Consider the following 193,712-nt stretch of genomic DNA (forward strand, 5'->3'; position numbering starts at 1 on the left):
CCAGAAGGGTGTCAGGCGGAACATAGTTGAGCAGCAGAATGGTGGAAGGCACGTTGCTGATAAACTGCGACAGGCCAATGGCCGTCAGCCACAGACCCGGCTGAGACAGTGTGCTGACGCTGTGCAACACGTTTTGCAGCACCGGAAGCTGGATAAGAAGATGCACATCAATAAACATCGCCATAAAGACCAGCAGCAGCGTCCAGTCCACGCTCACCAGCACCCGGCGTGCCAGCACGACAAAGCCTGCGGCGACCAGCAGCACACCCGCCAGCTCAACCTTCAGTTCCAGCGCGATGAGAAAGACGATGTACAACCCGAGGCAGCTCCAGACCAGACGCGGCTGCCACTGCGGGCCCGCGGTTCCGCTATGGTACTGCAGTTTTTTATCCGGAAAAGCAAACCAGCATACCGCCAGTAGCGACAGCATCATCACCAGTGCCAGCGGGGCCATCTGCCAGGTAAAGGCGGCAAACGACAGGCCGGACCGCCCCCAGAGCAGGATATTTTGCGGGTTGCCGATAGGGGTCAACAGAGAACCGGCGTTCACGGCCAGCGCTTCAAAGATGATCAGCCGGCTGACCGGGATCTCGCAAAGCCTGCGTAGCGTCAGCGTGAGGGGCACGATGATAAACAGTGCCACATCGTTGGTCAGAAACGTCGACAGCACCGCAGCGGAGAAGACCATAAACAGCGCCAGCCTGCGCTCGGTGGCAAAACGGCGCACCATTTTACGGCCCAGCACGTCAAAATAGCCGCTCAGCTCAACCCCTTTGGTCAGCATCATTAACCCACTCAGGGTAATGATGGTGCGCCAGTCAATGGCGGCAACCCAGGCGCGGGGCGCAAACGGCACAAAGAGGCTTAACCCTGCGCCAATGATTAATAAGAGATGGAAGAAACGATCGCGTGCCAGGGCATGCAGTCCGGGGATTTTCATTCAGCGGAGGGACCGTATTTAAGGGTAAATTCACGAAACTTCACCAGCGTCTCTTCACTCACGTGGTGCTCCATTCCTTCCGCATCCCGGCGGGCAATCTCCGGGCTAACGCCCAGCACCAGTAAAAAGTTCTCGACCAACTGGTGACGCTCGCGGCTCTCCTGCGCAAGCTTCTCCCCTTCCGGCGTCAGAAATACACCGCGCCAGGGGATCATTTCAATTAAGCCCACCGAAGCCAGACGTTTTAACATTTTAGCCACTGTCGGCTGTGATACCCCCAGTCTGGCGGCCATATCAACCTGCCGCGCTTCCCCGACTTCACGGATCAGATCGGAAATCAGCTCAACATAGTCATCAATCAGTTCACGACGGTGCGCTTCACGGACCTGGCGAAACCCTTCGACATGTTCTTCAACATTCACCAGCTGCGTCGTTTTTCTGATTGTTGGCTTACCTGCGCGACGGTTCATTGTACTTCCTCAGTGGGGTGACGCTTCCAGCGCCCGGTATCGAGAGCGCACATTGTAAACCATCCCTCTGCAAGCACAAAAAATTAACGAAATAGCCATAGCTATACAATATAGCCTGTGCTATATCTGTATGTAATGCAGTCACCCTTCACGGATCGAAGGGATCAAAAATCAGGAGGTCTTATGAACGAATTCAAGAGGTGTATGACCGTGTTTACCCACTCTCCCTTTAAAGTGCGCTTGATGCTGTTGAACATGCTGTGCGATATGTTTAACAACAAACCGCATCAGGACGACAAACCTTCCCACTAAGCGGCGTTGCGGTACGCCGCTTCATCTCTGCGTCACATTCCCGCTGTAAACTGGCTCCCGGCCGCCCTATTCCCGATCTTTTTTACGGATTTGCAATCCTCTTCGCAAAACATCTGTTGAGCAACTGTTGCTATTATTTTGCGCTCGCACTATCTTCTTGCAGCCCTGCACTATTTGCGGCTCGCTGAAGCGGACCCTCATTCCCTTTCTACGCACTGTCAGGCAGGTTATGACCCTTGACGCCAGGGTGAGCACATGGCGTTTTTATCCATGATAGTGACCTATGAATTTAACCCTGATAGATTCTGTCGTTACCCGTAGCCGGGCCTTAAGCCCGTGGACGGCGTTTTACTTTTTGCAGTCATTGCTGATTAACTTTGCACTTGGCTATCCCTTCAGCCTGCTGTATGCGGTGGCGTTCACCTGCATTCTGCATGTGCTGTGGCGGGCCGCTCCGCGCGTGCAAAAAACGCTGATTGGGATCTGTTCGCTGGTCGCTGCCCTCTATTTCCCGTTTGGCCAGGCTTATGGCTCGCCAAACTTTAATACCCTGCTCGCGCTTCACTCGACCAATATGGAAGAGTCGACGGAGATCCTGACCATCTTCCCGTGGTACAGCTACGTGGTAGGGCTCTTTATCTTCGCGCTGGGGGTTATTGCCCTCCGCCGTCAGTCAGTTGAGAAAAAGTCCTGGGGCAAGATCGAAATTCTTTGTCTGGTATTCAGTATTGCCGTGGCGTTCGTCGCCCCCATCCAGAATATTCCCTGGGACGGTAAGTTAAGGCTCATTAACGTAGGCTATCCGGTTTTCCGCTTCGTGAAAGACGTTGTCGTGAATAACAGAGAAGTGCTCGACGAGCAGGCGCGCATGGCTGAACTTTCCAATAAGAAAGACACCTGGAACGTGCTGGCGGTGAAGCCGAAATACCATACCTACGTGGTGGTGATCGGCGAGAGTGCCCGTCGCGACGCAATGGGCGCATTCGGCGGACACTGGAATAACACGCCGTTTGCCAGCTCGGTCAATGGCACCCTGTTTACTGATTATGTCGCGGCCAGTGGCTCGACGCAGAAATCGCTGGGTCTGACGCTAAACCGTGTGGTAGAGGGCAAACCCCAGTACCAGGATAACTTTGTTACCCTGGCAAACCGCGCAGGTTTCCAGACATGGTGGTTCTCTAATCAGGGGCAAATTGGCGAATACGATACGGCCATCGCCAGTATCGCGAAGCGTGCTGACGAAGTGCAGTTCCTGAAGAGCGGTGACTTTGAGGCCGACAAAAATACGAAAGACGAAGCGTTGCTGAAAATGACGGCGCAGGTGTTTGCCACCCCACGCACCCAGCCTCAGCTGATTGTCCTTCACCTGATGGGCTCACACCCCCAGGCCTGCGATCGCACTGACGGGAAATACGCGGATTTCGTGCAGTCCAAAGAGACCTCTTGTTATCTCTACACCATGACGCAAACCGACGACCTGCTCAGCAAGCTGTACGATCAGCTGCGCAATACGGGCGACAGTTTCTCTGTGGTCTATTTCTCGGATCACGGGCTGGCGTTTAAAGAGCGTGGCAAAGAAGTGCAATACCTGGCCCATGACGACAAGTTCCAGCAGAACTTCCAGGTACCGTTTATGGTGCTGTCGAGTGATGATAAAACGCATCGCGTGATTAAAGCGCGCCGTTCGGCGAATGATTTCCTGCAGTTCTTCTCTCAGTGGACGGGGATTAAAGCCGAAGAGATAAAAAATACGTATCCGTTCATCTCCAACAAGAAAGCGCCCCCAGTGTACGTTACCAACTTCAAGTTACAGAAAGTTGACTATAACCATCTGGGTACGGATATTTTTGATATTAAGAGTAAGTGATTTCTGCCGTCTCGTGCAGACTGATGCCCTGACCCTCTCCCACGTGGAGAGGGAACAAACAAAAAAAAATCCGCCACATTGGGCGGATTTTTTATTCGATCACCGGAGTGATTAGAAGCGGTAACCTACGCCCGCGATCCAGGTGCCAACGTCAACGTTGCGGATACGGCTCTGCTCATAGGAGAAGTCCAGAGCAACGTCCTGGATTGGGTTGAACTGCAGGCCTGCGCCATAGGAGAAGCCGTAGTCGCTGGTGCTTGCAGTGCGGTTCAGACCCTGGTTTTCGGTCTGCTGGAATTTACCGTAGCCAACACCTACAACACCGTAGATGCTTGCCCAGTCATTCAGACGGTAAGCTGGACCAGCAGTGATACCGTAGTACTGGCCTTTGTTGTACGCGCCGTTTTCAGTACGATCTTTCTCGGTGTAGGTGAAAGAACCGATCACGCCCAGCGGGTTGTTATCCTGCTCGTAACGATACTTCAGGTTGAAACCGTTAGTTTTGTTCATTACGCCCTGCATATCGCTCTGAGCGTAACCACCGGTTACAGTAGAAGTAGCCGCTACAGCGGTACCTGCGGAAACAGCCAGTACAGCGGCCAGTGCTGAAAGACATGCAATTTTTTTCATAACCACCTCAAATGTGCTTCAAGTAAGTCCGTAAGTTTTAAATATATCAAAAAATTTTGCGAAACTCTTTGTGATTCGTGATGTCTAACGAGGTCTTTCCTGTAACAGAACGTTTCCAACCTCAGCTAACTCTTTCAAATCACATGCGATTTTTCCTACAAAACGCCCATATTGCGCGTCTGTGCTGTTACATTCATCCAGATTATTCCTAATCTTTAAGACGATTAATCCAGCAGTAGTTAACCATTTTACGGATTTCATGGGGCTTTTTTTTCAACAGAGTCTCAACCGTCGCTGTATATTTCCTTTACACTGCAACCTTTACTTCATTTGACAGAAGCTGACAGGAGAAAGGATGCCTGGGTTATCCCGCACGTCGTCGGTCTGGTTGCCGGTAGCAGTCATACTCATTGCCATGTTGTCCATTCAAAGCGGTGCCTCGCTGGCAAAATCGCTCTTTCCACTGGTAGGGGCACCCGGGGTGACGGCCCTGCGTATCGTGCTGGGCACGGCGATACTGGTTGCCATTTTCAAACCCTGGCGTCTGCGCTTCAAAAAAGAGCAACGTCTCCCCCTGCTGTTTTATGGTCTGTCCCTTGGGGCGATGAACTATATGTTCTACCTCTCCATCCAGACCATCCCCCTCGGGATCGCCGTCGCGCTGGAGTTTACCGGTCCGCTGGCGGTGGCACTTTTCTCTTCCCGTCGTCCGGTGGATTTTATCTGGGTCGTATTAGCGGTGCTGGGCTTATGGTTCCTGTTGCCGCTCGGCCAGAATGTCACTGAGATTGATCTTACGGGTGCCGCGCTGGCTCTCGGAGCCGGTGCCTGCTGGGCCGTTTATATCCTCACCGGGCAGCGCGCAGGCGAAGAACATGGCCCGGCAACGGTCGCCCTGGGTTCCGTGATTGCGGCTATCGTTTTTGTGCCGATCGGTATGGCGCAGGCCACGGCGTCTATCTGGCAATGGTCAGTTATGCCCATTGGGCTGGCGGTCGCAGTGCTCTCAACGGCGCTCCCCTATTCTCTGGAGATGATCGCCCTGACGCGTCTGCCGACACGCATTTTTGGCACCCTGATGAGCATGGAGCCTGCCCTGGCGGCAATCTCCGGAATGGTATTCCTTGGCGAAACGCTGACGTTTACCCAGACGCTGGCACTCTGCTCTATTATTGCAGCCTCAATGGGGTCAACGCTCACCATGCGCCCGGAACCCAAAGTTGAGAAAATCGACATCAACTGATGCCATATATTCTGTATGGCTTTCTGGCCATGCAGAATAAAGGCCAGATCGTCAGGCGTTATAATTTCTTACATACTTTGTCATATTATCGAAATATCCTGCCGGGCCTGTTTTCTCTGTCCTCAATTAAGATTGATCTGTATCAACTCTAAAATAATCTATTTATATCAGTAAATTATATTATCAACCTCCTTCTTGCTATTAAACCGATAGGCACAGCCAGACCGCAGAGAAAAAATCCGGTGCTATACTTAGTTCCGTAATTACCTGGGACATTAACATCAAGAGGATATGAGATTATGAGTACCGCTAAACTGGTGAAAACGAAAGCGTCTAATCTGCTTTATACCCGTAACGATGTATCGGATAGCGACAAAAAAGCGACCATTGAGTTGCTGAATCGCCAGGTGATCCAGTTCATCGATCTTTCGCTGATCACCAAACAGGCCCACTGGAATATGCGCGGTGCAAACTTTATTGCCGTTCATGAAATGCTGGATGGCTTCCGCACAGCACTGGTGACACACCTCGATACGATGGCTGAACGTGCCGTACAGTTGGGTGGTGTTGCGCTGGGTACCACGCAGGTGATTAACAGTAAAACGCCACTGAAAAGCTACCCGCTGGATATCCATACCGTTCAGGATCACCTGAAAGAACTGGCAGACCGTTACGCGATTGTGGCCAATGACGTGCGCAAAGCGATTAGCGAAGCCAAAGATGAGGATACGGCAGATATCTTCACCGCCGCCTCCCGCGATCTGGATCAGTTCCTGTGGTTTATCGAATCTAACATCGAGTAATCCATACGATTTTTCTATCGAACCCTCGCCTTCCGGTGAGGGTTTTGCACATCTATGGTGCACACTTTTGGCCTGATACGGTGCAAAAGTGAAGAAATTGTAATAATCACCTCACACAACCGTTAATGGAAGATTGTTTTTTCGTCAGAATTTACGCTAAATATCTCCCCGTTAGTTGAGCCAAACGACGCGCACCAAAATGGTGCTCCATCATGGTGCAACACAACATCATTGCCCCGTTTTTTGTGCAATGCATGACTCCATCCCCTTTGCAAAACAACAGCTTGTAAAGTTGGCACGATTTTTTCATTGTGCCTGTCGTTCTCTCAGGGGATCGCCCCGTGGATATAAAAGGAAATGCTATGAAGTCTGTATTAAAAGTTTCACTGGCTGCACTTACCCTGGCTTTTGCGGTGTCCTCTCAGGCTGCCGACAAACTGGTTGTGGCGACCGACACGGCGTTCGTTCCGTTTGAATTCAAACAGGGTGATAAATACGTTGGCTTCGATGTTGATTTGTGGGCCGCTATCGCAAAAGAACTCAAACTGGATTACACCCTGAAGCCAATGGACTTCAGCGGCATCATCCCGGCACTGCAAACCAAAAACGTTGATCTGGCCCTGGCGGGTATCACCATCACCGAAGAGCGTAAAAAAGCGATCGACTTCTCTGACGGTTACTACAAAAGTGGTCTGCTGGTCATGGTCAAAGCCGATAACAATGACGTCAAAAGCGTGAAAGACCTCGACGGTAAAGTTGTCGCAGTGAAGGGCGGTACCGGTTCCGTGGATTACGCAAAAGCGAACATTAAAACCAAAGACCTGCGTCAGTTCCCGAACATCGACAACGCGTACATGGAACTCGGCACCAACCGTGCTGACGCTGTTCTGCACGACACACCGAACATCCTGTACTTCATCAAAACCGCAGGTAACGGCAAGTTCAAAGCGGTAGGCGACTCTCTGGAAGCACAGCAGTACGGTATCGCATTCCCGAAAGGCAGCGACGATCTGCGCACGAAAGTGAACGGCGCGCTGAAAACGCTGAAAGAGAACGGCACGTATAACGAAATCTACAAAAAATGGTTCGGTACTGAGCCTAAATAATTTCACCTGAAATCAGGTTTGTAACGCCCGGTGGCGCTGACGTTTACCGGGCCTACATTTTTCGTTTTTCACCACGGTATACAGGAATACATCATGCAGTTTGACTGGAGCGCCATCTGGCCTGCCATTCCACTCTTGCTTGAAGGCGCTAAAATGACCCTGTGGATTTCGGTCCTGGGTCTGGTGGGCGGGTTGATTATCGGTCTTGTCGCCGGTTTCGCCCGCACCTACGGCGGCTGGATTGCAAACCACATCGCACTGGTTTTCATCGAAGTGATCCGCGGCACCCCGATTGTCGTGCAGGTCATGTTCATCTACTTCGCCCTGCCAATGGCCTTCACCGACCTGCGTATCGATCCGTTCAGCGCAGCCGTCGTGACCATTATGATCAACTCGGGCGCCTACATTGCGGAAATCACCCGCGGTGCGGTGCTGTCGATTCATAAAGGTTTCAGTGAAGCGGGTCTGGCGCTGGGCCTTTCGCGTCGCGAAACGATCCGCCACGTCATTCTTCCGCTGGCGCTGCGTCGCATGCTGCCACCGCTGGGTAACCAGTGGATCATCAGTATTAAAGATACGTCGCTGTTCATCGTTATCGGCGTGGCTGAGCTGACCCGTCAGGGGCAGGAGATCATTGCTGGCAACTTCCGCGCGCTGGAAATCTGGAGTGCGGTAGCCGTTGTCTACCTGATCATTACTCTGGTTCTGAGCTTCGTTCTGCGTCGTCTTGAAAGAAGGATGAAAATCCTGTGATTGAATTTAAAAACGTTTCCAAGCACTTTGGCCCAACCCAGGTGCTGCACAATATTGATCTGAATATTACGCAGGGTGAAGTGGTGGTCATTATCGGACCGTCCGGTTCCGGTAAATCCACTCTGCTGCGCTGCATTAACAAACTGGAAGAGATCACCAGCGGCGATCTGTTTGTCGACGGTCTGAAGGTCAATGACCCGAAAGTGGACGAGCGCCTGATTCGCCAGGAAGCGGGCATGGTGTTCCAGCAGTTCTACCTGTTCCCGCACCTGACGGCGCTGGAAAACGTGATGTTCGGCCCGCTGCGCGTGCGCGGTGCCAGCAAAGCGGCGGCGGAAGCGCTGGCAAAAGATCTGCTGGCAAAAGTGGGTCTGGCAGAACGTGCGCACCACTACCCTTCCGAGCTCTCCGGTGGTCAACAGCAGCGCGTCGCGATTGCCCGCGCGCTGGCAGTGAAGCCGAAGATGATGCTATTTGATGAGCCAACGTCCGCACTCGACCCGGAGCTGCGCCACGAAGTGCTGAAAGTCATGCAGGACCTGGCAGAGGAAGGGATGACGATGGTTATCGTGACCCACGAAATCGGCTTTGCGGAGAAAGTCGCGTCCCGCCTGATCTTTATCGATAAAGGTCGTATCGCGGAAGACGGTAACCCGCAGGAACTGATTGCTAATCCGCCGAGCCAGCGTTTGCAGGAGTTCCTGCAGCACGTCTCATGATCTTACGCTTCACGCTGAGCCGGGCTTGCCCGGCTTTTTTACGCCAGATTGTTCCCAAAAACTCCCCTCCTCCCCGCGCCCTCTATACTTATCATTTTGCACGATATTTTGTCGGAGGACGCCGTGCCGTGGTTCCTGCTGCTGTTGATAAGCCTGTTTAGTGCGCCATCCCTCGCCGTGGCGATCCCCGGCGTGACCACCGGAACGACCGCGTCCCAGCAAAGTACGCCGCCCCCGGAACCGGATGTTGAACAAAAAAAAGCGGCTTACGGCGCACTTGCCGACGTACTTGAAAACGATGCCTCCCGAAAAGAGTTAATCGATCAGCTGCGTAAAGCCGCCGCCACGCCGCCAAAGGAGACCGTTCCTACCCTCACCCCGCCGCAGGTAGAGGAACAAAAAACCGTGCTGGAAAACGTCACCGACGTGAGCCGACGCTTTGGTGAAGCGCTCTCCACACGCTTTGCCCAGCTCTTTCGCAACCTGATGGGATCACCGCATAAGGCATTTAACCCGCAAACCTTTAGCGCCGCCGCCACCCAGTTTTTGATGCTGGCGGGCGCGGTATTTCTTTTTTACTGGCTGATACGCCTCTGTGCCTGGCCGCTTTACCGCAAGATGGGCTACTGGGGCCGAAAAAAGAACCAGCATAAAAACAGCTGGCTGCACCTCCCCGCCATGATCGCCGGAGCCTTTATTATTGATTTACTGCTGCTGGCGTTGACGCTGTTTGTGGGTCAGGTGCTGGCGGACCGTCTCAATACGGGCAACAAAACCATTGCCTTCCAGCAGGCGCTCTTTCTGAACGCGTTTGCGCTCATCGAATTTTTTAAAGCGGTACTGCGCGTCATCTTTTGCCCGCGCGTGCCTGAACTCCGCCCGTTTAATATCAGTGATGACAGCGCGAAATACTGGGCCGTGCGGCTCAGCGTGCTCAGCGGCCTGATTGGCTACGGCCTGCTGGTCGCGGTGCCGATCATCTCCAACCAGGTCAACGTGCAGTTTGGCGCGCTGGCGAACGTGTTGATCATGCTCTGTATTACCGTCTGGTCGCTGTACCTCATCTTCCACAATAAAAAGGCGATCACGGAGAGTCTGCTGCATCTGGCCGATCGTTCTTTGTCGTTCTTCAGCCTCTTCATTCGCGCCTTCGCGCTGGTGTGGTACTGGCTGGCAAGCGCTTATTTCATCGTGCTGTGCTTCTTCTCGCTGTTCGACCCGGGTAATAGCCTGAAATTTATGATGGGGGCGACTTTCAAAAGCCTGGCGATTATCGGCATCGCGGCATTTGTGTCGGGGCTGTTGTCGCGCTGGATTTCGAAAACCATCACCCTGTCCCCGCACGTACAGCGTAATTATCCGGAACTGCAAAAACGCGTGAACGGCTGGATGTCAGTCTCCCTCAAGGTGGCGCGCATTCTGACCGTCTGCGTGGCGATTATGCTGCTGCTGAATGCGTGGAACCTGTTTGATTTCTGGAACTGGCTGCATAACGGCACAGGCGAGAAGACCGTTGATATTTTAATTCGTATCGCACTGATTCTGTTTTTCTCCGCCGTTGGGTGGACGCTGCTGGCGAGCCTTATCGAGAACCGTCTGGTGTCCGATATTCACGGCAGACCGCTCCCCAGCGCCCGTGCACGCACGCTGTTGACCCTGTTCCGCAATGCGCTGGCGGTGATCATCAGTACCATCACCATCATGATTGTGCTGTCGGAAATCGGCGTAAACATCGCTCCGCTGCTGGCAGGTGCCGGTGCGCTGGGACTGGCGATCTCCTTCGGGTCACAAACGCTGGTGAAGGATATTATTACCGGCATTTTTATCCAGTTTGAGAACGGAATGAACACCGGCGATCTGGTAACCATCGGGCCGCTGACCGGCACGGTCGAGCGGATGTCGATTCGTTCGGTGGGCGTGCGTCAGGATACCGGGGCATACCACATTATTCCGTGGTCATCGATCACCACCTTCGCCAACTTTGTGCGCGGCATTGGCTCCGTTGTGGCGAACTACGATGTGGATCGTCATGAGGATGCGGACAAAGCGAAGCAGGCGCTGCGGGATGCCGTTGAAGAGTTAATGCAGATGGAGGATATTCGCGGCCTGGTAATTGGCGAGCCGTCATTTGCCGGGATCGTCGGGCTGACGAATACGGCATTTACGCTTCGCGTGTCGTTCACCACCCAGCCGCTGAAGCAGTGGACGGTGCGCTTTGCGCTCGACAGCATGGTGAAAAAACACTTTGATCTGGCAAACGTGCGGATGCCGGTGCAGACGTATCAGGTGTTGCCTTCACCGGCATCGATGCCACCTCCGCAGGAGCCGACATTGTAGCCGTGTTGCCGGGTGGCGGCTTCGCCTGACCCGGCCTGCGGGACACCTTATTTGCGGCGTTTGTTGTCATCCATAAACGACCAGGCAATAAAGCGGCTCTGCTTCTGGCCCTGCGCCATCTCTTTTTTCACCACTTTCACCGCGCCTGCTTCGGTGAGGGCCCGGTAGAGTGGCGGCAGGTTATCTCCGCGGGAAACCAGCGTGGTGAACCATTTCACCTGGCGACCAAACTGTTTGCTTTCGGCAATCATCCGCAGGATGAAGGCGACTTCACCGCCCTCGCACCACAGCTCCTGCTGCTGTCCACCAAAGTTCAGCACGGCATCTTCGGCCTGCCCCAGGTTGCGGCGTTTGCGCTCGCTGCCTGCACGGGCCGCTGCCGCCGAATCATGGAATGGCGGATTACACATCGTGGCGTCATAGCTTTCGTTTTTGTGAATGATGCCGTTGAAGATTGACGTCGCCTCCTTCTGGCGACGCAAACGAATGGAACGACTCAGGCCAGCGTTAGCGCTGATTATCGCCTGCGCGCTGGCAAACGCCTCGGCACCGATTTCGCTCCCGGTAAAGCGCCAGTGGTACTCATGCACGCCAATCAGGGGGTAAATCAGGTTTGCCCCGGTACCAATATCCAGGACGGAAGCCTGCTGGGGGATCGCGCCGTCACGATCGTCGGCGAGAAGATCGGCAAGGTGATGAACGTAATCAGCACGGCCCGGAACAGGAGGACAGAGAAAGCCTTCCGGGATATCCCAGTGCGCCACACCGTAAAAATGCGCCAGCAGCGCCTTGTTCAGGGTTTTCACCGCCAGCGGATCGGCAAAGTTAACCGACGGTTCACCCGCGGGGGTCTCGACAATATAGTCCTGCAGCGCCGGACAACTCTGGCACAGTGCGTTCATGTCGTAGCGGCTGCGATGGCGATTTCGTGGGTGCAATCCCGGCTTTTGGGAAGTCATGGCATTCTCCTTTAAACAGCGGCGTAAGATACCTTGTGCTGGCTCTACGGTAAATCTTTCTCTGCAACCCTTAAAAAACCGCCATAAATCAAACACCTTTATGTCTATGATCTGTCAGCGGATTGTCAGCTTTTATCGTTCAAAAAATAAGCAGATCATCATCAAATATTTGCGCTAAATCACACTCGTCAGGCTTCTAAACTTAAAGGGAATCACCTGTTGTTTCCTCATGAGGATGTGATTATGAAAAAGTATCTGACCCTTGCTCTTCTCGCCGGTACCCTGGCGAGCGCCTCTTTCTCCGCTATGGCCGTTCAGTCCCTGACCCAAAGCACGGACACCAGCCAGCTGCGCCCGGCCGGTACCGTCTCGGTAAGCCGCGCAAGCAACCTTGACGATCTTCAGGATAAACTGGCTGAAAAAGCTCGCCAGGAAGGCGCTAAAGGCTTCGTGGTGAACTCCGCAGGTGGAGATAACCATATGTACGGCACAGCGACTATCTATAAATAACGTGTTTCCTTTCACCCGACTGCATCTGCCTGCCAGATGCAGTTTGTCTCCCCTCTCACCTTGATTGTGCATTTTTTAACCCCATATTAACGCTATGGCTTAAACCGATATCAGGAGGGCAAGATGGCTTCCGGTTGGGCAAATGATGATGCCGTGAACGAACAGATCAACAGTACGATTGAAGATGCGGTTGCGCGCGCTCGCGGCGAAATTCCGCGCGGCGAAAGTTTAACGGAATGCGAAGAGTGCGGAGAGCCCATTCCTGAGGCGCGGCAAAAAGCCATTCCCGGGGTAAGGTTATGTATAACCTGTCAGCAGGATAAAGATTCAAAAAACGCTTCACATTCGGGACATAATCGCAGAGGATCGAAAGACAGCCAGTTACGCTGACTTTCCTTTACCTAAGTTAACCGCCCGAATGCTTACCTTTACGCTCACGCTTTTTAGCGAACCGCGTAGCAAAATGTGCCATTCATCTTTCTTCTGTAAAGCGTATCAACAAGAAGTGTAAAGCCGTAATTTGAATTTATTAATAATCAATAAGTTATTTGTCATTCAATTTTTTTGATTAACCACGTCAATTCTCTTCGATTTTATCTCTGCAGAAAAAACGTGATACTTATCACATCGACGGAACATCGTCCCCTTAACAGAATAACCTGCGAGAGATTAATTATGAAAACCATCAAATATGCTGTTGCTGCTGTTGCCCTGTCCGCTCTGTCTTTTGGCGCATTCGCTGTAGAGCCTGTTTCATCTACTCAGGCGCAGAGCATGAATAAAATCGGTGTGGTGAGTGCAGAAGGCGCGACCACGCTGGACGGTCTGGAAGCCAAACTGGCTGAGAAAGCGGCTGCTGCCGGTGCAAGCGGATACACCATCACCTCCGCTAACACCAACAACAAGCTGAGCGGTACTGCGGTTATCTACAAATAATCGCCTGAATGAATGCTGTACCCTCACCAAACCCTCTGGTGAGCTGCTCCAACCCTCATTGACCCTGTTGTTTGTTACCCTTGCTTGCCCGTCCGCCACTGGACGGGCTTTTTTTTGCCTAAAATGCCGCCTCAACCCGTTTCATGCCAGCCTCGACCGTGTCAACTTCCCCGGTCGCCAGCAGGCAGCAGGCCATCTGTAACCTGATGGACTGCGGCACCGGCACATTTCCGGCAAGGCACTGTTCAATCCACTTCGCGGTGATGTAGGGATCTTTCGCCTCCGGCAGAATAACGCCGCTGTTCTCTTCCCCACGTTCAAGCGCGATACGCGTCCCAGCCGCGTCGATCAGCATTATTTGCGGGCAGCGCTGCGGATTAGCGTACACCTCGCCTTCCGTCCCATGCATCAGCAACGCGTTGCCGCCAATCTCTTCAAAGAATTTCCCCACGCGCCCCACGTATTCCGGGTGCGAAACGCTGGAAAGGCGCAGCGCGGCATTTTCGGCAAACGGCGTGGCCAGCTTCGCCAGCGTATGCGCGCTGTTACGCACGCCCATTCGCCAGCGCATTGCGAGCTGCTTTTCCAGCGGCGGGCAGAGCGCCTTAACGGGAATATAGACCGGCTGATGGCTATCGAGCTTCGCCTGCGCCTGCCCGGCGTGGAGAGTGGGTTCGATCCCCAGCAGTTCAAAAATCGTTTCTGTCAGCACGCGGGTCGGATCTTCACTCACCCCATGCACCACCACCGGAAAACCCAGCTTATGTAACAGAATAGCCAGCAGCGGCGTCAGGTTGGCCTGCTTGCGCGCGCCGTTATAGCTGGGAATGACGATCGGCATCGGTTTTGCCACCGGTGGCGTCAGACGCAGCGTTTGCGCCTGCATCGCCTCATAAAAGCCGCGCATCTCCGCTTCACCTTCTCCCTTAATGCGCAGGGCGATAAGAATGCCGCCGAGTTCGAGATCGGGAACCTCACCGTTGAGCATACGGGTGTAAAGCGCACGCGCTGTCTCATGATCCAGGTCGCGGGCATGGTTTTTTCCACGCCCTACCTCTTTGATAATTTTACGATAATCCACGGTATCTCTCCTGAAAACGTCACCTTGTTAACACTATATCCCCGATGAAACCTGCCCGGTAGCTTTTTATCCCCACCGCCAGAGCCATCTGTTTTACCGAAGAAAAAAATTATGCAAGCACTGATTCAATTATTTGTGATGCCTATAGAAGATTCTTATCCATCCATTCTTTGATTAAATAACGAACGGAAATCATTGAGGACAACGGGCAAAAACCTTAGGCACGTTTTTACCCACACACCAGGAACTATTATGAACAAGATTGCGTTAGGTCTTTTTATCGCGTCGGTGATTGGCTGCTCGGCATCCGCTTTTGCAGCAACAGACGGTGAAGGACAGATCAACTTTACGGGCGAAATCATCGATTCCGCCTGTCAGGTTGTGAATGGTTTAAGTAACCCGTTGAACGTGACATTAGGCAAAGTCTCCAAGACGGTCTTTACCGGTGCCGGCTCCACCAGCACCGCCACGAAGTTTGATATTGAGTTAAAAAACTGCCCGGAAACCGTTACGGCGGCGGCAATCAACTTCGGTGGAACCCCGGATGCCAATAACAACAGCACCCTGGCGTTAACCCCCGATGCAGATGCCGCAACCGGCGTAGCCATTCAGCTGATCGACTCTTCTGAGCAGCCCGTCAGTTTATATACTCCGTCAAAAGAGTATCCGCTGGCCTCCGGCACCGCAGTAAACGATCTGCAGTTTGCCGCGCGTTATATTCAAACCGGTGCGGCTATTACCGCTGGCCCGGCAAACTCTGTTTCAACATTCACGGTTATTTATAACTGATATTGCTCACCAGGGACTATTTCCTTTTGCAAAAAAGAGATAGTCCCGCCTTATTTTGAGAAAAAACTATGCGTCACGGTTATTTACTCAGCACCCTTTTACTGGTAGCTGCAACGGCAAATGCAGGCGTTATTATTAACGGCACGCGCCTGGTCTACCAGGGAGGCAAAAAGGAATCCTCTATCGGTATTTCAAACCCAGATGCAACGGATTATCTGGTGCAATCCTGGGCGGATTCTGGCGGTAAAGACCTGGCCAAAGCTCCCTTTCTGATTACGCCGCCACTGTTTCGTCTTGATGCGAAGCAGGAAAACGTTCTGCGCGTCGTACGTACCGGCGGAAATTTGCCTGAAGATCGCGAGTCGATGTTCTGGCTGAATATAAAAGCCATCCCCTCCTCAAAAAAGGTGGCGGGTGTCAATACCCTGCAAATTGCGGTTAACACGCGCATTAAGCTGATGTACCGCCCGGCCTCCGTCAAGGGTAAACCGGAAGCGGTAGCGGATCAGCTTGAGTGGCACCGCGAGGGCAATGATTTAGTGGTTAACAACCCGACGCCGTTTTATATGAATTTCCAGTCGGTCACCCTTAACGGTCATAAGGTCGATAAAGCGACCTGGGCCGTACCAAAAACCGAAACCCATTTTGCGTTGCCTGCACATACCGGCGGTTCAACCGTGTCCTGGTCAATTATTACTGATTACGGCAGCATCAGCAAAACGCTCTCTGCATCCGTGCATTAATACCGTACCCAATAACGCACCTTATGATTACCTATTCTTCAACCCCAAGAAGGCAATTGCCTTCCGTTTATCGGATGCTTACGCTGCTGACCCTGCTATGCGGGTTAGCGGCCGTGGGTTTTTCGCAGCAAACGCGGGCGGATGATTATTTTAATCCAGCGTTGTTGGATGTGGATAATCCACAGCAGGGAAAAACCGATCTCTCCATTTATGAAAAAGGCCCGGGACAGGCGCCAGGGAAATATCAGGTCACGATCTTTATCAATAATAATAAAATTGATACCCGCGACGTGACCTTTATATTGCAAAAGCAGGATAATGGAGAAAATTCCCTTCAGCCCTGCTTTACTCTGTCCGATTTAAAAAGCCTGGGTATTAAAACTGACGACTATCCTCAGCTTGCCGTGAAAGGCTCATGCGCGGATTTGCACGCCATACCGGCGGCGACGGCGACATTTCGCGTCAGCAACCAGCAGCTTCTGTTGAGCATTCCGCAGTCCGCGCTCGGTCAGGTTCCCCGTGGCTATATTGACCCAACAGAATTTGATGAGGGGATCACGGCGGGCATCCTCAACTACAGCGCCAGCGCCAGCCAGAGCCACGCCCGTCAGCAGGGCATGCAGGACAACAGCAGCCAGTACGTTAACCTGCGTCCGGGCCTGAACGTCGGCGCGTGGCGCCTGCGCAACTACTCCACCTGGAGTCGCAGCACCAGCGGTCACGAAGAAGAGCAATCCTTTAACTCGGTCTACACCTATGCCCAGCGCGATATCGTGGCGTTAAAAAGCGATCTGACCGTAGGCCAAAGCAGCTCCCCGGCAGACGTATTTGACAGCGTTCCGTATACCGGCGCGCAGCTAAACTCCGACAACGATATGCTGCCGGACAGCGAAAAAGGCTATGCCCCGATCATCCGCGGTACGGCCCACAGTAATGCGCTGGTGGTGGTACGTCAGAACGGCTACGTGATTTATCAAAATACCGTTGCGCCGGGTGCATTTGAAATCAATGACCTGTATCCCACCGGCAGCAGCGGCGATCTCCAGGTCACCGTGAAAGAGACGGACGGCAGCGAACGTCACTTTGTGGTGCCCTACGCCTCCGTTCCGGTCCTCCAGCGCGAAAAGCATCTGAAATACAGCGTCACTGCCGGGCGCTACCGCTCTTATGACAAAGACGTGGAAAAAACGCCCTTCGCTCAGGGAAGTGCCATTTATGGCCTGCCGTACGGATTCACCGCCTACGGTGGCGTACAGCAAAGCAGCCATTATCAGTCACAGGCGCTGGGCACCGGTAAAAACTTTGGCGATCTTGGCGCGTTTTCTGTCGACGTGACGCGCGCCAAAGCGCTGCTCAAAAAACAGCAGGCCAGCAAGGGGCAGTCCTGGCGTCTGCGCTACAGCAAAGATTTCGCGGGTACGGGCACAAACTTCGCTCTGGCTGGCTATCGCTACAACAGTAAAGGGTTTTACACCCTCGAAGACACCATGGAGTCCTACACCCGCGCCGATGACTGGTCAGCACCGCAGCAGCGCCGTGCGCGCACCGAGGCCACCATCGATCAAACCCTCGGCGAAGGTTGGGGATCGTTTACGCTGAGCCTGGTCAAAGAGACCTACTGGAACCAGGGTCAGGACATGACCTCGATGAGCGTCAGCTATAACAACAGCTGGAAGGGAATCACCTACAGCATGAGCTATAGCCTCAACAAAAACACCAACAGCCGTGATGACGAAGGCGATTCGGTCAGTAACGATAACCTGTTCGCGCTGAGCGTGTCGGTACCGCTGGATCGCTGGATGAGCAACACCTGGGCCTCCTACAACATGAATAACAATAAAGATGGCACCACGCACACGCTGGGCCTGAACGGGACGGCGCTGGAGGAGAACAACCTTAACTGGAACGTGCAGGAAGGCTATGACTCATCAGAGAACGGTACCTCTACCAGTCTTAACGCCGATTATAAAGCCACCTACGGGGAAGTGAGCGGCGGTTTCAGCCAGGACAAATACCAGCGGACCACCAACGTCGGTCTGCAGGGGGGCATGATAGCCCACGCTAACGGCCTGACGCTGAGCCAGCCGCTGGGCGAGACCATCGCGCTGGTGAAAGCGCCCGGAGCCAGCGGCACGCACATCGCCAACCAGACGGGCGTGGAAACTGACTTCCGCGGCTATACCGTGGTGCCCTTTGTCACCGCCTATCGCCACAACACGATTTCGCTGGATACCGAAACGCTGCCTGACGAGGCTGACGTGACGCACGCTTCGCAGATCGTCACGCCAACCCGCGGTGCGGTGGTGCGGGCAAGTTTCAATACCCGCGTGGGTCATCGCGTCCTGATGACGCTGACGCACAACGGGAAGCCGCTGCCCTTCGGCGCAACGGTCACCACCGAGGATAAGGACAGCGAATTTATCGTCGGCACTGATGGCCAAACCTATCTTTCCGGAATGCCCGATCGCGGCAAGCTTTCCGTCTCATGGGGACAGGAAGCCAGCGACCACTGCATTGCGGAATACACGCTCACGGATGAAAAAGAGAAAACAGACATTATTAACGCTGCCGCGCAGTGTCAGTAATCAACCGAGCAGGTTCACCTATGCAGCTTGTAAAACAATGCTTTTTCTTACTCATACTGGCAACCGCATCGCTGTTTATGCCGCATGCAAAAGCCACCTGTACGTCGCCGGATATGCCAAAGACCATTAACCTGTCCACGGTTTCCGTCTCCACCACGCTTCCCGTCGGCGCGACCATCCCCGGCACCGAACAGACGGTACACGTCGCGGGCCACTGTGATAATGCTGCAGATAAGGGTCTGGAGATCGTCTCCTGCTACTACGGCTACGGCACGGAAATTCCCGGCCTTTCCGGGGTCTATGAATCCGGCGTGAAGGGGGTTGGCATTGCGCTGATGAACGACAAAGGTCAGCGCATCAGCGGTGCGGGCGGGGTCACCTGCGACTCCCGCGGCACGCCTATTGGCTATGTCTCAACTGACGGCAACCAGACGTTCGATTTTAACGTCACGCTGGAGCTGGTAAAAACGGATACCGCCGTAGAATCCGGTACGCTAAATCAAAGCCAGACCGTTTTTGGCATTGGCGTTTTTGGTCACGAAGGCATCGGTTCACCCAACAATGTTAGCTATGCCGGTAACGTAAACCTTGAAAACGTCACCTGCTCCGTACTGCCAAAAAGCCTGACCGTCAACATGGGCGATTTCCCGGTCAGCGATTTCAACATGGTCGGCACGCTGGCGATGCCCGCGAAGGAGTTCAACATCACGGTGAACTGTAACTCCACCGTTCAGCCTGAATTTAAGGTCACCAGCAGCGACGGCTACGTACCCGGCTATCAGGGGGTGCTTAAGCTCACGCCGGAGGATGGCATGGCAACGGGTGTCGGGATTGAAATGGCGATCGACAACGAGCTGGCAACGTTCGATACCTACACCCCAACTGAAACCCTGGCCTATGCCAACCAGACGATGGATATCCCGGTCAAGCTGAACTATTTGCAGGTGGCAGATGAAGTCACCCCTGGCCCGGCGAACGCCGTCGCCACCATTACTCTGGCCTATAAGTGATGAAAATGAAGAAACGTCTCTTTGTGCTGGCCGCGCTGGCCAGCACGCTCACCTTTCTGGCCCGGGCTGACGATATTCAGCTGCAAATGGTCGGTAACATTTATGCCAACACCTGCCTCGTGGACAGCGCCAGCAAGGATTTAACCGTTGATTTAGGCCAGGCGGCTTCCAGTGAATTCCACGACGTGGGGGATACCGGCGCGTGGAAAACCTTCAGCCTGAAGGTGACACATTGTCCTAAATCCCTCGCCCTGGCGACCGCCTTCTTTTACGGTCAGGCGGATGCTACCCACCCAACCAAGTTTGCCAACACGGGCAGCGCGAAGGGGCTGGCGCTGGAGCTGGCGGACAGCCAGGACCATATCCTCATCGCACCGCAGGCCAGCTTTAACGCGCTGATTGACCAGAACGACCATACCGCCACCTTCCCGCTGGCCGCACGCTATTACGCCACCGCTATGCCTGTTACCGCAGGCACGTTCAGCAGCGTCGTTCAGGTGACCTTCACTTACCAGTAGGACCGCGCCCCTTAGCACGGATGCTTTTTCGACGCCCGGCAGCCTGTTTTGCCGGGCGTTTTTTTATCTCCGGTACCGACGGCTGTTCAATCGGGAAGACCGGTAGCGCGTTGAGCAGCCGCTGGCCATAGTTTTTGGTCAGCAGACGTTTATCGTAAATCACCACTTCGCCCCAGCAGCCGTGGCTTCGAATCAAACGCCCCACCTGCTGAATCAGGTTAAACGATGCCGCAGGCAGGCTCTGCACCTCAAACGGATAGCGGTTAAGGCTTTTCAGCCATTCGCCCTCGGTGATCACCACCGGGCTGTCGATGGGGGGGAAGGCAATTTTATGAATGTGGACCTGCGTCAGGTAGTCGCCTTTCAGGTCAAGACCTTCCGCGAAAGACTGCAATCCCACCAGCACGCTACGCTCGCCATTATCAATGCGTTTACGGTGGGTTTCCACCAGCCTGTAACGCGGCTGGTCACCCTGCACCAGCAGGAGTAAACGCAGATCGGTGACGTGCTCCAGAAAACGCTGCATGGCGCGTCCACTGGCGAATAACACCAGCATGCCAGGGTATTTTTTACTCTCGACCTGTTCGCGGAAATAGGCCGCCATTTCCGCAATGTGCTGTTCTTCGTTGTCGATCAGCGGCTCAAACGTCATGCGCGGAATGACCAGCTTGCCCTGCTCGCAGTGGTTAAACGGCGAGTCCAGCGCCACAAAGCGGTCACCCGCTTTTTCTTTTAGCCCGCTCATCTCCTGCAAACGAGAAAAACTGTTCAGAGAACGCAGCGTGGCAGAGGTTACCACCACGTGCGGCACGCTGCGCCAGATCAGCTTTTCCAGCTGATCGGCCACGCGGATGCCCACGCAGTGGAAGAAGAGATGCACCTGCCCGTCCCGCACGTCGCGGGTGGCCCATTTGGTGACCGGCGCGCCTGATGCCTGCGCCATTGAGGCCAGCCGCCAGAGTTTGCTCTGCGCTTCGAACATGCCCAGCGCGCGGTTCATCTGTAGCAGAATACGGTGCAGACGCACCACGTCATGCGTGCCGGTTTTCTCGCTCAGATCGTTTAAGAACATCTCCGCCAGCCCGCGCAGCTTTTCAAGGTGCTTTGCCAGCTGCTGACAAATTTCCATCACCTCTTCCGGCAGTTCGCCCATCGCAAAGCGATGTTCCGCCTCCTGGGCTGCGGGAAGATAAAGGTTGAGGATGTTATTGAGCGAGGAGATCAGGCCGTAAACCTCTTCACAATGCTCGCTTAGCCGTTCCGGCACCGCCAGCGGCGGCGTGGTTTTCGGGCGGAACTGCTCCATGCAGGTTGCCACCAGCTTGCAGAACAGATCCAGCTGCAGGCGGAACCAGGGCGCGGTGATCTCGGCGCTCATCTCCAGCGCGTCCCGAGCCACGTCGGGCAGATGGTGGCCTTCGTCGAGCACCAGCAGCAGATTTTTGGGCTCCGGTAGCACCGCCTCACTCTCCAGCGCGGCCATCACCAGCGCGTGGTTGGCGACAACCACCTCCGCCTCCTGAATTTCGCGCCGGGCGACAAAGAACGGGCACTCGCGGTAGTAGTGGCAGTTGCGGTTCAGACAGCTTGCTTTGTCGGTGCTGAGCCTGCGCCATAAGTCGTCGCTGATGGCCTGGCTGGTGTGATCCCGAAGGCCGTCCCACTTATAGCCGTCGAGTTCGGCTTTGAGTTTTGCACACTGCTCCTGCTCGGCCTTATTGTTCGGCGTCAGCTCGTCATCAAGAAACGCGAGCAGATCCTGTTGATTCGGCTCGCTGCTGGCGAGCGCCGCCAGGTTACGTGGGCACACGTAGCGCCCGCGCCCAAAGGCGGCGGTAAAGCGCAGGTCGGGGATGATTTTGCGCAGCAGCGGCAAATCTTTGCTGAAAATCTGATCCTGCAGGGCCACGTTGGCGGTGCTGACCACCAGCGTTTTGTCCTCTTCCCGCGCGGTGGCAATACCGGGAATGAGATATGACAGGGTTTTCCCGACGCCGGTCGGCGCTTCAATCGCCAGATGTCGCCCGTCGTCCCCGGCAAGCGTTTTTGCCACGTCAGCAATCATCTGCCGCTGCGGCGCTCGGGGGATAAAGTCGGGGATCTGCTGTTGTAGCGCCTTGTACCATGCGCCAATTTGCGCTTTCAGCGCCGCGGTTAAAGCCATCGAAAAACCTGAAATACTGTATAAACAGCCACTATTGTGGCACTTTCTCTTCGCTGCCGCAAAAAGAAAAGCCCGGCTTTACGACCGGGCTTCCAGATTACTGCGGGTTAGCAGGTTTACGCGGGCGGCGTCGACGCTGCCCTTCCCCTGCCGGTTTCCCTTCACCGCTGCGCCACGGACTTTCGCCGGCCGGTTTGCTGTCGTTGTTGCGACGCGGGGGTTTGCCGGATGATTTCGGCGCGCCGCCTTCAGCACGACGCGGCTGCTGACCGCGACCACCGCCGCCCTGACCACGACCGCCGCCCTGGCGACCGTTCTGAATCGGCTCCGCCTTGATGGACGGATCCACTTCGTAGCCCGGGGTTTCGATGCGTGGGATCTCTTTCTTCAGCAGACGTTCGATGTCGCGCAGCAGCTTGTGTTCATCGACGCAGACCAGTGACAGCGCTTCACCGGTTGCCGCCGCGCGGCCGGTACGACCGATACGGTGAACGTAATCTTCCGGGACGTTTGGCAGCTCGTAGTTTACTACGTGCGGCAGCTCTTCAATGTCCAGACCACGCGCGGCGATGTCGGTTGCCACCAGCACGCGGATGTCGCCAGATTTGAAGTCCGCCAGCGCACGGGTACGCGCACCCTGGCTCTTGTTACCGTGGATGGCGGCACTGCGGATACCGTCTTTATTGAGCTGTTCCGCCAGGTGGTTCGCACCGTGCTTGGTGCGGGTAAAGACCAGCACCTGCTGCCAGTTACCCTGGCCGATCATCTGGGAGAGCAGCTCCCGCTTACGCTTTTTATCGACAAAGTGAACGTGCTGCGTCACCTGCTCAGAGGCGGTGTTGCGACGCGCCACTTCCACTTCCAGCGGATTATGCAGCAGCTTTTCTGCCAGCGCCTTGATCTCGTCGGAGAAGGTGGCAGAGAACAGCAGGTTCTGACGACGCGCAGGCAGCTTGGCCAGCACGCGACGGATGTCGTGGATAAAGCCCATGTCGAGCATGCGGTCGGCTTCGTCCAGCACCAGAATTTCGATCTGATCGAGCTTCACCGCGTTCTGGTGTTCGAGATCCAGCAGACGGCCCGGCGTTGCCACCAGCACGTCCACGCCGCCGCGCAGCTTCATCATCTGCGGGTTAATGCTGACGCCACCGAAAACGACCAGCGAGCGAATGTTGAGATAGCGGCTGTAGTCACGCACATTCTCACCAATCTGCGCCGCCAGCTCACGGGTTGGGGTCAGGATCAGCGCACGAACCGGACGACGGCCTTTGGCGTGCGGCTGGTTTTTTACCAGCAGCTCTAACAGCGGCAGCGTAAAGCCCGCGGTTTTACCGGTGCCGGTCTGGGCGCTGGCCATCAGGTCACGCCCCTGAAGAACGGCGGGGATCGCCTGCTGCTGGATGGGGGTTGGCTCAACGTAGCCCTGCTCTGCGATGGCACGCAGAATTTCCGGGTTCAGGCCAAGGGAATCAAAAGACATAAAAACTCCGAACCGCCCCGACCATCACAGGTGTAGTTTTCAGGGAGATATAACGAAAAGGGGAAGGACAAAAACCACAATGTCGTGAAGGTGCGGAGTGTAGCAGCTTTTGTGACGTGGCGCATAAAATATCCCAGCACGAACGCTCGACGGTTCAGCAATTCGGGGCTATTTTTAATCAATCGATTGATTAATTTTTAATGCCGCCATGAATACGACCCCAACGACAACCAAAGGTGAACAGGCCAAAAGCCAGCTGATTGCTGCCGCGCTGGCGCAGTTTGGCGAGTATGGCCTGCACGCGACCACGCGAGATATCGCCGCCCAGGCCGGGCAAAACATTGCGGCGATCACCTACTATTTTGGTTCAAAAGAGGATTTGTACCTCGCCTGCGCCCAGTGGATTGCCGATTTTATCGGCACACATTTTCGTCCGTACGTTGAAGAAGCCAGCGAGCTGTTGAGCCAGCCGACGCCGGATCGTGACGCTATCCGGCGGCTTATCCTGAATGCCTGCCATAATATGATCCGCCTGCTGACGCACGACGATACGCTCAACCTGAGTAAGTTTATCTCCCGCGAGCAGCTCTCCCCTACAACTGCCTATCAGCTGGTACACGATCAGGTCATTGCTCCGATGCATACCCACCTGACCCACCTGATCGCCGCCTATACCGGGCGGGACGCCAGCGATACCGTGACCATTTTGCATACCCATGCCCTGCTGGGTGAAATCCTTGCCTTTCGTCTGGGGCGGGAAACCATCCTGTTACGCACCGGCTGGACACAATTCGATGAGGATAAAGCCGCGCAGATTAGCCAGGTCATCACCTGTCATCTCGATCTGATCCTGCAAGGCTTAACGCAAAGGAGCCTGAAGTCATGAAAAAACCTGTCGCCATCATTCTGGTGGTTGTTGTTTTGCTTGCCGCAGGCGTCGGTGGCTGGCTGTGGTATCAGAGCCATCAGGAGCGGGGCCTGACGCTGTACGGTAATGTGGATATTCGTACCGTGAATATGAGCTTCCGCGTTGGTGGCCGTCTCGCCTCGCTGAGCGTTGACGAAGGTGATGCCATTAAACGCGGGCAAACGCTGGGCATGCTGGATAAAGCCCCCTACGAGAACGCCCTGATGCAGGCCAAAGCTGGCGTTTCCGTTGCCCAGGCGCAATATGACCTGATGCTGGCGGGTTATCGTGACGAAGAGATCGCCCAGGCCGCCGCTGCCGTTAAGCAGGCGAAAGCTGCCTACGACTACGCGCAGAATTTCTATAACCGTCAGCAGGGGCTGTGGAAAAGCCGCACCATTTCAGCCAACGATCTGGAGAATGCGCGTTCATCCCGCGACCAGGCGCAGGCGACGCTGAAATCCGCGCAGGATAAATTAAGCCAGTACACCACCGGTAACCGCCCGCAGGACATTGCCCAGGCCAAAGCCAGCCTTGAACAGGCGCAGGCGCAGCTGGCCCAGGCAGAGCTGGATCTGCATGATACAACCCTCATCGCCCCGTCTGACGGTACGCTGATGACCCGTGCCGTGGAGCCGGGCAGCATGCTCAGCGCGGGCAGCACCGTATTAACGCTCTCCCTGACCCGCCCGGTCTGGGTGCGCGCCTACATTGACGAGCCAAATCTCGGCCAGATGCAGCCGGGCCGCGAGCTGCTGCTCTATACCGATGGTCGTCCGGATAAGCCGTATCACGGCAAAGTCGGCTTTGTCTCCCCCACCGCCGAATTCACCCCGAAAACCGTTGAAACGCCGGACCTGCGTACCGACCTGGTGTACCGTCTGCGCATCATCGTCACCGATGCGGACGACGCGCTGCGTCAGGGCATGCCTGTTACCGTAAAAGTGAACAACGGGGAACGACATGAATGACGCGGTTATCCAGCTCAACAATCTGGTCAAACGCTTCGCAGGGATGGACAAACCGGCGGTCGCCCCGCTGAACTGCACCATTCAGAAAGGCTATGTAACCGGCCTGGTCGGCCCGGACGGCGCAGGCAAAACCACGCTGATGCGGATGCTGGCCGGTTTGCTAAAGCCGGATGAAGGCACAGCCAGCGTGCTTGGCCTTGACCCCATCAAAGACGACGGCGCGCTCCACGCCATGCTCGGCTATATGCCGCAGAAGTTTGGTCTGTATGAAGATCTGACGGTGATGGAAAACCTGAACCTGTATGCCGACCTGCGCAGCGTGACCGGCGAAACCCGGCAGAAAACCTTCGCCCGCCTGCTTGAGTTCACCTCCCTCGGCCCGTTCACCGACCGGCTGGCGGGCAAGCTCTCCGGCGGGATGAAGCAAAAGCTGGGGCTGGCCTGTACGCTCGTCGGCGAACCAAAGGTCCTGCTGCTGGACGAGCCCGGCGTCGGCGTGGACCCCATCTCCCGCCGTGAGCTGTGGCAGATGGTGCACGAGCTGGCAGGCGACGGGATGCTGATCCTCTGGAGCACCTCCTACCTCGACGAAGCGGAACAGTGCCGGGACGTGCTGCTGATGAACGAAGGCGAGCTGCTTTATCAGGGCGAGCCAACGACGTTGACGCAGAGCATGGCCGGACGCAGTTTCCTCCTCCACAGCCCGCAGGAGTCCAACCGCAGGCTGCTGCAGCGAGTGCTGAAACTGCCGCAGGTGAGCGACGGGATGATTCAGGGTCGGTCCGTGCGCGTAATCCTCAAAAAGGAGGCCACCGTCGAGGATATTCGCCGCGCGCCTGGCATGCCTGAAATTGAAATGGCAGAGACGGCGCCGCGCTTTGAAGATGCGTTTATCGACCTGCTGGGCGGCGCGGGGACATCGGAATCGCCTCTCGGCGCGATCCTCCACACGGTTGAAGGTACGCCGGGTGAAACGGTGATTGAAGCCAAATCCCTGACCAAAAAGTTCGGCGATTTCGCCGCCACCGATAACGTCAACTTTGCGGTAAAACGCGGCGAGATTTTTGGCCTGCTCGGGCCGAACGGCGCGGGGAAATCCACCACCTTTAAAATGATGTGTGGCCTGCTGGTGCCGACGTCCGGCAAGGCGCTGGTGCTGGATATGGATCTCAAAGTCAGCTCCGGCAAGGCGCGCCAGCATCTGGGCTATATGGCACAGAAATTCTCGTTGTATGGCAACCTGACCGTCGAGCAGAATCTGCGCTTTTTCTCCGGCGTGTACGGCCTGCGCGGGCGCGCGCAGAACGAGAAAATCCGCCGCATGAGCGATGCCTTCGGGTTAACGAATATTGCCTCCCACGCCACCGACGAACTGCCCCTCGGCTTTAAGCAGCGCCTCGCGCTGGCCTGCTCGCTGATGCACGAGCCCGATATTCTTTTCCTCGATGAGCCGACCTCCGGGGTGGATCCCCTCACCCGCCGCGAGTTCTGGCTGCATATCAACAGCATGGTGGAGAAAGGGGTGACGGTGATGGTGACCACCCACTTTATGGATGAGGCGGAATACTGCGACCGCATCGGGCTGGTCTATCGCGGCAAGCTGATTGCCCACGGCACCCCGGACGACCTGAAAAACCAGGCCGCCGACGATGCCGTGCCAGACCCCACCATGGAGCAGGCGTTTATCACCCTCATCCACGACTGGGATAAGGAGAATGCCCATGCGCAGTAACGCCCTTTCCTGGCGCCGGGTGCGCGCGTTATGCATAAAAGAGACGCGGCAGATCGTGCGTGACCCGAGTAGCTGGCTGATTGCGGTGGTGATCCCCCTGCTGCTGCTGTTTATCTTTGGCTACGGCATCAACCTCGACTCCAGCAAGCTGCGGGTCGGCATTTTGCTGGAACAGCAGAGCGAAGAGGCGCTGGACTTCACCCACGCCATGACCGGCTCGCCGTACATTGACGCCACCATCAGCGATAACCGGCAGGCGCTGATCCAGAAGATGCAGGCCGGGAAAATTCGCGGGCTGGTGGTCATCCCGGTGGATTTCGCCGCCAATATGGCGCGGGCGAATGCCGACGCGCCGATCCAGGTGATTACCGACGGCAGCGAACCGAACACTGCGAACTTCGTTCAGGGCTACGTGGAGGGGATCTGGCAGCTATGGCAGATGCAGCGCGCCGAAGACCGGGGGGAGACGTTTGAACCGCTCATCGACGTGCAAACACGCTACTGGTTTAACCCTGCCGCCATCAGCCAGCACTTTATCATTCCGGGCGCGGTGACGATTATCATGACGGTGATTGGCGCGATCCTGACCTCGCTGGTGATCGCCCGCGAGTGGGAGCGTGGCACCATGGAGGCGCTGCTCTCCACAGAAGTGACGCGCGTCGAGCTGCTGCTGTGCAAGCTCATCCCCTACTACTTCCTCGGCATGCTGGCGATGCTGCTCTGCATGCTTGTCGCCGTCTTTATCCTCGGCGTGCCGTACCGCGGCTCGCTGGTGGTGCTGTTCTTTATCACCAGCCTGTTTTTACTTAGCACGCTGGGGATGGGGCTGCTCATCTCCACCATCACCCGCAACCAGTTTAACGCCGCGCAGGTGGCGCTCAACGCCGCCTTTTTACCGTCGATCATGCTGTCCGGGTTTATTTTCCAGATAGACAGTATGCCAGCGGTGATCCGCGCCGTGACCTACATCATTCCGGCGCGTTATTTCGTGAGCACGCTGCAAAGCCTGTTCCTGGCGGGGAATATTCCGGTGGTGCTGATTATCAACACGCTGTTTTTAATGGCGTCAGCGGTGATGTTTATCGGATTGACGTGGTTGAAAACCAAACGGCGTCTGGATTAAGGAGCGAACATGTTTCACCGACTATGGACGTTAATACGAAAAGAGCTGCAATCCCTGCTGCGCGAGCCGCAAACCCGCGCCATTCTGGTTTTGCCGGTGTTGATCCAGGTGTTGCTGTTCCCCTTTGCCGCGACGCTTGAGGTGACCAACGCCACCATCGCCATTTACAACGAAGATAACGGTAAACATTCCGTCGAGCTGACGCAGCGCTTTGCCCGTGCAAAAGCGTTTACCCATATCCTGCTGCTGAAAAGCCCGCAGGAAATCCAGCCGACCATCGATACGCAAAAAGCCCTGCTGCTGGTGCGCTTCCCGGCAGATTTTTCCCGTAACCTGGATACCTTCCAGACCGCGCCGATGCAGCTTATCCTCGACGGGCGCAACTCTAACAGCGCCCAGATTGCGGCCAACTATCTGCAGCAGGTGGTGAAGAATTATCAGCAGGAGCTGATGGACGGCAAACCAAAGCCCAACAACAGCGAGCTGGTGGTGCGTAACTGGTACAACCCGAATCTGGACTACAAATGGTTTGTGGTGCCGTCGCTGATCGCCATGATCACCACCATCGGGGTGATGATCGTCACCTCCCTGTCCGTCGCCCGCGAGCGGGAACAAGGTACGCTGGATCAGCTGCTGGTTTCCCCACTCGCGACCTGGCAAATCTTTGTTGGCAAAGCGGTGCCGGCGCTGATTGTCGCGACATTTCAGGCCACTATCGTGCTGGGCGTGGGAATTTGGGCCTATCAAATCCCGTTTGCCGGTTCGCTGGCGCTGTTTTACTTCACGATGGTGATTTACGGGCTGTCGCTGGTGGGGTTTGGGCTGTTAATTTCGGCGCTGTGCTCGACGCAGCAGCAGGCGTTTATCGGCGTGTTTGTCTTTATGATGCCAGCGATTTTGCTCTCCGGGTACGTTTCCCCTGTCGAGAACATGCCGGTGTGGCTGCAGGACATCACATGGATAAACCCGATACGCCACTTTACGGACATTACCAAGCAGATCTATCTGAAGGATGCGAGTCTGGATATTGTCTGGGGGAGTTTGTGGCCGCTACTGGTCATAGCGGCCACGACGGGGTCAGTGGCGTACGCGATGTTTAGACGCAACATTGCGTAGCTTTTTCTCTTTGGTGAGCAATGAGACCACCGCAGGCCCTGCAAGGATTGCGAGACCCGCCAGGGCCAGCAGCAGGTTGTTTTGCAGCACGCGTGACAGCAGCCAAAGCACAATCATCGCGGCACCAAAGTACCAGGTGGTGGTGAGCTCTTCGAGCACATCACCCACCTCGCGCCAGCGCGCTTCATGGTGGCGCTGTAAGAACAACATCGACAGCACGGTGACGCCATAGAGGACGCATAGCCCCAGGCCAACACGCACCAGCGTGCCGCTCATCCAGCCCATCACCAGTACGGCCACGACCAGTAAATGCAACATTATCTGCCAGCAACTTAACCCCGTTGCGACACGAACACGTTGTTGCCACTTCATGGCTTCTCTCCTGAAGGATTTTATCTGCTTAATCAGACTACCGCACTTTACGGAAAATTCCGTAACGCCGCATCTTTTTGTGACGCCGACTACACTTTATTTTCATTGGGATAGTCACTCAGGAAGGGGCTTATGACTCAAAAAATGCAGCATTTCTCGCTTAAAGTGCTGACGATAAACATTCATAAAGGCTTCACAGCATTTAATCGCCGCTTCATTTTACCGGAGCTGCGCGACGCGGTTCGCACCGTCAGCGCGGACATTGTCTGCCTGCAGGAGGTGATGGGCGCGCACGAGGTGCATCCCATGCATTTCGAGAACTGGCCCGATACGCCGCACTATGAATTTCTGGCCGACACGATGTGGAGTGATTACGCCTACGGGCGCAACGCGGTCTATCCGGAAGGCCATCACGGGAACGCGGTGCTGTCACGTTTTCCTATCGAACATTATGAGAACCGGGACGTTTCCGTGGGTGAGAGCGAAAAGCGCGGGCTGCTATACTGCCGCATCGCGCCACCGGCACTCACGGTGCCCATTCATGTCGGTTGCGTGCATCTTGGCCTGCGCGAAGCCCACCGTCAGGCGCAGCTACAGATGCTGGCTGACTGGACCAATGCGCTTCCCGACGGAGAACCCGTGGTCGTGGCCGGTGATTTTAACGACTGGCGGCAGCGCGCGAACCATCCTCTGAAAGTCAATGCAGGGCTGGAGGAGATTTTTACCCGGGCCCATGGTCGCCCGGCACGGACGTTCCCGGTGCGCTTTCCCCTGCTGCGCCTGGACCGTATCTACGTGAAAAATGCCCATGCCAGCAGCCCGACGGCGCTGGCCTTACTTAACTGGCGACATCTGTCCGACCATGCCCCGCTCAGCGCGGAGATCCACTTATGAAATGTTCCTGGCAGGAAGGCAACCGGATCTCGCTGCTGGTCAACGGCGACGAGTATTACCCGGCCGTCTTTAAGGCGATTGATAACGCTAAGCAGAGAGTGATCCTCGAAACCTTTATCTGGTTCGAGGACGACGTGGGCAAACAGTTACACAGCGTACTGCTGCGTGCCGCCCGGCGCGGCGTCAAAATTGAAGCGCTGCTGGACGGCTATGGCTCACCGGACCTCAGCGACGGGTTCGTGAATGAACTGACCGCTGCGGGCGTGGTGTTCCGCTACTACGATCCCGGCCCGCGCCTGTTTGGCATGCGTACCAACCTTTTCCGGCGGATGCACCGCAAAATTGTGGTGGTGGATGAGACGGTGGCGTTTGTCGGCGGCATTAACTACTCCGCTGAACATATGTCCGACTACGGCCCGGAAGCAAAACAGGATTACGCCATTCGCATTGAGGGCCCGGTAGTACAGGACATCGTATTATTCGAACTGGAGAACCTGCCGGGGAAAGAGGCCGTTCGCCGCTGGTGGAAACGCCGCCATCGCCCGGAGGAGAACCGCAAGCCCGGCGAAGCGCAGGCCCTTTTCGTCTGGCGCGATAACGGCGAGCACCGGGACGATATTGAACGCCATTACCTGAAGATGCTCGCCAACGCGAAGCGCGAAGTGATCATTGCTAACGCCTACTTTTTCCCGGGCTATCGCCTGCTGCATGCCATGCGTAATGCGGCCCGGCGCGGCGTACGGGTGAAGCTGATTGTGCAGGGCGAGCCGGATATGCCGATAGTCAAAGTTGGCGCGCGGCTGCTGTATAACTATCTGGTCAAAGGCGGCGTTCAGATCTACGAATATCGCCGTCGGCCGCTACATGGCAAAGTCGCGCTGATGGACGATCACTGGGCCACCGTCGGCTCCAGCAACCTGGATCCGCTGAGCTTATCGCTGAATCTCGAAGCTAACCTGATCATCCACGATCGCCAGTTTAATCAGACCCTGCGGGATAATTTGCAGGCCCTGATTGTTAACGACTGCGTGCGCGTGGATGAGTCTATGGTGCCGAAACGCACCTGGTGGAACCTGGGCATCAGCGTAGTGGTGTTCCACTTCCTGCGTCATTTCCCGGCGATGGTCGGCTGGCTGCCAGCGCATACGCCGAAGCTGGCGCAGGTGGACCCGCCGGTACAACCCGAAATGGAAACCCAGGACCGCGTTGAAGCAGAAGATGGAGGCAAACCCTGATGTCGAAATCACATCCGCGCTGGCGGCTGGCGAAAAAAATTCTCACCTGGGTGTTCTTTATTGCGGTCGCCGTGCTGCTGGTAGTGTATGCCCAAAAAGTTGACTGGGAGGAGGTGTGGAAAGTTATCCGCAACTACAACCGGATGGTGCTGCTGGGCGCGACAGGGCTGGTGATCGTGAGCTACCTGATGTACGGCTGCTACGACCTGCTGGGCCGGGCATACTGCGGCCACAAGCTGGCTAAACGCCAGGTGATGCTGGTGTCGTTTATTTGCTACGCCTTCAACCTGACGCTGAGTACCTGGGTCGGGGGGATTGGCATGCGCTATCGCCTCTACTCGCGTCTCGGGCTGCCGGGCGGGACCATAACACGCATTTTTTCCCTGAGCATCACCACTAACTGGCTGGGCTATATTCTGCTCGGCGGGGTGATTTTCACCATCGGCGTGGTCCAGCTGCCCGCGCACTGGTACATCGATGAAGCCACGCTGCGTATTCTCGGCATCGTGCTGCTGCTGATTATCGCTTTTTATCTGTGGGCCTGCGCGTTTGCTAAACGCCGTCATATGACCCTCAGAGGGCAGAAACTGGTATTGCCGTCGTGGAAGTTTGCCATGCTGCAGATGGCGGTATCCAGCGCTAACTGGATGGCGATGGGAGCAATTATCTGGCTGTTGATTGGCGAGGACGTGAATTACTTCTTCGTGCTGGGCGTGCTGCTGGTGAGCAGTATCGCCGGGGTTATTGTGCATATCCCGGCGGGGATTGGGGTGCTGGAGGCGGTGTTCATTGCGCTTCTGGCCGGAGAGCATGTTTCTCAGGGAGCGATTATTGCCGCCCTGCTCGCCTACCGCATGCTCTATTACTTCCTGCCGCTGGCGCTGGCCACGGTCTGTTATCTGGTGCTGGAGAGTCGGGCGAAGAAACTACGGGCGAAGAATGAGAGGATGTTAGCGAAGTGAATAAGTCGGGTGGCTGCTTCGCCTTACCCGACCTACGGTTCGCGTTTCGTAGGCCGGGTAAGGCGAAGCCGCCACCCGGCAAAACAACCTTAACGACGGTTGCCGAAAATACGCAGCAACATCAGGAACAGGTTGATGAAGTCCAGATAGAGCGTCAGCGCGCCCAGAATCGAGTATTTGCGCAGGTTTGAACTGTCGCGCACGTCGATCTGCTCGCCGATGTTTTTCAGCTTCTGGGTGTCATACGCCGTCAGCCCAACGAAGACCACCACACCAATGTAGGTCACGGCCCACATCAGCGCTTCACTCTTCAGCCACAGGTTCACCAGCGACGCCAGCACAATCCCGATCAGCCCCATAAACAGCATGCTGCCGAAACCACTCAGGTCACGTTTGGTGGTGTAGCCGTAAAGGCTCATCGCGCCGAACATCCCGCCGGTTACCACAAACGTGCTGGCAATGGAGGAGTAGGTGTAGACGATGAAAATACTGGAAAGCGTCAGCCCCGTTAGCGCCGAATAGAGCATAAACAGCGTGGTCGCCATCCCCGCACTGAGCTTTTGCACCAGCCCGGAGAGGACAAACACCAGCGCCAGCTGCGCGATAATCAGCCCAAAGAAGGTGATTTTGCTGGAGAAGATAAACATCATCAGTTCAGGCGTGTTCGCCGCATACCACGCGATAAACGCGGTAAGCAGCAGGCCAACTGTCATCCAGCCGTACACCTGAGCCATATACGTCTGCAGGCCGCTACGGGTCTGCTGTACTATTGAATCGGAACGCGGAAATCGGTCCATGATTCACTCCTGATTAAGATTAAGTAGACACACACGTTAAGATTAACACATCCACGTCAACCGACTACCAACGGCTGGCGGCTTGTTTATCACTATCGCGGGATTCCACCCAGCGCTCCCCTTCCGGCGTCGCTTCCCGCTTCCAGAACGGCGCTTTAGTTTTGAGGTAATCCATCATGAACTCCCCTGCCGCAAACGCGCTACCGCGGTGCGCGCTGGTCACGCCCACGAAAACAATCTCTTCGCCTGGCCACATCTCGCCGATGCGGTGGATCACCGTGACGCGCCCGAGCGGCCAGCGGCCACGCGCTTCTTCCACAATGGCCGCCAGCGATTTCTCCGTCATGCCCGGGTAGTGCTCCAGCGTCAGCGCCTTCACGCTGTCACCGAGGTTGTGATTGCGTACCTTGCCGGTGAACGTCACGACCGCGCCGTCTTCGTCACGCTCGGCCAGCCAGTCATATTCTGTCCCCACGTTAAAACGCGCCGGGCTCACCAGAATTCGGGTCTCAGCCATCTTAACCCCCTGTGACCGGCGGAAAGAAGGCCACTTCATCCCCTGCGGTTAGCGGATGGCTGAACTCAACCAGCGTCTGGTTCACGGCGGCCAGCAGCTTACTTTCGTCCAGCGCCAGCGCCCAGCGTTCGCCCTGTGCGGCCAGATGCGCACGCAGGGCGGCGACGTTTTCAAAAGAGCCCTCCAGCGTCAGGCTGTCGGTATTCACCAGCTCGCGCACCTGGGCAAAAAAGAGCACCTTAATCATGGCTGTCCACCTTAAAATCACCGGATTTGCCGCCGCTTTTTGCCAGCAGGCGAACCGGGCCAATCACCATATCTTTCTGCACCGCTTTACACATGTCGTAGATGGTCAGCGCGGCAACGGAGGCTGCCGTCAGGGCTTCCATCTCAACGCCGGTCTTCCCGGTTAAGCGGCACAGGGACTCAATGCGCACCCGATTATGCTCCGGCTGCGCCTGCAGGTTCACTTCCACCTTGCTAAGCATCAGCGGATGGCAAAGGGGAATGAGGTCCCAGGTGCGCTTGGCGGCCTGAATACCGGCGATGCGGGCGGTGGCAAAGACGTCACCCTTGTGGTGGCTGCCGTCGATAATCATCGCCAGCGTTTCCGGCTGCATGGTAACGAACGCTTCTGCGCGCGCCTCGCGCACCGTTTCCGCTTTGGCGGAGACATCCACCATATGCGCTTCGCCGGCGGCGTTAATGTGGGTCAGTTGTGACATAGCTTATTTCTTTAAATGGGGATGGAAATTACACGGACGGGTACGGGCATCCAGCTGCGGGGCGATGATGTTTTCCCACGCGGTGCGGCAGGCTTTGGTCGAGCCCGGCATGGCGAAAATCAGGGTGTTGTTGGCCACCCCGGCGACGGCGCGCGACTGCAGCGTGGAGGTACCAATCTCCTCAAAGGAGAGCATGCGGAATACTTCGCCGAAGCCTTCCACTTCGCGGTCAAACAGTGGGATCAGCGCTTCAGGCGCCTGATCGCCTGCGGTAAAACCGGTGCCGCCGGTGATCAATACCACCTGCACTTCATCGCTGGCAATCCACTGCGAAACCTGCGCGCGAATGGCGTAGCGGTTCTCTTTCACAATCGCTTTATCGACGATGTGATGCCCCGCATCATGGGCCGCCTCGCGCAGCCAGTGGCCGGACGTATCATCCTCTTCGCCACGGCGGTTGGAAACGGTAAGAATAGCAATGCGTGTCGGGATAAATTCTGCGCTTACCTGACTCATCTTCTGATTCCTTCTTAAGCCTGATCACCCGCCAATATAAGACAGGTTCTGAGTAATGCCGGTGTTGCCCTGATGCAGGAAGTGGGTCTGTTTTTTGTGCGTCAGCGCTTCAGAAATGCGCGCTTCAAGCGCTTCCTGTTGAGCATCGTCTTCCAGCAGATCGCGCAGATCTACGCCGCCGTCGCCGAAGAGGCAGAGATGGAGCTTGCCCACGGAGGAGACGCGCAGACGGTTACAGCTGGCGCAGAAGTCTTTCTCATAGGGCATGATAAGCCCAATCTCACCCTCGTAATCCGGGTGGCAGAAGACCTGCGCCGGGCCGTCGCTGCGCTGGCGGATCTGGTGGATCCAGCCGCGTTTGAGCAGCTCGTCGCGCAACACCATGCCGGAAATGTGATGGCGGCGGAACAGGTCACTGCCCTCACCGGTTTCCATCAGCTCGATAAAACGCAGCTGGATGGGGCGGGATTTTATCCACGCCAGGAAGGTATCGAGCTGCTGATGGTTCACATCACGCATCAGCACCGTATTGACTTTGACTTTCTCGAATCCGGCCGCAAATGCCGCGTCGATGCCATCCATCACCTGGCGGAACTTGTCCTGGCCGGTAATGGCGTGAAACTGGCGGGCATCGAGGCTGTCCACGCTGACGTTGATGGCGGTTAAGCCCGCGTCGCGCCAGGTCGCCACATCACGCGCCATCCGGTAACCGTTGGTGGTCACCGCAATCTGGCGGATATGTTCGTTTTCACGCACGGCGGCAATGATGTCGGGGAAATCACGGCGCAGAGAAGGTTCGCCTCCGGTCAGCCTGACCTTTTCGGTGCCAAGCCCGGAGAACGCACGCGTAACGCGGCGCACCTCATCCACGGAGAGAAAGCCGTTATTGGTGACGCTGCCCGGTTTGTAACCGTCGGGCAGGCAGTAGGTGCAACGGAAGTTGCACACATCGGTAATCGACAGACGTAAGTAATAAAACTTACGCGCGAAAGCATCAGTCAGTTGTGAAGCCATGTACACCTTTCCAGATACGGGAGGCACAGTCATTTCTTTCTGTACCCTGGTGGCAGATCCGCCACGGCCAGAGCGCCATATCTTTCGACACAGGCACAAAGGCTAGAGTGTATGTTTTCAAATTCGAAAACGTGGTTATGGCGATAGTAGCGCGGAAATTCTCACTTCGCCATCATCGCCTTTCGCTATATAATTATATATATAGCGACTCAATCGTGCATTTTCGCTACAGAATACCTAAAAACCCTCTTTTCGCATTGATATACGTCATTTTGCTTCGTATGAGGCATCGTCTTTTAGGGGTAGTTCAGGTAGTGTTACGCAGATCAAACGTGATAAGGAACGGGTATGCGTAATCGCACTTTTGCGGATCTTGACCGAGTGGTCGCTCTTGGCGGAGGCCACGGTCTGGGCCGGGTGATGTCCTCTTTGTCGTCACTGGGCTCAAGGCTGACAGGGATAGTGACAACCACCGATAATGGCGGCTCAACCGGGCGGATCAGACGTGCCGAAGGCGGCATCGCCTGGGGGGATATGCGCAACTGTCTCAACCAGCTGATTACCGAACCGAGCGTCGCATCAGCGATGTTTGAGTACCGTTTTGGCGGCAACGGGGAACTTTCCGGACATAACCTTGGAAATTTAATGCTTAAGGCGCTGGATCACCTGAGCGTGCGTCCGCTTGAAGCCATCAACTTGATACGAAATCTGCTGAAAGTGGATGCGTTCCTGATCCCGATGTCAGAACAGCCGGTGGATTTAATGGCCATTGATGCTGACGATCACGAAGTGTACGGCGAAGTGAATATCGACCAGCTTCTGCTGCCGCCAAAAGAGCTGATGACCTACCCGAGCGTACCGGCGACGCGTGAAGCCGTCGAAGCGATTGGCGAAGCGGATTTAATCCTGATTGGCCCGGGCAGTTTTTATACCAGCCTGATGCCGATCCTGCTGGTCAAAGAGCTGGCGCAGGCGCTGCGTCGCACTCCTGCTCCGATGGTTTACATCGGTAATCTGGGGCGTGAGCTGAGCCCGGCGGCGGCAAGCCTGTCGCTGGCAGACAAACTGAGCCTGATGGAGCAGTACGTCGGCAAGAAAATCATCGACGGCGTGGTGGTTGGGCCTAAGGTGGATGTCTCCGGTATCGGCGAGCGGGTGGTGATTCAGGAGCCGCTGGAGGCCAGCGATATTAAATACCGCCACGACCGCCATCTGCTGCGCGAAGCGCTGGAGAAGGCGATTCAGGCGCTGGGTTAGGTTCGTTTTATGCGGCCTGTTGCCCTCACCCCGGCCCTCTCCCACAGGGAGAGGGAGAAAACACATCACCGACTCACGATGCCGCGATAAACAAATCCCGCAGCTGATGAAGCTGATCGCGGATCTGCGCCGCCTCTTCGAACTCCAGGTTCTGGGCGTGCTGCATCATCTGCGCCTCCAGCTCGTGGATCTTCTGCTGCAGCGCTTTCGGCGTCAGTACGACGGTATCTTCTTCCACCACGGAACGCGCCTTGCCGCGGCCTTTCGCTTTGGTCTTCGCAATGTTCTGACCGAGCGCCAGAATATCCACCACTTTCTTGTTCAGCCCCTGCGGAGTAATGCCGTGCTCTTCGTTATAGCGCTGCTGTTTCTCACGGCGGCGTTCCGTTTCGCCAATCGCTTTCGCCATCGACGGGGTAATTTTGTCGCCGTAGAGAATCGCTTTGCCATTGACGTTACGCGCGGCGCGGCCAATGGTCTGGATCAGCGAGCGCTCGGAACGCAGGAAGCCCTCTTTATCCGCGTCCAGAATCGCCACCAGCGAGACTTCCGGCATATCCAGCCCCTCTCGCAACAGGTTGATCCCTACCAGCACGTCAAACTCACCCAGACGCAGATCGCGGATGATCTCCATACGCTCCACGGTATCGATATCCGAGTGCAGATAACGCACCTTCTCGCCGTGCTCTTCCAGGTACTCCGTCAGGTCTTCCGCCATACGCTTGGTGAGCGTCGTCACCAGCACACGCTCGTTGATGGCGGCACGCTTGCGGATCTCAGAGAGCAGATCGTCCACCTGGGTCGCCACCGGACGCACTTCGATAATCGGATCCAGCAGCCCGGTCGGACGAACCACCTGATCAATCACCTCATCGCCCGATTTCTCCAGCTCGTAGTTGCCCGGCGTGGCCGACACGTAAATAGTCTGTGGCGCCAGCGCCTCAAACTCTTCAAACTTCATCGGACGGTTATCCAGTGCCGACGGCAGACGGAACCCGTACTCCACCAGCGTCTCTTTACGCGCGCGGTCACCGCGGTACATCCCGCCAATCTGCGGAATGGTGACGTGGGATTCGTCTATCACCAGCAAGCCGTCGGCCGGAAGGTAGTCAAACAGCGTCGGCGGCGGCTCACCCGGCCCACGACCGGAGAGGAAACGGGAGTAGTTTTCAATACCGGAGCAGTAGCCGAGCTCGTTCATCATCTCCAGATCGAACTGGGTTCGCTGGCTCAGGCGTTGCTCTTCCAGCAGCTTATTGTTCGCCAGAAGCACCTTACGGCGTTCAGCCAGCTCCACTTTGATCTCTTCCATCGCCTGCACGATACGCTCGCGCGGCGTCACGTAGTGCGTTTTAGGGTAGATGGTAAAACGCTGGATCACCGACTCAACGTGACCGGTTAGCGGGTCAAACAACGATAAACGTTCAACCTCTTCATCAAACAGCTCAACGCGCAGCGCCATATCGTCCGATTCCGCCGGGAAGATGTCGATCACCTCCCCGCGCACGCGGAACGTTCCGCGCTGAAATGCCTGGTCGTTACGGGTGTACTGCAACTCCGCCAGACGGCGCAAAATCGCACGCTGATCGATGATCATCCCCTGCGTCAGGTGGAGCATCATCTTCAGATAGAGGTCCGGGTCGCCCAGGCCGTAAATCGCCGAAACCGACGCCACCACAACCACATCGCGACGCTCCAGCAGCGCCTTGGTCGCCGACAATCGCATCTGCTCGATGTGTTCGTTCACTGAGGCATCTTTCTCGATGAAGGTGTCAGAGCTCGGCACATAGGCTTCCGGCTGGTAGTAATCGTAGTAGGAAACGAAATACTCAACGGCGTTCTCCGGGAAGAACTCTTTCATCTCGCCGTAAAGCTGTGCCGCGAGGGTTTTGTTGGGGGCAAGCACCATCGTAGGGCGCTGCAGATCCGCGATCACGTTGGCGATGGTGAACGTTTTACCGGAACCGGTTACCCCCAGCAGCGTCTGGTGCGCAAGCCCATCTTCCAGCCCCTCTTCCAGACGACGGATCGCCTCAGGCTGATCGCCAGATGGACGGAAAGCAGAATTCAGTTTGAACGGTTTACTCATGGGCGACGACCTGATGACGTTATAAGCGGCAGGTGAGTAATTTTACTCGTTGTTGCCAGGAATGCCAGTAAAAAACACTGGATGAAAAACCAGTAGCATGTCAGGATATTTAGCATAGCGGCTTAAGGATTAGCGCGTTAATGGATAAAATTTCGACTCTGACGAGATAAAAAACCAGTCAACGTGGGTTATCCCCAGAACTTTTTCTTTTTTAACATTTGTCAAGCCAGGTTATGAGAGTTTTATGGCAGCGCGTGACACTTTCATTACGGTAATTGCTTTTATCTAAGCAATTAAATTTTAAACGATATTTTCTAAAGCCGCGTTTCGCGTCAATTTGGGCGAAAGCCGCGTCTTCTCTCGCTTATCGCGTGTTTTCTAACTCTAATGCACATGGTTATCCACAGGAATAGTGGATAACTGCTTCCAGCCCGTGCAGAGTGCCGCTCGGCAAATTCCCGGATTTTCCCACGAGACGGCAACAAAAAATTTTTATCGCTATTTTTTGTCGATAAACAGTTGCGTCATTCATAACCACCTGATGTGATCTTGCTCACATTTCCGCCATTTTCCCCTGCACCACGACTCAACACCGCCAGCACCGTCGATGTGCAATTCCCGGTTTCCTTACCCCACTTAGTGGTGGAACATTCTTAAAAAAGCCGCTTTTTTAATCACTTCACGGTTTCTGGCAGGGGTTTTGCACAATCAAAAACCGAGCGTCACCGACACATTTTTAAGGAGAGAAAGATGTTGAGTCTGCGTGCAGTGAATCAGTTTTACGGAAGCCAACATACGCTATGGAACGTGGATTTAGATTTTCCGCAAGGGATGTGTACCGGCGTTGTTGGCCTGCCGGGGATGGGAAAAACCACCCTAATGAATTGCATCGCCGGGAAAGTGCCCGTGGATAGCGGCACCATCATCTGGCATGAAGCGGGTGCGCCGCCGCGTGATTTACTCAGCCAGACGGCCGAAGAACGTTCCGGACCGGGGATTGGCTATGTCCCGCAGGACAGGCGGATTTTTTCTCAGCTGACGATTGAGGAAAATTTGCACATTGCCATGCGGGCGATGGGGAAACCCGACCCGGCAGCGAAAAGTGAAGTGTACGAGCTCTTTCCCGAACTTTACGCGCTGCGTCAGACGCGAGGCAACGCCCTTTCGCCAGAGGCGCAGTATCAGCTTGCTCTGGCAAATGCGCTGGTCAATCGCCCGCGGATGTTGATTCTGGATGAACCTATGCACGGTGCCGGCCAGGGCTTTGCCCATAAGCTGGCACAGCTGCTGGTACGGCTAAACCGGGAGCTTGGGATGACGGTGCTGCTAGCGGAGCAGCAGCTGTCGTTTATCCGCCGGGTCGCGGATCGGTTTTGCATGCTCTACCGCGGACGTAACGTGGCACAGGGCCACGTTAACGAACTCAACGATGAGCTTATTGCCCACTGGATGTCGCTGGAAGCAAGACGCTGAGGTCAAGATACTGACCGGTTTCGGCCTGTTCGGCATCGTGCGCAAGCCAGGGGATCTCCCCCAGGAATGGCGCGGGGAGCACCCGTTTGAGGGTCGTCAGATACTCATGGTGTCGCTTGCCCGGCGTGACCACGTCGTTGGCTATCCAGCCCGCGAGACGCAGCCCTGCCTGCTGAACGGCCTGCGCCGTCAGCATGGCGTGGTTAATACAGCCGAGCTTGACGCCGACAACGAGTATGACCGGGAGTTGCTCGGCCTGCACCCAGTCAGCAAACGTCTGGTCCTGAGAGAGCGGCGTAAACCACCCGCCTGCACCTTCCACCAGCACCCAGTCGGCCTGGCTTTCCAGGGTTCGTAACCCGGCAGAGAGCACGGTAAAATCAATCGGACGGCCTTCATCGGCGCTGATAATGTGCGGCGAGGTCGGCTCGGCAAAGGTATACGGGTTCACCGCTGAATAGGCGAGTTCGAGCGTGCTGTTACGCTGAAGCGCCAGCGCGTCGGTGTTACGTAACCCCTCCGCCGTCATCTCGCTGCCGGAAGCCACAGGCTTATACCCGGCGGTGTTTTTCCAAAGCTTTCGCGCCGCCTGCAAAAGGGCAGCGCTGGCAACCGTCTTGCCCACTTCCGTATCCGTCCCGGTGACAAAATAACGTTCAGTCACGTTCAATAATCCCATGAAAAAGTTGATAAGAGAGCGGGAACTGGCCCCGCTGCTGCGGCCAGGCCAGCTCAAGGCGCTGCAGCTGGCCCCGGGTCAGCGGTTTTTTCTCGCGCCCGGCATGCAGATGCGTGGCGCCAATGCCCTTCAGCGAGCGCATCGCGCTTAAAGCATCGCTAAAATCGAGGGTGATGGTCTGCACCGTACTGCGATAGCACCAGCCTGCCAGGGCCTGCGTAACCTGCTCATATGACAAAAAGCGGTTGGCGTGCGGCTGTTCATCCACCGCCTGCCATGCCTGATTGAGCTCAGGTAACGAGCTTTCCAGTAGCGTGGTAAACGCCACCTTGCCGCCCGGGCAGGCGACGCGATAAAGCTCGCTCAACGCCTGCTGCAGGCTGCTGCACCACTGCACCGCCAGATGGCTCCAGACCAGATCGAATTGCGCGTCCGCCAGCGGAATCGCCTCGATATCCGCCACCAGATAACGATGCGCAGCCTGCTGCTGGCGCGCCTCATCCAGCATAGCGGGAGACAGGTCGATGGCCGTCACGTGACTTCCCGCCTCGCGCCAGAGTCGGCTATTCCCGCCGGGGCCGCACCCGGCGTCAAGCACCTGGTTAAAGCGCCTCTCGCCGAGCAACGTCATCAGCCCCTGTGCGCTCTGGCGCTGCAGTTCATCGTGCTGTGAATAGCTGCGCGCGGCCCGGCCGAACGCCGCCGCAATGGCCTGCTTATTGACTGGCAACATGCAGCGCCTCCAGAAGTGCAGCAATATCCTCGGTCTCGTGCGCCGCCGTCAGCGTGAGCCGCAGACGCGCCGTGCCCGGCGGTACGGTGGGTGGACGAATAGCCGTGACCCACATCTCCCGATCGCGCAGCGTTTGTGCCAGGGAGAGCGCCTGCGCGTTTTCCCCTACGATCACCGGCTGGATGGCACTTTGTGAATCAGTACTGCGGAAAGGAAGCGCCGCCAGTCCCTGACGGAAGCGGCAGATATGCTCTGCCAGCCGCTGGCGACGTTCCTCCCCTTCTGCGCTACGAATGACGGCCAGGGACGCAGACAACGCCACGGCCTGCGCCGGTGGCATGCTGGTGCTGTAGATCAGGTGCCGGGCAAACTGCAGCAGATAGTCTGCAACGGACTCGCTGCACAGTACGGCGGCGCCACTCACGCCAAAACCTTTGCCGAAAGTGACTATCAGCAGCTCCGGTCTGACGCCTTGCTGGTGAACACTTCCCCGCCCTTCATCACCCGTCACGCCGATACCGTGGGCATCGTCGACCAGCAGCCAGGCATGTTGCTGTCTGGCAGCCTCGTGCAGTACGGCAAGCGGTGCGCTGTCGCCGTCCATGCTGAATACTCCTTCCGTGACCACCAGCTGTTGCCCCTCGCACGGTTTATCCAGCAGCGCAGCGAGTTGCCCCGCATCGTTATGGGCAAAGCGGCGCAGCTGAGCCGGACTCAAACTTGCCGCTTCCAGCAGCGAGGCATGGCTTAAGCGGTCGGCGACAATGCGGTCGTCCTTCCCCATCAGGGCGGTAATCACCGCCTGATTGGCGGCAAAACCCGAAATAAACAACAGCGCGCGCGGGTAGCCCAGCCAGTCGGCAAGCGCCTCCTCCAGCGCCTGATGTGCCGGGGTGTAGCCGCTAACGTGCCCCGATCCACCGCTGCCCACGCCAAACCGCTCTGCCCCCTGCTGCCAGGCGCGAACAATAGCCGGATGCTGGCTAAGACCGAGATAATCGTTACTGGAGAAGTTACGGTAACGCCGACTGTCGCGGGTCAGAAAACGGCCTGCGCCGTTTTCGACCACCTTGCGGACGCGAAACGCATCAGTCGCCCGACGCTCGTCGAGCGCCGACTGGATACGTGCCTGCCAGGTCATACTGCTGCCGCGTTGTAGAACTGGTCGGTGTCGGCATTGAAAATCTGCTGCTCCAGCTGCTGCTGTTGCTCGTTATCGCCCGTCAGCACCTCGGTCTGATGCGGATTCAGCCCCAGCTTGCGGAACAGCTGAACGTCTTTGTCTTCCTCCGGGTTCGGCGTGGTCAGCAGCTTGCAGCCGTAGAAGATGGAGTTGGCCCCGGCCATAAAGCACATTGCCTGGGTCTGCTCGTTCATCTGCTCACGGCCCGCAGAAAGGCGTACATAAGAGGTCGGCATCATGATGCGCGCCACCGCGATAGTGCGAATAAAATCAAACGCATCCACGTCCTCGTTATCCGCCAGCGGCGTGCCTTTGACCTTCACCAGCATGTTAATCGGGACGCTTTCCGGCGGCGTTGGCAGGTTCGCCAGCTGCAGCAGCAGACCCGCACGATCTTTCACCGTTTCACCTAAGCCCACGATACCGCCGGAACAGACTTTGATCCCCGCGTCACGCACTTTGTCCAGCGTATCCAGACGCTCCTGATAGGTGCGCGTGGTGATGATGTTGCCGTAAAACTCCGGCGAGGTATCGAGGTTATGGTTGTAGTAATCCAGTCCTGCCGCCGAGAGGCGCTGCGCCTGTTCTTCGTTCAGCGTTCCGAGCGTCATACAGGCTTCGAGGCCCATCTCCTTCACCCCCTTCACCATCTGCTCCAGATACGGCATATCGCGATCGTGCGGGTTCTTCCACGCCGCCCCCATGCAGAAACGGGTCGAGCCGGCGTTTTTCGCCTTACGCGCGGAGTCGAGCACCTGCTCGACTTCCATCAGGCGTTCGGATTCAAGACCGGTTTTATAGCGTGCGCTCTGTGGGCAATATTTGCAGTCTTCAGGACAGGCGCCGGTCTTGATCGACAGCAGCGTGCTGACCTGAACATGGCGCGGATCGAAGTGCTGACGATGCACCTGTTGGGCTTCAAACATCAGCTCAAGGAGAGGTTTATTGAATAATTCAGTAACTTGCGACATCGTCCAGCGTGCGTGGTGAGCCATCGGGCTTCTCCAAAGGGTTTTGTTAATTTTCGGTTCGGTTTATACTCGTAAACCTAAAACTTTTCAAAATGGTTTACAAGTCGATTATGACCCAGGACGATCTCGCCTTCGACAAGCAGCATATCTGGCACCCTTACACCTCCACCACCCGCCCTCTTCCCGTCTATCCGGTGGCCTCGGCCCACGGCTGCGAGCTGCACCTTGCCAGCGGCGAACAGCTCGTTGACGGGATGTCCTCCTGGTGGGCGGCCATTCACGGGTATAACCACCCGCGCCTGAACACGGCGATGAAGGCCCAGATTGACCAGATGTCGCACGTCATGTTTGGCGGGATCACCCATCAACCTGCGGTGGATTTGTGCCGTCGCCTGGTGGCAATGACCCCTGAATCGCTGGAGTGTGTCTTCCTGGCCGATTCCGGCTCCGTGGCGGTGGAAGTGGCGATGAAAATGGCGCTGCAGTACTGGCACGCCAGAGGCGAAACGCGCCAGCGCTTCCTCACGTTCCGCAACGGCTATCATGGTGATACCTTCGGGGCGATGTCGGTCTGCGACCCGGATAACTCCATGCACAGCCTGTGGAAAGGGTATCTGCCGGAAAACCTGTTCGCGCCTGCCCCGCAAAGCCGCTTCGACGGCGAGTGGAACGAGATGGACATGGTTGGCTTCGCGCGACTCATGGCGGCACATCGTCATGATATCGCCGCCGTGATCCTGGAGCCGATTGTGCAGGGCGCAGGCGGAATGCGGATGTATCATCCGGAATGGCTGAAGCGTATTCGCAAGATGTGCGACCGCGAGGGCATTCTGCTGATTGCCGATGAAATCGCCACCGGCTTTGGCCGCACCGGGAAGCTGTTTGCCTGCGAGCATGCGGGTATCGCCCCGGATATTTTATGCCTGGGCAAAGCGCTGACTGGCGGCACCATGACACTCTCGGCCACCCTCACGACCCGTCATGTTGCCGACACCATCAGCGACGGCGACGCGGGCTGCTTTATGCACGGTCCGACGTTTATGGGCAACCCTCTGGCCTGCGCCGTCGCAAGTGAAAGCCTCGCCATACTGGAGAGCGGCGAGTGGCAGACGCAGGTCGCGGCGATTGAAGCGCAGCTGAAAGACGAGCTGAGCGCCGCCTCGGGTGCCCATTTTGTGGCGGACGTGCGCGTGCTGGGCGCCATCGGGGTAATTGAAACCACGCATCCGGTGAATATGGCGGCGCTGCAGCGCTTCTTCGTTGAGCAGGGCGTCTGGGTGCGGCCTTTCGGCAAGCTGATCTACCTGATGCCGCCGTATATCATCACTGCTGAGCAGCTGCGTAAGCTCACCGCTGCGGTAGTCGACGCGGTCAACATACCTGCGCATTTCACGATTTAGCCCTATGCGTTACACTTCGAGAACGAGTGATTAACGAGGGTAAACCGTATGAAAATCATCAGCAAAGATCTGCGCGACGGCGAAAAGCTGCCGGAACGCCACGTTTTCAACGGCATGGGGTATCAGGGCGATAATATCTCCCCGCACCTGGCGTGGGATGAGGTTCCGGCTGGCACGAAAAGCTTTGTCGTGACCTGTTACGACCCGGATGCGCCAACCGGCTCCGGATGGTGGCACTGGATCGTAGCAAACCTGCCTGCCGACACGCGCGTGCTGCCGCAGGGTTCCGGCTCCGGCCTGGTCGCCCTGCCGGAAGGCGCTATTCAGACGCGCACTGACTTTGGTAAAGCGGGCTACGGCGGCGCGGCGCCACCAAAAGGGGAAACCCACCGCTATATCTTCACGGTGCATGCGCTGGATGTGGACAAGATTGAGGTCGATGAAGGCGCGAGTGGCGCGATGGTAGGCTTTAACGTGCATTTCCATTCGCTTGGTAGCGCGTCGATTACGGCGATGTATTCGTAAAAAAAGCCGGGTGGCGGCTACGCCTTACCCGGCCTACATTTTGCACTCGTAGGCCCGGTAAGCGCAGCGCCACCGGGCACGAATCACAGCACGGAAGGTAGCAGCCCTACCAGCCGTCCCTCTTCCAGAAGCTGTATCGCTTTATCAATGTCCGGCGCAAAGAAGCGGTCGTCATCGTAATGCGATACGTGCTCACGCAGCGCCTGACGCGCCTGCTCCAGCAGCGGGCTGGATTTCAGCCCTTCACGCAAATCAATACCCTGACTTGCCGCCAGCCATTCCACCGCCAGCACGCCGCGGGTGTTGGCGGCCATCTCCCAGAGACGACGTCCGGCAGCCGGGGCCATCGAGACGTGGTCCTCCTGGTTCGCCGAGGTTGGCAGGCTGTCGACGCTGTGCGGGTGCGACAGCGCTTTGTTTTCACTCGCCAGCGCGGCAGCCGTCACCTGGGCAATCATAAAGCCCGAGTTGACCCCGCCGTTACGCACCAGGAACGGTGGCAGCTGCGACATATGTTTATCCATCATCAGTGCGATACGGCGTTCTGACAACGCGCCAATTTCGGCAATGGCCAGGGCGATATTATCCGCCGCCATCGCCACCGGCTCGGCGTGGAAGTTACCGCCGGAGACCACCTCGTTTTCCTGGGCGAAGACCAGCGGGTTATCGGATACCGCGTTGGCCTCTATCAGCAGTACCTCTGCGGCCTGGCGCAGCTGCGTCAGGCACGCGCCCATCACCTGCGGCTGGCAGCGCAGAGAGTACGGATCCTGCACTTTTTCACAGTTGTGGTGTGAATCCGCAATTTCGCTGGTGTCGGTGAGCACGTGGCGATACATGGCGGCGGCGTCAATTTGGCCGCGCTGGCCGCGCACCTCGTGGATGCGGGCGTCGAACGGACGACGCGAACCCAGCACGGCTTCGGTGGTGAGCGCGCCGCACACCACCGCCGAGGCAAACAGATCCTCCGCTTCAAACAGGCCGCGCAGCGCGAAGGCAGTCGACGCCTGCGTGCCGTTCAGCAGCGCCAGCCCCTCCTTCGCCGCCAGGGTGATCGGGGCTAAACCGGCTTTGTTCAGCGCCTCTTTGGCAGGAAGCCATTCGCCCTGCCAGCGTGCCTGCCCTTCCCCCAACAGAAGCAGCGACATATGCGCCAGCGGCGCAAGATCGCCGGAGGCGCCGACGGAACCTTTCGCCGGGATCCACGGATAGACGTCGGCATTAACCAGCGCCATCAGCGCCTGGATCACGCTCAGGCGAATGCCGGAGAAACCGCGCGCCAGGCTGTTGATTTTAAGCACCATCATCAGACGGACAATCTCGTCATCGAGCGGCTGGCCGACCCCCGCCGCGTGAGACAGCACCAGTGAACGCTGTAAGTTTTCCAGATCGTGCGTTGCAATGCGCGTTTGTGCCAGCAGACCAAACCCGGTGTTGATCCCGTAAGCCGTGCGCCCTTCGGCAACAATGGCCTCCACGCAGGCAACGCTGTCGTTAATGGCGGCGTGGGCACTTTCATCAAGCGAGAGCGTAACCGGCTGACGCCAGACGTTTCGCAGCTGTTTAAGCGTCAGGGAACCGGGCGTAAGTGTTAAGGCGTTCATTCATGATTTCCTTGTGTGGCAGGGATCATCGGCAGGTTTAGCCCCTGCTCTTTGGCACAGTCAATAGCAATCTCGTAACCCGCGTCCGCGTGACGCATCACGCCGGTGGCCGGGTCGTTGTGCAGCACGCGAGCGATACGCGCGGCGGCTTCATCGGTACCGTCACAAACGATAACCATCCCCGAGTGCTGGGAGAAGCCCATTCCCACGCCACCGCCGTGGTGCAGCGAGACCCAGGTCGCACCGCTGGCGGTATTGAGCAGGGCATTCAGCAGCGGCCAGTCTGAAACGGCATCCGAGCCGTCGCGCATGGCTTCCGTTTCACGGTTAGGGCTGGCAACGGAGCCGGAGTCCAGGTGGTCGCGACCAATGACAATCGGTGCGGAGACTTCGCCGCTGCGCACCATTTCATTGAAGGCCAGACCCAGTTTTTGCCGCCACTCCAGACCGACCCAGCAGATACGCGCCGGCAGGCCCTGGAAGTTAATGCGCTCGCGCGCCATGTCCAGCCAGTGGTGGAGATGTTCGTCATCCGCGACGATCTCTTTCACTTTGGCATCGGTTTTGTAGATATCCTCCGGGTCACCGGACAGTGCAACCCAGCGGAACGGCCCAATGCCGCGACAGAACAGCGGGCGAATATAGGCAGGCACGAAGCCCGGGAAGTCGAAAGCGTTCGTCACGCCCATCTCTTTCGCCATCTGGCGGATGTTATTGCCGTAATCGAAGGTCGGAATGCCCATCTTGCTGAAGGCCAGCATCGCGGAGACGTGTTCAGCCATCGAACGTTTCGCGGCGAGAACCGTGCCTTCCGGGTCGGTTTCCGCTTTTTGCTGATATTCTTCCCACGTCCAGCCGTTTGGCAGGTAACCGTGCAGCGGGTCATGGGCGCTGGTCTGGTCGGTGACGAGATCCGGGCGAACGCCGCGGGCGACAAGTTCAGGCAGAATCTCTGCCGCGTTGCCGCACAGGGCGATCGACACCGCTTTGCCTTCCGAGGTGTATTTTTTGATGCGCGCCAGCGCATCGTCGAGGTTATCAGCCTGCTCGTCGACGTAGCGGGTACGCAGACGGAAATCAATGCGGCTCTGCTGGCACTCAATGTTAAGCGAGCAGGCGCCAGCAAGCGTGGCAGCCAGTGGCTGCGCGCCGCCCATACCGCCGAGACCGGCAGTCAATACCCAGCGGCCTTTCAGCGAGCCGTTATAGTGCTGGCGGCCGGCTTCCACGAAGGTTTCGTAAGTGCCTTGCACAATCCCCTGGCTGCCAATGTAGATCCAGCTCCCGGCGGTCATCTGACCATACATCGCCAGCCCTTTGGCATCCAGCTCGTTGAAGTGTTCCCACGTCGCCCAGTGCGGCACCAGGTTAGAGTTGGCGATCAGCACGCGTGGCGCGTTTTTATGGGTTTTGAATACGCCGACCGGCTTGCCGGACTGTACCAGCAGGGTTTCGTCGTGTTCGAGATGAGTCAGGGATTTTACAATTGCGTCATAGCATTCCCAGTTACGCGCGGCGCGGCCTATACCGCCGTAGACCACCAGCTCGTGGGGGTTCTCCGCCACCTCAGGGTCGAGGTTATTCATCAACATGCGCAGCGGGGCTTCGGTGAGCCAGCTTTTGGCGGTAAGCGTGGTGCCGCGCGCGGCGCGGACATCCTGCTGGCGGTGTTTACCTGACGACATTGTGTGCTCCTCATAAAGGACAGATGATGCATTTAGATATACTTGTATAGACAAGCACACACAAGGTCAGATTTAACAAAAAAGATACAATTTTGTTATATTGCGTTAGCGATCACGCTTATAAAACTTATGACATAAAATGGCCCTGCAGCCGGTAACGGTTACCCGGGAAAAGCAGCCTGGCATGGGAGACAATCTGCGATGATGACCAGGTTCGACGGCGGATCAGCAGGCACGGATCGTGCTCTTTAATGCGCAACCGTTCACATTCCTGCGGCGTGGCGCGCACAGCCTCCACAATGTGTTCCCCTTCCGTCAGCGGTGCGACCAGCGAGAGGTACGCATGCGGCGTGGTTTGGGTGTAATCCTGGCTCAGATACTCCGGTATCCGCTCTGCGTTAACGCAGCGATCTTCAATCTGTACCGGAATGTCGTTCTCAAAATGCACCATCACGGAGTGGAAGATGCGGCTCCCTTCTTTAACATTCAGCTCGGCGGCCTGCTCGGCGCTCGCCTCGGTCTCTTCGAGCACCAGCACCTCGCAGCGGTGCTGATGATTTCGCGAGTGTATCTCATCGGCAATACTGCGGATTTCAAACAGCGCCGACTGACCTTTGGGCTCCGCCACGAAAGTGCCGACCCCCTGCAGGCGCACCAGAAGACCTTCATCGGTCAGTTCGCGCAGCGCCCGGTTGATGGTCATCCGGCTAAAACCAAATTGCGCCACCAGTTCGGCCTCGGACGGAATACGATCGTGAGGGCGCCAGACACCGGTAGCAATTTTTTCGCTGATAGCCTGCTTCACCTTTTCGTAGAAAGGCGCAGGAGGGCTCGACTGCGCCAGGGGCGAGCGTGAAAACATCATGACTCCTTAACTCGGGTTATGCCCACCAGTGAGCAATTTGCCAGGCCAGACGAGCGGCAAGCTTCGCGCCCTGTCCGTCCCTGTCGTACTGCGGGTTAAACTCTACCAGATCGGCGGCCTGCAGCTTACCGCTGCGACAGATTTGTTCGATAACCGGCAGAAGATCCAGCGCCGGTACCCCTAACGCCGCAGGGGCGGATACGGCAGGCATTTCGCTCGCCGGCAGAACGTCGAGGTCGATAGTCAGGTAGACGCGATCGGCCTGCGCCAGCACCTTTTCCAGCGCAGATAACGCATCGCGTCTGAAATGCCAGTCTTCCACCAGCGTGACGTTCAGGCGTTCCGCTTCATCCCAGAGTGCCTGCGTGTTGGCTGCCCGGCTGACGCCAAAGCAGGCGTAGCGAAACGCCCGACCGTGGTCCTCGCAGTAATGGGCCAGTTGACGAAACGGGGTACCGGATGTTGCACGCTCGGCCTTGCGCAGATCGAGATGGGCATCAAGATTAATCACCGCCACGCGCTCGTTCGGGAAGGCATCGAGAATGCCCCGACCATGCGCCCAGGCGGTCTCGTGCCCGCCGCCAAAGATCAGCGTGCGCATCCCGGACTGCTGGCAGGCCGTCACCGCATCGCTTAAAACCCGCTGTGCCGCTTCAAGTTCATCACCTTCGACATACACGGATCCCATATCCGCAAGCCGTTCGTGTCCCTGATGGCTGGCCATATTCGCCAGCGCGTTGCGCAGGATATCAGGGGCCTGCACGGCGCCAGGCCTGCCCTGATTGCGTTTAACCCCTGCATCGCATTCAAACCCGATCAGCGCGATGCCAGAGGAAAGCGGCGTAAACTGCGCCTGCTGCTGTATCGTCTGAAAAATACGCTTTGCATTGCTGGCCTCGGCGCTGTCGTCACGCCCCTGCCAGACCGTTTCGGCTACGGGCCGCCATAACCTCATACTGCCTCCCCACGGAAAATACGCTGATACAACGGATTGCGACCCGGTTCATAGACCATCTCAACCGGATGGTCAGCATCCCAGACGATAAAATCGGCCACATACCCCGCCTGCAATTGCCCGTGGGTTGCGCCGCGACCCAGCGCCTGCGCGGCGTGTCGCGTGACGCCAGCCCAGGCCTCTTCAGGGGTCAGGCCAAACTGGACGCAGGCCATATTCATCGCCAGGTGCAGGCTCGCAAACGGGCTGGTGCCGGGGTTATAGTCGGTGGCCACCGCCATCGGCACTCCCTGTTTTCTGAGCTGTTCAACCGGCGGACGCTGGCGCTCCTGAAGGAAATAGAACGCGCCGGGGAGCAATACCGCCACCGTACCGCTTTGCGCCATCGCCTGAATGCCTGCGTCGTCGAGATATTCGATATGATCCGCTGACAGCCCTTTATACTGGCTGACCAGCGCCGCACCGCCCTGATTAGACAGCTGCTCAACATGCCCTTTCACCGGAATACCCAGCGCGGTGGCGGCCTGGAAAAGGCGCTCGGTTTGCGACGGGGTAAAGCCGACGTTTTCACAAAACACATCTACCGCTTCAAATAACGCTTTTTGCCACAGCGTGGGCATGATCTGCTCGCAGACCAGCGTGAGATACGCATCCGGATCCTGTCGGTATTCCGCAGGGACGGCATGTGCCGCCAGAAGCGTCGGGCTAATCTCGACCAGATTACTCAGACTAAGCTGGCGAGCAACCAGCAACATTTTCTCTTCGGCATCCGCGTTAAGTCCGTATCCCGATTTAATTTCTATGGTCGTCACGCCTTCATTCATGAGACGCTCTAGCCGCTGCTGCGCCAGCTTCAACAGGGTTTCCGGCGAACTGTTGCGTGTCGCCGTCACTGTGGCGTTAATCCCGCCACCCTGCGCGCTGATGGTTTGATAAGAGACACCGTTCAGGCGCTGCTCCCACTCTGCCGCGCGGTCGCCGCCAAACACCAGATGGGTATGGCAATCAATCAGCCCCGGCGTCACCAGACGCCCCTGTAGATCGATGCAGTGACGGTGTCCGGAAGGAATGTCAGATTCAGGGATCACGGCCAGGATGGTTTGACCGCGCACGACCAGGGCGTGTTGCGCTTTCAGACCATAGGGTGCGGAGGCATCGGGAACCATCGTTGCCAGTCGCGCATTTCGCCATATTACATCGTCAGGATGAAGCTGCATGGGCATTCCACTTGTCATGGGTTGTATAGACATTTATTTTCATCCGCCGTCTGCTGTCAACCGTTCTGGTAGAAAATGTTATTTATTTGTGATGACTTTCCCGCCTCCCGCGGGTAAAAAATGCAACTTTTACCCTTTTTATCTTCCCGTTTCGCTCAACTTAGTATAAAAAAGCAGGCTATTTCGTCTATCCCGTTTAAGACTTGCATACCCAGGAGCTCCACCTTGAACATTTCCAGGATTTCCCGTCTGGCGTTAGCGCTCGCCTTTGGCGTGACCTTATCCGCATGCAGTTCAACACCACCGGATCAGCTGCCTTCTGAGCAGGTAGCACCGGGCACCGCGTCCCGCCCGATTTTGTCCGCTGATGAAGCGAAGAACTTCGACCGTGCCCACTACTTCTCAGCGATGGATCCTAACGCTGCGCCGTGGACACCGTCTTCTATTAACCTGCCGAAACAGCCTGACTTCGTGGTTGGCCCGGCTGGCGCCCAGGGCGTAACGCACACGTCCATTCAGGCAGCGGTTGACGCGGCCATTACCAAACACAGCGCCTCTCGCCAGTACATCGCGATCCTGCCGGGCGAATACGAAGGCACCGTGTATGTTCCGGCCGCGCCAGGCAGCATCACCCTTTACGGTCTGGGCGAAAAAGCAATCGACGTGAAAATTGGCCTGGCGATTGATTCCGAAATCGACAGCACCACCTGGCGTCGCCTGGTGAACCCGGCCGGTAAATATATGCCAGGTAAACCGGCTTGGTACATGTTTGATAACTGCCAGAGCAAGCGTTCCGCTACCGTTGGCCTGATGTGCTCGGCGGTATTCTGGTCCCAAAATAATGGTCTGCAGCTGCAAAACCTGACCATTCAAAATACCCTCGGCGACAGCGTCGATGCCGGTACTCACCAGGCCGTCGCGCTGCGTAGTGATGGCGATAAGGTGCAGATTAACAACGTCAACATTCTGGGCCGTCAGAATACATTCTTCGTGACCAACAGCGATGTTAAGAACACGCTGCAGAACAACCGCCTGACCCGTACGCTGGTAACCAACAGCTACGTTGAAGGTGACGTGGATCTGGTGTCCGGTCGCGGCGCGGTGGTATTTGAAAACACCGATTTCCGCGTGGTGAACTCGCGCACTCAGCAGGAAGGTTACGTGTTTGCGCCAGCAACACAGTCTAACCTGTTCTACGGCTTCCTGGCCGTTAACAGCCGCTTCAACGCTGCCGGTGACGGCGTGGCACAGCTGGGTCGCTCCCTGGATGTGGACTCTGCCACTAACGGTCAGGTCGTGATCCGCGACAGCGTGATCAACGAAGGCTTTAACATGGCGAAGCCGTGGGCTGATGCCGCGATCTCCAAACGTCCGTTCTCCGGCAATACCGGTGCGGTGGATGATAAAGGGAACGTCCAGCGCAATCTGAATGACGCGAACTTCAACCGCATGTGGGAATACAACAACCGCGGTCTGGGTAGCAAGGTGGTTGCAGAGCCGAAGCAGTAAGATGAGAGTAAAAGGGGGATTTTAATCCCCCTTTTTACTGCGACTGAATGCGTCAGGCACCAAACTTAAGATACGCATCCAATAGTTGCATAATCGCAACCATGAGTTGCAGGAACAGAATTGCCCATTCCACACCGCTCATACGCCACTCCTTTGGTATAGAGCACTTCTCCTCTGCCTTACCTTTCCGCTGCCTGTCACCAGAGGTGTGTTGGCTATGTTTTGATGTGCTCCGCAGTTTAGGCACTGTCGGCACCACCCGACAGCCAGGACTTAAAAAGGATCCTGAATTGCGGAACTGCAACACATCAAACCAACGAACAGAATGATATCAAACCATTACTGTATATAAAAACAGTTATGGAGAGTTTAGGAATCTATAAAGAAAAAACAAATATCTCATTGATTATATTAATTATTTTTGCGCACCGTCGCTTGAGAACGTCTTTTCTTCATTGGTGATGAATTTACATCGTCTTAAGTCAACATTATGATAATCAGGTTGGTTACGTTTTGATGTGCTCTACCCGGCTACCACCGGGCATAAAAAAACCTCGCATTCGCGAGGTTTTTTGTTTCAGGCCAATTAGTGAGCGTTGACCAGGACCCACATCGGACCCTGGCCTACGGCGTAGCGTCCTTTTTCTTCCAGCAGACCCTGTACGCCTTTGATTTCATACAGCGCGATATGGTGGGATTTCTGCCCTGCCGCAATCAGGTATTTACCGCTGTGATCGATATTAAAGCCACGCGGCTGAGTTTCCGTTGGCTGGAAACCTTCAATGGCCAGCACGCTGCCATCTTCGGAGACGCTGAAGACGGTAATCAGGCTGGAGGTACGGTCGCAGGCATACAGATGACGGCCGTCAGGCGTAATGTGGATATCCGCCGCCCAGCGGGTGTCAGAGAAGTCAGACGGCATCATATCCAGCGTCTGCACGCATTCGATCTGACCGTTTGGATCTTTCAGCTCCCACACGTCTACCGAACTGTTCAGTTCGTTTACCACATAGGCATACTGCTGGTTCGGGTGGAAGACCATATGGCGTGGGCCTGCGCCCTCAACGGTAGTCACTTCAGCCGGGTTTTGCGCCACCAGGTGACCATCGTCGCTCAGGGTAAACAGGCAGATGCGATCCTGCTTCAGTGCAGGCACCCACAGCGTGCGGTTGTCCGGAGAGATATTCGCCGAGTGACACCCTTCCAGTCCTTCCACCACGTCGACTGTGTCGACCGGAATGCCGTCGTCAAGGCGGGTCACGCTGACGCAGCCCGCATTGTAAGAGCCGCTAAAGATGAAACGCCCTTTACGATCGGTCGAGATGTGGGTCGGGCTGCCCGGCAGCGGCGCTTCGGCAGTGTAGGTCAGCGCACCGTCGTCCGGCGAGATGCGGTAGGCCAGCACCCGGAACTCAGGGCGTACGCCAACATAGAGAAAACGTTTATCCGGGCTGACGACCATTGGCTGTACTTGCCCCGGAACATCAACAACCTGAACCAGCGTGAGCGAACCTTCTGCATTCAAACGCCAGACGTGGATCTGCTGACTTTCAGGACTGGCGGTATAAACGGTTTGTTTCATGAATACTCCTTTCCTCACTGCGCGTGAAAGTGATTATTTTTAACGGTGAATGCTGAATTTTAGCCAGGAATTTTGCAGCGATTTACTCTCGGTGTAACATCGCCTGAGACCTAAAATTCAACATTAACCCGGAAGAACATATGACCTCGCGTGTGATTGCCCTGGATTTAGACGGAACATTACTGACCCCTCAGAAAACCCTGCTTCCCTCCTCCCTTGAAGCGCTTAAACGAGCCCAGGAAGCCGGGTATCAACTCCTTATCGTAACGGGTCGACATCACGTTGCCATTCATCCTTTTTATCAGGCACTGGCGTTAGATACACCTGCAATTTGTTGTAATGGCACTTATTTGTATGATTATCAGGCAAAAAAGGTTTTAGCTTCCGACCCGCTACCGGTTCCTCAGGCGCTGCAACTGATTGATCTGCTGGATGAGCATGCCATTCATGGCCTGATGTATGTGGACAACGCGATGCTGTACGAGCGCCCTACAGGCCATGTGGTGCGCACCAGTAACTGGGCACTTTCGCTGCCGGAAGCGCAGCGTCCGGTCTTTACCCAGGTGTCCTCCCTGCGCCAGGCCGCTCAGGATGTTGACGCTATCTGGAAATTCGCCCTGACGGATGAAGACACCACCAAACTGAATACCTTCGCGAAACAGGTTGAACAGACCCTGGGTCTGGAATGTGAATGGTCATGGCACGATCAGGTAGATATTGCCCGTAAAGGCAACAGCAAGGGCAAGCGCCTGACGCAGTACGTGGAATCTCAGGGAGGGTCGATGCGTGACGTGATTGCCTTTGGCGATAACTATAACGATATCAGTATGCTGGAGGCTGCCGGTACCGGCGTGGCGATGGGCAACGCCGATGACGCGGTGAAAGCGCGCGCTAACGTGGTGATTGGCGATAACACCACCGATAGCATCGCGCAGTACATTTATACCCACCTGCTGTAATCAGGCAGTGATCGAGACGCTCTTGATTTGCGCGTAAAGCCACAGGCCGGGCTTGATACCTAACTCGTCCCTGGCCCACGGGCTGATGCGCGCCCAGAGCGTCCTGCTTCCCACCTCAAGCTTCACTTCCACCTGACCGTTATCATCAAAGCACTCCGCCACTTTGGCGCGCAGAATATTACGAATGCTGGTTTGCAGCGGCGGTTGCAGCACCAGCGAGACGTCCGATGCCTGAATGCGAATACGCAGCGCGGACTGTAACGGCTTGTCGACCTTGTTCACCCACAGATGCTGGTCGCCCAGCGCCAGCGCGGTCATCGCATAATGCGGGTGGTGTTCCAGCACGCTCACTTTCAGGATACTGCTCTGCTGCTCCTTTGGAAGCCAGGGATGCATCACGCTGCTTCCCCACACCTCTTCCAGGTTGCCAAAGGCCTTTACGCTGCCCTCTTCCAGTACCAGCACTTTGTCGGCCAGATGGAGGATCTCATCCAGCGAGTGGCTGACGTAGAGCATGGGAATGTTAATCTCGCGGGTCAGGCGCTGCAGGTAGGGCAGCAGTTCACGTTTACGCGGAATATCCAGCGAAGCCAGCGGTTCGTCGAGCAACAGCAGCTCGGGTGCGGTCAGCAAGGCACGGCCAATCGCCACACGCTGTTTTTCTCCACCGGAAAGAGAGGAAGGCAGCCTGTCGAGCAGAGGCTCAATACCTAACAGCGTCACCAGCTTATCAAACTGCCCGGCCATACTTTTGGCCATACCGTAGCGCAGGTTGCCGCGCACGCTGTAGTGCGGGAACAAGCGCGCGTCCTGGAAAACATAGCCGATGCGACGTTTATCCGGCGAGAGGTATATTTTGTTCTCCACGTCATTCAGAACGCGGTCATTCAGAACAATTCGCCCTGACTGCGGGCGTGTCAGGCCGCTAATCGCATTAATCAGAGAGGTTTTTCCCGCACCGGAGACGCCAAAAATGGCGGTGATGCCGCTTGCAGGCAGCGTCTCGTTAAGCGTCAGCGTGTGGTTCCCCAGCGTCTGGGTGAAATTCAGTTCCAGCATCCTTATTTCCCCATCCGTTCGCGACTCAGCCGCGCCAGCCATTCAGACACCAGCAGCGAAGCCAGGGCCAGGACGATTGAGATGATGCACAGTCGCGCCGCCGCGCCTTCTCCGCCGGGTGTTTGAATCAGGGTGTACATGGCTGACGGAATCGTTCGCGTCTCACCGGGAATGTTCGATACAAACGTGATGGTCGCGCCGAACTCGCCCAGCGAACGGGCAAACGCCAGTACCGTGCCAACTATAATCCCCGGCAGCGTAAGCGGGAGCGTGATGGTGAAAAAGACGCGCCAGCGCCCGGCACCCAGCGTGCGGGCCGCCTGTTCGAGCTTCATGTCCACCCCTTCCAGCGCGAGGCGGATCGCCCTCACCATCAGCGGAAATGACATCACCGCCGCGGCCAGTACCGCACCGCGCCAGCTAAAGGCGAACGTCAGACCAAACCAGTCGTAGAGCTTCTCGCCGATAAAACCGCGTCGCCCCATCGAAATCAGCAACAGATAGCCGACCACCACGGGGGGTAAAACGAGCGGGAGATGAAGTACGCTGTCGAGCAGCGCTTTGCCGGGAAACCGGCAGCGCACCAGTAACCAGGCAAAGAAGATCCCAAAGGGCAAACTCAGCGCAACCGCCAGGGAAGAGACTTTAAGGCTCAGCAGAACAGCCTGCCATTCAGGATCGGTCAATATCATCAGTGAGTCGTAAATCCATAACGTTTAAAGATTGCGGACGCTTCTGGCCCCTTCAGGTAATCGCGAAAGGCCGTCACGGTCGCGTTTTTATGTCCATCAACAATCGCGACAGGATATTCCACTTTCTTGTGGGAGTCTGCCGGGAACGTTGCAACCACTTTCACACCCTTGCTGGCAACGGCATCAGAGCCATATACAATCCCCAGCGGGGCTTCGTTGCGTTCCACCAGCGCCAGCGCACCGCGTACATCTTCCGCCGGCGCCAGTTTCGGCGACAATGTCTCCCACGCGCCCAGTTTTTGCAGCGCTTCTTTGGCGTAGATCCCCGCCGGAACATGCTCCGGATCGCCCACCGCCAGACGGCCACCGTTAAGCAGGCTCATCCAGTTGGTCTCTTTGTTAATGGTAATATCCGCCTGCGCGCTGGCTTTTGGTGCCACCACAACCAGGCTATTCCCCAGCAGCGTTTCGCGGGTTGCCGGATCAATTGATTTCTTCTCCGCCGCGTAATCCATCCATTTCTGATCGGCTGAAATGAACAGATCCGCCGGTGCCCCCGCTTCTATCTGGCGCGCAAGCGTAGATGAAGAGGCGAAAGAGGAGACAACATCGACGTTTTTCTCTTTTTTATACGCCGCCGCAATATCCTGCAGCGCGTTGGTCAGCGACGCCGCCGCAAAAACCGTAATTTTTCCGTCGTCCGCCAGCGCCTGCCCGGCAAGTGAAAGCGTCAGCGTTGCCCCAGCGAAAAGACGTACCCATGAACGTGCCATTTGTAGCTCCTGTATATAGCGTTATATAGACGATAATATAACGATATCTTCATGGAGATCCCAGCGCTATATCGTACCGCTCAAGGGGTAAGCTGGACTGATTCTTAATACTATCGGAGAAAATGAGAAAAGCTTGAGAGCAAAACGCCCGGGCTAGCCGGGCGTTTTGAAGGGAATCAATGCTGCTTTTTAGCCTGGTCTTTGTGACCAATGTTCGAAAAGAGGTTGAACACTTCACCCAGGCCGTAGATGGCACCGAGGATGATGGCCATCACTACTGGCACCATGATCACGGCGAATACCAGACTTTTCAACAACTCTAACATGGTTTTCTCCAGATATTGTGAAGGGCTTATTCTACCCTGAAAAGTAAGAAAAACATCCCCTTTTGTGCGGTAGCCTTTGCGCCCCGCACCATTTGGGTCACAATATCCTTTTTGCCAGGACACTGTTATGCAGGCCGAAATTCTTCTTACTCTCCGACTACAGCAAAAGCTTTTTGCCGACCCCAGACGTATAGCCCTGCTTAAACAAATAGAACAAACGGGCTCGATTAGCCAGGGGGCAAAGAATGCCGGGATCAGCTATAAAAGCGCCTGGGATGCCATCAATGAAATGAACACCCTGAGCGAACACCCGCTGGTGGACAGAGCCACGGGCGGTAAGGGCGGTGGCGGCGCCAGGGTGACGCGCTACGGCCAGCGCCTGATTCAGCTTTACGATCTTCTGGGCCAGATCCAGCAAAAAGCGTTTGATGTTCTGAGTGATGACGATAGCGTTCCACTGGACAGTTTGCTGGCCGCCATTTCCCGCTTCTCGTTACAAACCAGCGCCCGCAACCAGTGGTTTGGTACGGTGACGGCGCGCGATAATCTTCAGATACAACAGCATGTTGAGATCCTGCTTGCCGATGGAACAACGCGTCTGAAAGCCGCAATCACCGCGCAGAGTGCAGAGCGCCTTGGCCTGGATGAAGGTAAAGAGGTGCTGGTGTTACTGAAAGCGCCATGGGTCAATATCACGCGTAATCCCGACACGGCACAGGCAGCGGATAACCAGCTATCGGGCGCAATCAGCCATATTGAACGCGGCAAGGCGCAATGCGAAGTGCTTATGACGCTGGCGGACGGACAATCACTCTGCGCGACGGTACCTTGCAGCGAGGCGGACGGCTTAGAAGAAGGTGCTGTCGTCACCGCATATTTCAACGCAGACCGGGTGATTATCGCCACATTGTGCTGAGCGCATTGACAACCGCGCTGACAGTGAGTATCCCTGACATCTGTTGCTGCAAAAAATGGGATAAATCATGGCATTATTGCATATTTCGCAAGGTACGTTTCGTCTTAGCGATACCCGGACGCTGGCGATTGCTGATTTGACAATACGCGCGGGTGAAAGCTGGGCGTTTGTTGGCACTAACGGCAGCGGTAAATCCGCGCTGGCCCGTGCGCTGGCGGGGGAACTCACCCTCCTCAAAGGGGAATACCAGAGCGACGTTACGCGCCTGACGCGCCTCTCTTTTGAACAACTGCAAAAGCTGGTGAGCGACGAATGGCAGCGCAACAATACCGATTTACTCAGTCCTGGAGAAGAAGATACCGGCCGTACAACGGCGGAAATTATCCAGGATGAGGTGAAAGATCCTGCCCGCTGTCAGCGCCTGGCTGAACAGTTCGGCATTACCGCCCTGCTCAACCGACGCTTCAAATATCTTTCTACCGGCGAAACGCGGAAAACCCTGCTTTGCCAGGCGCTGATGAGCGAGCCTGAGTTGCTGATCCTCGACGAACCGTTCGACGGCCTTGACGTCCAGTCCAGGGCGCAGCTGGCGCATCTGCTGGGCTCGCTTAATCAGCAGGGATATACCCTTGTGCTGGTACTTAACCGCTTTGATGAGATTCCGGATTTTGTCCAGCATGCCGGTGTGCTGGCCGACTGCCATCTGACCGAGACGGGCGAAAAGTCGGCGCTGCTTAAGCAGGCGCTGATCGCCCAGCTCGCGCACAGTGAACAGCTCGACGGCATCACCCTTCCGGAACCCGATGCCCCGTCAGCCCGCCACGCGCTCGATCCTCACCAGCCACGCATCGTGCTGCGTGATGGTATCGTCTCTTATGACGACCGCCCGATCCTTAACCATCTTAGCTGGACGGTGAATCCGGGCGAGCACTGGCAGATTGTCGGCCCGAATGGCGCGGGAAAATCCACGCTGCTGAGCCTCATCACCGGCGACCATCCGCAGGGCTATAGCAACGATCTCACGTTGTTTGGCCGTCGTCGCGGCAGCGGTGAAACCATCTGGGATATTAAAAAACATATCGGCTACGTCAGCAGCAGCCTGCATCTGGATTACCGGGTCAGTACCACGGTACGTAACGTGATCCTCTCCGGGTATTTTGACTCCATCGGAATTTATCAGGCGGTGTCGGACAAGCAGCACAAGCTGGCCCAGCAGTGGCTGGATATTCTGGGGATGGATAGCCGGGTGGCTGACGCGCCGTTTCACAGTTTGTCATGGGGGCAGCAGCGCCTGGCATTGATCGTTCGCGCGCTGGTAAAACACCCGACACTGTTAATTCTGGATGAGCCCCTGCAGGGTCTGGATCCGCTAAACCGCCAGCTGATTCGTCGCTTTGTGGATATTCTCATTGCCGAGGGTGAAACCCAACTGCTGTTTGTTTCACACCATGCCGAGGATGCCCCTTCCTGTATCACCCATCGTCTTGAGTTCATTCCGGACGGCGAGCGCTATCGCTATCTTCTCAGCCACATCGACTAACCGTGGAGGGCCCCGCCCTCCTCTTTTCAGATAACTTGCATCAATACAACACTATCTCTTTGATCTAGAATGGTCTGAGTGATTGAAAAAGCGAGTTTGAAAACGAGTGTAAACGATTCCACTATTTTATCCCATGTCACACTTTTAGCGTCTCTGTTATGCTATGGTTATTACATACCATAAGCCTAATGGAGCGAATCATGCGAGTTCTGGTAACAGGTGGTAGCGGTTACATCGGAAGTCATACCTGTGTGCAACTGCTGCAAAATGGTCACGATGTGATCATCCTCGACAACCTGTGCAATAGTAAGCGCAGCGTGCTGCCGGTGATTGAACGTCTTGGCGGGAAACAACCCACTTTCGTGGAAGGCGACATCCGCAACGAAGCGCTGATGACCGAAATCCTTCACGACCACGCCATTGAAGCGGTGATCCACTTCGCCGGTCTGAAAGCCGTCGGTGAATCCGTTGCGAAGCCGCTTGAGTATTACGACAACAACGTCAACGGTACCCTGCGTCTCATCTCCGCCATGCGTGCGGCGAACGTTAAAAACTTTATCTTCAGCTCCTCCGCCACCGTCTATGGCGATCAGCCAAAAATCCCCTACGTTGAAAGTTTCCCGACCGGCACGCCACAAAGCCCGTACGGCAAAAGCAAGCTGATGGTGGAACAGATCCTGACCGATCTGCAAAAAGCGCAGCCGGAATGGAGCATCGCCTTGCTGCGCTACTTCAACCCGGTCGGCGCCCATCCGTCTGGCGATATGGGTGAAGATCCGCAGGGCATCCCGAACAACCTGATGCCGTATATCGCCCAGGTGGCGGTAGGCCGTCGTGAGTCGCTGGCGATTTTTGGTAACGACTACCCAACCCAGGACGGCACCGGCGTGCGCGACTATATCCACGTGATGGATCTGGCCGACGGTCACGTTGCGGCCATGCAACAGCTGGCAGATAAACCGGGCGTGCATATTTACAACCTCGGCGCCGGGGTCGGCAGCAGCGTGCTGGACGTGGTTAACGCCTTCAGCAAAGCCTGCGGTAAGCCAGTGAACTACCACTTCGCACCGCGTCGTGATGGTGACCTGCCCGCTTACTGGGCGGATGCCACTAAAGCCGACAAAGAGCTTAACTGGCGTGTTACCCGCACGCTTGATGAAATGGCACAGGATACCTGGCACTGGCAGTCACGCCACCCGCAAGGCTATCCGGACTAAGGATCCTTCATGACTTCGTTTAATCCCGTCGATCATCCGCATCGTCGTTTTAACCCGTTAAGCGGACAATGGATTTTGGTGTCTCCGCATCGCGCCAAGCGCCCCTGGCAGGGGGCGCAAGAGACGCCTGCGAAACAAACGCTACCGCAGCATGACCCGGATTGCTTCCTGTGTCCGGGCAACACGCGCGTCACCGGAGATAAAAACCCGGACTACAAAGGCACCTTCGTCTTCACCAACGATTTTGCTGCGCTAATGACCGACACGCCGGACGCGCCCGCGAGCCATGACCCGCTGATGCGCTGTGAAAGCGCGCGGGGTACCAGCCGCGTGATCTGCTTCTCGCCCGATCACAGCAAAACGCTGCCGGAGCTGAGCGTTGAGGCACTGAAAGAGGTGATCGGCACCTGGCAGGCACAAACCGCTGAGCTGGGGCAGACTTACCCGTGGGTGCAGGTATTTGAAAACAAAGGTGCGGCGATGGGCTGCTCCAACCCGCATCCGCACGGCCAGATCTGGGCGAACAGCTTCCTGCCTAACGAAGCCGAACGCGAAGACCGCCTGCAAAAAGCCTATTTCGAGGAAAACGGCTCACCCATGCTGGTTGATTACACCCAGCGTGAGCTGGCCGATGGCAGCCGTACCGTGGTGGAAACCGAACACTGGCTCGCCGTCGTACCTTACTGGGCCGCCTGGCCGTTTGAAACGCTGCTGTTGCCGAAAGCGCACATACAGCGCATGACCGATCTCAGCGACGCACAGCGCGACGACCTTGCGCTGGCGCTGAAGAAACTGACCAGCCGTTACGACAACCTGTTCCAGTGCTCTTTCCCGTATTCCATGGGCTGGCACGGCGCACCGTTTAACGGTGAAGAGAACCAACACTGGCAGCTGCATGCCCATTTCTATCCGCCACTGCTTCGCTCTGCGACGGTACGTAAGTTCATGGTGGGCTATGAAATGCTGGCGGAAACCCAGCGTGACCTGACGGCGGAACAGGCAGCCGAACGTCTGCGTGCCGTGAGTGACGTCCACTATCGCGAATCAGGAGTCTAAAAAATGAGTCTGAAAGATAAAACACAATCCCTGTTTGCTGAGAAATTTGGCTACCCTGCCACCCATGTTATTCAGGCGCCTGGCCGCGTCAATCTGATCGGTGAACATACTGACTACAACGACGGTTTTGTGCTGCCGTGTGCCATTGATTACCAGACGGTTATTAGTTGCGCAAAGCGCGACGACCGTAACGTCCGCGTAATAGCGGCGGATTACGGTAACGAAACCGACGAGTTTTCCCTTGATGCCCCCATTGTGACGCACGACAGCCAGCAGTGGTCTAACTATGTGCGCGGCGTGGTGAAGCATCTGCAGAAGCGTAACAAGAACTTTGGCGGTGCGGATTTAGTGATCAGCGGCAACGTGCCACAGGGCGCGGGCTTAAGCTCCTCTGCCTCTCTGGAAGTCGCCGTGGGGACCGTGTTCCAGCAGCTTTATCATCTGCCGCTGGACGGGGCGCAAATCGCCCTTAACGGTCAGGAAGCAGAAAACCAGTTCGTGGGCTGTAACTGCGGCATTATGGACCAGCTGATCTCCGCGCTGGGCAAAAAAGAGCACGCGCTGCTGATCGACTGCCGCTCGCTTGGCACCAAAGCCGTTCCGCTGCCCAAAGGCGCGGCTGTTGTGATTATCAACAGTAATTTTAAGCGCACGCTGGTGGGCAGCGAGTACAACACCCGCCGCGAGCAGTGTGAAACCGGTGCACGCTTCTTCCAGCAGCCCGCCCTGCGCGACGTGACGCTTGATGAATTCAATAAGGTTGCGCATGAGCTGGATCCGGTTGTCGCCAGACGCGTTCGTCACGTGCTGACGGAGAACGCCCGTACCGTTGAAGCCGCGTCCGCGCTGGCGAAAGGCGACCTGAAACGCATGGGAGAACTGATGGCTGAATCGCATGCCTCCATGCGCGATGACTTTGAAATCACCGTCCCGCAAATTGATACCCTGGTTGAGATCGTCAAAGCGACCATCGGCGATAAAGGCGGCGTGCGCATGACCGGCGGCGGCTTCGGGGGCTGCATCGTTGCGCTGGTACCGGAAGAGCTGGTCCCTGCCGTACAGGATGCCGTGACGAAGCAGTACGAAGCAAAGACAGGTATTAAAGAAACCTTCTATGTATGTAAAGCATCACAAGGAGCCGGACAGTGCTAAACGAAACACCTACTCTCGCACCGGATGGTCTGCCGTATCGCCTGTTAACCCTGCGCAACCGCGCAGGGATGGTGGTTACGCTGATGGACTGGGGTGCAACCCTGCTCTCCGCCCGCGTACCGATGCCGGACGGCAGCGTGCGTGAAACGCTGCTCGGCTGTGCATCGCCTGAGCAGTATGTTAACCAATCGGCTTTTCTGGGAGCGTCCGTCGGCCGCTATGCCAACCGCATCGCTAAAAGCCGTTTCGAACTCGACGGCGTGGCGTACCCTCTCCTTCCAAGTCAGGGTGAGAACCAGCTTCACGGCGGACCGGAAGGGTTTGATAAACGCCGCTGGAAAATTGTCCGTCAAAATGACAGCGAAGTGCTGTTCTCGCTGGATTCACCTGATGGCGATCAGGGCTTCCCGGGCAACCTTATCGCCTCCGCACGCTTCACGCTGACCGACGACAACCGAATCGCCATCGAATACCGTGCCACGGTCGACAAGCCGTGTCCGGTTAACCTGACTAACCATGCCTACTTTAATCTGGACGGCAACCAGTGCGACGTGCGCAACCACAAGCTGCAAATCCTTGCGGACGCGTACCTGCCGGTTGACGAAATGGGCATACCGTATCAGGGCCTGAAGCAGGTGAACGACACCAGCTTCGACTTCCGCAATGCGAAAGCTATTGCACAGGATTTCCTGAGTGATGACGATCAGCGCAAGGTGAAAGGCTACGACCACGCTTTCCTGTTGCAGGCCAAAGGCGATCTCAGCCAGCCCGCCGCGCAGGTCTGGTCTGCTGACGAGAAGCTGCAGATGACCGTTTATACCACCGCCCCTGCCCTGCAGTTCTACTCAGGTAACTATCTAGGCGGCACAACGGCACGCGAACACAATGAATACAGCGACTGGCAGGGTCTGGCACTGGAGAGCGAGTTCCTGCCTGACAGCCCGAATCATCCGGAATGGCCGCAGCCAGATTGCGTTCTGCGCCCGGGTGAAGAGTACGTGAGCGTCACCGAGTATCATTTCATTCCGCGCGCTTAACGACAGGCCCTCACATCGAGGGCTTTTTTCTGCTCCCCTTGCTGAAAATAGCGCCGATCGCAGACAAAATCATAACCCTGGATTCACAAGCATCTTACACTCGGAGACTATTTTCGCTATGGTTAGGGTTAAGCGTTGCTGCTGGCCTGGCCACAGCAATATAATGAGAATTGTTATCATTCTAAAAATGCTTGAGGAGTAAGAGATGGCTATTACTAAGCTGGTCCTGGTGCGTCACGGCGAAAGCCAGTGGAACAACGAAAACCGCTTTACCGGTTGGTACGACGTTGATCTGTCTGAGAAAGGCGTAAGCGAAGCAAAAGCAGCAGGTAAACTGCTGAAGGAAGAAGGCTTCAGCTTTGATTTTGCTTACACCTCTGTGCTGAAACGTGCCATCCACACGCTGTGGAACGTGCTCGACGAACTGGATCAGGCCTGGCTGCCGGTTGAGAAATCCTGGAAACTGAACGAGCGCCACTACGGTGCGCTGCAGGGTCTCAACAAAGCCGAAACCGCTGAGAAATACGGTGACGAGCAGGTTAAACAGTGGCGTCGCGGCTTCGCGGTAACCCCACCAGAGCTGACCAAAGATGACGAGCGCTACCCGGGCCACGACCCGCGTTACGCGAAACTGACTGACGCTGAGCTGCCAACCACCGAAAGCCTGGCGCTGACCATCGACCGCGTTGTGCCTTACTGGAACGAAACCATTCTGCCACGCCTGAAAAGCGGTGAGCGCGTGATCATCGCCGCTCACGGTAACTCCCTGCGTGCGCTGGTGAAATACCTGGACAACATGGGTGAAGACGAAATTCTTGAACTGAACATCCCAACTGGCGTACCGCTGGTGTATGAGTTCGACGAAAACTTCAAACCAATCAAACACTACTATCTGGGTAACGCGGATGAAATCGCAGCGAAAGCCGCGGCTGTCGCGAACCAGGGTAAAGCGAAGTAATTTTCGCCAGACATAAAAAAAGCGCGGAGCCTTCCGCGCTTTTTTATTTCTGCCTCAGGACTTAACCGCGACGTGCTTTCACCGCGTTCGCCAGCTGACGCAGGAGGGTGTCGGTATCGTCCCAGCCGATGCAGGCATCCGTGACGCTCTTGCCGTACACCAGCGGCTCGCTGCCTTCCAGATTCTGGTTACCTTCGACCAGATGGCTTTCAATCATCACGCCAATCACCGCCTTCTCACCGCCGGCAATCTGCTGACAGACATCAGCCCCGACGTCCATTTGCTTTTTAAACTGCTTGCTGGAGTTGGCATGGCTGAAATCGATCATCACCTGCGGTGGCAGCCCGGCTTTTTCCAGCCCGACCTTCACGTCGGCCACATGTTTTGCACTGTAGTTTGGCTCTTTGCCGCCACGCAGAATGATATGGCAATCCCCGTTACCGCTGGTGTTCACGATGGCGGAATGACCCCATTTGGTCACGGACAGGAAGCAGTGCGGTGCACCCGCTGCGTTAATGGCGTCGATAGCCACCTTAATGGTGCCGTCGGTGCCGTTTTTAAAACCAACCGGACAAGAGAGACCGGATGCCAGTTCGCGGTGAACCTGAGATTCCGTGGTACGGGCACCAATTGCGCCCCAGCTCATCAAATCAGCCAGGTATTGTGGCGTGATCATGTCCAGGAACTCACCGGCAGCAGGCAGGCCACTGTCGTTGATCTCCAGCAGCAGCTTGCGCGCAATACGCAGACCGTCGTTGATCTGGAAGCTGTTATCCATGTGCGGATCGTTAATGAGCCCTTTCCAGCCAACGGTCGTACGCGGTTTTTCAAAATAGACGCGCATGACGATTTCCAGCTCATCCTTCAGCTCTTCGCGCAGCTGAAGCAGCCTTGCCGCATACTCTTTTGCCGCAGCAGGATCGTGGATAGAGCATGGACCAATCACCACCAGAAGACGATCGTCATTACCTTTCAGGATCTTATGGATCGCTTTGCGAGCATGAGAAACCGTGTTTGCGGCATTTTCAGTGGCGGGGAATTTCTCAAGGAGCGCTACAGGAGGTAATAACTCATTGATCTCTTTAATGCGTAAATCGTCGTTCTGATAATTCATTTTCTTTCCAGCTCTGCCATATCTTTAGTAATGAAAGCAATCCTTTCAATCTATCTTGTCGACCAGGAAGTGTAAACACGGTTTTACACTTCACGCAGATAATTCCTGGAATTCGCCTAAAAATCGCCACAAAATAGCGAAAAATGAGATCTAACCTAAGCTTTTTAACTGTAACAACCAATTTTATACGCCTAAACGCGATTCCCTACTGACGTAAGTCCGTAAGGCGGAATCTTTCGCCTCTAAAAAGATGCACTGTTGGAGAAAGTTATCCAGCGTAACGACAAGAACAGGAGCACCATGATGAAAATGACAAAACTGGCAACCCTCTTCCTGACCGCCACTCTCACCCTGGCAAGCGGCAGCGTCCTGGCTGCTGAAACGGGCACCTCAGACAGCAACGGTGATGCCAATGCGGCAGCAGAAGCAGGCCAGGTCGCCCCTGATGCGAAACAAAATATCGCCCCAAATAATGTCGATAACAGCCAGATCAATACCGGCAACACCAATACCGGCGGCACCATGCTGCATCCGAACGGCAGTGATTCCGGCACCATGAATCACGACAATATGAGTTCAGATGAAGTTCATAAGAACTCAATGTGTAAGGACGGCAAATGTCCCGACCCTAACGACAAAGTGGGTAACGATGCCAATACCAAAACCGATGGCACAACCCAGTAAGTCGTCAGTGCTTTAAATGCGAAAGGAGAGCCCAGGCTCTCCTTTCTTTTTGGAGTAACCTGTTAAAAACGCTACACTAAAAAATAACGAAACAGGAAAGCAGACATGGCGCACACCCACTCACACGCATCTTCTCCCGGAAATGACAACGTAAAACGACTCATGCTGGCCTTCGGCGTTACGGCCACGTTTATGGTTATCGAGGTCATTGGCGGTCTGGTCTCCGGCTCGCTAGCGCTGCTGGCTGATGCCGGGCACATGCTGACCGATGCCGCAGCGCTACTCTTCGCTCTGCTGGCAGTGCAATTTGCTCGTCGTCCTCCGAACGCACGCCATACCTTCGGCTGGTTGAGGCTGACTACGCTTGCCGCGTTTGTTAACGCCATCGCGCTGGTGGTCATTACTATTCTTATCGTCTGGGAAGCCATCCAACGCTTCAGGCACCCGCAGCCAATAGCCGGAACGACAATGATGGTGATTGCCGTCGCGGGGCTGCTGGCGAATATTCTGGCATTCTGGATTTTGCATCGCGGCAGCGGGGAAAAGAACCTCAACGTGCGCGCTGCTGCCCTGCATGTGCTGGGGGATTTGCTCGGCTCAGTCGGGGCGATAGTCGCCGCGCTGGTGATCCTCTATACCGGCTGGACGCCAGTCGACCCGATTCTCTCCGTGCTGGTATCGTGTCTGGTTTTACGTAGCGCCTGGAGTCTGCTGAAGGAGAGCGTCAATGAACTGCTTGAAGGGGCACCCGCATCCATGGACATTGACGAGCTGAAGCGTAACCTGCGCCGTTCTGTCCCGGAAGTGCGCAATGTTCATCATGTGCATGTCTGGCAGGTAGGTGAAAAACCGGTGATGACGCTACACGTTCAGGTGATCCCACCTCACGATCACGATGCATTACTGGAACGCATTCATCATTTCCTGGAACATCATTACGAGATTGGCCACGCCACCGTCCAGATGGAGTATCAGGCCTGTAACGGGCCGGACTGCCACCTTAACGAGGCGCAGCCCGACCATTCACATCATCATCACCATTAGCGGGAAAGCGCGTGAGAGCCTCGCTCACGCGCGCTCTTAATCCACATACGGCTGCCATTCAGGGCAATGAAGGTCAGCAGCAGATATTCCAGCGACATCGCATAGACGCCCTGCAGCGCGAAAATGACCACGCTGATAACGTTGATGATGACCCACAGCAGCCAGTTCTCAACGTATTTACGGGTCATCAGGATCATCGCCGCAATTGACAGCACCATCATGCAGGAATCCCAGAACGGGAAAGCATCCGGCTGTAGTTCTGGCATCGTTACGCTCAGGCCGATACCGGACATAGCCGAAACGGCCACACGGGTCAGGAAGGCAAACACCGGGTTGATATAAACGGTCATGAAACCAATAGCAACCACGCAAGCGACAAACCAGGCAACGGCTTTCGGCAGGGGTAGCCAGCGGATCTGTAGCTCAGCCTCCTGCTGGCTGTTCTGCCGCGACCATGCGTACCAGCCGTAAATATTGGCGGCGAAGAAGAACAACTGCAAAAGCAGGCTGGCGTACAGCTGGATCTGGAAGAAGATAATCGCAAACAGCGTAACGTTAATCAGCCCGAACGCGTAATTGCTGATTTTCTCCAGGCTTGCCAGCCAGATGCAGAGTAAACCCGCCAGCGTGCCGACGGCCTCAATCCATGACAGGTCATAGCCACCTGCACCAATCGGTATATGAACCAGAATGTTCTGCGTGCTAAAAAAATCCATCTTTTCCCCGGAACGTTTTGAATTAAGTACGTAGTGTAGCCGCAAAATCCAGCATGCGGTTAAGCGGAATTAACGCACCTTCGCGCAGCGCAGCATCGACATGAATTTCATGCGCGGCGCCGCCCGTCTCCAGCCCTTCGGCAATCGCTTTCAGACCGTTCATCGCCATCCACGGGCAATGCGCGCAGCTGCGGCACGTCGCGCCCTCGCCTGCCGTTGGGGCTTCAAGGAGCTCTTTTTCCGGCACGGCCTGCTGCATCTTATAAAAGATACCGCGATCGGTCGCCACGATGAGCTGCTTGTGCGGCAGCGTTCTTGCCGCGGTGATAAGCTGGCTGGTTGAACCCACGGCATCCGCCATGTCGACAATGGACTGGGGGGATTCAGGGTGAACAAGAATGGCGGCGTCAGGATAAAGCGCCTTCATGCGTGCCAGCGCCTGGGTTTTGAATTCGTCGTGCACAATACAGGCCCCCTGCCAGCAGAGGACGTCAGCGCCTGTCTGCTTCTGAACATAATTGCCGAGATGTCGGTCAGGTGCCCAGATAATTTTCTCACCCAGGCTGTCCAGATGCTCAATCAGCTCAACGGCGATGCTGGAGGTCACGACCCAGTCTGCCCGCGCTTTTACCGCCGCGGAGGTGTTGGCATAAACCACCACGGTACGGTCAGGATGGGCGTCGCAGAAGGCGGTGAACGCGTCAATCGGGCAGCCAAGATCGAGCGAACACTCGGCATTCAGCGTCGGCATCAAAATGGTTTTTTCCGGGCTGAGAATTTTCGCCGTTTCGCCCATAAAACGCACGCCAGCAACAAGCAGCGTGGAAGCAGGATGTTTTGCGCCAAAGCGCGCCATCTCCAGAGAGTCAGAGATGCAGCCTCCGGTCTCTTCCGCCAGTTGCTGGATTTCCGGGTCGGTGTAGTAATGCGCCACCATCACCGCGTCTCGCTCTTTCAGAAGACGTTTGATCTTCTCGCGGTAGAACTGTTTTTCGTCCTGGCTTAGCGGAACAGGTTTTGGCGGAAACGGATAGATGGCGGCTTCGGGATCAAACATCACACTCATTATGGCTTCTCGTTTTACGGGCTTAACAATATTGCCTTTCTTTTGCCTGACATAGCAAAACGCATGGCAATTGTGTTTTGTATACTAAACAAGATAGCGAATCTGGAGTGAAAAGTCACCGGGAATAGAGGTGTGGAGCATTTATAGAATTGCAGATAGCAAAAAGGCGCCTTTAGGGCGCCTTTCTACATTGGTGGGTCGTGCAGGATTCGAACCTGCGACCAATTGATTAAAAGTCAACTGCTCTACCAACTGAGCTAACGACCCCTTGCGGGATTTTTTCTTCGAAGTGGTGGGTCGTGCAGGATTCGAACCTGCGACCAATTGATTAAAAGTCAACTGCTCTACCAACTGAGCTAACGACCCCTTGCGGGATTTTTTCTTCGAAGTGGTGGGTCGTGCAGGATTCGAACCTGCGACCAATTGATTAAAAGTCAACTGCTCTACCAACTGAGCTAACGACCCATTCGGGTGCTGACTTCGAAGATTTTTACTCGGTACCACGTTTAAGTGGTGGGTCGTGCAGGATTCGAACCTGCGACCAATTGATTAAAAGTCAACTGCTCTACCAACTGAGCTAACGACCCGAGTGGTGGGTGATGACGGGCTCGAACCGCCGACCCCCTCCGTGTAAAGGAGATGCTCTACCAACTGAGCTAATCACCCACTCTGTACTATCGGAACTGCTTAAGTGGTGGGTCGTGCAGGATTCGAACCTGCGACCAATTGATTAAAAGTCAACTGCTCTACCAACTGAGCTAACGACCCACTTTTACGCTGTTTTCACGTTGTTTGATATCCCGTGGCAACGGCGGCATATATTACTGATTTAAGAATTCTGCGCAACAAAAATTTCGATGAAGATCACTTAACTGCTTACGAATCATGCTGCACGACCAGAAATAACGCGATTTCTGGTCATGCGATAATCATCCCATCGAATTCAGACGTTTTTGCGCCTGTTTGGCACCTTCGGTACCAGGGAATTTGGCGACCACCTGCTGATAAACCGCTTTGGCTTTCGCAGTGTCACCTTTGTCCTGCATGATCACGCCAACCTTATACATCGCATCTGGCGCTTTCGGCGATTTTGGGTAATTTTTCACCACGGAGGCAAAATAAAACGCCGCATCATCCTTTTTACCCTTGTTGTAATTCAACTGACCAAGCCAGTAATTGGCATTTGGCTGGTAGGTTGAATCAGGGTATTTCTTAACAAAGTTCTGAAACGCAGCAATCGCGTCGTCCTGACGAGATTGATCCTGCACGAGGGCAATGGCCGCATTGTAATCCGTATTCGCGTCACCGCTCTGTACAGGCGCGCCTGTGGAGGCGGAAGCATCCGCAGACGGCGCGGGCGCGGATGTCGCCGCTCCGCTCTGATCGCCTGCTGCGGGTTGTGCTGCTGCACCACCACCGCTGCTCAGGCTATCTATCTGCAACAAGATTTGCTTCTGACGTTCCACAACCTGGTTAAGCTGATACTGACTTTCCTGAATCTGACCGCGGAGTGAGTCAATATCGTTTTGGTTATCGGAAAGTTGTTGCTGGAGTTGGGTTAAAAGCTGACTGTGAGCGTTAGAAATACGCTCGAGTTGAGTGACCCGGTCTTCTACCGAGCCTGAGCCGACACTACTGATTGGTGCCTGAGCAAAAGCGGCCCAGGGGGCCGCTATTCCAACCAGTAACGACAGACTCAACAGATGATGTCTGAAGTTACTGCTCATGCCATTCTCTTAGTAAACCAGTACGGCACGACGGTTTTTGGAGTAAGCCGCTTCGTCGTGACCCAGTACTGCAGGTTTTTCTTTACCGTAAGAAACGATGGAGATCTGATCAGCAGAAACGCCTTTACCCTGCAGGTACATTTTAACAGCGTTAGCACGACGTTCACCCAGGGAGATGTTGTACTCTGGGGTACCACGTTCGTCCGCGTGACCTTCTACGGTGACTTTGTAAGATGGGTTGCTACGCAGGAAGTTAGCGTGAGCATCCAGCATCGCAGCGAAGTCAGAACGGATGTCGTATTTATCCAGATCGAAGTAAACGATGTTGTTCTGCTGCAGCTGCTGCATCTGAAGACGCGCCTGCTCTTCAGAAGACATGTTGCCATTGCCGTTCGCGTCCATACCGGTACCGGCACCCATCATGCCTTCGCCGCTCTGGTCATTGCTTGCGTTCTTGTTAGAAGAACACGCTGCGATTGCCATTACAGGCAGAGCGATCATCAGCCCCTTCAGCACTTTGTTCAGTTGCATTTCTATGATTCCTTTAGTAATCAATTAATTATTATTTACAGATACGGCGACCAGGCAGGTGATTTTACCTGTCCATCAGTGGCCGGAATACGCGCTTTGAAACGCCCATCTGTAGAAACCAGATTCAGCACAGATCCCATCCCCTGAGAAGAGCTGTAGATTACCATAGTGCCGTTAGGTGCCAGACTTGGCGTTTCATCCAGGAACGTTGACGACAGAACTTGAACGCCACCCGCTACCAGATCTTGTTTGGCAATGTGCTGCTGCCCACCGTTGGAGCTGACCATTACCATGAATTTACCGTCGCTGCTCACGTCTGCGTTCTGGTTCTGCGAACCTTCCCAGGTAATACGCTGCGGAGCACCGCCGTTGATGTTTACTTTATAGATTTGTGGACGGCCAGCCTGGTCAGAGGTAAACGCCAGGGTTTGACTGTCCGGGAACCATGAAGGTTCGGTGTTGTTGCTGCGACCATCGGTCACCTGGCGGATCTGGCCAGAGCCAATATCCATCACATACAGGTTCAGGCTACCGGTTTTAGACAGCGCAAAGGCCAGTTTAGAGCCGTCCGGAGAGAAGGAAGGCGCACCGTTGTGACGTGGGAACGACGCTACCTGACGCACAGCACCGTTAGCCAGCGTCTGGATAACCAGCGCAGAACGACCGCTCTCGAAAGTCACGTATGCCAGTTTAGAACCGTCCGGAGACCAGGCTGGAGACATCAGCGGCTGGGAAGAACGTTTCACCAGGAACTGGTTGTAGCCGTCGTAGTCAGAGACGCGCAGCTCATATGGGAACTGACCGCCGTTGGTCTGCACCACATAAGCAATACGGGTACGGAACGCACCTTTAATGCCGGTCAGTTTTTCGAACACCGCATCGCTGGCCGCGTGAGCCGCGTAGCGCAGGTACTGTTTAGTGACCTTGTAGGAGTTCTGTGCCAGAACGGTACCCGGTGCACCGCCGGTATCTACCAGCTGCCAGGCCACGTTGTAAGAGCCGTCCGGGTTAGGGGTAACCTGACCCACAACGACCGCATCAATACCCAGCGCAGACCATGCAGCAGGCTGTACTTCCTGTGCACTGCCCGGCTGCTGAGGCAGACGAGAACGATCTAACGGGTTGAATTTACCGCTGTTACGCAGGTCAGCCGCCACGATGCCACCGGCATCTTCAGGTGCAGCGCCAGGACCGGCCCACTGGAACGGAACAACACCGATTGGGCGTGCCGAGTCCACCCCCTGGGTGATCTCGATACGTACTTCTGCGTGCAGCACAGCTGCCCACAGCATTAAAAAACTAAATGCTACACGTAATGCCTGCTTCATCATATCTCCCTTATCCGGGTAACCTTACCCACGATAATTTAGCAGAATGTTAACAAACTCAAATAGACAAAACTACACGATCCTGGCTATGACAATAGTCGGTTTTCTATACTTCCCAAAGGAAAGACGATCACAGCTTAAAGTCTAGTTTGGCATCTTTTATCTTATCGTAAACAGCCTCACTCGGCGGTTTAGGAATGTTCGCCGATCTTGCTGCGGCTAACGCTGCCTGGCAAAGCGCAGGATCGCCCCCTTCAGAAGTGACGCTTTTCAACCGTCCATCTGGGGCAAGATTGATATGCAGCACGCACTGTTTGCCCTGATACAGGCCCGCATCAAACAGACGGCTTTGGATCGCCACCTGAATCTGCTTCGCATAAGCGCTGATATCTGCACCCGTTGCCCCGCCGTTGGCGCCGGAGGTCCCGCTGTCTTTAGACGGCTGACCGTTCCCTTTCGCCCCGCCACCCGCTTTTGGTGCGTTCTTACCTGAACTCAGGTCGCCCAGCAAATCGTCGACGCCGGCAGCCGCAGCCGCTTTATCTGCAGCGGCCTTTTTGGCAGCGGCTTTTTCAGCCGCAGCTTTCTTATCGGCAGCCGCTTTTTTATCTGCTGCAGCTTTCTCGGCAGCCGCTTTTTTATCAGCAGCAGCTTTTTCAGCCGCAGCCGCTTTTTCAGCCGCGGCCTTCTCGGCAGCAGCCGCTTTCTTCGCAGCGTCAGCCGCTGCTTTCTTCTCTGCTTCCTGAGCGGCTTTCTTCGCCGCTTCGGCTTCAGCTTTCTTCTGAGCGTCAGCAGCCGCTTTCTTCGCCGCTTCGGCTTCGGCTTTCTTCTGAGCATCAGCAGCGGCTTTCTTCGCGGCTTCGGCTTCAGCTTTTTTCTGGGCATCGGCAGCCGCTTTCTTCGCTGCTTCAGCCGCTAATTTTGCCTGGGCATCAGCCTTCGCTTTGGCATCCGCTGCGGCTTTAGCGGCCGCTTCTTCCGCCTGCTTTTGCTGCTCCTGCGCTTTTTTCGCGGCCTCTTCAGCTTGCTTCTGCTGTTCCGCCTGCTCTTTCGCCGCTTCCTGCGCCTGCAAACGTTCTTTCTCAAGCTGCTTCAGACGTTCCTGCTCCGCGGCCTGCTTTTCACGCAGCTCTTCCGCTTGCTGTTGCGCCTGTTTTTCACGCTGTTCTTCAGCCCGTTTTGCACTCGCCTTCTGCTGCTGTTGGCGATTATAGTTTTGCACTACCGCACCGGGATCCACCATAACGGCATCGATGGAAGACCCTCCACCGCCGCCTGATGCATCAATATGCTCATCGAACGAACTCCAGATCAGCGCTGCAAAAAGAATCACGTGCAGCACTGCGGAGACGATTATCGCTCGCTTAAGCTTGTCGTTCTGTTCGGTTGCCTTTGACACTATCGGTTCCCAAAAACTACGCGGATGATCAAATAGGTTGAGTCATTAAGCCAACTGACTTAACACCCGCACTATGTAGCAAGTTCAGCGCTTTAATAATTTCATCGTAGGGTACGTCTTTCGCGCCACCGATTAAGAAGACCGTTTTCGGATTTGACTCCAGGCGACGCTGCGCCTCAGCTATCACCTGCTCCGGTGGAAGCTGATCCATACGATCTTTTTCTACCACCACGCTGTACTGCCCTACGCCGGAAACTTCAATGATGACCGGAGGATCGTCATTGGTGCTCACCGCCTGTGATTCTGTCGCATCCGGCAGATCCACCTCCACGCTCTGGGTTATGATTGGCGCTGTTGCCATGAAGATCAGCAGCAGTACCAACAGGACGTCCAGCAGTGGAACGATATTGATTTCGGACTTGAGCTCGCGACGACCTCGTCCACGCGATCTGGCCATGGTTTACCCCTTGTTGCTCTCGGTGCTGGTAAACGCCTGACGGTGCAGAATCGCAGTGAACTCTTCCATAAAGTTGTCGTAGTTCAGTTCCAGTTTGTTCACGCGCTGGTTCAGGCGGTTGTAAGCCATTACCGCCGGGATTGCCGCAAACAGACCGATAGCGGTCGCAATCAGTGCTTCAGCGATACCCGGTGCAACCATCTGCAACGTCGCCTGCTTCACCGCACCCAGCGCGATAAAGGCGTGCATGATCCCCCATACTGTACCAAACAGGCCGATATACGGGCTGATGGAGCCGACAGTACCGAGGAAAGGAATGTGCGTTTCAAGATTTTCCAGCTCACGGTTCATGGAGATACGCATCGCACGAGAAGCGCCTTCCACAACCGCTTCCGGCGCATGGTTATTTGCGCGATGCAGGCGAGCAAACTCTTTGAAGCCGCTATAGAAAATTTGTTCGGAGCCGGTCAGGTTTTCACGGCGCCCCTGGCTCTCCTGATACAGGCGAGAAAGCTCAATACCCGACCAGAACTTATCTTCAAACGCTTCCGCTTCACGGCCAGCAGCATTGAGGATACGCGTTCTCTGGATGATGATGGCCCAGGATGCGATTGAAAAACCAATCAAAATCAACATGATAAGTTTAACCAGAAGGCTTGCCTTCAGGAACAAATCAAGGATATTCATGTCAGTCACTGCTTAAACTCCGCGACAATAGACTTAGGAAGCGCACGAGGCTTCATTATGGTTGGATCAACACAAACAATCAGTACTTCAGCTGAGTTCAGTACGGTGTTCTCTGCGTTGACTATCCGCTGCGTGAAAACCAGTGAGGTCCCGCGCATTGATGTAATTTCAGTTTGGACTTCGAGCATGTCGTCGAGTCTGGCAGGCGCAAAATACTCAAGCGTCATCTTGCGTACCACGAAGGCAACTCGCTCAGCCAACAGCACCTGTTGACTAAAGTGATGATGGCGCAGCATCTCTGTGCGTGCCCGTTCATAAAAAGCAACGTAGCTGGCGTGGTAAACCACACCACCGGCATCGGTATCTTCGTAATAGACACGAACCGGCCATCGAAACAGCGTTGTATTCACTTTACATCCCAGTAATACAAGAAAAGTTGGAGCTTTCAAACTTCGCTACTATACGCGCGGGAAAGATGGTTTGGAATGGGAGAAAGTAAACGGAGAGTAAATTTTTATGGGCTCGGGTAAGCCCATATCGTTATAGGACATTTCTTATTCAGAAGAAGAAGAAAATCAAACCGGCGAGGAGAACCAGATCGGCAATCAGCGGGCAGAAAATGCCCTGCCAGTGTACCGCTTTCGGACGAAAGCCCACGCCGTGGATCACCCCAGCACACACTGCCCACATAATGAGGAAGCCATGCCAGATTTCCAGTTCGCTGGTTTTTGCCGCGAAACGCGACGGGTCCCAGAAGATGCAGCCTGCCAGCAGTAATGCCATCACTAAAGAAAGCGCCCGTAACGGGCGCTTATCCATTACCGCGTAAAGCGTCGCGATAATATTCATCAGTGTTTTTCTTCACCCGCTTTCGTCGCTTCAACATGCTCAAGCGCCAGGGCGGTGATGACACCAAAAGCACAGGCAAGAAGCGTCCCTAAAATCCATGCGAAATACCACATATTCAGCTCCTTACTTAGTACATAGAGTGGGTGTTGCTTTCGATATGTTCTTTGGTGATACGACCGAACATTTTCCAGTAACACCAGATGGTGTAAGCCAGAACAATCGGAACGAACACGCAAGCAACGTAAGTCATTAAGTTCAGCGTCATATGGCTGGAGGTTGCATCCCACATGGTCAGGCTAGCATTCAGCATGGTGCTGGATGGCATGACGAATGGGAACATGGCAATACCCGCCGTCAGGATGATGCACGCCAGGGTCAGCGAGGAGAACAGGAACGCCAGCGCGCCTTTCTCCAGACGAGACGTCAGCATGGTCAGCAGCGGCAGCAGTACACCCAGAGCCGGGATCGCCCACAGCGCAGGCATGTTATTAAAGTTCACCAGCCATGCGCCAGCCTGACGCGCCACTTCTTTGGTCAGCGGGTTAGACGGTGCCGTATGGTTGATCGCAGACGTCACGACATAACCATCAATACCGTACACCACCCATATGCCTGCCAGTGCGAAGCAGACCAGCGTCACCAGTGCAGCAACCTGAGCCGTCGCACGGGAACGCAGGTGCAGTTCACCCACAGTACGCATCTGCAGGTATGTTGCGCCCTGCGTGATGATCATCGCCACGCTCACCACACCCGCCAGCAGACCAAACGGATTCAGCAACTGGAAGAAGTTACCGGTGTAGTAAAGACGCATGTATTCGTCCAGGTGGAACGGTACACCCTGCAACAGGTTACCGAACGCCACACCGATCACCAGCGGTGGAACGAAGCTACCAATGAAGATGCCCCAGTCCCACATGTTGCGCCAGCGGGTGTCTTCAATCTTGGAACGGTAGTCGAAACCGACCGGACGGAAGAATAAAGAGGCCAGCACCAGAATCATCGCCACATAGAAGCCGGAGAACGCAGCCGCGTAGACCATCGGCCAGGCAGCAAACAGCGCGCCGCCTGCGGTGATCAGCCACACCTGGTTACCGTCCCAGTGCGGGGCGATGGAGTTGATCATGATTCGACGCTCGGTGTCATTACGACCGAGGAAACGAGTGAGCATCCCCACCCCCATGTCGAAACCATCGGTGACAGCGAAACCGATCAGCAGAACGCCAATCAGCAGCCACCAGATAAAACGCAATACTTCATAATCGATCATTTGATGACTCCTGTCTTAGCGTGCCGGCTGAGTAGTCGCAGTGGACTGCTCGTAGTGATAGCGACCGGTTTTCAGGCTGCTTGGGCCAAGGCGCGCGAACTTGAACATCAGGAACAGTTCAGCCACCAGGAACAGGGTGTACAGACCGCAAATCAGCAGCATGGAGAAGATCAGGTCGCCTGCAGTCAGGGAAGAGTTCGCTACCGCCGTTGGCAGTACCTCACCAATGGCCCATGGCTGACGGCCATACTCCGCAACAAACCAGCCGGATTCGATAGCGATCCACGGCAGTGGAATACCGTACAGCGCCGTGCGCAGCAGCCATTTTTTCTCGCCGATGCGGTTACGAATGACGGACCAGAAGGAAGCCGCAATGATCAGCAGCATGATGATGCCGCAGCCCACCATGATACGGAATGCGAAGTACAGTGGCGCAACACGCGGAATCGAGTCTTTGGTCGCCATCTGGATCTGCGCTTCCGTCGCATCAGAAACGTTCGGGGTATAGCGTTTCAGCAGCAGACCGTAACCCAGATCTTTCTTCACGTCGTTGAACTGGTCACGTACCGCCTGATCGGTCGAACCGGCACGCAGCTGTTCCAGCAGCGAGTAGGCTTTCATACCGTTACGGATACGCTCTTCGTGCTGAACCATCAGCTCTTTCAGACCAGTGACCTGCTTATCAACAGAACGGGTGGCGATGATACCCAGCGCGTAAGGGATCTGAATCGCGAAGCGGTTTTCCTGCGCGTCCTGATCGGGAATACCGAACAGCGTAAAGGCAGCAGGCGCGGGTTGAGTTTCCCATTCAGCTTCGATTGCAGCCAGTTTGGTTTTCTGCACGTCACCCATTTCGTAACCGGATTCATCACCCAGAACGATAACAGAGAGGATGGCAGCCATACCGAAGCTTGCAGCGATAGCAAAGGAGCGCTTAGCAAAGGCGAAGTCACGACCGCGCAGCATGTAGTAAGAGCTGATGCCCAGAATGAACATCGCGCCGCACACGTAACCAGAAGCCACGGTGTGAACGAATTTCACCTGTGCAACCGGGTTCAGGACCAGCTCGGCAAAGCTGACCATCTCCATACGCATGGTCTCGAAGTTGAAATCAGACGCGATGGGGTTCTGCATCCAGCCGTTCGCCACCAGGATCCACAGCGCGGACAGGTTCGAACCTAATGCCACCAGCCAGGTGACGGCCATATGCTGAACTTTACCCAGACGGTCCCAGCCGAAGAAGAACAGACCTACAAAGGTGGATTCGAGGAAGAAGGCCATCAGACCTTCAATGGCCAGCGGCGCACCGAAGATGTCCCCTACATAGTGGGAATAATATGACCAGTTAGTCCCGAACTGGAACTCCATGGTCAGACCGGTGGCCACGCCCAGTGCGAAGTTGATACCAAACAACTTGCCCCAGAACTTGGTCATATCTTTATAAATCTGTTTGCCGGAGAGGACGTAAACCGTTTCCATAATGGCCAGCAGGAACGCCATACCGAGCGTCAGCGGCACAAACAGGAAGTGGTACATCGCGGTCAAGGCAAACTGTAAGCGCGACAGTTCGACTACGTCTAACATTATGACTCCTTGCTCATCGCATGAAGACTCCGAGAGTGAACCCCGTCAGAAGAGATCCACACGCATGCCCCAATACAAATTATTCGCATCCTGGTCGTCGTTATTACCCTGAAGAAGGATAAAAACGATGACGTCAGGTTACAAATAGGTTAATAAAAAACTCAAATTGATCCCGCAAATATAATACGCTGCAAAACCCTTACAATAAACAGGTTTTTATTGAATCACATTTACGTTTTTCGACGGCGATCAATTTATAGCAAAATTACCACTTTTCGGCCATTTTGATCGGGAACAATTTAGCGCTTTTCAACGCCTTTTTCCAAGGATTAAACATTGATTTAAATCAAAAACCAGCAGCAATGTTAATCATGTTTAATCGCGGTGAGAATGGTAAAAACCATGTTAACGATATGTACATACAAGGATGTGATAGGTTATCGAAGAAGGAAAAAATATAAACAGAAGTGATTTTTATTAACGCGAGAGAAATTGTCCTTTTCAAGCGCGACCAACAATAAAGCGTAGTCGAGCCAGATTATTTTTCCATTGCTTTTCTGCAACCCTTAGAAATTACATTTAATTTACCTTTATCACCCCATAAGTTAACACCACGGTGTGATTATTCAATGAAAAAAGGCCGCTAACGCTGCAGCCTTTTATCACTGTTTTCAGCCGACAAGCACGCTAAAGGTGCGTGACTGTCCAGGCCTGAATACCCCGGCAATGCCCTCGCCTTCATGCTGCGCTAACACCTGTTCATTCATGTCCGTTTCGCAGCACCGTTTCACCGTCGGATTCACAGATAACGTCGCATCACATGCGCTGGACGCTGACGGGTTAAACAGACGAAGAATAAGCTCATCACGATCTTCCGCCTTTTTGAGAGCACTGAGCACACATCCCGTTGGCGAAAGCGCTAACAAACTGTAACTTTCCGGCGTGGTAAACGGTGCGCGGTTCAGTTTCATGGCATCCCAGGGAATTTTGTTGTAGCACTGTACGGGCGTTAACCACGATTTAGCCTGCTGCGCGACACCCGCATTTTCCGGCGTACCGCTGAAACTGAAGAGACTAAAGCGACAGCTTAACGCGCCCCGAACCTGGGAGTCAGGAACGGGCAGTTTGATCCCTGATGGTCTGCCGGGACGCAACAGCAAATCTTCTTTGCCGAGTAGCCCCACGCCACGCAACAAGGTTACGGCAAAGGCTTTTTTATCCTCGCCCACCACTTCAAATTCGCGCAGTCCCTCGGTGAACAGCGCCAGCCCGTTTCGTTTCTCCTGCAGGACGGCGTAATTGAGTAAGTTCCAGACGGGAACCGGCGCTTCTTTCCAGCCCTCCTCCTGCCAGTTTTGCATGGCGGGATCCTGCGCAGCACGCGTGACCGTACCAAACTGCGTATCCGCTAACACCTCCTGGGCTGTAAACGGCGTTGGGATCAGCACGCGAACGCGGTGGTCGTCAGCCTGATTGTCCAGACGAACCGCCACATCAATGCGTCTGCTGTTGTGACTAAGCGTGATTTCACACTCAGCGCTGAGAGAACCGTTCCTCTGACGCGCCGTGCGTTCGGCCAGATTAGCCGGAACAGCGATCCGATGACGGATCACCGCCCTGCTCTGCCAGCCTTCATGCGTCACCTCAACCTGATGCTCACCCTGTGCTGAAGTGAGCCTCCACTCTTCCCGGGCGGGCGAGTAGTCGTACTCATCGCCATCATCCGAACTCTCTTCGATTTCCAGTACGCGGTCATAAATCAGCCCGGTTTCTTTGTCACGCAGCCGCAACGTGCCGTCTTCATTGAAATCAACCTGCCAGAACGCATTTTCAAGGAAGGATTCTGTGTTTTTCACCGCTGCGCGCTGCTTCCCGGCCACGTTCGGTTCGATAAACAACGTACGGTACCCCATCGACGGCAGTATCTGGCTGAGCTGAATATCAAACTCCATAAACGGTTCGTAATTGCCGTAATGGACAATCTGTCGGTCGATGAGACCGGGGTCGAGTTCGCGTGCGCTGCGAATGAAATACGGGATCTCGTTACCTTTATCATCCCGCAAACGGAACTGGCTGGCACGCAGTCGGATGGTGGTGTTCATCACCTCTTCACGCGGCCAGGGCATCAGGTTGAACATCACCAGCTTATCGGCATCGCTTTGCGGCATGTTGTCGACAATCTTGCGCATATAGAAACGCACCAGGTTGTCTGCCATGTCTTCAGCCAGTTCGAAGCGGGAGACAATCTCACGATGCACTTTGTCGCTGCAGCAGCAACCGATGCTGTCGTGAGCGTGGTTTTTGAGGATCTCTTTCCACATTTTCTCCAGCAGACCGTGGTGGTAATCGAAGCCCAGCGTCCAGGCAAGGGTCGCCAGTGGCTCGAGGATATTGACAATTTTGTTCTCAATACGCGCATGGGCGATTTTGATGTCCATGCGCGTAGAGCCGATTGTCCGGTGAACGCGCATGTATTTCCCGTCGATAAACTCCCCTTTTACCGTCGCCAGTTCATCGCGGTGCGCATCGATGTGGTCAAATACCTCTTCGAACCGGCTCATCACAAACTGACGCTGGGGATAGATTTCTCGCAGCTTGTCCATTACTGCAAAAATATTCTGCTGCAGCGGCATCTGATCGTGACCGTTGGGCAGCAAAATCTCTTTGGTGACGGAGGCGCTTTCCAGCACCTCGAGATAGCTGTCGAGCCGCTTTCGCAGCCCCGCTTCGTCCTCCGGTAAGTACTTACCAATCGCGTAGCCCAGCGGCAGCACCTGTGCCGTCACTTCGCTGCCGTCCTGGCTCTGCCAGAGAAATTCCGTTTTATCGGTTCCGTGTCGTTCCGAGCAGCCGCGCCAGAACATGGTCCGCGTTATGCCAAACCCGTTATAAATATGCGGAAGCTGACCGGACATACCAAATGAATCCGGCAGATAGCCGATTTTCATCGGCTCGCCGAACGCCATACAGTCGCGAATGCCATACATAAGGTTGCGGACGATCGACTCGCCGCTGACGAGGGTGGTATCAGTCTGGGTATACCAGGGGCCGATAATCAGTTTTCCGCGCTCGACCAGGGCCTTCACGCGCGCGCGGTTTTCAGGCACGACGGCAAAATAATCCTCCAGCACCGCCGTCTGCCCATCAAGGACGTAATATTTATACTCGTCATCCTGCTCCAGGCGGGTCAGGATCTCTTCCATATTATTGACCAGAAGAATACGTGACTCTTCGGTGGTGAAATACCACTCACGGTCCCAGTGCATATGCGGTGTGATATGAACGCGAGATACAGCTTTCATCTTCGTTTCCTGTGTGTGAGTTTTTACCGTATGGCGTCTTCAGTGACGTATTTGCCCTTTTTTACCGCCTGGCGTCGCCAGAGCAGCAGAACAAACGTGGAGATAGCGGCCCCCAGCAGCGCCGCGCCAAACCAGCCCGCTGCGGCAACCACACCGGTCAGCCCTGCGTCGTGAAGTAAAAAGAGGGAGAAAATACCCGCCCCCGGGGTAGACAGCCCGATCCCCATCGCCCCAACAATCGCGCCGGTTACCATGGAGCCGAGCACAAAGGAGCCAATGACGCGAAGGGGATCTTCTATCGCCATCGGAATCGCCCCTTCGGTAATGCCCGCGAGTCCGAGCAGCCACGTTGATTTACCGGTTTCAATTTCAAACGGTTTAAACAGTCCCGGAGCCAGCATCGTTGACGCCGTCACGGTAAAGGCCGAGACCATTTTGACGGAGGCAAAGATGGCATAGGGACCGTATACGCCGTTCGCCATCGCGCCCAGGCAAAACGCGTAAGAGGCTTTGTTGACCGGCCCGCCCAAATCAAATGAACACATAAAGCCGAGGATCGCCCCCAGGAGCAGCGCATTCGCACCGGACAGACCATTAAGCCAGACGGTGAGCGTGTTATTAAGCCAGGCCACCGGTTCGCCGATCACAAACAGCATCAGGCTACCCGCCCCCAGCACGCCAATGACCGGATAGAGATAAAAGGTTAAAAAGCCGTTATAGCGGCTACTCAGGCGGATGTGATTTTTCACCCAGCGCATCAGGTAACCCGCGATCAGGCCGCCCACGATAGCCCCCAGAAAACCGGAGCCGATCATATTGGCAGCAAGACCAGCAGCAAATCCCGGTGTCAGCGCGGGTTTATCCGCCAGCGAGTAAGCGGTATACGCGGCCAGAACGGGAACCATCAAAATTCCGAGCATGCCGCCGCCAAGCTTGCGGTACATCCACAGCCACGAGTTTTCCTGGTCGAACAAGTGCTGCAAGCCCAGGATTTGCGCCAGCAGTACCGACACGGCCAGCACCGTACCGCCAGCAACGATCAGCGGCACCGCAAAGGAGATCCCGCTGAGGAGCGCCTGTTTGAGCTCACTTTTTACGCCCTTTTTCGTTTCGGTATCGACGTACTCATGACCCGCTTCGGATGAAGGCCGTAGCGCCAGCGCGCGCTCAATTAGCGCTTCAGCATGGCGCAGGGGCTCCGCAACGGGGACGGAAATCGCGGGGATCCCCTGAAAACGCTCACGCTCTTTGATCGCCACGTCTGCGGCAAAAATGCATGCTTTCGCCTCCTTCAACTGCTGCGCAGTGATGCGCCCCTCAATGCCGTTCGCCCCCTGCTTTTCGACCACCACGTTGACGCCCAGCCTGCGTCCCGCTTTTTCCAGGTATTCCGCAGCCATATAGGTATGCGCAATTCCAGCCGGACAGGCGCTAACGCAAACGATCGTCGGGGCATTCACCGCAACGGCGGCCTCTTGCGCTTCAGGGGTCGCTTCCAGTGCAGCAAGCACATCTTCCGCCGTGGTGGCTGCCATCACGCGCGCCCGGAGATCGTCATCCGCCAGGCGAGACGTCAGTTCCGTCAGTACCTGAATATGTGTCGACCCCGCTTCGGCAGGAGGAATGGCGAGAAGAAAAATCAGCTCAACCTCTTCCGGTCCGTCCACGCCTTCCCACTCCAGCGGTTCGCGCAGCGTTGCCACGGCGAAGGCCGATTCTTTCACGACGGCTGATTTACCGTGGGGCACCGCCAGCCCATCGCCCAGGGCGGTGGGGCCAAGCGATTCCCGATGGAAAACTTCTTTAAGAAAAGCATCGGCATCAGCGATTTTGCCCAGCGCCACCAGACGTGTCGCAAGCTGACGGATTGCCTCATCCCGGCAGGAAAACCGCGCCTGAACGCAAACTGCACGCGGATCGGTCAGGGTCGTCAGGTTCATAGTGATCCTCACATTTAGATCGTTATTGTCTGGGATGGATTCTGGCAGACCTTATAATACATGTATGTGATCACTTTCACTAATAAGCCAATTTGTATTTTATTTGTATTATTTACAAATCATCAGTTGAATGCATAATTCCCTGAAAAGGTATTAAGCAGGCGCAATCAAATGGGTAATAAACCGATGTACCGGCAGATAGCCGATGCGTTTCGCGAGAAAATTAACGCCGGGGAGTTAAAACCCGGTGACGCGCTCCCGACGGAGTCCAGCCTTCAGGAGACGTTCAGCGTTAGCCGTGTCACCGTCCGGCAGGCCCTGAAACTGCTGGCTGATGAGCAGATTATCGAAAGCATTCAGGGCAGCGGCTCTTATGTAAAAGAGGAACGCGTAAATTACGATATCTACCAGCTCACCGGTTTTTACGAAAAACTGGCGGACCGAAACGTCGATACGCACAGTGATGTTAAAATTTTTGAAGTGGTGAAAGCCGATGAGCGGCTTGCGGCAACGCTGGACATCAATCCGGAGGATAAAGTCTGGCACGTGAAGCGCGTACGCTTCATCAAGCAGAAGCCGGTTAACCTGGAAGAGACATGGATGCCGCTGGCAATGTTTCCCGACCTCACCTGGGACGTAATGGAAAATTCGAAATACCACTACATCGAGCAGATCAAAAAGATGGTTATCGATCGCAGCGAGCAGGAGCTGGTGCCGATCATGCCATCAGAGGAGGCGATCGCCGCGCTGGCGCTCGATCCGGCCAAACCGATCCTGGAAAAAGCCTCCCGCGGTTTCCTGAAGGACGGACGGGTATTTGAATACAGTCGCAACTTCTTCAATACCGACGATTACAAGTTCACGCTCGTTGCCAAACGCAGGCAATAAAAAAGGCCGCTTTTCAGCGGCCAACCATGTCGAAACGGACATTTTTTTACTTCAACGCTCCCCTGTCGGGGAGCAGAGAGGACTTACTTAATGATGGATTTCAGTGCTTCGCCGATATCCGCCAGGCTGCGAACGGTTTTCACGCCTGCGGCTTCGAGCGCTGCGAATTTCTCGTCAGCCGTACCTTTACCACCGGCGATGATCGCCCCTGCGTGACCCATACGTTTGCCTTTCGGCGCGGTCACACCCGCGATGTAACCGACAACCGGCTTGGTCACGTGTTCTTTGATGTAAGCAGCCGCTTCTTCTTCCGCGCTACCACCGATCTCACCAATCATCACGATCGCTTCGGTCTGTGGATCTTCCTGGAACAGTTTCAGGATGTCGATGAAGTTAGAGCCCGGGATCGGGTCACCGCCGATGCCCACACAGGTGGACTGGCCGAAGCCGTAATCGGTGGTCTGCTTAACGGCTTCATAGGTCAGGGTACCGGAACGGGACACGATGCCCACTTTGCCCGGCTTGTGGATGTGACCCGGCATGATGCCGATTTTGCATTCGCCTGGCGTGATAACACCCGGGCAGTTCGGGCCGATCATGCGCACGCCGGCTTCATCCAGCTTCACTTTCACGGTCAGCATATCCAACGTCGGGATACCTTCAGTGATGGTGATGATCAGTTTGATGCCCGCGTCGATCGCTTCCAGAATGGAGTCTTTGCAGAACGGTGCCGGAACGTAGATAACGGTCGCGGTTGCGCCCGTCGCTTCTACGGCTTCACGCACGGTGTTGAACACCGGCAGACCCAGGTGCGTGGTGCCACCTTTACCTGGCGTGACGCCGCCAACCATCTGCGTGCCGTAGGCAATCGCCTGTTCGGAGTGGAAAGTCCCCTGGCTACCGGTGAAGCCCTGGCAGATAACCTTGGTATCTTTATTAATTAAAACTGACATTATTTCCCCTCCACTGCGGCAACAACCTGCTGAGCTGCATCCGTCAGACTTTTCGCTGCAATAATATTCAGGCCGCTGTCAGCCAGTTTTTTCGCGCCGAGTTCAGCGTTGTTACCTTCCAGACGTACAACCACCGGAACGTTAACACCTACTTCTTCTACCGCACCAATGATACCGTCGGCGATCAGGTCGCAACGAACGATGCCGCCGAAGATGTTAACCAGAACCGCTTTAACATTGTCGTCAGAGAGGATGATTTTGAACGCTTCGGTCACGCGCTCTTTGGTTGCGCCACCGCCCACGTCGAGGAAGTTCGCTGGCTCACCACCGTGCAGCTTAACGATGTCCATGGTGCCCATTGCCAGGCCCGCACCGTTGACCATACAGCCGATGTTGCCGTCCAGCGCCACGTAGTTCAGCTCCCACTGTGCAGCCTGTGCTTCACGCGGGTCTTCCTGAGACTGGTCGCGCATTTCGCGCAGATCCGGCTGGCGGAACAGCGCGTTGCCGTCAGCGCCCAGTTTGCCGTCGAGGCAGATCAGATCGCCCTGGGTGGTGATCACCAGCGGGTTAATCTCGATCAGCGCCAGGTCGCGCTCCAGGAAGATAGTCGCCAGACCCATGAAGATCTTGGTGAACTGCTGAACCAGCTTGCCTTCCAGACCCAGTTTGAACGCCAGCTCGCGACCCTGGTAAGGCATTGGGCCTGCCAGCGGATCGATCGCCACTTTGTGGATCAGATGTGGGGTTTCTTCCGCCACTTTTTCGATTTCCACGCCGCCTTCGGTAGACGCCATGAACACCACGCGACGGGAGCTACGGTCAACAACCGCGCCCAGGTACAGCTCTTTAGCGATATCCGTCGCTGCTTCAACCAGGATCTGGTTAACCGGCTGGCCGTTCGCATCTGTCTGGTAGGTCACCAGACGTTTGCCGAGCCAATGTTCAGCAAACGCACGAATCTCTTCTTTGCTCTTAACAACCTTCACACCGCCCGCTTTACCACGGCCACCAGCGTGAACCTGACATTTAACTACCCACGGGCCGGAACCGATTTTAGATGCGGCTTCTTCTGCTTCACGCGGGGTAGTACAGGCATAACCCACCGGAGCCGGTAAGCCATACCGGGCAAACAGCTGTTTGGCCTGATATTCATGTAAGTTCATGTGTTCTATCCATCCTTCAGGTAATCGTTAGGTAGTGCTTTTAGTGGCCCGGCAGCCATACGCCGCCGGGCAAGACTGCAAAACTAGACGTCCAGCAGCAGACGCGTTGGATCTTCCAGCAGCTCTTTAATGGCAACCAGGAAGCCCACGGACTCGCGGCCGTCGATCAGGCGGTGATCGTAAGAGAGCGCCAGGTACATCATTGGCAGGATCTCAACTTTACCGTCTACCGCCATCGGACGATCTTTAATGGCATGCATACCCAGGATCGCGCTCTGCGGCGGGTTAATGATCGGGGTAGACATCAGCGAGCCGAATACGCCGCCGTTGGTAATGGTGAAGTTACCGCCGGTCAGGTCGTCTACGGTCAGCTTGCCGTCGCGGCCTTTAACAGCCAGCTCTTTGATATTTTTCTCGATGTCAGCCATACCCAGGGTATCCACATCACGCAGAACCGGGGTGACCAGACCACGTGGGGTAGAAACCGCCATGCTGACGTCGAAATAGTTGTGGTAAACCACGTCATCGCCATCGATGGACGCGTTCACTTCCGGGTAGCGTTTCAGCGCTTCAACGACAGCCTTCACGTAGAAGGACATAAAGCCCAGACGGATACCGTGACGTTTTTCAAACGCGTCACCGTACTGCTTACGCAGGTCCATGATTGGCTTCATGTTCACTTCGTTGAAGGTGGTCAGCATCGCGGTGGAGTTTTTCGCTTCCAGCAGACGCTCGGCTACACGCTTACGCAGGCGCGTCATTGGGACGCGTTTTTCGCTACGGGCACCCAGAGCAGGCTGAGCTGCTGCTGGCGCTGCCGCAGGGGCTTTCGCTTCTGCCTGAGCAGGTGCTTTCGCCAGGTGCTTGTCGATGTCTTCACGCGTCAGACGGCCACCCACACCGGTGCCTTTGATGGCAGCCGGGTCAAGGCTATGTTCAGCCAGCAGGCGACGGATCGCCGGGCTGAGGGCGTCGTTAGACTGTTCTTCCAGAGAAGCCTGCTGGCGCTGAGCCGGCGTAGAGGCTTTCTCTTCAGACTTGGCGCTGGACTCTTTACCCGCGCTGTTGCCTTCACGCAGGCGACCCAGGATCTGACGAGAGGTGACGGTCGTACCTTCATCTTCCAGCACCGCGTCCAGTACGCCATCCGCCGAAGCCGGTACTTCCAGTACCACTTTGTCAGTTTCGATTTCTACCAGCACTTCATCGCGCTTAACGGCATCGCCTGGTTTTTTGTGCCAGGTAGCGACGGTCGCATCTGCTACAGATTCAGGCAGGTCGGGAACAAGAATATCTACGCTACTCATTATGTATCCTTTAATTAATCGACGTTCAGCGCGTCATTGACCAGATCTTGTTGCTGCTTCTGGTGAACGGACATATACCCTACCGCCGGAGAGGCGGAGGCCGGGCGACCTGCGTAACGCAGAGCGGACCCAAATGGAATCACTTCACGGAAATGATGCTGGCTGCAGTACCATGCGCCCTGGTTAAGCGGCTCTTCCTGGCACCAGACAAAATCATGAACGTGAGCGTAAGGTTTCAGCACTTCCTGCATCGCCTGATGCGGGAACGGATAAAGCTGTTCGATACGCACGATGGCGACATCTTTCTGATCGTTCTTACGGCGCTGTTCCAGCAGGTCGTAATAAACCTTACCAGAACACATCACCACACGCTTCACGGCCTGCGGATCCAGCTCGTCAATCTCACCGATGGCTGGCAGGAAGGTGCCGTTTGCCAGCTCATCCAGGCTGGATACCGCCAGCGGATGGCGCAGCAGGGATTTCGGAGACATGACCACCAGCGGACGGCGCATACCGCGCAGTGCCTGACGACGCAGCATGTGGTAGACCTGAGCCGGAGTGGACGGCACGCAAACCTGCATGTTCTGCTCAGCGCAAAGTTGCAGATAGCGTTCCAGACGCGCGGAGGAGTGCTCCGGACCCTGGCCTTCATAACCGTGCGGCAGCAGCATGACCAGACCACACATGCGGCCCCACTTCTGCTCGCCGGAGGAGATGAACTGGTCGATAACGACCTGCGCACCGTTCGCGAAGTCACCGAACTGCGCTTCCCAGATGGTCAGGGTGCGTGGTTCAGCGGTGGCGTAGCCGTATTCGAAGGCCAGTACCGCTTCTTCAGACAGTACGGAGTCCCAGACCTTGAACTGGCCCTGACCGTTGTGGACGTGCTGCAGTGGGGTATAGGTTGAACCGTTAGACTGATTGTGAACCACCGCGTGACGGTGGAAGAAGGTGCCACGGCCCGCATCTTCGCCGGACAGACGCACGGGAATGCCTTCGTCAACCAGCGTTGCATAAGCCAGCGTTTCCGCGCCACCCCAGTCAAACAGCTTCTCACCTGCTGCCATGGACTGACGGTCAGCATAGATTTTCGCCACGCGAGACTGCATCTCGATAGCGTCTGGTACGGTGCTGATGCGTTTAGCCAGCTCCTGCAGACGCTTCATCTCAACCTTGTTCGGGTAGCTCTCATCCCACTCGTGGTTGAGGTACGGCGACCAGGTAAAGGAGTGCATGTTCATCGGACGCAGCTCTTTCACTACGCATTCACCCGCATCCAGCGCATCGCGGTAGAGGTTGACCAGTTCGGTCGCATCTTCCAGCGTCGCCACTTTTTCGCTTTCCAGCTTGTCAGCATAGATTTTGCGTGGCGTCGGGTGTTTTTTGATTTTCTGATACATCAGCGGCTGGGTTGCACTTGGCTCATCCGCTTCGTTGTGGCCGTGACGGCGGTAGCAGAAGAGGTCAATGAACACATCGCGTTTGAAGGTATTACGGAAGTCCAGCGCCAGACGGGTCACGAAAGCGACAGCTTCCGGATCGTCCGCGTTCACGTGGAAGATCGGCGCCTGAACCATTTTACCGATGTCGGTGCAATATGGTGTAGAGCGGGCATCCAGCGGGTTAGAGGTGGTGAAGCCCACCTGGTTGTTGATCACGATGCGAACGGTACCGCCCACTTCATAACCACGCGCTTTCGACATGTTCAGGGTTTCCTGAACCACGCCCTGCCCGGTTACCGCCGCATCACCGTGAATGGTGATTGGCAGCACTTTGTTGCTGCTTGGCTCGTCCAGACGATCCAGACGCGCACGCACGGAACCGATAACCACCGGGCTGACGATCTCCAGGTGTGACGGGTTAAACGCCAGCGCCAGGTGAACCAGACCGCCTTCGGTTTCGATATCAGACGAGAAGCCCATGTGGTACTTCACGTCGCCGGTGCCGAGGTGCTCTTTATGTTTGCCCGCAAATTCGTCGAACAGGTCCTGCGGTTTTTTACCCAGCACGTTGACCAGGACGTTCAGACGACCACGGTGCGCCATGCCCAGTACCACTTCACGGGTACCGCTCTTGCCTGCATGACGAATCAGCTCTTTCAGCATCGGCACCAGCGCGTCGCCGCCTTCCAGCGAGAAGCGTTTTGCGCCCGGGAATTTCGCGCCCAGATAGCGCTCAAGGCCCTCTGCTGCAGTCAGTTCGCCAAGGAAACGTTTTTTCTCGTCTGCTGAGAAATTCGCATGGCCCGCTACGGATTCGATGCGCTGCTGGATCCAGCGTTTCTCTTCGGTAGAGGTAATGTGCATGTATTCCGCGCCGATGGAGCCGCAGTAGGTTTGCTTGAGCGCATCAATGAGTTCGCCCAGCTTCATCGTGTCTTTGCCGATGGCAAAAGAACCTACGTTAAAGCTTTCCTGGAAATCGGCCTCGGTCAGATCGTGATACGCCGGATCGAGATCGGCCACACGTTCTTGCTGCCACAGTCCCAGCGGATCGAGATTCGCATGCTGGTGACCACGGAAGCGATAAGCGTTGATAAGCTGCAGGACTTTAACCTGCTTCGCATTGGTGTCAGGGTCGGAAATCGCAGAAGAGTAACGTGAGGCATCCTTCGCCAGACGACGGAAATAATCACGTGTTTTGGAATGGAATTGATCCGGTTTGACCCCTGTGCCAGGCAACTGCTGGAACATGGAACGCCAGTTTGCGTCCACTGAGTCAGGATCGGTTAAGAAGTCTTCATAGAGCTGTTCAATCCAGCTCTGGTTCGCACCAGAAAGGAAAGAAGAGTCCAGCCAGGCTTTCATTGCGCCGTTCTGCATCGTGATCCCTTAAGCATTTTTATGCTTACTTTCGCCGTAGAAACTACCACGCACACCACGTGTACGTGCCGGGGTTCACCTGCGAGCTCTTTTCATTTGGCCCGCGAAGGAACCTTTAGAAACTGTCTAAACTTCAGGGCAGTTTTTAAAGGTTTCTGCAATTTTCCCGGTGGCGCTACGCTTACCGGGCCTACTGTTACGTAGGCCGGATAAGCGCAGCGCCATCCGGCGTTTTTACTTACGCACTGCGCTGCAGCAGCATCGACTTAATATGGCCGATGGCGCGCGTCGGGTTCAGTCCCTTCGGACATACACTGACGCAGTTCATGATGCTATGGCAGCGGAATACGCTGAAAGCGTCACTCAGTCCTTCCAGACGACTCTCGGTTTCGGTGTCGCGGCTATCGATCAGGAAGCGATAGGCAGCCAGCAGACCGGCCGGGCCGATAAACTTGTCCGGGTTCCACCAGAACGACGGACAGGACGTTGAACAACATGCGCAGAGAATACACTCGTACAACCCATCGAGTTTTTCACGCTGCTCAGGAGACTGTAAGTGCTCGCGAGCGGGTGGATTTTGCCCATTATTCAATAAGTAAGGCTTAATCTTCTCATATTGTGCATAGAATTGCCCCATGTCTACCACCAAATCACGCACGACCGGCAGGCCTGGCAGAGGACGGATAACAATTTTCTGACCAGGACGCTGCAACGCGGAAATGGGCGTGATGCAGGCCAGGCCATTTTTGCCGTTCATGTTCACGCCATCAGAGCCGCAGACCCCTTCACGGCAGGAGCGACGGAACGACAGTGTCGGATCTTTTTCTTTCAGCTGGATTAACGCATCCAGCAGCATCATGTCGCGACCTTCTTCCGCTTCCAGGGTGTAGTCCTGCATACGCGGAGCATCATCAACATCCGGGTTATAACGATAAACTGAGAATTCGAGTTTCATTATCCTGTCTCCGCATTAGTAAGTACGAATCTTCGGCGGGAACGCCGGACGCAGTTTCGGTTCCATGTTGACGCTACGACGCGTCATGGATTCCGACTCTGGCAGATACAGGGAATGGCACAGCCAGTTTTCGTCATCACGATCCGGGAAGTCGAAGCGGCTATGCGCGCCACGGCTCTCGGTACGGAAGTTTGCCGACATCGCGGTCGCGAATGCGGTTTCCATCAGGTTATCCAGCTCCAGGCATTCAACGCGCTGGGTGTTGAACTCGCTGGAGGTGTCATCCAGACGGGCATTTTTCAGACGCTCGCGGATCGTTTTCAGCTGCTCAAGACCTTTGGCCATAGCGTCACCTTCGCGGAATACCGAGAAGTTATGCTGCATGCATTCCTGCAGTGCTTTACGGATTTCCACCGGATCTTCGCCGTTACGGTTGCCGTTCCAGCGGTTGAGCCGCTCAAGAGAGGCATCAATTTCGTCGTCGGTCGCGTCACGCAGCGCGCCCTGCTCGGCAATGGATTCCTGCAGATGCAGACCGACTGCACGGCCGAATACCACCAGGTCCAGCAGCGAGTTGCCGCCGAGACGGTTTGCGCCGTGAACGGATACGCAGGCAATTTCACCTACGGCGAACAGGCCAGGAATAACCACATCTTCGCCCTGCTCGTTCACGGTCAACGCCTGACCGGTCACTTTGGTCGGAATACCGCCCATCATGTAGTGGCAGGTTGGGATAACAGGAATTGGCTCTTTCACCGGGTCGACGTGCGCGAAGGTACGAGACAGCTCCAGAATGCCCGGCAGACGGGATTCCAGCACCTCTTTACCCAGATGGTCGAGTTTCAGCTTCGCGTGTGGACCCCATGGGCCATCACAGCCGCGGCCTTCACGGATTTCGATCATGATGGAACGCGCCACCACGTCACGACCCGCCAGGTCTTTCGCATTCGGGGCATAACGCTCCATGAAGCGTTCGCCGTGTTTGTTCAGCAGGTAGCCGCCTTCACCACGGCAGCCTTCTGTTACCAGAACGCCGGCACCGGCGATACCGGTTGGGTGGAACTGCCACATTTCCATATCCTGAACCGGCACGCCTGCGCGGATTGCCATGCCGACACCGTCACCGGTGTTGATGTGGGCGTTGGTGGTGGACTGGTAAATACGGCCTGCACCGCCGGTGGCCAGCACGGTTGCGCGGGCTTTGAAGTAAACGACTTCACCGGTTTCGATACACAGCGCGGTACAACCGACCACTGCGCCATCGGCATTTTTCACCAGATCCAGCGCATACCACTCGGAGAAGATGGTGGTGTGGTTTTTCAGGTTCTGCTGATACAGGGTGTGCAGCAGTGCGTGGCCTGTACGGTCAGCCGCCGCTGCGGTACGTGCCGCCTGCTCGCCGCCGAAGTTTTTCGACTGGCCGCCAAACGGACGCTGATAGATGGTGCCGTTTTCCAGACGGGAGAACGGCAGCCCCATGTGGTCCAGCTCCAGAATCGCTTCCGGGCCGGTCTTACACATATATTCGATGGCATCCTGGTCGCCGATGTAGTCGGAACCTTTTACCGTGTCGTACATGTGCCATTCCCAGTTATCTTCATGGGAGTTACCCAGCGCAACGGTAATACCGCCCTGCGCGGATACTGTGTGGGAACGGGTCGGGAACACTTTAGAGAGCAGCGCACAGGTCTGGCCGCTCTGGGAAATTTGCAGTGCGGCACGCATACCTGCGCCACCGGCACCAATCACAACAGCATCAAATTCTCTGACTGGCAGTTTCATTACACACCCCACACCACAACGAATCCATAAATAACGTAAACCACCAGTGCAACGACAATGGCCAGCTGCAGAGGAAGGCGAATCGCCAGCGGTTTAACGTAATCGGTCAACACCTGCCACATACCAATCCACGCATGAATAAGGATGGAGAACAGCGCCAGCAGGGTGAACACTTTGGTGAAGGCGGATCCGAAGAACCCACTCCAGATTTCCCACGTCAGCGTACCGCTGGTCGCGAAGAAACCAATCATATAGATGATGTAAAGGGTGAGAACGATGGCGGTAGCACGGACAAGAATGAAGTCATGTACGCCGTTGCGTCCTAATGCGGAGGCGTTGCTTACCATACGAGAACTCCTGCGAGAAGTGAAAGCACGACAGTAATCACAAATGAAATGTTAGCGGAGCGTTTCCCGGCTTCGAACGTCTCTTCCAGGTAGCCAAAGTCCATCAGCATATGACGAACACCCACGACGACGTGGTACGCCAGCGCGGTCAGAATGCCCCACATGATGAATTTCACGAAGAAGCTGTTCATGATGGCAGAGGCCTGGAGGAATCCTTCAGGGGAGGAGAGGCTGGTACCCAGTAACCACAGCAGAATGCCGACCGCCACAAACGTAATTACACCTGAAACACGGTGCAGAATGGACGCTATTGCTGTTACGGGGAACCGGATCGTTTTCAGATCCAGATTGACAGGTCTTTGTTTTTTCACATTTCTTATCATGAATAACGCCCACATGCTGTTCTTATTGTTTCCTTCCTCCGGACTGCGATGCGGGTCAAGCAGCGTTCCTTTTCTATAACTGCGCGTCATGCAAAACAATGCTTCCAGATGCTTCAACGACACATTACAACGCTGGGTGGCTCGGGATTGCAGGGTGTTCCGGAGACCTGGCGGCAGTATAGGCCGTTCACAAAATCATTACAATTAACCTACATACAGTTTGTCGGGTTTTCTCTGGAACAGTGATCAGGGTCACGATAACAACATCTTTTTAATTTTTAATCATCTGATTTGACAAATGTTAAACAATATTGTTACAAACGTCATCAGAAAAGGCATATAATGCGCAAAAGTTATGAGGTCTCTCTTTCACCTGACAAATAGTTATGTAACAGTGTGATGGTATTGACCGAAGTTATCAGGACAGTTATTAGTGATATACAGGTTTGAATAATTCGGACTGCAAAAACGCTGATTTGCTGTTGTTTCACTGATATTTCATTCGTTTACCTGCAAGGCGCCATAGCTCTGTACCCTGGTTTGTCCTCGTGAGCTGAGCGGTAAGCCAAATAACAATCTGGTAACGGTGATTAACAGCTGAAAGCAAATCCGGTAAAGCGCAGTCTTAAGCATAAGGCGCTAAGGAGACCGTAAATGGCTGATACAAAGGCAAAACTCACCCTCAACGGTGGTGATGCTATTGAACTGGATGTGCTAAAAGGCACGCTCGGTCAGGATGTTATTGATATCCGTACGCTGGGTTCCAAAGGAGTATTTACCTTTGACCCTGGATTTACCTCTACCGCATCTTGCGAATCCAAAATCACCTACATTGACGGTGACGAAGGTATCCTGCTCCATCGCGGCTTCCCCATCGATCAGTTAGCCACCGAATCCAACTATCTGGAAGTGTGCTACATCCTGCTGAACGGCGAAAAGCCAACGCAGGCGCAGTACGATGAATTCAAAACCACCGTCACCCGTCACACCATGATCCATGAGCAGATTACCCGTCTGTTCCATGCGTTCCGTCGTGACTCTCACCCGATGGCGGTGATGTGCGGGATTACCGGTGCGCTGGCGGCGTTCTACCACGACTCCCTTGACGTGAATAACCCGCGTCACCGTGATATCGCGGCGTTCCGTCTGCTGTCCAAAATGCCTACCATGGCGGCGATGTGTTACAAATACTCCATCGGCCAGCCGTTTGTGTATCCACGTAACGACCTCTCCTACGCCGGTAACTTCCTGCGCATGATGTTCTCCACGCCGTGCGAAGAGTACGAAGTGAACCCGGTGCTGGAACGCGCAATGGACCGTATCCTGATCCTGCACGCTGACCACGAACAGAACGCTTCCACCTCTACCGTCCGTACCGCGGGCTCTTCAGGCGCGAACCCGTTCGCCTGTATCGCTGCGGGCATCGCCTCCCTGTGGGGACCGGCGCACGGCGGTGCGAACGAAGCGGCACTGAAGATGCTGGAAGAGATCAGCACCGTTGAGCACATTCCTGAATTCGTGCGTCGCGCGAAAGACAAGAATGACTCCTTCCGCCTGATGGGCTTCGGTCACCGTGTTTACAAAAACTATGACCCACGCGCCACCGTGATGCGTGAAACCTGCCACGAAGTGCTGAAAGAACTGGGTACCAAAGATGATCTGCTGGAAGTGGCGATGGAGCTGGAACACATCGCGCTGAACGACCCGTACTTCATCGAGAAGAAACTCTACCCGAACGTCGACTTCTACTCCGGTATCATTCTGAAAGCGATGGGTATTCCGTCTTCCATGTTCACCGTAATCTTCGCCATGGCCCGTACCGTAGGCTGGATTGCGCACTGGAACGAAATGCACAGCGAAGGCATGAAAATCGCCCGTCCTCGTCAGCTGTATACCGGCTACGAGCAGCGTGATTTTAAGTCTGATATTAAGCGCTAACAGATGTTGGGTGCGGCATGATGCCCTCACCCCAGCCCTCTCCCACAGGGAGAGGGTGAAAACCTTAAAAACGGTAACCCTTGGGTTACCGTTTTACTTTTATTTCTGGCAGTGCGGGCACCAGTAAAAAGGTCTCGAAGAGAGCATAATCCTGTCGATAATCCCGCCACATCGCTCGCACTTTTTCCCCGCCCGATGAAACACCTTAAACCGGAACAGCGCCCCGTGATGCCTATTCTCATCTACCACGCCGCGCGTCGTGTAGGATAAACGCGGTATGTCCAGCAGCGCATGGGACAGCGCTTCCAGTTGTTCGTCGCTGAGCTGCGAAGCTTTATGCTGCGGCGCCAGCCCGGCTTCCCAAAGGATTTCCACCCGCAGGTAGTTGCCGAGCCCGGCCAGAAAGGCCTGGTCGAGAAAAAGACCGGAAAACTGCCGATTGCGAAATTTGGGTGACAGCAAACGGGCTTTCACATCGCCCGCCGTCAGGCGCATATCCAGCACATCCGGCCCGACGCGCAGCAAGAACGGATGAACGAGCAACTGCTCAGGCGTTAACATTTCAATATCCGACGCGCTGTAAAGCAGGATGGCTTTATCCGCCGTTTGCAGCCTGACCCGCAGCACACGGGTGGTTTGCGGTTGTTCATCCGCGTTAACCACGCGCCAGACGCCGTAAAGCTGGTTATGGCTATATAACGTCAGGTTATGGGAAAAGTGCGTGAGTAAGGCTTTCCCGCGCGTTTCAATATGGGTCACCGTCTGCCCCAGCAGCTGTGATTCAAACGGTTTGAGTTGCGGAAAGGCAAACCAAACATCCGTCAGCGGTTTGCCCTTTATCGCCGCTTCCAGGCTATCCGCCGCGCGGCGGATCTCCGGACCTTCTGGCATGTTATTGTCCTTAAATGATTATTCTGCGCTGACAAGAATACCCTCATCAGAGAACGCTGCCCGCAGGCGTCGCGCAAACTGGAGCGCATGCTCGCCGTCGCCATGTAAGCATACCGTATCGGCCTGAACGTTTGCCGATGTACCATCCACAGCGGTGACACGTCCGGCGCGCACCATCTCCAGCGTCTGCGCCAGCGCTTTACCTTCGTCGGTAATGAGCGCCCCGGCCTGCGTTCGCGGCACCAGGCTGCCATCAGGCTGATATCCCCGGTCGGCAAACACTTCCTGGCGGATGGTTAACCCCAGGCGCTGCCCGGCGCGGATCAGCTCGCTGCCCGCCAGGCCCACCAGAATCAGCTGAGAGTCACAATCCCGCACCGCGCGGGCAATGGCGTCCGCCAGAGCAGGATCTTTCGCCGCCTGATTGTAAAGCATGCCGTGCGGCTTCACGTGGCGCAGTACGCCCTTCTCAGCGCGCACTATCGCCTCCAGCGCGCCAATCTGGTAAAGCATCTGAGCGTAGACCGTCTCCGGCGGCAGGTCCATCGCCGTACGGCCAAAGTTCTCCCGGTCGGGAAAGCTCGGGTGAGCGCCTATCGCCACGCCGTTTTTAATGGCATTGCGCACGCTCTCCAGCATGGTTTGCGCATCACCCGCGTGAAAGCCGCAGGCGATGTTGACCGAAGATACCAGCGTCATCAGCTCTGCGTCGGCGCGGCTCCCCTCCCCCAGATCGGCATTTAAATCAATCTTTACCATCAAGCCTCCACGCCAGCTGTTCGAGATAACGCTGCTGATCCTGCCGCGCTTTCAGCGCCTCCTCCAGCGAACATTGCACGAAATGGATCGGCTGACCGAGGGGAATTTGCGCCAGATGGTAGCGATCCGCGTCAATAATGCAGGCAATGCGCGGATAGCCGCCCGTCGTCTGCGCATCGTTCATCAGCAAAATGGGTTGACCATTGCCCGGAACCTGAATGACGCCAGGCAATAAGCCGTGGGAGAGCAACTCCCGGTCGGTTGTGCGGGTCAGCGGCTGCCCCTGCAGGCGGTAGCCCATGCGGTTACTCTGCGGGCTAATCTTCCACGGCGAACGCCAGAAAGACTCTTTAGAAGCGTCATCGAACTCCTGATATTCCGGCCCCGGTAAGGCGCGGATCACGTTCCCCCACAGCAACTGTTTTACGCCCTGCGTCGTCGAGAAATCGCGTGTTGACGGCTTAATCGCCAGACGATCGCCATCGCGTAGCGAACGTCCCTCATGCCCCCCTATGCCCGCTTTCTGATCGGTGCTGGCTGACCCCAGCACCTCCGGCACGTCAATGCCCCCCGCTACCGCAAGGTAACTGCGCACGCCGTGCAAAGGCCGTTTCAGCGTCAGACGTTGCCCGGCTTTCGCCCGCAACCGCCAGCCGGTCCACACCGCTTTGCCGTCCAGCGTGGCGTCACAACCTGCGCCGGTCAACGCAAACCAGGTTTCCTGACCGAACTCAATCACGCACTGACCCAGCGTAATTTCTAACGCCGCCGTGCTGCCTGCGTTACCCACCAGCAGGTTGGCAATCTCCAGCGAAGGACGATCAAGCGCACCGCAGTAGCTCACGCCAGACTGGCGCAGGCCAAAGCGGCCGGCATCCTGTACCGAGGTATAAAGCCCTGCGCGAAGTAACGTTAACATACCCCCTCCTTCTGCGGGATAAAGCGAAGGGTATCACCAGGACGAAGGAGAATGGGTGCCTCCTGCCCCGGTTCAAATAGCGGGGTGGAGGTGTATCCGATAAGCTGCCAGCCGCCCGGTGAGGTGAGCGGATAAATTCCGGTTTGTTCGCCGCCAATCGCCACCGTTCCCGCGGGAACGCTCAGGCGTGGCTCGGCCCGGCGCGGCGTATGCAGCTGAGGGGATAATCCGCCAAGATACGGGAAGCCGGGTTGAAACCCCAGAAACCAGACCACGTAATCCACCGAACTGTGCAGTTCAACAACCTGCTTCTCCGTTAATCCGCAGTGATCCGCCACCACGCCAAGATCCGGCCCACCCGTGCCGCCATAGACGACCGGGATTTCAATCATTCTCGATTCCGGCTCCAGCGCTTCGCTCTCTTCCCACCAGCGCTGAAGACGTTCAATAGCATCCAGCGCCTTTGTCTGCGGGTTGCGCAGCATGACGGTAATGTTATTCATGCCAGGAATGGTTTCTACCACTTCCGGGATGTCAACCAGACGCTGTGTCAGCCGCCAGATACGCTTTTGCGTGGCAAGCGTGACCGGCGGTTCAAGTTCCAGTACAACTGCGCTTTCACCCAGAAGATAACAACGCGCTCTCTGCACTCGGGCACCTCTCATCAGGCGGGATTAGGGATATCAATAAAGGTCACATCCAGATCGGTATTTTCCGTCAGCCATTCGCTGAGGGCGCGGATACCGCCACGCTCGGTAGCATGGTGGCCTGCCGCGTAAAAATGCAGCCTCTGTTCACGGGCTGAGTGAACCGTCTGCTCAGAGACTTCACCGGTAATAAACGCATCAACACCAAAACGCGCGGCGCTGTCGATAAAGCCCTGACCGCCGCCGGTACACCAGGCAACGCGCTTAACGGTATCCGGCCCCGTGTCGCCACACCACAGCGGACGACGCCCGAGACGTGCTTCGATCCACGAGGCCAGCTCCAGACCCGGAACCGGCATCGACAGCTCTCCCCACGGGACCAGTGGCTCGATTTCGCCCATCACAGTGATCCCCAACAGCTGCGCCAGCTGGACGTTATTCCCCAGTTCCGGGTGTGCATCCAGCGGCAGGTGGTAGCCGTACAGGTTGATGTCATTGGCCAACAGCGTTTTCAGGCGGTTGCGCTTCATACCGCGAATAATCGGTGATTCGTTTTTCCAGAAATAACCGTGGTGAACAATGATCGCATCGGCCTCCTGACGCACCGCTTCATCCAGCAATGCCTGGCTTGCCGTCACGCCGGTGATGATTTTTTGCACTGTCTCACGGCCTTCCACCTGCAGCCCATTCGGGCCGTAATCGCTGAAGCCGGCGGTATTGAGTTTTTCGTTAATCAGGCTTTCCAGTTCGCTGTTTTTCATCATCACTCTCTTAAGCTTTACGGGCGGCTTCATAGGCCGCCAGCGTGGCGACGCGCGCCTGTTTATGGTCAACAATCGGGCGGGGATAATCGAGCTTTACGCCCTGTTTATCCGCCCATGCCCACGGGTCGTGGATCGCTTTCGCAGGAACATGCCTGAGCGCGGGCAACCAGCGACGAATAAAGTCGCCGTTAGCATCAAATTTTTGTCCCTGAGTGGTCGGATTGAAAATCCGGAAATAGGGAGCCGCATCGGTACCGGTAGAGGCCGCCCACTGCCATCCGCCATTATTCGCTGCCAGATCGCCATCGATCAGTTGAGAAATAAAATAACGCTCCCCGACACGCCAGTCGATAAGCAGATCTTTCACCAGGAAGCTGGCGGTAATCATTCGCAGACGGTTGTGCATCCACCCGGTTTCATTCAACTGGCGCATCGCGGCATCAACAATCGGATAGCCCGTTTCCCCCTTTTTCCAGGCCAGTAAACGCGCCTCGTCATGCTGCCATTTTACGTTATCGGTCCAGGGAATGAACGGGCGATGCTTGCAGAGATCGGGATGATAAGTCATCAGATGGCGATAGAACTCACGCCAGATCAGTTCGTTCAGCCACACCGACCCCGTCCCGCCGTCCAGCGCCTGCGGCTGCTCGGCCAGTAGACGATGCAGACACTGGCGAGGAGAGAGCACGCCCAATGCCAGGCAGGCCGATAATCGGCTTGTCCCTTCAACCGCCGGGAAATCCCTGCGCGCGTCGTACTCTCCCGCGCCCTGCTTGCAAAACTGGCGCAGCTTCGCAATCGCTGATTTCTCACTGGCAGGGAACAGAAGATCGTCGAACGACTGTTGGGGATAGTTAAACGTTAATTCAGGCAGATCGGTTATGGCATCACCCCGAACAGCGGGCGCGGCCACGCACTCAGGCAGCGCCTCTTTCAGGCGTTTAACAAACGCATTTTTAAACGGCGTAAACACTTTGTACATTTCGTGACTGCCGGTCATGACGCTGCCCGGCGCCAGCATGACGCTGTCATCAAATCCTTCACAAACTACCCCGTCCAGCATGTTTTCCAGCTGGCGATCCCGCCGCTGTTCGTTCAGCTCGTACTGATAGTTATAAAAAAGGTGTGTGACGCCGTTTTGCTGACAGATCGCCTGCAGCATCTGAAGCTGCGCGGCAAAATCACTGACCTCTTTGTAGATCAGCGGAATACCTTTTTCAGCAAGCGCGTGTTGCAGAACGTTCAGATGTGATTTGAGGTAAGCCGCCTGGCGCGGTGCCATATCATGCTGCTGCCACTGTTCGGGCGTAGCGATGAACAGTGCCAGCACGCTGGCATCCTCAGAACGACAGGCTGCCGCGAGAGCGATGTTGTCATGTACGCGCAGATCTGCGCGAAACCAAACCAGATGGGTGGGCATAAAACTCCAGGCAAATATCCATTATGTCCGTAAGGGCACGCCACCAAAGGAAAAAGTGGCGAGCTTTTACTGTACTTTGCCATGAAGTGTAGACGGGATGAAATAAAAAAGACCGCCGGGGGGTGGTAATGCCAGTCAGTTAAGTAACTGACTGGCATTACCCATTGCTATTGGCGGTTTCTATATTGCTATGTGTAGTCTTTCTTTTTTAGTAGAAGTCGCAGGTCGCTTTCTCGGCCTGATCCATCCACACCGGCTTCTCGCTGGTTTTCGCCCAGACGCGGTGCAGATAGCTGTAAAAACGAGCGCGATCTTTCCAGAACAGCATCACCGGCAGGGCCAGCACGCCAGCCACTACGGCGAAAGTACGACGCATGAACACAATATGAGCTGGATACGCTTTATACAGATCCATATTTTCTCCCCTATAGTTGGCCGGAAACGTCATCCGGAAAATTCAAAATCTGTGACCTGGATAAAATAATATCGCTTTGCGTGTAATTTTACTACTCATCCGACCACTTATTTTTATTCATTTAGTGAATATTTACACTCGCGCCGTAATTTAGTTACAAAAAAGTTAACAATTTACTTACCAATAGTTAAATTGTGGGCTTTGCCATTTTTATACTTTTTTTACACCCTCTCTCCTCATTTTTGCGAAATCTTTGCGCCATAAATCCTACCGTTAACCCAACAACAAAAGTCACCCGGAGGTGGATTGTGAGTGCAGGTCTTATTGCCGGCATCGTGCTGGTGTTCCTGTTATTGGGTTATCTGGTTTATGCCCTGATTAATGCGGAGGCATTCTGATGGCTGCTCAGGCGTTTTTGCTTATTGCCAGCTTCTTACTGGCGTTGTTCGTTCTGGCAAGGCCACTGGGAATGGGGCTGGCAAGGCTTATCAACAACGTCCCCCTGCCTGGTACGGGAAGCGTTGAAAAAGGGATCTGGCGTGTACTGGGAATAGACGATCGCGAGATGAGCTGGCGTGAATATCTGTTTGCCATTCTGCTGCTGAATATTGTTGGGCTGATTGCACTTTTTACCCTGCTGATGCTGCAGGGGAGTCTGCCGCTGAATCCGCAACAATTACCGGGTCTGTCCTGGCATCTTGCGCTGAATACGGCAGTCAGCTTTGTCACCAACACCAACTGGCAGTCCTATGCGGGTGAAACCACGCTCAGCTATTTCAGCCAGATGGTTGGGTTAACCGTTCAGAACTTCCTCTCAGCCGCCAGCGGTATCGCTGTGATCTTCGCGCTGACGCGCGCGTTTGCTCGTCAGAAAATCAGTACCCTGGGTAACGCGTGGGTGGATCTGACGCGCATCACGCTGTGGATATTGCTGCCAATTGCGCTGCTGATCGCGCTGTTCTTTATTCAGCAAGGTAGCCTGCAAAACCTGCTGCCATACACCCCTTATACCTCGCTGGAAGGGGCAAAACAGCTCCTGCCGATGGGGCCCGTGGCGTCGCAGGAAGCCATAAAGATGCTCGGCACCAACGGCGGCGGCTTCTTCAACGCCAACTCATCGCATCCGTTTGAAAACCCGACTGCCCTGACCAATTTTGTGCAGATGCTGGCGATTTTCCTGATCCCCACCGCACTCTGCTTTGCCTTTGGTGATGTCGTCAACGATCGCCGTCAGGGGCGCACCCTGCTCTGGACCATGTCGTTAATCTTCGTGGTCTGCGTTGCGCTGGTGATGTGGGCTGAATGGAACGGCAATAGCCATTTCATGCAGCTTGGGGCTAACAGCAATATCAATATGGAAGGTAAAGAGAGCCGCTTTGGCATTCTCGCCAGCAGCCTCTATGCGGTGGTCACCACGGCGGCCTCGTGCGGGGCGGTGAATGCCATGCATGACTCCTTCACCGCACTGGGCGGAATGATCCCAATGTGGCTGATGCAGATTGGCGAGGTGGTATTTGGCGGCGTGGGTTCAGGTCTTTACGGCATGCTGTTGTTCGTGATGCTGGCGGTGTTTATTGCCGGTCTGATGATTGGTCGTACCCCGGAATACCTCGGTAAAAAAATCGACGTTCGCGAGATGAAATTAACCGCGCTGGCGATTCTGGTAACCCCTGCCCTCGTACTGCTCGGCTCCGCACTGGCGCTGATGACCGAGGCCGGACGCAGCGGCATCTTTAACCCGGGTATTCACGGCTTTAGCGAAGTGCTGTATGCCGTCTCCTCTGCCGCCAACAACAACGGCAGTGCCTTTGCAGGCTTAAGTGCCAACTCACCGTTCTGGAACTGTCTGCTGGCGTTCTGCATGTTCGTGGGTCGTTTCGGGATCATCGTGCCGGTCATGGCGATTGCCGGATCGCTGGTGAATAAAAAAATTCAACCGACCACCACCGGAACATTACCGACCCACGGCGCGCTGTTTATCGGCCTGCTCACAGGCACCGTGTTACTGGTTGGTGCCCTGACCTTTATCCCCGCCCTCGCGTTAGGCCCGGTCGCGGAATACCTCTCTTTACGCTGATTTTGCGGAGAATTTGTCATGAGTCGTAAACAACTGGCCCTGTTCGAACCGTCATTAGTTCGTCAGGCGCTCATGGATGCGGTGAAAAAACTGAGCCCGCGCGTGCAGTGGCACAACCCGGTGATGTTTATTGTCTGGGCGGGAAGCGTCCTGACCACCGCACTGGCGATTGCCATGGGAACGGGCCACATGCCGGGAAATGCGATGTTTACCGGCGCCATTAGCCTGTGGCTGTGGTTTACCGTGCTGTTTGCTAACTTTGCGGAAGCGCTGGCGGAAGGCCGGAGTAAAGCCCAGGCCAACAGCCTGAAAGGGGTAAAAAAGACCGCCTTCGCACGCAAGTTACGTGAACCAAAATACGGTGCGCAGATGGACCACGTTCCGGCGGATGAACTGCGTAAAGGCGATGTAGTGCTGGTCGAAGCTGGCGATATTATCCCGTGCGACGGGGAAGTGATTGAAGGTGGCGCGTCGGTGGACGAAAGCGCCATCACCGGGGAATCCGCCCCGGTTATCCGTGAATCCGGCGGCGATTTCGCCTCCGTAACGGGGGGGACGCGCATACTCTCCGACTGGCTGGTGATCCAGTGTAGCGTTAACCCAGGTGAAACCTTCCTTGACCGGATGATCGCCATGGTGGAAGGCGCCCAGCGTCGTAAAACCCCCAACGAGATTGCCCTGACCATCCTGCTGGTCGCGTTGACCCTCGTCTTCCTGCTGGCAACCGCGACCCTGTGGCCGTTCTCCGCCTATGGCGGTACGGCGGTCACCATCACGGTGCTGGTGGCGCTGCTGGTCTGTCTGATCCCCACCACTATCGGCGGCCTGCTGTCGGCCATCGGCGTGGCCGGTATGAGCCGTATGCTCGGTGCCAACGTCATCGCCACCAGCGGACGTGCCGTTGAAGCGGCGGGCGATGTAGACGTTCTGCTGCTTGATAAAACCGGGACCATCACCCTCGGTAACCGTCAGGCATCAGACTTCTTACCCGCACCTGGCGTGGATGAAAAAACGCTGGCAGATGCCGCACAGCTCTCATCGCTTGCCGACGAAACTCCGGAAGGTCGCAGCATTGTGATTCTTGCCAAACAGCGCTTTAACCTGCGCCAGCGCGACGTTCAGAGCCTGCATGCCACTTTCGTGCCCTTCACGGCACAGACCCGGATGAGCGGCATTAATATTCAGGACCGGATGATCCGTAAAGGCTCGGTTGACGCCATCCGTCGCCACATTGAGGCTAATAACGGTCACTTCCCATCCGAAGTGGATAGTCTGGTGGAAAGCGTGGCCCGTCAGGGGGCAACGCCGCTGGTGGTGGCTGAAGGCGCAAATGTGCTGGGGGTGATTGCCCTGAAGGATATCGTCAAAGGCGGCATCAAAGAACGCTTTGCCCAGCTGCGTAAAATGGGGATCAAAACGGTGATGATCACCGGGGATAACCGCCTGACCGCAGCGGCGATTGCTGCCGAAGCGGGCGTGGATGATTTTCTTTCCGAAGCCACACCGGAAGCCAAACTGGCCTTGATTCGTCAGTATCAGGCGGAAGGGCGTCTGGTAGCGATGACCGGTGACGGGACCAACGATGCCCCTGCTCTGGCGCAGGCCGACGTGGCGGTGGCAATGAACTCCGGTACCCAGGCGGCAAAAGAGGCGGGCAACATGGTCGATCTCGACTCTAACCCGACCAAGCTGATTGAAGTCGTGCACATTGGTAAGCAGATGCTGATGACGCGCGGCTCGCTGACCACGTTCAGCATCGCTAACGATGTGGCGAAATATTTCGCCATCATTCCGGCCGCGTTTGCTGCGACCTATCCGCAATTAAACGCCCTGAACGTAATGCACCTGCACTCCCCGGCATCGGCCATTCTGAGCGCGGTAATCTTTAACGCCCTGATTATTGTCTTCCTGATCCCGCTGGCGCTGAAAGGCGTGAGCTACAAGCCGCTCACGGCGGCCGCCATGCTGCGCCGCAACCTGTGGATTTACGGCCTGGGTGGGCTGGTGGTGCCCTTCATCGGTATCAAGGCTATCGATCTGCTGTTGACCCTGTTCGGGCTGGTTTAAAAGGTGAATCAAATGACGATGTTACGCCCCGCTATACTTCTGTTTATTCTGCTGTCGCTGATTACCGGCGGGCTCTACCCGCTGGTCACCACCGCCCTGGGCCAGTGGTGGTTTAAGGATCAGGCTAACGGCTCGCTGATTATGCAAAACGGTGAAAACCGCGGTTCGCGCCTGATTGGCCAGAGCTTTACGGACGCTCGCTACTTCCAGGGACGCCCTTCCGCCACTGCCGAAAGCCCGTATAATCCGATGGCATCCGGCGGCAGTAACCTGGCGGGCAGCAACCCGGCGCTGGACAAAGCCGTCGCCGAGCGTGTGGCCGCCCTGCGCGCCGCCAACCCACAGGCCAGCCGCGAGGTTCCCGTGGAGCTGGTCACCGCCTCAGCCAGCGGGCTGGACTATAGCCTGACGCCGGCAGCAGTGGCGTGGCAGATCCCGCGCGTTGCCGCCGCCCGTCAATTGAGTGTTGAACAGGTGAGCAAACTGGTGGCAGAACACACACAAAAGCCGCTGGTCAGCTATATCGGCATGCCGGTAGTGAATATTGTTGAGCTGAATCTGGCGCTGGACGCGCTAAGGAAAAACTAAATGACCGACGAGCCCATGCGCCCGGATCCGGACAGGCTGCTTGAACAGACGGCTGAAGCCCATCGCGGCAAACTGAAAATTTTCTTTGGCGCCTGCGCGGGTGTCGGGAAAACCTTCGCCATGCTGACGGAAGCCCAGCGGCTTCGGGCGCAGGGGCTCGATATACTCATCGGCGTGGTTGAAACCCACGGACGTAAAGAGACGGCATCGCTGCTGAAGGGGCTTGCCACCCAGCCGCCACGCCGCATCAGCCATCGGGGTCGTTTAGTCACAGAGTTTGATATTGATGCCGCCCTCGCCCGCCGTCCGGCGCTTATCCTGATGGACGAACTGGCGCACAGCAATGCGCCAGGCTCGCGTCACCCCAAGCGCTGGCAGGATGTGGAAGAATTACTTGAAGCTGGCATTGATGTTTTCACGACGGTTAACGTGCAGCATCTGGAAAGCCTGAACGACGTGGTCAGCGGCGTGACCGGCATTCAGGTGCGCGAGACGGTGCCCGACCCTTTCTTCGATTCCGCTGACGAAGTGGTGCTGGTCGATCTGCCGCCGGATGATTTGCGCCAGCGCCTGCACGAAGGCAAAGTCTATATTGCCGGACAGGCCGAGCGTGCCATCGAACATTTCTTCCGCAAAGGCAACCTGATTGCCCTGCGCGAACTGGCTCTGCGCCGTACTGCCGATCGCGTTGACGATCAGATGCGTGCCTGGCGCGATTTGCAGGGCCAGGAACGCGTCTGGCATACGCGGGATGCCATCCTGCTGTGCGTGGGGCACGGCAGCGGTAACGAAAAACTTGTCCGTACCGCCGCGCGTCTGGCCGCCAAATTTGGCAGCGTCTGGCATGCGGTGTATGTCGAAACGCCGCAGCTTCATGCCCTGCCCGAAAACCAGCGCCGCGCGATTCTGAGTTCGCTGCGCCTGGCGCAGGAGCTGGGTGCCGAAACCGCCACCCTTTCCGATCCTCAGGAAGATAAAGCCATTCTGCGCTACGCCCGGGAGCATAACCTGGGGAAAATCGTCATTGGCCGTCGCCAGCATCGTCGCTGGTTTAGCCGTGAATCCTTTGCCGACAAACTGGCCCGCCGCGCGCCGGATCTGGACCTGGTGATCGTGGCGCTGGATGATAAACCCACGCCCCTTCCCAGCCGCGCCCCGGACAGCCGTACTTTCAGTGATAAATGGCGCATTCAGCTTCGCGGCTGCCTGGTGGCCGTCGTGCTCTGCGCCCTGATCACGATCATTGCCAGCAAATGGCTGATTGCCTTCGACGCGGCCAACCTGGTGATGATCTACCTCCTTGGCGTGGTGGTGGTGGCGCTCTTTTACGGACGCTGGCCGTCGGTGCTGGCAACGGTGATTAACGTCATCAGCTTTGATCTGTTCTTTATTGCCCCTCGCGGGACGCTCGCCGTGTCGGACGTACAGTACATCCTGACCTTTGCCGTGATGCTCACCGTCGGGCTGGTGATCGGCAATCTGACGGCGGGCGTGCGCTACCAGGCGCGCATCGCCCGCTACCGCGAACAGCGCACGCGGCATCTGTATGAAATGTCAAAATCGCTGGCGGTGGGTCGGACCCCGCTGGATATTGTGCAGACCAGCGAGCAGTTTATTCGCTCGACGTTTCATGCCAGCAACCTGATTTTACTCCCGGACGAACACGGTAAGCTGCGCCCGCTAACCTCGGCCTCCGGCATGACGCCCTGGGACGAAGCCATCGCGCGCTGGAGCTTTGATAAAGGGTTACCTGCGGGCGCAGGTACCGACACCCTGCCCGGCGTGCCCTATCAAATTCTGCCGCTGCGCAGCGCCGATAAAAATCAGGGGCTGGTGATTGTTGAGCCCTCAAACCTGCGTCAACTGATGATCCCCGAGCAGCAGCGGCTGCTGGAGACTTTTACGCTGCTGGTTGCCAGCGCACTGGAACGGCTGGCGCTTACCGCCAGTGAAGAACAGGCCCGACTGGCCAGCGAGCGTGAAAGCATTCGTAACTCGCTGCTGGCGGCGCTGTCGCACGACCTGCGGACACCGCTGACCGTTCTGTTTGGTCAGTCAGAAATCCTGACGCTGGACCTGGCCGCGGAAGGGTCTAAACACGCCCTTCAGGCCAGCGAAATCCGCCAGCACGTGCTGAATACCACCCGTCTGGTGAATAACCTGCTCGATATGGCGCGCATTCAGTCGGGCGGATTTAACCTCAAAAAAGAGTGGCTCACGCTGGAAGAAGTGGTAGGCAGCGCGCTGAAAATGCTGGAGCCCGGCCTCGGTGGGCGGCATATCGCGCTGAACATGCCTGAACCCCTGACCTTAATTCACGTCGATGGCCCCTTGTTTGAACGGGTGCTGATCAATCTGCTGGAAAATGCCGGTAAATATGCCGGCTCAAGTGCCCGGATTGGCGTGGATGCGATGGTAGAGGATGGCACGCTTCACCTTGACGTCTGGGATACCGGACCGGGCATTCCTGCCGGGCAGGAGCTGGCTATTTTCGAAAAATTCGCGCGCGGGAACAAGGAGTCGGCCATTCCGGGCGTTGGGCTCGGGCTGGCGATTTGTCAGGCGATCGTTGACGTCCATGGCGGAACCATTTCCGCAGAGAATCGTCCGGAAGGCGGCGCGCGTTTTTGTGTTACACTTCCTCTGGAAACCCCGCCAGAACTGAATGAATTACCAGAGGATTTGTGATTAACGTTCTGATTGTCGAAGATGAGATCGCCATTAGCCGTTTTCTGCGCGCTGCGCTGGAAGGAGACGGTCTGCGCGTTCACGATGCGGGTACGCTTCAACGGGGTTTAATTGAAGCCGCCACCCGCAAGCCGGACCTGGTGATCCTCGATCTTGGGCTGCCGGATGGCGACGGCATCGATTTTATTCGTGAGGTTCGTCAGTGGAGCCAGATGCCGATTCTCGTGCTCTCTGCCCGTACTGAAGAGACGGATAAAATCGCCGCGCTGGATGCCGGCGCCGATGACTATCTGATTAAACCCTTTGGCATTGGCGAATTGCAGGCTCGCCTGCGTGTGGCGCTGCGTCGTCATAGCGCCACCACGCCTGCCGACCCAACCTACACGTTTGGTGATATTCGGGTTGACCTCGCCGCACGGCGCATTGTGCGCGGTGAAGAGGAAATCCATCTTACCCCCATCGAATTCCGCCTGCTCGCCGTGCTGCTTAATAACCACGGCAAGGTTCTCACACAGCGCCAACTGTTGAGTCAGGTGTGGGGACCCAACGCGGTGGAACATAGTCACTATTTGCGCATATATATGGGTCACCTTCGTCAGAAACTGGAAGTCGACCCCGCTCGCCCTCGCCATTTATTAACTGAAACCGGTATCGGTTATCGGTTTATGCTTTGAATAACTATTCATATTATTTTCTAAATAATCAAAAACCCTCCCGATAAATATTAAAAAAATAATCAATGCATTATTCCATGGATTATTTTTGCTCGTTTAAAACATTAACAAAACCAATCATTAACACTTCAACAACAAATCAGCATTTTGATCTGAGTTATTCATCAAAAACGACTAATTATTTCTGAAATGATCGGTTAAGGGTGATCTGATTCACAGTTAATCCCTTTTTCCTGGATAAAATGACCATGCTTTCAATTACTGAAAGGAAAATGAAACATGGAAAACAACAATCGCTTAATGCCCCATATAAGGCGGACAACACATATCATGATGTTTGCCCACCGAAACTGCTTTGACTTTCACCTCTTTAATGCCCGGTAGTCCTTCGACTTCTGGCGCACTCGCTTACAGGTTATCCTGAAATACCTTATTTTACAGGCCATTGCCTGTGAACTCGTGCGCTCATTCAATTTAATTCAGACTCATCTGCAACCGGGCGGACTGAATTTCAATCATCAAAAAGCAATTTACTGATTTTAATCAGCGGCCACACTTTGCTTTTTTTCCGGAAAATTATCGATTTCTTTCTGACAAGAAATCGAAGGACGCTTATTACCTAAAATAAAGAGAGAAAGATGAAAAGTTTAAAAATCGCGGCCAGCCGTGCATGTCCGGACTGCTTTACCACCCAGCGTGAGCTTGTGGATGTCCGCGCTTCTGATTATATCGACGTCGCGGCCATTGTTCTGGCCGTTAGCGATATTTCCAGCGGCATACTGGAAGAAATAGAAGCCACCGGATTTGGCATTCCCGTCTTTGTCGCAACGCATAAAGAAGAGATCATTCCGGCAGATTATTTATCGCGCATTCACGGCGTATTTGAGCATTCAGACACCAGCAACGATTTTTATGGCCGCCAGCTGGAAGCGGCGGCCCAGAAGTACGAAACCCAGCTGCGACCGCCGTTTTTCCGTGCCCTCGTAGACTACGTGAAACAGGGTAACAGCGCATTTGACTGCCCGGGGCATCAGGGGGGGCAATTCTTCCGCCGTCATCCTGCGGGCAATCAGTTTGTCGATTTCTTTGGTGAAACGCTTTTCCGTTCCGACCTGTGTAACGCCGACGTGGCGATGGGCGATCTGCTGATCCACGAAGGCGCGCCGTGCATTGCGCAGCAACATGCCGCAAAGGTCTTTAATGCCGATAAGACCTACTTTGTGCTGAATGGGACCTCCTCATCCAACAAAGTGGTCCTTAACGCCCTGCTCACCCCTGGCGACCTGGTGCTGTTTGACCGTAATAACCACAAATCGAACCATCACGGCGCCCTTCTTCAGGCTGGCGCGACGCCGGTCTATCTGGAAACCGCGCGCAACCCGTACGGCTTTATTGGCGGCATTGACGCGCACTGCTTTGAGGAAAGCTACCTGCGCGAGTTGGTAGCCGAGGTGTTGCCGGGGCGTGCACGCGATGCGCGTCCGTTCCGTCTGGCGGTGATCCAGCTGGGTACCTACGATGGCACCATCTATAACGCCCGTCAGGTGGTGGATAAGATTGGGCATCTGTGTGATTACATCCTGTTCGACTCGGCCTGGGTAGGTTATGAGCAGTTTATTCCGATGATGGCCGACTGCTCGCCGCTGCTGCTGGAGCTGAACGAAAACGACCCGGGAATTCTGGTCACCCAGTCGGTACATAAACAGCAGGCAGGCTTCTCGCAGACCTCGCAGATCCACAAAAAGGACAGCCATATCAAAGGCCAGCAGCGCTATGTACCCCACAAGCGGCTGAATAATGCTTTTATGATGCACGCCTCCACCAGCCCGTTCTACCCTCTGTTTGCTGCGCTGGATATTAACGCCCGTATGCATGAAGGTCAGAGCGGTCGCAATATGTGGATGGACTGCGTGGTTAACGGTATCGAAGCGCGCAAACTGATCCTGGAGAACTGCCAGTACCTTCGTCCGTTTGTGCCGGAGACGGTGGATGGCCGTCCGTGGGAAAGCTTCGACACAGCGGAAATTGCCACCGATCTGCGCTTCTTCCACTTCGTACCGGGTGAAAACTGGCACGCTTTTGAGGGCTATGCCGAGCACCAGTACTTTATCGACCCGTGCAAGCTCCTGCTGACCACGCCAGGTATTAACGCCCGCACCGGCGAGTATGAGGATTTCGGCGTGCCCGCCACCATCCTCGCCAACTTCCTGCGTGAAAACGGCATCGTGCCGGAGAAATGCGATCTCAACTCGATCCTGTTCCTGCTCACCCCTGCGGAAGATATGGGCAAACTGCAGCAGCTGGTGGCGCAGCTGGTGCGCTTCGAAAAACTGCTCGAGAGCGATGTTCCGCTGAAAGAGGTCCTGCCTTCTCTCTACAAACAACATCCGGAACGTTACGCGGATTACACGCTGCGCCAGATTTGCCAGGAGATGCACGATCTCTATGCCCGCCATAACGTGAAGCAACTGCAAAAAGAGATGTTCCGCAAGTCTCACTTCCCGCGCGTGATGATGAACCCGCAGGAGGCAAACTATGCGTATCTGCGTGGTGAAGTCGAACTGGTCTCCCTGCGCGACGCGGAAGGCCGCATTGCCGCTGAAGGCGCCCTGCCTTATCCGCCTGGGGTGCTGTGCGTTGTCCCGGGCGAAGTCTGGGGCGGCTCCGTGCTGCGCTACTTTGCCGCGCTGGAAGACGGTATCAACCTGCTACCAGGCTTCGCGCCTGAGCTGCAGGGCGTATACGTTGAAGAGTGTGAGGGTCGCAAACAGGTTCGCTGTAACGTCATCAAACAACCCGCTGCTCAGCCCGCGCTGCTGAAAGGAGAGACATTATGAGTAAATCCAATAAGATGGGCGTGGTGCAGCTGACCATCCTCACCATGGTCAACATGATGGGGTCCGGGATCATCATGCTGCCCACCAAGCTTGCCGAAGTGGGCACCATTTCGATTATCTCCTGGCTGGTGACGGCGGTGGGGTCAATGGCGCTGGCGTGGGCATTCGCCAAATGCGGGATGTTCAGCCGCAAGTCCGGCGGGATGGGCGGCTATGCGGAATACGCTTTTGGCAAGTCCGGCAACTTTATGGCCAACTATACCTATGGTGTATCGCTGCTGATCGCCAACGTGGCGATTGCCATTTCTGCCGTGGGTTACGGGACGGAACTGTTTGGCGCCACGCTCACCCCGGTACAAATTGGGCTGGCGACCATCGGGGTGCTGTGGATCTGCACCGTGGCGAACTTCGGCGGCGCGCGTATCACCGGACAACTGAGCAGCATCACCGTCTGGGGCGTGATTATCCCGGTCGTCGGTTTATGCATCATCGGCTGGTTCTGGTTTAGTCCTACGCTCTACGCCAACTCCTGGAACCCGCATCATGTGCCGTTCTTTACCGCCGTGGGCTCTTCTATCGCCATGACGCTGTGGGCTTTCCTCGGACTGGAATCGGCCTGCGCGAACGCGGAAGTGGTTGAGAACCCGGAAAAGAACGTGCCGATTGCGGTACTTGGCGGAACGCTGGGGGCGGCGGTGATCTATATCGTCTCAACCAACGTGATTGCCGGGATTGTGCCGAATATGGATCTGGCTAACTCCACGGCACCGTTCGGGCTGGCTTTCGCCCAGATGTTCACCCCGGAAGTCGGGAAGGTGATTATGGGTCTGATGGTAATGTCCTGCTGCGGTTCGCTTCTCGGCTGGCAGTTCACCATCGCGCAGGTGTTTAAATCCTCGGCTGACGAAGGTTATTTCCCCAAAATCTTCTCCCGCGTCACCAAAGCGGACGCACCGGTGCAGGGCATGCTGGCCATCGTGATTTTCCAGAGTGGATTGTCGCTGATGACCATTAGCCCGTCGCTGAACAGCCAGTTCAACGTGCTGGTCAACCTGGCGGTGGTGACGAACATCATTCCGTACATTCTGTCGATGGCCGCGCTGGTGATTATTCAGAAGGTCGCGAAGGTGGATCCGCGTAAAGCACGAGCAGCGAATATCGTGGCGCTCATTGGGGCGATTTACAGCTTCTATGCGCTCTACTCTTCCGGTCAGGAAGCGATGCTCTATGGGGCAATGGTGACCTTTATGGGCTGGACGCTGTACGGTCTGGTGTCACCACGGTTTGAATTGAAGAATAAGCATAGTTAGGTAAAAACAAAACGGCAGCCCGAGGGTTGCCGTTTTTATTGTTTTCTCCCTCTCCCCGTGGGAGAGGGCCGGGGTGAGGGCATCAGCCCGCACCGATAACGCACTTACGCGTTCTTCAGCACTTCGCTGACAATCTCTACGGCTTCTTTCTCAATCTGCTGACGGTGCTCAGCGCCGAGGAAGCTTTCGCAATAGATTTTATACGCGTCTTCCGTACCGGACGGACGTGCAGCGAACCAGCCGTTTTCGGTCATTACTTTCAGACCCCCGATAGACGCGCCGTTACCCGGTGCAGCCGTCAGACGCGCGGTGATCGGATCACCTGCCAGGGTGTTAGCACTGACCATCTCCGGAGAGAGTTTAGACAGCGCCGCTTTCTGGGCTGAGGTCGCGCTCGCCTGAATACGGTTGTAGCTTGGCGCACCAAAACGTGCCGCCAGGTCGTTGTAATGTTCCTGCGGGTTCTTACCGGTGACCGCGGTGATCTCCGCCGCCAGCAGGCACATGATGATACCGTCTTTATCGGTTGACCATGGCGTGCCGTCGAAACGCAGGAAGGATGCCCCGGCGCTCTCTTCACCACCGAAGCCGAAGCTGCCGTCGTGCAGACCGTCAACAAACCATTTGAAGCCCACCGGCACTTCCACCAGCTTGCGGCCCAGCGCGTCGACCACGCGGTCGATCATCGCGGAAGAGACCAGCGTTTTACCGACAGCCACCTCTTTGCCCCACTGCGGACGATGCTGGAACAGGTAGTTGATCGCCACAGCCAGATAGTGGTTCGGGTTCATCAGCCCGGCAGGGGTGACGATACCGTGACGGTCATAATCCGGATCGTTAGCAAACGCCAGATCGAATTTGTCGCGCAGCGCCAGCAGGCCCGCCATCGCACACTCGGAGGAGCAGTCCATACGGATCGCGCCGTCTTTATCCAGGTGCATAAAGCGGAAGGTCTGATCGACGTGATCGTTCACGATGGTCAGATCCAGCTTGTAATGCTCGGCAATGCGTTTCCAGTACTCGATACCGGAGCCGCCCAGCGGGTCCACGCCCAGCTTCAGGCCTGCTTTCTGAATCGCCGCCATATCGACGATATCCGCCAGCCCCTCCACGAACGGCTGAACCAGATCCTGCTCTTTTACGTGACCGGACGCCATTGCCGCATCCAGAGAGATGCGTTTCACGCCTTTCAGACCGTCAGCCAACAGCGCGTTTGCGCGGTCTTCTACCACTTTGGTGACGTTAGTATCTGCCGGGCCACCGTTAGGCGGGTTGTATTTAATGCCCCCGTCTTCCGGCGGGTTGTGGGATGGCGTGATAACAATCCCGTCAGCCAGCGCACCACCTTTTTTGTTGTGCACCAGGATAGCGTTAGACACCGCCGGCGTTGGCGTGAAGCCGTTATTCTCCTGCACAATCACGTCGACGCCGTTTGCCGCCAGCACTTCCAGCACAGAGATGAACGCCGGTTCAGACAGCGCATGGGTATCTTTCCCCACGTAGCACGGACCGGTAACGCCGTTTTTAGCGCGCTCTTCCGCAATGGCCTGAGCAATGGCCAGAATGTGCGGTTCGTTAAAGCTATGGCGTGCCGCGCTGCCGCGGTGACCAGATGTACCAAACTTCACTGCGTGTTCTGCGTTGCCCACGACCAGCTTCAGCACGTAATACTGCGCGGTCAGCTGAGCGACGTTAATCAAATCGCTTTGTTGTGCAGGTTGGCCTGCACGGCTGTGATTTGCCATTACCGGGTCCTTCTGATGCAAGGGTTAAATTGTACCGCAAACCTTTTCAATCAATTCCGCCGGGAACTGCATGGACTGCATGATGTGTTCAATCATGCTGCACTTGCGGCCCGTATTGGTATTGGTGATCACCCAGTATGGGGTGCCAGGGACATGTTTAGGTTTGGTTTGGTTGCCATTTTGCAGCAGCGTTTGCTCGTCGCCCGCGAAATAGACGCGAGTACGACCGTGCAGCGACTCGGTCGCTTCAGCAAACGCTTTGTTATCCAGGGAGTAAAGTGTAGACAGCACCAGCATAAAGCGGTTAACCGCCTTTTTCTGCTCCGCATACTCGTCGGACAGCAGCAGCTCGCGCATCGCGCGTACTTTATCTTTTACCGGCGTCACGGCAGGCTTTGCTTGTGCAACAACGCTCGGCTGAGACACGACATCTTTGGTGACTGGGGTAGCAGGCTGTGAAGCGGCGGAAATTTTAAGCATGCGCCGTAAAATGTCGGACGCGCTCTCCCCGATATGCCGCGTTTGGCTGGCAATATACTGATAGAGTTCGTCATCAACTTCGATTGTTTTCATCTTAATCCAGTGCGATATCTTATCTGAATACAAGTCATTGGGATTATAAGGTCAAATCCCAACAGCGGATAGCGTCAAACCAGGTTGGCGGCAAAAGTCAGATTAAACTGGAACCTTGCGGCCGGGCGGCAGAATGGTCAACATGATACCCTAACCTGACAAACGTAAAAAAAGAACTTTGCCATGAAATTGAATACCCGAGCGCAAACTGCACAATCGCCGAACAATAATTCTCCCATCGTACTGGTTCATGGACTTTTTGGCAGCCTGGATAACCTGGGCGTGCTGGCGCGCGATCTGGTTACCGATCACGATATTTTACAGGTCGATATGCGCAACCACGGGCTTTCCGGGCGCGCAGACGAGATGACCTACGCAGCAATGGCGCAGGATCTCCTGGATACGCTGGACGCTCACAACCTGCAGAAAGTGACCCTCATCGGGCATTCGATGGGCGGCAAAGCGGTCATGGCGCTCACAGCATTGGCACCTGAGCGAATTTCCAGGCTGGTGGTGATTGATGTCGCCCCAGTGGATTACGACGTTCGCCGTCACGATGAGATCTTCGCGGCAATTAATGCGGTGACGGAGGCCGGCGTTTCCACCCGTCAGCAGGCAGCAGCCGTGATGCGTGAGCATCTTGATGAAGAAGGCGTGGTGCAATTCCTGCTGAAGTCGTTTGTTGAGGGGCAATGGCGTTTTAACGTCCCGGTGCTGTGGGACCAGTATAATAACATCGTGGGCTGGGAAACCGTCCCCGCCTGGCCGCATCCTACCCTCTTCATTCGCGGCGGTAACTCGCCTTACGTTACTGATGTTTACCGCGACACGCTGCTGGCACAATTCCCGCAGGCGCGCGCCCATGTAATTGCCGGTGCCGGGCATTGGGTACATGCGGAAAAACCTGATGCAGTCCTGCGCGCCATTCGTCGCTATCTCACTGACACGGCAAATTGATTAAAAAGAGAGCGACTGGAAGACGACGGGCTTCCAGTCGTTGGCGTGCCGTTTTTGCTGATGTATGATGGCGCGCTTATCGCCCGGGCATTAGCAGGGCGGCGTGTTTCCCCCGAAGTCTCAGAATCATGGCCAAAGAACAAACGGACCGTACGACACTAGATCTGTTCGCGAATGAGCGTCGACCGGGACGACCGAAAACGAATCCGCTTTCGCGCGACGAACAGCTGCGTATTAATAAACGCAACCAGCTTAAACGCGATAAAAATCGTGGGCTTAAGCGTGTCGAATTGAAGCTCAACGCTGACGCTGTCGATGCGCTTAACGAGCTGGCGGAAGCGCGTAATATCAGCCGCAGCGAGCTCATTGAAGAGATGCTGATCGCCCAGCTTGAGACATTGCGCAGCCAGGCATAAGTCTGAAAAACCCCTTTTTTACCCTTTTCATGTAGCACAGAGTGCAGTCCTGCGCGATAGCGGTTTCCGCAGGGTTGCCTGTTCTGCTATTATTGCCCTTATCCGTGGCCGAATTGCGCCACCATACCATTAAGTTTCAAGAGGTTATTTTACTCATGGCAATCATCGGCATTTTCTTCGGCAGTGATACCGGCAATACCGAAAATATCGCAAAAAACATTCAGAAACAGCTCGGTAAAGACGTTGCTGATGTGCATGACATCGCCAAGAGCAGCAAAGAAGATCTCGAGGGCTACGACATTCTGCTGCTGGGTATTCCAACCTGGTACTACGGTGAAGCACAGTGCGACTGGGATGATTTCTTCCCAACGCTGGAAGAGGTGGACTTCAACGGCAAGCTGGTTGCCCTGTTTGGCTGTGGCGATCAGGAAGACTATGCCGAGTACTTCTGCGACGCGCTGGGCACCATCCGCGACATCATTGAGCCGAACGGCGCCGTTATTGTCGGTCACTGGCCCACTGCCGGTTACCACTTTGAAGCCTCCAAAGGTCTTGCCGATGACGATCACTTCGTGGGTCTGGCCATCGACGAAGACCGTCAGCCTGAGCTGACCGCTGAGCGCGTAGAGAAGTGGGTTAAGCAGATCCGTGAAGAACTGCACCTGGACGATATTCTCAACGCCTGATTTTCGCGGCGCAACGGCGGTTGCGCCCGTTTTCCAGGTAAAACCGATTAAATTAATTGCTACAAACTTTTAACTTTTTCGCTCAGACCTGTACAATGTTTCCCTGGTAAAATGTGGTTTTCATTTCACAAGTTTGTCGGTGATACCCCATTTTTATAAGCATACTTTGCCTGAGACTTGCAGTTTTCATTTAGCCGTGGCAGTTCTATAATGAGACGCAATATCCAAGGTGCATTTTCTGTCACTTCTTTCAGAAGTGAATCGTTTAGCAACAGGACAGATTCCGCATGACTGACAACAATACCGCATTAAAGAAGGCTGGCCTGAAAGTAACGCTTCCTCGGTTAAAAATCCTCGAAGTGCTTCAGGGTCCAGACAACCACCATGTCAGTGCGGAAGACCTCTATAAACGTCTTATCGACATGGGTGAAGAGATTGGTCTGGCCACCGTTTATCGCGTGCTGAACCAGTTTGATGACGCGGGCATTGTTACCCGTCATAATTTCGAAGGCGGTAAATCTGTATTCGAACTGACCCAGCAGCATCACCACGATCACCTGATCTGCCTCGATTGCGGCAAGGTCATTGAATTCAGCGATGATTCCATCGAATCGCGGCAGCGTGAAATCGCCGCTCGTCATGGCATCCGCCTGACCAACCACAGCCTGTACCTGTATGGTCACTGCGCTGAAGGTGATTGCCGCGAAAATGAACACGCGCACGACGCAAAATAAGTCACGTTCATACTCTGAGCCAGCCGTAAGGCTGGCTTTTTTTTGCCTTAAAAAGCCCGGTGGCGCTGCGCCTGGGCCTACGGACTATGACGCCTTTGTAGGCCCGGTAAGCGCAGCGCCACCGGGCGTAAAGCAACTTAATTATTGTTATTGCGTATCTCGTTCCAGATCTTATCGCAACGCTTCGCGACTTCCTGATCGTTACCCGTTTTACGCGCCTGGATACAGGCCTGATAATCCATCACACGAATATTCTCCTGCGTCGCGAATTGCTCATGCGCCTTCTCTTTCTTCAGCACATTCAGTACGCTCTGACAGGCTTCAATTTTCTCCGGCGAGCCTTGTGCGGTATTAATACAGGCGCTGTAAGCCTCCTTCAGCCTGGAATCTTCTTTCGGTGCCTGAGGCTGAGCGCAGGCCACCAGCCCCGATGCAAGCATCGCGACAATTACGATTTTTTTCATCATATGCAGTCTCCGGTCCGGCGGGCCTTAACCCGCCGGATGATTCATCAGAAGATGGTGAATGGGGCAATAACCATGAATTTCACGTCACGTTCATCCTGGAAGATGTTGCCGTAACCGCCCGCATAGCTCGGGATATCGGAGTGGTTGTCATACTGAGTGAAGTGCAGTTTGAACATCGTGCCCTTCGCGCGCCCATCCTGCAGGGTATAGATAGCATCCAGGCTGTAGGAGGACTCTTTCAGGCGATAGTTTGGATCGTAGTACGCATCCGGTGTGGCCATGTCGCCAGGTTTTGCGTCCCAGGCGTAAGCGTAAGAAGCGCCCACTGCCCAACCCGGCAGGTTCCAGTTTTTCAGATCATACATTGCGCCGAAGAAGACCGCTTTTTCACCATTGGCGTTGGAGTCTGAGCGGTTATCCCACCAGATATCCAGACGACCGTTAGATGACGCGTAAGTTGGCGTCATACGTTGCAGGAAGTAGCCCTGCTGCCCTTCCGCCTTCACCCATGTCCCTTCCAGGCGTAAATCAACCTGGCCCACTTTATAGCCGAAAGTCAGCGCCTGCAGCCACGCGGTGCCGTCATAAATGTCGTTGACGCCGCCATCGCTGACCTTGTCACGCGTACCATAGAACTGGTAGCTGGTGCTCAGCGGACTTCCTGCGATATCAAATTTGTAGCTGGCTTTAGCAAAATACTGATCGATATAGCCTTCCGCCTGACCAAATGCGGCTTCCAGTACCAGATCGTTTTTAAAGTCGTATTTCGCGCCCAGCGAGTGGAGATAATCGACTTTGGTTTTCTTATCGTTCTGGTAGAACTTGTCCATTTCAATGTGCCATGGAGCCTTATACTCGTTAGTCCACATATAGGAGAAGCTCAACGCACCCGCATCACCATAGTCAAAGTTCGCCCCGGCTTCTGCACCCTGATAGGTACCTGGCATGAAGCTCCAGTGTGGTGCTAACAGCGTCTGGCCGGTTGGCTGAATATACCCTCCACGCGCCCAGACCGGGCCGTATTTAAATTTCGCTGCGGCCTTGTACAGGCTGATACCGCTCTTATCACCGGACCAGTCTTCATCGTAAGCTTTGTTGCTGGAGGAGAAGGCAATTTCGTTAGGGTGGCCGCTATCGCCGTTTTCCGCCATTTCGATCGCGGTGAATGCAGCGATATCCAGGCCGAACATATCTGCGGCATAGCCTGACTGGAAGTCCAGGTTGGCGTTCCAGGTGGAGTGAGAAAGGTTGGTTTTATATTTGTCTTCGGCGACGTCTTTACGGTCACGTTCACGCTGCCAGTAATAGATGCCGCCCGTGAGGGTAGAATCGTCGATGAAACCCGCAGCTTTCGCCTCAGGTGTAACAACCAGGCCAGACATTGCTGTCACACCGGCAATAGCCAGCGCCAGCGCACTACGTTTGCCACTGAACGTACGCATAGATTATTCCTCTTTGACGAATTAAAGCGCCTAAAACGGCGAAAATAAAAAAGACCAGGCGGTCAGGGGTAGTTATAAATACCCTCGAATTAACTACCGTCTTTAGGTTATTTTTCGCGACGCGAATTATCAATGCTTTTCATCAGGCAAAAGTCAGGATTATGACGAAGTGCACATAATTGGTAGTGCTTTGTAACATTTGGCCGGAAGCGTGATTTGGCGGGGGTATAGCAGCGTATTTCAGGGTATTAGAACATTAGAAATCGCGTATTTTGCGAAATTTGCCATTTTCAAAAACAGACAAACTTTTTTAAAAAAAATAAGTAGCACCACATTGACCAAAAATAACGGCGGACATTTTTACAACGCCACTTTAACGATATGATCATTAATAAAAAAAACGCCGCAGTAAGCGGCGTTTGTTTCTCATTGACCAGAGCGGCGTTATTATTCGCCGATCTTGGTCCAGGTGTCACGCAGACCGACGGTGCGGTTAAATACCGGTTTTTCCGCAGTGCTGTAACGGCTGTCCAGGCAGAAGTAACCTTCACGCTCGAACTGGAACGCTTTACCTGCTTCAGCTGTTTTCAGCGATGGCTCAGCATAACCCTGTTTGATCACCAGAGATTCCGGGTTGATCGTCGCCAGGAAGTCTTCCGCCGCACCCGGGTTAGGCACGCTGAAAAGACGATCGTACAGACGGATTTCTACCGGCAGCGCGTGAGAAGCGCTTACCCAGTGGATAACGCCTTTCACCTTGCGACCATCGGCAGGATCTTTGCTCAGCGTTTCGGCATCGTATGAACAGAAGATGGTGGTGATATTCCCTTCTGCATCTTTCTCTACGCGCTCGGCTTTGATCACGTAGGCGTTACGCAGACGGACTTCTTTACCCAGCACCAGACGCTTGTACTGCTTGTTGGCTTCTTCACGGAAGTCAGCGCGGTCGATCCAGATTTCACCGCTGAACGGTACGTCACGGCTTCCCATTTCCGGTTTGTTCGGATGGTTAGGCATGGCAACCAGTTCACTCGCACCCTGAGGATAGTTTTCGATAACCAGTTTTACCGGGTCGATAACTGCCATCGCGCGCGGGGCATTTTCGTTGAGGTCTTCACGAATGCAGGACTCCAGCGACGCCATTTCAATGGTGTTGTCCTGCTTGGTCACGCCGATGCGCTTGCAGAACTCACGAATAGAAGCAGCGGTGTAGCCACGACGACGCAGACCAGAAATGGTCGGCATACGCGGGTCGTCCCAGCCCTCAACGTGCTTGTCAGTCACCAGCAGGTTCAGCTTACGCTTGGACATCACGGTGTATTCCAGATTCAGACGAGAGAACTCGTACTGACGCGGATGCACAGGGATGGTGATGTTATCCAGCACCCAGTCGTACAGGCGACGGTTGTCCTGGAACTCAAGCGTACACAGCGAGTGGGTAATGCCTTCCAGCGCATCGCTGATGCAGTGGGTGAAGTCGTACATCGGGTAGATGCACCACTTGTTACCGGTCTGGTGGTGTTCAGCAAACTTAATGCGGTACAGCACCGGATCGCGCATCACGATGAACGGAGAAGCCATGTCGATTTTGGCACGCAGACAGGCTTTGCCTTCTTCAAAACCACCCGCACGCATTTTTTCAAACAGCGCCAGGTTCTCTTCCACGCTGCGATCGCGGAACGGACTGTTTTTGCCAGGTTGCGTCAGCGTACCGCGGTATTCACGGATTTCATCCGCGGACAGTTCATCGACGTACGCCAGACCTTTGTTGATCAGCTCAACCGCGTAAGCGTACAGCTGATCAAAATAGTCAGAGGAGTAGCAGATATCGCCAGACCAGTTGAAGCCCAGCCATTGCACGTCGTTCTTGATGGACTCAACGTATTCGATGTCTTCTTTTACTGGGTTGGTGTCATCGAAACGCAGGTTGCACTGCCCCTGATAGTCTTGCGCAATGCCAAAGTTCAGGCAGATGGATTTCGCATGACCAATATGCAGGTAGCCGTTCGGCTCCGGCGGGAAGCGGGTATGCACCGTGGTGTGCTTACCACTGGCCAGATCTTCATCGATGATCTGACGAATAAAGTTACTCGGGCGGGCTTCAGCCTCACTCATCGTGGATTCCTCAAAGCGTAAACAACGTATAACGGCATATGATCTTATAAGCCGGACGTAGTGACAACCCTTAGTTACGGAAAATACGTATCAGATGAAAATAATGGGGGCATTTGCTGCAAAAAAAAGCGGCGGAGGATATCCCCCGCCGCTTAAGGCATAACTCTACTCAGGAGCGATTACTTGCCTTTAATCTCATACAGTGGCGTTTGACCTGCAACCACCTGACCTTTTGCCTGAATAACCAGGCCACTGAAGTCGTCGATGTTGCTGCAAACAACCGGACTGATCATGGAGCGTGCATTGGCGTTCAGGAAGTCCAGATCCATCTCCAGAACCGGCTGCCCGGCCACCACTTCAGCGCCCTCTTCCACCAGACGAGTAAAGCCTTTACCTTCCAGCGCAACGGTATCGATGCCCATGTGGACAACAATCTCCGCGCCATTTTCGGTTTCGAGGCAGAACGCGTGGTTGGTGTTGAAAATCTTCACGATAGTACCCGCAGCAGGAGAGACGACGGTTTTGTCCGTTGGTTTCACCGCCACGCCGTCGCCTACCGCTTTACTGGCGAACGCTTCGTCAGGCACTTGTTCAAGGTCAACGACCTCACCCGTTACCGGAGAGACCAGAGCCGCCACCGTCACGGCGTTAGGCACGGCCTGTGGCTTCGCGGCCGGAGTCGCCGTTGCCGCAGGTGCGCTGTCAGCTGCTGCCGCTGCAACCGGGCCACGCGCAACCACTTTCTTCATTTCGTCACCGATGGATTCCGCTTTGGCGCCCACGATAACCTGGATAGTTTGTTTGTTTAGTTTAACGACGCCAGATGCGCCAAGGCGTTTACACATTGCATCGCTTACGCGAGCGGAGTCACCCACGGTCAGACGCAGACGGGTAATACAGGCATCAATGGCTTTCAGGTTGTCGGTACCGCCGACTGCGGCAATGTAGCTGGTTGCCAGCTGAGTTAAACCTTCTTCGGTATTGCTGTTGGCTTCACTGGTCACGACGTCATCAGTGGTATCTTCGCGGCCCGGCGTTTTGAGGTTAAACATACGGATAACCGCGCTGAACAGAACGAAGTAGATAACGAAGAAGGCCGCACCCATCACCACCAGCATCCAGACGTTCTTGCTTGCCGCTGGCAGGTTGTACATCAGTACGTAGTCGATCGCGCCTGCAGAGAAGGAGAAGCCCGCATGGATGCCCAGCAGAGTCGCCACGAACAGGCTGATACCGGTTAACACCGCGTGCATCAGGTACAGCAGCGGAGCCAGGAACATGAACAGGAATTCCAGAGGCTCGGTCACACCGGTCAGGAATGCGGTAATGGCGACTGACAGCAGCATACCGCCGACCATTGGACGACGCGCTTTCGGCGCAGCCAGGTACATGGCCAGCGCAGCGCCCGGCAGACCAAACATCATGATTGGGAAGAAGCCGGACATAAACATGCCCGCGGTGCCATCACCCGCGTAGAAGCGGTTAATGTCGCCGTGGAAAACGGTACCCGCCGCATTGGTAAACTCACCAATCTGGAACCAGGCGATGGTGTTCAGAACCTGATGCAGACCGGTTGGGATCAACAGACGGTTAATGAAGCCGAAGATGCCCGCCCCCATCGCACCCGCAGAGACGATCCACTCGCCGCCCGCATGGATAGCATGCTGCACTGGCGGCCAAACGTAGCCAAAGATCGCGGCCAGAACCAGACAGAAGAAGCCGGTCGCGATTGGCACGAAGCGTTTGCCACCAAAGAAGCTGAGGAAGTCTGGCAGCTTGATGTTTGCCCAGCGGTTATATACCGCACCGCCGACCAGACCGGTAATGATACCCGCCAGTACGCCCATGTTGATTTCCGGGTTAATCGTTACCATCGCTTTCGTCAGGATGAAGTAACCGACCGCCCCTGCCAGCGCTGCGGCCCCCGCACTGTCTTTAGACCAGCTGGAAGCAACGCCGATGGCGAAAATCAGCGCCAGGTTGTCAAAGATTGCGCCGCCAGCCTGGGCGATAAACGGCACGTTGAGAAGATCGGGTTGCCCGAATCGCAGCAGCAGCGCTGCAACCGGTAGCACGGCGATAGGGAGCTGCAAAGCCCTACCGAGGCGCTGGAAAAAACCTAAAATATTCATCCTATTCCCCCTACGAGACCCTTTCCAGGCTCGCGCATTAACTATGTTTTTATTGTGTTGCTAACGATAAGTACCGTCGATAATTCACTGGCAGTGTGAGTGTGTGAAAAATTAATTCGTATCGCAAATTAAACACCCATTTTTTGTGATTTTTGTCACCAAATATCGTATTAAGCCCTCCCTTTCATTGGCTAACAGCGAAAACTTATTTTATCATTCAAAAAATCAAGACGGATTGATCCAGCCTGAAAGGTTCCAGGTTACGCTTAAGTATCAGGTTCCGGTAGCCATCCGCCCACTCTTCTACTTTAACTCTTGAGGTGAACAATGAGACTGATTCCCCTGGCAACTGCTGAACAAGTCGGTAAATGGGCCGCTCGCCATATCGTTAACCGCATTAATGCCTTCAAGCCTACCGCCGATCGTCCTTTCGTTCTTGGCCTGCCAACCGGCGGTACTCCGCTGACGGCGTATAAAGCCTTGGTTGAAATGCACAAAGCGGGCCAGGTTAGCTTCAAACATGTTGTGACCTTCAATATGGATGAATATGTCGGCCTGCCAAAAGACCACCCGGAAAGCTACCATAGCTTTATGCACCGGAATTTCTTTGATCACGTTGATATCCCAGCGGAAAATATTAACCTGCTGAATGGAAATGCGCCTGATATTGACGCAGAATGCCGTCAGTACGAAGAAAAAATCCGTTCTTACGGTAAAATCCACCTGTTTATGGGCGGCGTGGGCAACGATGGTCATATCGCGTTTAACGAGCCGGCATCGTCCCTGGCTTCCCGCACGCGTATTAAAACGCTGACCCATGACACCCGCGTGGCAAACTCCCGCTTCTTTGACGGTGATGTGAACCAGGTTCCAAAATACGCCCTGACCGTTGGCGTAGGCACCCTGCTGGATGCCGAAGAAGTGATGATTCTGGTGCTGGGTGGCGTGAAAGCGCAGGCGCTCCAGGCTGCCGTTGAAGGCAACGTTAACCACATGTGGACCATCAGCTGCCTGCAGCTGCATCCAAAATCAGTCATCGTCTGCGACGAACCGTCCACGATGGAGCTGAAAGTGAAAACGCTGAAATACTTCAACGAGTTAGAAGCCGAGAACATCAAAGGTCTGTAATTGATTAACCGCCTCTTCTCAAAGAGGCGGCCGCTTTTTTTAACCGGGGGTCGTTATGTACGCTTTAACCCACGGTCGGATTTATACCGGCCACGAAATTCTGGATGACCATGCGATTGTTATCGCCAATGGCCTGATTGAACGTGTTTGTCCGCAGGCAGAACTGCCGCCAGGGATTGAACAGCGCTCACTCAATGGAGCAGTAATCTCCCCCGGTTTCATCGACGTACAGCTGAACGGCTGCGGCGGTGTGCAATTCAATGACACTGCCGAGGCGGTGACGGTTGAAACGCTGGAAATCATGCAGAAAGCCAACGAGAAATCGGGCTGCACCAGCTATCTGCCAACGCTCATCACCAGCAGTGATGACCTGATGAAACAGGGTATCCGCGTGATGCGCGAATACCTCGCCAAACATCCTAATCAGGCGCTCGGTCTGCACCTGGAAGGGCCATGGCTGAATATCGTGAAGAAAGGCACCCATAACCCGGATTACGTGCGCAAGCCTGACGCTGAACTGGTCGACTACATGTGTGCGAACGCCGATGTGATCGCTAAAGTGACGCTGGCACCAGAGATGACCGGCACTGACGTGATCAGCAAACTGGCTGCCGCCGGGATTGTGGTTTCAGCAGGGCACTCAAACGCCACGCTGAAAGAAGCCAAAGCGGGCTTCCGCGCGGGCATTACCTTCGCCACGCACCTTTACAACGCCATGCCTTATATCACCGGTCGCGAACCGGGTCTGGTCGGGGCGATTCTGGACGAGCCAGACGTCTACTGCGGCATTATTGCTGATGGTATGCACGTGGATTACACCAACATTCGTAATGCCAAGCGCCTGAAAGGTGACAAGCTTTGCCTGGTTACCGATGCCACTGCACCAGCAGGTGCAAATATTGAGCAGTTCATTTTTGCCGGTAAAACAATATACTACCGCAATGGACTGTGTGTGGATGAAAACGGTACGCTGAGCGGTTCCTCTTTAACAATGATTGAAGGGGTGCGTAACCTGGTTGAGCACTGTGGGATTGCGCTGGATGAAGTCCTGCGTATGGCTACCCTTTATCCGGCTCGCGCAATCGGCGTGGATAAACAGCTTGGCGGAATTGCACCGGGTATGGTTGCAAACCTGACGGCATTCACACACGATTATAAAATTATTAAGACCATCGTTAATGGTAACGAGGTCGTCACTGAGTAAGTAAAAGTATGACACCAGGCGGACAAGCTCAAATCGGTAATGTCGATCTCGTTAAACAACTTAACAGTGCGGCGGTATATCGCCTGATTGACCAACACGGGCCAATCTCTCGAATTCAGATAGCCGAACAAAGCCAGCTTGCTCCCGCCAGCGTGACAAAAATTACCCGCCAGCTTATTGAGCGCGGTTTGATCAAAGAAGTCGATCAGCAGGCCTCTACCGGGGGCCGCCGCGCTATCTCCATTATTACCGAAACCCGCAATTTTCAGGCGATTGGCGTTCGGCTCGGCCGTCATGACACCACGCTCACGCTCTACGATCTGAGCAGCAAAGCAATTGCGGAAGAGCACTATCCCCTTCCCGAGCGCACCCAGGAGACGCTGGAGCACGCGCTGCTGAATACCATCGCGCACTTTATTGAGAGCTGTCAGCGTAAGATCCGCGAGCTCATTGCAATTTCAGTGATTTTACCCGGACTGGTCGACCCGGAAAGCGGCGTGATTCGCTACATGCCGCACATTCAGGTGGAAAACTGGGCGCTGGTCGATGCGCTGGAAAAACACTTTAAAGTGACCTGTTTTGTCGGCCACGATATTCGTTCTCTGGCACTGGCAGAGCACTACTTTGGTGCGAGTCAGGACTGCGAAGACTCTATTCTGGTGCGTGTCCACCGCGGGACAGGCGCAGGTATTATTTCTAACGGTCGGATTTTTATTGGTCGCAACGGTAACGTCGGCGAGATCGGCCACATTCAGGTCGAGCCGCTGGGCGAACGCTGCCACTGCGGTAACTTCGGCTGCCTTGAAACCATTGCCGCCAACACGGCCATTGAGCAGCGCGTTCGCCATCTGCTTGAACAAGGTTACCAGAGTCGCGTCACGCTGGCTGATTGCAAGATAGGCACCATCTGCAAAGCCGCCAATAAAGGCGACGCGCTGGCCTGTGAGGTGATCGAGCAGGTTGGGCGCCATCTGGGGAAAACTATCGCCATCGCCATTAACCTGTTTAACCCACAGAAAGTGGTGATAGCCGGAGAAATTGTTGAAGCGGAAAAGGTGCTGCTCCCCGCGATTGAAGGCTGTATTAACACCCAGGCGCTGAAAGCATTCCGCCAGAACCTCCCGGTGGTTCGTTCAAAACTTGACCATCGCTCGGCAATTGGCGCTTTTGCGCTGGTGAAACGCGCCATGCTCAACGGTATTCTGCTGCAGCATTTGCTGGAAAGTTGATCGGACCTTATAGTAACGCCTTCTTTTTTTGATGTCGGAACGTCCATGACCATTAAGAATGTAATTTGTGATATCGACGGCGTGCTGATGCACGACAACGTTGCCGTACCAGGTGCTGCGGAGTTTCTTCACCGCATCATCGACAAAGGAATGCCTCTGGTTCTTCTCACGAACTACCCTTCTCAGACCGGTCAGGATCTGGCAAACCGCTTTGCGACGGCGGGCGTCGACGTCCCGGACAGTGTGTTTTATACCTCGGCGATGGCAACGGCGGATTTTCTGAAACGTCAGGAAGGCAAAAAAGCGTACGTGGTCGGCGAAGGCGCGCTGATCCACGAGCTGTATAAAGCGGGCTTTACGATTACCGATGTCAATCCGGACTTCGTGATTGTGGGTGAAACGCGCTCCTATAACTGGGAGATGATGCATAAAGCCTCGTTCTTCGTTGCCAACGGCGCGCGCTTCATTGCCACCAACCCGGATACCCACGGTCGAGGTTTTTATCCGGCCTGTGGCGCGCTGTGTGCCGGTATTGAAAAAATCTCCGGGCGCAAGCCATTCTATGTCGGCAAACCAAGCCCGTGGATCATCCGCGCCGCGCTCAATAAAATGCAGGCCCACTCAGAAGAAACGGTTATTGTCGGCGATAACCTGCGTACGGATATTCTGGCCGGCTTCCAGGCGGGTCTGGAAACCATTCTGGTGCTGTCCGGCGTCTCGCAGCTTGATGACATTGATTCGATGCCGTTCCGACCAAGCTGGATTTACCCCTCCGTCGATGAAATTGACATTATCTGATACCAAACCACGCTCAGGGCGTGGTTTTTCATTTTTAGCCCTTACAAATAAAACCATATCTAACAAAAAGCGCACTTTATTGCATAATCATCAATAAAAGTGTTCATGGCGTACTCTTTTTTCACTATTCCGCAATCACCATTGCACTATTTCCGTTTTCGCCCGTAAATCTCTTGCGCCCCTTCGCCCTTTGCGGCATTTTCATAAGCAAGCAACATTACAAAGCAACAGGGTTAACGGAGAAGGTTATGTGTTCAATTTTTGGCGTACTGGATATTAAAACTGACGCGGGCGAACTGCGTAAAAAAGCACTCGAACTGTCCCGCCTGATGCGCCATCGCGGCCCGGACTGGTCAGGCGTTTACGCCAGTGATAAAGCGATTCTGGCTCACGAACGTCTGTCTATCGTAGACGTCAACGCCGGTGCACAGCCGCTGTATAACGAGAAAAAAACGCACGCGCTGGCTGTTAACGGTGAAATCTATAACCATCAGGCACTGCGCGCCGAGTACGGCGATCGCTACGCCTTCCAGACCGGGTCTGACTGTGAAGTGATTCTGGCGCTCTATCAGGAGAAAGGTCCGGAATTCCTGGACGACCTGCAGGGTATGTTTGCCTTCGCCCTGTACGATAGCGAAAAAGACGCGTATCTGATTGGCCGCGACCATATCGGCATTATCCCGCTGTACATGGGCCACGATGAACACGGCAACTTCTATGTTGCCTCTGAAATGAAAGCTCTGGTACCGGTCTGCCGCACCATTAAAGAGTTCCCGGCAGGCAGCTATCTGTGGAGTAAAGACGGTGAGATCCGTCCGTACTACCAGCGCGACTGGTTCGATTATGACGCGGTTAAAGACAACGTGACGGATAAAGCCGAGCTGCGTCAGGCGCTGGAAGATTCCGTGAAAAGCCACCTGATGTCAGATGTACCTTACGGCGTGCTGCTCTCCGGCGGTCTGGACTCCTCCGTGATCTCCGCGATCACCAAGAAATTCGCCGCTCGCCGCGTGGAAGATCAGGAGCGCTCCGAAGCCTGGTGGCCGCAGCTGCACTCCTTTGCCGTGGGTCTTGAAGGGGCACCTGACCTGAAAGCTGCGCAGGAAGTGGCAAACCATCTGGGCACCGTGCACCATGAAATTCACTTCACCGTGCAGGAAGGCCTGGATGCAATCCGCGATGTGATCTATCACATTGAAACTTATGATGTTACTACCATTCGTGCCTCAACGCCGATGTACCTGATGTCGCGTAAGATTAAAGCGATGGGCATCAAGATGGTGCTGTCCGGTGAAGGTTCTGACGAAGTGTTTGGCGGCTACCTGTACTTCCATAAAGCGCCAAACGCCAAAGAGCTGCATGAAGAGACCGTGCGTAAATTGCAGGCACTGCATATGTTTGACTGTGCACGTGCCAACAAAGCAATGTCGGCATGGGGAGTAGAAGCGCGTGTCCCGTTCCTGGATAAGAAATTCCTCGACGTGGCGATGCGTATCAACCCGCAGGACAAAATGTGCGGCAACGGTAAAATGGAAAAACATATCCTGCGCGAATGTTTTGAATCATACCTGCCCGCGAGCGTGGCATGGCGTCAGAAAGAGCAGTTCTCTGATGGTGTAGGTTACAGCTGGATCGACACCCTGAAAGAGGTGGCAGCAAAACAGATTTCCGACCAGCAACTGGAAACGGCAAGCTTCCGCTTCCCGTACAACACGCCGGGCTCGAAAGAAGCGTACCTGTACCGCGAAATCTTTGAAGAGCTGTTCCCGGTGCCGAGTGCGGCAGAGTGTGTTCCGGGTGGCCCATCCGTCGCCTGCTCGTCTGCCAAAGCGATTGAATGGGATGAATCTTTCAAAGCGATGAACGATCCATCAGGCCGCGCGGTAGGCGTTCACCAGTCTGCCTACAAATAATCGCGACGATTCTAATCAGGCCCCTCTGGGGCCTTTTTTTTGCCTTGCATTTCACTCTCGAAAAACGATTAATAACCAATAATTGCCGAATATTCGGTCACGCTGTTCGCAACCTAACCAAACAGTCACATTCCGGCTATTTTCGTTGAAAAAGGTGTTGACGCTGCAAGGGTCTATACGCATAATGCGCCCCGCAACGCCGATAAGGTAACGCGAAAAAAGATGGCTACGTAGCTCAGTTGGTTAGAGCACATCACTCATAATGATGGGGTCACAGGTTCGAATCCCGTCGTAGCCACCATCTTTTTTGCGGGAGTGGCGAAATTGGTAGACGCACCAGATTTAGGTTCTGGCGCCGCAAGGTGTGCGAGTTCAAGTCTCGCCTCCCGCACCATTCCCAGGTAAGCGTTGCACGGATGGGGTATCGCCAAGCGGTAAGGCACCGGTTTTTGATACCGGCATTCCCTGGTTCGAATCCAGGTACCCCAGCCATATTTCTTCGATTTTGCGGTTCTCCGCGGTATTGGGGTATCGCCAAGCGGTAAGGCACCGGTTTTTGATACCGGCATTCCCTGGTTCGAATCCAGGTACCCCAGCCATATTTCTTCGATTTTGCGGTTCTCCGCGGTATTGGGGTATCGCCAAGCGGTAAGGCACCGGTTTTTGATACCGGCATTCCCTGGTTCGAATCCAGGTACCCCAGCCATCGAAGATTGCAGTACTGGCTACGTAGCTCAGTTGGTTAGAGCACATCACTCATAATGATGGGGTCACAGGTTCGAATCCCGTCGTAGCCACCAAATTAAGATTGTCGATTTTTCGGTAATCAAGACAAATTGTTGGGGTATCGCCAAGCGGTAAGGCACCGGATTCTGATTCCGGCATTCCGAGGTTCGAATCCTCGTACCCCAGCCAATTTAAAAAGTCGTTAAGCAATTTGTTTAACGCAATTGGGGTGTCGCCAAGCGGTAAGGCTCTGGTTTCTGATACCAGCATTCCGGGGTTCGAATCCCTGCACCCCAGCCACTTAAAAACAAATAAGCCCGCTCTGCGGGCTTTTTTGTTTTTGTTGTTTGTGCGGCCTGATGCCCCCTCACCCTCCCCCTCTCCCCAAAGGGGCGAGGGAATAGTCGAAGCAGCAATTAAAGTCCGAGAGCGTATTTCAGGGCCTGACGTTTCAACCCACCGGCACGTTCCGCCGCCATGAGGCCAATGTTACGCAGAATACGTACTGGCGCTAAGTCATTGCTGAACCCGGCATAGAACAGATCCATTCCCGACTGCATAATAAAATTATCCGCCATACGTCGCGTCTGGTAACGCTTCAGTACCTGATGGCTGGACCACGCTTCCGCATGCCCGCGCGCATGACTTAAAACGTCCAGTAACGCGTCAACGTCACGATACCCAAGATTTACCCCCTGCCCGGCCAGCGGGTGTATGGTGTGTGCCGCATCCCCCACCAGCGCAAGCCCGTCACGGGCATACTGCAAAGCGTGACGTCGCGTGAGCGGGAATGCGCCAGCGGCGACTGGCGTGATATGCCCCAGACGGCTCGGGAAGTGCAGCAGGATCTCGCGCTGCAGTTGTTCCATTGAAAGCCCTTGTAGCTGGCGAATGCGCGCCGGTTTGTCGTACCACACCAGTGACGCCCAATGATCAAATAGCGGTAAAAAGGCATGCGGGCCATTCGGCGTAAAGTGCTGCCAGGTGCTCTCACCCGGCGAATTCTCACACTGGACGGTAATCAGCATACAAGACTGCTCATACTGCCAGGCATGTACCCCAATACCTGCCATCTGTCTGACCTGAGAATTGGCACCATCCGCCCCGACGACCAGCTTCACAGCCAGCTCATCACCGCTGTCGAGCGTCAGCAAATAGCCGCTTTCGTGAGTATGAAGTGCCTTAAGTGACGCAGGAACACGCAGCGTCACCTTCGGGTGCGCCTCCAGGGCCTGCCAGAGCGCCTGCTGGAGCACATTGTTTTCCACCATGTAGCCCAGGCGCGGCAGCTTCAGCTCCGCAGCATCAAACGCAACGTGGGCATTTTCCCACTCCCAGGTTTCAAGACGGCTGTAGGGATGCGCACGCATCGCCTGCACCGTTTCCCAGACGCCCAGACCGCGCAGCAGATCGACCGACGCCGCGCTGATAGCAGAAATGCGCACATCCGGCTTGCTGGCGGGATCGAATGCCGGCGGTGCAGCCTGTTCAATTACCGTTACCTCAAATCCCTGCTGCGCCAGCCCCAGCGCCAGTGCGCCGCCGACCATACCGCCGCCGACAACGGCAACTTCGGTGTGTTGGAGTGTCATGGTCATTTTTCCTTATTGGAGAATCCCTTAAGTTTACCGGATTTTTGCGGTCCTGAGACACATAACCTTCATACTGGTCACAACCCCACCAAAGCATTACAATACGCGGCTTGCAATCCTGAGCTGAGCAAGTCGATGACTAAAAAACTCCATATAAAAACCTGGGGCTGTCAGATGAACGAATACGATTCATCCAAGATGGCCGATCTGCTGGACACCACCCACGGATACCAGCTGACTGAAAATCCGAAAGAAGCCGACGTGTTGCTGCTGAACACCTGTTCAATTCGTGAAAAAGCGCAGGAAAAAGTCTTCCACGTGTTAGGCCGCTGGAAACTTCTCAAACGAAAAAATCCGGACCTGATCATCGGCGTGGGCGGTTGCGTCGCATCACAGGAAGGTAAGCTGATCCGCCAGAGAGCCCCCTATGTGGATATCGTCTTTGGCCCGCAGACCCTGCACCGCCTGCCGGAGATGATCAACCAGGTTCGCGGTAATCGTAGCCCGGTCGTTGACGTCAGCTTCCCGGAGATCGAGAAATTTGACCGTCTGCCAGAACCGCGCGCAGATGGCCCGACCGCTTTCGTTTCCATCATGGAAGGCTGCAACAAATACTGCACTTACTGTGTGGTGCCTTACACCCGTGGTGAAGAAGTCAGCCGCCCGGCAGACGATATTCTGTTTGAAATCGCGCAGCTTGCCGCGCAGGGCGTTCGCGAAGTGAACCTGCTGGGCCAGAACGTTAACGCCTGGCGTGGGGAGAACTACGACGGCACCACCGGCACCTTTGCTGAACTGCTGCGCCTGGTGGCCGCGATTGACGGTATCGACCGTATTCGCTTTACCACCAGCCATCCGATGGAATTCACCGATGACATCATTGATGTCTATCGCGATACGCCAGAGCTGGTGAGCTTCCTGCATCTGCCGATTCAGTGCGGCTCTGACCGCGTTCTGAACCTGATGGGCCGTCAGCATACGGTTCTGGAGTACAAATCCACCATCCGTAAGCTGCGTGAAGCGCGTCCGGATATCCAGATAAGCTCCGACTTTATTGTCGGCTTCCCTGGTGAAACCGCGGATGACTTCGAGCGCACCATGAAGCTCATTGGTGAAGTGAATTTTGACGTCAGCTACAGCTTCATCTTCTCCGCGCGTCCTGGAACCCCTGCGGCCGATATGGTTGACGATGTGCCGGAAGAAGAGAAAAAGCAGCGTCTGTATGTTCTGCAGGAGCGCATCAACCAGCAGGCCAACGCCTGGAGCCGCCGTATGCTCGGCACCGTCCAGCGCATACTGGTAGAAGGCACCTCGCGCAAGAGCATTATGGAACTCTCCGGTCGTACAGAAAACAACCGCGTGGTGAACTTTGAAGGCACCCCGGATATGATCGGTAAATTTGTGGACGTTGAGATTGTCGAAGTGCTCACCAACTCACTGCGTGCGAAAGTGGTCCGCACTGAAGACGAAATGGGCCTGCGTATTGCCGAGTCACCGGAATCCGTCATTTCGCGTACCCGCAAAGAAAACGATTCTGGCGTGGGGATTTACCAGCCTTAATCCTTCGGGCCTGCCGCTTCGGCAGGCCTTGTATTTCCTCTCATCGTCCCCAATATCATCTGCAATGCTTGCGCCTTTATTCTATGGCGTGAATAATTTCGGTAATGACCGTTTTATTACGCCGGGTGGCAGCGGGTCAGCTAACCAATCAAAGAGGAACAGTTTGAACATAGATACGCGTGAAATCAGCCTAACGCCCGCAGACAACGCTCGCCTGCTGAGCCTGTGCGGACCGTTTGATGACAACATCAAACAACTGGAGCGACGTCTGGGTATCGAAATCAATCGTCGCGATAATCACTTCAAACTTACCGGACGCCCTATCTGCGTCAATGCGGCTGCAGATATCCTGCGCAGCCTGTATGTCGATACCGCCCCGATGCGCGGCGAAATTCAGGATATCGAACCGGAACAAATTCACCTCGCCATTAAAGAGGCGCGCGTGCTTGAGCAGAGCGCGGAAAGTGTGCCGGACTACGGTAAGGCCATCAACATCAAGACCAAGCGTGGCGTCATTAAGCCGCGTACGCCAAACCAGGCGCAGTACATCGCCAATATTCTCGACCACGACATCACCTTCGGCGTGGGGCCGGCGGGTACGGGTAAAACCTATCTGGCCGTTGCCGCGGCGGTGGATGCGCTGGAACGTCAGGAAATCCGCCGTATCCTGCTGACCCGTCCGGCGGTGGAAGCGGGTGAAAAACTGGGCTTCCTGCCGGGCGACCTTAGTCAGAAGGTCGACCCGTATCTGCGTCCTTTATACGATGCGCTGTTTGAGATGCTCGGCTTTGAGAAGGTCGAAAAGCTGATTGAGCGTAACGTGATTGAAGTGGCCCCACTTGCCTACATGCGTGGTCGCACGTTAAACGACGCGTTCATCATTCTTGATGAAAGCCAGAACACCACCATCGAACAGATGAAGATGTTCCTGACGCGTATTGGCTTTAACTCGAAAGCGGTCATTACCGGTGACGTTACCCAGATCGACCTGCCGCGCAGCACCAAATCCGGCCTGCGCCACGCCATTGAAGTGCTGGCCGAAGTCGATGAAATCAGCTTTAACTTCTTCCACAGTGAAGACGTGGTACGCCATCCGGTAGTTGCGCGCATCGTTAACGCCTATGAAGCCTGGGAAGAGGCGGATCAAAAACGCAGGGCCGAACTGGCCGCAGAACGTAAGCGCGACGCGCAGGAGCAAGAACAGAAATGAGTCAGGTGATCCTCGATTTACAGCTGGCCTGTGAAGACAATTCCGGTATGCCAGATGAGGCACAGTTTCAGAAATGGCTGGATGCCGTTATCCCCCAGTTTCAGGAAGAATCAGAAGTGACGATTCGCCTGGTGGATGAGGCAGAAAGCCATGAGCTTAACCTGACTTACCGTGGGAAAGATAAGCCAACCAACGTGCTCTCTTTCCCGTTCGAAGCCCCGCCGGGTATCGAGATGCCGCTGCTGGGGGATCTGATCATCTGCCGTCAGGTGGTTGAACAGGAAGCCAAAGAGCAGCAAAAGCCGCTGGAAGCCCACTGGGCGCATATGGTGGTGCATGGCAGCCTGCATCTGCTTGGCTACGATCATATTGAAGATGACGAAGCGGAAGAGATGGAGTCCCTCGAGACAGAGATAATGCTTGCTCTGGGCTATGAGGATCCGTACATTGCCGAGAAAGAATAGTCAGTTAACTTACTGACGACTATGCCGCCGCGCAGGGAATTCGCGTGGCGGTAAATGTTGAACTAACAAGAGAACCCTTAACAAACGCCATGAGCGACGACAATTCACACAGTAGCGACACGACAAACACTAAAAAGGGATTTTTCTCCCTCATTCTGAACCAGCTTTTCCACGGCGAACCCAAGAACCGTGATGAACTGCTGGAGCTGATTCGTGATTCCGGGCAAAACGACCTTATCGACGAAGATACGCGCGAAATGCTCGAAGGGGTGATGGACATTGCTGACCAGCGTGTTCGCGATATCATGATCCCCCGCTCGCAGATGATCACCCTGAAACGTAACCAGACCCTGGACGAGTGCCTCGATGTGATCATCGAATCCGCCCACTCGCGTTTCCCGGTCATCAGCGAAGATAAAGATCACATCGAAGGGATTTTGATGGCGAAAGATCTGCTGCCGTTTATGCGCAGTGATGCCGAAGCCTTCAGCATGGAAAAAGTGTTACGCCAGGCCGTGGTTGTGCCGGAAAGTAAACGTGTGGACCGGATGCTGAAAGAGTTTCGCTCTCAGCGTTACCACATGGCGATTGTTATTGATGAATTTGGCGGCGTTTCCGGACTGGTCACGATCGAGGATATTCTTGAGCTGATCGTGGGTGAAATCGAAGATGAGTATGACGAAGAGGAAGATATCGACTTCCGTCAGCTCAGCCGCCACACCTGGACCGTGCGCGCGCTGGCCTCGATCGAGGACTTCAACGACGCTTTCGGCACTCACTTCAGTGATGAAGAGGTCGATACCATTGGCGGGCTGGTGATGCAGGCCTTTGGCCACCTTCCGGCGCGCGGTGAAACCGTTGACATCGACGGTTACCAGTTCAAAGTGGCAATGGCCGACAGCCGCCGTATTATACAGGTTCATGTCAGAACGCCGGACGACTCACCGGTGCCAAAACTGGAAGATTAATGTAAATGGCATTTGCCCCATTACTTGAACGCCAGCGCGTCCGTTTGCTGCTGGCGCTGTTACTCGGAGCCAGCGGTACGCTGGCTTTTTCTCCTTACGATATCTGGCCTGCGGCTATTCTCTCCCTGATGGGGCTTCAGGGTCTGACCCTGAACCGGCGTCCGGTACAGGCTGCCGCCATCGGTTACTTCTGGGGACTGGGGCTCTTTGGCTCCGGCATTAACTGGGTCTACGTCAGCATCGCCCAGTTTGGCGGTATGCCGGGCCCGGTTAACGTCTTCCTGGTCGTCCTGCTCGCGGCATATCTCTCACTGTATACTGGTCTGTTCGCAGGGATCCTTTCCCGCCTGTGGCCTAAAACCACCTGGCTGCGCGTCGCCATTGCCGCGCCGGTGGTCTGGCAAATCACCGAATTCCTGCGCGGTTGGGTACTGACCGGCTTCCCGTGGCTGCAGTTCGGCTACAGCCAGATTGATGGCCCGCTGAAAGGCCTGGCCCCGGTCATGGGCGTTGAGGCAATCAACTTCCTGCTGATGGTGGTGAGCGGCCTGCTGATGCTGGCGCTGGTCCAGCGCTGCTGGAAACCGTTCGCTGTGGCGCTGGTGCTGTTCGCCCTGCCCTTCCCGCTACGGTATATCCAGTGGTTCACGCCTGAGCCCGAGCGCACCATGCAGGTTTCTATGGTGCAGGGAAATATCCCGCAATCTATGAAGTGGGATGAAAAAGAGCTGCTGAACACGCTGAAGATCTACGCCAACGCCACCGAAGAGGTGATGGGTAAATCGCAGCTGATCATCTGGCCGGAATCCGCCATTCCCGATCTGGAGATCAATCAGCAGCCGTTCCTGAACATGATGAACGACTTGCTGCTGGCTCGCGGCAGCACGCTGATTACCGGGATTGTCGATGCGCGTCTGAATCAGCAGAACCGTTATGACACCTACAACACCATCATTACGCTCGGCAAAGACAGCGAATACAGCTACAACTCCACGGATCGGTACAACAAGAACCACCTGGTGCCGTTTGGTGAATTTGTTCCGCTGGAGTCAATTCTGCGCCCGCTGGCTCCGTTCTTTGATCTGCCGATGTCCTCCTTCAGCCGTGGCCCGTACGTACAGCCCCAGCTGCATGCGCACGGCCTTGCCCTGACGGCGGCCATCTGCTACGAAATCATTCTCGGCGAGCAGGTTCGCGATAACTTCCGCCCGGATACCGACTACCTGCTGACCATCTCCAACGATGCGTGGTTCGGTAAATCTATCGGCCCGTGGCAGCATTTCCAGATGGCGCGTATGCGTTCTCTGGAGCTGGCGCGCCCATTGCTGCGCAGCACCAACAACGGCATCACCGCCGTGATTGGTCCACAGGGTGAAATCCAGGCCATGATCCCGCAGTTCACCCGTGAGGTGTTGACCACAAAAGTCACACCAACCACCGGCCTGACGCCGTATGCCCGCACCGGTAACTGGCCGCTGTGGATCCTGACCGCGCTGTTCGGTTTCGGTGCCGTGCTGATGAGCCTGCGTCAGCGTCGTCGCTAATCTTACCTTCTGTTGCCGGGTGGCGCTAACGCTTACCCGGCCTACATTTTGACTCCCGTAGCTCGGGTAAGGCGTAGCCGCCACCCGACAAATTCCTTCCAGTGCCAAATCTGGCACGCCTGTTGCTTTGTATATTCACGCAAACGCAGTTTGGCTTAACGTGCAACCTTGTCGCACCAGCGTAGATCATCGGTAGCACCGAAACGGTGCAACGGGAGATATTTGCCTCTGAATGGTGCGGCGCGCTTCGCAAAAATAAACAATAACGCAGCAAAATCTTTACATTAAGCCAGACTAAATGTTAACAAGCTTGCATAACACTGCACTCGCATCGCGCGAGATATAACAACATCACAATGGGTATCAATGCGTCACTGGCGCTGATAAGAAAGGAGTTGGGTATGCAATTACGTAAACTGGCCACAGCAATGCTGGTTATGGGAATGTCTGCCGGCGTGGTTCACGCTGAAGATGCTCCAGCAGCAGGCAGTACTCTCGACAAGATTGCCAAAAACGGCGTCATCGTGGTCGGCCACCGTGAATCTTCCGTCCCGTTCTCTTACTACGACAACACGCAAAAAGTCGTGGGCTATTCACAGGATTACTCCAACGCCATCGTTGAAGCTGTGAAGAAAAAGCTGAACAAACCTGACCTGCAGGTGAAGCTGATCCCAATCACTTCACAGAACCGTATTCCACTGCTGCAAAACGGCACCTTTGATTTTGAGTGTGGCTCTACCACCAACAACCTCGAGCGCCAGAAACAGGCCGCTTTCTCTGACACCATCTTCGTCGTGGGCACCCGTCTGCTGACGAAGAAAGGCGGTGATATCAAAGATTTTGCTGACCTGAAAGGCAAAGCGGTCGTCGTAACGTCCGGTACCACCTCAGAAGTACTGCTGCACAAGCTGAACGACGAGAAGAAAATGGATATGCGCATCATCAGCGCGAAAGACCATGGCGACTCCTTCCGTACCCTGGAAAGTGGCCGTGCCGTCGCGTTTATGATGGATGACGCCCTGCTGGCGGGTGAGCGTGCGAAAGCGAAAAAACCAGACAACTGGGACATCGTCGGCACCGCGCAGTCAAAAGAAGCTTACGGCTGCATGCTGCGTAAAGACGATCCGCAGTTTAAGAAGCTGATCGATGACACTATCGCCCAGGTACAGACTTCCGGCGAAGCGGAAAAATGGTTCGACAAATGGTTCAAGAACCCGATTCCACCAAAAAATCTCAACATGAACTTTGAACTGTCTGATGACATGAAAGCGCTGTACAAATCTCCAAATGACAAGGCTCTTAACTAATTAGAACAACAGGGGCGGGATCTCCTGCCCTCTCGATTGTCGGGAAGCATGGACAGACTATACGTTGAGTGGTCGTTCCCCACTCAGCGCGAAAAATGAGCTTCTCACCAATCTTCGAGGGTAGCGCTGCTACCCTTTTTTTTCTGGAGTTTATTATGTCAATAGACTGGAACTGGGGCATATTCCTGCAACAAGCCCCGTTCGGCAACACCACCTATCTTGGCTGGCTGTGGAGCGGCTTCCAGGTCACCGTGGCACTATCGATAACAGCGTGGATTATCGCGTTTCTTGTCGGTTCGCTGTTCGGTATTCTGCGCACCGTCCCTAACCGTTTTCTTTCAACACTGGGCACTCTCTATGTGGAACTGTTCCGTAACGTTCCGCTCATCGTGCAATTCTTTACCTGGTATCTGGTTATCCCGGAACTGCTGCCGGAAAATATTGGTATGTGGTTCAAGTCGGAGCTGGATCCAAATGTGCAGTTCTTTGTCTCCTCCATGATGTGTCTGGGGCTGTTTACCGCTGCGCGCGTTTGTGAGCAGGTGCGCGCCGCCATTCAGTCATTACCCCGCGGACAAAAAAATGCGGGTCTGGCGATGGGTCTGACCCTGCCGCAAACCTACCGCTACGTGCTGCTGCCTAATGCCTACCGCGTTATCGTGCCACCGATGACCTCGGAGATGATGAACCTGGTGAAAAACTCGGCCATCGCCTCCACTATCGGCCTGGTCGATATGGCGGCCCAGGCGGGCAAGCTGCTGGATTACTCCGCTCACGCGTGGGAATCCTTCACCGCGATCACGCTCGCGTATGTTCTGATTAACGCTTTCATCATGCTGGTGATGAACCTGGTTGAACGCAAAGTACGCCTGCCGGGCAATCTGGGGGGCAAATAATGTACGAATTTGACTGGAGTTCTATCGTTCCTTCCATGCCTTACCTGCTGGATGGCCTGGTGATTACCTTAAAAATCACCGTTATTGCCATCATCATTGGTATCGTCTGGGGCACCCTGCTGGCGGTGATGCGCCTGTCGAGCTTTAAGCCACTCGCCTGGTTTGCAACCGCCTACGTTAACGTGTTCCGCTCCATCCCGCTGGTGATGGTGCTGCTGTGGTTTTACCTGATTGTTCCGGGCTTCTTACAGAACGTGCTGGGACTGTCGCCGAAAACCGATATCCGCCTGATCTCGGCGATGGTGGCGTTCTCGATGTTTGAGGCCGCTTACTACTCAGAGATTATCCGCGCGGGCATTCAGAGCATCTCCCGCGGGCAATCCAGCGCCGCGCTGGCGCTGGGGATGACGCACTGGCAGTCCATGCAGCTGATTATTCTGCCGCAGGCGTTTCGCGCCATGGTTCCGCTCCTGCTGACCCAGGGCATTGTGCTGTTCCAGGATACCTCGCTGGTGTATGTCCTGAGTCTGGCAGACTTCTTCCGTACCGCGTCAACCATCGGTGAACGTGATGGTACGCAGGTCGAGATGGTGCTCTTCGCGGGCGCGGTCTATTTTGTGATTAGTTTAAGCGCGTCGCTGTTGGTCAGTTGGCTGAAGAAAAGGACGGTATAATGATTTCCCTGAAAAATGTTTCTAAATGGTATGGGCACTTTCAGGTGCTGACCGACTGCTCCACGGAAGTGAAAAAAGGCGACGTGGTGGTGGTGTGCGGCCCGTCCGGTTCCGGTAAGTCCACGCTGATCAAAACCGTTAATGGTCTGGAACCTGTGCAGCAGGGCGAAATTGTTGTTAACGGCACCAAAGTGAACGACAAAAAAACCAACCTTGCCCAGCTTCGCTCTCACGTTGGTATGGTGTTCCAGCACTTTGAGCTGTTCCCTCACCTCTCCATCATCGAGAACCTGACGCTGGCGCAGGTGAAAGTGCTTAAGCGCGATAAAAAAGCATCGCGTGAGAAAGGCCTTAAGCTTCTGGAGCGCGTTGGGCTTTCTGCACATGCCGATAAGTTCCCGGCGCAGCTTTCGGGTGGTCAGCAGCAGCGTGTCGCGATCGCCCGCGCGCTGTGTATGGATCCGGTGGCAATGCTGTTTGATGAGCCAACATCGGCACTCGATCCAGAGATGATCAACGAAGTGCTCGACGTTATGGTCGAGCTGGCGCACGAAGGGATGACCATGATGGTGGTGACGCACGAAATGGGCTTCGCCCGTAAAGTGGCCAACCGCGTCATCTTTATGGACGAAGGGAAGATCGTGGAAGACTCGCCGAAAGAAGAGTTCTTCGCGAACCCGAAATCCGAACGTGCAAAAGATTTCCTCGCCAAAATCCTGCATTAATCTTCTCAGTGCGCAATCTGCGGATTGCGCACTGCCTCACGCTTTCGCGCTCTTGTTCTCGTCGGCGTCACATTGCAGCGTTAACCTTGTCACAAAATAACGCTACGTATGGAGAACGCTATGGCACAGCCTATTATTCTCGATTGCGATCCGGGTCATGATGACGCCATTGCTCTCGTCCTCGCTCTTGCCTCCCCTGAACTGGACGTAAAAGCGGTTACCTCATCCGCCGGAAATCAGACGCCGGATAAAACCTTGCGCAACGTGCTGCGCATGCTGACCCTGCTCAAACGCATCGATATTCCTGTCGCTGGCGGGGCCGTGAAACCGCTGATGCGCGAGCTGATCATTGCGGATAACGTTCATGGCGAAAGTGGACTGGACGGCCCTGAACTGCCGGAACCGGGCTTCACGCCACAAGGCTGCACCGCCGTTGAGTTGATGGCGAAGGTGCTGCGCGAAAGTGCAGAGCCCGTGACGCTGGTGGCTACAGGTCCGCAGACGAACGTGGCCTTGCTGCTTAACAGCCATCCAGAACTGCACGGTAAAATCGCCCGGATCGTCATCATGGGCGGCGCAATGGGGCTCGGAAACTGGACGCCAGCCGCGGAGTTCAATATCTATGTTGACCCTGAAGCCGCAGAGATCGTTTTCCAGTCCGGTCTGCCGATTGTGATGGCGGGGCTGGATGTGACGCATCGGGCCCAAATTATGGCAGACGATATTGAACGCTTCCGCTCTGTGGGTAATCCGGTGGCAACGACTGTGGCAGAACTGCTCGACTTCTTTATGGAGTACCACAAAGCCGAGAAATGGGGCTTCCATGGCGCACCGCTGCATGACCCGTGCACGATTGCCTGGCTGTTGAAACCTGAGATGTTTACCACGGTTGACCGCTGGGTTGGTGTGGAAACGCAGGGGAAATATACCCAGGGAATGACGGTGGTGGATTACTACTCGCTGACGGGGAACGAGCCGAATACTGCGGTGATGGTGGATATCGACCGGGAAGCGTTTGTAGATTTGCTGGCGGAGAGACTGGCTTACTATAGTGCGGCCTGATGCCCTCACCCCACCCCTCTCCCACGGGGAGAGGGAGCAAACACTAAAAACGGCAACAGGGTTGCCGTTTTGCTTTTACCTAGGGCTCAAACGGCCGGCGCTGGAACTGGTCGTGACCGCATTTCGGGCACAAGGGCAGCACCTCCGGCGTATACACCGCGATGTGGTGATGACATTTCTCACACACCAGATTTCCCAACCCTACCACTTCGCCGCTGTGGTACACACCGTGATGGTTCAAATCCTGAAACACCTCGCGCCACTCAAGCTGCGTTTTATCGGTGATATCCGCCAGCTCCTGCCACAGGCTCTCTTTGATCACCCGCATAAACACGCTGTCCGAGACCTCTTGCTGGCTTTCCTGATAGCTGCGCGCAAACTCTTCCAGGTCACGACGTACCGCACGCGTCACCTCTTCCACTTCGGTTCGCGTTAACTCACCCGTTTGCGTCACGCGGGCACGCGCCTGTTCGACCAGCGCATCAATATCACGCTCGCCGTTACGCAGCCGCTCCGTCAGTGTCGCCACCAGCTCGCGGTAAAATTGAGCAACCTTGTTCATCATTTTGCCTCCCGGGTAAGTAACTAACTCTAATAATAGACCTTATTTCACCGCCGCTTTGTCAGGTGAAGCACAGACCCGGTAAATTCCTGCAAAGTGCTTTTGTGCGAAAGGCTGTTTTGACGCGGACGTTTGGGCTATGCTATGCGGATCTGAATTACCACATCCATTGGCTACATTTGTAGCTGTATTAAAAACAGGACCACTGGCTGCCATGCAAGAGCAATACCGCCCGGAAGAGATAGAATCAAAAGTCCAGCAACACTGGGACGAGAAGCGCACCTTTGAAGTAACCGAAGACGAGAGCAAAGAGAAGTATTACTGCCTGTCGATGCTTCCCTATCCTTCTGGTCGACTACACATGGGCCACGTGCGTAACTACACCATTGGTGATGTGATCGCCCGTTACCAGCGTATGCTGGGCAAAAACGTGCTGCAGCCTATCGGCTGGGATGCGTTCGGCCTGCCGGCAGAAGGTGCAGCAGTAAAAAACAATACGGCACCGGCACCATGGACGTACGACAACATCGCGTACATGAAAAACCAGCTCAAAATGCTGGGCTTCGGCTATGACTGGAGCCGCGAGCTGGCGACCTGCACCCCGGAATATTACCGCTGGGAGCAGAAATTCTTCACTGAGCTGTACAAAAAAGGCCTGGTATACAAGAAGACGTCTGCGGTTAACTGGTGCCCGAATGACCAGACCGTTCTGGCAAACGAGCAGGTTATCGACGGTTGCTGCTGGCGCTGTGACACCAAAGTTGAGCGTAAAGAGATCCCGCAGTGGTTTATCAAAATCACCGCTTACGCTGACGAGCTGCTGAACGATCTGGATAAACTGGATCACTGGCCTGACACCGTTAAGACCATGCAGCGCAACTGGATCGGCCGTTCTGAAGGTGTGGAAATTACCTTCAACGTTGAGAACTACGACCAAACGCTGACCGTCTACACCACCCGTCCGGACACCTTTATGGGGGCGACCTATCTGGCCGTGGCCGCAGGTCACCCGCTGGCGCAGAAAGCGGCAGAGAACAATCCGGAACTGGCAACTTTCATCGACGAATGCCGCAACACCAAAGTGGCTGAAGCCGACATGGCGACGATGGAGAAAAAAGGCGTTGATACCGGCTTTAAAGCGATTCACCCGCTGACGGGTGAAGCTATTCCTGTCTGGGCGGCGAACTTTGTGCTGATGGAATACGGCACCGGTGCGGTGATGGCCGTTCCGGGACACGATCAGCGCGACTACGAGTTTGCCACCAAATATGGCCTGACCATTAAGCCGGTGATCCTGGCCGCAGACGGTTCTGAACCCGACCTGTCTGAGCAGGCATTGACCGAAAAAGGCACCCTGTTCAACTCCGGCGAATTTAGCGGACTGAGCTTCGAAGAGGGCTTCAATGCCATCGCTGACAAGCTGGCCTCGCTGGGCGTAGGTGAGCGTAAAGTCAACTTCCGTCTGCGCGACTGGGGCGTTTCCCGTCAGCGCTACTGGGGCGCGCCAATTCCAATGGTGACCCTTGAAGACGGCACCGTGATGCCGACGCCAGAAGATCAACTGCCGGTGATCCTGCCGGAAGATGTGGTCATGGACGGCATCACCAGCCCGATCAAAGCCGATCCTGAGTGGGCGAAAACCACCGTTAACGGCCAGCCTGCGCTGCGTGAAACCGACACCTTTGACACCTTTATGGAGTCTTCCTGGTATTACGCACGCTACACCTGTCCGCAGTATCAGGAAGGCATGCTGGATTCTGACGCGGCCAACTACTGGCTGCCGGTAGACATCTACATCGGTGGCATCGAACACGCCATCATGCACCTGCTCTACTTCCGCTTCTTCCACAAGCTGATGCGCGATGCTGGCATGGTGAATTCTGACGAACCAGCCAAACAGCTGCTGTGTCAGGGCATGGTGCTGGCTGATGCCTTCTACTACGTTGGCGCGAACGGCGAGCGTAACTGGGTGTCTCCGGTGGACGCGATCGTAGAGCGCGACGAGAAAGGCCGTATCGTGAAGGCGACAGACGCTGAAGGTCATGAGCTGGTTTATACCGGCATGAGCAAGATGTCCAAGTCGAAAAACAACGGTATCGACCCGCAGGTGATGGTTGAGCGTTACGGTGCAGATACCGTGCGTCTGTTCATGATGTTTGCCTCTCCGGCTGACATGACGCTGGAGTGGCAGGAATCCGGTGTTGAAGGCGCGAACCGCTTCCTGAAACGCGTCTGGAAACTGGTTTACGAACATACCGCACAGGGTGATGCTCCGGCGCTGAACGCTGCTGCCCTGACGGAAGATCAGCAGGCGCTGCGTCGTGATGTTCATAAAACAATTGCAAAAGTCACCGATGATATTGGTCGTCGTCAGACCTTCAATACCGCAATTGCGGCTATTATGGAACTGATGAACAAGCTGGCGAAAGCCCCGCAGGATGGCGAGCAGGATCGTGCCTTAATGCGTGAAGCGCTGCTGGCCGTCGTTCGCATGCTGAACCCGTTCACGCCACACGTCAGCTTTACTCTGTGGCAGGAACTGAAAGGCGAAGGCGATATCGACAACGCGCCGTGGCCGGTTGCGGACGAAGCAGCAATGGTGGAAAACACCACGCTGGTGGTAGTCCAGGTCAACGGCAAAGTGCGCGGTAAAATTACCGTGGCGGTCGACGCAACCGAAGAACAGGTTCGCGAGCGTGCAGGCCAGGAACCTCTGGTCGCGAAATATCTTGAGGGCGTTACCGTACGTAAAGTGATCTACGTACCCGGTAAACTGCTCAATCTGGTCGTTGGCTAAGCGCGGGAGGAAACGTGCGACAACTGGCAACAATACTCTTATCACTGGCGGTGCTTGTCACCGCTGGCTGTGGCTGGCACCTGCGCAATACCACGGCAGTGCCTGCTGAGATGAAAACGATGATTTTCGACTCATCAGATCCGAATGGCCCATTCAGCCGGGCAGTTCGTAACCAGCTGCGCCTGAACGGTGTCGAACTCATTGAGAAAGACACGCTGCGCCAGGATGTGCCGTCTCTCCGCGTTCTGGGGACGACCCTGAGCAAAGATACAGCGTCTATCTTCCAGGATGGCCGTACCGCAGAGTATCAGATGGTAATGACTGTTAACGCAGCCGTGCTGATCCCGGGTAAAGACATCTATCCGATCAGCACAAAAGTGTACCGTTCGTTCTTTGATAACCCGCAAACGGCGCTGGCGAAAGATGCCGAACAGCAGATTATCATCAACGAAATGTACGACAAGGCAGCGGAACAGCTGATCCGTAAACTGCCAGGTATTGCCGCGTCGACAAAAGAAGGCTCTGACATTATTGAAAAACCGGATGCCAGTACGCCCCCGGTTTCTACCTCTATGGGTAACTGATGATCAGGCTGTATCCTGAACAACTCCGCGCGCAGCTCAATGAAGGACTGCGCGCGGCGTATCTGCTGCTTGGAAACGATCCCTTACTGCTGCAGGAAAGCCTGGATGCCGTGCGACATACTGCAGGTGCTCAGGGCTTTGATGAACACCATACCGTCCAGGTGGATAACAATACCGACTGGGACGCCCTCTTCTCACTCTGTCAGGCGATGAGCCTTTTCGCGTCGCGTCAGACAATTCAGATCCTGCTGCCGGAAAACGGCCCTAACGCGGCCATCAATGAGCAGCTTGCCACTCTGGTGAGCCTGCTACACAGCGATCTGCTGTTAATTGTCCGCGGCAATAAGCTCACCAAAGCGCAGGAAAATGCCGCGTGGTTCACTCAACTGGCGACCCACGCGGTGCTGGTTACCTGTCAGACACCTGAGCAGGCGCATCTGCCAAAATGGGTGGCCGCAAGAGCAAAGCAGAACAACCTTCAGCTGGATGATGCGGCAAATCAACTGCTCTGCTACTGCTATGAGGGTAACCTCCTGGCGCTGGCACAGGCGCTGGACAGACTCTCCCTGCTCTGGCCGGATGGCAAACTGACACTCCCCCGCGTCGAGCAGGCCGTTAATGACGCCGCGCACTTCACGCCGTTCCACTGGGTGGATGCATTGCTGGCCGCGAAAAGTAAACGCGCCCTGCATATCCTTCAGCAGCTGCGCCTGGAAGGCAGCGAGCCCGTTATTCTGCTGCGTACGCTGCAGCGTGAACTGTTGCTGCTGATTACGCTCAAGCGACAGTCTGCCCATACGCCGCTGCGCGCGCTGTTTGATAAGCACCGGGTATGGCAAAATCGCCGCGCAATGACCACCGAGGCCGTCAACCGCCTGAGCCATGAACAGCTTCGTCAGGCTGTCCAGCTTCTGATGCGCACTGAGCTCACCTTAAAACAAGATTACGGCCAGTCGGTCTGGGCGGAGCTGGAAAGCCTTTCCCTGCTGCTCTGCCACAAGGCGCTGGCTGACGTATTTATTGATGGATAGTATGCACTCTTTACAGGCCCTGTATGGCGGCACCTTTGACCCGGTACACTACGGGCATCTTAAGCCGGTGGAAATTCTGGCGAATTTGATCGGCCTGCAGCGCGTCACCATTATGCCCAATAACGTTCCGCCGCACCGCCCTCAGCCTGAGGCAACCAGCGAGCAGCGAAAAGAGATGCTAACGCTTGCCATTGCGGATAAACCGCTTTTCAGGCTTGATGAACGGGAATTGCGTCGCGACACCCCCTCGTGGACATCGCAAACGCTGCAGGAGTGGCGAGCCGAGCAAGGGCCTGACCAGCCGCTGGCGTTTATCATTGGTCAGGATTCTCTGCTCAACTTTCCTACATGGCACAAGTATGAAACCATTCTGGAGAACAGCCACCTGCTCGTTTGCCGCCGCCCAGGCTATCCGCTGACCATGCGTGAAGAGCAGTATCAGCAATGGCTTGAAGACCATCTTACCGATAACGTAGAGGATCTTCACAACCAGCCCGCCGGGAAGATTTATCTGGCGGAAACCCCGTGGTTCGATATCTCCGCCACCCTTATTCGTGAGCGTTTACAACACGGTTTAACGTGTGACGATCTGCTGCCTGCCCCGGTGCTGGCGTATATTCATACGCACGGGTTGTATCAGAAAAGCGCAGATGTTTAGTCAGGCGTCATAAAAAGCGGCTTATTGATTCTCCTGCCTTGACAGGTTAAGCCATACTGTTATCCTCCGCTGCCAGACTTTCCCGCCAGTCATTGCTTTACAGAAATTGTTTTACAAAAATGGCGATGCAATCTCTGGCGGAGGGTGGGATGATACCCGCCTTCAAAATCCCGGCCGGTGACATTTGTCCCGACAAGGGCGCCAGTTCAGGTATACTGTCTGGCTACAAATTCATAGTTGCACCATCTTATTCACCCAGGGGGAAAACTTGCAGGGTAAAGCACTCCAGGATTTTGTTATCGACAAAATTGATGACCTGAAAGGTCAGGACATCATCGCTATCGACGTTAAGGGTAAATCCAGTATCACCGACTGCATGATTATCTGCACCGGGACGTCTACGCGTCATGTTGTTTCGATTGCCGACCATGTGGTTCAGGAATCGCGTGCAGCAGGACTGTTACCGCTTGGCGTTGAAGGTGAAGCGACCGCTGACTGGGTGGTGGTTGACCTCGGCGATGTGATTGTCCATGTCATGCAGGAAGAGAGCCGTCGCCTGTATGAGCTGGAAAAACTCTGGGGTTAATGCGTGAAGTTGCAGCTGGTCGCCGTCGGCACCAAAATGCCGGACTGGGTACAAACCGGTTTTACTGAATATCTGCGTCGTTTTCCAAAAGATATGCCGTTCGAACTGGTGGAGATCCCTGCCGGGAAACGCGGTAAGAACGCGGATATTAAACGTATTCTCGATAAAGAGGGCGAACTGATGCTGGCTGCCGCTGGCAAGAACCGCATCGTCACCCTCGATATTCCGGGTAAACCCTGGGATACGCCGCAGCTGGCGCACGAACTGGAGCGCTGGAAGCAGGATGGCCGTGACGTTAGTCTGCTGATTGGCGGACCTGAAGGGTTGTCCCCTGCCTGCAAAGCGGCAGCAGAACAAAGTTGGTCTCTCTCCGCGCTGACGCTGCCCCACCCGCTCGTTCGGGTCCTGGTGGCAGAAAGTCTGTATCGCGCGTGGAGCATTACTACCAACCACCCCTATCACCGCGAGTAATGACTGACCAGGGTAGATTAAGCAGCGGATGAAACTACAGAATTCTTTTCGCGACTATACGGCTGAGTCCGCGCTGTTTGTGCGCAGGGCACTGGTCGCCTTTACGGGGATTTTGCTGCTTACCGGCGTGCTGATCGCCAACCTTTATAATCTGCAAATCGTCCGCTTTACCGATTACCAGACGCGTTCAAACGAAAACCGCATCAAGCTGGTGCCTATCGCGCCCAGCCGCGGCATTATCTACGACCGTAACGGCACCCCTCTGGCGCTAAACCGCACCATCTATCAAATCGAGATGATGCCGGAAAAGGTCGATAATGTTCAGGACACGCTTGAGGCGCTAAGAAGCGTTGTCGATCTCAACGATGACGATATCGCAGCCTTCAAAAAAGAGCGCGCCCGTTCCCACCGCTTTACTTCCATTCCGGTGAAAACCAATCTGACGGAAGTTCAGGTGGCCCGTTTTGCGGTGAACCAGTACCGCTTCCCCGGCGTGGAAGTGAAGGGTTACAAACGTCGCTACTATCCTTACGGCTCCGCGCTGACGCACGTTATTGGCTACGTTTCCAAGATTAACGACAAAGACGTTGACCGCCTTGATAAAGACGGCAAGCTGGCGAACTATGCCGCGACGCACGATATCGGCAAGCTCGGGATCGAACGCTACTACGAAGATGTCCTGCATGGGCAGACCGGCTATGAAGAGGTTGAGGTTAACAACCGTGGCCGCGTCATTCGACAGCTGAAAGAAGTTCCGCCTCAGGCGGGGCATGACGTCTATCTGACGCTCGACCTCAAACTGCAGCAGTATATTGAAACCCTGCTGGCGGGCAGTCGCGCCGCCGTCGTGGTCACCGATCCGCGTACCGGGGGAATTCTGGCTATGGTGTCCATGCCTAGCTATGACCCGAATCTCTTTGTTGACGGCATCTCCAGTAAAGACTATTCCGGCCTGCTGAATGATCCCAATACGCCGCTGGTCAACCGCGCCACGCAAGGCGTTTACCCGCCGGCATCTACGGTAAAACCGTATGTGGCGGTCTCGGCGCTGAGTGCGGGTGTCATCAACCGTAATACCAGCCTGTTTGACCCGGGCTGGTGGCAGCTACCCGGGTCTGAAAAACGCTATCGCGACTGGAAAAAATGGGGCCACGGCCATCTGAACGTGACCAAATCTCTGGAAGAGTCAGCGGATACCTTCTTCTATCAGGTCGCCTATGACATGGGGATTGACCGCCTGTCAGAATGGATGAGCAAGTTCGGCTACGGGCACTACACCGGCGTCGACCTTTCAGAGGAGCGATCCGGCAACATGCCGACGCGCGAGTGGAAGCTGAAGCGCTTTAAGAAGCCGTGGTATCAGGGTGATACCATTCCGGTGGGTATCGGCCAGGGCTACTGGACCGCAACGCCGATTCAGATGAACAAAGCGATGATGATCCTCATTAACGATGGCGTGGTCAAAGTCCCGCATCTGCTGCAAAGCACCGTTGAAGACGGCAAAAAGGTGCCGTGGGTACAGCCCCATGAAGCGCCCGTGGGTGACATTCATCCCGGCTTCTGGGAAATCGCGAAAGACGGTATGTACGGCGTAGCAAACCGTCCGAACGGTAACGCGCACAAATATTTCGCCGGAACGCCGTATAAAGTGGCTGCAAAATCCGGTACGGCGCAGGTATTTGGCCTGAAAGCCAACGAAACCTATAACGCACACCGCATTGCTGAACGTCTGCGTGACCATAAGCTCATGACGGCATTTGCCCCTTACGATAACCCGCAGGTGGCGGTGGCGATGATTCTGGAAAACGGCGGCGCTGGCCCGGCGGTAGGGACCATCATGCGCCAAATCCTCGACCACATTATGCTGGGTGATAACAACACCGAACTGCCGGCTGAAAACCCGGCCGCCGCTGCGGCGGAGGACCAATAATCATGACGGATAATCCAAACAAAAAATCGTTGTGGGATAAAATCCACATCGACCCAGCCATGCTGCTGATCCTGCTGGCTCTGCTGGTTTACAGCGCCCTGGTTATCTGGAGCGCCAGTGGCCAGGACATCGGTATGATGGAACGCAAAATCGGCCAGATCGCGATGGGTCTGGTCATCATGGTGGTGATGGCGCAGATCCCACCGCGCGTCTATGAAGGCTGGGCGCCCTATCTCTATATCTTCTGTATTATTTTGCTGGTGGCAGTAGACGCGTTCGGCGCCATCTCAAAAGGGGCTCAGCGCTGGCTGGATCTGGGCGTTGTTCGTTTCCAGCCCTCGGAGATTGCCAAAATTGCCGTCCCCCTGATGGTGGCGCGCTTTATCAACCGTGATGTCTGTCCGCCGTCGCTGAAAAACACCGCGATCGCGCTGGTGCTGATCTTCCTGCCGACGCTGCTGGTTGCTGCGCAGCCTGACCTCGGCACCTCGATCCTTATCGCGCTCTCCGGTCTGTTTGTCCTTTTCCTGTCGGGCTTAAGCTGGCGTCTGATTGGTATCGCTGTGGTGCTGATTGCGGCGTTTATCCCTATCCTCTGGTTCTTCCTGATGCATGATTACCAGCGCCAGCGCGTTATGATGCTTCTCGACCCGGAAACTGACCCGCTCGGTGCGGGCTATCATATTATTCAGTCCAAGATTGCGATTGGCTCCGGCGGCCTGCGCGGTAAAGGCTGGCTGCACGGTACCCAGTCGCAGCTGGAATTTTTACCGGAACGTCACACCGACTTTATCTTTGCGGTACTGGCTGAAGAGCTGGGGCTGGTTGGTATCCTGATTTTGCTCGCGCTCTACGTGCTGCTGATCATGCGAGGATTGTGGATTGCCGCCCGGGCGCAAACCACCTTCGGCCGCGTCATGGCAGGCGGATTGATGCTGATTTTATTCGTTTATGTCTTCGTAAATATTGGTATGGTGAGTGGTATTCTGCCGGTAGTAGGCGTACCGCTGCCGCTGGTCAGTTACGGAGGCTCGGCACTGATCGTGTTGATGGCCGGGTTTGGGATCGTGATGTCGATCCATACCCACAGAAAAATGTTGTCAAAAAGCGTTTAAAAATAAGGGGATCGGAATGCGTAAGCAGTGGCTGGGGATCTGCATCGCGGCAAGTTTACTTGCGGCCTGCACAAGTGATGATGGTCAGCAACAGGCAACCGTCGCGCCGCCGCAGCCTGCGGTGTGTAATGGTCCGATCGTTGAAATCAGTGGGGCCGATCCCGTTTATGAACCGCTGAATGCCAGCGCGAATCAGGATTACGAGCGCGACGGCAAAAGCTACAAAATCGTGCAGGACCCTTCCCGCTTCAGCCAGGCGGGCTTTGCTGCCATTTATGATGCAGAACCGGGCAGTAACCTCACGGCATCCGGTGAAACATTTGACCCCATGCAGCTCACTGCCGCGCACCCAACGCTGCCGATTCCAAGCTACGCGCGTATCACCAACCTGGCTAATGGTCGCATGATCGTCGTGCGTATTAATGACCGTGGTCCATATGGTAATGACCGGGTGATTTCTCTGTCCCGCGCGTCTGCCGATCGCCTGAACACGTCGAACAACACCAAAGTTCGCATTGACCCGATTATCGTGGCGCAGGATGGCTCGCTGTCCGGGCCGGGTACCGCCTGTACGACGGTGGCGAAGCAGACCTATGCTCTGCCAGACCGCCCAAATCTTGACGGCGGAATGGGCAGCGTCTCTTCTCCGGCAGAGCCTTCTCAGCCGGCGGGAGAAATACGTCCAATCAGCAATGATACGCTGCAAAGCGATGATTCCACTGGCGCACCGGTAAAAAGTAGCGGCTTTTTAGGCGCACCGACGACCTTAGCGACGGGCGTGCTGGAAGGCAGTGAGCCGACGCCAGCCCCGGTTGCGGCTCCGGTGACGCAGCCAGCGCCGGTAACAGCGCCAGCGACCACGCAAAGCGCGGCAGCCGCTGCGCCAGCAGCAGCCAGCGGCGGCTTTGTCGTTCAGGTGGGGGCAGTGAGCGATCAGGCCCGAGCCCAGCAGTATCAACAGCGTCTAAGCCAGCAGTTTGGCGTACCTGGACGCGTTGAGCAGAACGGCGCGGTCTGGCGTATTCAGATGGGGCCTTTTGCCAGTAAATCGCAGGCAGCGTCTCTGCAACAGCGTTTGCAGAGCGAAGCACAACTGCAGTCCTTCGTCACTGTTGCAAAATAATTAATCGGCGGTATCCGAAATGTCAGTTTGTGTAAAACGCATTCACAAACTCATGCTTAAAGTCGGATGCCTGCCTGAATATCATTTGCTATAGTAAGGCACTTTTTTTAATTCCATCACGGATGTCGTAGTTCTGACCATGAAGACCACTTTTTCTGCTCGTTTTGTGCAGCGCATGGCGCTGACCACGGCCCTTTGCGCAGCAGCACTCTCTGCTGCTCATGCTGATGACCTGAATATCAAGACCATGATCCCTGGCGTTCCGCAAATCGACGCGGAATCCTACATCCTGATCGATTACAACTCTGGCAAAGTTCTGGCAGAACAGAACGCCGATGCCCGCCGTGACCCGGCCAGCCTGACCAAAATGATGACCAGCTATGTTATCGGCCAGGCCATGAAAGCCGGTAAATTCAAAGAAACGGATCTGGTCACCATTGGTAACGATGCGTGGGCAACCGGGAACCCTGTGTTCAAAGGTTCTTCTCTGATGTTCCTGAAGCCCGGTATGCAGGTTCCAGTTTCCCAGTTAATCCGGGGTATTAACCTGCAGTCAGGTAACGATGCCTGCGTAGCAATGGCTGATTTCGCCGCCGGTAGCCAGGATGCCTTCGTCGGTCTGATGAACAGCTACGTCACCGCGCTGGGTCTGAAAAACAGCCATTTCCAGACCGTACACGGCCTGGATGCAGACGGTCAGTACAGCTCCGCACGTGATATGGCACTGATTGGTCAAGCCCTGATCCGCGACGTACCGAACGAATACTCCATCTATAAAGAGAAAGAGTTTACCTTCAACGGTATTCGCCAGACCAACCGTAACGGCCTGCTGTGGGATAACAGCCTGAACGTTGACGGTATCAAAACAGGTCATACCGATAAAGCCGGTTACAACCTGGTGGCCTCTGCCACTGAAGGCCAGATGCGTCTGATCTCTGCCGTGATGGGCGGTCGTACCTTTAAAGGTCGTGAAACCGAAAGCAAGAAACTGCTGACCTGGGGCTTCCGTTTCTTCGAAACCGTGAATCCGCTGAAAGCAGGCAAAGAGTTCGCGTCTGAGCCAGTGTGGTTCGGCGACAACGACCGTGCTTCCCTCGGCGTTGATAAAGATCTGTACCTGACCATTCCTCGCGGTCGTATGAAAGATCTGAAGGCCAGCTACGTCCTGAACAGCACCGAACTGCATGCCCCGCTGCAGAAAAATCAGGTCGTGGGTACCATCAACTTCCAGCTGGATGGCAAGACTATCGATCAGCGTCCGCTGGTTGTTCTGCAGGAAATTCCTGAAGGCAATTTCTTCGGCAAAATCATTGATTACATTAAATTGATGTTCCATCACTGGTTTGGCTAAAAATCGAACACTTGAAAGTGTGATTTTGATCCCCATATACTAAGTATCCTGATAACTCCCACCTGACGTGGGAGTTATTCTTTTTGACGTTACGCCGGAGCTGACATGAAAACCAAACTTAACGAACTGCTTGAATTCCCTACCCCATTTACCTACAAAGTAATGGGTCTGGCGAAACCTGAGCTGGTTGATCAGGTGGTTGAAGTGGTACAGCGCCATGCGCCCGGTGATTACTCTCCGTCAGTAAAACCAAGCAGCAAGGGCAACTACCACTCGGTTTCTATTACTATCACCGCGACCCATATCGAACAGGTTGAGACGCTCTACGAAGAACTCGGCAATATCGAAATTGTGCGTATGGTGCTGTAGTCCCTTTGCGGTTACCCGGCTTACCGGGTAACCCCTCTCCCCCGCTGTGATATACTCCCCCTCATCATTGGTTCCTCGTCTTCGGAGACGCTGTTTTGTATCAGGATAAAATTCTGGTCCGTCATCTCGGGCTGCAACCTTATGAGCCTGTCTCCCAGGCTATGCATGACTTCACCGATTCACGCGATGACACGACCCCTGATGAAATTTGGCTGGTTGAACACCTGCCGGTATTTACCCAGGGTCAGGCCGGTAAAGCGGAACATTTATTAATGACGGGCGATATCCCGGTGATCCAGAGCGATCGGGGTGGACAAGTGACTTATCACGGCCCGGGCCAGCAGGTGATGTACGTCCTGCTTAATCTGAAGCGCAGAAAGCTTGGCGTGCGTGAGCTGGTGACGTTGCTGGAACAAACCGTCGTCAACACGCTGGCGGAATATGGTATTGACGCGCATCCGCGGGCTGATGCACCAGGCGTCTATGTTGGCGAAATGAAGATCTGCTCGCTGGGGCTACGTATTCGTAAAGGCTGTTCCTTCCATGGTCTGGCGTTGAATATTAATATGGATCTGACGCCTTTCCAGCGCATAAATCCCTGCGGCTACGCCGGTATGGAAATGACGCAGATGCGCCAGTGGGTAGATACCGCCACGCCAGATAATATACGCCCTGTTCTTCTGAAGAATGTGTTAGCGCTACTTAACAATCCACCGCATGAATATATCCCTGCTTAATATATCATACAGGGGAGCCCGTTAATTTGACGGGCAACTATTTATTTACCGCTTTTACGCTTTACAATAATCCGCAGATTCTATATTTTCGAAGCGCCCGAATATTGCCGTTACATATTATTTAGCCTCGGGACAGCACGGCATACACAGGCTAAGTAACGTGAGTGATAATCACACAACTGTTTGTTTTTGATAAACAAGTGAAACAAAACCAACACTTTACGAATCTCTACAAGCATAATAAATAAATTCAACTATCATTCATGTTGTGAATGTATACGGAGTGAAAGCGTGGAGTCTACTAATTTACCAGCCAAACGACTGAATGAACCCGGTGGCGAAGACAAGCCACAAATTTTTCGGACTTTACGTAATATTGATCTCAATTTACTGACTATTTTTGAGGCAGTATATGTCCATAAGGGTATCGTTAACGCTGCGAAAATTCTTAATCTCACGCCATCGGCAATAAGTCAGTCGATTCAAAAGCTACGCGCTATATTTCCTGACCCGTTATTTATCCGTAAAGGCCAGGGCGTCACGCCGACGGCCTATGCGACCCACCTCCACGAATACATCAGCCAGGGGCTGGAGTCGATTCTGGGTGCGCTGGATTTAACCGGGAGCTATGACAAACAAAGAACGATCACCATCGGCTGCTCTCCTTCAGTGGGCGTGCTGGTCATGCCCGCCATCTACCAGGCCGTGAAAGAGCATGCTCCCCAGCTTCTGCTGCGCAATGTGCCACTCAACGAACCTGACGTTCAGCTTGCCCAGTTCCAGACGGATCTGGTTATTGAGAGCGGCAGCTTCAGCGCCAGAGCGCTGGGGCAAAACGTGCTTTATGCCGATAATCTGGTTTTGGTTTGCCGCCAGCAGCATCCCGCGCTCAGCGAGCCGTTAACCATTGAGAACCTGCGCAATTACGACCACTCGTCTTTCATGACCGAAGGGCAGTCCAACCATAGTCTACGCCAGCGCATTGATGAAATTTTCCCGGAACGTCAGATCAGTTTCAGCAGTTACAATATGTTTACCACCGCCTCCCTGATTGGCAGCAGCGATATGCTGTGCATCATGCCTTCACGCCTGTATCACCTGCTGCGGAAATGCTGGTCGCTGGAGAGTATTCCGCTCAGCCAGCTCAATGCGGAATCTATCGAGATTTCACTGCATTACAACAAACTCAGTTTGCGCGATCCGGTACTGGAAAACGTCATCCGCATTATCCGTCAGGCCTTCTGACAGCGAGTATCAGCACAAGCCCCTGCCACAAGCAGGGCGAAAGGCACAAAACAACAACTATTTTACAAATTGGCGACGTGGCAGGCTGCTTTCATGGCCGTTTCAATGATATACTGCCTGTCGTTCGTTCAAAAATAGTTGATAAATACAACATTCCCTTGAATTGAAACGCTTTCCTTCGATATTCGCAACTGGAACACGCACGCTATGAGTAAACCCATTGTGATGGAACGCGGTGTTAAATACCGCGATGCCGATAAAATGGCCCTTATCCCGGTTAAAAACGTGGCTACCGAGCGCGAGGCGCTGTTAAGAAAACCGGAATGGATGAAAATCAAACTTCCGGCTGACTCTTCGCGTATCCAGGGGATCAAAGCGGCGATGCGCAAGAATGGCCTTCACTCCGTCTGTGAAGAAGCGTCTTGCCCTAACCTTGCTGAATGTTTCAATCACGGCACCGCGACGTTTATGATTCTGGGTGCCATCTGTACCCGCCGCTGCCCATTCTGTGACGTTGCTCATGGCCGCCCGGTCGCGCCCGATGCTAACGAGCCGCAAAAACTGGCGCAAACCATCGCTGACATGGCGCTGCGTTATGTGGTCATCACATCCGTTGACCGTGACGATCTGCGCGATGGTGGAGCTCAGCACTTCGCTGACTGCATTACTGCTATTCGCGAGAAAAGCCCGAACATTAAAATCGAGACGCTGGTTCCTGACTTCCGCGGCCGTATGGACCGTGCGCTGGACATCCTGACCGCGACGCCGCCAGATGTGTTTAACCACAACCTGGAGAACGTGCCGCGTCTTTATCGTCAGGTACGACCGGGTGCGGATTACAACTGGTCTCTGAAGCTGCTGGAGCGCTTTAAAGAAGCCCATCCGCATATCCCTACCAAGTCAGGTCTGATGGTCGGTCTGGGTGAAACTAATGACGAAATTATCGAAGTGATGCGCGATCTGCGCCGCCACGGTGTGACCATGCTGACGCTGGGCCAGTATCTGCAGCCAAGCCGTCACCATCTGCCGGTACAGCGCTACGTCAGCCCGGATGAGTTTGATGAGATGAAAGCCGAAGCGCTGGCGATGGGCTTTACCCACGCAGCATGCGGTCCGTTTGTTCGCTCTTCTTACCATGCTGACATGCAGGCAAAAGGCGAAGAAGTCAAATAGTGCTGTAATATCCATTTACAGTAATGCAAAAAAACCGGCCTGATGAGCCGGTTTTTTTTCGCAAGCCCTCAGGCATTGCTATTACTCTTTGTGAGAAAGCTTCTCTGCCGGGATGTCCTCAGCGCTTTTCTTCGCGGCTGCATCATCGTCGTTCATCGCTTTCTTAAAGCCTTTGATGGCAGCCCCCAGGTCACCACCCAGCGTGCGTAACTTCTTGGTACCAAACAGCAGGACGACCAGTGCGGCAACCACCAGCAGTTTGGTAATACTAATCTCACCCATAGATACCTTCTTTACATAAAACAGGCTGCATTCAGCGCCAAAACCTGACTGTATTAACGGTCATTTGGCGCGTGCACACAATAGCAATCTGTAACAAGGTGAATCAAGCATTGTTGAAAAAAACATCACATTAATTGCGGTGGCGCAAAGCGTCGGTTACGAAGAACAGGTAATTGCTGACGCGCAAGCGCAATTCTTTCTAAAAATATCTCCGTCATCAGCAGCACCGGCGCTTCCGCTGCTGCGGCAACCGTGACTCCCAGTGGATCAACCACCCTGCTCTGCCCGATATTTTTATTGCCACACTCCCCGGAAGCAACGACATAGCAGGTCGTGTCCAGCGCGCGCGCCGCAAGCAGCGTTGCCCAATGCTGCTCTTTCAGCGGTCCCTTAACCCATGCAGCAGGCAATACCAGTACGTCTGCCCCTTGCAGGGCCAGATGCAATGCCAGCTCAGGAAAACGGAGGTCGTAGCAGGTCATTAACCCAACCTTAAACCCGTCAATATCAATTAACGGCGCAACGCGGTCTCCAGGGTCAACACGCCGTGACTCCTGAATGCTGAACGCATCATAAAGATGAAGCTTGGCATAGCGCGCGATAATCACGCCATCACGGATAGCCACCAGCGTATTTACGGCGCGCCCCGGCGCTGAAGGAACGTGCACTGTTAAGATGGTCGTCATCGCGTTACCCACGCTCTCGGTGAGCAACGGCTGTAAAAAGTCGCCATCAAGCGGCTGCGCGGACTTCACGGACAGATCCGGGTCATTATCATCCCTTGCCAGCAGCGCTTCCGGGAGAACCAACAGCGACGCGCCCTTCTGCCGGGCCTGTGTCATCAGGTTCACGCATTGTAGTGCATTAACCTGCCAGTCAGGCGTGACTGCAAACTGCCCTACCGCCACATACATATTTGTCCCCTCATCATAAACAGCGTTAAACTCGCTACTCTTACACATCAAATAGCAGGTATTTAGCGTGTTACAACTCCTTTTGGCTGTTTTTATTGGTGGAGGCACAGGGAGCGTTGCGAGATGGTTCCTGAGTATGCGGTTTAACCCCCTGCACCAGGCGATTCCCATGGGGACACTGGCTGCCAACCTGATTGGTGCTTTTATCATTGGTATGGGGCTGGCCTGGTTTAACCGGATGACGCACATCGATCCCATGTGGAAGGTCCTGATTACCACCGGGTTCTGTGGCGGTTTAACGACTTTCTCAACCTTTTCTGCGGAAACGGTTTTTCTCTTTCAGGAAGGCCGTATCGGCTGGGCGCTGGTGAATATCGCGATCAACATGCTTGGATCCTTCGCGATGACGGGGATCGCATTTTGGCTATTTTCCTCAGTAAGCACGCATTAACCGTCGGGGCGTTAATGTTGGCTTAATTTTTCTCTGTCACTCTGGAGGCCATACTGAACGAGGGTGACAGAATGAAACAGAATCTGATGAGCGCAGGAATGGTGTTGTTGAGCGTACTGATCGTTGCCAGCTTCCTGAAAATGTACCTGCTTGGCTGATTCATAACGAAAAAAACCCGCTCAATGAGCGGGTTTTGAAATTCTTGCTGACGCGTCTGAATTACAGAGCGATTACGTTAGCAGCAGAAGGGCCTTTGGCACCGTTAGTGATTTCGAACTCTACGCGCTGACCTTCAGCCAGAGTTTTGAAACCATTAGACTGGATTGCAGAGAAGTGTACGAACACATCTTTGCTGCCATCTTCAGGAGTAATGAAACCGAATCCTTTGGACTCATTAAACCACTTAACGTTACCTTTAATCTTAGACATCAAAATTACCTTTACATTAAAAAACGACACAAATGCTGTGTCGGTTACCAGTACAACAATTGTGGGACCTTTTGTCCAGCGGATCTTTGACAAAAAGTGACTAAAGTCGCGTTAATTTTCACTGGCAGATTTTTATCGCTTAGGAATCAATGCCTGCGCGTTTTTTCACCAGCTGGTAACCTTTTTTCAGTCAAAACTGAAAACGCATCCAGGCGAAGTAAACGTTACCGTTGTTGTACGTCCCGGGGATGTAGGTCATCTGGAACGTTGCCGGGCCATAGCCAATCGAGGCCAAAGGCAGCAGCACGGGGATCGGAATGTAGTTCCAGTTATCACGCGCCGTCACCCCTGCGGTATAGCCTAACCCGACGTGGAAATTCTCGTCCGCCAGCGGGCGCCACGTTTTCTCCCAGCCGTAACCCCCAATCGGTTCCCATTTATTAAACGAGTCTTTAAAGGCCATCAGATAGATGCCGTGCCAGTTTCCTTTCTCATCCCAGCGTGACTGACCAAAACCAGCCCCCCACGGGCGCTCGTTGTATTTATCTGTTTTCTCTTTGTCATAAGCAAAGCGCGCATGCCACGTTATTGCCGGTACATAGAGATCATAATGTTCAGGTGCTGACCAGGTCTGCGAAACATTATCCGTAAAAGTTGAGAACCAGCCTTTATTCGTCGCGTTGTCTTCTGCCTGTGCAACAGATGAAAACGTTAACTGACCAAAAATAAACAATAAAAGAGAGAAAAAAGTATTACGTAAGCTCACAATGCAATTACCATTCTTAATATTCGAAGCAAAGTTTACCACACAATAGTTGAACCACGTCTTAACGGCATCAGCACTACTCCTAAATATCAGGCCTCTTTTCGGGAATATTCTTAAGGCAGCGTTCAGGCTGGCCCAAATAAACCTACAATATGTATGTCTATAACATTTTCATCCATCCCGATTAACAGGCCGGAAAACACATAATTTTAACATTTTGTTATCATTAAAAAGACATGTTACGCTGTTTCTGGCGGTCAACTTCCTGATGACATAAATGCCTGGGCCATGGCAAAAACGCTGTGATACTGTTCTTTAGTCGTCTATTTATTGATTTTAATCAGCAAGGGCAGGCCATTAATTCGGCACATTTTCATCCTTCTTATTTTATTAATTTTTTTCTACCTCAGGGCACAGGATACAGGGGAAATCATGCTTACGTTTATCGAACTCCTTATTGGGGTCGTCGTCATTGTCGGTGTAGCCCGCTACATCATTAAAGGGTACTCAGCCACGGGCGTTTTATTTGTTGGCGGCTTAACTCTCCTGATTGTCAGCGCATTAATGGGGCATCAGGTATTACCTGCCAGCGCAGCCAGCACGGGTTATACTGCCACGGATATTGTTGAATATATTAAAATACTGCTCATGAGCCGTGGCGGCGATCTCGGTATGATGATCATGATGCTGTGCGGTTTTGCCGCCTACATGACCCATATCGGCGCTAATGACATGGTGGTTAAGCTTGCCTCGAAACCCCTGCAGTATATTAACTCTCCGTATCTGTTAATGGTTGCCGCCTATTTCCTCGCCTGTCTGATGTCGCTGGCCGTTTCATCGGCCACCGGTCTTGGCGTACTGTTAATGGCCACGCTGTTCCCGGTGATGGTGAACGTGGGCATCAGCCGCGGTGCAGCGGCAGCCATTTGCGCATCACCGGCCGCCATTATTCTTTCCCCAACCTCTGGCGACGTTGTGCTGGCCGCCAAAGCAGCCGAGATGTCGCTGATCGACTTCGCCTTTAAGACCACGCTGCCGATCTCGATTGTCGCCATTGTGGGAATGGGGGTCGCGCATTTCTTCTGGCAGCGCTATCTCGATAAAAAAGAGAACATCAGCCATGAGATGATGGATGTAAGCGAAATCACCACCACCGCTCCAGCGTTCTACGCCATTTTGCCGTTCACACCGATTATCGGCGTGCTGATTTTTGACGGCAAATGGGGTCCACAGCTGCACATTATTACTATTCTGGTCATCTGTATGCTGCTGGCTGCCGTGCTGGAATTCGTGCGCGGTTTCAACACGCAAAAAGTCTTCTCCGGCCTGGAAGTAGCGTATCGTGGAATGGCGGATGCCTTCGCGGGCGTGGTGATGCTGTTGGTTGCGGCAGGCGTGTTTGCCCAGGGTCTGAGCACTATTGGCTTTATCCAGAGCCTGATCTCCATCGCCACGTCGTTCGGCTCAGCCAGTATTATCCTGATGCTGGTGCTGGTCGTTCTGACCATGCTGGCGGCGATGACCACCGGTTCTGGTAACGCGCCGTTTTACGCCTTCGTTGAGATGATCCCTAAGCTGGCTCACTCCTCTGGCATCAACCCGGCTTACCTGTCTATTCCGATGCTTCAGGCCTCAAACCTGGGTCGCACTATCTCTCCTGTTTCAGGCGTGGTCGTTGCGGTTGCCGGTATGGCAAAAATCTCTCCGTTTGAGGTCGTCAAACGCACGTCAGTCCCGGTGCTGGTTGGCCTGATCATCGTCATTATTGCTACCGAAGTGCTGGTTCCCGGCGCTGCCTAAGTAAAATTCCTGATTTCCAAAAAGCGCCTGCTGGCGCTTTTTGTGCTTTAATAACTCCCAAAAATTAATCGAGCACAACCAATCAGGAAATCACATGTTCAGGAAGGATATCGTTATCTCGTCTGGCGCAGTTGCGCTTGCACTCAGTGTCTTCTCCGCACAGGCAGAACCGCTCAACGCTACGCAATATGGCGATTTCGATCGCTATGTACTGGCGCTGTCCTGGCAAACCGGGTTTTGTCAAAGCATGGTTGAGCGTAACCGCAATGAACCGGATGAATGTCGTCTGCAAAAAGAGAGCGAAAATAAAGCCGATTTTCTGACCGTCCACGGGTTATGGCCTGGTCTGCCGAAATCGATAGCGGCACGAGGCGTGGATGAACGTCGATGGATGCGATTTGGTTGTGCCACGCGTCCCATCCCGAATATGCCGGAAGCAAAGGCCAGCCGCAAATGTGCTGCTGCCGAAACCGGGCTGTCGCTTTCCGGTGCGGCAAAACTTAACGAGGTGATGCCGGGCGCGGGCGGAAACTCCTGCCTGGAACGGTACGAATACGCCAAGCATGGCGTCTGTTTTGGTTTTGATCCCGATGCCTATTTCGGCACCATGGTGAGAATGAATCAGGAAATGAAAAACAGTGCCGTCGGTCAATTCCTCGCGGCTAACTACGGTAAAGCCGTCAGTCGTCGTGATTTTGACAACGCCATTGCCAAAAGCTGGGGCAAAGAAAACATCAAAGCCTTTAAGCTGACCTGCAATGGCAACCCGGCGTATCTCACTGAGATGCAGATTTCGCTGAAAGCAGACACCATTAACCAACCGCTTTCCGCAACGTCCTTTGCCCCGCAGCCACATCCTGGTAACTGCGGAAAACAATTTGTCATTGATAAAGCCGGTTATTGACCCACCACCGGGCGCACCATATCGAACCGGTGTTCATCACTGATCCCATAGTACGCCGTCGGCCCACCCGCTCGCAGGATGGGCTGCGCTTTCGCCGTCTGGTATATCCCCTCTTCCAGTAGCGTTTCCGCTATATGGATCCCCACCACTTCACCCAGCACCAGCCAGGTATCAACCGGGGTGCCATCGGCTCCGGTAAGCTGAATACACTGAGAAAGGCGGCACTCAAAATTGACCGGGCTTTCCGCCACTCGGGGAGCACTCACCAGTTGGCTTGCGGCGGGGGTTAATCCTGCAAAGGTAAATTCATCCCGATCGTGAGGAAGCGTAGCCGAGGTTTGATTCATGGCATGTGCGAGATCGCGCGTCGCCAGATTCCAGACAAACTCCTTTGTCTCGTGAATATTTCGCACGCTGTCTTTCCAGCCGTTGCTGGAAAAGCCGATGATCGGCGGGCGATAGTTAAAACAGTTAAAGAAGCTATACGGCGCGAGATTCAACTGACCGGCCCGATCGCAAGAGGAGATCCAGCCAATCGGACGGGGACCAATAATGGCGTTCAGCGGGTCATGCGGCAGGCCGTGCCCCTGAGACGGTTGATAGAAATACATAGTGCTCTCTCGTTGATGGGGCAGACACGCATAATGCTTCGCGCAACACCCGGGTTCAGGATACTCAGCGTAACGCAATCCGCCTGGAATTAAGACTGAATAAATTTCAGCGAAAATTCATATGGGACATGAATGTGACCTTCATCACTTCAAACTTGAGCGTTCAGCCAGTATCATCGGGTAAGTTAAACCCTCGCTGCCAGACGGCGAGGGTTTTCTTTTGGATTGGTTTCTGCGTTAGACGCAGCATTAACGACATGGAGTAAAAAATGTCCAGACCCACCATTATCATCAATGAACTCGACGCAGAACGTATCGACCGATTGCTGGAAAAAGCCGAATTCGCCTCACTTCCGGTGGCCGATGCCCTGAATGAGGAACTTGACCGCGCGCAGATGTGCACACCTGAGTCAATGCCGCATGACGTGGTCACCATGAACAGCCGGGTAAAATTCCGCAACCTGACCACCGGTGAAGAGCTGACCCGTACGCTGGTTTATCCGGCTCAGATGACTGACAGCAGCGCGCAGCTTTCGGTTCTTGCCCCTGTCGGCGCCGCACTGCTGGGACTGCGCACAGGAGATACCATCCACTGGGATTTACCGGGCGGGGCCTCCACTCATCTGGAAGTGCTGGAGCTGCTCTACCAGCCAGAAGCTGCGGGCGATTACCTGCGTTAATCCCTTCTGAACAAGCGCCCACTCGCTTTGCACAGAGGATGCACCCGCATCCTCTTTCCGCAAATTCACCTGATTTTCCTATATCACCCTTATCCCCCTTAATACACGCTTAATCTGTTTTGGTGCCGTGGGGACGGTCATGGGTGAGATAGTGGTGATCACATTCATTTTTTTACTTTTTGTGGCCATCATCGTCTCGGCTGTGCTTTACCTTGAACGCCACTGGTGAACGCTCACGTCACCGCTCTGCCCCGCACGCTGCGCAATGATTTTTTTCGCGGCATCACGATCGTCATCAAAATTGACGGAGTGATTACAGAATCCATAACTATTTTGTGGTTGAATGATTTCAGCGTTTATAAACAAGGAGAAACGGGTATGTATCAGAGAATCATTATGCCGGTTGATGTTTTTGAAATGGAACTGAGTGACAAAGCAGTGCGTCACGCGGAATTTCTCGCACAGCAGGACGGTATTATTCACCTTTTACATGTCTTGCCGGGCTCCGCCAGCCTGAGTCTGCACCGCTTTGCCGCCGATGTGCGTCGCTTCGAAGAGCACTTACAGCACGAAGCCGAGACGCGCCTGCAAACCATGGTCGGGCATTTCAGCATCGACCCGTCGCGCATCAAAACCCACGTCCGGTTCGGTAGCGTACGCGATGCCGTCAATGAACTGGCCGCGGAGCTGAATGCAGACGTGGTGGTGATCGGTTCACGCAATCCTTCCATCACCACTCACCTGCTGGGGTCAAACGCCTCCAGCGTGATCCGCCATACCCACATTCCGGTGATGGTGGTCCGTTAACTGCCCAAAAAAAACCCCGCTTGCGCGGGGTTTTGTTTATCAGTACAGATGACCAATATTGACGATGGTACTGACGGTATCACCGAAGAAGGTCAGGCGGCTGAGCACCACGCCCACCAGCAGGATAACAAATACGGCTTTCTGCATCGGATGGCGCCTTAGCGACAACGTGAACCCCACGACGCAGCACAGCAGGCTGCCCAGATAGAGCGGCGAGCTTAACCAGGCGTGAGCGGTCATTTTCATGATGGTGCCGCCGCTGAGCCAGAGTACCGGAGCGGCAATCAGCAGCGCCATCAGGGCGATAATGCCCTGACGCAGTGCGACAGCTGACGCTTTCATCCCGAGCAGCGGCGTGGCTGCACAACCCAGCACCCAGACGGTGGCAAAGAACAGCATCATGGTGATGCCGTTGGCAATGGCCTGCATCGCCGGCGCGGCGTAGGTCATCCCCTGCACCACCACCAGCAGTATCCCGAACAGGGACGCCAGCAGCGCTGCGCCTTTATTGCCTTTCGTAAGGAAAGCCAGGCCAATTGTGCCGCCATAAAGCGTCGCGCCGAGAATCTCACGGCTCAGCCAGGCATGTTTCAGGTTGATTAACGCATTATAAGCGTGTTCCGGGTGCGCCAGATGCAATACCGCGGCGATGGAGGCAACCCCCAGGATCAGCCCCGTGATCAGCCAGTGAAGACGGTTGCCCTGCACTTCGCCACGCAGCGTGCGCCAGCTCAACAGCAGCGTCATCCCAACGGACATCTGGCTCAGCACGGTAAAAATCACCAACGGCAGTTCGTACTTTTCCATTATTTGTCCCCCGGCTGTTTCGGCTGGCGTGCCAGAATGAAGCGCGTACCCGGATTAAGCTGCGGCATTTTTGGGAAGCCCGGCGGATACTGCACGGCATTATTTGGCAGCGGATCGGCATCCAGATCGATCAGGGTCAGCGCCCCAACCGGACAGGCGTTAACGCAGGCAGGATTCAAGCCGATATCCAGTCGCTCATAGCACATGCTGCACTTCTCGGCCTTCTGCGTTTCCTCATTGAAGCGCGGAGCGCCATACGGACAATTGCGGATACAGTTTTTACAGCCGATGCAGCGCTCAGGATTATGCACCACCACGCCATCATCACGTTTGGTGTAGGCTTCCACCGGGCACGCCGCCAGACAAGCGGGGTTTTCACAGTGGTTACAGGCCAGCGAAAAGAACGCACGCTCCTCATGCGGGTAAATTTCTTTATCCAGCGGGTAGACATAGCGCCAGAAACGTTCGGGTTCGAGCTGGTTGAAGCTCTTACAGGCCATGGCGCATCCGCGGCAACCAATACATTTATCACTGTTCACTAAAAATGCGCGTCTCATGCGTCCGCTCCTTCATTGGCAATGAGGACAATATCGACAAACTGATCGTGAATAGCCGCGCCCGGTGCACCGGTGGCCATTTTACCCATATCGGCCGGGGTATCTTTCACCACGTTCTGCACGTTATAGCTGAGCTTGTTGAACCAGGATTCGTACATGACCAGGAAATCTTCCGGTACATTGGTGGTGACTTTGGCACGCAGTTGAACCTCGCCGATCTCGTTGAATACCCGCACTGTCGCCAGGTCTCGGATCCCCTTTTTCTTCGCAGCAACCGGGTGGATATAGACAAAGGGCTCCGGCCAGAAGACCTGCATCCAGTCAAGGTTAACGAACTGCGAATGCAGGCCGTACTGCAGGTGCGGCGTAAAGAGCTGGAACGGCAGTTTACCTTCTGCGGCTGGCAGATATTCCGGCAGTGCTTTATGGCCGTTCTCTTCGCAGCGCGCGGATAAAAACTCATACTTGCCTGACGGCGTTTTGAACTTCCGATCGTGCCAGGCTGCGCTGCTCGGCATTTTGGCCTTCACCGGCCCCTTCAGCAGATCGTCCCAGGAGCTGATGCCAAACTGCTTCGCCAGCCCGTCGTTGAATTCCAGATCCAGCCATTTTTTCTGGTCAACATCCTGTGGGAAGGTGCAAGAGCCCGGTTCCATTTTGTTGATGGTACGGGAGAGCAACACGGCAATATCCAGGTCGCTCTTGCATTCGTACATCGGCTTGATGGCAGGTTCGTTTACCGTCAGCCAGTAGTGCCAGTAAGACGAAGAGGCGCTCCAGTGCTCGAAGGTGGTGGTGACAGGCAGAACGATATCCGCGTGCTGAACCGTCTCGTTAAAGAACTGATCCACGCACACCACCATTTCCAGCTTGTCGAACGCTTTTTTCATCTTGTTGCGGTCGAAGTCCTGGGCAAACGGGTTCTTACAAGCCACCCACAGCATGCGGATAGGGGGATCGTTGGCGTCCAGAATGCTTTGCGCAGTCTGGTTCAGGTTGAGCGCGCGGTCAGAGTACTTGCGCTTTTCGCCGCTATCGCTGACAAACTCGCCCACCGGGCCTGATGCCCCTTCCATCCCTACAGAACCCACCGGGGGTGTCTGCGTCATTGCGTGGTAGTTATAGCCCCAGGTCTGCAGATGGCCGTAGCGAGCGCCACCGCCTTCTACGCCGATATTGCCGGTCATGGCGACAAAGGCATCAATCGCACGCACGTTCGCACCGCCGTTCACGTGGCGCTGCATACCGTAGCCAATCCAGACGGTGGAGGGCTTAACCGCCGTGAACTCCTCGGCAAGCTGGCGAATCACATCCGGCGCCAGACCACAAATTTCCGATGCCCACTCTACCGTGATGTTGTTGAGCAAGTACTGCTCAAACTCCGGATACCCGTGCGCGAAATGATTGACGAACTCCTGGTCCACGCGGCCGGTGTCCACCAGATGGCGCGCCATACCCAGCGCCAGCGCACCGTCTGAACCTGAACGCACGCGCAGATAGAGGTCGGCTTTCGCGGCAGTTTGCGAGAACAGCGGATCGATAACCACCACTTTCGCCCCTTTCTCGCGGGCCTGATAGATGTACTTCATGGTGTGCATGGAGCACCAGGCCGGGTTCGCCCCCCAGAGGATAATGTATTTGGCTTTAACCAGATCTTCCGGGTCGTTACACCACATGTCGCCCATGTCGTAGTGCTGTGCGTCAATGCCCGCAGGCCAGCACGGCGTACCGGCAAAACGCGTGGTGTAGCCGAGCGAGGACATCATCCCCTCCACGGCATAGCTCATCACCCCCAGGTTGCCGGAATATTTGGTCAGCGCCAGGCCAAGCAGGGAGCCATCTTTCTTTTTGATCTCCAGCATCTTGCTGGCGATCCGCTGCATGGCCTCATCCCAGGAGATGCGTCGCCATTTGCCGCTGCCGCGTCCGTCCTGAATCATCGGGTATTTTATACGGTCCGGCGAGTAGACCCGGCGCGGGTAGGTCAGCCCTTTCACGCACGGCGCACCGTGGGTAAAGGTGGATTCGCTTGCCCCCTCGACGAAGGTAATCACGTCATCTTTCACCCACGTTTTTAAGCTGCAGGTGTCATAGCAGTTACGCGGACAGGCGTTACGGAAGATTTTGTAGGTTTTCGGGTTAAACGGAATGGGCGGTTGTGCCATGGCACATCGGGAGGATAATAATCCGCCGGGTAATGCGGCGACGGTACCTAGCGCAATCAGTCCTTTTAAAAAGGAGCGCCGGTTAAGCTGCCCTTTATCAATAGTCATAATATTACTCTCGTTTTTAATTCATCAAACCAATTAGTCAGTAGCACGGCGAGGCATTTAATTACGGCTGTTTTCGCACAATCCTTTATTTTTGCGATAAATGCCGGGAGCCATAATTCGAGATGCGCGCGGACAAAACGGGTAAGTGCTTCATGATATTGCGGTGAATGTCTGGCATGCACTAATAGCATCACGGCCAATTCAATTTCATAGCTGATATGGTCGTCGGGGACGCTATTTTCCGCGGTGACGGAGAGCCCAATGCTCTGCAGGAATTCGCGCACGCTCAGCGTCGTCGCCCCCATCAGCAGAGGCTCGTCGTCCAGATAAACCGAGGCATAAGGTGGCGCCAGCAGCGTCGCCGGGCCGACAAACAGCGCATTAAAGTCATACTCGACGTTTAACGCCTCATCCTGCGGCCAGGACTCACTCTCAGGGAAAAAATAGCGTAACGAGGCGCATCGCGAGGTCATATCCGCCGCGTTGAAGAAATCACGAAACATCAACCCCTTTATTTCAAAGGGTGTTAACGCCTCATATATTGAAGGTGTGAATATATCTTTATCATTCATGTGAAATATAAATATTTATCAACAGAAAACGACGAGATATTATCAGCAGGCTTATTAATTTCTTTGATCGAAGCAGGTAGTTAACGCATGAAGCGTTCAATCACGACAATAATTGAGAATAAAAAAAACCAATAAAAAAGCCACCCCATGATGAGGTGGCTACTGCAGGTATCGTCTTACTTTTTTTTATGCTGTTTTGGTGCGAATCAGATAGTCAAACGAACTCAGGGACGCTTTCGCACCTTCGCCCGTGGCAATGATGATCTGTTTGTACGGCACGGTCGTACAGTCACCTGCGGCGAAGACGCCTTTTACGCTGGTTTCACATTTCGCATCAATGATGATCTCGCCCATACGGTTGCGCTCAATCGCGCCTTCCAGCCAGGTGGTGTTTGGCAGCAGACCAATCTGCACGAAAATCCCCGAAAGCTGAACGCTATGCACGTCGCCGCTGATGCGGTCACGGTATTCCAGGCCGGTCACTTTGCTGCCGTCGCCCTTCACTTCCGTGGTCTGCGCGTTCAGGATGATGTCGACGTTTTTCAGGCTGCGAACTTTATCCTGCAGAACCTGGTCGGCCTTCATCTCTGGCGCGAACTCCAGCAGGGTCACATGTTCCACAATCCCCGCCAGGTCGATAGCCGCTTCCACGCCGGAGTTACCGCCGCCGATCACCGCTACGCGTTTACCTTTAAACAGCGGACCGTCACAGTGCGGGCAGTAGGTCACACCTTTGGTGCGGTACTGATCTTCACCCGGAACGTTCATGTTGCGCCATTTCGCGCCGGTGGCAATGATAATGCTACGCGCTTTCAGCACCGCGCCGGATGCCGTTTCAATCTGGTGTAAACCGCCTTCGACCGCAGCAGGAACCAGCTTGCTGGCGCTCTGGCTGTCGATGACATCCACGTCATAGTCGCTGACGTGCGCTTTAAGTGCGCCAGCCAGTTTCTGGCCTTCGGTTTTCGGCACGGAAATGTAGTTTTCGATGTCCACGGTATCCAGTACCTGACCACCAAAGCGTTCGCCCATCAGACCGGTACGGATCCCTTTACGCGCGGAGTAAACCGCCGCTGCCGCGCCCGCCGGGCCGGAACCGACGATCAGTACATCGTAGGCATCACGTTTGTTCAGCGCTTCTGCTGCGCGTTTTTCTGCGCCAGTATCCACTTTGGCAACAATTTCCGTCAGCGTCATGCGGCCCTGACCAAACTCCTGACCATTCAGATAGACCGCCGGCACGCCCATTACGTTACGCTCGGTGATCTCATTCTGGAACGTACCGCCGTCAATCGCCGTGTGTTTAATGCGCGGGTTCAGCACCGACATCAGATTCAGCGCCTGCACCACGTCCGGGCAGTTGTGACAGGAGAGTGAGTAATAGGTTTCAAACTCGAAATCACCGTCGATGTCGCGGATCTGCTCCAGCAGAGCCTGCGCTTCTTTAGACGGATGCCCACCGGTCCACAGCAGCGCCAGCACCAGTGAGGTAAATTCATGCCCCAGCGGAGAGCCGGCAAAGCGCGGCCCCTGATCAGAACCCGGGTTGGCGATCAGGAAAGAAGGCTTACGGACTGCAAGCGTATTGTCTTCTTTGAAGGTCACTTTCGGTGACAGTTCAGCGATCTCTGCCAGCAGTTCCTTGATCTCTGCCGATTTCGCGCTGTCATCCAGCGTGGCAATCAGCTCAACAGGTTTGGTCAGTTTCTCAAGGTAGGCCTTGAGCTGGGTTTTCATATTCGCGTCGAGCATTGTTCTTCCCTCTCTTAAGACGTCATCATGCAAGCTGCCTTATAGGGGCGGCCTGAATGCAACTTGCATCATGGTGCTAATGAAATGGGCGCGGGCGCGCCCATGGATTGCCGGGTGGCACTTCGTTTACCCGCCCTACGATACTGTAGGCCTGTGCAAACGCGGCGCCGCCAGGCTTTGCAGACTTAGATCTTGCCGACCAGGTCTAAAGATGGAGCCAGCGTCGCTTCGCCTTCTTTCCATTTCGCCGGGCACACTTCGCCTGGGTGGGAAGCCACGTACTGAGCGGCTTTCACTTTACGCAGCAGGTCAGACGCATCACGGCCGATACCTTCAGCGGTAACTTCGATAGCCTGGATAATGCCCTGCGGGTCAACAACGAAGGTCGCACGGTCGGCCAGACCTTCATCTTCACGCATATTGTCGAAGTTACGGGTCAGGGCGCCAGTCGGGTCGCCGATCATCGCGTATTTAATTTTCGCGATGGTTTCAGAGCTGCTGTGCCACGCTTTGTGGGTGAAGTGGGTATCGGTAGAGACAGAGTAAACGTCTACGCCCAGCTTCTGCAGTTCTTCATAGTGGTCAGCCACGTCACCCAGTTCGGTCGGGCAAACGAAGGTAAAGTCAGCCGGATAGAAGAAGAACACGCTCCAGCGACCTTCAGTATCTTTCTCAGTGACTTCAATGAACTCACCGTTTTTGAACGCCTGGTTTTTGAAAGGTTTAATTTTGGTATTAATCAAAGACATCTGTACTTCCTCCGTGTTTTCGTTGAGATGTAAGGTAACTAACTTTGCTCATCGGGGCTAATGCGTTTGCTTTATCAAATCAATCAGCCATACCTAACAACATCAACAAGACAGTAAGGTGAACCTTTTAAAGGAAACGCCAAAAGTAAAAAGGCCGCCTCTACGGGCGGCCCTTTTACCTGAATTCCCCGCAGGTACATTCAGTGCCAGCTTAAGCTGGCGTTGCGTTGCGCTCTACGCCCTTAACATCAAGGTGGTAACAGCCGTTTAATTACACCATCCGTGCCAGGCTTGAGCAATCCACGGGAGAGGCATTCCTGCCTATGGCTGTGATAGGCAGTTTCGAACATAATGACGGGGCGTTATAAATTAATTTTTATTATAAAAATAACTCAATATATAAATGAAAATTGTCAATTAAAGTGCCTCTTAGTGAGATAAAATTATCTTAATCATCTTTGAAGTACTATTTTAATAATCTGACGTCGTGATATATTAAGACGCGTTTAATTTAAAATTAAGAGAGTTAACCGAAAGGATTGTAAATGGTTAACTTCAAACTATAGTTATCAGTGATGTGATAACTCATGCAAACACGACATCATCAGGACGACACATGGCAAATCTCTACGATCTTAAAAAATTTGATCTCAACCTGCTAGTCATTTTTGAATGTATCTATCAACATTTGAGTATCAGTAAAGCGGCTGAGACGCTCTATATTACTCCCTCAGCAGTGAGTCAGTCATTGCAGCGTCTGCGCGGACAACTCAACGATCCCTTGTTTATTCGTTCAGGTAAGGGCATCACCCCCACTACGGTTGGCGTCAACCTTCATCATCATCTTGAACAAAACCTCAATCAGCTTGAGCAAACCATCAATATGATGCACAGCAACGGGTTGAAGAAGAGCTTTGTCATTTACGGTCCGCAGTTTATGACGCCTAAAATCATGCTGGATCCGATGAAAATCCTGATCGAGAAGTATAACTATCAGGTTGAGCTGCATGATGTCTTCCTTGCCCCGGACTCAGCAGAAGACCTGCTGGCATACCGGAAAGCGGACCTTGTCTTCTCTTTCGCCCCGCTGAATAGCCGTTCAACGGCCTGCTGCTTGTTCCAGCAGATGTCTTTTACGCTGGTTTGCCGTCAGGATCACCCCCGCCTGGGTTTACAGGCGACGCGTGACGAAATTCTTCAGGAAAAATTTACGGCCTTCCTGAGTGATGAGTTGAGCGTAAAGAATTTTCAGGAGCATACTGAGCAACTGCTTCCCGAACGAAATATCCTGTTCCGCAGCGACTCGTTTATCTCACTGCTGTCGATGATAGGCAATTCCGATCTGATTGGATTAGCCCCTACGCCAGCCTTTGAGCAGTATGGCCCGGCATTAAATCTCCGTAAGATTGAGACTGACATTACCTTCCCGACAGTCCCGGTTTATATGATGTACAATCGCTCAGCACTGAATAATGCTTCCTTCTCCAATTTTATTGATGACTTAAACTTACCCCAATAATTATAACTGACTGTTTACAGCAGTCAGTTACTTTTAATGCATTCACAAGGGAAATGTATTTAGCGTAATTATATGATTAATTTTTACCTATAATTATCTTCTTTCTAAGAGTATCATCCCCATTATTCATGCGCCATCTGATCAGTATCACTCAGTAATGGATTGATATGTCACTTTACAAATTTCCATTGAATCAAAACGTAGTCGATGCCACGCAAGAGCGAATAAAATGGACCCTGGAGAATTTATCCAGGGTGTGTGTCTCTTTTTCAGGGGGAAAAGATTCCACCGTCATGTTACATCTGACGGCATTATGCGCTCGTAAAATGAAACGCAAAATAGACGTTCTCTTTATAGACTGGGAAGCGCAATTTACTTACACCATTAATCATGTCGAACATATGCGCGCCTTATACAGCGATGTCATCGATCGTTTCTGGTGGGTCGCGCTTCCCCTCACCACGCAAAATTCCCTGTCGCAATTCCAGCCAGAGTGGCAATGCTGGGAACCCAATACCGAGTGGGTACGGCAACCGCCTGACGATGCCATAACAGATCCCGCCTTTTTCCCCTTTTACCAGGGGGGAATGTCTTTTGAGACCTTTGTGCGCAGTTTCTCGGACTGGTTCTCTCTCAACCGACCGGCCGCCGTCATGGTCGGGATACGCGCCGATGAGTCATACAACCGTTTTCTGGCTATCGCATCAGCGCGTAAACAACGCTTTGCCGATGATAAACCCTGGACGACCGTCGCCCCGGGTGGGCATGCCTGGTATATCTATCCTCTCTACGACTGGAAAACCGCGGATATCTGGACCTGGTTTGCAAAAACCGGCAATAGCTATAACACACTCTATGACCTTATGTATCAGGCCGGCGTACCACCGCGCTATATGCGCATCTGCGAACCTTTTGGCCCGGAACAGCGTCAGGGCTTATGGCTCTATCATGTTGTAGATCCCGAACGCTGGGCGACCATGTGCGCACGCGTCAGCGGCGCGCGCAGCGGCGGAATTTACGCCGGGCACGACAACCATTTTTACGGCCACCGCAAAATACTCAAGCCGGACCATCTTTGCTGGCGGGAATATGCCCTGCTGCTTCTCGACAGCATGCCGCAGAATACGGCCGAGCATTACCGCAATAAAATCGCCATATATCTGCACTGGTACCAGAAGAGGGGCATGGAGGATATTCCCGATACCCAGGAGGGCGATATCGGTGCCAAAGACATCCCTTCATGGCGCCGCGTTTGTAAGGTTTTACTTAATAACGACTACTGGTGCAGAGCGCTGTCTTTCAGCCCAAACAAACCCAAACATTATCAGCGCTACAGCGACAGAGTGAAGGCAAAACGCAAGGAGTGGGGCATTTTATGCGACAAAGAATAATCAACGAAATCGAAACGTACCTTCAGTCACTTCCTGAAGAGGACCAAATTAACGCCATTAATGCCTTTCGCCAGGCACTGCATAAATATAGCCCGTTTAACGATCAACCCATCGACTGCGTATTGTGGATCAAACAGGACGCTATCACGGCTAACGATTACAACCCCAATAATGTTGCCCCACCGGAAAAACGGTTGCTCATTAAGTCGCTGGAACTTGATGGATTCACCCAGCCTATTGTTGTAACAGAAAACGAACCCCAACATTATGAAATTGTGGATGGTTTTCATCGTCATGAGATTGGCAAAAGTCGGGCTGCGTTAAAGCGCAAGCTGAAGGGTTACCTGCCTGTCACGTGCCTGCGTCAGGAACGACTCGGTAAATATGACCGCATGGCCTCGACCATCCGACACAACCGCGCACGCGGGCGGCATCAAATTAACGCGATGTCTGAAATCGTTCGAGAACTTGCGCAGCTTGGCTGGAGCAATGAAAGAATTAGCGAAGAGCTCGGTATGGATGGTGACGAGGTGCTGCGTCTCAAACAAATCAACGGCCTGCTGGAACTGTTTGCAGACCGTCGTTACTCAGAAGCCTGGACGGTGAAATAATCAGAGCGTGTTCAAACGCTCTGCCGCGGCCAGTAGCGTCGATTCCTGCTTCGCAAAGCAGAGACGAATCAGTTTATGCGGAAAAGGATCGGCGCAGAACACCGACAACGGAATAGCGGCCACGCCGACTTCTTTTGTCAGCCACTGGCAGAAACTGACATCATCCAGATCGGAAATGGCGCTGTAGTCAGCCAGCAGGAAGTACGTCCCTTCGGAAGGCAAAATTTCCAGGCGGCTTTGAGCCAGTGCGGTCACAAACAGATCCCGGCGTGCACGGTAAAAATCCGGCAGGTCGCGATAATGCTGTGGTTCATCGCGTAGCATGTCCGCCAGCGCCAGCTGAGCCGGGGTATTCACCGCAAACGTCAGGTACTGGTGTACCTTACGTAATTCAGCGCTGATGGCGGCAGGTGCCACGCAATACCCCACCTTCCAGCCGGTCATATGGTACGTTTTGCCAAATGACGACACGGCCACGGCACGTTCACGAAGCTGCGGATGGGCCAGCACGCTGGCGTGCCCTTCTTTAGTAAAACAGATGTGCTCATACACCTCGTCGCTCAGGACATAAATTTCACGTTCGGCAATGGCCTGCCACAGCGCGGCAAAATCGGCTTTCTGCCACACGCTCGCAGACGGGTTATGGGGCGTATTCAGGATCACCAGCCGCGTTTTATCGCTCAGCAGCGCAGTGAACGCCCGCCAGTCCGGGCGGAAATGCGGCGGCTGCAGCGCCACGCGTTTCACCACGCCGCCAGAGAGTTCAACCGCAGGCGCGTAGCTGTCGTAACTGGGGTCAAAACAGATGACCTCATCGCCCGCGCGCACCAGCGCGGTGATGGCCGCATACAGCGCTTCGGTCGCCCCTGCCGTCACCGTGATGTCGCTATTCGCATCCGGTTTATGGCCATACAATTCCGCCGTTTTATCTGCAATGGCTTCCCGCAGCGCCTGCACGCCCGTCATCGGCGCATACTGATTTGCTCCCTGCGCAACGTGGTACGCCAGTCGTTCCTGCAACCAGGCCGGTCCGTCAAAATCCGGGAATCCCTGAGAGAGATTAATGGCGTTGTGCTGCTGTGCCAGAGCGCTCATCTGCGTAAAGATGGTGGTGCCGAGATTAGGAAGTTTACTCTGAGGAATCAATGCGTTATTACTCATTATGCGGTGCCTGCATGTAATACTTATGTTGCTGCCACTATAACACGATGTTACCATTTGGCAATCAAGACGCTTAGACGTCTATACCATATCAATATTCCTGGTCGAGAGGTAAAAGGCAATGGCAGACAACCTGCAACTCACACAACTTGTCGACGCCTGCCGCTGGATTGGCGCCAAAGGCTGGGCACCCGCCACCGGTGGCAACATGTCTGTGCGAGAGGATGAACACCTCTGCTGGTTGAGCGAATCCGGTAAAGACAAAGGCAGCCTGACCACGGCGGATTTTCTGCAGGTCGAGATCGCCACAAACCGTGCGCCGTCAGGCCGCAAGCCGTCGGCAGAGACCGGGCTACACACCCTCATTTATCGCCTGTTCCCCGAGGCCAACGCTGTCCTGCACGTTCACACCGTCAACGCGACGGTGCTGTCACGTCTGGTCAGGGAAACCGAGCTGAACATCAGCGGCTTTGAGATGCAAAAATCGCTTACCGGACAGGCCACCCATCTGGATACCGTCTCCATCCCGGTGTTTGACAATGACCAGGATATCGACGCCCTCGCCTCGCGAATCGCCCATTACGCGCAGGAACGCCCGCTTAATTATGGTTTTCTTCTGCGCGGTCATGGCTTAACCTGCTGGGGACGCGATGTGGCCGAGGCCCGCCGCCATCTGGAAGGACTTGAATTTCTTTTTGAATGCGAAATGCGTTTACGACAACTGGAGAGAGTATGATTCGCGCAATTGTGACGGATATTGAAGGGACCACCAGCGATATCCGTTTTGTCCACGATGTTTTGTTCCCCTACGCGCGTGAGCGGCTGGCGGCGTTCGTCACCGCGCAGCAGTACGCCGAGCCGGTCAAATCCATTCTGGACAATCTGCGCGATGAAATCGGTAACCCGCACGCCAGCGTCAGCGAGCTTATTGACGCCCTCTTTGCCTTTATGGATGAAGACCGTAAATCCACCGCGCTCAAAGCGCTTCAGGGGATCATCTGGCACGATGGCTACGTGAATGGCGACTTTACCGGCCACCTCTACCCGGACGTCCTGCCTGCGCTGGAAAAATGGAAAGCGCAAGGGATTGATCTCTATGTTTATTCCTCGGGATCGGTCGCCGCACAGAAACTGTTATTTGGCTACAGCGACGAAGGTGATATTACTCATCTGTTCAGCGGCTATTTTGATACCCACATCGGCGCCAAGCGCGAGGTGGCGTCTTACCAGAACATTGCGGCCCAAACGGGCATCGCGCCGTCGCAGATCCTGTTCCTGTCAGATATTCATCAGGAGCTGGACGCGGCTGAACAGGCAGGCTTTCGTAGCCTGCAGCTGATTCGCGGCGATGATGACGGGGCAAGCCATCACCATCAGGTTCACCAGTTTGACGAGATAAACCCGGAGCAGATCCCTTCATGAGCGCATTAACTGTCTATTCTGATAAAGACGCCAGTCAACCAAAGTGGCACAGCACCGACGCCGCCGAGATCGCCCGGCAGCTCAACGCCAAAGGCGTACGTTTTGAACGCTGGGACGCGGACCGCGATTTAGGTCAGGATCCCGCCCCGGAGGCGGTGATTGAGGCTTACCAGCATGCGATCGACAAACTGGTGGCAGAGAAAGGTTATCAGAGCTGGGACGTCATCAGCCTGCGGGCCGATAACCCACAAAAAGACGCGCTGCGCGCAAAGTTCCTGAGCGAACATACTCACGGCGAAGATGAAGTGCGCTTCTTCGTGGAAGGCGCGGGATTGTTCTGCCTGCACATTGGCGATGAGGTCTATCAGGTTTTGTGCGAGAAAAACGATCTGATCTCCGTACCCGCGGGTACGCCGCACTGGTTTGATATGGGTTCAGAGCCGAACTTTACCGCGATCCGTATTTTCGATAACCCGGAAGGCTGGGTTGCGCAGTTTACCGGTGATGCGATCGCGGATGCGTATCCACGCCTCGCATAGGTATTTACACTTCTAGTGCCATTAACGTTAATCAATGGCACTTTTAACTGAATCAAAATGGAATATCATCTATAAAAGATATTTTTTTATTCACTTTTATGTTAAAAACATCTTCAATATAAAGTCGAAGTTGTTCTTTTATCTTTTCGCTACCCTCCAACAGCTCGTTAAGCTGCGAACTCTTAGTAGTTATCTCAACTATTAGCGAATTATCAGAAGGCCAGATGTCATCTATGCTAAAACGATCATATACTTTAAAACCCCTCATTACTTGGAGCGATAACTTTGCCCCATACTTATGCCATAGCTCTTTTGTTAAAATCTTACGTTTATCAATATTAGAAAAAGCATCATTGTAAAAACTCGAAAAGCATTTATTGATATAAGTTACATAATGCTCGTGAAGTTTTTGATAATAAATTTCATTATTTAAAAAACCATTAAGTGTCATGAAATTTATTTTTGAAGCAGTCGATTCACCATTTATAATATAATTACTTATGATAGTATGCGATTCCGTTTCGCTTGGATGTATTTCATCTCCTTCACAATCCAGTAGTATCATCTCACTATCAATTAATGACATTAGATGGAAAAAATAAACACTACGTTCTTTTTTTCTGGAAGATAAAGAGGTTAACTCATAAGACTGCGCTTTCATCAATGACGTTATTGAATTGAATATATTTTTATCATTATTTGATCTTCCACTTTTCTTACTCATTTCTTGAAAAGCAAAAACATTTTTTGTCACGTTGAAAATTTTCTCATAAACAATACCATCCGGCACGCCGATTTTCTCTTTGTTATTAAAATTTAATTCATAGTTTAGTATTGGGTGATTACTCCAGTTTTTCAATGGCTCATAATCAATATTAGGATCATTGGGCTTAATTTTTTTCACTAATAATGCCCAAACATTTTCTTCATTTTTCTTACAACTAATTATGAGAGTTGTATAAACTAATACATCTCTAACTTTTGTCGCTTTGTAAGCAATAATATCTATTTCTCGCGCAACACTTTGAACATCATCTATATAATATTTATTATTAATAACCCCCCAGCCGTGATTATTTAAAAAATCAGAGACTTTACTTTCTAAAATAAAACCAGTACTTTTAATATTTTCAGCATAAATTTGTAATTTATCATTCATTTTAGCCCCTTGAGCACCATGTTTTATCATTTACCTTATTATTAACTTTGGTATTTTCTTATCTATATTATTTCATTCAAAATTAACGATATATTCACACCAACCAGCCTCGCCAGATGCACAAACTCCACAACGTCTAACCTGCGTTCACCGCTTTCCACTTTAGCGATAAACGACTGCGGTTTGCCCAGCGCTTCCGCAAGCTGTGCCTGAGTAATCCCCTTCTCCTTACGAGCTTTCTTCAACGCATTGATAACACGCTGGTATTCTTCTGAATAGACTGAGGCCATTGTTCCGATTCCATACTAATATCCTGAAATCGAATATCCTCCTATTGTGTTTTTATCCCAAAATGGGATAATTAAGTACGTAACAAATACATGTAAGGAGGACACAATGCGTCATCAGAACTGGCATCATGCCGACATCATCGCCGCACTAAAGAAACATGGAACAAGCCTGGCTGCGTTGTCCCGAAAGGCTGGCCTTTCCTCATCCACCCTGGCAAACGCGCTTACCCGACCATGGCCTAAAGGTGAATTGCTTATCGCACAGGCGCTAGACATTCCGCCCGATGTGATATGGCCGGAAAGATACTTTGATGAAAAGGGAGAGCCAATATTTCGTCAGATGAGGAATACTAAAAAAAGAAATCTATCTTCGACTTGATCAATGAATTCTCCCCCTCACCCCAACCCTCTCCCTCAAGGGAGAGGGGGTCGAAGAGACTTCACATACCCCACCAGCTGATCCAGCACAATCCCCCACCCTTCGTGGAAGCCCATCTGTTCATGCTGCTCACGAATTTCCTTCGTCGGGTGGCGCGCAATTGCCGTATAGCGGGTTTTGCCCTCGCCCACCTCCTCCAGCAGCAAAATCGCCGTCATAAACGGCTTCTCGGCCGGCTTCCAGCCTTCCGTATAACCGTCGGTAAAGACCAGTTTTTTTCCCGGGTCGATTTCAAGAAACACACCCCGGTTATCCATCCGCTGTCCGTCCACCTCAAATACGGTATTGAACCGACCGCCCACGCGCAGGTCGAGGTCGCATTCGGTCACTTTATGGGGAGCAGGAATGAAGAAGTTTTTGATGTGCTCGGGCGTGGTCCAGCAGAGCCACAGCAGGTCGCGCGGTGCATCCACCACGCGCTCCAGTTTTAAGTCTGTATCAGGGTCAAGCGTCACGATATCGTCCTCTAAAGGGAACCCCTTAAAGGATAGCCGGACTCAGGCGAATTTCCCGTTTGCCACCTCTTCCGGCGTCACTACGCCCGTATCCAGCACCCAGCCGCTAATCAGCGAGGCTGGCGTAACGTCAAACGCCGGGTTATAGACCGGGGCGTTTTCCGGCGCCCACTGCACCGCCCCAAAGCTTCCGGCCACCCCCGTCACCTCACTGGCGGCGCGCTGCTCAATCGGGATCGCATCTCCGTTCGGGCACTCCGGGTCGAGGGTTGTTTGCGGGGCAGCCACGTAGAACGGAATGCCGTGGAATTTCGCCAGCACCGCAAGGGAATAGGTACCGATTTTGTTCGCCACGTCGCCGTTAGCGGCAATGCGATCGGCCCCTACCCACACGGCGTCCACTTCCCCTTTTGCCATCAGGCTGGCGGCCATGGAATCGGTAATCAGCCGATACGGCACGCCCAGCTCGCCAAGCTCCCACGCGGTCAACCTGCCGCCCTGCAGCAGCGGACGGGTTTCATCCACCCAGACGTTGCTGACATTTCCCTCCTGATAGGCGCGGGCAATCACGCCCAGCGCCGTGCCCACGCCCGCCGTTGCCAGCCCGCCGGTGTTGCAGTGGGTCAGCAGGCGGCTACCGGGCGTCACCAGCGCGCTGCCCGCGCGGGCGATAGCGTCACACAACTGCCTGTCTTCAGAAATCAGGCGCAGCGCTTCAGACACCAGCGCCGAAACGAAATCTTCCTGCCAGAGCGCCAGCTTCATACGGTCAAGGTTGTTCATCAGGTTCACCGCCGTCGGGCGGGACGCGCGCAGGGTTTCCAGCGCCACGGCGAGTTCATCACGGCTTTTGCCGCTTTCCGCCAGCAATGCCAGCAGCAGGCTTGCAGAGAGACCAATCAGCGGCGCACCGCGCACGCGCAGAGCATGGATATGCCCGACCAGCGTCTCTACCGTGGAGGCCTCAAGCCAGCGTTTCTCCTGCGGAAGCGCCTGCTGGTCGAGAATAAAGAGCTGATTATCCGCCACCCGCAGGCTGGTCGTCTGTAATGTCTGCATGTCGTTAATTCCCTGTTGCGTTGTTGTAGCACATTGTGTCAGGATGAAATCCAGATGTATAGACGTCTACATGTCTTTATTAGCAAACTCGTGAGGAGCAGGCCATGTCGCAATACCGTACCTTTACCCCTCAGGACGCCGTGGAGTATGCCAGGCAGTTTGGTGGACTCGACGATCCTTCCTCGCTGGTGGAGGCGCAGGAAGTGGGCGACGGCAACCTCAATCTGGTTTTCAAAATTTTCGATGCCCAGGGCACAAGCCGCGTCATCGTCAAACAGGCGCTGCCCTACGTGCGCTGTGTCGGCGAGTCCTGGCCGCTGACGCTGGACCGCGCCCGTCTGGAGGCGCAAACCCTGGTCGAGCATTACCAGCACAGCCCGCAGCACACCGTGAAAATCCACCACTTTGACCCGGAACTGGCGGTGATGGTGATGGAGGATCTCTCCAGCCATCGCATCTGGCGCGGCGAGCTGATTAAAAACAATCACTATCCACAGGCCGCGCGTCAGCTGGGTGAATACCTCGCATACACGCTGTTCCACACCAGCGATTTCTACCTGCATCCGCACGCGAAAAAAGCGCAGGTAGCGAAATTCATCAACCCGGAGATGTGTGAGATCACCGAAGATCTGTTCTTCAACGATCCGTACCAGATCCACGAACGCAACAACTACCCGGTCGAGCTGGAAAATGACGTCGCCGCCCTGCGCGACGATGCCCAGTTGAAAATTGCCGTGGCCTCCCTGAAGCATCGCTTTTTCTCACACGCTGAAGCGCTGCTGCACGGGGATATTCACAGCGGCTCCATTTTTGTGGCGGACGGCAGTCTGAAGGCCATTGACGCCGAGTTCGGCTACGTTGGCCCGATTGGCTTTGACGTCGGCACTGCCATTGGCAACCTGCTGCTCAACTTCTGCGGCCTGCCGGGGCATCTGGGTATTCGCGATGCCGCCGCCGCCCGCGAGCAGCGCCTGATCGACATTCAGGCTCTGTGGAACACCTTCGCGGAGCGCTTCCAGGCATTCGCAAACGAAAAAACACGAGACGCCGCGCTCAGCGCGCCGGGCTATGCTTCCGCGTTTCTGAAAAAGGTCTGGCATGACGCCATTGGTTTCTGCGGCACCGAACTGATTCGCCGCAGCGTCGGGCTTTCCCACGTCGCGGATATCGACACCATTCAGGATGACGCCATGCGCCACGAATGCCTGCGCCATGCGATTACCCTCGGCAAGGCGTTGATTGTCATTGCCGAGCGCATCGACAGCGCGGAAGAGCTGGTGGCACGCGTGCGGCAGTACAGCTGAGTGCTTCTGGTTTTCTCCCTCTCCCTGTGGGAGAGGGCGGGGTGAGGGCACCAAACCGCACTCACCCTAAATACTCAATCACCGACAACCCACCGTTATAATCCGTGCTGTAGATAATCCCCTGAGCATCCACAAACACGTCGCAGGACTGGATCACCTGCGGGCGATTCGGCCGCGTATCCATCATTCTTTCCGGCGCAGCTGGCACCAGCGCACCGGTCTCCACCGGGCGATACGGGTTGGAAATATCATACGCGCGTACGCCCGCGTTCTGGTAAGTGGCAAAAATCAGCGTCGAGCTGACAAAACTCCCCGGCCGGTTCTCGTGCAGGTTGTGCGGCCCAAAGTGCGCCCCTTTCGCCACGTAGTCGGTTTCATCCGGCTGCGGGAAAGTCGAGATACTCACCGGGTTCGACGGCTCGCGGATATCAAACAGCCAGATCAGCTTCTCCCCATCCTCCTGGTTATCCAGCACCGCTTCGTCGAGCATCACCAGCAGGGAACGGTCCGGCAGCGGCAGCGCGGTATGTGTCCCGCCACCAAACGGCGGGCTCCAGTTGCGATGGCTAATCAGCTTTGGTTGAGTGCGGTCTTTCACGTCCAGCAGCGTCAGGCCACCGTCGCGCCAGCTCCCATAGGCGGTATCGCCGGCGATAATCGCGTGGTGCAGCGCGTAGCGCTTCCCTTCCGGCCAGCTGGGCTGTTCGCCTTCGGCCTGGTTCATCCCCGGCAGCCACCAGCGCCCCGCCACTTCAGGCTTGCGCGGGTCGGCCAGATCGATGGTCAGAAAGATATAATCGGTAAAGCCGTCAATCAGCGCCGACACGTACGCCCAGCGCCCGCCGACGTACCAGATGCGGTGGATCCCGATGCCGCTCAGCGAAAGAAAGCCGATTTCACGCGGCTTGTCCGGGGTAGAGATATCAAACACCCGCAGCCCGGCGCTCCAGCCTTTGTCCCGCACGTCGCTGACGGTCTCCCCCACCTGACGGGTGTAGTAAACCTTCTCATCGGCAAAGCGGGCATCGGCAAACAGATCCCGGGCGTTGATCACCAGCAACAGATCGTCATGAGCCTGCAAATGCACGTTCCAGGTGCCGGGCGGCGCGGGAACATAACCTGCCGCTTTCGGGTTTTTCGGGTCGCGCACATCGACGATGGAAAAACCCTGCGACACCATATGACCGATATACGCGAAACCGTGATGCACCATCAGCTGCACGCCGTCCGGGCGACCGCCCTGGTCGCTATGGCCAATCAGCCGCATATTGCGGCTGTATTCGGGTTGAGGTAATACAGACATCGTTGCGTCCTTTCGCCGGATGGCGGCTTCGCCTTATCCGGCCTACAAAACCGTAGGCCCGGTAAGCGAAGCGCCACCGGGCATTATTTTGACCGGGCTTCCAGCGTCGCAAACCACGGCGCGATAAAATCGTCCGTCTGGCCCCAGCCCGGAATGATTTTCCCAAGCGACGCCACGTTCACCCCACCCGGCTGGGCGGTCAGCAGCGCCTGCGGAATGGCAGCGGCTTTAAAGTCATAGGTTGCCGGGGTCGCTTCTCCGGCAATCTTATTGGCGATCAAACGCACGTTGGTTGCGCCAATCAACTTCGGATCCACCGCCACGCTTACCTTCCACGGGCTGCCCGGCTCGCGCATCAGCTGCAGATCCTGGTTAGATATATCGATGCTGTAGAGTTTGATCTCGGTGCGCCCGTTCTCTTTCAGCGCCTTATACGCGCCCTGGCTGAAGGCATCCCAGGTGCCCCAGATAGCGTCGATTTTTCCTTTCGGGTATTTCGCCAGGATAGCGCCCACCTTGTTGGCAGTATCCCCCTGCACGTCAGAGGAGACCGCGCCAATGGATTCCAGCTCTTTGATCTCCGGATACTGTTTTTGCATTTCCTTGTACGCCGCCTGACGACGCTCCATCGGCGGGAAGCCCGCCACCCACAGCTTGACGATATTGGCCTTGCCGTTGAAATCTTTCGCCAGCTGGCCGAAGGAGAGGTTCGTCAGCGAAGCATCATCCTGCTGAGTAACGGTCACGCCCGGGATCTCGCCGTTCACCGCCGTATCAAACACGGCGACTTTAATCCCGGCATCCACCGCCTTCTTCACCAGCGCGGTGGAGTACGGATCGCGCCCCTGAGACAGGATAATCCCGTCGTACTTCTGGCTGATTGCCTGGTTCACGAAGTCCTGGAATTTGGCATCGTCCCCGTTGCTTAAAAAAGTGCCGACCTTAAAGCCGAGTTTCTTCCCTTCCTGAATCGCCCCCGCCACAAACTGCGTGGTGTTGTCGTCGGAGCCGAGGTTGCGGATCACCGCGATGCGGATCGGACCCTCGTGGTTCGCAATGGCAGCCGGCACCGGTGCGGGCGTGGCCGCGAAGCCTGGCAGCGCAGTCAATAATCCAAGTGCTACCAATGAGCGTGCAATTTTTTTCATTTTTTATCCTGTTGTGTTATCAGCGTTTTTGTATGTAGGTCATCGCCAGCGCCACCGCGAGCACCAGCCCTTTTATAATGTCCATGGCGTAATACGGCACGGAGAGCATCACCAGCCCGTTCGACAGCACGCCGAGAATAACTGCCCCAACCAGCGTCCCCAGCGCGTTCGGCTTGCCGGAACCCGCCAGCGAGAAGCCGATCCACGCCGCGGCCACCGCATCCATCAGATAACCGCCCCCGGCATTCACCTGCGACGAGCCAATGCGCGAGGCCAGCAAAATCCCGCCCAGCCCCGCCAGCAGCGAGGCGATCACGTAAGCTGCCACCTTGTAGCGCGTGGTGCGAATACCGGAGAGGCGCGCGGCTTCCGGGTTGCCGCCGATGGCGTACATGCGTCGGCCATGCGTGGTGAGGGACAATCCCAGCTGCGCGAGAACCGTCACCACCAGCATGATGATGACGATGGTCGGCACCTGCCCCAGCAGGCTGAACGCCGCCGGAATGGTCCCTTCCGCCATATCACCGCTCGGCAGCACCATGTTTTCGGTAATCGACCCGCCATAGCTGTAAGTCATCGCCACGCCCTGGATCACAAACAGGCTGGCGAGGGTCGCGAGCATGTCCGGAATACGCAGGATGACGATCAGAAACGCGTTGAACAGCCCCACCAGCGTGCAGAGCGCAAGGGTAATCAGAATCGACTCGGTAGTGCCGAAGCCGTGCCAGACGAAAAGCGATATCACCAGCGCGTTTGCCAGCGACGCGGTGGATCCCACGGAGAGATCGAACCCGCCGACGGTCAGCGAAATCGATACGCCAATGGCAATCACCGTCACGATGGCGATCGCGCGCAATATGTTGATGATGTTGTTCGGATCGAGGAAGTTGTCCGAGGCCAGGCCAAACACCGCCACCAGCGCGACGACGGTCAGCAACATGCCCCACTTGTAGAGAAAATCGAATCTATGGTCACTCCCGTTTTTGCAACACCGATTTTGACGACAAGTTGGCTTGCTT

The 193,712-nt window shown here is 54.9% G+C and carries 185 protein-coding genes, 14 tRNA genes and 1 riboswitch (1 of these 200 only partly in view); of the genes, 105 read left to right on the forward strand and 94 right to left on the reverse strand.

What is annotated here, in order from left to right; translation table 11 throughout:
- Both ACOTYN_RS04325 and mntR read right to left on the reverse strand, forming a co-directional pair.
- A protein-coding gene (locus tag ACOTYN_RS04325; RefSeq protein WP_023332471.1) for an anion transporter crosses the window boundary here: on the reverse strand, positions 1 to 940 show its 5' portion. It extends 170 nt beyond the left edge of the window; 940 of the gene's 1,110 nt are visible here — the first part of the coding sequence; it begins with the start codon at positions 938 to 940; its stop codon lies beyond the left edge, outside the window.
- Positions 937 to 1,410 carry a manganese-binding transcriptional regulator MntR gene (gene mntR, locus ACOTYN_RS04330; RefSeq protein ID WP_014169260.1) on the reverse strand — a complete coding sequence of 158 codons (474 nt, stop codon included), beginning with the start codon at positions 1,408 to 1,410 and terminating at the stop codon, positions 937 to 939. Before mntR ends, ACOTYN_RS04325 begins: the two co-directional genes overlap by 4 nt.
- 183 nt (positions 1,411 to 1,593) lie before the next feature.
- On the opposite strand from mntR, the gene mntS reads away from it, so the two are divergent.
- Both mntS and ACOTYN_RS04340 read left to right on the forward strand, forming a co-directional pair.
- Entirely contained in the window at positions 1,594 to 1,722 is a 129-nt protein-coding gene (mntS, locus tag ACOTYN_RS04335) for a manganase accumulation protein MntS (RefSeq protein ID WP_014831181.1), read from the forward strand.
- A gap of 283 nt (positions 1,723 to 2,005) precedes the next feature.
- Positions 2,006 to 3,589, forward strand: a complete 1,584-nt coding sequence (locus tag ACOTYN_RS04340; RefSeq protein WP_071922457.1) for a phosphoethanolamine transferase — start codon at positions 2,006 to 2,008, stop codon at positions 3,587 to 3,589.
- Positions 3,590 to 3,700: 111 nt separating this feature from the next.
- On the opposite strand, the gene ompX is transcribed toward ACOTYN_RS04340, so the two are convergent.
- Positions 3,701 to 4,219, reverse strand: coding sequence for an outer membrane protein OmpX (gene ompX / locus ACOTYN_RS04345; RefSeq protein WP_014883110.1), 519 nt, complete (start codon positions 4,217 to 4,219; stop codon positions 3,701 to 3,703).
- Positions 4,220 to 4,574: 355 nt separating this feature from the next.
- Between ompX and rhtA the strand changes: the two genes are divergently transcribed.
- From rhtA to ybiO, 6 genes are all read left to right on the forward strand, one after another.
- Positions 4,575 to 5,462 carry a threonine/homoserine exporter RhtA gene (gene rhtA, locus ACOTYN_RS04350; protein ID WP_014883109.1) on the forward strand — a complete coding sequence of 296 codons (888 nt, stop codon included), beginning with the start codon at positions 4,575 to 4,577 and terminating at the stop codon, positions 5,460 to 5,462.
- A gap of 299 nt (positions 5,463 to 5,761) precedes the next feature.
- Positions 5,762 to 6,265 (forward strand): DNA starvation/stationary phase protection protein Dps, encoded by a 504-nt coding sequence (dps, locus tag ACOTYN_RS04355; RefSeq protein ID WP_008501171.1) that lies wholly within the window; start codon positions 5,762 to 5,764, stop codon positions 6,263 to 6,265.
- Positions 6,266 to 6,627: 362 nt separating this feature from the next.
- Complete coding sequence (gene glnH / locus ACOTYN_RS04360; protein WP_014883108.1) at positions 6,628 to 7,371, forward strand: glutamine ABC transporter substrate-binding protein GlnH; 744 nt, start codon at positions 6,628 to 6,630, stop codon at positions 7,369 to 7,371.
- A gap of 93 nt (positions 7,372 to 7,464) precedes the next feature.
- Complete coding sequence (gene glnP, locus ACOTYN_RS04365) at positions 7,465 to 8,124, forward strand: glutamine ABC transporter permease GlnP (RefSeq protein WP_003858462.1); 660 nt, start codon at positions 7,465 to 7,467, stop codon at positions 8,122 to 8,124.
- The gene (gene glnQ / locus ACOTYN_RS04370) at positions 8,121 to 8,843 is read left to right on the forward strand and encodes a glutamine ABC transporter ATP-binding protein GlnQ (protein WP_063861131.1); all 723 of its coding nucleotides are present in this window, start codon (positions 8,121 to 8,123) and stop codon (positions 8,841 to 8,843) included. The genes glnP and glnQ overlap by 4 nt, the downstream gene beginning before the upstream one ends.
- 123 nt (positions 8,844 to 8,966) lie before the next feature.
- A complete protein-coding gene (ybiO, locus tag ACOTYN_RS04375) occupies positions 8,967 to 11,180 on the forward strand; it encodes a mechanosensitive channel protein (protein ID WP_063861132.1) in 2,214 nt (737 codons plus the stop codon).
- Positions 11,181 to 11,227: 47 nt separating this feature from the next.
- Here ybiO and rlmF read toward each other — a convergent pair whose 3' ends face one another.
- Positions 11,228 to 12,139 carry a 23S rRNA (adenine(1618)-N(6))-methyltransferase RlmF gene (gene rlmF / locus ACOTYN_RS04380; protein ID WP_023332468.1) on the reverse strand — a complete coding sequence of 304 codons (912 nt, stop codon included), beginning with the start codon at positions 12,137 to 12,139 and terminating at the stop codon, positions 11,228 to 11,230.
- 243 nt (positions 12,140 to 12,382) lie between these two features.
- Between rlmF and mcbA the strand changes: the two genes are divergently transcribed.
- The 3 genes from mcbA (at position 12,383) to ybiJ (ending at position 13,585) form a co-directional block, all read left to right on the forward strand.
- Entirely contained in the window at positions 12,383 to 12,649 is a 267-nt protein-coding gene (gene mcbA, locus ACOTYN_RS04385) for a DUF1471 family periplasmic protein McbA (RefSeq protein ID WP_014883104.1), read from the forward strand.
- A 123-nt stretch (positions 12,650 to 12,772) separates the two neighbouring features.
- Positions 12,773 to 13,039, forward strand: coding sequence for a DksA/TraR family C4-type zinc finger protein (locus tag ACOTYN_RS04390; RefSeq protein WP_332956610.1), 267 nt, complete (start codon positions 12,773 to 12,775; stop codon positions 13,037 to 13,039).
- A 285-nt stretch (positions 13,040 to 13,324) separates the two neighbouring features.
- Positions 13,325 to 13,585: a DUF1471 family protein YbiJ gene (ybiJ, locus tag ACOTYN_RS04395; protein ID WP_014883102.1), complete on the forward strand. Its 261-nt coding sequence runs from the start codon at positions 13,325 to 13,327 to the stop codon at positions 13,583 to 13,585.
- Between the two features lie 118 nt (positions 13,586 to 13,703).
- Here the strand turns inward: ybiJ and ybiB are convergent, their stop codons facing one another.
- Positions 13,704 to 14,666: a DNA-binding protein YbiB gene (gene ybiB / locus ACOTYN_RS04400; RefSeq protein WP_014883101.1), complete on the reverse strand. Its 963-nt coding sequence runs from the start codon at positions 14,664 to 14,666 to the stop codon at positions 13,704 to 13,706.
- A 252-nt stretch (positions 14,667 to 14,918) separates the two neighbouring features.
- Here ybiB and ACOTYN_RS04405 point away from each other — a divergent pair, with 252 nt between their 5' ends.
- The 5 genes from ACOTYN_RS04405 to ACOTYN_RS04425 all read left to right on the forward strand — a co-directional run bounded on the left by ACOTYN_RS04405 (position 14,919) and on the right by ACOTYN_RS04425 (position 20,311).
- Positions 14,919 to 15,455 (forward strand): fimbrial protein, encoded by a 537-nt coding sequence (locus ACOTYN_RS04405; RefSeq protein ID WP_014883100.1) that lies wholly within the window; start codon positions 14,919 to 14,921, stop codon positions 15,453 to 15,455.
- A 68-nt stretch (positions 15,456 to 15,523) separates the two neighbouring features.
- Entirely contained in the window at positions 15,524 to 16,198 is a 675-nt protein-coding gene (locus ACOTYN_RS04410; protein ID WP_014883099.1) for a fimbrial biogenesis chaperone, read from the forward strand.
- A 74-nt stretch (positions 16,199 to 16,272) separates the two neighbouring features.
- Positions 16,273 to 18,783 (forward strand): fimbria/pilus outer membrane usher protein, encoded by a 2,511-nt coding sequence (locus ACOTYN_RS04415; protein WP_371886183.1) that lies wholly within the window; start codon positions 16,273 to 16,275, stop codon positions 18,781 to 18,783.
- 20 nt (positions 18,784 to 18,803) lie between these two features.
- Complete coding sequence (locus tag ACOTYN_RS04420; protein ID WP_332956605.1) at positions 18,804 to 19,793, forward strand: fimbrial protein; 990 nt, start codon at positions 18,804 to 18,806, stop codon at positions 19,791 to 19,793.
- 5 nt (positions 19,794 to 19,798) lie between these two features.
- Positions 19,799 to 20,311 (forward strand): fimbrial protein, encoded by a 513-nt coding sequence (locus ACOTYN_RS04425; protein ID WP_041163089.1) that lies wholly within the window; start codon positions 19,799 to 19,801, stop codon positions 20,309 to 20,311.
- Here the strand turns inward: ACOTYN_RS04425 and dinG are convergent.
- Together dinG and rhlE are read right to left on the reverse strand one after the other, a co-directional pair.
- Positions 20,298 to 22,475 carry an ATP-dependent DNA helicase DinG gene (dinG, locus tag ACOTYN_RS04430; RefSeq protein ID WP_332956602.1) on the reverse strand — a complete coding sequence of 726 codons (2,178 nt, stop codon included), beginning with the start codon at positions 22,473 to 22,475 and terminating at the stop codon, positions 20,298 to 20,300. The genes ACOTYN_RS04425 and dinG overlap by 14 nt on opposite strands.
- A gap of 97 nt (positions 22,476 to 22,572) precedes the next feature.
- Entirely contained in the window at positions 22,573 to 23,955 is a 1,383-nt protein-coding gene (gene rhlE, locus ACOTYN_RS04435) for an ATP-dependent RNA helicase RhlE (RefSeq protein WP_023332460.1), read from the reverse strand.
- Positions 23,956 to 24,163: 208 nt separating this feature from the next.
- On the opposite strand from rhlE, the gene cecR reads away from it, so the two are divergent.
- Genes cecR through ACOTYN_RS04460 form a run of 5 tightly spaced genes read left to right on the forward strand, consistent with a single transcriptional unit; the run spans position 24,164 to position 29,804 of the window.
- The gene (gene cecR / locus ACOTYN_RS04440; RefSeq protein WP_332956600.1) at positions 24,164 to 24,841 is read left to right on the forward strand and encodes a transcriptional regulator CecR; all 678 of its coding nucleotides are present in this window, start codon (positions 24,164 to 24,166) and stop codon (positions 24,839 to 24,841) included.
- Positions 24,838 to 25,833 (forward strand): secretion protein HlyD, encoded by a 996-nt coding sequence (hlyD, locus tag ACOTYN_RS04445; protein ID WP_332956598.1) that lies wholly within the window; start codon positions 24,838 to 24,840, stop codon positions 25,831 to 25,833. Before cecR ends, hlyD begins: the two co-directional genes overlap by 4 nt.
- The gene (locus tag ACOTYN_RS04450) at positions 25,826 to 27,565 is read left to right on the forward strand and encodes an ATP-binding cassette domain-containing protein (protein WP_023336950.1); all 1,740 of its coding nucleotides are present in this window, start codon (positions 25,826 to 25,828) and stop codon (positions 27,563 to 27,565) included. The genes hlyD and ACOTYN_RS04450 overlap by 8 nt, the downstream gene beginning before the upstream one ends.
- Positions 27,555 to 28,688, forward strand: a complete 1,134-nt coding sequence (locus ACOTYN_RS04455) for an ABC transporter permease (protein WP_023332456.1) — start codon at positions 27,555 to 27,557, stop codon at positions 28,686 to 28,688. The genes ACOTYN_RS04450 and ACOTYN_RS04455 overlap by 11 nt, the downstream gene beginning before the upstream one ends.
- A 9-nt stretch (positions 28,689 to 28,697) precedes the next feature.
- Positions 28,698 to 29,804, forward strand: coding sequence for an ABC transporter permease (locus ACOTYN_RS04460; protein ID WP_023332455.1), 1,107 nt, complete (start codon positions 28,698 to 28,700; stop codon positions 29,802 to 29,804).
- Here the strand turns inward: ACOTYN_RS04460 and ACOTYN_RS04465 are convergent.
- Entirely contained in the window at positions 29,766 to 30,176 is a 411-nt protein-coding gene (locus ACOTYN_RS04465; RefSeq protein ID WP_014883088.1) for a YbhQ family protein, read from the reverse strand. The genes ACOTYN_RS04460 and ACOTYN_RS04465 overlap by 39 nt on opposite strands.
- Positions 30,177 to 30,308: 132 nt before the next feature.
- Between ACOTYN_RS04465 and ACOTYN_RS04470 the strand changes: the two genes are divergently transcribed.
- The 3 genes from ACOTYN_RS04470 to ACOTYN_RS04480 are packed head-to-tail and all read left to right on the forward strand — an operon-like array spanning position 30,309 to position 33,267.
- Positions 30,309 to 31,070, forward strand: a complete 762-nt coding sequence (locus ACOTYN_RS04470; protein WP_023332454.1) for an endonuclease/exonuclease/phosphatase family protein — start codon at positions 30,309 to 30,311, stop codon at positions 31,068 to 31,070.
- A complete protein-coding gene (gene clsB, locus ACOTYN_RS04475; protein WP_014883086.1) occupies positions 31,067 to 32,305 on the forward strand; it encodes a cardiolipin synthase ClsB in 1,239 nt (412 codons plus the stop codon). Before ACOTYN_RS04470 ends, clsB begins: the two co-directional genes overlap by 4 nt.
- The gene (locus ACOTYN_RS04480) at positions 32,305 to 33,267 is read left to right on the forward strand and encodes a lysylphosphatidylglycerol synthase transmembrane domain-containing protein (RefSeq protein WP_014883085.1); all 963 of its coding nucleotides are present in this window, start codon (positions 32,305 to 32,307) and stop codon (positions 33,265 to 33,267) included. Before clsB ends, ACOTYN_RS04480 begins: the two co-directional genes overlap by 1 nt.
- A gap of 89 nt (positions 33,268 to 33,356) precedes the next feature.
- On the opposite strand, the gene ACOTYN_RS04485 is transcribed toward ACOTYN_RS04480, so the two are convergent.
- The 6 genes from ACOTYN_RS04485 to moaA all read right to left on the reverse strand — a co-directional run bounded on the left by ACOTYN_RS04485 (position 33,357) and on the right by moaA (position 36,836).
- The gene (locus ACOTYN_RS04485) at positions 33,357 to 34,064 is read right to left on the reverse strand and encodes a Bax inhibitor-1/YccA family protein (protein ID WP_014883084.1); all 708 of its coding nucleotides are present in this window, start codon (positions 34,062 to 34,064) and stop codon (positions 33,357 to 33,359) included.
- Positions 34,065 to 34,128: 64 nt separating this feature from the next.
- A complete protein-coding gene (moaE, locus tag ACOTYN_RS04490; protein ID WP_014883083.1) occupies positions 34,129 to 34,581 on the reverse strand; it encodes a molybdopterin synthase catalytic subunit MoaE in 453 nt (150 codons plus the stop codon).
- A 1-nt stretch (position 34,582) separates the two neighbouring features.
- Positions 34,583 to 34,828 carry a molybdopterin synthase sulfur carrier subunit gene (gene moaD, locus ACOTYN_RS04495; RefSeq protein ID WP_014883082.1) on the reverse strand — a complete coding sequence of 82 codons (246 nt, stop codon included), beginning with the start codon at positions 34,826 to 34,828 and terminating at the stop codon, positions 34,583 to 34,585.
- Positions 34,821 to 35,306, reverse strand: coding sequence for a cyclic pyranopterin monophosphate synthase MoaC (gene moaC / locus ACOTYN_RS04500; protein ID WP_014883081.1), 486 nt, complete (start codon positions 35,304 to 35,306; stop codon positions 34,821 to 34,823). The genes moaD and moaC overlap by 8 nt, the downstream gene beginning before the upstream one ends.
- 3 nt (positions 35,307 to 35,309) lie before the next feature.
- Positions 35,310 to 35,822: a molybdenum cofactor biosynthesis protein B gene (gene moaB / locus ACOTYN_RS04505; protein ID WP_032637144.1), complete on the reverse strand. Its 513-nt coding sequence runs from the start codon at positions 35,820 to 35,822 to the stop codon at positions 35,310 to 35,312.
- Between the two features lie 24 nt (positions 35,823 to 35,846).
- Positions 35,847 to 36,836: a GTP 3',8-cyclase MoaA gene (gene moaA, locus ACOTYN_RS04510; protein ID WP_071922459.1), complete on the reverse strand. Its 990-nt coding sequence runs from the start codon at positions 36,834 to 36,836 to the stop codon at positions 35,847 to 35,849.
- Positions 36,824 to 36,958, reverse strand: a riboswitch (molybdenum cofactor riboswitch). (Overlaps the previous gene by 13 nt.)
- Before the next feature lie 226 nt (positions 36,959 to 37,184).
- Here moaA and yvcK point away from each other — a divergent pair.
- Positions 37,185 to 38,093, forward strand: coding sequence for a uridine diphosphate-N-acetylglucosamine-binding protein YvcK (yvcK, locus tag ACOTYN_RS04515; protein ID WP_014883078.1), 909 nt, complete (start codon positions 37,185 to 37,187; stop codon positions 38,091 to 38,093).
- Positions 38,094 to 38,166: 73 nt separating this feature from the next.
- Here the strand turns inward: yvcK and uvrB are convergent, their stop codons facing one another.
- Positions 38,167 to 40,182, reverse strand: coding sequence for an excinuclease ABC subunit UvrB (uvrB, locus tag ACOTYN_RS04520; protein ID WP_014883077.1), 2,016 nt, complete (start codon positions 40,180 to 40,182; stop codon positions 38,167 to 38,169).
- A gap of 750 nt (positions 40,183 to 40,932) precedes the next feature.
- On the opposite strand from uvrB, the gene ACOTYN_RS04525 reads away from it, so the two are divergent.
- Positions 40,933 to 41,655, forward strand: coding sequence for an ABC transporter ATP-binding protein (locus ACOTYN_RS04525; protein WP_071922460.1), 723 nt, complete (start codon positions 40,933 to 40,935; stop codon positions 41,653 to 41,655).
- On the opposite strand, the gene bioD is transcribed toward ACOTYN_RS04525, so the two are convergent.
- The 4 genes from bioD to bioB are packed head-to-tail and all read right to left on the reverse strand — an operon-like array spanning position 41,618 to position 45,245.
- Entirely contained in the window at positions 41,618 to 42,319 is a 702-nt protein-coding gene (gene bioD, locus ACOTYN_RS04530; protein WP_071922461.1) for a dethiobiotin synthase, read from the reverse strand. The genes ACOTYN_RS04525 and bioD overlap by 38 nt on opposite strands.
- Positions 42,312 to 43,067, reverse strand: coding sequence for a malonyl-ACP O-methyltransferase BioC (bioC, locus tag ACOTYN_RS04535; protein WP_071922462.1), 756 nt, complete (start codon positions 43,065 to 43,067; stop codon positions 42,312 to 42,314). The genes bioD and bioC overlap by 8 nt, the downstream gene beginning before the upstream one ends.
- Positions 43,051 to 44,208: an 8-amino-7-oxononanoate synthase gene (gene bioF, locus ACOTYN_RS04540; protein WP_014883073.1), complete on the reverse strand. Its 1,158-nt coding sequence runs from the start codon at positions 44,206 to 44,208 to the stop codon at positions 43,051 to 43,053. Before bioF ends, bioC begins: the two co-directional genes overlap by 17 nt.
- Positions 44,205 to 45,245, reverse strand: a complete 1,041-nt coding sequence (bioB, locus tag ACOTYN_RS04545) for a biotin synthase BioB (protein ID WP_071922463.1) — start codon at positions 45,243 to 45,245, stop codon at positions 44,205 to 44,207. Before bioB ends, bioF begins: the two co-directional genes overlap by 4 nt.
- Before the next feature lie 86 nt (positions 45,246 to 45,331).
- Here bioB and bioA point away from each other — a divergent pair, with 86 nt between their 5' ends.
- Positions 45,332 to 46,621, forward strand: coding sequence for an adenosylmethionine--8-amino-7-oxononanoate transaminase (bioA, locus tag ACOTYN_RS04550; protein WP_072093594.1), 1,290 nt, complete (start codon positions 45,332 to 45,334; stop codon positions 46,619 to 46,621).
- 48 nt (positions 46,622 to 46,669) lie between these two features.
- Positions 46,670 to 47,146: a kinase inhibitor gene (locus ACOTYN_RS04555; protein WP_014883071.1), complete on the forward strand. Its 477-nt coding sequence runs from the start codon at positions 46,670 to 46,672 to the stop codon at positions 47,144 to 47,146.
- 83 nt (positions 47,147 to 47,229) lie between these two features.
- Here the strand turns inward: ACOTYN_RS04555 and hutH are convergent, their stop codons facing one another.
- The 5 genes from hutH to hutI all read right to left on the reverse strand — a co-directional run bounded on the left by hutH (position 47,230) and on the right by hutI (position 53,472).
- Complete coding sequence (hutH, locus tag ACOTYN_RS04560; protein ID WP_088126995.1) at positions 47,230 to 48,750, reverse strand: histidine ammonia-lyase; 1,521 nt, start codon at positions 48,748 to 48,750, stop codon at positions 47,230 to 47,232.
- A complete protein-coding gene (gene hutU / locus ACOTYN_RS04565; RefSeq protein ID WP_047625430.1) occupies positions 48,747 to 50,435 on the reverse strand; it encodes a urocanate hydratase in 1,689 nt (562 codons plus the stop codon). Before hutU ends, hutH begins: the two co-directional genes overlap by 4 nt.
- Positions 50,436 to 50,562: 127 nt before the next feature.
- Positions 50,563 to 51,297, reverse strand: a complete 735-nt coding sequence (locus ACOTYN_RS04570; RefSeq protein WP_014883068.1) for a histidine utilization repressor — start codon at positions 51,295 to 51,297, stop codon at positions 50,563 to 50,565.
- A gap of 19 nt (positions 51,298 to 51,316) precedes the next feature.
- Positions 51,317 to 52,255 carry a formimidoylglutamase gene (gene hutG / locus ACOTYN_RS04575; RefSeq protein ID WP_045281107.1) on the reverse strand — a complete coding sequence of 313 codons (939 nt, stop codon included), beginning with the start codon at positions 52,253 to 52,255 and terminating at the stop codon, positions 51,317 to 51,319.
- On the reverse strand, positions 52,252 to 53,472 hold the full coding sequence (gene hutI / locus ACOTYN_RS04580) for an imidazolonepropionase (RefSeq protein ID WP_045281108.1): 1,221 nt from the start codon (positions 53,470 to 53,472) through the stop codon (positions 52,252 to 52,254). The genes hutG and hutI overlap by 4 nt, the downstream gene beginning before the upstream one ends.
- Before the next feature lie 225 nt (positions 53,473 to 53,697).
- Here hutI and ACOTYN_RS04585 point away from each other — a divergent pair, with 225 nt between their 5' ends.
- Positions 53,698 to 54,981, forward strand: coding sequence for a putative acyl-CoA thioester hydrolase (locus ACOTYN_RS04585; protein ID WP_032637155.1), 1,284 nt, complete (start codon positions 53,698 to 53,700; stop codon positions 54,979 to 54,981).
- A gap of 52 nt (positions 54,982 to 55,033) precedes the next feature.
- Here ACOTYN_RS04585 and tisB read toward each other — a convergent pair whose 3' ends face one another.
- Entirely contained in the window at positions 55,034 to 55,123 is a 90-nt protein-coding gene (gene tisB, locus ACOTYN_RS04590; RefSeq protein ID WP_023332440.1) for a type I toxin-antitoxin system toxin TisB, read from the reverse strand.
- A 444-nt stretch (positions 55,124 to 55,567) separates the two neighbouring features.
- Positions 55,568 to 56,563 (reverse strand): 6-phosphogluconolactonase, encoded by a 996-nt coding sequence (pgl, locus tag ACOTYN_RS04595; protein WP_023338174.1) that lies wholly within the window; start codon positions 56,561 to 56,563, stop codon positions 55,568 to 55,570.
- A 140-nt stretch (positions 56,564 to 56,703) separates the two neighbouring features.
- Between pgl and ACOTYN_RS04600 the strand changes: the two genes are divergently transcribed.
- Complete coding sequence (locus tag ACOTYN_RS04600; protein WP_032637158.1) at positions 56,704 to 57,522, forward strand: pyridoxal phosphatase; 819 nt, start codon at positions 56,704 to 56,706, stop codon at positions 57,520 to 57,522.
- Here the strand turns inward: ACOTYN_RS04600 and modC are convergent, their stop codons facing one another.
- The 4 genes from modC to ACOTYN_RS04620 all read right to left on the reverse strand — a co-directional run bounded on the left by modC (position 57,523) and on the right by ACOTYN_RS04620 (position 60,372).
- The gene (gene modC / locus ACOTYN_RS04605) at positions 57,523 to 58,581 is read right to left on the reverse strand and encodes a molybdenum ABC transporter ATP-binding protein ModC (RefSeq protein WP_032637159.1); all 1,059 of its coding nucleotides are present in this window, start codon (positions 58,579 to 58,581) and stop codon (positions 57,523 to 57,525) included. It abuts the gene before it with no gap.
- A gap of 2 nt (positions 58,582 to 58,583) precedes the next feature.
- Positions 58,584 to 59,273 carry a molybdate ABC transporter permease subunit gene (gene modB, locus ACOTYN_RS04610; protein ID WP_032637160.1) on the reverse strand — a complete coding sequence of 230 codons (690 nt, stop codon included), beginning with the start codon at positions 59,271 to 59,273 and terminating at the stop codon, positions 58,584 to 58,586.
- A complete protein-coding gene (gene modA, locus ACOTYN_RS04615) occupies positions 59,273 to 60,046 on the reverse strand; it encodes a molybdate ABC transporter substrate-binding protein (RefSeq protein ID WP_071922464.1) in 774 nt (257 codons plus the stop codon). Before modA ends, modB begins: the two co-directional genes overlap by 1 nt.
- 176 nt (positions 60,047 to 60,222) lie before the next feature.
- Entirely contained in the window at positions 60,223 to 60,372 is a 150-nt protein-coding gene (locus ACOTYN_RS04620; RefSeq protein WP_014883059.1) for an AcrZ family multidrug efflux pump-associated protein, read from the reverse strand.
- Between the two features lie 127 nt (positions 60,373 to 60,499).
- Here ACOTYN_RS04620 and modE point away from each other — a divergent pair, with 127 nt between their 5' ends.
- From modE to gpmA, 7 genes are all read left to right on the forward strand, one after another.
- The gene (modE, locus tag ACOTYN_RS04625; RefSeq protein ID WP_023332436.1) at positions 60,500 to 61,288 is read left to right on the forward strand and encodes a molybdenum-dependent transcriptional regulator; all 789 of its coding nucleotides are present in this window, start codon (positions 60,500 to 60,502) and stop codon (positions 61,286 to 61,288) included.
- A gap of 67 nt (positions 61,289 to 61,355) precedes the next feature.
- Positions 61,356 to 62,828 (forward strand): molybdate ABC transporter ATP-binding protein ModF, encoded by a 1,473-nt coding sequence (gene modF / locus ACOTYN_RS04630; RefSeq protein WP_023332435.1) that lies wholly within the window; start codon positions 61,356 to 61,358, stop codon positions 62,826 to 62,828.
- A 200-nt stretch (positions 62,829 to 63,028) separates the two neighbouring features.
- A complete protein-coding gene (gene galE / locus ACOTYN_RS04635) occupies positions 63,029 to 64,045 on the forward strand; it encodes a UDP-glucose 4-epimerase GalE (protein ID WP_023332434.1) in 1,017 nt (338 codons plus the stop codon).
- 9 nt (positions 64,046 to 64,054) lie between these two features.
- Positions 64,055 to 65,101, forward strand: a complete 1,047-nt coding sequence (galT, locus tag ACOTYN_RS04640) for a galactose-1-phosphate uridylyltransferase (RefSeq protein WP_023332433.1) — start codon at positions 64,055 to 64,057, stop codon at positions 65,099 to 65,101.
- A 3-nt stretch (positions 65,102 to 65,104) separates the two neighbouring features.
- A complete protein-coding gene (gene galK / locus ACOTYN_RS04645; RefSeq protein ID WP_014883054.1) occupies positions 65,105 to 66,253 on the forward strand; it encodes a galactokinase in 1,149 nt (382 codons plus the stop codon).
- Positions 66,247 to 67,290 (forward strand): galactose-1-epimerase, encoded by a 1,044-nt coding sequence (galM, locus tag ACOTYN_RS04650; protein WP_045269874.1) that lies wholly within the window; start codon positions 66,247 to 66,249, stop codon positions 67,288 to 67,290. Before galK ends, galM begins: the two co-directional genes overlap by 7 nt.
- A gap of 205 nt (positions 67,291 to 67,495) precedes the next feature.
- Positions 67,496 to 68,248: a 2,3-diphosphoglycerate-dependent phosphoglycerate mutase gene (gpmA, locus tag ACOTYN_RS04655; RefSeq protein WP_008501111.1), complete on the forward strand. Its 753-nt coding sequence runs from the start codon at positions 67,496 to 67,498 to the stop codon at positions 68,246 to 68,248.
- Between the two features lie 61 nt (positions 68,249 to 68,309).
- Here the strand turns inward: gpmA and aroG are convergent, their stop codons facing one another.
- Positions 68,310 to 69,362, reverse strand: a complete 1,053-nt coding sequence (aroG, locus tag ACOTYN_RS04660) for a 3-deoxy-7-phosphoheptulonate synthase AroG (protein WP_014883052.1) — start codon at positions 69,360 to 69,362, stop codon at positions 68,310 to 68,312.
- A 303-nt stretch (positions 69,363 to 69,665) separates the two neighbouring features.
- Here aroG and ACOTYN_RS04665 point away from each other — a divergent pair, with 303 nt between their 5' ends.
- Positions 69,666 to 70,046 carry a protein YbgS gene (locus ACOTYN_RS04665; protein ID WP_014883051.1) on the forward strand — a complete coding sequence of 127 codons (381 nt, stop codon included), beginning with the start codon at positions 69,666 to 69,668 and terminating at the stop codon, positions 70,044 to 70,046.
- A 105-nt stretch (positions 70,047 to 70,151) separates the two neighbouring features.
- The gene (zitB, locus tag ACOTYN_RS04670) at positions 70,152 to 71,090 is read left to right on the forward strand and encodes a CDF family zinc transporter ZitB (protein WP_023332431.1); all 939 of its coding nucleotides are present in this window, start codon (positions 70,152 to 70,154) and stop codon (positions 71,088 to 71,090) included.
- Here zitB and pnuC read toward each other — a convergent pair.
- The 21 genes from pnuC to mngA all read right to left on the reverse strand — a co-directional run bounded on the left by pnuC (position 71,087) and on the right by mngA (position 87,943).
- Positions 71,087 to 71,806: a nicotinamide riboside transporter PnuC gene (gene pnuC, locus ACOTYN_RS04675; RefSeq protein WP_071922465.1), complete on the reverse strand. Its 720-nt coding sequence runs from the start codon at positions 71,804 to 71,806 to the stop codon at positions 71,087 to 71,089. The two genes, zitB and pnuC, sit on opposite strands and share 4 nt — an antisense overlap.
- 22 nt (positions 71,807 to 71,828) lie before the next feature.
- A complete protein-coding gene (gene nadA / locus ACOTYN_RS04680) occupies positions 71,829 to 72,872 on the reverse strand; it encodes a quinolinate synthase NadA (protein WP_071922466.1) in 1,044 nt (347 codons plus the stop codon).
- A 191-nt stretch (positions 72,873 to 73,063) separates the two neighbouring features.
- Positions 73,064 to 73,139, reverse strand: a tRNA-Lys gene (locus tag ACOTYN_RS04685).
- A gap of 23 nt (positions 73,140 to 73,162) precedes the next feature.
- Positions 73,163 to 73,238, reverse strand: a tRNA-Lys gene (locus ACOTYN_RS04690).
- Between the two features lie 23 nt (positions 73,239 to 73,261).
- Positions 73,262 to 73,337: transfer RNA gene (locus ACOTYN_RS04695), tRNA-Lys, on the reverse strand.
- A 46-nt stretch (positions 73,338 to 73,383) separates the two neighbouring features.
- Positions 73,384 to 73,459 (reverse strand) — tRNA-Lys (locus ACOTYN_RS04700).
- 3 nt (positions 73,460 to 73,462) lie between these two features.
- Positions 73,463 to 73,538, reverse strand: a tRNA-Val gene (locus ACOTYN_RS04705).
- A gap of 26 nt (positions 73,539 to 73,564) precedes the next feature.
- Positions 73,565 to 73,640 (reverse strand) — tRNA-Lys (locus ACOTYN_RS04710).
- A 161-nt stretch (positions 73,641 to 73,801) separates the two neighbouring features.
- Positions 73,802 to 74,599 (reverse strand): cell division protein CpoB, encoded by a 798-nt coding sequence (gene cpoB, locus ACOTYN_RS04715; protein ID WP_023332428.1) that lies wholly within the window; start codon positions 74,597 to 74,599, stop codon positions 73,802 to 73,804.
- Between the two features lie 9 nt (positions 74,600 to 74,608).
- On the reverse strand, positions 74,609 to 75,130 hold the full coding sequence (pal, locus tag ACOTYN_RS04720) for a peptidoglycan-associated lipoprotein Pal (RefSeq protein ID WP_003858578.1): 522 nt from the start codon (positions 75,128 to 75,130) through the stop codon (positions 74,609 to 74,611).
- Positions 75,131 to 75,165: 35 nt separating this feature from the next.
- On the reverse strand, positions 75,166 to 76,458 hold the full coding sequence (gene tolB / locus ACOTYN_RS04725) for a Tol-Pal system beta propeller repeat protein TolB (protein WP_047626086.1): 1,293 nt from the start codon (positions 76,456 to 76,458) through the stop codon (positions 75,166 to 75,168).
- Positions 76,459 to 76,588: 130 nt separating this feature from the next.
- The gene (tolA, locus tag ACOTYN_RS04730; RefSeq protein WP_014883046.1) at positions 76,589 to 77,857 is read right to left on the reverse strand and encodes a cell envelope integrity protein TolA; all 1,269 of its coding nucleotides are present in this window, start codon (positions 77,855 to 77,857) and stop codon (positions 76,589 to 76,591) included.
- A gap of 28 nt (positions 77,858 to 77,885) precedes the next feature.
- Complete coding sequence (gene tolR, locus ACOTYN_RS04735) at positions 77,886 to 78,314, reverse strand: colicin uptake protein TolR (RefSeq protein ID WP_003858589.1); 429 nt, start codon at positions 78,312 to 78,314, stop codon at positions 77,886 to 77,888.
- Between the two features lie 3 nt (positions 78,315 to 78,317).
- Entirely contained in the window at positions 78,318 to 79,010 is a 693-nt protein-coding gene (gene tolQ / locus ACOTYN_RS04740; protein ID WP_008501101.1) for a Tol-Pal system protein TolQ, read from the reverse strand.
- Positions 79,007 to 79,411 (reverse strand): tol-pal system-associated acyl-CoA thioesterase, encoded by a 405-nt coding sequence (gene ybgC / locus ACOTYN_RS04745; protein ID WP_003858593.1) that lies wholly within the window; start codon positions 79,409 to 79,411, stop codon positions 79,007 to 79,009. Before ybgC ends, tolQ begins: the two co-directional genes overlap by 4 nt.
- 148 nt (positions 79,412 to 79,559) lie before the next feature.
- Positions 79,560 to 79,850, reverse strand: coding sequence for a cyd operon protein YbgE (ybgE, locus tag ACOTYN_RS04750; RefSeq protein WP_010428735.1), 291 nt, complete (start codon positions 79,848 to 79,850; stop codon positions 79,560 to 79,562).
- Positions 79,850 to 79,963, reverse strand: coding sequence for a cytochrome bd-I oxidase subunit CydX (cydX, locus tag ACOTYN_RS04755; protein WP_003858598.1), 114 nt, complete (start codon positions 79,961 to 79,963; stop codon positions 79,850 to 79,852). The genes ybgE and cydX overlap by 1 nt, the downstream gene beginning before the upstream one ends.
- Before the next feature lie 14 nt (positions 79,964 to 79,977).
- A complete protein-coding gene (cydB, locus tag ACOTYN_RS04760) occupies positions 79,978 to 81,117 on the reverse strand; it encodes a cytochrome d ubiquinol oxidase subunit II (protein ID WP_071922467.1) in 1,140 nt (379 codons plus the stop codon).
- 15 nt (positions 81,118 to 81,132) lie between these two features.
- A complete protein-coding gene (gene cydA / locus ACOTYN_RS04765; protein ID WP_014883043.1) occupies positions 81,133 to 82,701 on the reverse strand; it encodes a cytochrome ubiquinol oxidase subunit I in 1,569 nt (522 codons plus the stop codon).
- Positions 82,702 to 83,372: 671 nt separating this feature from the next.
- Complete coding sequence (mngB, locus tag ACOTYN_RS04770) at positions 83,373 to 86,003, reverse strand: mannosylglycerate hydrolase (RefSeq protein ID WP_023336932.1); 2,631 nt, start codon at positions 86,001 to 86,003, stop codon at positions 83,373 to 83,375.
- A 23-nt stretch (positions 86,004 to 86,026) separates the two neighbouring features.
- A complete protein-coding gene (gene mngA, locus ACOTYN_RS04775) occupies positions 86,027 to 87,943 on the reverse strand; it encodes a PTS 2-O-a-mannosyl-D-glycerate transporter subunit IIABC (protein ID WP_332956581.1) in 1,917 nt (638 codons plus the stop codon).
- 171 nt (positions 87,944 to 88,114) lie between these two features.
- On the opposite strand from mngA, the gene ACOTYN_RS04780 reads away from it, so the two are divergent.
- Positions 88,115 to 88,831: a GntR family transcriptional regulator gene (locus ACOTYN_RS04780; RefSeq protein WP_071922469.1), complete on the forward strand. Its 717-nt coding sequence runs from the start codon at positions 88,115 to 88,117 to the stop codon at positions 88,829 to 88,831.
- 83 nt (positions 88,832 to 88,914) lie between these two features.
- Here the strand turns inward: ACOTYN_RS04780 and sucD are convergent, their stop codons facing one another.
- The 8 genes from sucD to sdhC form a co-directional block, all read right to left on the reverse strand.
- Complete coding sequence (gene sucD / locus ACOTYN_RS04785; protein ID WP_008501094.1) at positions 88,915 to 89,784, reverse strand: succinate--CoA ligase subunit alpha; 870 nt, start codon at positions 89,782 to 89,784, stop codon at positions 88,915 to 88,917.
- Positions 89,784 to 90,950, reverse strand: a complete 1,167-nt coding sequence (gene sucC / locus ACOTYN_RS04790) for an ADP-forming succinate--CoA ligase subunit beta (RefSeq protein ID WP_006809579.1) — start codon at positions 90,948 to 90,950, stop codon at positions 89,784 to 89,786. Before sucC ends, sucD begins: the two co-directional genes overlap by 1 nt.
- 83 nt (positions 90,951 to 91,033) lie before the next feature.
- The gene (gene odhB, locus ACOTYN_RS04795) at positions 91,034 to 92,257 is read right to left on the reverse strand and encodes a 2-oxoglutarate dehydrogenase complex dihydrolipoyllysine-residue succinyltransferase (RefSeq protein WP_014883039.1); all 1,224 of its coding nucleotides are present in this window, start codon (positions 92,255 to 92,257) and stop codon (positions 91,034 to 91,036) included.
- Between the two features lie 14 nt (positions 92,258 to 92,271).
- Positions 92,272 to 95,079, reverse strand: coding sequence for a 2-oxoglutarate dehydrogenase E1 component (sucA, locus tag ACOTYN_RS04800; RefSeq protein WP_014883038.1), 2,808 nt, complete (start codon positions 95,077 to 95,079; stop codon positions 92,272 to 92,274).
- 238 nt (positions 95,080 to 95,317) lie between these two features.
- Positions 95,318 to 96,034 carry a succinate dehydrogenase iron-sulfur subunit SdhB gene (gene sdhB / locus ACOTYN_RS04805; protein WP_014883037.1) on the reverse strand — a complete coding sequence of 239 codons (717 nt, stop codon included), beginning with the start codon at positions 96,032 to 96,034 and terminating at the stop codon, positions 95,318 to 95,320.
- 15 nt (positions 96,035 to 96,049) lie between these two features.
- Complete coding sequence (gene sdhA / locus ACOTYN_RS04810) at positions 96,050 to 97,816, reverse strand: succinate dehydrogenase flavoprotein subunit (RefSeq protein WP_045281596.1); 1,767 nt, start codon at positions 97,814 to 97,816, stop codon at positions 96,050 to 96,052.
- On the reverse strand, positions 97,816 to 98,163 hold the full coding sequence (gene sdhD, locus ACOTYN_RS04815) for a succinate dehydrogenase membrane anchor subunit (protein ID WP_008501088.1): 348 nt from the start codon (positions 98,161 to 98,163) through the stop codon (positions 97,816 to 97,818). Before sdhD ends, sdhA begins: the two co-directional genes overlap by 1 nt.
- Positions 98,157 to 98,561 carry a succinate dehydrogenase cytochrome b556 subunit gene (gene sdhC, locus ACOTYN_RS04820; protein ID WP_020684965.1) on the reverse strand — a complete coding sequence of 135 codons (405 nt, stop codon included), beginning with the start codon at positions 98,559 to 98,561 and terminating at the stop codon, positions 98,157 to 98,159. The genes sdhD and sdhC overlap by 7 nt, the downstream gene beginning before the upstream one ends.
- A 639-nt stretch (positions 98,562 to 99,200) precedes the next feature.
- Here sdhC and ACOTYN_RS04825 point away from each other — a divergent pair.
- The gene (locus tag ACOTYN_RS04825; protein ID WP_014883035.1) at positions 99,201 to 100,484 is read left to right on the forward strand and encodes a citrate synthase; all 1,284 of its coding nucleotides are present in this window, start codon (positions 99,201 to 99,203) and stop codon (positions 100,482 to 100,484) included.
- Between the two features lie 99 nt (positions 100,485 to 100,583).
- Here ACOTYN_RS04825 and nei read toward each other — a convergent pair whose 3' ends face one another.
- The 7 genes from nei to ACOTYN_RS04860 form a co-directional block, all read right to left on the reverse strand.
- The gene (gene nei / locus ACOTYN_RS04830; RefSeq protein WP_014883034.1) at positions 100,584 to 101,375 is read right to left on the reverse strand and encodes an endonuclease VIII; all 792 of its coding nucleotides are present in this window, start codon (positions 101,373 to 101,375) and stop codon (positions 100,584 to 100,586) included.
- Between the two features lie 18 nt (positions 101,376 to 101,393).
- Positions 101,394 to 102,134 (reverse strand): 5-oxoprolinase subunit PxpA, encoded by a 741-nt coding sequence (gene pxpA, locus ACOTYN_RS04835; RefSeq protein WP_071922470.1) that lies wholly within the window; start codon positions 102,132 to 102,134, stop codon positions 101,394 to 101,396.
- Positions 102,121 to 103,053 (reverse strand): 5-oxoprolinase subunit PxpC, encoded by a 933-nt coding sequence (pxpC, locus tag ACOTYN_RS04840; protein WP_071922471.1) that lies wholly within the window; start codon positions 103,051 to 103,053, stop codon positions 102,121 to 102,123. Before pxpC ends, pxpA begins: the two co-directional genes overlap by 14 nt.
- Positions 103,047 to 103,703, reverse strand: coding sequence for a 5-oxoprolinase subunit PxpB (gene pxpB / locus ACOTYN_RS04845; protein WP_071922472.1), 657 nt, complete (start codon positions 103,701 to 103,703; stop codon positions 103,047 to 103,049). The genes pxpC and pxpB overlap by 7 nt, the downstream gene beginning before the upstream one ends.
- Before the next feature lie 14 nt (positions 103,704 to 103,717).
- Positions 103,718 to 104,461: a type 2 GTP cyclohydrolase I gene (locus tag ACOTYN_RS04850; RefSeq protein WP_071922473.1), complete on the reverse strand. Its 744-nt coding sequence runs from the start codon at positions 104,459 to 104,461 to the stop codon at positions 103,718 to 103,720.
- Positions 104,462 to 104,471: 10 nt separating this feature from the next.
- Positions 104,472 to 105,884 (reverse strand): deoxyribodipyrimidine photo-lyase, encoded by a 1,413-nt coding sequence (gene phrB, locus ACOTYN_RS04855; RefSeq protein WP_045134257.1) that lies wholly within the window; start codon positions 105,882 to 105,884, stop codon positions 104,472 to 104,474.
- A gap of 208 nt (positions 105,885 to 106,092) precedes the next feature.
- Complete coding sequence (locus ACOTYN_RS04860) at positions 106,093 to 106,299, reverse strand: YbfA family protein (RefSeq protein ID WP_014883027.1); 207 nt, start codon at positions 106,297 to 106,299, stop codon at positions 106,093 to 106,095.
- Between the two features lie 308 nt (positions 106,300 to 106,607).
- Between ACOTYN_RS04860 and kdpF the strand changes: the two genes are divergently transcribed.
- The 9 genes from kdpF (at position 106,608) to potE (ending at position 118,540) form a co-directional block, all read left to right on the forward strand.
- Positions 106,608 to 106,697: a K(+)-transporting ATPase subunit F gene (gene kdpF / locus ACOTYN_RS04865; RefSeq protein ID WP_014069365.1), complete on the forward strand. Its 90-nt coding sequence runs from the start codon at positions 106,608 to 106,610 to the stop codon at positions 106,695 to 106,697.
- The gene (gene kdpA, locus ACOTYN_RS04870; RefSeq protein ID WP_014883026.1) at positions 106,697 to 108,376 is read left to right on the forward strand and encodes a potassium-transporting ATPase subunit KdpA; all 1,680 of its coding nucleotides are present in this window, start codon (positions 106,697 to 106,699) and stop codon (positions 108,374 to 108,376) included. Before kdpF ends, kdpA begins: the two co-directional genes overlap by 1 nt.
- Before the next feature lie 18 nt (positions 108,377 to 108,394).
- Positions 108,395 to 110,443 carry a potassium-transporting ATPase subunit KdpB gene (gene kdpB / locus ACOTYN_RS04875; RefSeq protein ID WP_045268239.1) on the forward strand — a complete coding sequence of 683 codons (2,049 nt, stop codon included), beginning with the start codon at positions 108,395 to 108,397 and terminating at the stop codon, positions 110,441 to 110,443.
- A gap of 12 nt (positions 110,444 to 110,455) precedes the next feature.
- Complete coding sequence (kdpC, locus tag ACOTYN_RS04880) at positions 110,456 to 111,031, forward strand: potassium-transporting ATPase subunit KdpC (RefSeq protein WP_023336922.1); 576 nt, start codon at positions 110,456 to 110,458, stop codon at positions 111,029 to 111,031.
- Complete coding sequence (gene kdpD, locus ACOTYN_RS04885; RefSeq protein ID WP_023336921.1) at positions 111,032 to 113,719, forward strand: two-component system sensor histidine kinase KdpD; 2,688 nt, start codon at positions 111,032 to 111,034, stop codon at positions 113,717 to 113,719.
- Positions 113,716 to 114,393 (forward strand): two-component system response regulator KdpE, encoded by a 678-nt coding sequence (kdpE, locus tag ACOTYN_RS04890; protein WP_008501074.1) that lies wholly within the window; start codon positions 113,716 to 113,718, stop codon positions 114,391 to 114,393. Before kdpD ends, kdpE begins: the two co-directional genes overlap by 4 nt.
- A gap of 279 nt (positions 114,394 to 114,672) precedes the next feature.
- Positions 114,673 to 114,777, forward strand: coding sequence for a leader peptide SpeFL (gene speFL / locus ACOTYN_RS04895; protein ID WP_003858645.1), 105 nt, complete (start codon positions 114,673 to 114,675; stop codon positions 114,775 to 114,777).
- A gap of 254 nt (positions 114,778 to 115,031) precedes the next feature.
- Positions 115,032 to 117,230, forward strand: coding sequence for an ornithine decarboxylase SpeF (gene speF / locus ACOTYN_RS04900; RefSeq protein ID WP_071922475.1), 2,199 nt, complete (start codon positions 115,032 to 115,034; stop codon positions 117,228 to 117,230).
- Positions 117,227 to 118,540, forward strand: a complete 1,314-nt coding sequence (gene potE / locus ACOTYN_RS04905) for a putrescine-ornithine antiporter (protein WP_022647448.1) — start codon at positions 117,227 to 117,229, stop codon at positions 118,538 to 118,540. Before speF ends, potE begins: the two co-directional genes overlap by 4 nt.
- 104 nt (positions 118,541 to 118,644) lie before the next feature.
- Here potE and pgm read toward each other — a convergent pair whose 3' ends face one another.
- Complete coding sequence (gene pgm / locus ACOTYN_RS04910) at positions 118,645 to 120,285, reverse strand: phosphoglucomutase (alpha-D-glucose-1,6-bisphosphate-dependent) (protein ID WP_332956571.1); 1,641 nt, start codon at positions 120,283 to 120,285, stop codon at positions 118,645 to 118,647.
- A 24-nt stretch (positions 120,286 to 120,309) separates the two neighbouring features.
- Complete coding sequence (seqA, locus tag ACOTYN_RS04915; RefSeq protein ID WP_014883019.1) at positions 120,310 to 120,858, reverse strand: replication initiation negative regulator SeqA; 549 nt, start codon at positions 120,856 to 120,858, stop codon at positions 120,310 to 120,312.
- A gap of 183 nt (positions 120,859 to 121,041) precedes the next feature.
- Between seqA and ybfF the strand changes: the two genes are divergently transcribed.
- The 4 genes from ybfF to fur all read left to right on the forward strand — a co-directional run bounded on the left by ybfF (position 121,042) and on the right by fur (position 123,651).
- Positions 121,042 to 121,815: an esterase gene (ybfF, locus tag ACOTYN_RS04920; protein ID WP_071922476.1), complete on the forward strand. Its 774-nt coding sequence runs from the start codon at positions 121,042 to 121,044 to the stop codon at positions 121,813 to 121,815.
- 128 nt (positions 121,816 to 121,943) lie between these two features.
- Positions 121,944 to 122,231, forward strand: a complete 288-nt coding sequence (gene ybfE, locus ACOTYN_RS04925; protein ID WP_014883017.1) for a LexA regulated protein — start codon at positions 121,944 to 121,946, stop codon at positions 122,229 to 122,231.
- 155 nt (positions 122,232 to 122,386) lie between these two features.
- Positions 122,387 to 122,917, forward strand: coding sequence for a flavodoxin FldA (gene fldA, locus ACOTYN_RS04930; RefSeq protein ID WP_008501067.1), 531 nt, complete (start codon positions 122,387 to 122,389; stop codon positions 122,915 to 122,917).
- Between the two features lie 287 nt (positions 122,918 to 123,204).
- Positions 123,205 to 123,651: a ferric iron uptake transcriptional regulator gene (gene fur, locus ACOTYN_RS04935; protein ID WP_003858655.1), complete on the forward strand. Its 447-nt coding sequence runs from the start codon at positions 123,205 to 123,207 to the stop codon at positions 123,649 to 123,651.
- A 137-nt stretch (positions 123,652 to 123,788) separates the two neighbouring features.
- Here fur and chiQ read toward each other — a convergent pair whose 3' ends face one another.
- The 4 genes from chiQ to nagE form a co-directional block, all read right to left on the reverse strand.
- The gene (gene chiQ / locus ACOTYN_RS04940) at positions 123,789 to 124,115 is read right to left on the reverse strand and encodes a ChiQ/YbfN family lipoprotein (RefSeq protein ID WP_014883016.1); all 327 of its coding nucleotides are present in this window, start codon (positions 124,113 to 124,115) and stop codon (positions 123,789 to 123,791) included.
- A 47-nt stretch (positions 124,116 to 124,162) separates the two neighbouring features.
- Positions 124,163 to 125,560 carry a chitoporin ChiP gene (gene chiP, locus ACOTYN_RS04945; protein ID WP_332956569.1) on the reverse strand — a complete coding sequence of 466 codons (1,398 nt, stop codon included), beginning with the start codon at positions 125,558 to 125,560 and terminating at the stop codon, positions 124,163 to 124,165.
- Between the two features lie 447 nt (positions 125,561 to 126,007).
- On the reverse strand, positions 126,008 to 127,675 hold the full coding sequence (glnS, locus tag ACOTYN_RS04950; RefSeq protein WP_023332403.1) for a glutamine--tRNA ligase: 1,668 nt from the start codon (positions 127,673 to 127,675) through the stop codon (positions 126,008 to 126,010).
- Between the two features lie 179 nt (positions 127,676 to 127,854).
- On the reverse strand, positions 127,855 to 129,807 hold the full coding sequence (gene nagE, locus ACOTYN_RS04955) for a PTS N-acetyl glucosamine transporter subunit IIABC (RefSeq protein ID WP_045134261.1): 1,953 nt from the start codon (positions 129,805 to 129,807) through the stop codon (positions 127,855 to 127,857).
- A gap of 327 nt (positions 129,808 to 130,134) precedes the next feature.
- On the opposite strand from nagE, the gene nagB reads away from it, so the two are divergent.
- The 13 genes from nagB to ACOTYN_RS05020 all read left to right on the forward strand — a co-directional run bounded on the left by nagB (position 130,135) and on the right by ACOTYN_RS05020 (position 137,105).
- Complete coding sequence (gene nagB, locus ACOTYN_RS04960) at positions 130,135 to 130,935, forward strand: glucosamine-6-phosphate deaminase (RefSeq protein ID WP_008501061.1); 801 nt, start codon at positions 130,135 to 130,137, stop codon at positions 130,933 to 130,935.
- Between the two features lie 55 nt (positions 130,936 to 130,990).
- Positions 130,991 to 132,139 carry an N-acetylglucosamine-6-phosphate deacetylase gene (nagA, locus tag ACOTYN_RS04965; protein WP_045268243.1) on the forward strand — a complete coding sequence of 383 codons (1,149 nt, stop codon included), beginning with the start codon at positions 130,991 to 130,993 and terminating at the stop codon, positions 132,137 to 132,139.
- Positions 132,140 to 132,147: 8 nt separating this feature from the next.
- On the forward strand, positions 132,148 to 133,368 hold the full coding sequence (gene nagC / locus ACOTYN_RS04970; RefSeq protein WP_332956566.1) for a DNA-binding transcriptional regulator NagC: 1,221 nt from the start codon (positions 132,148 to 132,150) through the stop codon (positions 133,366 to 133,368).
- 45 nt (positions 133,369 to 133,413) lie between these two features.
- On the forward strand, positions 133,414 to 134,166 hold the full coding sequence (gene nagD, locus ACOTYN_RS04975) for a ribonucleotide monophosphatase NagD (protein ID WP_008501057.1): 753 nt from the start codon (positions 133,414 to 133,416) through the stop codon (positions 134,164 to 134,166).
- A gap of 248 nt (positions 134,167 to 134,414) precedes the next feature.
- Positions 134,415 to 136,079 carry an asparagine synthase B gene (gene asnB / locus ACOTYN_RS04980; protein WP_014883010.1) on the forward strand — a complete coding sequence of 555 codons (1,665 nt, stop codon included), beginning with the start codon at positions 134,415 to 134,417 and terminating at the stop codon, positions 136,077 to 136,079.
- A 224-nt stretch (positions 136,080 to 136,303) separates the two neighbouring features.
- Positions 136,304 to 136,380: transfer RNA gene (locus ACOTYN_RS04985), tRNA-Met, on the forward strand.
- A gap of 8 nt (positions 136,381 to 136,388) precedes the next feature.
- Positions 136,389 to 136,473 (forward strand) — tRNA-Leu (locus ACOTYN_RS04990).
- A gap of 23 nt (positions 136,474 to 136,496) precedes the next feature.
- Positions 136,497 to 136,571 (forward strand) — tRNA-Gln (locus ACOTYN_RS04995).
- 32 nt (positions 136,572 to 136,603) lie between these two features.
- Positions 136,604 to 136,678, forward strand: a tRNA-Gln gene (locus tag ACOTYN_RS05000).
- Positions 136,679 to 136,710: 32 nt separating this feature from the next.
- A tRNA-Gln gene (locus tag ACOTYN_RS05005) sits at positions 136,711 to 136,785 on the forward strand.
- Between the two features lie 17 nt (positions 136,786 to 136,802).
- Positions 136,803 to 136,879: transfer RNA gene (locus tag ACOTYN_RS05010), tRNA-Met, on the forward strand.
- A gap of 40 nt (positions 136,880 to 136,919) precedes the next feature.
- Positions 136,920 to 136,994, forward strand: a tRNA-Gln gene (locus tag ACOTYN_RS05015).
- Positions 136,995 to 137,030: 36 nt separating this feature from the next.
- Positions 137,031 to 137,105 (forward strand) — tRNA-Gln (locus ACOTYN_RS05020).
- 116 nt (positions 137,106 to 137,221) lie between these two features.
- Here ACOTYN_RS05020 and ubiF read toward each other — a convergent pair.
- Complete coding sequence (gene ubiF / locus ACOTYN_RS05025; RefSeq protein ID WP_071922477.1) at positions 137,222 to 138,397, reverse strand: 3-demethoxyubiquinol 3-hydroxylase; 1,176 nt, start codon at positions 138,395 to 138,397, stop codon at positions 137,222 to 137,224.
- A 135-nt stretch (positions 138,398 to 138,532) separates the two neighbouring features.
- On the opposite strand from ubiF, the gene miaB reads away from it, so the two are divergent.
- The 10 genes from miaB to rihA all read left to right on the forward strand — a co-directional run bounded on the left by miaB (position 138,533) and on the right by rihA (position 148,807).
- The gene (gene miaB / locus ACOTYN_RS05030) at positions 138,533 to 139,957 is read left to right on the forward strand and encodes a tRNA (N6-isopentenyl adenosine(37)-C2)-methylthiotransferase MiaB (protein WP_221703988.1); all 1,425 of its coding nucleotides are present in this window, start codon (positions 138,533 to 138,535) and stop codon (positions 139,955 to 139,957) included.
- Positions 139,958 to 140,120: 163 nt separating this feature from the next.
- The gene (locus tag ACOTYN_RS05035; RefSeq protein WP_014883007.1) at positions 140,121 to 141,167 is read left to right on the forward strand and encodes a PhoH family protein; all 1,047 of its coding nucleotides are present in this window, start codon (positions 140,121 to 140,123) and stop codon (positions 141,165 to 141,167) included.
- Entirely contained in the window at positions 141,164 to 141,631 is a 468-nt protein-coding gene (gene ybeY / locus ACOTYN_RS05040) for an rRNA maturation RNase YbeY (RefSeq protein ID WP_008501052.1), read from the forward strand. The genes ACOTYN_RS05035 and ybeY overlap by 4 nt, the downstream gene beginning before the upstream one ends.
- An 89-nt stretch (positions 141,632 to 141,720) precedes the next feature.
- The gene (gene corC / locus ACOTYN_RS05045; RefSeq protein WP_014883006.1) at positions 141,721 to 142,599 is read left to right on the forward strand and encodes a CNNM family magnesium/cobalt transport protein CorC; all 879 of its coding nucleotides are present in this window, start codon (positions 141,721 to 141,723) and stop codon (positions 142,597 to 142,599) included.
- Between the two features lie 5 nt (positions 142,600 to 142,604).
- The gene (gene lnt, locus ACOTYN_RS05050; protein WP_032637192.1) at positions 142,605 to 144,143 is read left to right on the forward strand and encodes an apolipoprotein N-acyltransferase; all 1,539 of its coding nucleotides are present in this window, start codon (positions 142,605 to 142,607) and stop codon (positions 144,141 to 144,143) included.
- A 401-nt stretch (positions 144,144 to 144,544) separates the two neighbouring features.
- A complete protein-coding gene (locus ACOTYN_RS05055) occupies positions 144,545 to 145,450 on the forward strand; it encodes an amino acid ABC transporter substrate-binding protein (RefSeq protein ID WP_332956559.1) in 906 nt (301 codons plus the stop codon).
- A 155-nt stretch (positions 145,451 to 145,605) separates the two neighbouring features.
- A complete protein-coding gene (gene gltJ, locus ACOTYN_RS05060; RefSeq protein ID WP_014883003.1) occupies positions 145,606 to 146,346 on the forward strand; it encodes a glutamate/aspartate ABC transporter permease GltJ in 741 nt (246 codons plus the stop codon).
- Positions 146,346 to 147,020 (forward strand): glutamate/aspartate ABC transporter permease GltK, encoded by a 675-nt coding sequence (gene gltK, locus ACOTYN_RS05065; RefSeq protein ID WP_014883002.1) that lies wholly within the window; start codon positions 146,346 to 146,348, stop codon positions 147,018 to 147,020. Before gltJ ends, gltK begins: the two co-directional genes overlap by 1 nt.
- Positions 147,020 to 147,745, forward strand: coding sequence for an amino acid ABC transporter ATP-binding protein (locus ACOTYN_RS05070; protein ID WP_014883001.1), 726 nt, complete (start codon positions 147,020 to 147,022; stop codon positions 147,743 to 147,745). The genes gltK and ACOTYN_RS05070 overlap by 1 nt, the downstream gene beginning before the upstream one ends.
- 120 nt (positions 147,746 to 147,865) lie before the next feature.
- Positions 147,866 to 148,807 (forward strand): pyrimidine-specific ribonucleoside hydrolase RihA, encoded by a 942-nt coding sequence (rihA, locus tag ACOTYN_RS05075; protein WP_332956555.1) that lies wholly within the window; start codon positions 147,866 to 147,868, stop codon positions 148,805 to 148,807.
- Between the two features lie 79 nt (positions 148,808 to 148,886).
- Here rihA and ACOTYN_RS05080 read toward each other — a convergent pair whose 3' ends face one another.
- A complete protein-coding gene (locus ACOTYN_RS05080; RefSeq protein WP_248082797.1) occupies positions 148,887 to 149,369 on the reverse strand; it encodes a zinc ribbon-containing protein in 483 nt (160 codons plus the stop codon).
- A 214-nt stretch (positions 149,370 to 149,583) separates the two neighbouring features.
- On the opposite strand from ACOTYN_RS05080, the gene leuS reads away from it, so the two are divergent.
- The 14 genes from leuS (at position 149,584) to lipA (ending at position 164,539) form a co-directional block, all read left to right on the forward strand.
- Positions 149,584 to 152,166, forward strand: coding sequence for a leucine--tRNA ligase (gene leuS, locus ACOTYN_RS05085; protein WP_023338167.1), 2,583 nt, complete (start codon positions 149,584 to 149,586; stop codon positions 152,164 to 152,166).
- Positions 152,167 to 152,180: 14 nt separating this feature from the next.
- Positions 152,181 to 152,750 carry an LPS assembly lipoprotein LptE gene (gene lptE, locus ACOTYN_RS05090; protein ID WP_014882997.1) on the forward strand — a complete coding sequence of 190 codons (570 nt, stop codon included), beginning with the start codon at positions 152,181 to 152,183 and terminating at the stop codon, positions 152,748 to 152,750.
- Positions 152,750 to 153,781, forward strand: coding sequence for a DNA polymerase III subunit delta (gene holA / locus ACOTYN_RS05095; RefSeq protein ID WP_332956553.1), 1,032 nt, complete (start codon positions 152,750 to 152,752; stop codon positions 153,779 to 153,781). The genes lptE and holA overlap by 1 nt, the downstream gene beginning before the upstream one ends.
- Complete coding sequence (gene nadD, locus ACOTYN_RS05100) at positions 153,774 to 154,439, forward strand: nicotinate-nucleotide adenylyltransferase (protein WP_041163044.1); 666 nt, start codon at positions 153,774 to 153,776, stop codon at positions 154,437 to 154,439. The genes holA and nadD overlap by 8 nt, the downstream gene beginning before the upstream one ends.
- A gap of 268 nt (positions 154,440 to 154,707) precedes the next feature.
- On the forward strand, positions 154,708 to 155,025 hold the full coding sequence (gene rsfS / locus ACOTYN_RS05105) for a ribosome silencing factor (protein WP_003858696.1): 318 nt from the start codon (positions 154,708 to 154,710) through the stop codon (positions 155,023 to 155,025).
- Between the two features lie 3 nt (positions 155,026 to 155,028).
- Positions 155,029 to 155,496 (forward strand): 23S rRNA (pseudouridine(1915)-N(3))-methyltransferase RlmH, encoded by a 468-nt coding sequence (rlmH, locus tag ACOTYN_RS05110; protein ID WP_003858701.1) that lies wholly within the window; start codon positions 155,029 to 155,031, stop codon positions 155,494 to 155,496.
- A gap of 28 nt (positions 155,497 to 155,524) precedes the next feature.
- Positions 155,525 to 157,426, forward strand: coding sequence for a peptidoglycan DD-transpeptidase MrdA (mrdA, locus tag ACOTYN_RS05115; protein WP_332956551.1), 1,902 nt, complete (start codon positions 155,525 to 155,527; stop codon positions 157,424 to 157,426).
- Positions 157,427 to 157,428: 2 nt separating this feature from the next.
- Entirely contained in the window at positions 157,429 to 158,541 is a 1,113-nt protein-coding gene (gene mrdB, locus ACOTYN_RS05120) for a peptidoglycan glycosyltransferase MrdB (protein ID WP_014882993.1), read from the forward strand.
- Positions 158,542 to 158,557: 16 nt separating this feature from the next.
- Entirely contained in the window at positions 158,558 to 159,664 is a 1,107-nt protein-coding gene (gene rlpA / locus ACOTYN_RS05125) for an endolytic peptidoglycan transglycosylase RlpA (protein ID WP_045134266.1), read from the forward strand.
- A 139-nt stretch (positions 159,665 to 159,803) separates the two neighbouring features.
- Positions 159,804 to 161,015: a D-alanyl-D-alanine carboxypeptidase DacA gene (gene dacA / locus ACOTYN_RS05130; protein WP_014882991.1), complete on the forward strand. Its 1,212-nt coding sequence runs from the start codon at positions 159,804 to 159,806 to the stop codon at positions 161,013 to 161,015.
- Between the two features lie 105 nt (positions 161,016 to 161,120).
- Positions 161,121 to 161,384 (forward strand): DUF493 family protein YbeD, encoded by a 264-nt coding sequence (gene ybeD, locus ACOTYN_RS05135; protein ID WP_003858718.1) that lies wholly within the window; start codon positions 161,121 to 161,123, stop codon positions 161,382 to 161,384.
- Between the two features lie 95 nt (positions 161,385 to 161,479).
- Positions 161,480 to 162,121, forward strand: coding sequence for a lipoyl(octanoyl) transferase LipB (gene lipB, locus ACOTYN_RS05140; RefSeq protein WP_014882990.1), 642 nt, complete (start codon positions 161,480 to 161,482; stop codon positions 162,119 to 162,121).
- A 291-nt stretch (positions 162,122 to 162,412) separates the two neighbouring features.
- Positions 162,413 to 163,366 (forward strand): YbeF family transcriptional regulator, encoded by a 954-nt coding sequence (locus ACOTYN_RS05145; RefSeq protein ID WP_071922481.1) that lies wholly within the window; start codon positions 162,413 to 162,415, stop codon positions 163,364 to 163,366.
- Between the two features lie 207 nt (positions 163,367 to 163,573).
- A complete protein-coding gene (gene lipA, locus ACOTYN_RS05150) occupies positions 163,574 to 164,539 on the forward strand; it encodes a lipoyl synthase (protein WP_008501032.1) in 966 nt (321 codons plus the stop codon).
- 81 nt (positions 164,540 to 164,620) lie between these two features.
- Here lipA and tatE read toward each other — a convergent pair whose 3' ends face one another.
- Together tatE and ACOTYN_RS05160 are read right to left on the reverse strand one after the other, a co-directional pair.
- On the reverse strand, positions 164,621 to 164,821 hold the full coding sequence (gene tatE, locus ACOTYN_RS05155; protein WP_014882988.1) for a twin-arginine translocase subunit TatE: 201 nt from the start codon (positions 164,819 to 164,821) through the stop codon (positions 164,621 to 164,623).
- 125 nt (positions 164,822 to 164,946) lie between these two features.
- Positions 164,947 to 165,735, reverse strand: coding sequence for a deaminated glutathione amidase (locus ACOTYN_RS05160; RefSeq protein WP_014882987.1), 789 nt, complete (start codon positions 165,733 to 165,735; stop codon positions 164,947 to 164,949).
- A 67-nt stretch (positions 165,736 to 165,802) separates the two neighbouring features.
- Here ACOTYN_RS05160 and crcB point away from each other — a divergent pair, with 67 nt between their 5' ends.
- A complete protein-coding gene (gene crcB / locus ACOTYN_RS05165; RefSeq protein WP_014882986.1) occupies positions 165,803 to 166,186 on the forward strand; it encodes a fluoride efflux transporter CrcB in 384 nt (127 codons plus the stop codon).
- Positions 166,187 to 166,405: 219 nt separating this feature from the next.
- Here the strand turns inward: crcB and cspE are convergent, their stop codons facing one another.
- The gene (gene cspE / locus ACOTYN_RS05170) at positions 166,406 to 166,615 is read right to left on the reverse strand and encodes a transcription antiterminator/RNA stability regulator CspE (RefSeq protein ID WP_002439184.1); all 210 of its coding nucleotides are present in this window, start codon (positions 166,613 to 166,615) and stop codon (positions 166,406 to 166,408) included.
- Positions 166,616 to 166,805: 190 nt separating this feature from the next.
- Positions 166,806 to 167,381 (reverse strand): lipid IV(A) palmitoyltransferase PagP, encoded by a 576-nt coding sequence (pagP, locus tag ACOTYN_RS05175; protein ID WP_014882985.1) that lies wholly within the window; start codon positions 167,379 to 167,381, stop codon positions 166,806 to 166,808.
- Positions 167,382 to 167,813: 432 nt separating this feature from the next.
- On the opposite strand from pagP, the gene dcuC reads away from it, so the two are divergent.
- Positions 167,814 to 169,181, forward strand: coding sequence for an anaerobic C4-dicarboxylate transporter DcuC (gene dcuC / locus ACOTYN_RS05180; RefSeq protein WP_014882984.1), 1,368 nt, complete (start codon positions 167,814 to 167,816; stop codon positions 169,179 to 169,181).
- A 94-nt stretch (positions 169,182 to 169,275) separates the two neighbouring features.
- Complete coding sequence (gene rna / locus ACOTYN_RS05185; RefSeq protein ID WP_032637201.1) at positions 169,276 to 170,085, forward strand: ribonuclease I; 810 nt, start codon at positions 169,276 to 169,278, stop codon at positions 170,083 to 170,085.
- On the opposite strand, the gene ACOTYN_RS05190 is transcribed toward rna, so the two are convergent.
- Positions 170,079 to 170,696 carry a flavin reductase family protein gene (locus ACOTYN_RS05190; RefSeq protein ID WP_023336911.1) on the reverse strand — a complete coding sequence of 206 codons (618 nt, stop codon included), beginning with the start codon at positions 170,694 to 170,696 and terminating at the stop codon, positions 170,079 to 170,081. The two genes, rna and ACOTYN_RS05190, sit on opposite strands and share 7 nt — an antisense overlap.
- Positions 170,697 to 170,965: 269 nt before the next feature.
- Here ACOTYN_RS05190 and rnk point away from each other — a divergent pair, with 269 nt between their 5' ends.
- The 3 genes from rnk to uspG all read left to right on the forward strand — a co-directional run bounded on the left by rnk (position 170,966) and on the right by uspG (position 172,183).
- Complete coding sequence (rnk, locus tag ACOTYN_RS05195) at positions 170,966 to 171,376, forward strand: nucleoside diphosphate kinase regulator (protein ID WP_014882981.1); 411 nt, start codon at positions 170,966 to 170,968, stop codon at positions 171,374 to 171,376.
- A gap of 139 nt (positions 171,377 to 171,515) precedes the next feature.
- Positions 171,516 to 171,605 (forward strand): small membrane protein YldA, encoded by a 90-nt coding sequence (yldA, locus tag ACOTYN_RS05200; RefSeq protein WP_350028918.1) that lies wholly within the window; start codon positions 171,516 to 171,518, stop codon positions 171,603 to 171,605.
- Positions 171,606 to 171,754: 149 nt separating this feature from the next.
- The gene (gene uspG / locus ACOTYN_RS05205; protein ID WP_014882980.1) at positions 171,755 to 172,183 is read left to right on the forward strand and encodes a universal stress protein UspG; all 429 of its coding nucleotides are present in this window, start codon (positions 171,755 to 171,757) and stop codon (positions 172,181 to 172,183) included.
- Positions 172,184 to 172,222: 39 nt separating this feature from the next.
- Here uspG and ACOTYN_RS05210 read toward each other — a convergent pair whose 3' ends face one another.
- From ACOTYN_RS05210 to ahpC, 6 genes are all read right to left on the reverse strand, one after another.
- Complete coding sequence (locus tag ACOTYN_RS05210; RefSeq protein WP_023332383.1) at positions 172,223 to 172,990, reverse strand: dimethyl sulfoxide reductase anchor subunit family protein; 768 nt, start codon at positions 172,988 to 172,990, stop codon at positions 172,223 to 172,225.
- Complete coding sequence (locus ACOTYN_RS05215) at positions 172,990 to 173,547, reverse strand: 4Fe-4S dicluster domain-containing protein (protein WP_014882978.1); 558 nt, start codon at positions 173,545 to 173,547, stop codon at positions 172,990 to 172,992. Before ACOTYN_RS05215 ends, ACOTYN_RS05210 begins: the two co-directional genes overlap by 1 nt.
- Entirely contained in the window at positions 173,544 to 175,820 is a 2,277-nt protein-coding gene (locus tag ACOTYN_RS05220) for a molybdopterin-dependent oxidoreductase (protein ID WP_045134268.1), read from the reverse strand. The genes ACOTYN_RS05215 and ACOTYN_RS05220 overlap by 4 nt, the downstream gene beginning before the upstream one ends.
- Positions 175,817 to 176,392 carry a TorD/DmsD family molecular chaperone gene (locus ACOTYN_RS05225; protein ID WP_032637205.1) on the reverse strand — a complete coding sequence of 192 codons (576 nt, stop codon included), beginning with the start codon at positions 176,390 to 176,392 and terminating at the stop codon, positions 175,817 to 175,819. The genes ACOTYN_RS05220 and ACOTYN_RS05225 overlap by 4 nt, the downstream gene beginning before the upstream one ends.
- Before the next feature lie 186 nt (positions 176,393 to 176,578).
- Positions 176,579 to 178,144 (reverse strand): alkyl hydroperoxide reductase subunit F, encoded by a 1,566-nt coding sequence (gene ahpF / locus ACOTYN_RS05230; RefSeq protein ID WP_014882975.1) that lies wholly within the window; start codon positions 178,142 to 178,144, stop codon positions 176,579 to 176,581.
- Positions 178,145 to 178,329: 185 nt separating this feature from the next.
- Complete coding sequence (ahpC, locus tag ACOTYN_RS05235; protein ID WP_014882974.1) at positions 178,330 to 178,893, reverse strand: alkyl hydroperoxide reductase subunit C; 564 nt, start codon at positions 178,891 to 178,893, stop codon at positions 178,330 to 178,332.
- 616 nt (positions 178,894 to 179,509) lie between these two features.
- Between ahpC and citR the strand changes: the two genes are divergently transcribed.
- The 3 genes from citR (at position 179,510) to ACOTYN_RS05250 (ending at position 182,414) form a co-directional block, all read left to right on the forward strand.
- Positions 179,510 to 180,412, forward strand: a complete 903-nt coding sequence (gene citR, locus ACOTYN_RS05240) for a DNA-binding transcriptional repressor CitR (RefSeq protein WP_045134270.1) — start codon at positions 179,510 to 179,512, stop codon at positions 180,410 to 180,412.
- 167 nt (positions 180,413 to 180,579) lie between these two features.
- Positions 180,580 to 181,803: a phosphoadenosine phosphosulfate reductase gene (locus ACOTYN_RS05245; RefSeq protein WP_332956543.1), complete on the forward strand. Its 1,224-nt coding sequence runs from the start codon at positions 180,580 to 180,582 to the stop codon at positions 181,801 to 181,803.
- The gene (locus ACOTYN_RS05250; protein WP_014882971.1) at positions 181,788 to 182,414 is read left to right on the forward strand and encodes an IbrB-like domain-containing protein; all 627 of its coding nucleotides are present in this window, start codon (positions 181,788 to 181,790) and stop codon (positions 182,412 to 182,414) included. Before ACOTYN_RS05245 ends, ACOTYN_RS05250 begins: the two co-directional genes overlap by 16 nt.
- Here ACOTYN_RS05250 and ACOTYN_RS05255 read toward each other — a convergent pair whose 3' ends face one another.
- Entirely contained in the window at positions 182,415 to 183,575 is a 1,161-nt protein-coding gene (locus tag ACOTYN_RS05255; RefSeq protein ID WP_332956541.1) for a pyridoxal phosphate-dependent aminotransferase, read from the reverse strand.
- 121 nt (positions 183,576 to 183,696) lie between these two features.
- On the opposite strand from ACOTYN_RS05255, the gene ACOTYN_RS05260 reads away from it, so the two are divergent.
- Genes ACOTYN_RS05260 through ACOTYN_RS05270 form a run of 3 tightly spaced genes read left to right on the forward strand, consistent with a single transcriptional unit; the run spans position 183,697 to position 185,536 of the window.
- Positions 183,697 to 184,311, forward strand: a complete 615-nt coding sequence (locus ACOTYN_RS05260) for a methylthioribulose 1-phosphate dehydratase (protein ID WP_332956539.1) — start codon at positions 183,697 to 183,699, stop codon at positions 184,309 to 184,311.
- Positions 184,308 to 184,997 carry an acireductone synthase gene (gene mtnC / locus ACOTYN_RS05265; RefSeq protein ID WP_332956537.1) on the forward strand — a complete coding sequence of 230 codons (690 nt, stop codon included), beginning with the start codon at positions 184,308 to 184,310 and terminating at the stop codon, positions 184,995 to 184,997. Before ACOTYN_RS05260 ends, mtnC begins: the two co-directional genes overlap by 4 nt.
- A complete protein-coding gene (locus tag ACOTYN_RS05270) occupies positions 184,994 to 185,536 on the forward strand; it encodes a 1,2-dihydroxy-3-keto-5-methylthiopentene dioxygenase (protein WP_014882967.1) in 543 nt (180 codons plus the stop codon). The genes mtnC and ACOTYN_RS05270 overlap by 4 nt, the downstream gene beginning before the upstream one ends.
- 52 nt (positions 185,537 to 185,588) lie before the next feature.
- On the opposite strand, the gene ACOTYN_RS05275 is transcribed toward ACOTYN_RS05270, so the two are convergent.
- Positions 185,589 to 186,695 carry a hypothetical protein gene (locus tag ACOTYN_RS05275; RefSeq protein WP_071922487.1) on the reverse strand — a complete coding sequence of 369 codons (1,107 nt, stop codon included), beginning with the start codon at positions 186,693 to 186,695 and terminating at the stop codon, positions 185,589 to 185,591.
- A 62-nt stretch (positions 186,696 to 186,757) separates the two neighbouring features.
- The gene (locus ACOTYN_RS05280; protein ID WP_071922488.1) at positions 186,758 to 186,985 is read right to left on the reverse strand and encodes a helix-turn-helix domain-containing protein; all 228 of its coding nucleotides are present in this window, start codon (positions 186,983 to 186,985) and stop codon (positions 186,758 to 186,760) included.
- Positions 186,986 to 187,091: 106 nt separating this feature from the next.
- Here ACOTYN_RS05280 and ACOTYN_RS05285 point away from each other — a divergent pair, with 106 nt between their 5' ends.
- Positions 187,092 to 187,364 (forward strand): helix-turn-helix domain-containing protein, encoded by a 273-nt coding sequence (locus tag ACOTYN_RS05285; protein ID WP_071922489.1) that lies wholly within the window; start codon positions 187,092 to 187,094, stop codon positions 187,362 to 187,364.
- Between the two features lie 35 nt (positions 187,365 to 187,399).
- Here the strand turns inward: ACOTYN_RS05285 and ACOTYN_RS05290 are convergent, their stop codons facing one another.
- Positions 187,400 to 187,879 carry an SRPBCC family protein gene (locus tag ACOTYN_RS05290; protein WP_063433607.1) on the reverse strand — a complete coding sequence of 160 codons (480 nt, stop codon included), beginning with the start codon at positions 187,877 to 187,879 and terminating at the stop codon, positions 187,400 to 187,402.
- A gap of 42 nt (positions 187,880 to 187,921) precedes the next feature.
- Positions 187,922 to 188,938, reverse strand: a complete 1,017-nt coding sequence (gene mtnA, locus ACOTYN_RS05295; protein ID WP_248189523.1) for an S-methyl-5-thioribose-1-phosphate isomerase — start codon at positions 188,936 to 188,938, stop codon at positions 187,922 to 187,924.
- A 104-nt stretch (positions 188,939 to 189,042) separates the two neighbouring features.
- On the opposite strand from mtnA, the gene mtnK reads away from it, so the two are divergent.
- A complete protein-coding gene (gene mtnK / locus ACOTYN_RS05300) occupies positions 189,043 to 190,242 on the forward strand; it encodes an S-methyl-5-thioribose kinase (protein ID WP_071922490.1) in 1,200 nt (399 codons plus the stop codon).
- A 61-nt stretch (positions 190,243 to 190,303) separates the two neighbouring features.
- On the opposite strand, the gene ACOTYN_RS05305 is transcribed toward mtnK, so the two are convergent.
- The 3 genes from ACOTYN_RS05305 to ACOTYN_RS05315 all read right to left on the reverse strand — a co-directional run.
- Positions 190,304 to 191,545 carry an LVIVD repeat-containing protein gene (locus tag ACOTYN_RS05305; RefSeq protein WP_071922491.1) on the reverse strand — a complete coding sequence of 414 codons (1,242 nt, stop codon included), beginning with the start codon at positions 191,543 to 191,545 and terminating at the stop codon, positions 190,304 to 190,306.
- An 83-nt stretch (positions 191,546 to 191,628) separates the two neighbouring features.
- Positions 191,629 to 192,693, reverse strand: coding sequence for a sugar ABC transporter substrate-binding protein (locus ACOTYN_RS05310; RefSeq protein WP_332956528.1), 1,065 nt, complete (start codon positions 192,691 to 192,693; stop codon positions 191,629 to 191,631).
- Between the two features lie 19 nt (positions 192,694 to 192,712).
- The coding region (locus ACOTYN_RS05315; protein ID WP_421634511.1) for an ABC transporter permease at positions 192,713 to 193,712 on the reverse strand (1,000 nt) is incomplete at its 5' end.

The sequence above is a fragment of the Enterobacter cloacae complex sp. IR5458 genome, from assembly GCF_049238025.1.
Lineage (GTDB): Bacteria > Pseudomonadota > Gammaproteobacteria > Enterobacterales > Enterobacteriaceae > Enterobacter > Enterobacter kobei.

Excerpts from the sequence above, each read along its gene's own strand:
- modB (WP_032637160.1), bottom strand. The coding sequence starts at position 59,273 with ATGATATTGACCGATCCTGAATGGCAGGCTGTTCTGCTGAGCCTTAAA.
- pal (WP_003858578.1), bottom strand. The coding sequence starts at position 75,130 with ATGCAACTGAACAAAGTGCTGAAGGGGCTGATGATCGCTCTGCCTGTA.
- ACOTYN_RS05270 (WP_014882967.1), top strand. The coding sequence starts at position 184,994 with ATGAGCGCATTAACTGTCTATTCTGATAAAGACGCCAGTCAACCAAAG.
- moaD (WP_014883082.1), bottom strand. The coding sequence starts at position 34,828 with ATGATTAAGGTGCTCTTTTTTGCCCAGGTGCGCGAGCTGGTGAATACC.
- mrdB (WP_014882993.1), top strand. The coding sequence starts at position 157,429 with ATGACGGATAATCCAAACAAAAAATCGTTGTGGGATAAAATCCACATC.
- ACOTYN_RS04450 (WP_023336950.1), top strand. The coding sequence starts at position 25,826 with ATGAATGACGCGGTTATCCAGCTCAACAATCTGGTCAAACGCTTCGCA.
- rnk (WP_014882981.1), top strand. The coding sequence starts at position 170,966 with ATGTCCAGACCCACCATTATCATCAATGAACTCGACGCAGAACGTATC.
- kdpD (WP_023336921.1), top strand. The coding sequence starts at position 111,032 with ATGACCGACGAGCCCATGCGCCCGGATCCGGACAGGCTGCTTGAACAG.
- ACOTYN_RS04390 (WP_332956610.1), top strand. The coding sequence starts at position 12,773 with ATGGCTTCCGGTTGGGCAAATGATGATGCCGTGAACGAACAGATCAAC.
- ACOTYN_RS04780 (WP_071922469.1), top strand. The coding sequence starts at position 88,115 with ATGGGTAATAAACCGATGTACCGGCAGATAGCCGATGCGTTTCGCGAG.
- ahpC (WP_014882974.1), bottom strand. The coding sequence starts at position 178,893 with ATGTCTTTGATTAATACCAAAATTAAACCTTTCAAAAACCAGGCGTTC.
- ubiF (WP_071922477.1), bottom strand. The coding sequence starts at position 138,397 with ATGACACTCCAACACACCGAAGTTGCCGTTGTCGGCGGCGGTATGGTC.
- moaB (WP_032637144.1), bottom strand. The coding sequence starts at position 35,822 with ATGAGTCAGGTAAGCGCAGAATTTATCCCGACACGCATTGCTATTCTT.
- gpmA (WP_008501111.1), top strand. The coding sequence starts at position 67,496 with ATGGCTATTACTAAGCTGGTCCTGGTGCGTCACGGCGAAAGCCAGTGG.
- pgl (WP_023338174.1), bottom strand. The coding sequence starts at position 56,563 with ATGAAACAAACCGTTTATACCGCCAGTCCTGAAAGTCAGCAGATCCAC.
- nagE (WP_045134261.1), bottom strand. The coding sequence starts at position 129,807 with ATGAATATTTTAGGTTTTTTCCAGCGCCTCGGTAGGGCTTTGCAGCTC.
- hutU (WP_047625430.1), bottom strand. The coding sequence starts at position 50,435 with ATGTCGTCAGGTAAACACCGCCAGCAGGATGTCCGCGCCGCGCGCGGC.
- bioB (WP_071922463.1), bottom strand. The coding sequence starts at position 45,245 with ATGGCTCACCACGCACGCTGGACGATGTCGCAAGTTACTGAATTATTC.
- ybiJ (WP_014883102.1), top strand. The coding sequence starts at position 13,325 with ATGAAAACCATCAAATATGCTGTTGCTGCTGTTGCCCTGTCCGCTCTG.
- ACOTYN_RS04410 (WP_014883099.1), top strand. The coding sequence starts at position 15,524 with ATGCGTCACGGTTATTTACTCAGCACCCTTTTACTGGTAGCTGCAACG.
- ACOTYN_RS05275 (WP_071922487.1), bottom strand. The coding sequence starts at position 186,695 with ATGAATGATAAATTACAAATTTATGCTGAAAATATTAAAAGTACTGGT.
- potE (WP_022647448.1), top strand. The coding sequence starts at position 117,227 with ATGAGTAAATCCAATAAGATGGGCGTGGTGCAGCTGACCATCCTCACC.
- lnt (WP_032637192.1), top strand. The coding sequence starts at position 142,605 with ATGGCATTTGCCCCATTACTTGAACGCCAGCGCGTCCGTTTGCTGCTG.
- lipA (WP_008501032.1), top strand. The coding sequence starts at position 163,574 with ATGAGTAAACCCATTGTGATGGAACGCGGTGTTAAATACCGCGATGCC.
- odhB (WP_014883039.1), bottom strand. The coding sequence starts at position 92,257 with ATGAGTAGCGTAGATATTCTTGTTCCCGACCTGCCTGAATCTGTAGCA.
- cydX (WP_003858598.1), bottom strand. The coding sequence starts at position 79,963 with ATGTGGTATTTCGCATGGATTTTAGGGACGCTTCTTGCCTGTGCTTTT.
- rihA (WP_332956555.1), top strand. The coding sequence starts at position 147,866 with ATGGCACAGCCTATTATTCTCGATTGCGATCCGGGTCATGATGACGCC.
- cspE (WP_002439184.1), bottom strand. The coding sequence starts at position 166,615 with ATGTCTAAGATTAAAGGTAACGTTAAGTGGTTTAATGAGTCCAAAGGA.
- modF (WP_023332435.1), top strand. The coding sequence starts at position 61,356 with ATGGCATTATTGCATATTTCGCAAGGTACGTTTCGTCTTAGCGATACC.
- ybfE (WP_014883017.1), top strand. The coding sequence starts at position 121,944 with ATGGCCAAAGAACAAACGGACCGTACGACACTAGATCTGTTCGCGAAT.
- glnP (WP_003858462.1), top strand. The coding sequence starts at position 7,465 with ATGCAGTTTGACTGGAGCGCCATCTGGCCTGCCATTCCACTCTTGCTT.
- ACOTYN_RS05055 (WP_332956559.1), top strand. The coding sequence starts at position 144,545 with ATGCAATTACGTAAACTGGCCACAGCAATGCTGGTTATGGGAATGTCT.
- nagB (WP_008501061.1), top strand. The coding sequence starts at position 130,135 with ATGAGACTGATTCCCCTGGCAACTGCTGAACAAGTCGGTAAATGGGCC.
- mntS (WP_014831181.1), top strand. The coding sequence starts at position 1,594 with ATGAACGAATTCAAGAGGTGTATGACCGTGTTTACCCACTCTCCCTTT.
- ACOTYN_RS04825 (WP_014883035.1), top strand. The coding sequence starts at position 99,201 with ATGGCTGATACAAAGGCAAAACTCACCCTCAACGGTGGTGATGCTATT.
- cydB (WP_071922467.1), bottom strand. The coding sequence starts at position 81,117 with ATGATCGATTATGAAGTATTGCGTTTTATCTGGTGGCTGCTGATTGGC.
- rna (WP_032637201.1), top strand. The coding sequence starts at position 169,276 with ATGTTCAGGAAGGATATCGTTATCTCGTCTGGCGCAGTTGCGCTTGCA.
- dinG (WP_332956602.1), bottom strand. The coding sequence starts at position 22,475 with ATGGCTTTAACCGCGGCGCTGAAAGCGCAAATTGGCGCATGGTACAAG.
- fldA (WP_008501067.1), top strand. The coding sequence starts at position 122,387 with ATGGCAATCATCGGCATTTTCTTCGGCAGTGATACCGGCAATACCGAA.
- rlmF (WP_023332468.1), bottom strand. The coding sequence starts at position 12,139 with ATGACTTCCCAAAAGCCGGGATTGCACCCACGAAATCGCCATCGCAGC.
- ACOTYN_RS04525 (WP_071922460.1), top strand. The coding sequence starts at position 40,933 with ATGTTGAGTCTGCGTGCAGTGAATCAGTTTTACGGAAGCCAACATACG.
- kdpB (WP_045268239.1), top strand. The coding sequence starts at position 108,395 with ATGAGTCGTAAACAACTGGCCCTGTTCGAACCGTCATTAGTTCGTCAG.
- ACOTYN_RS05190 (WP_023336911.1), bottom strand. The coding sequence starts at position 170,696 with ATGTATTTCTATCAACCGTCTCAGGGGCACGGCCTGCCGCATGACCCG.
- mrdA (WP_332956551.1), top strand. The coding sequence starts at position 155,525 with ATGAAACTACAGAATTCTTTTCGCGACTATACGGCTGAGTCCGCGCTG.
- ACOTYN_RS04455 (WP_023332456.1), top strand. The coding sequence starts at position 27,555 with ATGCGCAGTAACGCCCTTTCCTGGCGCCGGGTGCGCGCGTTATGCATA.
- miaB (WP_221703988.1), top strand. The coding sequence starts at position 138,533 with ATGACTAAAAAACTCCATATAAAAACCTGGGGCTGTCAGATGAACGAA.
- tatE (WP_014882988.1), bottom strand. The coding sequence starts at position 164,821 with ATGGGTGAGATTAGTATTACCAAACTGCTGGTGGTTGCCGCACTGGTC.
- dacA (WP_014882991.1), top strand. The coding sequence starts at position 159,804 with ATGAAGACCACTTTTTCTGCTCGTTTTGTGCAGCGCATGGCGCTGACC.
- nadD (WP_041163044.1), top strand. The coding sequence starts at position 153,774 with ATGGATAGTATGCACTCTTTACAGGCCCTGTATGGCGGCACCTTTGAC.
- ACOTYN_RS04415 (WP_371886183.1), top strand. The coding sequence starts at position 16,273 with ATGCTTACGCTGCTGACCCTGCTATGCGGGTTAGCGGCCGTGGGTTTT.
- ACOTYN_RS04860 (WP_014883027.1), bottom strand. The coding sequence starts at position 106,299 with ATGGATCTGTATAAAGCGTATCCAGCTCATATTGTGTTCATGCGTCGT.
- modC (WP_032637159.1), bottom strand. The coding sequence starts at position 58,581 with ATGCTGGAACTGAATTTCACCCAGACGCTGGGGAACCACACGCTGACG.
- kdpA (WP_014883026.1), top strand. The coding sequence starts at position 106,697 with ATGGCTGCTCAGGCGTTTTTGCTTATTGCCAGCTTCTTACTGGCGTTG.
- ACOTYN_RS05260 (WP_332956539.1), top strand. The coding sequence starts at position 183,697 with ATGGCAGACAACCTGCAACTCACACAACTTGTCGACGCCTGCCGCTGG.
- nei (WP_014883034.1), bottom strand. The coding sequence starts at position 101,375 with ATGCCAGAAGGTCCGGAGATCCGCCGCGCGGCGGATAGCCTGGAAGCG.
- aroG (WP_014883052.1), bottom strand. The coding sequence starts at position 69,362 with ATGAATTATCAGAACGACGATTTACGCATTAAAGAGATCAATGAGTTA.
- ybeD (WP_003858718.1), top strand. The coding sequence starts at position 161,121 with ATGAAAACCAAACTTAACGAACTGCTTGAATTCCCTACCCCATTTACC.
- tolR (WP_003858589.1), bottom strand. The coding sequence starts at position 78,314 with ATGGCCAGATCGCGTGGACGAGGTCGTCGCGAGCTCAAGTCCGAAATC.
- phrB (WP_045134257.1), bottom strand. The coding sequence starts at position 105,884 with ATGCCCACCCATCTGGTTTGGTTTCGCGCAGATCTGCGCGTACATGAC.
- ACOTYN_RS05160 (WP_014882987.1), bottom strand. The coding sequence starts at position 165,735 with ATGTATGTGGCGGTAGGGCAGTTTGCAGTCACGCCTGACTGGCAGGTT.
- moaC (WP_014883081.1), bottom strand. The coding sequence starts at position 35,306 with ATGTCACAACTGACCCACATTAACGCCGCCGGCGAAGCGCATATGGTG.
- uvrB (WP_014883077.1), bottom strand. The coding sequence starts at position 40,182 with ATGAGTAAACCGTTCAAACTGAATTCTGCTTTCCGTCCATCTGGCGAT.
- pxpA (WP_071922470.1), bottom strand. The coding sequence starts at position 102,134 with ATGGTAAAGATTGATTTAAATGCCGATCTGGGGGAGGGGAGCCGCGCC.
- sdhC (WP_020684965.1), bottom strand. The coding sequence starts at position 98,561 with ATGTGGGCGTTATTCATGATAAGAAATGTGAAAAAACAAAGACCTGTC.
- citR (WP_045134270.1), top strand. The coding sequence starts at position 179,510 with ATGGCAAATCTCTACGATCTTAAAAAATTTGATCTCAACCTGCTAGTC.
- ACOTYN_RS04620 (WP_014883059.1), bottom strand. The coding sequence starts at position 60,372 with ATGTTAGAGTTGTTGAAAAGTCTGGTATTCGCCGTGATCATGGTGCCA.
- ACOTYN_RS04460 (WP_023332455.1), top strand. The coding sequence starts at position 28,698 with ATGTTTCACCGACTATGGACGTTAATACGAAAAGAGCTGCAATCCCTG.
- holA (WP_332956553.1), top strand. The coding sequence starts at position 152,750 with ATGATCAGGCTGTATCCTGAACAACTCCGCGCGCAGCTCAATGAAGGA.
- sdhB (WP_014883037.1), bottom strand. The coding sequence starts at position 96,034 with ATGAAACTCGAATTCTCAGTTTATCGTTATAACCCGGATGTTGATGAT.
- pxpC (WP_071922471.1), bottom strand. The coding sequence starts at position 103,053 with ATGTTAACGTTACTTCGCGCAGGGCTTTATACCTCGGTACAGGATGCC.
- dps (WP_008501171.1), top strand. The coding sequence starts at position 5,762 with ATGAGTACCGCTAAACTGGTGAAAACGAAAGCGTCTAATCTGCTTTAT.
- modA (WP_071922464.1), bottom strand. The coding sequence starts at position 60,046 with ATGGCACGTTCATGGGTACGTCTTTTCGCTGGGGCAACGCTGACGCTT.
- mcbA (WP_014883104.1), top strand. The coding sequence starts at position 12,383 with ATGAAAAAGTATCTGACCCTTGCTCTTCTCGCCGGTACCCTGGCGAGC.
- ACOTYN_RS04420 (WP_332956605.1), top strand. The coding sequence starts at position 18,804 with ATGCAGCTTGTAAAACAATGCTTTTTCTTACTCATACTGGCAACCGCA.
- sucD (WP_008501094.1), bottom strand. The coding sequence starts at position 89,784 with ATGTCAGTTTTAATTAATAAAGATACCAAGGTTATCTGCCAGGGCTTC.
- tisB (WP_023332440.1), bottom strand. The coding sequence starts at position 55,123 with ATGAGCGGTGTGGAATGGGCAATTCTGTTCCTGCAACTCATGGTTGCG.
- bioA (WP_072093594.1), top strand. The coding sequence starts at position 45,332 with ATGACCCAGGACGATCTCGCCTTCGACAAGCAGCATATCTGGCACCCT.
- mtnK (WP_071922490.1), top strand. The coding sequence starts at position 189,043 with ATGTCGCAATACCGTACCTTTACCCCTCAGGACGCCGTGGAGTATGCC.
- pgm (WP_332956571.1), bottom strand. The coding sequence starts at position 120,285 with ATGGCAAATCACAGCCGTGCAGGCCAACCTGCACAACAAAGCGATTTG.
- gltK (WP_014883002.1), top strand. The coding sequence starts at position 146,346 with ATGTACGAATTTGACTGGAGTTCTATCGTTCCTTCCATGCCTTACCTG.
- cecR (WP_332956600.1), top strand. The coding sequence starts at position 24,164 with ATGAATACGACCCCAACGACAACCAAAGGTGAACAGGCCAAAAGCCAG.
- ACOTYN_RS04600 (WP_032637158.1), top strand. The coding sequence starts at position 56,704 with ATGACCTCGCGTGTGATTGCCCTGGATTTAGACGGAACATTACTGACC.
- leuS (WP_023338167.1), top strand. The coding sequence starts at position 149,584 with ATGCAAGAGCAATACCGCCCGGAAGAGATAGAATCAAAAGTCCAGCAA.
- cydA (WP_014883043.1), bottom strand. The coding sequence starts at position 82,701 with ATGTTAGACGTAGTCGAACTGTCGCGCTTACAGTTTGCCTTGACCGCG.
- hutG (WP_045281107.1), bottom strand. The coding sequence starts at position 52,255 with ATGAGGTTATGGCGGCCCGTAGCCGAAACGGTCTGGCAGGGGCGTGAC.
- ompX (WP_014883110.1), bottom strand. The coding sequence starts at position 4,219 with ATGAAAAAAATTGCATGTCTTTCAGCACTGGCCGCTGTACTGGCTGTT.
- mntR (WP_014169260.1), bottom strand. The coding sequence starts at position 1,410 with ATGAACCGTCGCGCAGGTAAGCCAACAATCAGAAAAACGACGCAGCTG.
- hlyD (WP_332956598.1), top strand. The coding sequence starts at position 24,838 with ATGAAAAAACCTGTCGCCATCATTCTGGTGGTTGTTGTTTTGCTTGCC.
- seqA (WP_014883019.1), bottom strand. The coding sequence starts at position 120,858 with ATGAAAACAATCGAAGTTGATGACGAACTCTATCAGTATATTGCCAGC.
- ACOTYN_RS05285 (WP_071922489.1), top strand. The coding sequence starts at position 187,092 with ATGCGTCATCAGAACTGGCATCATGCCGACATCATCGCCGCACTAAAG.
- speFL (WP_003858645.1), top strand. The coding sequence starts at position 114,673 with ATGGAAAACAACAATCGCTTAATGCCCCATATAAGGCGGACAACACAT.
- ACOTYN_RS05070 (WP_014883001.1), top strand. The coding sequence starts at position 147,020 with ATGATTTCCCTGAAAAATGTTTCTAAATGGTATGGGCACTTTCAGGTG.
- sdhD (WP_008501088.1), bottom strand. The coding sequence starts at position 98,163 with ATGGTAAGCAACGCCTCCGCATTAGGACGCAACGGCGTACATGACTTC.
- ybfF (WP_071922476.1), top strand. The coding sequence starts at position 121,042 with ATGAAATTGAATACCCGAGCGCAAACTGCACAATCGCCGAACAATAAT.
- nagC (WP_332956566.1), top strand. The coding sequence starts at position 132,148 with ATGACACCAGGCGGACAAGCTCAAATCGGTAATGTCGATCTCGTTAAA.
- ACOTYN_RS05245 (WP_332956543.1), top strand. The coding sequence starts at position 180,580 with ATGTCACTTTACAAATTTCCATTGAATCAAAACGTAGTCGATGCCACG.
- rhlE (WP_023332460.1), bottom strand. The coding sequence starts at position 23,955 with ATGTCTTTTGATTCCCTTGGCCTGAACCCGGAAATTCTGCGTGCCATC.
- yldA (WP_350028918.1), top strand. The coding sequence starts at position 171,516 with ATGGGTGAGATAGTGGTGATCACATTCATTTTTTTACTTTTTGTGGCC.
- bioC (WP_071922462.1), bottom strand. The coding sequence starts at position 43,067 with ATGTTGCCAGTCAATAAGCAGGCCATTGCGGCGGCGTTCGGCCGGGCC.
- hutI (WP_045281108.1), bottom strand. The coding sequence starts at position 53,472 with ATGCAGCTTCATCCTGACGATGTAATATGGCGAAATGCGCGACTGGCA.
- kdpC (WP_023336922.1), top strand. The coding sequence starts at position 110,456 with ATGACGATGTTACGCCCCGCTATACTTCTGTTTATTCTGCTGTCGCTG.
- uspG (WP_014882980.1), top strand. The coding sequence starts at position 171,755 with ATGTATCAGAGAATCATTATGCCGGTTGATGTTTTTGAAATGGAACTG.
- asnB (WP_014883010.1), top strand. The coding sequence starts at position 134,415 with ATGTGTTCAATTTTTGGCGTACTGGATATTAAAACTGACGCGGGCGAA.
- mtnA (WP_248189523.1), bottom strand. The coding sequence starts at position 188,938 with ATGCAGACATTACAGACGACCAGCCTGCGGGTGGCGGATAATCAGCTC.
- sdhA (WP_045281596.1), bottom strand. The coding sequence starts at position 97,816 with ATGAAACTGCCAGTCAGAGAATTTGATGCTGTTGTGATTGGTGCCGGT.
- ACOTYN_RS05225 (WP_032637205.1), bottom strand. The coding sequence starts at position 176,392 with ATGAATGATAAAGATATATTCACACCTTCAATATATGAGGCGTTAACA.
- moaE (WP_014883083.1), bottom strand. The coding sequence starts at position 34,581 with ATGGCTGAGACCCGAATTCTGGTGAGCCCGGCGCGTTTTAACGTGGGG.
- pnuC (WP_071922465.1), bottom strand. The coding sequence starts at position 71,806 with ATGGATTTTTTTAGCACGCAGAACATTCTGGTTCATATACCGATTGGT.
- nagD (WP_008501057.1), top strand. The coding sequence starts at position 133,414 with ATGACCATTAAGAATGTAATTTGTGATATCGACGGCGTGCTGATGCAC.
- ACOTYN_RS04465 (WP_014883088.1), bottom strand. The coding sequence starts at position 30,176 with ATGAAGTGGCAACAACGTGTTCGTGTCGCAACGGGGTTAAGTTGCTGG.
- tolB (WP_047626086.1), bottom strand. The coding sequence starts at position 76,458 with ATGAAGCAGGCATTACGTGTAGCATTTAGTTTTTTAATGCTGTGGGCA.
- mngB (WP_023336932.1), bottom strand. The coding sequence starts at position 86,003 with ATGAAAGCTGTATCTCGCGTTCATATCACACCGCATATGCACTGGGAC.
- galE (WP_023332434.1), top strand. The coding sequence starts at position 63,029 with ATGCGAGTTCTGGTAACAGGTGGTAGCGGTTACATCGGAAGTCATACC.
- moaA (WP_071922459.1), bottom strand. The coding sequence starts at position 36,836 with ATGGCTTCACAACTGACTGATGCTTTCGCGCGTAAGTTTTATTACTTA.
- ACOTYN_RS05310 (WP_332956528.1), bottom strand. The coding sequence starts at position 192,693 with ATGAAAAAAATTGCACGCTCATTGGTAGCACTTGGATTATTGACTGCG.
- cpoB (WP_023332428.1), bottom strand. The coding sequence starts at position 74,599 with ATGAGCAGTAACTTCAGACATCATCTGTTGAGTCTGTCGTTACTGGTT.
- ACOTYN_RS04425 (WP_041163089.1), top strand. The coding sequence starts at position 19,799 with ATGAAGAAACGTCTCTTTGTGCTGGCCGCGCTGGCCAGCACGCTCACC.
- rlpA (WP_045134266.1), top strand. The coding sequence starts at position 158,558 with ATGCGTAAGCAGTGGCTGGGGATCTGCATCGCGGCAAGTTTACTTGCG.
- mtnC (WP_332956537.1), top strand. The coding sequence starts at position 184,308 with ATGATTCGCGCAATTGTGACGGATATTGAAGGGACCACCAGCGATATC.
- ACOTYN_RS04485 (WP_014883084.1), bottom strand. The coding sequence starts at position 34,064 with ATGGACCGATTTCCGCGTTCCGATTCAATAGTACAGCAGACCCGTAGC.
- ACOTYN_RS04470 (WP_023332454.1), top strand. The coding sequence starts at position 30,309 with ATGACTCAAAAAATGCAGCATTTCTCGCTTAAAGTGCTGACGATAAAC.
- glnS (WP_023332403.1), bottom strand. The coding sequence starts at position 127,675 with ATGAGTGAGGCTGAAGCCCGCCCGAGTAACTTTATTCGTCAGATCATC.
- yvcK (WP_014883078.1), top strand. The coding sequence starts at position 37,185 with ATGCGTAATCGCACTTTTGCGGATCTTGACCGAGTGGTCGCTCTTGGC.
- ACOTYN_RS05215 (WP_014882978.1), bottom strand. The coding sequence starts at position 173,547 with ATGAGACGCGCATTTTTAGTGAACAGTGATAAATGTATTGGTTGCCGC.
- bioF (WP_014883073.1), bottom strand. The coding sequence starts at position 44,208 with ATGACCTGGCAGGCACGTATCCAGTCGGCGCTCGACGAGCGTCGGGCG.
- chiQ (WP_014883016.1), bottom strand. The coding sequence starts at position 124,115 with ATGAAAAAAATCGTAATTGTCGCGATGCTTGCATCGGGGCTGGTGGCC.
- zitB (WP_023332431.1), top strand. The coding sequence starts at position 70,152 with ATGGCGCACACCCACTCACACGCATCTTCTCCCGGAAATGACAACGTA.
- sucC (WP_006809579.1), bottom strand. The coding sequence starts at position 90,950 with ATGAACTTACATGAATATCAGGCCAAACAGCTGTTTGCCCGGTATGGC.
- nadA (WP_071922466.1), bottom strand. The coding sequence starts at position 72,872 with ATGAGTGTGATGTTTGATCCCGAAGCCGCCATCTATCCGTTTCCGCCA.
- ACOTYN_RS05210 (WP_023332383.1), bottom strand. The coding sequence starts at position 172,990 with ATGGAAAAGTACGAACTGCCGTTGGTGATTTTTACCGTGCTGAGCCAG.
- chiP (WP_332956569.1), bottom strand. The coding sequence starts at position 125,560 with ATGCGTACGTTCAGTGGCAAACGTAGTGCGCTGGCGCTGGCTATTGCC.
- ACOTYN_RS04480 (WP_014883085.1), top strand. The coding sequence starts at position 32,305 with ATGTCGAAATCACATCCGCGCTGGCGGCTGGCGAAAAAAATTCTCACC.
- ACOTYN_RS05255 (WP_332956541.1), bottom strand. The coding sequence starts at position 183,575 with ATGAGTAATAACGCATTGATTCCTCAGAGTAAACTTCCTAATCTCGGC.
- dcuC (WP_014882984.1), top strand. The coding sequence starts at position 167,814 with ATGCTTACGTTTATCGAACTCCTTATTGGGGTCGTCGTCATTGTCGGT.
- hutH (WP_088126995.1), bottom strand. The coding sequence starts at position 48,750 with ATGAACGCCTTAACACTTACGCCCGGTTCCCTGACGCTTAAACAGCTG.
- glnH (WP_014883108.1), top strand. The coding sequence starts at position 6,628 with ATGAAGTCTGTATTAAAAGTTTCACTGGCTGCACTTACCCTGGCTTTT.
- ACOTYN_RS05250 (WP_014882971.1), top strand. The coding sequence starts at position 181,788 with ATGCGACAAAGAATAATCAACGAAATCGAAACGTACCTTCAGTCACTT.
- mngA (WP_332956581.1), bottom strand. The coding sequence starts at position 87,943 with ATGAACCTGACGACCCTGACCGATCCGCGTGCAGTTTGCGTTCAGGCG.
- modE (WP_023332436.1), top strand. The coding sequence starts at position 60,500 with ATGCAGGCCGAAATTCTTCTTACTCTCCGACTACAGCAAAAGCTTTTT.
- ACOTYN_RS04850 (WP_071922473.1), bottom strand. The coding sequence starts at position 104,461 with ATGAAAAACAGCGAACTGGAAAGCCTGATTAACGAAAAACTCAATACC.
- ACOTYN_RS04570 (WP_014883068.1), bottom strand. The coding sequence starts at position 51,297 with ATGTTTTCACGCTCGCCCCTGGCGCAGTCGAGCCCTCCTGCGCCTTTC.
- nagA (WP_045268243.1), top strand. The coding sequence starts at position 130,991 with ATGTACGCTTTAACCCACGGTCGGATTTATACCGGCCACGAAATTCTG.
- rhtA (WP_014883109.1), top strand. The coding sequence starts at position 4,575 with ATGCCTGGGTTATCCCGCACGTCGTCGGTCTGGTTGCCGGTAGCAGTC.
- fur (WP_003858655.1), top strand. The coding sequence starts at position 123,205 with ATGACTGACAACAATACCGCATTAAAGAAGGCTGGCCTGAAAGTAACG.
- gltJ (WP_014883003.1), top strand. The coding sequence starts at position 145,606 with ATGTCAATAGACTGGAACTGGGGCATATTCCTGCAACAAGCCCCGTTC.
- galT (WP_023332433.1), top strand. The coding sequence starts at position 64,055 with ATGACTTCGTTTAATCCCGTCGATCATCCGCATCGTCGTTTTAACCCG.
- ACOTYN_RS05305 (WP_071922491.1), bottom strand. The coding sequence starts at position 191,545 with ATGTCTGTATTACCTCAACCCGAATACAGCCGCAATATGCGGCTGATT.
- ACOTYN_RS04665 (WP_014883051.1), top strand. The coding sequence starts at position 69,666 with ATGAAAATGACAAAACTGGCAACCCTCTTCCTGACCGCCACTCTCACC.
- ACOTYN_RS04405 (WP_014883100.1), top strand. The coding sequence starts at position 14,919 with ATGAACAAGATTGCGTTAGGTCTTTTTATCGCGTCGGTGATTGGCTGC.
- corC (WP_014883006.1), top strand. The coding sequence starts at position 141,721 with ATGAGCGACGACAATTCACACAGTAGCGACACGACAAACACTAAAAAG.
- speF (WP_071922475.1), top strand. The coding sequence starts at position 115,032 with ATGAAAAGTTTAAAAATCGCGGCCAGCCGTGCATGTCCGGACTGCTTT.
- ybeY (WP_008501052.1), top strand. The coding sequence starts at position 141,164 with ATGAGTCAGGTGATCCTCGATTTACAGCTGGCCTGTGAAGACAATTCC.
- clsB (WP_014883086.1), top strand. The coding sequence starts at position 31,067 with ATGAAATGTTCCTGGCAGGAAGGCAACCGGATCTCGCTGCTGGTCAAC.
- galK (WP_014883054.1), top strand. The coding sequence starts at position 65,105 with ATGAGTCTGAAAGATAAAACACAATCCCTGTTTGCTGAGAAATTTGGC.
- sucA (WP_014883038.1), bottom strand. The coding sequence starts at position 95,079 with ATGCAGAACGGCGCAATGAAAGCCTGGCTGGACTCTTCTTTCCTTTCT.
- ACOTYN_RS04340 (WP_071922457.1), top strand. The coding sequence starts at position 2,006 with ATGAATTTAACCCTGATAGATTCTGTCGTTACCCGTAGCCGGGCCTTA.
- ybgE (WP_010428735.1), bottom strand. The coding sequence starts at position 79,850 with ATGAATATTATCGCGACGCTTTACGCGGTAATGGATAAGCGCCCGTTA.
- ACOTYN_RS05080 (WP_248082797.1), bottom strand. The coding sequence starts at position 149,369 with ATGAACAAGGTTGCTCAATTTTACCGCGAGCTGGTGGCGACACTGACG.
- ACOTYN_RS05220 (WP_045134268.1), bottom strand. The coding sequence starts at position 175,820 with ATGACTATTGATAAAGGGCAGCTTAACCGGCGCTCCTTTTTAAAAGGA.
- ACOTYN_RS04555 (WP_014883071.1), top strand. The coding sequence starts at position 46,670 with ATGAAAATCATCAGCAAAGATCTGCGCGACGGCGAAAAGCTGCCGGAA.
- ACOTYN_RS05280 (WP_071922488.1), bottom strand. The coding sequence starts at position 186,985 with ATGGCCTCAGTCTATTCAGAAGAATACCAGCGTGTTATCAATGCGTTG.
- ahpF (WP_014882975.1), bottom strand. The coding sequence starts at position 178,144 with ATGCTCGACGCGAATATGAAAACCCAGCTCAAGGCCTACCTTGAGAAA.